Genomic DNA, 230,686 nt, shown 5'->3' on the forward strand with positions numbered 1-230,686 from the left:
TTATCTGGCACGGGAACAAGTTCATGCGGCAGTAGATGAAGGTTTAGCATTTGGATGGCAGATTTGCATTCCCAATCTTTGAAGACCGTTAGAAACTCTGGGAAGTACCGATCTAACCAATTATGGACGAGTGCTTGCACAACGCAAAGATCAGTTGTTAGGTGTTCGCGAATTTTCATCGCTTCCGGCAGTTCGGCATAAATACCCTTGGGAAGACTCGGTACGGCGTATCTCCCGTCTTTGACCAGCTGTGCGATCAATTTCGCATCTTTCATGTCATTCTTTGTTGGGGAATTGTCATCTAATTCTTTACTTTTCTTTACATGTAGTAGGTTCACTACGCCGTATTTTACTTGCTCATCTTTAAGAAAATGGGCTAGGTTTAGCCAGTAGTGACCCGTTGGTTCCATACCAACTATGACGTCCTTGAACCCTTGCTCCGTTGCAATCTTCCTGAACCAGCTAACAAATAATTCAAAGCCTTCTCGATTGTTTTCAAACGTAAGTGGCTTCCCGAACTCGACCCCGCGAAAGTCTTGGGCTCTCGCCACATGTCTAAATATTGCGATGTCGACTCCGATAATTAAGGTAGAAAAAGTGATTTGATTAATTCGTTCATTTTGAGTAGAATGCATGTTGTAGTCTTCTTTGGTTTTGTTTTTGGAACCGAAGCTGGCCAGCATCAGGGACCCATAAACATCATACCAAGGAGTCTTTTTATTTCTCAAACCTCATATTTCCTCATAATAGGAATGCTGCCCGTTAGCGTAACGAAGGACGCTGATCTGTTCGCGGTAGTCTGGTTTGAGTGGGTTGATACATACAAGTTGGTTTTTGGACTTCTACTATTCATGAAAATGGTTGTTTTCCATCGCCACTCGCCATTGTTCTTCCGTTCCTACAAAAAAGGTGAGTTTTTCAGGGAACTTTTCAGTTTGTCCATGAGGTACACCCTGCCCGCTGATGTGCCCTGACCATGGATCATTGGCATATCATTTGGTAACTCAATTAGTCGACCATCTTGCTCAACATAAATTAATACCATTGTTCCTGAAACATTCTTGCTTGTAGTCATTAGTTTTCCAGAAGGTGGGACCTCATAGATAAAAGCACGGTCCTCTTTTTTTAAAGCAGGAAAACCTGGTTGTTCGTATGTAACCTCAACCCATCCCGTAAACCCTTTTGGCAATAAGAATTTATGTGTAGTTCCCTCCGTTATATTCAATAAAATAATGCCTCCAACTACAATGGAAATAGTTACTATCGCAAGGAAGAATGGTATTATTATATTAGAAAGACGTGCCTTATTTATCATTACCGATCTCCCCCCAGTTCCTTGCTTAGTCCTCCACACTTCAAATTAATATCCATATAATACCATGTTTTAATCGTAGGGAATGAAACAAATCTGCCCGTTACTTCAACGAGGCTGCCGATTATACCGGCAGCCTCGTTTTGGTTTCTAATTGAACAAACGTTCACCGTTAGCTAAATCCTTTCCTATCGCATCATATCAACCTGGTCGAACGGTTAAAACTACGTTACCTTTCTTATGGCCCTGCTCCACATAGCGGTGGGCCTCCGCTGCTTGCTCCAGCGGATAACGGCGATCAATGATCGAACGTAGCTTGCCGGCCTCGATCAACTCCTTGAGATACGTTAAGTCTTCCGCGCTTTCCTTCATTGTTCCTCCGATCACCTTCTTGTTGCTTGTCAAGTTGATCCATAGACCGTGAACGATTGGTAGAGGGCTCATATGGACCGCTCGTAGGTAAAAGCCGTGTGGTGTCAGGAGCTTGACGCAAGCATTAAATGGACTTTTTCCCACCGTATCGAAAATAATATCGTAGGCCGGACCATGATCCGCAAATTTCTCTTTCGTATAGTCGATAACTCGGTCGGCGCCCAACGATGTCACCAACTCGACATTCGACGTACTGCATACTCCAGTCACTTCTGTGTCAAAATGCTTGGCGAGCTGCACTGCATACGTCCCGACGCTACCGGAAGCACCGTAGACAAGCACGCGACTGCCAGACTGGATATTGCCCTTCCGGAGAAACTGCAAGGCAGTATAGGCTCCAACCGGAACCGCAGCCGCCTCCTCGAACGTCATGTTCACGGGCTTGAGCGCAATTGCTCCGTTCTCAGGCAGGCATTTGTATTCAGCATACGCGCCAAAGTCGAAACCACAGGCACCATAAACAGCATCCCCCGGCTTGAATCGAGTAACAGCGCTGCCTATCGATTCTACCACTCCCGCCAGTTCAAATCCTAGAATTTTGGCTCGTTTCGGTCTCCACAGACCGTTGAACATCCGCGCAAGGAAAGGATCTGCCTTGCGTAAGCGCCAATCCCCTGCTGCGACGGTTGCAGCATAGACCTTAATTAATATCTCGTCGTCCTTCGGTATCGGCTTAGCGACCTCTCGCAGCTGAAGTACATTCGGCGGTCCGTACTGCTCGTATACGATTGCTTTCATGCCTTTCTCCTCCATCACAACTCACTTATATTTCCATTCTATACGGTGCAATTCGACTAAAGTTCCTCTGTATGGACACCTACCTTTGCTTTTTTTAGCTTTTCTATAAATTTATTATCTTTTGGCTCACATGAGAACATTGCATGATATTTAGACAGTGGTACACAATCAGCCTACTATTGTACAATTCTGCCCATAGCGTAACGCGGCTGCCAATCTATGCCGGCAGCCGCGTCTTATTTGTTTATTAAGCTTTAATTCCTCATTGTTACACGAAAATAATCGGTTGAGTACGATCAAACATCACTTGTGTATAGTCGAAATTCGGGACTATGTTTTCTTTATTTAAATAATCTCTGTACGTCTTACCACTTTCTACGAAAGCTTGTTCACATAAATATTTCTTTACAGAAACACGTACTTCCTCAGGGATTGGCTCAAAGAGGTTATCAGTCAACTGAAGTACAATTAAGCCTTCAGTGATTTCATTAGCTTTATAACATGGAGCTGAAAGCAACTTCTCTTTTCCAAATAAATCTATGTACGGTTTACCAAACAAGTTAATCCAATGTAATTCCGGGTGAATGATCTGCGGAGAAAGTGGCTCTGGATTATACGGGATGGATTGATTAATAACGTGTCCTCGTACAGGTTGTAGTATTTTTGCTACCTCCCAGCATAAATCAAAAAAATTTTGTTGCTTCTCCATAGTTTGCAGATGGTTAACCGCAACCGAAACATTCATTGAATTAAATCCTACCCTATTGTTTTTCTCCCAAGAAAGCATATAGTCGACTTTAGGATTTTTCTTCCTTTTGAGCATAAGATGCCCTGCTCTTGCAGGAGGAGCGAAAGACGGAATGTTTCGGTTTACCTCTCCATTTAACCACAAGCTGATTATTGGCTCCACGTTTTCTTTATCGATTTTCTCCTTTACCGGCTCAAATCTCGAGTAGAACTGCGGAGTGTAATCATCGTAGGCATTAATAATCCTATGAATAACCATTTCAGCGAGTTTGCGGCTCTACCAATCACATAAACTTTGAAAAGAAAAATTTACAAATGGATGTTTCGATAGTTGCATGCTGATTCCTCCTGAAAAAGGATCTCCAATCTCCATAATTGTCCCTTAACGTGTATGAAAACTACATATTTAATTCAAGTTATTTCCATGTTATCCTGCTGTTACTTCAATGAAAAAGGCAGCTGAACGCATCTCAGCTGCCGTAATGTCGTGATTGAACTCTCGTTCCTCGTTAGCTTAACATTCAATTTTTCGAGAAAGCACACTATCTTTCGTAGTTTCTTCCAGAATGGTTTTCCTATATGCTTTGTTATTTGGAACAACTAGATAGTTTTAAGTATTCATGCTTCAAAATACTCATCATTATACGATCGACATATTGACCATTTTTATAGACTTCGTCTCTTAGTATGCCATCCTTATTGAAACCAGCCTTTTCATAACTCCGAATAGCACCAGGATTATCAGCATCTACCGTCAAATACACTTTATGAAGGTTTAAACGCTCGAATGCAAAATCCAGGACAACACCTGTCACTTCTGTAGCATAACCTTGCCCCCATACGATTTTGTCCCCAATCCAAATACCAAATTCAGCATGCTTGGACCAAGGATGGATATTAAACAATTGGGTATTGCCAATCGGGATGCCGTCTTCTTTTACTATGGTAAAATAGACAGATGATAGATCTGTTTGCGCGTACTTCCGTGTACGTTCTCTGACCACTTCCGGTGTTAGGGGCATACCACTTCCTGATGGTAACGTTCGGTTAACTATAGGATCGGACAGCCATTCATATCGCTTTTCCCAATCTTCTTCAACAACACGCCTTAATGTTACTCGTTGTCCGTATAGCATATTTCCCCTCCGTGTACCTAGATTGGCACTTAATTTGTAAACTCGTAAATCCATATGTAGGGTATTCGCGAAAGCTTTTTAACAAACCTGCCCTTTAGTTGAATAGCAAAAAAAGAGACCCACAGCAAAGTGCTGAGGGTCTAAGGTTTATATTTTAAAGTGTGGCGAGTTCCACTGTCTTCCTCCCGGTCTGCTTGCTCGCGATATAGCCAACGAACTGTCCATCCCTCTTGTTCCGCATGGACTAAAGGGAAGCTACAAATGCGGCTCAATCGGATGAGCTGGCATGCCAAGTCATTAGCATCTCTTGAGCTTTTTGCGGATCGTCCATGAGTAGAGTCCGATACTCCAACATCTTGTTAAGGGTTTCCAGCATTTGGTCGTATTCTTCCTTCTTGCTTTCGATTTCCTTTTTCTTGCCGCGAATCCAATCTATAATCTCTAGGTTAGTTTGCGCATTGGCGTCGTGGTCCTGCAGAACTTCCTTCAGTTCAACCAGCGAACAGCCGATGGACTGGAACTTCTTGATGAGCTTCAACCGCTCGATAGCTTCTTCCGAATAGTTACGGTAATTGTTGCTTTCTCGCCGGACATGCCGATCATCCAGCAAGCCTTCCTTTTCATAAAAGCGGATCGTATGGATTGTTAATCCCATCTTGTCCGCCAGTTCCTGAATTTTCATGATCATTTCTCCTTTGAAGCTCTTGCCATAGAGTTCACTTTATAGTTTATGCTTAACATGATCAAGCAGTCAACACTTGAAGGAGGATATCATTATGCATGTTTTTGTTACAGGAGCAACAGGGTATGTCGGTTCTGCAGTCGTCCAGGAACTGATCGACGCGGGACATACAGTGTCGGGTCTTTGCCGTTCTGAAGAGAAAGCCGCGGGGTTAAAGGCGGCGGGAGCCGAAGTGCTGTACGGCAATCTGGACGATCTCGATACTCTAGGCAGCGCTGCCGCGGCTGCGGACGGCGTGATTCATCTGGCATTCACGAACGATTTTTCCGACTTTGAAGGTGCGTTAGCTCTGGATTTGCGGGCCGTTGAAGCCATGGGAGCGGCGCTCGAAGGCACCGGGAAGCCGTTCATTACCACGGCTCACGCAAATGGACATACCGTGGATCTTGCAGTGCTCGCAATGTCAGATCGGGGTATTCGGACATCGATCGTTTCGCTTGCACCGTCCGTGCACGGTGAAGGTGATAAGGGCTTTGTGCCATTGATGATCAAGATCGCCCGGGCGAATGGCTTCGCCGCCTACATCGGTGACGGAACGAACCACTGGCCGGCGATTCACCGCCTGGATGCTGCGGTCCTGTACCGTCTGGCGCTGGAAATCGCCCCCGCGGGCTCACGGCTGCTTGGCGCCGGCGATGAAGGCATTTCGCTCCGAGAGATCGCCGCGATCATCGGGCGGCAATTGAACGTGCCGGCGGTCAGTATAACACCTGAAAAAGCAACCGCCCATTTCGGCTTTCTTGGCAGAATTGCAGAATTAGACATCACAAGCTTGTATAACACTACGCAAGCGAGTCTGGCAACAAGAGAGCTTCTGGGCTGGAAACCGATGCAGAACGGATTGATCGCTGATCTCGAAAAAGGGCATTATTTTGCATAAAAAAAGGAGGGCGTACCTTAAGCTATAAATGGCTGCTTGGGCCCCCCTATAATCACTTCGACTTAAGCCATTAGTATCTGGCTGGACTATATTGTGCATCATCAGTCAACAATTATAATAAGTTTGACCGCCCTGATGTCATCTTCATTTTGAAGATTATGGAAATTGCTCAACAAAATAAAAAAGCCGCAATTTATGCGACTTTTAATGAGATAATATTCTTGTCACCCGACATATCTGGTTTTAAATTCAATATCCCGCTCCCCAAAAATCATTGGATCGGGATGTATCAGTACATTAATACTCTAGACAGACATCATACTCGCTTAACGTTTCAGTCTCTCTTTGTAAATTCCGAGAATGATCTCTTCAAATCCTCTGTTGTATAAAGCTTGCCCGCTACAAATAGGGACATGTTACCCAAGATAAGATATTGAGCCATATTGCCGGTGCCATCGTTGGGATTTGTTCCAGATTGCTTTGTTTTTTTCTTGAACAACTGCTCGAACTCTCCATCCTGGACGGTGTCGAGAACGTAAGCCATCTCAACCTTTGTGTATTTATTAGACATTACTAATTTCTTGATTAGTGCTTGGTACCCTTCACGCTGCGACACTTTATTTCCGACTAGCTTTTTCTCCAATGTTTCAAAATCATAAGCAACCTCACAAAGATACATAACATTATCTTTTTCTATGTAAGATACATCGACTTCCTGAAGCTCTCTTTTGCTGTCCATATCTTTCTCATCCCATTTTTTCGTTCCGATATATATCGGCGTTATCGCCTCATCCGATAGATTGGCGGCTGCCCTGTTGGCATGACGGAACTCGGCCATATGTCCCTGGTAATTGACGAATTCCGCACCTTTGCACATATCCTCCGTGGCCTGCTTGAATTCAGGCTCGCTAATTTTGTTAGGGGTATACTTATGAGCCAGTGTGAGCTCCTGCGCCACTTCATGCATCAGTTCATTCACCTTCTTGCGATTGCCGGTCGCGGATTTTATTCTACCGATATTTAATGCCAACAGATCGACCTTTTCCGAATTGCCCAAAATGGTAGAAACGATGTTCAAGAGATTATCGTTGTTCTTCCAGCTTTCCTCTATTAATATCTGATTCTCCTTGCGGTGGCGCTCCTTTTTCTCATTTAATATCTTGTTACCTCCTGTGCCGTTTGCCTCCCGTTCGTCGGCTTCTTTTGCTTTAAGAGCTATTTCAGGATTGTTTATGGCCCACTCTTTTCTTATCTCTGAAACACGTTGCATAAATCCATCTTCATCTTCCTTGCGCCAAAGATCCGTGAGCTTTTTGATAACTGTTTTTTCTTCTTTAAACTGGGCCTGATAGCGGTTCTTTAAATCCGGTTTTATCTGCGCATCCACATAGGTCGCCCGCAATAGCCGGGTTTTTTCCATGTCTGCAATTTTATCCTGTTCGTCCTTGTATTCCTTTTCGAGAGTTTGCTTATCGGATTTAAATTTCTCCAAATTCTTAAAATTTTGGGTATCTTTGTTTTCTAGTTCCCATTTATTTATAGCGATATCCACTTCATTCTCGGCTGTTTTTAAATCGGCAGCTTTAGAAGGGAATTCGGTCTCCCACCCCAAATCTGTCCTCTGCTTGTCTTTACTTTTCCATATATTTCTATCAATGATTCCCTTTTGTCTGTTATCCAAAGAAACCTTGGTTGTCTGATTTTTAGCCAACTCTGCGTTTCGTTTTTTTTCGATGTCTGCGATCGATTTTTTTAGCTTATCAATATTTATAGAACGTTCTTTTTGCGGGTCTTCGGCGACAGACACAATCTTTTTATTATCAGAGATTTGTTTATCAGGAGGCCGCTGAATCGCTTTCTCATCGTACTTGTTGGTCGATTTCTGCGTCAATTTTACTACAACATCCGACTTTTCAACGGAAGGCATTTCAACAGTTCCTTCCTTGACAGCAAACGAATACTGATGGTCGCCAGAAGTAATACGGACAAGATCGACGATTTGGTTAAGATTTTTTTTGCGGAAAGTATTGGATTTCAGAGTTTCCGCAACAATCTCCTGCATTTGTTCAGTATTGAGATCGTACCACTCCAAATTCGTAGGCATGACGACGATGTCGGCAATTTTGGTTGAACCTTCAAGCGCGACTTCCTCATTCTGTCCGTTTAACTGCTTGACAGCTTTGATAATCTCCCGTTTAACGGTTTCTACCAATGCCCCTTCGACAACCTTATGTTGGATGGTTTCGACATTACTCCCCCACACGACGCTATCTCCGCCCCATCCGTATCCAAGACCAATTGGTATCTTATCGAGCTCATTCGCTTGCTGTTCCTTTCCTGATTTATTCAAAGCATCCCTTAGATAATCAGGCAGCATCGTTCCGAACTGGGCTGTATTACCTGCTTTTATTTGCTCAAGGGCAAATAATATCTCACGAACAAAGCCGGTGCCAGATTTTGTGGCTTCATTGTCGGTCTTGCTGGTCGATGTCTTCTTAGCCGAACCACTTTCTCGGATTTTAGCCCTGAACGCGGTAAGCGTCTTGTGGAGTCCGTCAGGATTCAACACAAGACCACTAACTGCCATTTCAAAAATCTCTGCAAACAACCCCGTCGCCTCTCCAATTTCTAGAATTTCCTTGACCTGAGTTTCAGCGTCTTTGTGCGTAGGATCGTCCTCTTTCACTCTGTACATCGTCGAAACGGCTTTATCGACATGATCCTGGCTATAGCGCTGCAGAACCGGATGCGGCATATCTGATAGGGATAATGAGCGATCGGCTACCGGTCCAGTGTTGGATGTCACCATGCGCTGAACCGCCCGGTTTCCTATAGTTTGCTGTAGCTGCATCAATTGATTGGGTCGCATTAGAAATGACGGAGGACCTGACGGCCTTTCAGAACTTAGACCCTCTTCTGAGGGCATGCGTTCCTTCCCTGTCAAACTCTCATTTTTCGTACTTTTCCTGCCGGTAAACATATTCATGGACATCAATATCGAGATCTCCTTGCGGCGTGGATTCCATCAGCCATTGGATGATTGTTATATAAAAGTTGTAACTGAATTCCTTTATTTTACATTAAGTAGTATTGAATAACATGGGTCTTATGGAATATTATTATATTTTTTACTTCCAAAGGTTTGGGAAATGTCTGAATGTAGAAAGTTGGTAGCGACACTATCGGGAAACATTAAGAGCGCCTAGGCTAGCTGAATAATCTGCACTGACTAAATGCGGTCATCAACCAAGTGATACCTATTGCGCATATTTTAAGAATCGAGTTCCCCTGTTTCCGGTAAGCTGCTTTTAGTGAGACATAGTCCTCCTGACGCATGCGGAGAAAAGACTGTAATGCTTTCCCTATGGGTTCCTTCTTCCGAATATTGTGTATGTAATCCGCCTATAAAATTTAAAAACGCCTCATGGCGCCCCCTCTGTTTTTCGAGTTATGCTGAATTAAGAAATCTTTCATGATTTGGCATTTAACATGGACTACTGGAGGAGCATAATAATGAGACATATAGGCATGCCAACCGATTTTCTTAAGGAAACATCACAGAATCCCGTTCTTACGACGATTTTCACCGCGGATCCATCCGCACATGTCTGGGAAGACGGTAGAATTTACATTTATGCTTCTCATGATATGGATCCGGCTAGAGGCTGCGATCTGATGGACAGATATCATGTTTTCTCATCGGAGGATATGGTGAATTGGGTCGATGAGGGAGAGATCCTCAGCTCAGATGACGTGTCATGGGGTAGACCAGAAGGCGGATTTATGTGGGCACCCGACTGCGCGTTCAAAAATGGGACCTATTATTTCTATTATCCGCATCCTAGCGGTTCGAATGGGAACGGCTCTTGGAAAATGGGGGTCGCAACAAGTCAACATCCTAGAAGCGGCTTTACCGATCAGGGATATATCGTAGGACTTGGCGGGTTCGCGATGATCGATCCGTGCGTACTGGTGGATGACGACGGTCGAGCTTATATGTATTACGGTGGTGGGAGCAGGTGTGCAGGCGGTGAGCTGAACGACGATATGCTGTCCATTAAGGAGGACATGCAGGATATGGTTGGACTGGAAGATTTCCACGAGGCAGCTTGGGTGTTCAAGAGAAACCACCTCTACTACTTGACCTACTCCGACAATCTCGACAACCTGAACCGCATGCGTTACGCCACCAGCACGAGTCCACTTGGTCCGTGGACATATCGCGGCATTTTCCTTGAGCCGACTGGCTGTTCAACTTCCCACGGCTCCGTAGCAGAATTCAAAGGACAATGGTATATGTTCTATCATAACCAAGCTATTTCAGATCTCGGCAACTTAAGAAGCGTCTGCATCGATCCCTTATTTTTCAACGAAGATGGCACGATTCAAACCGTAATTCAGACCAAGGAGGGTATCCATCCCGTAGCCCCTGCCCCTGTTCCAAATCCGAATGCTACAACCTACTCCGTGGAAAATGGTACCTTAGGAGGAGGAGCGCTGTTCGTAACGAACGAGCTGAGCAAAAGCATCGTCAGCCATCTGCCGATGCCAGGCTCCTACTGCCAATTCGATCATGTTGATGGAGCTAGAGGCGGAAGAGCGGCGATTTACATTCGTTATGCAACGACAGAACGTCTGACCAAATTGCATTTAACAGTGAACGGAGATGATCTCTCCTTACTCAATGCTCTATCGACTGGCAGTCTTACAGACACAGTCGGCCGTGCCAGTATTACGGTACAGTTACAACCTGGCCAAGATAATCACATTCGATTTACAGCCGTCACTGGCGATATTTGTCTGGAAAGCATTACGGTCAGCCCATTCTCTGACTAAAGATTCTATTAAGTGCCATTCAATCACACTACCATAACGCCAAAACCTCCAACTCACATGAAGGAATGTGGGATTGGAGGTTTTGATGTGTTTATTGGCTGTGCGAGCTAAGACATCCAAGAATATCGAGGCTGCCAATTCAAAACTTCTTGCGCTAAGCAGTTGCTTACTAGTGCTTCACGACCTTTGAACGGCGCTCTGAGATCGGTCACATCGGCATAGTAGTAGTTCAGTAAACGCAACGTATCCCAACTTGTCAACGTATCGCTGCTCGTAATGTTAAGTGATACTGCTTTGCCATGTTCACACACCAATGCAGCAATGCAAGCATTGACCGCATCCCGGATATCGATATAGCTCCACAAAATATGCTTATAAGCATCTGGGTGATGAGCATCGACCCTTGCATAATCTTCAGCTGTTGTAATCATCGAAAACCGCAGCGATGTGACACTCATACCTGACTTGCGATTAAACATAGCACCCGTCAACTCATTAACAATCTTGGATAAGCCATAACACTCTTGAGGTAGCTGCGGATGGTTCTCGTCGACTGGCACATATTGCGGCGAGAAAGGTGTAGGTGCCCAAGCGAATCCGTACGACGACTCGCTTGATCCAATCACCACATTCGAAATGCCAAGCTGATCGGCTGCTTCCAGTATGTGATAAGTAGAGGCTGCATTGTTGGTAAAAATGTAACTATTCGTATAGCTACGAGGTGCGGGAATTGCTGCAAGGTGAATGATTGCATCCACGCCTTGCAAAGCCCCAATCACCTGCCCGAAATCGTTGATTTGATAGGCAGGCACATCACTGAATAATCGGTTATCCAGTGAGATCACTTTGTAGCCATGTTTCTGCAGCTCCGGTATCAGCCGAAGCCCCAGTTTACCGCTACCTCCGGTTACTTCAACTGTTTTCTTCATTGCAATCTCTCCTCTCTTACGAAATATCTAAGGACGTATGAGCGTTCCATCGGATTTGCGGTCCAGCGGGTACGGATGATGGTAAGCCTCCCGCTTCCAACGGGAAAAGAGGAAACACCGATGTCGACATCATCCAACAAAGTTGTTCATGTCATTTCCCATACGCATTGGGACCGGGAGCGGATATTAATGAGATAATCCAAGAGTAACGACAAAAAAAGGCCCGCCCAGAAAGCTCTGGCCGGCCTTTTTGAATAGCTTGATTATACAAGCGGTCTATCAATTAACGTAGCAAAATTGAATTGGTGTCTATGCTCATCATTCTGTGTCGTCATTCCGGTGACGAAGTGCACATGCTTGCCGTTGCCGACAGGAATGGCGGGCCCTGTTCTGATTTTTTTGAGATTATGAAAATGATCTAAAAAGTCCGTATTCGATAGATCGATTTCATGAATATGGCTTTTGCCGCTCCGAATCGCTTGCCCTGTTACACCTGCAAATCGATGATTGTGTCTGTCCGCGCCTTCCTCCGCCAGCTTCGTGCTTCCCTCAAATTCATGAACATGCGTCTGCCGCTTTCTCGTCGCCTTTTTTTTCATCCGACAATGTCATCCCCTTGGAGTCAAGTCACTTCAAGAGTAGTTTATTAATTATTGGCAGACGTTGTGTTAGGTCAATCGACCAATTATTGAAGAGCTGTCATCCCATTCATTACTTCGGAACCGAGCTGGGGTACATAAACAGTAGCAATAGCGGTTAAGCTGTTCTCGAATGCAATTGATTTTCCATATTCGACTCCGCGAAAGTCTTGCGCTCTAGCCAAATGATTGAACTTGGCGATGTCTAAGCAGTTAAGTGAGTGATTCTATCCGAAAATCAATCTTCTATGTCATTCGGACATTGTTCTAATTCAATAGTATACAAAAACTACAAATGGGAATTTTAATTGTGACATCTTCTTTCCTAAAATTGGAGGTATATTGGTGGTCACTTTGAACATTATTATGTTTTTAATAAGCATTGGGGTTCTGTATACATTGCGAAGGATGCAGAAAATATTCCTACCAATTGAAAAAATAGTGTACTACATGGTCATTGTAGTTACCATTGAACAGATCCATTCAGCGATTCTTGATAATTATAAGCTGCTTGAGTTTTCGGAAGCTCTTTCCGCTTTTTTCTTCTATAAAATGAATCAGTTAATAGTATTTCCGATCGCAACGATGTGGCTTCTTTTTTCGTTTTTCCACAGTAAACCACGGTTCCTCTTCAAAATGCTTTTCTTAGGGATATGGTTTGCAGTTTTGATCGAATCGTATATGTTATTTGAAAAATTAGGTATAGTGAAATTTACGGGCTGGAATTTCGGCTATGCCATCGTTGTTTGGTATGTCGTCTTGGTTGAATCATTTTGCTTCAGCTTATTATTCAGAAAAATGTATGGGAAGTGTGATCACCTTGATATTGTATCCCCCTGAACGATTTGACATAAATGAATGGTTTACTCTAATTTCATTGGCTGTTTTATTAACCGTAGCAATATTGCTTCCAAAACGTTTTTCTCCACTATCCATTATAGTTTATACGGTATTTACTGTATTTATTTCGCAGACAGTTGATTCGTTAATAGCTGTTAAACCATTTGATTTGTATGACGTAAACGATAGTTCTAAATATGAGGTAATGGATATTGTCATTTATTATTTTAATTACCCTCCATTCACATACATTTTTTTATGGTTTTATGATAAGTGGAAGCTGAAAGGAATCTATCGCAATCTATATATAATCGGGTTCTCATTAATATCTGTTTTTTTTGAGTGGTTAGCTCACCTTTGCCACGTATTTACATATAAAGGTTGGAAGCTATGGTATTCCCCCTTCATTTATATAGTAATTTTTATTTCATATATTTTTGTATTTCATCTAACAGAAAATTTACTGAATACGAATCAGAAAAAGAAAAGTAAAGCTTGAGTAACCCAGTTTATAAGGTTTTTTTTTGATCGTTTCAAGTACCTGTTCTTCACAACAAAAAACTACACCCTTCCTCTTTCCTCTTGCCTCAACTTAGCCGGCTGCAAGCTATCGATTCCCTTTTGCATATATATCACTGCTTAAGCTAAAGAGTTTTTGTAAATAGAATTTCTATCGGTTCATCCACAATTTATACCCATTTTTTCACCGAGTTAATTTAAACAATTGGTGTATCCTAATATTGAAAATTGAACTAAAATCAGGAGGCAACAATGAAAACGATCCTAAATTTTTGTATTTGTTTTTTGTTATTTCAGTCAGTTGGTTACGCCGCTCCTCAAAAAGACCGATCTTATTATGAAACGAGAGGAGAAGTCGTCTGGGAAATATCTACCGATGAGAAAGTGATCGCCTTAACATTCGATGACGGTCCTCATCCAAGATATACACCTCAGATCTTGGACTTGCTCAAGCAGTATCATGCTAAAGCCACTTTTTTTGTAGTTGGGAATAAAATAAAACTTTTTCCTGACGTGCTCAAACGAGAAGTAAACGAAGGACATGAGATAGCCAATCATACATATAGTCATGCTTTTCTTTCTAAACGGATAAACATGAAAAATGAAATTAATAAAGCAGAGGAAACCATTTTCTCCGTCGCCGGGATTCGATGTCATTTATTTCGTCCCCCTGGAGGCTTTTATAACGAGAGGTTAGTCAGTATTGTCAAGCAAGAAGGATATCAAATGATAATGTGGTCTTGGCATTTAGATACGAAGGATTGGAGTACGCCAGGGGTCAGTAAAATTGTAAATAAAGTATTAAACAATTCGAGCAGCGGGGATATCGTATTGTTCCACGATTACGTGGAAGGACATACTCAGACTATTGAGGCTCTTAAAAAAATCTTACCGGAATTGGAAAAGAGAGGGTATCGGTTTGTTACCGTCTCCGAGTTATTAACCTATCGCAAGGCAGTCCCTGCTAAGAATCCGTGAACGATCAAGAAAGTTCCTGCTACGGCTTGTCTTTATGCCATTGAGCTGGTCGCTTGTAGCCTCATACTTTCATTAAGTATTATTAACTAGGTTACTTGTTACTTCACCGATGCTGCCGATTGTTTCAGGCAGCATCGGCATGGTATTTATTGAACAAACGTTATACGTTAGCTTAAAGATTGATCCTTAAAGTTACATTTCGTGAACAGGGAGGATAGTTAATATGTTGTTGGAAACAATTATCCGAACGGTGGTTGCTTTCGTTCTTATTATGTTAATTACGCGAGTTCTAGGAAAACACACGATAGCGCGAATGACTTACAATGATTTTGTCGCTTCGATCACATTAGGTGCCATAATCGGTAATTTAGCATTTAATACTCATTTGAAGACTTGGAATCTTATCACTTCTTTTTTGATCTTCAGTGGCATTGCCTATCTCATCTCTTTTATATCCTTGAAGAGCCGAAAAATCAGGAAATGGTTTGCCGGAAAACCGACGGTAGTAATCGAAAACGGCAAAATTATGGAACAGAACTTAAGGAAAATTCAATTTACACTCGACACTTTAAATCAAGAATTGCGAGAAAAGGACATCTTTGATATCGAAGAAGTACAATATGCCATCTTAGAGCTTAACGGTAAACTCTCAGTGCTCAAAAAGCCAGAATATCGTCCCCTTATACAAAAGGATTTGCTTTTGACAGACACAACAAAGATCCAGTTTCCTGTTGAACTAATTATGGACGGAAAGATTATGTCAGATAATTTACAGCAAATTGGTTTATCCAAAGAATGGCTCTCGAAGCAGCTACAGCAACGGGGTGTTACAGCAGCAGAAGTCTGTTACGCTATCAGGGGAACACAAGGTAAACTATTTTTTGATCTATATCATGATCAAATCCGGCATCCAATTGATCAGGAGTAATAGTCATTTATTGGCACCATGAAGTAAGAGGATAAGAACAGACCTATAAGAATTCTCGCCACAACAAAACATCCACTTTAAAGAGTTAATTTGGATAATGTTGTCGAATTTATTGACATTGTGGATACGAAATAAAGTAAAGTAGGCGCTCACCCAGAGAGTGAACGCCATTGGATTAATTCAGTTTCAGTTGCACGCGAGTTTCAACAACAAGGAGAAGCGCTGATTGACCCGAATATGAACGACTGAGCCCTCTCAAGCTGCCGGATCGATTTTCACTTTTCACCGGAAGGCACGTCAAAATCGACCTTAGCCGGTATCGGAGCGCCGAAGTGCGGGTTCCCGTCCGCCGTCCAACCGAATTTCTGCATTCTAGCGCTTCTTTGTTTGCTGCCTCCTTCTGATACCGGTATGGCATGATAGACGATCCAGTCTTCCGTTCCGTCCGGGGATACGGTAAAGCTGTTATGACCGGGGCCGAAGACGGAGTTTTCAACCGATTTATGGAAAACGGGTTTCTCGCTCTTGGACCATGAAGCCGGATTCAGCAGATCGCTGTCTTCCTTCGCGGTCAGCATCCCTAGTGCGTAGTCATCGGACCAGCATGTGCTTGCGGAATAAATCAGGAATACTTTGCCGAATCGCTTAAGGAAGCAAGGCCCCTCATTGATCGCCATTCCGCCTTGATGCTCCCAATCGTATTCCGGCTTAGTGAGCAGCGATTCCTCCCCCTTGATCGTCCAAGGGTTTTCCATTTCGGCGGCGTAGACCGCTGAGCCGTATTTCGGAAAATGGCCGTAGCCCGCGTACATGAAAAAGAGCTTCCCGTTGTGCTCCAGCACCGTTCCGTCCAATCCGGGCAAGGCCGTATTCACGGCCCCCTTCATCCGCCATGTTCCTTCGAGAGGATCGGCATACTCATTTTCCAGCACATAGATTTTGCGGGCATCGTCTCCGCCACCGTTGTTATCTGTGAAATAAATGTACCATTTGCCTCCGAGATGATGGATTTCCGGAGCCCACAGTTTCCTGCTATCCAACCCTTCCGCCGGAGGAGTCCAGACGGTCTTCATTGCGCCGTTCGCAATTCCGCTCATCGATTCGGATTTCCATAAATCCAACCGGTCGCCTCGCGTCACCATAAAATAATAATGACCGTCCGTATGCCGATATATCCAAGGATCGGGACCAATATCCAATATTGGGTTTTGAAATGTTTTCATCTTCATCGTGCTCATATAACGACTCCCTCCCTCTCCATGCATTTATGTAATTTCGGCTTACTCGCCAGCGTTGTGAATCAAAATTGGACTCCGCCTTGGCCGCGATCAAGTTTAAAATCCCAGCGCCATTCTTTTGCATCCACAGTACTGACATTATCCAATACTTCTCTAATGGTCCGCATACCGCAAATGGCAACGGAAACATCGGGATTAGAGAGAACAAAATCTAAGGCAATCTGATGGGGATTGATCGTCTCAAGTGACTCTGGCGCAACGCGCTTCATAAAGCGATAAAGAGATTGACTCGTCAGTGGCCTCATGACGACGACTCCAACGTCATGCTTAGCGGCTTCCGGAATGATTGGATCTGCAGCACCCTGATAAAAGAGATTATACCGAACTTGAATGACATCAAAAAATCCAGATCGAATGGACCAAAGCAATACGTGATCAGGAACTTCGTTCGTAATTCCGATAAAACGTATTTTACCTTGTTTCTGACATACTTTTAGTGCATCCAGAGGTCCGTCATTCATAATTCGGTTATAATCCTCTTCCGTTAAATACCCTCCATGGAATTGCATGACATCGATGTAATCGGTCTGGAAATTCTTCAAACTGGCATCGACGGATCGAATCACATCGTCATACCCAAGATTTGAGGGAACCTTTGTAGCAATATATGCCTCATAGCGACGTTCTTTCAACACGGCACCGATTATACTTTCGCCTAACCCATTTCCATATCCCTGTGCCGTATCAATATAATTAAGTCCCTTGTCCAAAGCTGTATGAAGCGAATCGATACCCACGTCACGGCTTTTCTGAGCTTCATAAGGTTCCAAATAGTTATCCAGCCCCATCGGTGCGCCACCGAATCCAACACAAGAAACGTTTAAATTCGTACGTCCAAGTCTTCTATATTCCATTCTCAACACCGCTTCCTAACTTTTATGCGAGGTTAATTTCTTTGATAAGCTCTAGTGGAATCTTCGGTTTCCGGTCTTCAGTGAGCAGTCCGTTCATTTCCTGCTGGACATCAGTCACCTGCGTATAGCAATACCCACAAATGTAGTCGATATCCTTTATCGCTTGGGTAATGCCCCGGAACCGCTCAACAAAGGCCTCTTCCGTCACGACCTGATTGCCGTACCCCCAGCCTTTATCAGTTTGGAAAGCGATCCCTCCAAATTCACTAATGATGATGGGCTGTCCACGATACGTGTATCCTTGAGCTAGGGCATATTTCCCATTGTTGAAGGCCCATTCGTTGTTTACGATAGGGGTTTTATCCGCATAACGCTGGAGAAATTCCGAACCGTTTTCCACATAATCATGTAAAGTCAAAATGTCTGAGACGGTATGTTCCCATCCGTCATTTGTAATGACAGGACGATTCGGGTCCATCGATTTGGTCAAATGATAGATACCCTCAGTGAACTTCTGCTGCTTACGGTCAGTCAAAATTTGCATAATGCCCCAAGACTCATTAAAAGGCACCCACGTGATGATGCTCGGATGATTATACTGCTGTCTTACAATCTCGATCCATTCCTTGGTGAAAGTCTCAACGGCCTCATCATTAAATTCAAAGGTAGCTGCCATCTCAGACCATACCAAGAGCCCCTTGACATCACACCAATATAAGAACCGCGCATCTTCAATTTTCATGTGCTTCCTCACCCCGTTGTATCCCATGGCGAGAATAGCATCGATATCCTCTATTAATGCTTGCTCCGAAGGCGGCGTCAAATGACTGTCGGACCAGTATCCTTGGTCCAAAATTAACCGCTGATAAATAGGCGTATTATTGAGGAGAACTTTACCTTTTTCAATGGAAATCTTCCTCATGCCGAAGTAAGAATACACGTGGTCGATCACCACGTCATCTTGAAATAAAACAAATTCCACATCGTATAAGTTCGGACTTCGCGGAGACCATCTGCTTACCTTCCATGGACCATTTGCTTCATGCAGCAAATCTACCTCTAATTGCAACCAAGGCCGATCCACGATCAAAGCGGTTTGTTTGAGGATCTTCCCCTTAAAACTAATTCGAGTCTCTAAGCGAAGCTGCCCCTGCTTTAAATCACCATGCGTTCGGTATTCGAAGCGTACCGATTGACGGTCAAGATCAGGTGTCATTTTCACGGATTTGATATAAGATTCCGCCACATATTCCAACCATACACTTTGCCAAATTCCAGTTGTCTGAACATAAAAGCATTCGAAATTGTCATTCACCCAACGCTGCTTACCGCGTGGTTGCGTGCAGCTCTGGCTGTCCTCCACCTTCATGACAAGGCTGTTAGACTGACCAAATTGAATATAGGGCGTAATATCAAATGAAAACGCTGCGTATCCACCTTGATGTTGACCTACACACGTTCCGTTCACCCACAATTTGGCTATATAGTCCACCGCTTGAAAATGCAGGATGATCCTTTTGCTTTCTTGTTCTTTCGGAACTTCGAGCAATCGGTGATACCATATTTGAGGGTGAAATGCCTCTTCGCCAATACCGCTTGCCTTCGTTTCATAAGTGAACGGAACCATAATCTTAAGGTCCCCCTCAAACTCCTCGTACCACTTTTCATTCTCTCCTATGTTTCCGTCATCAAAACGAAAATCCCACTCACCGTTTAAACTATGCCATGATTCTCGTACAAACTGAGGTCTTGGATAGTCCTTTATATACATTTTTGTCGACATCTTGTGATGATCACTCCTACTTCTGATGATTGTTTATTTAAGTTGATCCGCGCACAAACCATCTTGTGCGCGGGAAATGCCTTAATTAATTGGTTCGGAAAAATTCAACATTATCGATATCTGCCCATTGGCTGCCGCTGCTGTTTGAAGCGAAAAATCCTATGATCGCCTGACCACTGGTGACATTAATACCAGAGATTGTCACCTGTGTCCAAGTCGAAGTAACCGGGAAATTGGCTTGCTGAGTTGCCCCACCATAGTTTTTCACTTCCATATAAGTGCTGTTTTGCCCCCCGCTGCTCCTCAAATAAGCTCGCATCGTATAAGTTCCGTTTTGAAGACCTGTAATGGTTTGGCCGACATAAGCTGTACCCGGTGAACTAATGCCTGCAAGACCGATAAAGTAATTCCCTCCACCTGGTGCACGCGCAATACCATCGTTAATACCATGAATGTGAACCCGATCCGGGTAATCGGACCCATATGTCGTCCATCCGTTCACATTTGCCGTTTCATATCCCCAGTTATTCGTGAGATTGACATTCAGCGGCGTGGTCGAAGCTGTTTTGATAAATTCAACGTTATCAATATCCGCCCATTGGCTGTCGCTTGTATTCGCAGCATAAAAACCGATAGTCGCCTGTGCATTTGTTACATTAATGCCGGAGATGGTTACCTGCGTCCAAGTTCCAGTAACGGGAAAATTAGTTTGCAGCGTAGATCCGCCATAGTCTTTCACTTCCATGTAGTTACTGGTTTGACCACCGCTGCTCCTTACATACGCTCTCATGGTATAGGTACCTCTATCCAGACCTGTGATTGTTTGGCCGATATAAGCAGTACCTGGTGAACTGGTTCCAGCAAGACCGATGAAGTAGTTTCCGCCCCCCGGTGCACGTGCAATACCGTCATTTACTCCATGAATGTGAATCCGGTTTGGATAATCGGCTCCCGAAGGCGCCCATCCGTTCACATTCGCCGTTTCAAACCCCCAATTATCGGCAAGATTCACGTTCGAGGGAGTACCTGCATTTCCCGTCCGCAAATAAATGCCTGTGCTAGGAAAGTTGGCGGATGTGACTGCCATAACGCGAGTCGTATCGACAGCCATTAATGAATTCCAGTTGGAAAACTTCGTGTCCGATACAGGGAATACATTATAAAAATAACCCCAAGTCGCGCCGTTATCGGAGCTGATCATCGTTCGCATCGAAGAATAACTGTCTCCCGTATTGGCGCTAGAATCATCCGTTTGAAAGCTGGCCATTAATCTGCCATCGCCTAGTTTGACGACAAACGGTGCTCCAGCTTTTTTCCCTGCATTCGTTGGAATAAACATGGTTTGCCGTGTGCCTGACCAATCTACGCCATCAGTGGAAATTTTATATTTGATTCCAAATGGATGCCCGCTAACGTCCGTAGCTTCGAATACCACAATGTACCTGCCGTCTGCCATTTTTGTAAAAACCGGCATGCCATCTCTGGAGTTATTAGCTACCCCGTCGCTGACAACTGTCTCGCTGTTCCAACCGTTTCCGTTCCAGGTTTTCATCAATAATTTCTGCTTCCCCGAGGTACCGACAACGGCTGAGCTATCGTCCGCATACATGACGGAAATCGTGCTCCCCACATAACCGAGGAATGGCTCCCATACCCCAGTGAAAGAGTTTTCCGATTCGGTCGCTATTTGTCCGTTTGCCAGATCCGACCAGGTGCTGCCTCCATCACTGCTCTTTCGAACTTTCAAATAAGTGGTATACGTGCTGCCAGAATGTAAAACCACGCGATAAGCCAACCAGATGTCTCCATTGGTTAATAGGAGCATCTGACCGTTGCCGACATCCCCATTCGCATCAGAAGCGGCTGTAATAGGCGTCCCCCATGTAAGGCCACCATCCGTGCTTTTCGCTACCTTAACTTTCGTAAAACCTCCATCCGCATTTGAATCAAAGGAAGCCAACATGTTGCTGCTGCTCACCTGAAGCATCCTCGGATACCAAACTCCACCTGTACCGGTAGTGTAAACTGTCGTGTTTGACGTTGGCCAAGCCATCCCGCTCGTTGCTGCTTGAGTCATATTGAAAGGAATAATAAGCGAAGCCACCATCATCATAACCATCATGAATTTACCCAAGCGCAAACGACTTTTAGCTTTCATTTTTACATTTCCTCCTTTGAAAAAATGTTAATCGAATAGCATTATTCATTGCGTGCTTGTGTCGAATCTAGAGGTAATTTAAAGTAATTGAACTATGAAATCACCTCCTTACTAATGATAAATTGGTAAAGAGCCACGATGGCGACGCTGAACGAATACCGATTTTCCCGTGCATCCATGCATTCGCATCCGTCCATTCCAAGGCAGGTTGCTTCGAATCGTTTAGATATACCTTCATTGTTGCTCCACTTACGTCAACTGCGATGTGTACGATTGAACCATTAGCAAAACTGATCGGAGCTGAGTCTACTTCATTCTGGTCATAATTCATTTTCTTCAGAATCATACGTCCATTGCGGAAGGTTAGTTGATAGCCCATGAACGAATCCCTTACTTGCTCAGGAAATTCAGATTCGTTCGTGATACGAAACAAGAGCCCTGCCTCTTCAATAGAATCTGCAGTGGATTTCAAATCAACTTCCACCCGATAGTCCGTCCATTCATCACTGCCCGCATACATTTTGGCATCCGAGCCCTCAGTCTGTACGGCATACCCGTCTTCTTTCTTCATCCATTTGCCATACATATCTTCAGGCAATATTTTATTAAACATATTTGAGAGCTTTTCATCCGGCAGTTCTGAGATTCTGTATATATCCAAATAACGGTAATTCAATTTGCCTTTGACTAACTTTAATTTCAAAATATGCTCCCCCTGTGTTAGCTGCATATTTCCTATGTGCTTTTTAACCCACGGGTTTCCTTCGCTCTGACTCATATGGCCTAATTCGAAACGTTGAGGTTTCCCATCAACCTGCAGTTCCACCACATTTTCATTCCCGTCTTCCTTCATCATGGCATCAAAACCGTAGGTTCCGTCTGACTCCACATTTATTCTAAATGCGAGCCAGTCTCCTTTTCCCGCCATCGTAACGTCATTACTGCCGTCTTCACTCGTTTGGATCGGAACACCGTCTTCTTCACGCATAACGGACCCTTTAACGGGATGCCCGACATGAAATCCTTGATCTTTTTCTCCCAAATAATGAACTGCTTCAATACTTCCGGGAACCGGTTTGGCTGTCTCATAGTCACTGCTGCCATCCGCTTCGTTAGAAAAAGCTGTGTATTCCAACGTCGGCTTGATGTGGCGATATGCATACCCGATTTTCCCAGGCTTCGCATGGAAATCTGTAAGAGTCAGCTTGTTCATTTGATCGAAATAGATGTTAGTACCTCGCGCATTACTCTCAACTCGAATGGTATGCAGCTTAGTAAAGTCCATCGCTTGGGGAAGCTGAGAAGTTGCAAGCTGTTTCCTATTCCCGTCCTTCATTTCGATCAGGGCTATACTTCGCAATGCGGGATCAATACCAACAGAGTAATAATTATTGTCATCCGTATAGGAAAAGACGGTCTCGAACGAAGCCTCCCCCACTCGTATATTCTCCCAGTTCATGCGAAAATTAAATTCTGCTGTAAACCGATTCTTATCGGCAGCTTTATTGCTCAACCATTTCGCTTCATTTACATTGTCACGAACATCCCAAAGCTTCTGATCCAACGGTTTATTGACGCCATCATAAAAATCCGGCATTCGTGGAACCGGTTGAGGAAAATGAGTACCATCGCCAAGAACTACCATTTTCTCGCCGTTAAAAACGATTCGGTCCATATTTAGCATACGAACCGGAGGCCCTTCCTTCGAATGGCCAATTAAATTATGATAAAACATATAATAAGAATCGAGGTTTGGACCTATCACGCTGGAACTATGGCCCAGCCCATTAAAATCTTGTTTCGTGCTGATGACGATCGGGTTATTTTCTGGCACTTTATAGGTTCCGATTGGCGAGTCCGTCGCCACAGCGTAATTAATCCGATATCCTTTACTGAACACGTGATTTCCTGTATAAGTCATGAAATATTTGCCGTCGCGTTTAATGATCATCGAGCCTTCTGTCCAATGGCCCAAATAAGCGTCAAGCGTCTTCTCTTCAGCCATCGTGTAAGGATCAGGCATTTCGTGTCCAATAATACCTTTACCGCTCGCATGCGTAAAATACCATTTGCCGTCATCATCAATAAATACAGAGCCATCAATGGATAAGCCCAAATTTTCAGTTTGAATCGTGAACGGTCCAGTGGGGCTCTCGCTGCGAAGTACATAATGTCCTTTGCCGGCAGGCGAGGTATACATATAGAAATACCCATTCCAGTAAACGACTTCCGGTGCGTAAGCCCCTTCGGTTAGTGGCTCTTCCGTAGCTAGCCCTTCATATTTCCAATGAATTAAATCGCTCGAGCTCCAAGCTTTAATACCCACACGAAAATCCTTCGTACTACAATACAAATAATAGAGTCCGTTATATCGCATAACATAGGGATCACCTATCCCGTAATCAGGCCATTCCTGCTCAAGCGCCAATGAATTCTGATACGATTCCCCAAGCGTGGAATTCAACATAGGACCTCTTCCTTTCCCGCTAAATGAAATTGTAATCACTATGGCTAATAGGAATAATATAACTAGCCCCATAAACATTCTTTTCGTTCGTATCCTACGTTTGGTCATTTTAATCCACTGATGCTTAAGGATTCAATAAAGTACCGTTGGCAGAAAAAGAACACGAGAACAACCGGCACTAAAGCGATCAATGAAGCTGCCATCATATTAGGATAGTTGGCTTGCGAGATATAGTTAGATTGCAAACTTGCAATAATAACTTGAATCGTTTGTTTTTCCGACGAATGCAAATAGATCACAGGTCCAAGAAAATCGTTCCATATCCCCATGAATCCAAGTGCCGCTTGTGCAGCAATCGCTGGTTTTACAATGGGTAACGCCACAGAAGCAAACGTTCGGAAATAGCTCGCACCGTCGATTTTCGCTGCATCAATTAAATCCGAAGGAATGCCCCCTTGCATGAATTGTTTGAAGAAAAAGATCGTGACAATATGACCGAATAAACCGGGTACTATAAGTGGAAGCAGCGTATCCACCCAATTCAGGTATGAAAAACCGATAAATTGAGGAATCATCACCACGGAGTATGGAATCATCATCGTGGCTAGCAAACAAAGAAAAATAGTCTCTTTAAAGGGAAAATCAAATTTGGAAAATGCATAAGCAGCCATCGCAGAAACAAACAATCCCACACCCAAAACACATACCACAATAATGGCGCTATTCATAAATCCAGTTAACAGAGGGGCTTTATTCCAAACATCCACAAAGTTATTCCATGTAATTGGGTCCGGGATCCATTTCGGCGGGAGATCGAAAACATGCTCTTGCGTTTTAAATGCTGTCGAGACCGTCCATACAAATGGAGCCAGCATAACAAAAGAGCCTAGAAGCAAAATAACGTAGGCCATTACATTCGTAGACCGCTCATTTCTATTCATCGCGCAACCTTCCTTTCTCTAGTCGTTATAGACCCAACGTTTGGATAATTTAAATTGAATTAGTGTGATGATAAAGATGATGATACCTAATACCCATGCGACGGCACTGGCGTACCCCATGTTGAAATACTTGAAAGCCTCATTAAAAATATAGAAGACGATCGTTGCCCCGCTGTATTCTGGTCCGCCATCTGTCGCCATAATGTACATTTGGCTAAACGATTGAAAGGTACCGATAATACCCATGACAATAACAAAAAAGTGAATCGGGGAAAGCAACGGAAACGTAATATGGCGAAAAAGATGCCAACGGTTCGCACCATCAACGGTTGCCGCTTCGTAATAATCGGAAGCGATCCCCTGCAGCCCCGCCAAATATAGCACCATGGTTCCACCAATGCCTCCCCATAAACCCATAAGAATGAAAGAAGGCTTAACCCAATTCGGATCACCTAACCAGTTGGGTCCCTGGATACCGAAGAGTTGATAAATCCAATCATTGATCAGCCCATAATCATTGTTCAAGATCCATTGCCATAACAAGGAAACAGCAATGATAGGTGAGATAACCGGAATATAGTAAATGGTTCTCAGGAAAGAAATTCCTTTTAGCTTTCGATTCATTAGAATAGCAACCAGGAGGGAAAAGAACATACCGATTGGTATACCAATGAGTAAATATAAAGTGTTATATAATGATTTATAGAACTTTTCGTCAAATACCATTTCTTTATAGTTCTCAACACCATTCCATTTCGCAGGAGAGATCATGTCCCAATCCATAAAGCTTAATACAAGCGATGATACGATTGGCGCAAGCCCGAAAATGAGAAACCCAAGAACGGGAATGGATATAAATAAGTACGACCATATTATTTCACGGCGTCTAAAGCCTGTTATTTTGTGTGCCCTTATCATACTGATCCCACCTGTTTTAGGACGAAGGACGAAACCGGAAGCCTTCGGCCTCTATTTTCGCCCTTCCATATCCTTATTTATTATTTCTTGTTTCCTTTATCGTAGAGCTCTTGAAGCTTAGGTTTCATTTCTTTAGCCCAGACTTCAGCCGTTTGTTTCCCTTCCCATACACGGCTTATCTCTTGGTTAAAAGTGTCGAGCCATTTCGTATCAACGGATCCTACAGCAATCGTCGGATGGCCATAATCCTGTATGATGTCCAGGAATACTTGACGATTCGCAGGTGCTTTATCATATTTTAAAAATTCGCCTTTTGCCATATCAATCAGATTCGGAACCGCTTGACCCAATTGGTAGTTTTCTTTCTGTGAGTTAGGATCCAAACTCAAATACGAAGCAAAGTTAAATGCATCTTCAGGATATTTGGTTTTGCCCGAAATGACGAATCCTAAAGAGCCTAACCATGTTGCTGTTTTCCCTGTTTTCGGACTTGCAGGCCATGCGGCAATATCCCATCCAAAAGGCAGCTTCCAGAAACCAGGCTGATCCCACGGCCCCATTGGGAACATACCAATTTTGCCTGCAACAAAGCGGGCATAACCACCTTGCGCTTTCTCATCTGTTGGCGAAGGACTAACTTTATATTTCAATTTTAAATCTGCTACGAATTGTAAGGCTTCTGTGAAAGCAGGTTCGTCAATTTTGATGGTTCCTGTATTGTAATCAATATAGTCCCCGCCATTCGCCCATACGGCTGATTCCAATGAATAACCAGCAACCCCGAATACATCTGTCTTCCCATTAGCGCCTTGTGTTGTGATTTTTTTGGCAGCATCAATCATATCATTCCAAGTCCATTCGCCAGCTTTTGCGCTTGGATATTTGACGCCCGCTTTATCAAACAGATCTTTGTTATAAGCGAATGCCCATGGACCTACATCTTTTGGCAATCCGTAGAGATTTCCTTTTCCAATAACTTTACCATCATAACGATAGCGGTCTAATCCCTGCTTCCAAACATTCTTTTCATCAAAAGTTGATGCTGTTTTGGTTAGATCATCCAATTTCAGCAAACTTCCACTGCCTGCAAGTTTTTGGAACTGGGCTTCACCTGCATAGAAAACATCCGGCGCTTTGCCCGAAGCAATCAAGGTATCCAATTTTTGATAATACTCAGCAGGAGGAACGACGGTATATTTCACTTTCTTTGTTGGATACTTCTGCATATAGGAGTCAGTTAGTTTTTGAAATACAGCCTTTTCTGAATCACCACCCCAACCCATAAAGGAAATCTCGGAATTCTCTGCTGGTTTGGCTGTTGCAGCTGCAGGTGTTGCCTGGGCAGAAGGTTGCGTGGTGGATTTGTCTGTCGATTCCGTTGTGCTTTTTGAACATCCCGTTACAACCATAGCAAAACTTAGCATTAGAGGCACTGAAAGCTTAGCCATCTTACTTTTCAATACGTTCATTTAAATTCCCCCAATTCAGAATTTGGTTTAATAAGGCATAAAAATCAATAAGCAAGAATTATGAATTGTGAAGCGGTTACGCAAACAGTTTTTCCTTCCTTTTGTTATTTTTAAATAAAACATTTTATTTAATTTATTACAAATAAAATGTTTATATTCATACAATACTTGTATTATAAATAATTGTCAACGCTTTCATTCAATTATTATGTTTGTTTCAACGTAATATAGTGATAAAGCCCAACTGTTACATATAATACGTAACAGTTGGGCTTTGCGCTAATGCCTATTCTATATTTTTATACATATTGAATTTTCATCACAATTGCTTGGGCATAATCGCCGAAGCCGCGACCAAATAAGTTGATTCCTCCATGGTGCAAAGCATCAGGTTTAACCCCAATTTTGAATCCAATGAAAGGATATTTCTCAAGATGAAGATCCGCAAGCGAGATAGAGGATGTTTTTTCATTATCGACAGAACTCCTCTTTTCATCCACTCTCCATGTTTTCAGAATACCGTATTGTGTACTACTGTCGTTCCACCAAGAGGGGTTTAGTTTGCCTCTATGGTCGCCGAAATCGCCTGGTGAAGTCCAGGTTCCTATCTCTATGCCATTGACCCATACTGTAATGTCTGAAGGCCACTCATTGTTATAGTTAGGCGCTTCCGAACAAATTTCCAACGAAAACTCGATGGATGTGATCGTTGCATGCTGTGGAATCACTTTAGGAAATCGATATTCGATCCATCCCTGCCGCAACCATATGATTTCAGCTGTTTTACTCTCAGGGTGATAAAAGCTAACCGGATCATCCTCCGGAATCACCATTCCGTTTAAATTAGCCATACCGCATGTCGGTAATACTTCGAAGTTTATAAAATGACCGATAGGCATCTCGATCTCATACAAATTGTTAGGATTTTTATACATAGCAATTGGGTTCAGAATCATGCGCACGTCATCAAAATTACGGCTGCAAACCTTCATTGCCCCTCGAGATGCGGGCTGTAATTCCGTTAAGATAAGCCCTGATTCCTCCAATACTTTGACATTAATCGCAGTAGTCGAAACTGGAATTTTAAGCATCTCGGCAATTTCAATGATATTCAAGTTATGATGTTGTAAGAGGAGTTTGATTATATTAATTCTGGTGTGAGAAGAAAGTGCATGAGCAACAGCGACTAATTGATTTGGTTCATTAATTGATAATTCCAACATACATAATCCCCCCATTAACAAACTAAATTCTCGAACTTGTACACGTTTATTACAATATTTTAACGAATAATATCATCTCTTGTCCACTTATTATATAACAAATTATTTTTTGAGTAATAAAACACTCTTTATGTATTAAACTCACCCCGCATGCATCAATGCTATTGAAGCTAAATTAAAAAGCCCTACGATTTCTCGTAAGGCCAGTTTTAAGGAGCGCAGATACACTATTGCGAAAACGCCACCATATTCATGCTTCGTTCCATTTACGCTCCCGGTTTATTAAGTAGACAACCGAATCAAGTCTTGTTTCCCCCATAGCTATGGATTGAACGGAAGGCAGCTCTTGACGAGCAAGATTGGTAAGAACTTGACCTGGAAGCATTTCGACAAACAAACGAACACCAAGCTCACTCAAAAGTGTTGTAGCTTGGTGCCATTGGACCGGATTCGCCACACCGCAAGCAAGATCATTGCGAATCGCATCCGCTGATCGTAATAATCGTGCGTTCGTATTCGCTACATACGGAAAACAGGGCTCTTTGAAAATCACTTTCTTCATTGCCAGCTCCAAATCATGTGAAACCTGATTGAGGAGTTTACAGTGGGACGGAACTGAGACTTGGAGAAGCTCAGCTTTTCGCGCTCCGTTCCTTCGGGCCTCCACAAACAGGTTTTGGATATGCTCCAGCTTACCAGCTATCGTGATTTGATGAGGGCCGTTGAGGTTAGCAATGAATACCTCTTGACCGCACTTGAAGGCTTTTTCAACCATGGAACGCAATTTCTGCTCTGCGATACCTACAATGACCCCCATTCCGTAACCGAAACGAAACGAATTCTCCATCCATTCGGCACGCAATTTCACTAGCTCACATGCATCTCTAAATGACAGGACTTCCGAAATCACTGCTGCTGCGAAGGTTCCAACCGAATGCCCTGCTACGAAGTCTGGCTTTGCACCTTCCTGTATGAGCGCACGACCACTGGCAACTCCTGAGTAGAGAAGTGCCAACTGTACGGAAACCGTAGAGGATAGTGCTTCAGAAGTATCTATTGAAAGCGCATCTTTGTCCATGAACGAAGTCGCTTCATCGAGGGTTGTCTCGTTCACAGGATGAGAAGGCAATTGATGCAGCATACCTGGAAATTGCGATCCTTGACCTGGAAACAAAAAAGCCACGCTCATCTTCTTTGACCTCCCTATACGTTGACCCAAGGATCCTTGACCAAACGAGGTCCTAAGTCCGCTCTCAAAAGCATGGAACCACTTCCTCTCGCATATTCCACTAATGAAACAGCTCCTAATGGCGTTTCAAGCTGAACATCGATTCGGACTGGAAATGACTTATGAAATTTGATTAATTCCTGGGCAACACTTTGCCCCAAACGTTGCGGAGTACGAATAACCACATCCAGATCACTTCCTGCGTGTGCTGTAGGAACCCCGCTGGCCAGTTCAAATCCGACACTGCCAGTTGGTCCCCACGATAAGCTATAAGCGGAATAAATCTCAATCAATTTATCAAGGAAATTAAAGGCTTCAATCTGTGAACGCCGCGGACTTCTTTTCCATAACCGCTGCTCAATCAAGTCCTCTGGCTCAACCTTCTCTATGATGGCATCCATCGGCAAAAAAGCGGGAAACCGCTGACTGCGTGAATTCCCGCGAATACCAACAGGTATCCTGCCATATTTGGCAATATCGCGGCGAACTACAACCCAGTTCGCATGATCTATGGAACCACCAACCCAATCCGGAATCGGGGTATCAACGATTAGGGAGCCTACCGATGGGATCCTCAGCAAATCATGTACCCTTATATCCATTGTTCCGCCAGCGTGAGACGAACTGCGATAGAAGCGGCTCGATTGATTTTCGCTTCTCCGGAAAAAAGGCGGCTGCTCAGGTCCGGTGAAGATTTACGCGAAGCCGAGATGGCATCCATCAGAAGATGCTGTTTGACTTTCTCGATATCTGATGGCGTTGGCTGATCGGCGTTTATGCCGCTTGTCAAACTATGCAATGCCCCCAAAGTCGCAAAAGATTCGATGTCGTATGCCGTAGCTGGGATCTTTTGTGCCGTTGCCTCTAGCTCTTCTATGCTCCGTCGAGTCACTCTTGCAGCCGACTTCTTGGACATGACCTGTACCGAGACTCCCGAATCATTCAGCGCAACTAATCGGTTGGCTTGCAGTCCATGGGCCAGAAATGCACCGGATATCGCATTCCCAACCATAAAAGCAATCACTGGGTGCCCTGCGAGTCGTGCACTCGCATAAGCATCCGCCGCTGCTGCACAAGCTAAATAAATCCCAAGCATTTCCTCGCGATACCCGTATGCTTGACTCGGAACGTCGACGATCGCCACAATCGTCCTGCGCTGCCCATCCTTATCTTCTTCCATGGCCTGACGAACATAGTGTGCAATTGTCCATCCTTCATCCAGACCGACTTCTCCGCTCCGGGCACGATGGAAACGGTTGTTCCTATTCGGAACAACAGCGATGTATCGCACCCGCTCGTCCCCAATGATCGCGTCTGCACACAGTACAGTAGGAGCTCCGTTTTGCAGCGGTTCCTGATAATCCGTCAAAGCTTGAAACCAAGTTCTTCCCCTGCTAACTGATGTTTCTGGATTCGGTTGCTGCCAAAGCGCCTTTAATGTTTGAATGTCACTATCATCGGTATGGAGAAAGGATTTAGCCCACAACGTCCGAAGCGATTCTGGTTGCATGGTTTGCTCGGTATCGATCAAAGCAAGTCGTGCAAGAAACGATTCTACTTGTGCACTTCGAAGATTGTCATGGATACCGCTCCGAAAGACGCTGCGAATCGACAGACAGATGTCCTCAACATCATCCTCAATAAGGAAATCCGCCAATCCTGTTTCATAGCGCTGCTCACCGCCGACGGTTTGCCAAATCAAAGGTCTGTCTCTCGAATCCCACTCTAAGATCCCGGCTTCTTGTTCGATCACTTCTGGGCCATTTAATTGAAGTCGACCTTGCCGAGTCATTATAATCGTACTGCAGAGGCCTGCCGTAATGGACATACCGCCGAAGCAACCGATCATTCCAGCGATCACACAGACAACTGGCTGGTAACGACGCAAAGCTACGATAGCCGCGTGCATTTCCGCGATTGCAAGGAGACCGTAGTTCCCTTCTTGTAGCCTAACTCCTCCTGTTTCTAGCAGTAATACGGCGCGAGTGGGTATTCCGTTCAAATTATCTTGAATCGCCAGTTCCAAGGCTCCTGCGATTTTGGCACCCGATACTTCGCCGATGCCTCCCCCCAGAAAAGCACCCTCAATGGAGACAACAACGGCGGAATGCCCCTCTATCGTCCCTCTTCCTACGATAACGCCATCATCGCTCTGCGGAACGATGCCTTGAGCCTCTAGATGTGGGGATTCCATCTTTTCGAATGGACCTAGAAGCTCCCTGAATGTTCCTTGATCGATAACGGATTGGGCTCGTTCTCTCGCATTCAGCTCGATAAAACTGTTTCTTTCCCTAATAGGAATTGTCATAACTCTAACACCTCAATGGCTTGGGCTAATCGCAAGGAAACAACTCCGGGAGTGGCTCCAAAATCGTTAATTTCAATACGAGCAGCCAGATGATGTATCAGAAAGAATCGGTCCATAATGGCTTTCCACGTATCCTCAAATCCATCAGACTGCGTGCGAATATGAACCTGAGCGGTCCGTTCTGTTAGAGGTTCAATTAATATTTCCAAATCACCTGAGCCGGCAACACCTACATGGGCACGTCGGGAAATAGACTTATTTGCATCATAGTGAAGTGTAAGCTTTTCCATTGTAAACTCCTCCCTCCGTTCCCATGTGATGTAACGATATGTTCGACAGACGATCCATAAACAGCGTTGCTGCTAGTAAATCCGCGCTTCCCCCAGGTGATACATGTCTCATTACGAGGTCTTGGTCCAATCGCTGCAACGCCTCCCAACCTGCGACGGAAGATGCCCCACCGAAATCAAGAACTTTTTGAGCGTCCTGCTGTACAACTAATAACGTTTCCATACCGCCGCGATGAATCAAACAAGTATCATCTAGGTTGGCCATGATGGCAAGCAATGCGTTTAACCGTGCATGTTTTTCAGATATTTTGCTCCTGCGAGAGTCTCGCAGCACGGGGAGTCCGACCTTCACTACGTGTGGAAAGCCATCCATTGCTTCTCCACGAGCACCTTTAACTCCATAGGTTTGCATAGCCTTTGTGCCGTTGGAAGTTGGTACTAATGCGTGGCGATCAGTAAATCGAGCTAACGTCCCCGCAGCTTCTGCGATTTGCTCCGGAGCATCTCCATTTCCGCAAATGGCAGCCCCCGCGATAAGTAAACCTAATGCCCAAATGGCGCCGCGGTGCGTATTAATGCCTCCAGTAGTATGCAGCATATTCTGTTCCCCGTCACGTCCAATGCATGCAAGGGTCTCCCGCAGCTCTTGATTAGGCTCTCCGCCATAAGCCGCATAACCCATTGCCTCAAAGCTATCGTACAAGGACCTAGCCGAAGCAATCATAAGTGCAACGTTCATATCCTTATGGCTGCCGGAGGACTGTAAATCCACCAATCCGGGCTTTGGAGTCAACTCCACTTCGTCAATTAATGCCGCAACTGCCAGGTCTCCCAAGCATTGCCCGCATTGTTCAGCACTCTTCCATATCATGGGATTCACCTACCAACTACGAAATTTACCGGGAGGTTTATAAAGTCCATCTGACCATTCCACAAGTTCTTCAACACTTTTGGCCGCAAGCAAGGAGCGCTTGGCGTCTATCCGGCGAATTCCCAAATCTTCCGGAAAAGCGATCAAACCATCTTTCCTTAATTGTTCGTTAAGGGAAAGGTTATGATTACGGCCTAGAGGTGTAACCCCAGCGATGGCAGCCAAAGCTAGCTTGCGTTCTTCCAGATTTTGAGCCTTGTATAAATAGGCGATCCCTTCCTCTGTAATCACGTGAGTCACGTCATCGCCATAAATCATAACCGGAGCTATCGGTAAATTGGCATCCTGCCCTACAGCGATCGCATCCAGGGACTCGACAAAAGTCGGCTGGTCTCCTTTTTGAAATGTTTCAACCATTTGGACAACCAGTTTTTTCCCGCGGACAATCGGCCCCTCATTAGAAATCATATCCAGCCAAGCTGGAGACGAATGTCTGCGCCCATGAGGATCGCTGCCCATATTCGGTGCTCCGCCGAATCCCGCTAGTCTGCCCGATGTAACCGTCGACGAGTTGCCTTCCTCATCCATCTGTAGCGTTGACCCGATAAACAGATCGACACCGTACATCCCAGCCATTTGACAATAAGCACGATTCGACCGAAGGCTTCCATCTTTTCCTGTGAAGAAGATATCCGGTCTTGCTGCAATGTACGCCTCCATTCCTACCTCTCCACCAAAACAGTGAATACTCTCCACCCATCCGCTCTCAATAGCTGGGATTAGTGTAGGATGTGGATTCAGCGCCCAATGCTTGCAAATTTTTCCGCGGAGGCCAAGGCTTGCACCATAAGTAGGCAGCAATAACTCGATAGCTGCGGTATTAAATCCGATCCCATGATTTAACGACATCACTTGATGCCGCTCATAAACGCCTCGTATGGCCATCATAGCCATAAGGATCTGCATCTCCGTAATTTGTCGCGGATCTCGCGTAAACAAAGCTTCAAGCTGATAAGGCTTATCCGCTACAACGATGACATCTACCCAAGACGCTGGAATGTCCACTCGGGGTAACACATCTACGATTTCATTCACCTGTACGATGACGATCCCATTGGAAAAAGCTGTCGCCTCAACAAGTGTCGGTGTCTCCTCCGTATTCGGTCCGGTATATAGATTACCGGCAAGATCCGCTTTATCTGCAGCAACCAAGGCGATGTTAGGAATTAAATCAATAAACATTCGCCCGTACAATTCGAGATAGGTATGTATGGCACCCACTTCAATCAAGCCGTCTTCAATCATTTGTGCAATTCGTAAGCTTTGAGGTCCTGCATAGGCAAAATCCAGCCTACGAGCAATCCCTTTTTCGAAAATGTCAAGGTGTTCAGGTCGAGAGATACTGCTGATAAGCATATGCAGGTTGTTGACTTTATGGGTATCCAGTTTAGAGAGTGCTCCAGAAAGGAAGGTGGCTTGCTTTTGATTGTTACCTTCTAAGGCTACCTTATCACCCGGAGAAATCAATGCTTCCATGGCATCCACGATATGATCCGCCGGAAGGATGGAACCTCGTAACCACGATTTCACCAAGCTCATTCGGCGATTTTTTTCATCTCGCCTCTTCGTCCATTTGCGCACTTCTTGTAATCGTTCCACCACATTCATAACCTCCATAGCGTATTACAGGACGAAAACCTGCGAAGGAACGTCTTTTATAGGCTGACTAGAAATAATCTGGCACTCATCATCAAAAATCATGGTTTTACGCTCCATAAGATCAAACTTAGGCCAATGCACATCATCCACTTCCGGATTAGCGAAGTTCATGAATGAAACCCATGCTTGGTGCATGCGATCAACTAACCTCTCGATCTCTTGCGGTCTCGTCGGGAGTTTCCAGATCAATGACATTTCCGCCCCATGGGCAGCACCCATCGGTCCCTTGCTGCAATCAAATCGGTACAGCCAAACAGGAACATCGTTCACTGCAAGAGCCTCTGCAAGTTGAACAACTGCGTATCCATATAGATAGTTAGTCAATGTTTCAATTGCAGCTTGTTCCCTCGTCGCTTGAGTGCTGGAATCTTCATATGCTTGTAGAACCTCCACACTATTTCTCCCAAATAAAGCTTGAATTTTGGGTTTCTCAAAAATGCTTAAACCTTCCAATTGAACCTGAACTAGAGCCTCTTCCCTATTGGAACCGATTAAAATAGGTACTAAATTCGCTTCACCCATTTGAATCGATTGTAACGGAGGTCGTACAATCGTTTTGCCGTCAATCACAGGTCCAAACTTATGAAGTCCAGTCATTCCTCCAGAGAAAATCGATTGTGCCTCTAACAGCTCGGAAACCGGCAGCTCCAAGAGAATTTCCCCTTGTTCTTTGGAGATATTCAAAGCTTTAAGAAATTGTCCGGTAATTTCAGATGCCGTATTAAAATCTCGTATCGATTGAACGCCTCCGCTCTGAATAATGGCCCTTTGGAATAATCCCTTTGCATCTGGAACGCAGAGTAGTGAGGAAACCAATTTCGCTCCAGCTGAGTGTCCCATCACAGTAACTCGAGTAGGATCTCCCCCAAAGCTCGAAATATGTTGTTGAACCCAGCGTAAGGCTGCGACGATGTCTAACAATCCGCAATTCCCAGAACCTCTGTATGCCTCACCCAATACATCACCTAATTCCAAAAAACCTAACGCACCCATTCTATAATTGATCGTTACACTAACGATTCCATTCTCAGCGAATACCGAGCTGTCATACAGTGATCCTGCTCCCATAACAAAGGCTCCGCCATGGATCCAAACGACAACAGGACGCTTTCGATCATCACAGGCAGGCGTCCATATGTTCAAATACAAGCAATCTTCTGACTGCTCTTCCATGATTGGGAATACAGGCTGTCTAACTTGTGGAGCTATTTTGCCAAACTTCGACGCATTCAAAATACCTTCCCATGGTTGTACCGGTTCAGGAGCCTTAAATCTTAGTTCCTTGACCGGCGGGCAAGCATATGGAATGCCTTTGAATATATGTAATCCATTCTCTTGAATACCTTCAAGTTGTCCATCGCTAATTGAAACTACCAATTGGATCCGTCCCTTCTTTAACAAAGACTTATGCTTCCTTCAATTTTATTACCGAATCATATATAGTGTAAAATATATAAATTTATATATCTTATATAACTAAATGCATATATACAGGAGGACTATGGAGTTATCTCAACTAAAATATTTTAGACACACAGCGCGAACAGAGAATATCACCAGATCAGCGGCTGAATTGCATATTTCACAACCTGCTCTAAGTAAAATGATCGTTACCTTGGAAAAAGACCTAGGTGTAAAGCTGTTTAACCGGGAAGGAAAACACATCAAGTTAAACCACCATGGGGCTGTTTTTTTGAAATACGTGGAAATTGCTCTGGGAGCTTTAGAGGATGGACGGAAAGAACTGGAGGATGTCAGCGGACGAATGAATGGGACACTCAACATAAGTTTTGATGTAGCCTCCCAATTGATGCCTGATTTGTTGAAAGCGTTTCGTGACCGCCATCCAGAGGTTAATTTTCATCTCTTGCAACATGCCAGAAATCCTACGCAAACGAAATTCGATTTTTGTATCACTTCATCACTAGTTGGACCATCCGGAACTGAAAAAAAAGCGCTGCTTAAGGAAGAAATTTTTCTCGCTGTACCTGAGACACATCCTCTTGCTTCCCAAAAAAGTGTCCATCTCTCCAGTTTTGCGGAAGATGGATTTATCACTTTGAAACAAGGAAGCAGTTTGCGTGAGACAACGGATGCCTTGTGTGCACTAGCCGGATTCAAGCCACGCATTATATTTGAAAGCGACGATCCTGCAACGGTGCGCGGATTGATTCGGGCAGGTCAAGGAATAGCGTTCGTTCCTGCCATCACTTGGAAAGGTGCTACTGACTCCTCCGTTGTTTTGCTTCATGTTAAACATCCTGAATGCACGCGTATAATCGAGCTGCACTGGATGAAGGATAGCTATCTTTCCATTGCAGCCCAAGCATTTCATCAATTCACGATAGATTATTTCTCAAGATTACCTCATTCTCCCTAAAAATTAGTTTACCTTTAATTATCCTCATCGAGTTCAGGAATAGAGGGTAGTATTCCATTAGGAGCAACTGATACTTTTAACAAGGTCCATTTAGGAAATAATTTATGGAAATTTGATCGGGTATCTACTTTCATATATACATGAAGCGGTCTATTTCCGAAGATGGTTGCTAAATAACTAATTTCTTTAGAACCTCCTTGGAAATCTGTAGTATTGTGTGTCTTCGTATTATTTGGCAATTGTGAAAGATATTCATTTGTTGGTTGATCTAATGAAATCGTTTGAATTTTAGCAGGATCATGTTCATGTATGATGTTTTCCAGTTGATTACTTAATGCGAGTTTGGAATCAAATTGACCAAAACGATATAAAACATAGAAAAATGCTATAACAATAACAAAGAGAACGATACTTAGGGTTTTTCTCAATTTTTTTCTCCTCTATTGTAGCTTAAGTGATACTTTAGTTTATTGTTTAGTTGCAGACTAACTCCTCGTCGCTAAAATTATACGTTGGCGGAATCCACAGCAAAACAGGGATCGTCAAATTTAAGTTACATTCCCAGTTTGCGTAATAAATATGAGTTTATTTCCTTTTGAGATAAGTAAAAATCAAGATCCAAAGAATGCATCCAAGTATAATTTGAACTCCACTTTCTTGAATATGAGTGCCATTCCCACTCATCAATATTCCCGTAAAAAAACCCAACATAAGACATACAATCAGCTCAAGCAATTTGGTTGTCATATTATGCGTTCCTCCTTTTCTTTTGGAAAAGACAGTGACTACATAAAAAATTACATCGATAATAATTCCACATGTCTATTACGGAAACCTGCCCTTTCGTTGAGAAAGGGCTACCTCGCGGCAGCCCCTTATTAATAGTAACGGTCCTTTTTCAAGCAATACGTCCTTGTTTGCCATCTAAACCATCCTTAGTCCGGTATTCAACTATAATATCTCTTCACTAACAAATACAGATCACGAATAAACTGTAACAATTTAACAAATAATACCTGCAAACTATTCCAGTGGAGAGGATCTATTAATGAATAACTTCCGTAACAAATATAGAAATCGTTATTATCTAGCCAATGTTACTTCGTTCGGAACAATTCAACTTCATCAACGAAATCCTCTGATAATTGCTCTATGGTCAGTTGCGTTCCCTGGATTCGGTCACCTCTTAGTACACAAATTCATCACTGGCTTTGCATTGTTTTTTTGGGAATTTTATATCAACCAATTAACCCAACTTAATACAGCCATGATGCACTCGTTTAATGGAAATTTTGCCCAAGCAAAGGCCGTATTAAACGAAAAGTACATATACCTCTATATTCCCGTTTATTTGTTTGCTATTTGGGATAGCTACCGAACTACTGTTGATGGAAATAAGCTCCACCTGCTGGCGAAAAGAGAAAATGCCGGATACCCAAGCTTCACGGTGAGCCCTTTCGAGATGAACTATTTGGACAAGAAAAAGCCATGGCTTGCATTGGTTTGGTCGATGACAATCCCAAGTCTCGGACAACTGTATATACATCGGATCTTAGGAGCTGCTTTAACGCTTTTAATGACCATGTTTATTGTTATTCATTCCAATATGATTGAAGGCTTTCATTATTTTCTTCTAGGAAACTTTCCTAAATCAAGAGAAATTATGGGTGCTCAGTGGTTCCTTTACTTCCCGTCGATTTATTTCTTTGGTTTGTATGACTCCTACTCAAATGCCGTAGAGCTAACCAAACTGTTTGATTGTGAACAAGCCGATTTTTTGAAAAGAGAATATCAATCGCCAAACTTTGTTTTACAGAAAGGAGAAAAAATCTAATGGGCATACAATTCTTCTCTACATTTCAGCATTCAAACTATGTAGAGCTTGCTATAAGTAAACTTAAAGAAAATGAGGTCGTCAATATCTACGCTGTTCCACTTGATAATCGTTCAATCGATATGAAACTGATTGATACAATGCACGGTGCAGACGGAACCTCGTTAGTTGATATTGGACTTATTCTTGCCATGATGGGCGGGACGATTGGGGTATCTAGAGGATTTGTTCTCTACTGGGGTCCCGTTTTCTGGGGGCTCATTGGAGCAGCTAGCGGTTTTATGATTGGTTTTTTATACGATTTGACAAAGAATTTAATTAAACGAAAAAAGATCAGAACTGCGAAGACTAAAATAGGTGAAGTTATATTAATTGTCCAGTGTACAAATGAGCAATCTCAGTTTGTGGAGCAGACTCTGTGGGGGAACTTGGCACTAGGAGTTGCCAAAACACGTATGCAAACACTTCAACTCGAGACAGATTCATGATTCAACTGCGGTTTAAGAAGTAAAATGAATACTTCTACCCGTTACTTTAATGGAATCAAAAAAGAGCTCCTTCAATGCAGCTCCTGCGCTATAGTTTCTCGTTAGCTAATTTTTGTGAATAATTGCAAAAAAGGTATTCATCCTTCGATAACTCCACCTATCTTTTTCTTCTGGTCTATTCCCCTAATCTCATATATACTTCGTTCACCACGAACGATTGTAGGACTTTCTGAAGTATCTCTTGCAACATCACCATTTTTTAGGAATGTGTTAACGCTTCTCGTAATGATGGGATTGCTTCAAGAATAGATTTACCACTCGAATCTCCCCGTTCTCTCAGCATTATGGTAGTAATAACCAAAATCTTGCAGATCAGTCGGAGACTTAAATTACCCTCCCTTAAAGTTTAAGTAGCAAAAAGAGACCCCCAGCAACGGGCTGAGGGTCTAAGTTTATATTTTAAAGGGGGGTTGAGTTTTATTATAATCCCAAATGATTAATGTAAGATGAATATAAGATTTCAATCATGTAACAATTTACTCAACTCTCGTTTCTAGTTAGCTCAACAAGTTAATCCTGTTTAACAGGTCTCATTGGTGCAAAACAAACTAGTACTCTTTTAGTACCTATTCCATCCATGAATTTTGATATTTATACTGTATCGCTCCTCCGCCAGTAATTCCAAGAATTTTACCTCTTCCAAATTTATCATGTTGGATTTCATCTTCGACCCCAATAGTTCCAATAAATTTTAGTTGCTCATCGGGAATTTTGATATCAGACTCATAGATATTTACTACTGGTTCCATGCGCAAATGCTCGGGCGGCCACGAATATGAATTATTGGTATTATTATAATATTCGCCTTCATCGCCTTGAACTCGAGCTCCAATTCTATTTGCAATAGTTATCATTAGACCGACTGCCAGGAGTTCAGTCTTTGTTCAGTACACTAAAGAACTCTATTTCAATTAAATAACTTTATTTCTCTAACAGATCATTTGCATTCCCTCGCCCCATGCGTTATTATCTTTATATCGACAAATTTGCAGGTCTATACAAGGAGGTTTACGCGTCCATGTGCCCCCGTACCAAAGAACAAAATGAGCTCATCCGCATGCAGCGCAGTGAACAGATCCTTGACGCTACCGCTCGCACCTACTTCCGCACTGGCGGCAGCTTTGATATTCGCGACGTCGCTCGCGAGGCCAAGATCGGTTACGGCACGGTATACCATTATTACCCCAACCGACATTTATTGATAGAAGATGTGCTGGCCAGCGGCTTCGAGCGATGCGAGCAAGCTCTGGCAGAATGGACTAACATCCAGGGAGGCGGCCAGGATGAGACGCAGAAGTTGACATATTGCAAGGCGCTACTCCGGCTGTGGCAGTCGGACGCCCGCGCATATCTCGTCTACAAAATGGCGGCGGAACATTATGCAGGCTTGCCTGAGAGGGATCGGCACTCCACCAAGAGACAATTCATGGAACGGCTGTACGTTCCGCTCCAAGCAATTGCCCAGCGCGAAGACGACAGCGTCGACCTGATGCTTTCCGTGCTGGTTGGCTGCTGCGGACTGCACTACTATGCAGGCGCTTCCGAGCTGGATGTCGATCGAATCGCCAAGCTCGCGATGCAAGCTATTTCGAAGGAGTCCTGAGACGAACATGGTGATCTTAAAAAGCAAGCATGAAATCGAGGCTATTCGCAAGGCATGCCAAGTGGTGGCTGAATGCCATCGCACGATTGCCCCGCTAATTAAACCGGGAATCACGACGAACGATATTGAGCGCATCTTCGAGGAAATTATCTTGAAGCACGGCGCCAAGCCCTACACGAAGGGCTACAAGGGTTATCAATATGCCACCTGTGCCTCCGTCAACGACGTGATTGCGCATGGCTTTCCTAGCGATAAGCCACTTGAGGAGGGTGATATGGTGACGATCGATACGGTCGCGGAGCTCGACGGCTGGCTCGGCGATTCAGCCTGGAGCTATGCGGTCGGAAAGATTTCGACAACAGCCGAGAAGCTGATGCGCGTCACGAAGGAATGCCTTGACCTCGGTATCGCGCAGGCGCAGCCCGGCAATCGGCTCGGCGACGTGACAAGCGCGATCCAAAGACATGCCGAATCGAACGGATTCGGCGTCGTGCGTGACCTTCTCGCACATGGCATCGGCCGGGACCTGCACGAGGCGCCGAACTATATGCATGTCGGCAAGCCCGGCAAAGGCTACCGCATCAAGGAAGGCATGGTGTTCACGATAGAGCCAATGATCACCGAAGGCACCTACTACATGTCAATCGATCCGGACGGTTGGACCGCGCGGACGCTGGACCGCAAGCTCGCCGCCCAATACGAGCATACGATCGCCATAACGGCTGAAGGTCCACAAATCCTGACCGCGCAATAAAATAATTAGAAGTCGACCACGAGATGGTCGACTTCTTTTTTTCGTATTCGGGATAGCATCTTTCTTCATCCGATACATGCGTTTATCCGCTCTCCTATAGAGCTCAAAGGCATTATTCGGAAAATGACTGGATCCAATATTACGGTGATCGATAACTCGTTCTCGTCTTCAAGCAGAAGCAAGTTCGCAGACGGAGTAGCCTCAATGATCGTGATGAGGCTACTCTGTCCGTATTTAGACGCTCAACATCTGGACCTGTTTCCCAAAAATATACCAATAAAATTTCTTCATCATTATATTCTAAATGTATAGGACTTTTGAACGGAGGATTATTTGTACCCTGTGACTTCAAAATCCACTTTTTCATATTTAGAGAAATCCCCGACTTCACCAGCCGAAACATACTTAATTTCGCCCGTGCTTATGGTCATCTTTTGGGCAGAGCTACTAGGTTTTGACGTGCCTGATGCAATCCCAATCACCTTATTGTTCTCGTCATAAAAATGCAATTTAAACTCAATTTCATGTTCGGTAATCGAATCCTTGTCGTGATCTAAAGCTAATAATCCTCGAATGCCCGTATATCCGCCATCTAAGTATAAGTCGAGCAAACCAAAGTGAATATTGGCATATTTATCATCTTTAAGTATGGGAACATTTGAAGGGAAATGATTAATTGTAATGTCCTTGTATGTACCTTGATCTGTGTAATCAACAAAAGCCCCTAGCTTTTCAGCTATAAATCGGACAGGAACGTAAGCGTGCCCTTGATAATTAAGTACCGCATACTCCTTGTCGTCTAAAGGGACATTTTGACCATTGATATTGAAAAATGCTGAAAACAAGTATGTTTGAACTGATTCTGAAGCAAACACCGCAGTAGAGAGAGATAAAAACGTTCCTACAACTAATCCAAGAATAAATTTCTTCAAAAATTTCAACTCCTTAATGATCATGGTATAGAATACTCGTTATGCCCTGCGGGGTTCTCTCTTACAAGTGATTCATTCTAAGTTTTACAGAGTTATACTTTGTAAAATCACCTTTACCGACAGCTCCACTGAGAACAAAACCTATACTGCCCTCCGCTGAATAGGCTTCCGTCATAATATTACTCATCACGCTTAAGCTCAATCCAGACTGGCCCTAACCAGGAATCTATTCGGCACCAGTCTCGCCAGACTTCATTCACCGTCACCTTTTGGGGGCTCAAATTAGATCCCGTTTCCATACCATCTGGAGAACGAAAAAGCTTCGTCGTACTATTTAGCTGGACTTCCTGCCGGACCTCTTTTACCTCGAATATAGCCGTGTAACGCGGTGAGATCCATCTTTCTCCGTTCAATGTCTCAATCAAGTAGCGGTTATCCCACTTTGCTTTCACTTTTACAGTTTGCGGCGCCAATTGCATCCCTGTAGGCTTGATAAGACCCGGATCATTATAGAGAGACTCCACACCGAAAATTTCTAATCTCGTATCAACTGACTTTTGATTCCCCAGAAGCGCGTTATTTGGCATAATCCATGCATTTCCAAGCCAGGTAGAAATCAAGTAAATCGGAACCAAATATCCTTCTCCATGCCCAACTCTCCGTTGACTGGTGTCCAATATTGTAACCGTTTGAGGAGCTATGATTCCGATTGTCTGCCCGTTTTCACCTAATAAAGTAGTGTCTTCAAATAAGGTGACTGTCATCCCCGGAGATGAATCTTCGACCTCTATAGTTGTTGTTGCGAATACTTCCCTTACCGCCATACACGCGAATAATGCAATAACGACTGCAAATATCGTTCTTTTTTTCATGTCCAAGCTCCTTGTTTTTGATTTTGACCAAAAGAAAATCGCCCCTAAAAAGCCGGTAAATTATAACACCCAACACAAATCTTTATTATGTAAATAATTTATTCATGAACCATCTTCCCGTAATTACTACTAATTATTTAGACGCTCAATATTCAAGGAAGTTCCCATGATTTTACAGAATTTTAATTCTAAGTTGAATCCGCACTACTGCCCGTTATTTGAGAAAAGGCAACCAATCCACCCGGACTGGCTGCCTCTTCAAGTTGTTATTAAGCTAGAGTTCCCGTATTCGTTCTGTCATCAGAAATGTTTTATTGCAAAGGTTCGCATTTGAAACGGTCCAAGAGAAACCTCTAATCCATTAACTCGGTTATAAGGAACTGGCTCAGCTTTGGACTGCAGTATAGCGTTTTGTTCCTGTACTGCAATCCTATCATTCGCAAGAACCGGCAGATGGATTAAGCCAATTGCGCCATGGCCAGAACCATCATACAGACGAAGTATCCAAGCATTTTGTTCGCAGCAATTAAGGAAGGATATTTTCTTGTTTGATTCAAACTTAAAAATCGAACTCCTATAAAAAGGAGGATTTGTGTTACTAGACTACAATGTAGGACATTAAACGCAGCAAAAGCTACCGAATCCTATCTATCGGTAGCCTCATTCTGATGCCATTAAACTAACGTTAGAAGTTCGTTATCGTGTCGCCTCAACCCCAAACCGTATTGCGGCTTCAAGTATATCAATGTTTATATCTTTTAGCGTTTTGAACTTAATGCAATATCCACTCACACTCGCCTTACCGATTTTTTTCCCATATGTATGGGTTAAGTATTTCTTATCTTTAATACCTAGGATATAGACAGAGATTCCGGTTTTGTTTGCACTGATACCAATTTGATAAAACTCTCTGGAGCTTCCATCAGCATATTTTATGGTGTGAAATCCATATCCTATATTAGGATTTGAAACAGTTATATTTTCATTGTTTTTACCATCCAAGAACCATAATTTACATACTGGCATTACTTGTAGAATGATGCGGTGCAACTCTTGCATATCACTACGTTTTGGTTCAGCTTGGCTGGTAATATACTTTTCGATTTGTTCTTGTACGTTCATTTTAAATGCCCCCCTTTTATATTATTTGTTAATACAACATATTTGTTACTTCATTCCATTATCCTGCCATATTACGCAAAAAATGGCCGCCGCGGCAGCCTTGAAAATATTGATTTATGAAGCTATAGTTATCCGATAGTCTAATAAAACATGTCATCATTGTATCTTTGCAAAAATGTATGTGTCCCTCAATTCGCTTCCATCAACCGATAAATCTTCGTTCTTGATAATACCCTCAAGTTCAAAGTGTAATCGTTCAGGTATTAACTTACTTCTAGTATTTTTAGTATCGCAACGTATTTCCAATCTTCGGGCATTCAACTGACTAAAAGCAAAATTACAAATACCTTCAACTGCTTCAGTCATATACCCATTGCAACTAAAAAGTGTATTTATCCAATATCCAATTTCAAATTTCCGTACATCCCAATCTATGTTATGTAAGCTTGACGTAGCAACAAATTGCCCCGTTTCTTTTAAAAAGACAAGGAATCTTAGATTTTCACGACTTATAAATCTTACATGTGCCTCTCTAACTGCAAGTTCAATATCATATTCGGTTTGTTCGTTTTGAGCAAACTTTAACCAAGGTTTCAACTCATTTATCGAAGCATTAACGGCTTCAAAAACAACCTTACCATCCCCATGTTTTGGCATTCTAATTACTAATCGTTCAGTATGAAACTCATCTGGAAAATCAATCATAATTGGTTTCATGACATCCCCCTTTGGTTTATTTCTAGCAAACAAAACAACCATAAACTAATGCTACCAAATAATAACCTGATACGCATTACCAAATCTGCCCATAACTAAAAAAGCCCGCGGTTTACACGGACTTCATTCGGACAATGTTCTTGTCGACCGACAATTAGTTTGCAGGATCGATTTAATCGAGCGTAATGATTTAAAGCAACTTAATCAGCTCTTCTAGCTCATCAACCAATACTTTTGCAAGTTCAAAATTAGTATCTTTTAAAGCCAATTCTATTTTCATTTCAAGCGATTTTTTATTTTGTTCCGTTTCTAAATAGTCTCTATCAAAATGACTAGCATAAATCATCTGTCTAAATTTTCGCATACTCATTTTTCTAATCGTCTTATCGTCAATGATTAAAACATAATCCATACCATTTACAACAGAGTAGAAATCATGAGAAATCATAAGAATCGCACCTTTATAGTCTTCAATAGCTTTTTCCAGTGCTATTTGTGTATAGGTGTCCAAATGGCTTGTCGGTTCATCAAGAAGCAATACGTTTGCCTTACTGGCAGAAACTTTAGCCAATTGCAGCATATTTTTTTCTCCACCAGATAAAGAGGCTATCTTCTGATTAACGATTTCTCCTTCAAAGCCATAGTTGGAAATATATGATCTAACCTCATCATAAGTTTTAAACCCAGCATCGATGAATTCTTCTAGTATTGTATTAGAATCCTTTAGTACTTCTCCTTGATTCTGAGATAGATAAGCCACTTTAACATCAGCATTTATTTCAATTGAAGCCTGATTATTTTTAAAGATATCTCGAAGTAAAGTCGTTTTCCCGGTACCGTTTGGACCAATAATGGCTACTTTATCCGTAGATTTTATCTCAAAGTTAACATTGTCTAAAAGCAACTCATCAAACGTAACTCGATAATTATTGACATTTACAACAATGGTGTCTTCAATCTCATTTTCAATACCAAAACTAATATTCGGTTGCTTAATATCAACAAATGGCGCTTTAATTCTACGCGCTTCCAATCTTTCTTGAAACCTAACTCTAGCTTTTAATGCTCTCCCTCTAGATGCTTCTGAATTATACGTTGCGATAGCTCTAAGATTATCAATAATGTTATCGTATCTCTCAATTTCTTCTTGTTCAGCGACTGCGATTTCTTGCAACTCAATTTTTGTCTGAAGTAATGAGAAATTATACGCAATATACCGCCCATCAAACTCTTGGATCTCCATGTTTTCAAGGTGAATAATTTTGTTGAAACAATGATTCAATAGATATCGGTTGTGCGTAACGACTAGCAGCATTCCTTTGTGAGAGTTAATCAGATTTTTAAGCGCATTTAGGTTTTCAAAGTCTAAAAATACATCTGGTTCGTCCATAATCAGTAAATCTGGTCTACTAAGCATTTCCTTCATCACTTGAATAAGTTTGAATTCCCCACCACTCAGGTCGGATACCCTAAGATCTTTTAGCTTCATGAGGTTTGCGAGATTTAGTTTCTTATTAATGTTGCTTTCAAAATCAGCCCCACCGATTGAATCAAATGTGTCTAAAGCTAATTGATACTTTTCTAATAACGCATCCATATCCGATGATGTTTCCATTTCCGTACAAATAGATGTTATTTCATCTTGTATCTTAATAAATTCTTCCCCAATATATTCAAAAACTGTTGTTTCTTTCGTTTTGTCGAATTGTGGGAATTGACTTACATGCCTAATTTTGCAAGTCGGATCTATTTCTAACATGCCCTCGAACAAATATCTTTCTGGATCCATCAGTATATCGATCAGTGTACTTTTCCCACTGCCGCTTGTTCCTATAAAAGCGCAATGTTGTGCCTCTTCAAGCGTAAATGAAATGTTTTTATATAGTTCTTTTTGCGGAAATGAGAAGGACAAGTTTTCAACTTTTATCATAATATTACCTTTCTTTATAACTAAATTAGTGACTATTAGTAGATGTATTGAAAAGCACAGATTTCGAGTTTACCGTTGTTAGAATAACACTTGTTACAAACAACTTCAATCAATTCACATTAACATTGTTTGTTAAATCGAAAAATACAACTTAGAACAATATGATCACGCCTGTTGAATAGCCAGATACTAGATTTAGAAGGTTATACAAATAGACGTTTTTTTTTGAGTTTGACTAGCCGGGTTGGTAGTATTGGAATTGGTGGGACTATGTCCTATTTTCTTATAAAAAAGAATAATCTAGCTAATAAGCCTTCCGTCGAAACGAAAGGCTTATTTTGGTGTTTTTCTAATATCGAGAATTTCTCGATTACCTCCATGTCCAATTAACGCTCGTAGCCGGGATCTTCGTAATCGGTATTTTGCAGCTTATTAAGTATGTTCATATCATGAATATGAGCCTTCGTCCTGTCAGTTCCCAACTTGTAGATTAATTGATAGAGTTTGAGCAGATCATCGTTAAATTGATCCGTTGCTTTATCGTGATCGGCGGATTTATACGGAATTGGAGCTCTGAATTGGGTCACTTCATCGTCCCGCTGTAGTTGCTCAAGCATATGACGTAGCTTTTCGAGCTCTTCCTCTGTCCCGCGGACCTCAAGCTGTTCATTCATTGAAGCTTCCCTATCAAGACTTTTGTTGGATACAGAGACGTATAGTGTATGTATAGTAGACATTCCAAACACTCCTTTTCCTATAGACTACTTCCTATTAAAGCTAATATGGCTTGTTTGAAACAGCGTTCCTCCGTGGTCTTTACACTAACAATACCAAGATCCGATCCTTGGATGGATTTTCATCCTCCACTCTTTATTCACTCCACCCATATAGAAATGCATTTACTGGAAAAAATCTTACTTAACCACAAATTACTTACACTTAACTACGTGATCCTCCTCATAAGCTTAATAACAAAAAGCGACCCACAGCAACGGGCTGTGGGTCGCTTTTTATATTTTTTAGGGGGTCGACTTTTATTATATTCTTTACGTCTTAGAGCTTAACGGATAAGGTTAATTTGTCGGCAAACGGAGATTTTTTTGTGATTCGATCCAAAAATCGAATTTACTATAAATAGATGAATTGATGTCGCAGATTTGCGCGTCCATTAATGAGATAAAGTTATAGTCACCCGACTGTTGTTGTTGTTTTATTTGTTTTAATAATCACTTCAATTTCTGGTTTTGGATAATTTTCCTGTTCGAAATTCTCCGGATCCTTTATTGTCCACGAAACATAAGTTAGATATTCGTCATTTGGCGCACGAACTTCCTCAAAGTCCGTTACAAGCTCTTCCCCAGAAGCAATAATTCTATATATGAGAGAAAGATTTGCTATATTTGCAGCTACTTTTCTGTCAATAATATTTACAGTACTTATATTGCCTGGCAGAAGTTCAACACCTATAGCAACGTTACCAGTTTTAAGATTCCTGCCAGGCTCGGCATCATTAGTGTTAGCTCCTTGTGCCAATCCGATCTTGCAAACGTAAATTGTTGATTGATTGTTTAGCACAAACTCAAGAGTACACTGTGATTCCATATATGCCTTATACTCCTTTTCAAAATCTTCTCTTGTTATTTCCTCTGTGTTTAATAGCTCTAATTCGGTCATTATCTTTAATCGCTCCTTACCTATTTTTGTTAAATTTTATATGCGTGTTCTGTGTCACTTAATTTAAGCCTATGGCTGACCACATCAGTCGGATCAAACACATTTTCCTTAATCTGACGATATAATTCGGGCAGTGGCCATCCTGAATAATGCTCCTAAACCTCGACCTCGCAGCTTAAGCAACGGCAAGCCTACGGGTCCAATTATGAAATCCTTTGGGATGCTAGGAATTTCTCCGTTACAAAGATGAAGGTCCGAGCCACATATCGTCGTTGTGGTGATGCGGACAAGGATATCATCCGACTTCTGTATCGCTTTGTCAGGAACTACTTTAACTTTCACTTTTTTCAAGGTTAGCATATACCAATAATGGAAAAACAATGTATAAACAAACTAATGGCTTTTTCAATATCTTCCTGATCTAGATAGTACACCTGTTATTTAAAAGGAATAATAAAAAATGGCCTTTAGTTGCAAGACCATTTTTAAAATCATTACTATTTGTTGGAAATAACTTTATCAAGGAACTTATCTGCGTCACTATTAAATTTCCAAACAACACCAAATTTATCAGCCAACATTCCGAAGCACGAAGATCAAGGCATTTCTGCTAATGGCATGATAACATAACCACCGACAGACAAATTAGAAAAGTATTTCTCCAGTGTCTGTTTATCATCAATAACGAGACTAATCATTATGGCCAGGAAACCCACGGTGAAGAGGCAATTGCAAATATGCCATAGCCGATGCCTTGCGTACAAGCTGCCAGCACCATCATTCGTTTGCGGCCCCGCCGATCAGCTGCGTATCCGTCTAGCAAATTGCCTGCGACGGATAGCGCTTGGGACAGGACGAGCAGCACGCCTGCCCAGCCTTTCCCGAATGAGTCAGCAAAAAAGATAGCCAAAAAAGGAAAAAACGTCCAAAAGACGACGTTAAAAGCAAACTCCACGCCTAAGCGAAGTTTTAAATTGCGGTCCCAATCCCGAATTCTCATAGCGTTGTCTGACCTCCGGTGGTGCCACTATGCCACTGTATAGAGTGTCCCGTAAAAGTATTCGTATGTCTATCCCGACGATGATATTACTTCAAATTAATTTTATTCGAGCTACTCCAACCAAAGCCTCTTAACTTCTATTAATTCGTGATCTTTAAATTCTAATTTATAAATGTCCGGCATCGAAGTTGATTCCCAAAATTCAAAGTCAAATTGGTTATTAAAATAATTCAAAATCAAGGTCATTATATCCCCATGTGTCCCGATTACAATTTTCTTTTCTCTATATTCATTTAATATTTTTACTATTGTTTTTATTGCTCTTCCTTGAGCACTGATGGTCGATTCACCATCAGGAAATGAGTAATAAATGTCTTTATAAACTTTCAGTTTTGCTTCCCTAAAATTCATTTCTCCAATCTTACCTATTTCTCTTTCTTTAAGATCTTCAAAAGTTACAATCTTTCTAGTACCAGCTGCGTGTTTAATCGTTTGAATGGCTCTTTCATACGGACTAGAAATAAAAATATCGATTCCTTCATATTTTAGTACTGATTTGATCTTTAGTGCATCTAATTTGCCTTTATCAGATAGTCCTCTTGTTCTCTCCATATCTTCAATGTATGGAGATTCGGCATGTCTGACAAAGTAAATAACCGTTTTCATTTTTTTCACTTCTTTCTTTATCTGCTCTGCAATGGTTTCAGCTATAACATGTGACCTCATCATCGAGTAACTTTCAATTGATATTAAATTGGTTTCCATGAGTGTATTACTTTATTGTTATCCCTTAATTGAATCGTCCTAATCTCCAATTATTGGTCTCCTTTCGCAGATGAAAGAATACTGCTTCCTTGAGAATGTTCATCTGCTGTAAATTCTTTGAGTCCATTCTCCTTTGTATTTATATACATACGTCCACAAGTGAAACACTGGTAAACTGTTTTTTGTAATTCACCAATAAGATATCTAATACTCATTACGGCTCGCTCTTTATCTTTTGCTGTTGGTCCTGATTTTTCTATTGCGTTATCTACTGCGTCTAAGAAGTCGAAAAAATCTTGATCTGAAATGAGGTATCCTTTATTTGAATGAAAATCCGTTTGATCTACGATGATATCTCCACATCTACATCTAATCTTCATGTATTTCACCCCGAACAAGTATATTTAGGGCATTGCATATAACGCCAGATTTATGAATTTCGCAAATTCCCCAGATTAGAGGTATTCGTGCAACGATTCAACTATCCTCCCGTTAGCGGAGTAAAGGGCTGCCACACGGCAGCCCTTTAGATGTTGAACTAACGTTCCTCGTGAGTTCAATGTGTGTCAAAGTACGGTTTATTACATTATCCTATCAATTGAGTAAAATATGTCAATCGTTCGATATCCATATCTTCTCTACCGTATGCATCTAAAAATAAATCTCTATAAATATTTGTCTTAAAATTGTGATTAAGAGTCCAAATTCCCCAACAGATATCATAATGTCTGTCTCCCACACCACCATATCCAAGATCAATAAATCCTTTAAATGAAAAGTTATCCATGATGATGTTAGGCAAACAATAGTCCCCGTGGATGATGACATTATTTTTAGCAGTAAAAGTAATTAATTTTTTAAGATCATAGCTTATCTCGGATTGTTCATCCAGTAATTCTGAAGTCCTATTATCATAAGGACAATTGACTGTTGAGATTGAATGTAACATCCTCAAATTTTCTCCCAAAACAGTAGCTAATTTATTTGGGTACTTAAGATGAACTCCTGATACTCCATCTTCTCCTGTTATTGCTTCGGTTAAAAAATAATCATTATCCTGATCGGATTCAAATGCCATAACTTTAGGGGCAACGTTATGACTATGTAAGAACGAGGTCATTCTAAATTCTCGTTCTAAACTGCCTTTTTTACTAATCTTAAGAAAAGAGTTATCTAATCCTTTCACAAATAACGTTTTTGCATTTTCTGAACAACTGCTATCATATATATTGGAATTTTTAATGTATTGTTTTATGGCATTCGGTACCGTTTCTATATCAAAAGATATTTCTCGCCTTTCCATTTGCTCGTCCCCCCTTACCCGTTACTTTAGGCTATGTACCAGATGTGACCATCAAGGGTATGGTCTTCATTTCATAGATTTTTTGGAGAGTATGGACACGCTTCATCTTCTCATCATCAGCCTCTGTGTGGAGATACCCTTCCACAAGCCTGTACCCGAATACGAGAAGGATTATCTCGTAGACACAATGATCAGCAATTCGGGATACATCGACAAACTCCGAAAAGCCCTTATAATACGCAGGGATACATCGTTGGTAATGTTCGACCATGTGATCGATATTCGGATCATCCGCAATCAGACTTGCGAGATCCTCGCCCAGGTAACCCCATCCGCAGGTATCCCAATCGATAAGCGCGAAATTCCCGTCAGCGTAGATAAGATTGTTTACCCAAAAGTCCCGATGACACAGAACGAGGGGCAATTTTTCAATACGGGCGAATATTTCGTCTGCTTGCTCATCGATGTCGATGAGCATTTGCCGGATGTGCAGAGGCAATTCGCAGTCCTCCGATCGTATATAATCGTAGACGATCGGCCATGACCGGTAATGCAAATACGTATTCTTCATGAGATCCGCATAACTCAGGTTGGTCAGGCTCTGCAGCACGGCGGGTTGCACAGCATACAGCTTGCCCTGAAAGCGCCCTAACTCCAGCGCGGCCTTTTCATACTTGTCACGGGTCAAGTCTAAACCGGTTACGCCATCGATATATTCCAGCCACAGATGGTATTCATTACCTTTGGCATTGTACTCGGCGTGATAACATGTCGGCCAGCGGAGGGCTTGCGAGAAAGTCGCTCCCAAGTCAGACGAATAAAGATCATATTCTCGACGCCATGAACCCGGATCGCCGTAACGCTCCCATTTGTTCTGGATTTTCAGCACTATACGGTAAGGCAATTTTTCGCCATCCACGGTTTCGGCGATCCCCGTTACCAGGTAAACCTTTCCCACAGTTCCGCCCTGTAACGGCATAGTTTGGCACTCGGTGGAGATGATATTCTTCTTGAACCGTTGGTTTAAAGCATAAATCAGCTTTTCAAGTTTAATATTCATTTATTCCTCCATTTTCTTCTTTGTCGATGAGGTAGCGCGTATTATCCTGGATATACTCGTTATCATGTTGCTGGGCATAGATACCCATCTATTGAGAAAACGACAGCCGTTATACCAGCTGCTCAGATGATTATAGCAAATGTAATCCTTTATGTTGGGAAGACTTTAATTATAACTATTCTGCCCGTAAGCAGAGCGGTTAAGGTTATCTTGTCGGCAATCGGAATTTCTAGAAGTATCCGACCCGAATATCGAACTCCTATAAAATAGGTGAATTTGTGTCGCTAGACTACAATGTTGGAGGATTTGTGTCATTGGACACCTAACGAACGACACAAATCTCCCCTAACCTAAAGTTTGGACTTTCACAATAAATAAAACCGCGGTAGCCTTGGACGTGGAAAAAAGTCACAGATTACCGCGGTATATTAAATTATCGTTTTTCGTAAGTAACTGCGTTAGTATTATACCGATCAATGTCAAGTTATTAGTGTACTTCTACTACCACGATACCGAATGGTTTTTCATCTATATTAGCTTCTAATCTCCATAAACCTTTTGAAGGTAACTTGATCACGTTGGTATCAGTTTTAGAACAACCGATTAAAAAAATCAGCAATATTAAATAACCTAAACTCAATACCATAATGTCACCTCCTATAACTTAGAAGAAAGTTTATCCACATGCATGCTTTAAACTTATCCTATTTACCATTTTTGACAATAACGAAAATGATTCAATCTGCGCAAGTAATCTAAATGACAAATCGTCAGTTTACACGAACAACTCAATCTTGAATTGAGTTCTTATTTGGTGATGCCCACACCAGATGAATGGTGTTATATATGTACCTTTCCACACGGTGAACACTTACTTTTGACTCCGCAAGAATATCCATGATATTACGATCCAGATGACAGCCCACTAATCGATTGAACATAGGCTCTATTAACTTTTGGGTTCTATTAATCCATCGATTCGAACTAAGACCATGCTCCATTAACAGTATTTGGCCACCTGGTTTGCAAAAGGAGTTTAATGATTGCAATACTTGAACAGGATTGTCATAGCCGCAAAAGGATAATGTGGATACGATTGTATCAAATGAGCTATCGGGAAAAGAGAGCGATTCAATATCTGATTGCATGAACGTCGCCCGAATTCCACTCTCTGTCGCAGAAACTTTGGCTTTGGATAACATTTCACTACTAAAGTCTACAGCTGTCACCTCAACATCTTTAGGGTAAAAGCTAAAATTTGCTCCAGCACCGACGGCAATCTCCAGTACCTTTCCCTTTGCGCTGCCTAGCAATGTGGATCGCCATCTACGCTCAGATTGTTTCTTTCTTCTCGTCTCATATATGTTGGATTGTTTATCGAATTTACGGATTAATTTTTCTTTACTCACAGCACACCTCCATGAATCGAATGAATCCACAAAAAATGGAGTCAAGAAAGCACTGAGATTACCGTACCTCCAACAGCGGAGAAAAGTACAATCAACCATGTTGGAAGTTTCCATAACATCAGTAATCCAAATGCCGCAACAACAAGACCAAAGTCGTAAGGAGTGTGAATTGCACTTGTCCAAACAGGATTATACAAGGCGGCTAGTAAAATACCTACTACTGCTGCGTTAACACCCTTTAATATCGATTGAAAATTGGGGTGATTACGAATTGCATCCCAAAAAGGTAATGAACCCGTAATAAGCAGAAATGAGGGAAAAAATATAGCGATAACGGCTACTAGTGCTCCCTGCCATCCATTCATCACCGTTCCTAAATAAGCTGAAAAGGTGAATAATGGACCAGGTACTGCTTGAGCTGCGCCATATCCTGTCAAAAACTGAGAGTCGGTAATCCAGCCTATTGGGACTAATTCGGCTTGAAGCATCGGTAGGACGACATGACCTCCTCCAAATACAAGAGATCCGACGCGATAAAAGCTATCGAATACAGCTACCCAATACGAGGACGTCATTTGTCGTAAAAGTGGCAAACCTATCAGAAGGCCCAAGAACAATATCCATGATAAAACAGCAATCCGTCGACTTATGCGAATACTTACTTTAGGTCCTTCTGGTATACCATCTTTCGGTAAGAATAACCTACCAAACAAGCCCGCAGCCGCAATGAGAAAGATTTGACCATACGCAGAAGGCCATACTAGGGAGAGAATGGTGACAAGAATTGCAATCGTTCCTCGTACACGATCAGGAGCAAGCGTTCGAGCCATTCCCCAGACAGCTTGAGCAACAACAGCAACGGCAGCGATCATTAGTCCGTGAAGCCAACCAGCTCCCCCCACATCATATCCACGGAGAAAGTAAGCGAAAGCCATGAGAGCTATTACAGAGGGTAATGTAAATCCAATCCAAGATGCGATGCCTCCTAGCAATCCTGCACGAATCATCCCGATAGATATCCCTACTTGACTACTGGCTGGACCAGGAAGGAACTGGCAAAGTGCAACCAAATCAGCATAGCTTTTTTCATCTAACCATTTTCTTCGGCTAACATATTCATCGCGAAAGTATCCTATATGCGCGATAGGTCCACCAAATGATGTAAGTCCGAGCTTTAGAGATACCCCAAGGACTTCTAGTATTGATCCTTTTGGTTTTTCCTTAACTTCTAATTTGGACTCATTATTCATTATATTAGGCTGCTCACCCATTTTACTTCTTTGCCTCTTTTCACGTTAATTACTTTATTATCGTATGCTGTTTAAAATAACAAGCAATACTGCCCCCGTATCACTTAAAATAGCCATCCATAGTGCCAGTAGCCCAGTACGTCGAACGTGCCAGCCATTAGGCTCGATCGAGAGCTATTCAGATCATCCCCACTTGTCCCGTTTAGCTTGCAGAAACCGAAGAATCAACCGGCAAATATATATCAATCCTAGTCCCCTGTCCTTCGATGCTAGATATGTTAACGTTCCCACCGTGTGATTTGATAATCTTGATTGTTGTCATCATGCCAAGGCCGGTCCCATTCTCTTTCGTTGTATAAAAGGGAGAGCCAATTTTGGAAATTAACTCCTTTGGAATCCCTTTTCCTTGGTCAATGACCTGGATCAGCATAAGCGAAGTACTTGGGATGGAGGCCACGATTTGGATGATACCGCCTCCGGGCATGGCTTCCATCGCATTTTTGATGAGATTAATAAAAACTTGCTTCAACTGCTGCCCAATACATAGTATGGCGGGTAAGCAGGCTATATTTTCGGTTCTGATTTCAATTCTATTGATTAAAGCCTGTGAGCCAAGGAGCAGCACAACATCCTGAATGATTTTATTCATTTGTTCAATCTTAAATTCCTGGGCCTGCGGTTTGGCTAAAAACAGCAATTCACTCGTAATGCTCTCTATCCTACCCAATTCTTCCATCATAACACTAAAATATTCTTTATTGACCCCCGGTACCTTATTCTCAATCAGCTGTACGAACCCTTTTAGAGAGGTAAGCGGATTTCTGATTTCATGGGCAATTGAAGCGGCGAGCTGTCCAACGGCAGTAAGCTGTTCAGACTCTAATAATAGCAATTCATTTTTATTTTCCTGTGTAATATCTCGCGCAACCCCGTACACACCGATAGGTTCATTGTTCACAATGATTGGCATATTGGTAACTTTAACATCTAGGATCTTCCCGTTTTTATGATAAACTCTCGTCTCGTAATGCTGTGTGATGCCCTTGGCTGCTTCCAAAAAGTAATTCATCGTCTTATCCAATTCTTCAGGTGGGATGAGCGGAATAAATGTCATGTCTAGAAGCTCATCTTCGCGATATCCCAACAAACACTCTGTTGCTGGGTTAACACTAAGGTAATTCCCTTTTAGATCAAACGAAAATACCGCATCGGGGTTATATTTAAAAAGCGACTCGTAATGCTGTTCCTTTCGTAATAGGACCCGCTTCTTGCAAGTAATATCTTTAAAGTATACCGAAAGACCATTAGAAGATGGATAGACCCTCACATCAAACCACTTTTCTAAAGAAGGAAAGTTGGCTTCAAATTCCACAGTCACTTGTTCATTAATCGCCTTGATATAGTGTTCATAAAATGACAAATTTAAAGCTTTCGGAAATTCATTCCATAAACATTTACCAATGAGATCCGTTTTCCCATGGAACAGGAGTCTAGACGCTTCGTTGTTCAAGTATGTAAGTATCCAATCGTTATTAACTGCAAAAAATGCATCAGTGACTCGATCAAATACATTAAGTTGTTCAGGAATATCAACCATGTGCTCTCCTCATCTCACAAAAAAGTCAAAAAAGCCTAAATAAAAGGTGCTTTCGCATCTTGTATTTAGGCTTATGTCCAGCACTTTCTCTGGCTCATTACCGCCGAATTATCGACTTGGATTTAAAATAAAAGCGATGACGCTTTTATCAAGGTGAAAATCCCAATCCACAAAAACATCAATCACCTGCGATTTTAAAATATCGGTAAAATGACTGTTGTTATGTAAGTGGTTTTTTTCTAGGTTACGTTTCGCCAGCTTCAAGCTCTCTTCGTGGCCGATCCGAATTAGTTCTTTCTCGATGCTAATTAAAATGCCGTTTCGAATGACAAGAAGTGTTCTTTCATTGATCATACAAGAATGTAGCTCTTCCGGCCTCTTTTGCACTTGGAAACTAATCGTATCAATTTCCTTGTGAAGCTCCTCTTTACCGGTATACCTTTCCTGCAAACCGGCTTGTAAAGAATCGTCATCTGTTTCGATGCCTACCATTACGCCAGAATGATTATGTAATCCCCAATCATAATAAAACTCCCGAATCTGCATGCCTGCAAGCAATAACAAATAGGCTTTAATCTCAGGAATTAATGATTTCATCACGAGGTCTCTCGTATTTTGAATGGAGAAAATCTGGTCCTGCTTAAGAAGTATTCTCTCAGTCGGTGATAAAAAGCTGCGCAAATAGATAACAACGAAAGGACGATTAATACTTACGAAAATAGATTCCGGCCCTTTACCGAAAGCCTCTCGAAGTAATCTGCCAACATGGCCTGCGATTTCATAATTTGTCTGTTTCTCGGTCGTGTTCAAATCATTCATCCTCGGTATAGGCAAAAGCGTATTGTCTTTCACCCTATGCTAATTTTAAATACTTTTACTAAATAAAACAACGAAAAAACCTTCGAATGTATTATTTTTCTTTTTATCCTATTCTATCCCTAACATCAGAAAAATTCTACTAGGGTTATTGACTTGGATTTAAAATGAACACTATGATGCCTTTATCCAGATGAAAATCACAATCAGTAAAGACATCCGTAATTCCTGAATTTAATATGTGCTGAAAATGTGTGTTATTGCTATGCAGATGTCTTTTTTCAAGATTGCGCTCAGCTATTTTTAAACTTTCCTCAAATCCAAGTCGAATGAACTCTTTCCCGATGCTGATCAGAATGCCTTTGCGGATAACTAAGAGTGTTCTTTCATTAATCATGCAGGAATAGATGTCCTCAGGACTCTTATGAATCTGATGGCTGATCTGTTCAACTTTTTGATGAAGCGCCTCTCTTCCTAAGTATTCCTCATGTATGCTTGCCGTAAAATTGTAGTCGTCATCTGATTCGATCCCAACAAAGACGCCTGATTGATTGTGAAGCGCCCAGTCATAATAAAACTCACAAATTTTCATACCGGTATGAATAAGCAAGTAGGCTTTTATTTCCGGGATTAACGATCTCATCACCAGGTCTCTTGTGTGCTGAATGGAATGAAGCTGATCCTGCCTAAGAAGTATTTTCTCCGTTGGCGACAAGAAATTCCGTAAATAAATGACTATATAAGGGCGGTTGATGCTAACGAAAACAGATTGAGGACCTTTTCCAAAAGCATCTCTTAGCAATCTGCCAACATAACTTGCAATTTCGTTTTGAGATTGTTTAACGTTCTTATCCAAAAAATTCATCCTCGACTTAGGTAAAGCATGCATCTTTTACCTTGGTGTAGTATTTACGAAATTAAAAAAAGCCTAAATAGAGTTGTCAGAAACAACTTGTATTTAGGCTTATGTCCAGCGCTGTCTCTGGTTCATTCATGCCAAAAGCGATATTAAAAATATGAGAAACAAACTAGATAACTTTAGGCTAAAGCATTATGTCTTTTACCCCGATTTTTATTGTAATAACTTTTACTAAATAAAACAACCGTTTGTTTCCAGAAGTATAGTATAACCGAAATGCTAATATGGAACGACTGTCATTTGCACATGGTCACCGGCATATAAGAAAAAGTGCTTGTGTGGGTTCACACAAGCACTTTTTCTATAGTTAATGGACGAAGTGCATGGCTTTCGTCCACATGCACAAAGGCGTCGTACCGCCGAGCCATCACTGAGGGAACGTAGTTCCCTCGCTCTGAAGTGGGGCGGTACACGACACCGATGGCACGGTGCCCCAGGACCTCGTGCCCGAGTAACGGATCATCCTTGCTTAGCAGGAGGATCTGATCATACGCGCCAGCGCGATGCATGAGCTCCTCCCAGCTGCCCTGCTGTGCAGCGGGCACTTGCATCGTCGCCATCGGCGCGCCCCAAGATTTCGCGGCAATGACGGTGCCGCGGTAAGTACCGAAGCCAATTGCACACACATCGGCTTCGCCGTGAGCTTCGCGCATAAGCTGGCCGACGTTGATCATGCCGTCGGTCATCATATCGGTTGCACGCGCATCGCCAATGTGTGTGTTATGCTCCCAGACGATAACTTTGGCGTCTGAGCCGTGGTGGAGGGCGAGGCGGCGCAGTGCCTCGACCATGTGTCGGTCGCGGACGTTCCAAGATTCCGCGTCATGCTTGACCATGGTACTGTAATAATCCTCCGCGTTTACGGCAACAAGCGCGTTTAATTCTGCACTAAGGGCGGCTTCGCTATCCTCGTCGTACCGCACTCGTCTCACGTGAAGCTCCTTCAGCAATTTCACGACATCGTCCTTACAGCTCTCGCCGTAGAAAGCCGCAGAAACGCCGTAGTTTTGCCCCTCTTTATCATAGGAATCGAAGCACTCAAAGGCTTTACGGGCTAAAGCTAACTGCTCAGGTGTGCCTTTTTCCTGCAGGTAGCGTTCAATTTCTTCCAAGGATTCCCATAAACTATAAACATCAAGTCCATAGAAGCCGACGCGCTGCGCCATCGGCTTGTCTTCATTATGCTTTTTTAACCAATCTATTAACTCCCCAACTTCTTCATTTGCCCACATCCATGTTGGCCAGCGATTGAACCCTTCCATCACTGCACGGGCGTTTGGTTTCGCATCCTTATACTGCTTCACATACCGGTTAACCTCATAGCAGGAAGGCCAATCCCCTTCAACCGCTATGAAGGAAAATCCCTTCGTTTCAATCAATTTACGGCTCAATTCCATGCGCAGCTTATAAAATTCGGAAGTACCATGCGTGGCTTCACCAAGTAAAACATACTTCTTATCGCCAATCGCTTCGATTAATACCTCCAAGTCATCTGTACTGTTCAAAGGCACAGCCTGTTTCTTGATCTGTTGCACGATAAGTTCATCCATGTTCACTTGAGTTACTCCTATTCATAATGAGTTTTCTTACGTAGTATGCACAAAAATACAAAGAAAAAGCGCTTCACGGGAAGCGCTTTTTTCTGAAAATTAGTATACCAAGAACATGCTTCCATAGTTGAATGGGAACGGTTAACAGTGAACATCATTAGTTTGCTGTTTGGACTCCCGAAGAATTCGCTGACCGCCATTTGATTTCCGCTTTTGTAGATCATCTTAAATCTTCCAAAAACATAAAAATTAGCATCAAATTTATGAGAGTGCGATATCAGTCACTTTTGTAGGAATAATACTACTTCCCCATGGCCAATTATGGTTAATCATTAGTTTAATGGTATAATTAACTATAGATAATCTAAAATACATATAGTGAGGCGGTAATTAGAATGGAAACAGTTAATCAAACAATAACGGTAGAAACCACAGTACATGTACCAGTTGAAAAAGTGTGGAAATACTGGACAGAACCGCAGCATATAACGAAATGGTCTTTTGCTTCTGATGATTGGCATGCACCAAATGCCGAAAATGATTTAAGGGTAGGCGGCAAATTTCTTACAAGATTGGAAGCAAAGGATGGAAGCTTTGGATTTGATCTTGGTGGAGTTTATGATGAAGTGAGAATTAATGAATTTATTTCTTACACTTTGGGAGATGGAAGAAAAGTTGCAATCACTTTTATTCGTCAAGAAAACGATACTAAGGTAATTGAATCTTTTGAAGCAGAAACTACTAATTCCATTGAGATGCAAAAAGCAGGCTGGCAGGCGTTTCTAGACAACTTTAAAAAATATTGTGAAATTTCTAAATAAGATTAGGATAAAGTACATCGAGGACGTTATTCGTGAGTCGGATTCAAATTTCCTGCCCGTGTAAGTGAGAGAAGGCAACCATTCCACTTGGACTGGCTGCCTTTTCTGCTGTCCGCACTACGAAACCAATCGTCACCTACAATATAATACTGCTCGTCAGGGACCTTTATTTCCTTCAAATTTGTTTCCTTGCTATTTAAAAAGTCTTTAGCATTATTACTAAAATTATTGCGAATGTTATCAGCTAAATCAGATCGATTTGCTGCCTCTTGCAATTCTTCAATGCTCATTCCAAGTCTGTGTGCTTGCCCGTAAAAGGTATCAAGTTTTCTTCCGTTTATATAAATCTGACCTTTATCAATGCGGATTTTCTCTCCAGGCAAGGCGACAATTCTTGAAATTTCATTCTCGCTCAAATTAATTTTGGAGTTCTCCAACTTTGGATTTTTATAAAATACGATTTCCCCTCTTTGAACGTCATTTGATTTGTAATAGGTTTGATCGACTACAATCTCGAAGCCATCGAACTCATGATGACCCCGATCCATGTTGTCATAACTGTGATTGTATACATTCTTACCTTCAACGGAGTTAATTATATTCATATCCTGTTTTGTTACATTATCTTGAAGCGACTCTACGGTGCAAGCAGTTAGTAAAACAGTCATTAACAAAAGAAATACGCTTAATTTCATTAGCTCACCTCCAAAAGTATCCTATAAATATTATACTTCAAAAGGATAGTTATTCTTCCATATTTTGTGATAAATTAACGAACACCTGCATCAAATAAATGATATCCTTTTAGCATAAAATGTTTTCCTGTCAATCTTAATCGTTGGAAAGAGACTGGTTGTTTTCCCATCGCCACTCGCCATTGTTCTTCCGTTCCTACAAAAAAGGTAAGTTTATCAGGGAACTTTTCAATTTGTCCATGGGGTCCACCCTGCCCGCCCCCTGATGTGCCCTGTCCATGGATCATTGGCACGTTTGTTGGTATTTCAATTAATCGACCATCTTGTTCAACATAAATTAAAACCATTGTTCCTGAAACATTCTTGCTTGTAGTCATTAGTTTTCCAGAAGGTGGGACCTCATAGATAAAAGTGCGTTCCTCTTTTTTTAAAGCAGGAAAACCAGGTTGTTCGTATGTAACCTCAACCCATCCCGTAAACCCTTTTGGCAATAAGAACTTATGTGTAGGTACCTCCGTTATATTTAATAAAATAATGCCTCCAATCACAATGGAAATAGTTATTATCGCAATGAAGAATGGAATTATTAAATTAGAAAGATGTGCCTTATTTATCATTACCGATCTCCCTACTTCCTTACTTAGTCCTTTATATCTTAGACAGAGGAATTGATATTTATTAGAGTTCAATGATCTTTGTAGCCACATTTTCACAAAATTCACTGTCATGCTCCACAAAAAGAATAGTTGGTGAGTATTCAAGCAGCAACTCCTCAATTTGCATACGAGAGATAACATCAATAAAATTAAGCGGTTCATCCCAAATATGCAAATGAACTTCTTCGCAAAGACTTTTTGCAATCAGCACTTTCTTCTTTTGCCCTCCGCTAAAATCTGAAATATCCTTCTCAAATTGGACTCTTGAGAAATCAAGCTTTCTTAGAATCGATTTAAAAAGGCCTTCATCAATCCCCTTGCTGGCTGCATACTCCGATAAATTACCTTTAAGATGGGAAGTATCTTGGGATACGTAGGATATTTTCAACTGACTGTCCCTTATAAGGTTGCCTGTATAGCTTAGATCTTCACCACAAATAAGTTTGATAATACTTGATTTCCCAGAGCCATTCTTACCCGAGAGTGCAATTCGTTCACCTTGTTGGATAATAAAGCTAATATCTGCACAAACCATTCTCTCTCCATAAAAAATCGATAAATGATCCAGCTCAGCCAGTTGGGCTTTTTGAAAAACAAGTTGCGAAATTTCTAAGCTGTCAGAGTTTTCAATATTTTTTAGGAGTTTCGACTTTTCATCAATAGCAGCCTGCTGTCTTTGTGCAATTGATTTAGAACGTTTCATCATTTTAGCAGCCTTGTGGCCAATGTACCCTTTATCTACTTTAGAACCAGAATTTCTTGTTCCATTTTTCGTTTTCTCCACTTCATGTGACCAGTTTCCCGTCCGTTTAGAAGAATCCGATAAGCGTTTAATATCTTTTCTAAGTTTATCATTCTCTGCAAGTTCAAAGTTATCTTGTCTCTTTTTATTTTCCCACCAACTTGAAAAATTACCTCTTTGAATTTCTATATTGGTCTTATTGATTGAAAGTATATGATCTACACAGTTATCCAGAAATGACCTGTCGTGAGACACCAAAATATATCCTTTTTTGGTATTGAGATAATCACTGATAAGTTTTCTTGCATTCCTATCAAGATGATTCGTTGGCTCATCAATTAAAAGAAAACTATTTTCCTTAATAAATAATGCTGCGAGTAATACTTTCGTTTGTTCCCCGCTAGACAATGAATTAAAAGGCCGATATAAAACATCTTCAGAAACCTTGAGCAGTGAAAGTTCACGTACTAGTTGCCAGTGCAGATAGTCCGGAAATATGTCGCTGATTACATCGAGCGTATTATTCTCTTTATTTTCCACATAGAAAGGGAAATATTCAAAAACCACATTAGCTGTAATATTTCCGCTATATTCATATTTACCTAGCAACAGGTTAAGAAATGTCGTTTTGCCCCTTCCATTTCTCCCGGTAAATCCCAACTTCCAATCCGTATCGATTTGAAAACTTACGTTCTCAAATATGTTATCGTAACTGCCCTCATAGGCAAACGACAGATTTGTAACACTTATTAATGACATAACATTATCCTCCTGTATGAAATAATAAAAGCCACAAGAAAGTTACTTTCTTGTGGCTCAAATAAATACAACAAATCTAGCCCCCTAAGGAATTAGATAAGGATATATGTTTGAGTAAAAAGAATAAGTAACTTTCTTGCATATAAAGAATAAAACATGCGAAATAAACCTCTCGCTTTTGTCGTTTTATTTTTTTATATTCGCAAGAAATATTACATTAAACTTTTCAACTCCATTCATTAATTAAATGGAATCATATCATACTCATTTTTTTATTTCAACTCACAAGGTCATCAAGATATCAGTGGACATTAAGGAAGATGACCACTGACCAGTTCAGGGACCATCTCCTTGCCATCTTCTTCTGAGATGGCTTCGTTAAGGGAACACACCGCTGTTAGTCATTATTACAACAACCTTTTTCTCCTCCGTTCAAGTGCCCGGACCGCTCGATTTTCGTCTTCAAATATTTCTCGTTATATTCGGATACATCTCCCCAAAGCTGCACACGATCCTCTACATCCAGTCCTGCTTTACTAAGTGCATCTAATTTTTTGGGATTGTTTGTGATCAGCGTGACCGGCTTTGTCCGAAGTGCTTTTAAAACCTTTATCGCGTCGCTATAATCACGTGAATCATCAACAAAACCAAGTTGAAGATTGGCATCCACCGTATCGTATCCGTTTTCTTGTAGAATATAGGCAAGAGCTTTGCTAAAGAGCCCGATACCGCGTCCTTCATGATTAGCTAGATAAAATAACGCGCCGCTTCCATGGTCGGCAATATGTTTCAACGACTGATTGAGCTGATAACCACAGTCACATCGCTTACTGCCGAAAATATCTCCGGTATGACAGATGGAGTGAAACCGAATTAAGGCATGATCTGCATTTTGAAAATCTCCATGTACGAGTACACTCGACTGTTGATATTCCGCTAAATTAGCAGAAGATAATTTGGCGACAATACGTTCAAAATCTTCAGTCGCTTCGTTGCAATTGAGCCAGCAGTACCACTTAAACTGGACTGTCTCTCCATTTAAGTTAACCGGCAGCTTAATGGGTCCGACAAGATATACTGCTCTTTCTTCGTCCGTTTTGATCAGTTTTATTTTCTCTTGTAACAGCGAAATTACTTTAGGATCAAATTTTTGCACGACAGGCATGGATACTTCTCCTTTTCAATCTACATGGGTATACGGACTTAGCCCCCTTAGCCATGCACCAAATTAACGGAAATAATACCGCCGCCATACCAATTAACATCACGATCGGCTAATCGAATTCATCATGTTTATTTAAATTGCCAACAGCTTAGGCTTAGATTCCCGTATTGATAGCTGCGGTGAAGCAGATTCGCCTGACGATTGGTGTCACCAGATCCCATTGCAAGAAACAGCGGAATAAAGTGCTCACTTGTTGGCACGGCTTCTTGAGCATGAGGAGCCAGTTTATGATATTGAAATAGCGCCTCTGTATCCCATGACTCGAGCTTATTCTGGAGCCAATTGTCAAACTGTTCAGCCCAATCATCGTTTCCTTCAGACTGCCACTTCAATCTTCTTAAATTGTGGACTGTTCCTCCGCTTCCGATAATGAGAATATCCTGTTCCCTAAGTTCCGACAACGTTTTGCCGATTTGATACTGCTGCTCGTTGCTTAGATTACGATTCACGGATAGTGCGACAACCGGGATATCCGCCTCAGGATAAAGTAACTTCAAAACCGCCCAAGCCCCGTGGTCCAGTCCTCTACTCTCATTCAGAACGCTCGGAATGCCTTTCTTTTCAAATAATGCCCGAACATGCTCGCTTAGAGAACGATCACTCTTGGCCGGGTAGGTCATCGTATAAAGCTCATCCTGAAACCCGCCAAAATCATAGATGGTTTCATACGTTTCAGTAGCACTGACTGTCTGTACCGACTCTTCCCAATGAGCGCTAAAGAGTATGATTGCTTTCGGTCTAGGTGTATTGTTCTTAAAATTCTTAAGCAGTTCTGTGTATTCGTTATCCTCAAGCACGATTGATGGCGCGCCATGCGCGAAAAAATAGGAAGGCATCATAGCATTTCTCACTCCTTTGTTGTAATCAAACCAGCATCCTGATTAAGCCAATTTAGAAAATCAAACTGGTTCTCTTCCGATACCCCATGGTCCGTCGGATATAAATGAAATGTTAAGCGCGGCGTCTGCTCCTTGAAATATGCCGCTGCCTCGTGACCTATCCGTACTGGAAATACAGAATCATACTCGCCATGGGAAATAAACACGGATACATCTTTCACGCTTCGCAATGGATACTCCGTTTTCACAAAGTCAGGAACGTACCCGTTTAGCGAAACGATTCCCTTCAGCTCATTTCCCATCGTAAGTGCAAGTGTCATCGACAGAATCGCACCTTGGCTAAAGCCAAGCAAATACCGTTTGCCTGGATCGATCGGATATTTTTCCGTCGCATATTGAATGAATGCTTCAAGTTGACTTACCGCTTCGTCAAACATCTCTCGGATAGGATTACCCAAACTTTTCAAATCATAATACTGGTAACCTGCTCCAAGCGGTAAATTACCGCGAATACCGATAATGATAAAATTATCAGTCAACGGAGCTACCAAACCGAACATATTTTTTTCATTGGAGCCTTTGCCATGCAAGGTAAAGACTGCCGGATATTTCTTGTCTGGGTCCATATTCGCCGGTAAATGAACATCATATGAATAAGCAGAAATCATAAAAATCCTCCTCGTTTTAATTATTTAGCTAAAGCATCTACATTGGTATATCCCGAAAAATATTAGTAATAAATAAATAATGTTTATATAAGTAATTTAATGTATGGCATGCTAGCGTGTCAATAGAAGTTTTGTTAATATGTAATTAAGTTTTGTATTACTAATATTTGTGAGAGGTGCAATCAGGATGGATATCGGCTCAACTATTCGGGTAATTCGGAAAAGAAAAAATATTACTATCGCCCAAATTTGCGAAGAAACCGGCTTGTCCCAAGGCTTCATGAGTCAGGTTGAAACCAATAAAACCTCCCCCTCTATTTCGACGCTTGAGAACATAGCACAGGTTTTAAAGGTCCCTTTAGCTTATTTGCTCTTGAAGAAAGAGGAGCGAATGATGGTTGTTCGCAAGGAAGAACGAAGCATTACAACAAGCGGTTCTGACAATTTAAAGGTGGAGCATTTAAGCTCCACAAAGAACGTCAAGATGATGGTTGTAGAGTTCCCTCCCGGTGCTTCGACGGGAGATACACCTCATGCTCATGAAGGCGAGGAGGTTCATGTCGTTATTAAAGGAAGAATATACGCAGAACAGGGTGAGGATGCGGCTGAATTCGGAGAAGGTGATTCGTTCAGTTGGAACGCATGTACACCCCATTTGGTAAGAAATATAGGGAAAGAAACGGCAATCGTGCTTATTTCCATCTATACTGAAAGCAACAGCGGACGAAGCCTTATCTGAAAGTTAGAATACAGTCTGTAGTCACTCATTTTTAAACCTATAAAACGCCCTCAACCGAGCCATGTGGATTAGTTGAGGGCGTTCTTTTTCATAGTTATGCAAAGACCAGACAACGGCTTTTATTTATTCATTAAAAAGAAAACTACCTTACGATAGTTAAACGTAAAGTAGTTTATAATTAAAAACTTATGACAAGAACTTTATAATCGTTTAATCCTTACATACTTGCCATACAACTTGAAAATACCGTACCCCAGTAGGCCTCCAACGCTATTTAGGATCAGATCATCCACATCAAAATTTCCGATGGAAAAAAAGACCTCTAAGCATTCCAGGAGTAAACTCAATCCCAGGGAGAGGATAAATACTCTAATCAGCGATATCATTTTGCTTTTAGACATGATTACAATAAAAATTCCATACGGCATGAATGCCAAGATATTCCCAACCAAATTGATTACTCCATGTATTGACGGAGTTAGAACGGTAACGGAAATAGTTTTAAACGGAATAAAATTACCATACAGCATTCGGTGCATACTATACGCTGGGTTAGGGTTCTCTAGATTTTTCTGTAGTCGTTCCCACAGAAAGTACGTATCAATCGAGCCGTACTTAAATAAAATGATTCTAAATAAAGTAAGCATATACAAGACAAACAGTACTGGTAGCACAATGCGACTCATTTGTTTCATTTTTCTTGTCCTCGCTTTTGAGTTCTATGCTCGCTCGAGGTTTACCCCGATAAAAATTAGGATAAGGGAAACTGTTTAAATAAAAAGTGGGGTATTTATAAAGTTTTCCTTAATTTTCATGAATGATTGCGCCCGATTCAAGATATTGTCTGAGTGTTATTTCATTCCATACAATCTTTATGTTCTACAAGAAAATCATTCACAACTTGATAAAAACCGTCTAAATCATCGGAGTGGACACCATGACCGCATTCTTCGAATACTACAAGCTTAGTGTTAGGTCTTTTTAATTCCATCTGTTCTGCCTGGTTGATGTTAAGAAAAAAGCTTTTTTTACCATGAATCAGCAAAATAGGGCAATTAGATGATAACCAATCTTCCCACCAAACCCCATTAGATTGCGGTACGGAAATTTGCAGCCCCTCTAGATCTGTACGGAACCCCCACCCTAATTTATCCTCGAACACGCTTTCAGAAAAATAATCAATCGCCCGAAGCCCTGCACGGCCAAGTGAATCTCTTAGTTCTTTTAAAGAGGCCGAACGAAATGGAAGCTTGTCGGCAAATGAAAAGTCTGCGTTAATTTCCACACCGATATCTTCAACGATAACCGCTTCGACCCATTCCGGATAACGAGCCGCGAATTGATAAGCGTTCAATCCACCTAGAGAATGCCCCAGCAGTGTTACGGGTTGTCCTCCGAGTTCATTTTGAATCAGGTTTAATATGTCATTGATGTAATCATTCCTTGCGTATTCCATTCCAATGGGATGTTCACTCCAACCGTGTCCGCGTTGATCTACAGCGATTACACGCCAATCTTTAAATTTGACAGCCAGCTCCGAAAATGTTCTCGCATTAGCCATATACCCATGTAACATAACAAGCACTTTATTACTTTCACCACCAAAGTCAAGATAGGAAAGCTGAAGATTGCCCGATTTAAAATATTTCCGTGTTGTTAAAATAGTATTGTCTGAATTGATCATCGTTTTTTCTCTCCCTTTATAAAATAATCTTCTTAAAATTCTCAAGCACTCGTTGTCTTTGTCCATATAAACAAGCAAGCATGGCGGAAAGCGCCATAAATATAGAGCTTGATGTTACGCCAAATTTCATACCGTACCGCTCGACAACCCAGCCACCAACTATGGGACCTATAATTTGCCCTGCTGCAAAAAAAGCAGTGGCTACGCTAAGGCATACCGCATAAGCGCTATGTGGTGCATAACGACGAAGAAGCGCGGTCGTCATCAACGGCGGTGTAATAAATGAAACCAACCCAATCATTACTGCACCTAATGAAGTAAGTAGAATATGATTTGTCGTTACACCTAGCACACCAATCGTGCCTAGTGCTAACCCCAGTGCCAGTGTATACCCGCTTGGCCATCGGTCAATGGCTCTGCCTCCAATCCAACCATTGAATAAACCTGCAAATCCGATACCTGACCAAATCAGTCCAGCATACATTGACGTAATTCCTTTATTTACAAGATATGGAACCAAAAAAGTGAAATAAATGATATATCCCCAACCAAAGAAGAAATAAGATCCGAGCAAGAATAAAAATTTATTTGGACTAAACAAGAGTCTGTATACGTTCACTTGTTCCAGTAAATTCGATTCAAGTTGTGTGGATATGGTTCTCTCCCATCTTTCCTTTCTTGTTACCAGCTCAAAGCCCAACGTAGCAAGAATACCGAAGACACCCATTAACTTCCAAGCATAGCGCCACCCCTCCAAATGAGCAGGCTCTATGATATAAGGTGCGAATAAGCCTGTAACCAGAATTCCGACAGAGCCACCTAACCATATTAGCCCCGAAGCCATTCCTCGCTCAGTGGGTTGAACGACGTCCGTAGCAATAGACAAGACCAAAACCGTTGCCAAAGCTGAAAAAAAACCAATCATGAACCGCCATAGCCCAAGCTGAATGAAATGATCACTAAATGCCGAGCCTATCATGCCCACTCCAAGTAACAAACATGATATTCGATTGATGACATTCTTTCTATGCTGCAAACGGGAAATTAATGGCGGTAGACATAGGGTTCCAACCAGATAACCAATGAAGTTGACGGTTCCTAACATGCCTAATTGACCGTAACTCCCCCCTATTTCCGTTTGGATCCCCGGCAGGAACAAGCCGTAGGATAGCCGCGAAAATCCAAGGATTAAAGCAAATAAAAGTGATGCCCATAAGGTGATCCAATTGAATGCCGATTTATAACCCAAACCCATAGCATTCCTCCTGTCCCAAAATAGTTCTTGTAACTATTGTAAATTGGCATCATTGTTTTGTAAAATTGAACTATATGAATAAATTGTTCATATTTTTAAAACAAAGGATGAGGATCATGGATCTGCGAGCATTAAAAACATTTGAAGCTATTTTACGTCTTGGCAGCTTTCAGAAAGCTGCTGAAGAACTCCAATATGCACCTTCTACGGTAACACTTCAGATTCAGCGTCTTGAAGCTGATTTAGGTGTCTCTTTATTTGTACGTGATGGCAAACGCATGATTGCTTCTGAAGCCGGCCGATGGCTGTATCAGGAAGCAACTGCTTTACTGAGAACGATTGGATCCATGAGACAAACTATCTCCGATATCGATACGGGGGATGGCGGAGCCATTCGTTTTGCCGCGATTGAACCCATTGCGAGCCAAAAGATAGCGACTATCGTAGCTGATTTTTGTAAGATTCGTCCGCAAGTGCAGTTATCTATGGAGATTAGTGGTAGTAGATCTATCGCAGAAAGAGTTCGATCCGGTGAATTAGACTTCGGTATATGCGCATCTCCAGCAGTAAACCTCATGCTGGAGTTTGAGCCACTTATCGAGGAAAAATTGGGGGTAATGATGAGGACCGACCACCCGTTAGCCAATCAAAGCTGCATCTCTGTGGACGACCTCATAGGACAAACCATCCTGTTAAAAGAGCAAAACTGTATTTATCGGGAGTTATCAGAAGGGATGTTAGTTCAAACGAGTCGAAATCCTTTTTCGGGTATCGAGGTGGGAAGTTTTTATGTGATTCGGCAAATGATTAAGTCAGGTTTCGGTATAGGGATTGTTCCTATGTATGACAGTTTGGGACTAGAAAGCACTTTGGTTACTAGACCTTTTGTCGATATTGACCCCGTTGTCGTAATAGGATTAGTTTATAAAGATAACAACATCTTGGGCAAAGCAGCATTATTATTAATGAATGCCTTAAGGGAGGTTAAAAAACAAAATGATATACATTCGTGTGTCGTTTCTTCGACCTCACAATGTTCGACAAAAAACGTTCACCCAAATGAGTGAACGTTTATCCTTTAGAACTTATAAGCTGAATTCACTAGGATTTAATCCAAGCGAATTGCATATGTCACGAACCGCGGCTTTCTCTTTATCATCGAAATCACCATCTGCAGCTCCGATTGCGCTACATACACCAACGATGACTCGCCCAATCTCAGGCTTATTACTAAATTTGGCAATTGACTTTAGTGCTTCTTGTTTGCCAATCATGGCATCAAACTCGAGGTTACCAACATAGTGATTGAATCGAGCAATAACATCGCTCATATCAAACACTTTTAATTCTTCACTACGGCTCATGTATCCAGCCATTTTTTGCTTTTCATTGGCATCAATGGATCCGTCTGCTGCTGCTACAACCGCACATCCGGCAACTACGGCATCCATAAAGTCTTTGTTCTTGAATTTCTTAACCTGTTCGGTTAAGCCTTGTTTTGAATTTTGCAACCATGATTTGAAACCAATACTCATATAGGAAGCCTCCATTATATATATTTGCACGCTTCCTTTATTTTAGATACAATTTTTAAATTTAGCAAATTATGTAGAAATTAATCGAGTTGCGCTTTATTTCAGCAAAGCTTGAATCTGATCAGATGATCGGTCAAATGTTCTCTCTTTAAGATTTCAATCTGCTTGTTCCCTATTAAATCGTAATGCGGATATACATCAGCCGTGATGCCTACCGGACGCTGCTAGAGCTGCCGTTCAAGGAAAAGCTGCTGTAACCAAACCCCGGTTTACCTGGCTAATACTGAGATAATTTGATAGACTCACTAGAGTTAAAACCATCGCTATTATGAACTGCGATGGTTTTGTATGATTTAATTATCGCAGTCACCCCTTCATCCTTCTCGCGGAATAGCTTTACCAATGACGGTCAAGCTTCACTCCCCCCTTTTTCCAATGGTCATTGTACATCTTATATGGAAAAAGGTTGTCCTATACGTCCTACTTAATGGCTACTCTACAAGTTTCTCGTTAAGTAAAAATAATAGGTAAGGAGTGACACGGTGTTCGCGTATGGACAATACTCATTACACGCAAGAATCACCCATGGTTGCATAATTAATGATATGCTGCTTTAAGAATTCTTTACTTTGCTGCCCAACCCAAATCTCTACTTGATATCCATCTTTAAATAATATAAAGGTTGGCACGCTTGTCACACCGTATTCAGCTGCGAGTTCTTTTTCCTGATTGATATCAACTTTAGCAACGGTTGCCTGATATCTTACTTCTTGAGCCAACTTCTCATCAATGGGAAGCTGTTCTTGGCAAGATTTGCTGCTAGGGTCATAAAAGTCAACAAGTGTGATCCCATGATCGATCTGTCCCCTAAAAGTTGCTTTTATTAATGAATGAATTTCCATTCCGTAACCTCCTTATATTTAATTCATTTAATATGTCGCTTAAGACAATGAAAACCCCGCTTGCGAAAGCGGGGTTTTAAAGAAAAACGTTAGCCAATCACATTCGATATGACTTCGATATTGCCTTGAGTTGCTCTAGCATAAGGACAAACTTTATGGGCTTCATCAACAATTTCCTGAGCAACACTGATATCTACGCCTTTTACGGTAATATCGAAATGAACTGCAAGTACATAGCCGTCATTCGCATCCTTACCGAGTGAAACATTTGAAGCTATTGATATGCCTTCTGTTTTAATACCTTTTTTCCTAATAACCGTCCCCATGGCACCTTCGAAGCATGCAGCAAATCCTGCAGCGAACAACTGCTCCGGATTAACTCCGTTACCCGGGCCGCCTAGTTCCTTTGGATATCTCAAGTCCAAGTTAAGATTGCCATCGCTCGAAACTGCTTTACCTTCTCTTCCACCTTCAACATTTACAGTAGCCGTGTACAATTTCTTTTCCATTTTTATCATAGTAACATCTCCTTTTTGACTGGTATATTCTTTACGCTTTGTGCTCAACTTATCCAAACAATACTCAATTATTGCGACGTAATTTTAGTGAAATAACGATTAAACCTAACGGAATAAATCAACACGTAAACTACGATTAGTGCAGCAAACAGATTGAAAATAACCAAAGATACATTCAAATTGAAAAATTGAGTTAGTACGCCTACCCCAACAGGGGGCACAATAAACCCAAAATACGCACACAGATAAAATGCTGAAATAACTCGCGGACGTTCTTCCGGCTTTGGCAGCTGTCCGGCAAAACGCAATGCAACCTGAAACGTCCATCCGGCACCAATTCCTTGAATAAATATGCCAGCCCAGAGTAAAAACAAGCTCTCTGCCTGACCGGAAAAAACAATAATCCACGACCCAATAGCCAGAGACAAGATTGCAATCCGCATCCGTGTAACGGGATTACGCGGCCAAGGGAAGAACTGCATCAGAGCTCCTCCGCCTAGAAGCATTAAGATTAACAATCCTGAAATAGACAGATTGTTCGTGTGAATGACATGCTTGACGAATGATGGAATAAGTGAAAACACAACACCACCTAATGTAAAGACGGTAAAGATCGGAAGCCCGATAAAAGACCAGAAATGAGTGCTAATATTATCTGGTACACCGAGTGAAATCTTTGCTTTAGCCGGCTTCTGTGCCGCTAAAGCCTCGTGTTTCGGCAGTAATTCCAGCACAATCAAGGAGCTGAACAACATGACGAGCAAAATCCAAAACGGCAAACGAAGCGGTTGAACATGCAGATACTCCACGATTAAACCCGATATCGCTGGGCCCAAACCAAAACCAATGTTCACGACCACCCCTGATAACTTTAGTGCTGTTCCCACTTTATCTTTAGCGGTTTGTTTTAACAGAAACGCGCTGGCCGTACCTGTAAAAGCGCCATAGGCGATGCCTTCCAAAATCCGTCCCGCATATAGCATCCAACTGTTGGAGCTAATAATAAACAGCAACGTTGATGCGATTGATATCCATATACTGAATCGAAGTACGTTCTTCAATCCCCAGGCATTCCCTCTCGCTCCTACGACAAGTAAGGTTGGCAGCAAGGCAGCGGCATAAACGGCAAACAAAATCGTGATTTCCAAACTGCTCATTTGATAATGCTCCCCATATAAAGGGAATATGGAAGAAATAAACGTGGCTCCACAGGACATGATTAATACAACCCAAAGCATTCTTATCATAAAGTCTCTCTTCTCCTCTTTAAGAAACGTAATTTAATCCCGTCCTTTAGTTAAATTTAGTTTGCTACAATATGACCTGTTTATTGCAAGCTACGTCTAACGATTTTTAGTCTCATATGCCCATATTTAGCGCAGCACACTGAACAGGGTATATTATTTTGACGTAGGCATACATCGAATCGACGAGAAGGATGAATAATACTAAAATTATAGTCCTTACCGTCGATATTCTTTAGACATTCTGTCATGTATGAAAGTTGATGCCAATTACTTCATCCATCATGTTCCTCATTGAACCTGCATGTTCTTTGCCTAATTTCTCTTCGAATTCAGCCTGGGCCCGCTCCCAGCCGAGTCTTCCTAATTCCATGCGACTTAGTGCTTCGTCGGTAATTGATACGATTCTTGCTCGCCGATCGCGTTCGCTTACCTGAATATTTACCAAGCCATCACGCTCCAGTGGCCGTAGATTATGTCCAATCGTGGCACGATCCATAGTCATAAGTCCAGCTAATTCATTCATTGTCTGCGCCCCGCGGTTCTTCAGGTAACCTAAGATGGCATATTGAGTAGCTCGCAGGCCCGATCCTGACTCTGCCAGGCAGGTATCGTAGAAACGTGAAATATGACGTGCTGCGCGTCTTAACTTTGTACAGTTACAGAGATCCATGTTGGTTATCATCATTCTACACCTCCAAACGTTTGTTGACTCATCGCATAAATTGATTTTAGTCTCATATTCCCCTAATTGCAAGAGGAAGAACATGGTTCACCCAATTAAGCTACCGATAGGATCGGTAGCTTAATTGGTTAGTGTTACATACTGAAACAAATGTTCTTTTACCTTTGCCACTTCGGCTGGCGTGCGATGGACTTCAATACACTCGTTGACATCAAATTTATTGCCGTCAAGATCATAGAAGACGAAGTTGATACCGCATGCGCCGCGATCTGCAGGATGATCCGTCTGCGCACCACTCGATTGCAAATGGTCGTAGAGGTGTTCGATCTGCCTCACTTCAAATGTAAACCTGAACATCGGATAGCCTTCCTTGTTCGGAAACGCATTGTCGATCTCACCTTTCGTCTCCACCAGATGCAGCCATTGTCCGTCTGACAGTTTCATAATCGCTTGGGCTTCCTGTGGATTAAACGGCACCGCGAATTCTAAACCGAAATTCCTCTGCCACCATTCCGCTGATAGGAGTGGATCTCGTACCGGCACATATACAGAACAAATGCACTTCAAACTGTTTCCCAATCTTTGCGGCGTGCTCTCATTCATTTTCATCATCCCTTTACAATCATTTCTCTTACAATAGAATGAACGAAATTCGCGTCGGAAACCTAACAACCGAATACATATTATTTTGCCACCACGTGAAATAAGTTGCCGTCCGGATCTCTGAACGTAAAATGTAATTGTCCTCTGGACGTAAGCAGATGCGTGAGCTGTGTACCTCCCTTGTTCAATCCGAGATAAGCTCTATAAATGTCGAAAGGATTTCTTCGATGGAAAGCATCGACTAACGCGTCAAAATGTAAGGGGTTCACTGAATGAGCTTGTGTTTGCTCGCTGCTTTTCTGAGCCAACTCTTTTAACCTTCGGCGAGCTCTCCCAAGGGTTACATGCACCGTAGCCTCATTCATTTCTACGAATACCGCCGTTTCTTTAGCCTTAAAATCGAATATGTCCATCAGTAATAAAATAACGGCCATCTTCGGCGGAAGCCGTTCGGCGAGTTGCTCGAGCAGCTATCTACTTAACAACGATGCATCCGTTGAGATTGCATCATTGCCCGCTTCGATGGAAACAGTCTGAATTCGCTTCTTCCTCTGCACATCAATCCATGCGTTTCGGACGATGCGGTAAAGAAAGGTTTTAGTCACTGGCCTTTCCGGATCCTTAAGCAATGCTTCGTTTAATTTGAGCCATGCATCCTGGGTCAGATCGTCGGCATCCCATCGATTTCCAGCTACATGCATGCTGTAAGTATATAGAAATAGTTTATAGTCCATTCCACTACATTCTACTAGGCGCTTACGAATTCCTTTATTGATATTACGGACTTATCATTGCTGATAGTTACATGAGAATTGTAGGCAGTATACATGGTTTATTTGTATAAATTTGTAACGAAAAGTGAATACTTGGAGCAACCTCTGTGAGGTTAGGAGAGGGAGTGTAAAGATGCAGCCTACAGAAAAAATTACGGTTAATCAATTAGGTATTATACTATTCTCTTTTGTCGCTTCCACGATCATCTTAACGCTTCCGGGATTGATGGCGATGTTTGCCAAGCAAGATGCTTGGATTTCCGTATTCCCATCTACGTTGACCGGATTCTTAAGTATTTGGGTGATGGTTCTGCTTTCGAAACGTTATCCTGGGTTGACGATTATTCAATACAGTCAAAAAATTCTCGGGAAATGGTTAGGAACATGTCTGGGCTTATACTACATCTACTTTTGGTTTATGTCCCTTTCAGTTATGACCATACAGCATACCTATTTCATTAAAGCGCTGTTATTACCAAGAAGTCCGTCCATCATAGGTAGTCTGACGTTATTAATCCTTTGCGGTCTTGCTGTCTATATGGGTATAGAAGTCATAGCAAGATGCACGGAATTTTTGACACCAATGAAGTTAATTTTTTTGTTGCCGCTCTTGATTTTGACGATTGGGGCAGCTGATTCTGAACAGCTTAAGCCGATTCTGGGAGACGGAATTCTGCCGGTTTTACAAGGAGCGATCCTTCCGGGAGGCGCATTCATGAATCAATTGTTTATTCTAGGGTGGCTTCTTCCTTATTTGAATCAGCCGAAAAAGGCATACAAGGTCTCTCTGTTAGCACTTTTAGGAATATTTATTTTTGTATTTATCGTTGTCATTTCAGCAATTATGATTCTCGGTTCATTAACAGGTCAACTGAACTATTCGTATTTAAGTGTCATGCAATACATTGGAATTGAAGGTTCATTTGAACGTCTAGAGGCAATCGCTGTTATGATATGGGTTATTGGAAGCTTTTCGAAAGTGTCCGTGTCGTTATTTATTTTGTGTATTAGTATAAGCCAGATTTTCGGTATCCAAAATTATCGTGATCTCGTTGCACCGTTAACCCTATTGTGTCTCATTGGATCGGTCTGGGTTTTCAAGAATGGTGCGGAACTTCAAACGTATCTGACTTTGATTTACCCGAGCGCTGGTTTTGTCACACAAAGTCTTATCCCATTGCTACTTCTCATGATCGATTCGCTCAGAGGAAAAGTGAACCGTTCACTGCATTAAAAGCATAGTTCCAATGGGTTCAAATATAATCTTGAACGGGACAACCATACTCGGCAGGTTGACCCGGAAAATTAGTAAAGAACCGACAACAGAGGATACACCAATTAATGTGCCGAATACTGCGGCTTCTTTGTTTTTATGCATGCTCAGGAAAGAGCGAATTCTAACAAAAGACCATACAAGCAAGAAACCTACATATACGATTGTATAGAAAATCATTTTTTGATCTCCTTTCTCTCCAAGTGTAAAGGAGGACCTGCCATCCCGCTGCCTAGAATGTTGATCGACACTTCAAGCGAAACGTCTACCTCTGGAAACCTATCATTCCACCCAGCTTTCAACGCTTTCCACTGTTTCGGCTTATTGCGGTATATTTCTCGGCCGAACCCAACACTATCAACCTTGTACTGCGACTGGACCTTAGTTAATGTATCTTTAACTTGTTTTTCGACGGAGGTCTCCAATGCCTTCTGAACAAGCTTAATGTTCTCTGGTTTACGAATATCTAAATTCGTCGTATTTTCCCAAATGTTACCTTCCCCTTGCAGCTGTATCTTGAATGTAACCTGATCACCAATAATCTGCGGGGTGATTTTTCGGTTTGCCTTGGCCAGAATCATCCCAACTGTTCCATCAGTTTCGGGTAAACTGGCGTTAAGACTGCCGTATTCCATTCGATCTGTCACCCATAGAAGCCCATTGGTTTCACTTTCATTTAGAAATCCTGCTAATTTGAAATCTTTAAAAATGGCAGACCCAGCTAGCTTAAATATATGGTCTTCTTTTAAACCTTCTGTTATGCCATCAGGTGTTATAGCTCCCAATACCGGACTGATTCCCTCTCCAGATGATGCTTGAAAAAAGTCGCGTAATGTAATCGCCAACTCGTTATTTAAAGCTTCCATTTCTTTAATTGCTTCGCTAGGCACTTGTTCAAAGGGGTATTTTACTTTCAAAATATCCCGTCCTTCTCCCCCCTTAACCACCATCATGTATGTTTTTAACCGTTGTTTCGAATCGTGCGTGTAAATGTCGAGAATATCTTCAATCCCACTTTTGGATAACCGCTCACCTATAAAAATAACAACGCGATGTGCCGTAAACAACCTGCGAGAACTCTTTTTCTGAAGCCTATAGAATGCTTCGTTAATACTCTTACCTACAGCAGATATCACAAAAAACTTCTCATTGCCACCTCCCCCACTCCCCGGTCCTCCCTGAGAGGAAGAAGGGATCGCAATTTGATGCGATAAGATATAGTCCCCATCATCCGTTATGTCAAATGCCGTCCCCATAATGAAGGCAAGATCATTAATCTCCGTACGATCCCAACACCCGCTTGTGGTCAATAGTGTGAATAGCAAACCAATGTAAAGGAATGGTTTCATTATGAAGATCCCTTCCCTTTCCCCGCATAATCTGGACTTGGTTTTTGACCAGCCGGCTCACGAACCGGATTGTTAGCTGCTGTTGATTGCGGACGTTGCGTTTTCGCCCATATCGGCGCCCGGATGATGACATCCTTCAAGTCGGAGAAAGTCAGCGGAGCTGCTGGAGTGAAATAGGGGACACCGAATGATCTAAGAGATGAGATATGCATCACAATGCCGATCAACCCAACTACAATGCCATAAAGTCCTAGCGTACCCGCCAACAATAGCATGGGAAACCGTAGTAATCGGATGCCATTAGCGAAGCTATAACGGGGAATCGTAAAAGCTGCAATACCCGTAATCGATACAATAATGACGACCGGAGCGGAAATAATACCCGCAAGCACAGCCGCTTGGCCGATAACCAATGCCCCAACAATGCTGATCGCTTGCCCGATCTGTTTCGGTAATCGAATCCCTGCTTCCCGTAAGGCTTCAAAGATAATTTCCATGATGAAGGCTTCGATGACAGCTGGCAAAGGAACTGGCTCTCTAGAGGAGGCAATACTTAACACCAGATTGGTCGGAATCATTTCTTGATTGAAAGTCGTAATCGCCACATATAACGGAGGTGCAAATATGGCGATACTGATGAAAAGGAATCGAATCCACCGGACAAAAGTTGCAATTGGCCAGCGAACATAGTAATCCTCACTTGCTTGGAGACCTGTCCAGAACGTCATGGGAACAATGAGTACAAATGGAGAGGTATCAACAATAATAGCTACTTTCCCTTCCAATAACTCGGCAGCAACAACATCTGGTCGTTCAGTGCTATGCACAAGTGGGAAAGGAGAATATGGACTATCTTCAATAAATTCCTCCACATACCCGGAGTCAATAATGCCGTCAATTTGAATCCGAGATACTCGCTCTCGAACTTCCGCAATGACCGTTTCGGAAGCAATACCAGCGATATACGTAATGACAACTTCGGTTTGGGTAAGCTCACCGATCGTTACACATTCCATTTTAAGTCTTGACGTTTTCAGTCTACTACGGATTAACCCAATATTCGTTGATAGATTCTCAATAAATCCATCCCTCGGACCACGAATGACAGGTTCAGATGAAGGTTCTTCAAGGCTTCTTTGTGATTTATTGTTCACTTTGACCATCATGACATCACTGTTACCAATGGTAAGCACAGCTGCTTGGCCTTTTAACACTTGTTTGACAATTTCACTTATTTTGGAAGTAACACACGTCAACCCTACAGAGATAATATGATCATCCAGTGATTCTGTTTTCTCAATGATGACATGTTCCTGATTGTCAGACCTAGCAATCATCGGTTTCAATACATAGTCGTCAATCAGAACTTCATCAACAAGGGTTGCGAAGTAGATAAGTAGCCAATGATTTTGTCCACACATTTGAACTTTGCGAAAAACAATATCATCACTGTTGTGGAATATACGTCTAAAAATAGATTCATTGTGCTCTATATCAGTAGTTAATTCGGAGTCCTCTTCTTCAGATAGATGATCCTCAGGTATAATGGGATACCCAGGTTTCGTGTATAGCCATTTCCTAAACCATTTCACTGAATGAGCCTCCTACAGAATAACTAATAATACTAATTTTCCATTTTTTCTCTAAAAATATTCTAAAGATCGTGATCTCGTTTTCTGCTCCTTATAAAAAAAGAAACCTGCCTTATGAGCAGATTTCCATACCACCTGAATGACAGCCGAATCTCCAAGTCTCTCTAATTATTCTTTTAACCACGCGTTTGCTAACGCAATTGCGCCTCTAGCCGCCGCCGTGTTCGCCAAAGCGTTAAGCATAACGAAATCATGAATAATACCTTGAAAGCGGACAGCTGTAACATGAACACCTGCTTCGCGCAGGTTATTCGCATATGCTTCGCCTTCATCGCGTAAGACATCGGCTTCAGCCGTAATAATGAGTGCTTGCGGGAGTCCCGCCAATTGCTCTGTGGTGGCGCGCAGCGGTGCAGCATAGATCTCTTCTTTATCCCGCGGCTTCGCCACATACTGCTCCCAAAACCAAGCCATACCATCTTTCCGAAGGAAATACCCGGTTGCGAATTCCTTATAAGATTCCGTATTCAAGCTCGAATCCGTTACAGGATAGAAGAGCAGTTGTTTATGAATCTTTGGACCACTGCGATTTTTCGCCATCAGTGTAATGGCAGCGGTCATGTTTCCGCCTACGCTGTCACCAGCTACATAGAGGCGGTCCGTATCGAGCCCGTTGTCTTTACCGTTATCGGCAATCCATTGCAAGACGGCGTAAATTTCTTCGATGGCCGTAGGATATTTGGCTTCCGGCGAAAGGCTGTAGTTCGGGAATACAACGCACGCCTCTGTTCCGACCGCTAACTCTCGGATAAGGCGGTCATGTGTATGTGCGTTGCCGAATACCCAACCGGCGCCGTGTATGTAAAGAATGACCGGCAACTTGGCCGTTACGTTTTTCGGTCGTATGATCCTGATCGATACTTGACCGCTCGAACCACCTTCAATCACTTTGTCTTGAATGTCGACCGGTAGTTTCTTAATATCTCCGGATTGGACGGCATCGACCGTTTCGCGCCCTTTTTCTGGACCCAGGTCAAATAAATACGGTGGGTTTTCATTATCTTGCACAACTTTAAGCGCGGCTGCTTCTAAAACTACTTTTTGTTCGTTTGGCATGAAAAACATCTCCTTTGGGAATGATCCAACTGGGTTCTTATCCCTCTTGCTTTGCCCACTTGGATCGATTAACAGCATAGGCCTCTCCCTTCCCTTTAACCAAAATATTGTTTAGCGAACCAAGTTGCCTCCAAGCAAAATCCGTACGATTGATTATGACAGTACGGGTGACAGCCCCGCCGCCCCAAATCACCAATACATATTGTACCATTGATTCTTGGTCTTCTGAAGACATGTACTCCCGAGTACGGGCAAGAAACTCAAATACGGTAATCAGAAGGGTTCTCATTGTTCCGTAAGTTTAACTTCAGTTCCTATCTCAGAACGCACCATTCTCATTGGGAGAATTCTCCGGTATCAGCTGACCGACATCCCAGAATTCGACTATGAGGTCGTTATGGAAGCGGAAGATATGGACGACAGTTCCTCCAAGGTCTTCATGATTTTGTTTTACATAGGAGTGAATCGCAACAATATCCCCCTCTTCGATGGTATGTTTGATCTCAAGTATTTTCTGTGGATGCATGATTGCGTTCTCTTCCATAGCAAGCATAAGAGATTCAACATCACCGCGAAAAAAAGGATTGTGATGGCGGAAACCCAGACCAATATACCTCCGGTATGCTTCGCGCACTTCACCTGATGCCACAAGTTGCAAAAATGACACTGCTTTATCTTTGAGAGAAGTCTCCATTACCATTCAACCTTTCTTTAATTTGTTTTATAGTCCATCCATCTTCTTCTTTCATTTTACGAATTTCCTCAAGACGCTTTAGTGCTAATTCACGTGGGTATCTTCTTGTCAGTCTTGTATCCTCTTGCTCAAATGGGATCATAGCCTCTTCCGTATAATATTTAATGGTACTGTATCGAACTCCAGAAAGTTCAACCAACTCACTAATACTCACATACTCTGATGATAAAATGTTATCTAAACTTCTTTTTCTCCCCATATTTTTTCTCCCTTATGTTGCTGCAATACTTGAACCTATAATCCAGAATCAAGATTTTGGATAGCGATATCAATCGTTCTAATTTTTTTATAAATGTCCTCTTTACGCAATATCTCTAGTTTTTGCTTTAACATTTTTTGTTCGTAATCAGAAAAATAATCTTTTAGCATACTTTTAGTGTTTAAAAATAACACCAAGGCTACTGTATAGTCTTCTACATTTCCATTCTCTAATAACTCAGCTCGAATTTTCTCCACGATGTGGTTCCGTGTATTTGCTACATCCTTATACTTTTTTGCTGGAACAATGAATAAAACTTCCGTATCTTCAATCTCTAGAACTCCTTTATCTACAAGGCTTTCTATAACCATTTTATAAATTTCTCTTTGTTTGAAGTAGTAAAAGTAAGAAACCCACGCCTTTAGCTTCTTTGGGTTCTCAGCAATCATAATTTCGAGTAATCTGTCCAAATATTTTTCACCTGCAGATGCTGAGTTAGAAATTCTGACCGTATCATCGTTATCAAATGTAACGTTGCCATTTATAGAAAGTTCCACTATACAAGCCATTACCGTATACAAACCAATATGCATACGAAAAATAGAATTTAATTTATTGGTATCACGATCTAATGCAAGTAAGACAAACTCTTGAGGTAATGATAAATTTTGTAACATGGCGGTATCATCCTTTCGAAGATTTTTACTTACTACTTACTACTTACTACTTACTACTTACTACTTACTACTTACTACTTACTACTTACTACTTACTACTTACTACTTACTACTTACTACTTACTACTTACTACTTACTACTTACTACTTAGAATATTGCACGAAATACAATTAGTCAAAGGGTTTGTTAATCGATTTTTCAAATCACAATTACCATGATATAAATAAAAAAGCCTGATTCCCATTCCTCAGGCTTTTGCATTTAAATCTATGTCCACTATCCGTACTTTTTTCAATTATGGTAACTGTACGAATGCTGCGATTTCGTGCATCCGCTCATGACGAACATCAAGAACATGAATAAGCTCAGAACCGTAAACAACATAATTCGATGTCCAGGAAACGTGCTAAGGTTTTTCCCGACGTTTATCTTGTTCAAGGCCATTCTCCCCTCTCCAACTCCGATCTCCTATACGCTATCCTATTATAACCTGATCTCTTGGGACAGACATATACTAGATTAATAAAGCCAGAAAGGGGGATTACGCCACAATTGAATCTCCTCCTCCAATTCTTAGAAGATTACTCTCAACGCGTGTTTCAGAAATTGTTAACATTCTGTCCGTAACATGAATAAACTGCCAGCATGCTGGCAGCCTATTCAAACCTCAAAGAATTGCATGTAGACCTGAAAGATAAACAAACATAATCATGCGTTCAACACTTGTCCGTCTATCAAAAGTCTTTCACGGAGCTTGGCGTAATCGATCTCCTGCACGGCGCAGCCTGCTTCCAAGGCGAGCGCTGCTGCGGTTGCAGCAGATTGCCCGAGTATCATGAATACGGGCTCCATACGAATCGAACCATAGGCAATGTGAGAGGAGGACAGACAAACCGGTACGATCAGATTCGAACATTCCTCGCCTTTGGGTACGATAGAGCGATAGGAAATCGGGTAAGGTCCACTAGGACTGATTTCTACATTGCCTTCATTGACGCAACGTCCATCCAACACAATTCTTCGGCAGTTATGGGAATCCATGGTATAAGCTGCCAGACCAATGGAGTCTTCCTCCACTGTATACTTACGGCAGTGATGCTCAGTCATCACGACTTCGGCAATCATTCGGCGTCCTTCCCTTATATAAAGCTGGTGCGGCCAACCGCCTGTTTCTTTGAACTCGTCAGCAGGCAGTCCCCACTGGCGTGCTTCAGCACGAACATAAGAAGGGACCGATTCATCGTTGGCGAGAAAATAGAGCATTCCGAGATTATAGTTCACATGGTCCTGAAAAATAGCCTCACGCGTGACATAATTCCCCTCCGGCCAATGATAGTTGGCCCCGATATGATCGGTGCTGAAAGCGCCTCGGTTGTTGAGATCGGACTTACCCCTGGGCATAATTTTATTCAGCTGCATGGCATCCCATACACCGGAATTAATGTACCTCAATAGCAATGCAAATCGGTCGGGGTTGTAATTCGGCGGCTCAGGGAAAGCGATCCGGTTGTTCGGAACATTCGTCAAGCATATACGGAAATTGTAAGCTTGGACGGTACGGTCACCCTGTCCCTGGTAGCCTGGCGCTTCATCGCTGATACCCGGAAGCAGCCCGCTGTCCGGCTTCCCTACTATCCTGTATGGATCGGTCCAGGCATAGAAATTATGCTTCGGATGTCCGAAGTGAATGCCGTTTAAAGTTTCTCTGTATACCGAGTTCGCTTCCCGGCCCACATGATAAGACACACCAGCCCGAGCAAACAGATCACCTTCGTAGGTAGCGTCTATAAAAATAGAGGCTGCAAAGGTATTGCCGTTTTCCATCCGTATGCGGACAATTCTGCCGTTCTTCATTTCGACCGAGTCCAGATGTTGTTGGTAATAGACAGGCGTCCCCGCACGTTCTAACCATTCGTGAAAAATCGATTCCGCAATATGCGGCTCAAAGGCCCATGCGGCTCCATCCGGCTCATCGCTGCCATAATGTTTGCCGATTGTGCGGTAAAATTCCCGAGAAATGCCTCCGATTGCCTCTTTGTTTCCAACATCGGTACGACCTAACCCGCTTGCTGTCATCCCTCCCAGGTGCGTGCCGAACTCGGCTATAACAGGGCGGAGCCCCATCCGACTTGCTTGAACGGCTGCAGCTATCCCCGCAGGAGTAGCGCCATAAATGCATAAATCCGCTTCGATATGCTCCGGCTCTTTAGCAGCTGTCTGCTGTGCATAATAGTTTAGTTTACTGAAATCAGTCATCTTCTTTATATCTCCTTATCCCTAGGGTTCTATCTATAAGAACTGCGACTGACTTTATTCTTCGCAGCTTAAAACCATCCGCCTACAAATCCAACGATATCCCAGTTGCCGTCCGTTCTCCCCTTTAAGGTGATTGAATCACCGGGATTTGCGGATTCGAGTTCTCCCTTGAGACCGGAAGGGGTCCTGATCGACGATCCGGACTGCGGCGTTAGTTTAATCGGATAAGGTGACTCAATAACTACCGTAAATTGCTGTCCCTTTTTAGACTGTGGCAGTGTGAACGCTGAAATGCTGGAAGTGCCTGCATTGGTAAGAAGATGTCCGTTGGCACCAGGGTCAATTGCTGCTACGGAAGCCAGTGTCATCTCAGGCATCGGGTATAGATCTGCAAACACCTGATCTGCGGATGGATCTACATACAACAGACGCTGTGCGCCCCCACTAGCCGTACAGTTGACAAACCTGATGTTACGAATGGCTTCTGAGCTATTCTTCTTAACCGAAAATCCGCGTGTAATCAAAGGCACAGGTCGCTCTTCGATCGATGCACATTCCACAAAATCTACATTGCCGATGGCCGTTCTTGGAAACTGCGGTACAGTCGTTACAATGAATGAAGAACCGTAACCGTAGGGGTCTTCAGGTGCGTTTACCGTATTGCAATTTACCGCTCTGCAGCGTATGAAGGACACTTTAATGCTTTCCGGGGAGCTTGATAATACCGAAAACCCGGCGTATTGCTCTTTTTCCGCCATGCAATCGATAAATTTTACCTCTCCCTTGACCGCATTCGCTCCTTCCGCGCCATAATTGACCGAGCTACCGAAGGAATTGCTTTTGGTGCGGCAATGCTCAAAGGTAATATCAACACGCTCATTGGCAGCAGTCATCCGATGAAGAGTCACGAGAAAGCCACGCCCGACATTGCCCTCAGCAACACAATCCACAAACCGAATTTTTTTCAAGACATCTTGACCTGAATTGTTGTTGGGCTCGATATCGACACCACTTTTCGGTGCTGTGCCGGTCGTGTTCGTGAATCTGCACCTCTCTACCAGCAATCCGTCCACGCTAATAACGGAAAGACCTTGCCTGCGATTATTATTAGCTACACAGTCCCGCAAAACAACGTCCTTGCAATAGGGTTGTGACGCCTCGTAATTGCCGATATAGAATCCATCCCCACCGCTGTCGTTGGCATGAATTCCTTCGATGACAATGTTTTCCGATCCGCTTATATCGAAAATATGTGCCTGCTCTCCGGAGTTGTAAGCAGGTTTGTTCATTTGAAAGGTAGCTCCGTTGCCGATGATATGCACATGTTTCGCATTCTTAATTCGGATCAGTCGCTCGTAAGGTGATTTTCTGTTTAAACTGTCAATTGCTTGGATGACGGTACCAGATTCACATTCGATGACAATGTCGCTCGGCACGATCAGTTGACCGGTCAAATAGTAACCGACCCGCTGCTTCGGGATATACAGCCTTTTACCGGCAGCGGCGTTAATGGCATTCTGCAAAGCTTGTGTTTCTACAGTTACACTGTCACCGATAGCGCCGAACCAGGATAGCAGAATGGTTTCGCCGATTATTCGCTTAAATCTTTTGCCACGTGTTGTAACGACTACCGTTCCGGTATTGTCTACCGAAGTCGTATCTGCGCTGTCGAGTAGAAAATAACCTTCCTTCCCCGCATCCGTCACATAATAAGCAGCCTCAGGAAGCAGATCAGCGGATGTTCGCAACCCGCTCAACGACACGGACAAGCACATATCGATATTGCGTAAATCGGTCAGCATTAATTTTTGGCCTAACGGACCGTATACGTTTTCCGTAACGGATGATTTCGCTTCCGCTACACCTTGAAACCTAGAGTTGAGCAGGCCCCCTGTGGCAAAAGCTACTCCCGCCGCTCCAATTGATGCTAGCAGCTTCCTCCGATTAATCCTCATCACTGATGTGCCTTCTGTGGAAACTTCCGTAATTTCATCATTTGGATTTGTCTGTTGGTTACGCATACCTAAAACCCCTCCCAGAAATATGTTGGATTAGCTTCCATTATTAAGCTGGCGTGACGGATAGTTGACCTGCATCGGTAACTGTCACTATAAATACGCTTCCATTTGGCGATTTCAGCTTTAGCGACGAAGCACTTAGCGCTCCGGCAGAGCCAATCGGTTCCCATACACCGGGAGAGCCGTCAGAGACGCAAATCCAGCCTACTGGTGACAGTGTGGAAGGCTGAACGTTCCACAGGATGGAACCGCGTTTGCATGTTCCCGTAACAGGTAAGGCTGTAGCCCATCCCGATATCATATCCTTCGTCTGAATTTCAGGTGATGTCCAAACCTTCAGATTCGGAGCCCCGAATACGGGAGTCCCCGTGCCTGCGAACACGTTTCCAGTTGTAATCCGAAGGTCTGAGCCCACTGCCGCCGTATCGATTTGAACGCATTTCCCCGCGCACTCCGTCACATTGCCGTCGAATAACGTCTCCGTCACCACGCCGCCAAACCAGTAGCCAACACTTCCAATATTGACCAACTGATTGCCGGTGATGAGATGACGCCCTGTCGCCTGCGGCCCTGCAAACCGGACGGCTCCATTCGAAGAATTGATATCCTTAATCAAGTTGTCTGTGAATTGAACGGAAGAGCAATTGGTAAATGAGACGGCTATTGCTCTTGCCGACTCGATCCGATTGCCAGCGACGATCGGAGCTTCTGAATTCGCGATATTCCAGCCAGATGCACCTGTTGCATAATCGCGGTTTCCGCTGATTTCAAGTCCCTTGGTCACATTAGAGCTTTGGATCATGCGGGCGTCGGAGACAGACCCGTAAAAATCGTTGTCCTTGATGGTCACCTGCACGGTAATTGCCGGAGCACTATTACAGCGGAAGAAATATCGCGCTTGGCCCTTATTTCCCGTAATTGTTATCCGTTTGTTCGGAGAAGCCGTATTAGGATTGTAGGAATTAATGAAATAAATTTCGCTATAATACTCGTTCTCTGTAATCCAGATATCTTCAACGATATCCGAGCCCGTAGAGGAGCTATTCGGCTCCAAGTCAATGGTGGCAACATACGGAAAGGAATCCTTGATCACATTGCCTTCGATCCACACTTTACGGCCGGAGACGACAGCGACTGCACATCTTCTTGGATTGCTGAGTACGTTGTCGCGTATATGCACATTCTCGCTGGGCGCAATATAATCGGAACCAATATAGACACAGTCACCGTAAGGCGCAAGTAAGACATTGTTATGAATAAATACATTGACGGAATTAGCGATCCTGACAAGATGAGACTGCTCGTTGACTGTGCCGGTTGTGTAACCGCCATTCAGGTAAAGTCCCGTGACATGGAGTCCTCCGCCCTGATAATTATGAATTTGCAGCATGCGTTTCTGCTCAGACCCATCGGAACCGTCCATTCGAATTTCTGGCATACCAATTCCGATCATAGAAGCCGTCAGCGAGACAGAACCACTCAGCTTATAGAAGGACGTCGTCTTGGGGACAATCATCGGCTTACCGGTAGCTGCAGCGGAACGGAAGGCATCTGTGTCATCCGTAGTTCCATCTCCGACAGCGTTGTAGTCAAGAACATTGACCCAACCTGGATCGCAAGTTTCCAGTAGTGCTAACCCTTGCTGCTCGTACACATTCTCGGTCACAGAACTGCCTGCCGCTGCTGCCGGCGTTCCTAGTAAACTCATCACCATTCCACCGGCTGCTGCCGTTAAACCAGCCGTTCCTAGTACGGCAAGCAAGCTTCTCCGAGTCATCTTACGGGCTTGGCCGGTTTCTTCCTCTTGCACGGGTATTTCCAACTGGCGCTGAGTATCGATCTCTTGAAGTTTGACATCATGGAGCTCTGAATCCTTCATCATAATCCCTCCTACATGGTAAATATTCGGAAATATGTAGTTCGACTCATAGGTGTACAATACTTCTTGCTTCGGCTTACATACTCGTCTTCCAGCTAACCAGATTTGGGCTGCGAATCTAATAGTAGACAGGCGGTTAACGCAGCGGACCAGTGAAAATCGCGGATCACGTCAATTTTCCTTCGTATATCGTATTGTTGCAGAGGTGGACCTTTCCGGCTGCAAGCGAGCGGTGAAGTCTTGGCTTCGGCGTCGAAATATTCAAAAATGACGCCATGCCGCTCATACCAGGACTGCACGGCATCAATTGTTCGCTCCGCCAGTTTGTTGGCTTCCTGCTCTTTCCCCTGCTTGCGCAGACCCGTAATAATCAGATAATTCGTGCTGATCCACACAGGCCCACGCCACATATCCGTGGAGTACGTAGGCTCGGATACAGCCGTGCTGGGAATAGGCAATGGCGTACCAAAGTGCTGCGGATCATGCAGCATCGTGAGCAGACGCTCCGTTCTTGTTTCCTGTAAATCCCCAAGCAGCATCGGCATAAAACCGCTTACCGCCTTCACTTTCGACATGCTTCCGTTCATGGCAAGATCATAATAAAATCCGTCTTCCTCGTGCCACAGTTTACTATGTATGCTTGCCGACATGGCAGCTGAACGACGGGACCATAACAATGAACGCTCATGGTCTCCCAGCTCTTCAGCAATACGCGACATATATGTCATATCAGCAGCTGCATAGGAAGAAAAATCCACAGCGTCCAGCTGTGCCGCCTCATCGAATCGAGGTGAATTATCCATGCCGGATTCACCGGATCGGCAGAGTGGGTTGCCCTCGATCATCCATTCCAGCAGGCCATTTTGATTATTGTCTCGGTGTGTGAGGATCCATGCCATATAAAGCTCCAGACGGGGCAGCGCATAGGACAGATCGGTCCAGCGCTTCGTAAATCGGAAGTTCTCCCAAACACCCCATGCCAATATGGGAGGCTGAGTAATCGAAGAAACCGTGCCGTCCGCTCTGCTCATATGCGGAATCATCCCATCTTCTAGCTGAGTTTCGAGCACACTCTTGAGAAACATCCAGGAGGTATCGGCATGAATCCTGTTCATGGCGAAGGAATGAAATACCGAATCCCACAGCCACATGGCTCGGTGGGGTACTCGGTCGGGAGTCGACCACATCTGGCCGATTGACGCCTCAGCAGAAAGGGTATTCACTTTCATGACACTTAAGCATTTTTTAAGCAGCCTGGCTCTTGCAGGATTTCGAACCACTGGCAGCTGAGCATAGAGGTTCAGTCTTTCCTTCATCACTTGATGTCGATCTAACAGAAGGGCGTCGACTGCTCGATCTGTCGCTTCGGCTGCATTCGTCCCGAAGGCCAATGCCCAGGATCGTTCATCCGCAGCCAGCAGAAGCGCAATGACATCCCCCTTACCAACATCCTCTGTGATTGTTAATTGTCCTCCATCGGAGAGAATCTCAGTACGCATTGTCAGCCCGTTCCTGTTCTCAAGCCCGTCGTCCACGAACGCTAGAGTCACGTCTCCATCTCCAGGTAGATGACCGATCAACGTATGCCAAGCTGCATACATCATCATTATTTCTCCCCTATCCGTTTCGGAGATGAGCACGTCCCCTGTAGCGATCCGCACCTTACCGAAATCGGCAGTTCGAAGCTTAAGCAGTCGACGCTCTGGCGTATGAAAAAGCAGATCGTAACCTGCCGATCCTACGGTTGCGACGAATTGCGACCGTGTGTCGGTTTCGCCATCAAGCCCTGAAAATGCAAACAGAGCTCCCTCTCCCCAAATATCGGGCATATTCGTCCAATCAGATGCTAGCGAAGCAGGCCCCATCTCATTTCCCTCCTTTTTTCCTTATTCTTGATTCCGGGCGGCCAATCCGCCGAAGAATAAAGTATTTCAGTCATCCTTTTAACCCCGCAGACGCTACACCTTGCACGAATTGCTTCTGGGCGAAGAGAAACACAATCAGAACCGGAAGAAGCGTAATGACGGAACCCGCCATAATGATTGTCGTCTTGTTATCCACCTCATTGCGTAGAAACAGGAGTCCTAGTGGCAGCGTATACAGCTTTTTATCCTGTAAATAAATAAGCGGCTCAAGCGTACTGTTCCATGAACTGATGAAGGTAAACACAGCTAGGGCCGATAAGGCAGGCTTTGTCAGCGGAACGTATATTTTATAAAAAATGGTCCAAGGATTCGCTCCGTCGACCCAAGCTGCATCATATAGTTCCTTCGGAAGCGTCTTGTAAAACTGGTGCATCAGAAAGATGCCGAAGGCGCCTCCCAGAAAGCTGCGCAGGTAAAGCGGATAATACGTATTTAGCATACCTAGTTGTTTCCATATAAAATAAGTAGGAATCATGGTGACTTGCGATGGCAGCATCATCGTGCCCAGCATTGCCAGAAAAATAAGGTTGCGTCCTTTAAATTCGAAAAAAGCAAGCCCATAGGCGACGATTGCGCAAGAGGCAACCATGCCGACCATATCAAGCACAGTAATTAATACGCTATTCATCGCGTATCGTACAAAATTAACCTCGACCCAAACCTTATAATAATTGCTCCATTCAATCGGATGTGGCCATAATTTTGGCGGCAACGTTAGTTCATCGCCCGGTTTCATTAATGATGTAGTGAGCATCTGCAAAAAAGGAACCAGCATGAACAGCATGCCGCCGATCAAGACGATATAAGCGGCCCACTGTAGACCAAGCGATTGTTTACTCATAGTGGACCCACCTCTTCTCCATTTTTTTCTGAAATAACGTGACCAGCAGAATGATTGCAAATAATCCCCATGCCCATGCGGATGCAGCGCCCATCTTCGCGTTCAGGAACGCGTCCCGGTAGATCAGAATGTTCGGAACCATATTCCTGTCATGAATGGAGTTTATGTCGCCTTTCTCGCCAAGCATGACCAGAAACACATCAAACGCGTGAAACGCCGAAATCGTCGAAAGGATCATGACCATATAAACCATCGGGGATACGAGTGGTATCGTAATTTTCGTGAAATATTTCCAGCCGTTGGCACCGTCAATCCGGGCGGCTTCCATGATTTCTTTGGAAATGTTTTGCATACCTGCGAGAAGCAGCACCATGGAATATCCGGCACCTTTCCAAATATTCACGATGGCAATTGAACCGATGACCAACCACCACTTTTCACTCCGGATCCAATTTACCCTGTCTAGACCCAATGAATCCAGCATCCAATTCAGAATCCCGAACTCGTTATTGTAAATCCATAGCCAGACCAGCCCTCCTGCAACCCATGGCGTAATGACTGGTAAGAAGTAAATCAGTCGAAAAAACGTTTTTCCACGAATTTGCAGATTCAACATGTAAGCCAACAGCAAGGAGACCAACGTCTGACCCGGTACGAACAGCAGAGCGAAGTAGAACACATTGCGCAGTGCCAGCCAGAACACGTCATTTTTCACCATTAACGACCAATTTCTCAAACCGATCCAATGCGGCGCGTTGAACAAATCCCATTTCGTAAAGGTTAAATAAAACGAGAAGAAGAATGGGAACAGAAAGAAGACGGCCAATTGTATGAGAAAAGGGAGGGTGAAGCAGAAGCCCCACCAGCCTTGTTTGCGCATCGTAACACCTCATTCGACCGGACCTGAAGCCCGTACTTATTTATTCTCGTCCAAAACGGATTGCACTTTTTGCTGGATTTCCTTCGCTCCATCAGTTGGTGCTTTTTTGCCATCGAGGATATCATTCAGGATCGGGGTTGCCGCTGCGCGCCATTGATTCCATGATGGGTTCTCATCCAGCGTGCCTCCTGCCTCCTCGACACCTTTCGTAAAAGCTTGCTTATTGGCCGGCTTGCTGCTCGACTTCTCGAGAGCTACGAGCGCGGTTTTCTTCACAGGAAGGCTCGCACCGCTTTCGGAAAGAAACGTCTGTGCTTCGTCGCTCAAATAATATTTGAGGAATGTCCACGCCGCTTCCTTCGCTTCCGGTTTCGCCTTGGAGTAGATCAGCCATTGGTTGACGACTGTAGGGACGAAGCGTTTGCCGTCAAAACCAATGGGAACCTTGACGACATCCCAATCCAGATCAGGTTTGTTTTTATTCAAGTTGACTTGACCAGAATATTGCAGGAACGTCATTGCTGTTTTTTCACTTTGAAAATAATTCTGATTCGTTTGCATCTCTCGAGTCGGGCTGATTTTATCCTTAAGGATCGTATCGGCCCAACGAGTCAAGCCTTCAACAGTCTTGGGATCACTGAATGTTGCCTTCGTCATGCCCGCATCAAGCGCTGAGCCCCCGGTCGATTTGATCCAAGGAATCCAACCCTGAGCAATAGAGCTAGCCGTCTGGAAACCGTAAATATCCGTTTTCCCATCACCGTCCGTGTCCTTCGTCAACTTCTTGGCCGCATCAATCATATCCTGGAAAGTCCAGTTGTCAGTAGGGAAAGGAACATTGTTTTGTTGGAAGATTTTCTTGTTATAAACGAGTGCGTTCGGGTTGACGCCATGCGGAATGCCGTAAATTTTACCGTCTGGCGTCTTGGCGGACAGCAGGGATTCGATATAATCCTCCGTCTTTAAGTCCCGCTTAATATAAGGTTCTAGATTTTCGGCAACGCCTCGCGTCCCGTAACCAAGGATAACGGCATTTTCCTGAAACCAGATATCAGGCGCGTTATTGCCCGCGATATTCGTTACTATTTTAGTTGTAAAATCAGCCCAAGGCGCTTCTTCGATCTGCAGCTTGATGTTGGGATATTTCGCTTGGAAGCCGTCGATGATTTTTTTACTTGTGATGTCATAGCTGCCTGGCAAGCCGATCTTTAAATTAACTTCTTTCGGAATGTTCGATGTTACGCTAGGGCTAGATGGACTGACCGCAGGGGTATCCGTAGTCGTTTCTGAGGAGCAGGCTGCAGCTGAAAAAGCAATCAAAACTGATGCGGATACAAGTTTGAACATTTTCATACAAAAACCTCCCTTTTGAGAATGGACGAATGAATTTGCTAAGAGCTTGCATGTTACACGTGTTCGTAAATGCACGAACTTAAATGCGTCCCGTAGATTGGCGCACATTCATTTCGCATTTGATCTCAATATCTGCCATGTCTTCTTGTCCTTGCCCCTCTTTGCTCCCCATTATTTCTAATGCAAGCACGGCCAGCTTTCTAATAGGAGGACCGATCGTCGTTACGGGAATCTCCATTCTTTCCATTTCCGGAATATCATCATAAACGATCAATGAGTAGTCGTCGGGCATACGAATCTCCCTGTCTCTGAACAGCTTGATCAGTCCGAAGGCGTAAGATTGGTTGTCGACAATAAAGGCAGTCGGTCTATCGGGACTGTCCAGCAAATCCGCAACACGCTTCTCCGGAAAGGAATCCCCTTCTTTGGCGGCAATCACGTAATGCTCATGGTAATCCAGTCTCTGTTCCAGAATACCTCTAGTGAAACCCAACTGTTTCTCGTAGGAGTCCCCGACGAAGGTAATTCTGCGGTGACCATAAGCCGCCAAATAGCATACGGACTCATAAATGGCTCCGCTTCGGTCGACGCTGATCCGGTGCGTCCCCTCTAAGGTGCCGCCTCCCATCAGCAGCATTCGCCCTTGAAAGAGCTCCTTCTGCTTGATGAAAGCCATATCTGGCTGCCAACCTGGAGGACTCCAGAAGATGATCCGATCGACAAAATGCTCGTTAAATGCACGAAGTCCTCGAGGCGGATCAGCCAGCGAAATCATCACATCCAGTCCACGCCTAGCGGCTTCCTGCTGAATCTGCAGGCTGAGGTGATGAAAGAATAGCGCTTCTGATTTCGGCCACAGTAAGCCTATGGTCTGCGTCTGCTTGTCAGCCAGTCTTCGTGCCGCCTGATTGGGGATATAGTTCATCTGTTCGGCTATATTGACGATTCTTTGACGGACTGCATGGCTGACCCCCGGAGATCCGTTCAACGCTTTCGATACGGTGGGATGGCTCACTCCTGCTGCACGGGCGATATCCTTAATGGTTACTTTCATGGATTGCTTAGTTCCTTTCAACTTACACATGTCTATGATAATTTAAGTATATTACACGTGTTCGTAATTAGGAATACTTTTCCATAAAAATTTAAAATCTTACTAAACTCTCGATCTCAATCTGTCGACCGGTTCGCATGGAGACATTTCCAGCGATCCCCGTCAATATGGATATGGCTCCATCTACATGCGAGGCAGCTCGGTTCAATCTATCAGACGCTGGTTCTCCAAATAGATCGTTTAACAGTATCGGATCTCCTCCGCCATGCCCTCCGCTTCTTTCCTCTATCTCGACCTCATAAGCCTTCTGGAACATTGGCTGTACGGTTAGCTGCTTATGGGAAAGTGCGCCCTCATCCTCTTTCTCACCCGCTGAGTTGATATATGATCGTTCCACAACCTTAAGCTCCATACGTCCTTTGCTGCCGTTAAATACAACATTGAACCCTTCCCAAGGTTGGTAAGCGTTTAATGAATAAGTTAGTATTGCCTGGTTCTCGTATCTAACGATGACGCCTAGTGTATCTTCGATACTAATTCCGTCGCCGAACACGCTTTGATCCCGTTGATAGCCGTCAGCGATCTCCGCATCCAGATACAACGCCTTTAAATGATCATTGGAATCCAGATGCAGCGCGAACGGATCGTTTTTAGCCACCTCGCTGCCAAGTGCTCGTTGGTAAAATTGCGTCACGCCTCTGCGTTCCGCATTTTCGCGTCCATAATACATGAGACCGCCCATGGCAAATACCGATTGCGGGCGGGTGCCCAGCCAGAAATTAACCAGATCGAAATGATGAGTCGACTTGTGAACGAGCAGACCTCCACTATTTCGTTTATCCCTATGCCAGCGACGGAAGTAATCGGCTCCATGCTCGGTGCTGAGCAACCATTCGAAATGAACGGAATGAACGTCGCCAATAACGCCGTCCATAATCAGTTCGCGCACTTTGGTGTTATGCGGTGCATACCGGTAATTGAAGGTGACTCTGAGGCTGCGCCCGGTCCTACTCACTGCATCAAGAATATCCTGGCACTTGTCCTCGTCAACTGTCATCGGCTTCTCGCTTATAACGTCGCAGCCCAGTTCCATAGCTCGGATAATGTACTTATGGTGCGTTCTGTCCATGGTTGTTACGATGATGGTGTCGGGCTTCTCCTTCTCAATCATAGTATCGAACTCTTCTGCACCGTAGACGGCAATTTCCGGATGTGCGTACTTTTCTTTGAGCAATCGATTTGCATAAGATAACCTTACAGCGTTAATGTCACAAAAGGCGACGAGCTCGGTACGATCACGGTATCCTTCAGCGAGAGCCCCATAAAAAAATTCGGCGCGGCCGCCTGTACCGACCAGTGCATATTTTTTTTTCATCATAGCCTCTTCCCCTCTTCAGTTGTTAGTACGCTTTCATTGTAACGCAATAAATCATCCCTTTCTGCGGAATATTTGCGATAATGTCCCGCTTTCTTTGCATTTTTTGCGTATTTTTCAGATGATCGTGCTATAGTGAGGAAAAAGGAGGGGACAACCTGATGCAGAAGGAAATGTTCATCCATCATATGAAACGGAACGGCTACTACACCATGCAAAAAAACCATTTTCACGACCGATACGAAATATATTATTTAATCAATGGGGAACGGACATATTTTATCAAAGACCTGACCTACCGAATCCGTGAGGGTGATCTTGTTTTTATTGATAAATACGAGCTTCACAAGACAGGCGACACAAGTCTGCCGAATCACGAGCGCATTTTGATCAATTTTACCGAAAGCTTCCTGAACCATTTCAGCCAACCGCTGTTATATGAGCCATTCCGGATGAAAATCAGACTGCTTTCTGTTCCTCCTCATGAGCAAGAGTGGGTGCATCGATTGCTGTTTGAGATGCTGAAGGAGTCAAACGATTCTCTGCCGGGATACGAAACGGCGCTTCAGTCTCAACTGGCCACTCTGCTGATCTGGTGCGCACGCCGGTTGAACCGAGGAAGCGGAGCGGATTTTGAACACGAGAGCCCTGCGCATAAAAAAATTGCCGAAATCGTCGCCGCCATCAACGGCAGATTCGAAGAGCCACTATCTTTGAACGCCATTGCCAAGGAGCATTACATCAGCCCCTATCATCTAAGTCGAATGTTCAAGAAGGTTACCGGATTTTCCTTCGTTGAATATGTTACTAGCATCCGAATCAGTGAAGCGCAGCGACTGCTCAGGGAGACCGACTGGAAGATAACGTTGATAGCCCAACGTGTCGGTTACGAGAACATAAGCCACTTCGGACGCGTCTTTAAGGAACTAGCCAAAACTAACCCACTTGAATACCGTAAAGCAGCCATTCGGGATGGTCATTAGATTTTTCAATTAATCCTAGGAAAAAACAAAAAAAGCCGTCGCGTATATGGCGAGGGCTTTAATCAATTCCTTTTACTATGCTAAACCATAATCTTTCGCTAAACCACCAAGACCGTCTCTATATCCACTGCCTACGGCCGAGAACTTCCACTCACCTGAATTCCTATATAACTCACCTACGACAACAGCCGTTTCAATTGAGAAATCTTCACCTAGGTCAAAACGAATGAGTTCTTGGCTATCCGCTTCATTTAGAATACGAACATATGCATTGGAAACTTGTCCGAAGTTTTGATTACGCTCTGCCGCTTCGTGAATCGTAATAGCAAAAGCAATTTTATCGATATTTGCAGGAACCGTCGATAAATCAACTTTAATTTGCTCGTCATCACCATCGCCAGCACCTGTACGATTGTCACCATTATGTATAACAGATCCGTTCTCATTTTGCTTGTTGTTATAAAAAACAAAGTTTTTTTCGTTATCCACTTTACCTGCAGCGTTAGTGCAAAAAACAGAGCAATCAAGATCGAAGGCATTGCCGCCATCGTATTTATTTGTGTCCCAACCAAGGCCTACAAAGATTTTTGTAAGCCCCGGATTTGTTTTTGTAAGATCTACTTTCTGACCTTTAGATAGATTGATTGGCATAGAATGTTTACCTCCACTTTATTGTTTTTATTGGTAACGTTCAGCTAAGTCATCGATGTGTGCTGCGTGAGCTCCCTCGCATAAATGAGAGTGCCTCCTCTCGACAGTGAAATTTTTCTCTGCAAGATACATACGACGATACTTTCAAATAGTTCCAAAATAAAAAATGAAAAAGGCCGCCGAACATTTTCGGTAGCCTCCTAGCCTAGTCTTTCTGAAGCTATTGTCATTACTCGTCTTAGAACGATTTTTTAGTGCAACTACTTGATGATTTACAGCTGTAACGGCTGACAAGTTCACCCGATGCATGATAAAGCTCCACGTTATCATACGAATTATCGTCCCAGATTTCACTCTTAGACCATATTTTATAGTAAGAATTAGCAGGGAATCTGGAAACGGTCTCCGCAAAATTACCACTGACGACAGAAACAGTATCTTCTTCTGGTCCTATACCGTATGCCCCGAGAATATGCATCAATCGTTTGAATGGAAACCAAGCTGGTACTGTTTATGTGGATGGAGACTGGATCTATTACACGCACCCCATGGATGAGCGAAAAATCTATAAAATGAAACTAGATGGATCTATAAACACCAAGATTGGCGATGTGGTAAGTACTAGCCACCTTATTGTCGATAAGGATTGGATCTACTTCTCTACGTTTGAAATCATTGGACACCCTAGAGATTACAATCTTTCCCCAGAGAATGGCGTCTATAAAATGAAAACAGATGGTTCAGGACTAAGAAGCTGCTCAGCGGCATATCGATTGCAAATATGTCTATTACCGGGGATTCGATAAAGTAGATCTAATAGCTAAAAATGTTACTCTCTTACATGAATCAGCTGTACAGACTTTTGATGTAGCAGGCGATTTAATTAAAGTCACTTTTGCTAACCCTGTTACGTTCTCATGGATCAACTGGAAAACCAAGGAAATGATCGAGTATCGCTAGTTCTAAAATAAGAAAAAGAAGGATGTTCCTCGACATGAATATGCCGTGGAACATCCTTTTATTTCTGCAACCTCAATTCGACATTTTCCAGATATCTTTATTGTACTTAAATTTAGAAGAATACTCCACGATAGCCGAAACCTTCAATTCCAAATGAGGAAATGAAGGTTTTAGCTGGTTTCGAATACTTCCGGTACTGGTTTTCTATGAAATGCTTTCATATCTTGAAGCGGCGGAAGCCCGAAAAGCCTGCGATATTCACGACTGAATTGAGCCGGGCTCTCGTATCCGACCTCCAGCGCGGCGACCGTCGCGTTCGCGGTGCCGTTCAGCATGAGGCGTCTCGCTTCCTGGAGTCGGAGCTGCTTCTGGTATTGCAGGGGAGCCATCGTCGTGACAGCTTTGAATTTATGATGAAGTCCTGAGACACTCATTTTGGACGATCTCGCCACCTCTTCGATTGTGAAGGTTTTGTTGTAATTCTCCTTTATCCATTCAATGGCTCTACTGATCCCTTCATTCTGCTGGTCCATGAAAACACGCTGAACAAACAAGTGCCCATAATCGCCCGTAAGCAAGCGAAAAATCATCTCGCGCTTAATCAGCGAAGACAGAAAGCGGATTTCAACCTCGGACTTGCCTCGCAGCTCCAAAAGCCGTATGAATAAGAGTTGCAAGTGTTCATCAGATTTGCCTACGTAAGCTCCAGGGCCCAGCTTTTGGTCGAGCGGCTTAACGGTGATACCGGTATCCGTCATGACAGAAGCAATCTCTTCCGCCGTTACATCGATTCGCAAGCCGAAATACGGCGATTGCCGCGAAGCGCCAATGACTTGACCAGAGGCCGGTATATCGATCAACGAAACCAAATAGTCGCCTGCGCTATAATAGATCGTGTCCTGACCGAGATGAAGCTTCTTACCTCCTTGTAGAATCAGGCAAAAAGAGGGGGTGAGAACGCCGGGTATGATCGCTGTCGGCCGGTTCCGCCGGACTAGCGAAAAAAAGGGAACTGACGTCTCCGTACGACCCTCTGCAAGATGAAGGGAATCCACCATATTCACTAATTGATCCAATTTCGACTGCATGGGAACGTCCCTCCATTCCTTCTATCCTCTCCTATTATACGCCTTTCCACTAAGAGCGCAAACCTGTTTATTGAACAATTTGGATTATCACTTTGCAGTATTGATCAATTTTTTAGCAGAAATGAGCTACTTCCCGTTGCCGATTCGCGTCATAATAACTGTTATAAAGTGAAAGGGAGGTTATCCTCTTGAAAAAACATTCGAAACGAATTATTTTGACGATTATCGTCGCCTGTCAGCTGATGATGGTGCTCGACGCTTCCGTCTTAGTTACTGCATTACCCGAAATCGGCAGCACACTCCATCTGTCTACGGCCGCTCTGACTTGGGTGCAAAACGCTTATATTTTGGCGTTCGGAGGCTTCTTGTTGTTAGGTGCTCGAGCTGGGGACATCCTAGGAAGGAGAAAAACATTTACCGCGGGGATCGCCTTGTTTTCGCTGGCCTCGATGTTGGCTGGCTTGGCGCCGTCCGCTGAACTTTTGCTAGTGGCACGCGCATTGCAAGGAGTGGCAGCAGCGATGGCAACACCTTCTGCACTCGCCTTGTTGTCCGTAAGCTTCTCGGAAGCACGGGAACGGTCGAAAGCAATCGCAGTTTACAGCGCCGTATCCGGAGCAGGAGGCAGCGTCGGTTTAATCGTCGGTGGATTGTTGACAGATCTCATCTCTTGGCGCGCCGGGATGTTCCTCAACGTACCGATCGGCGTCGCTCTGCTTCTTATGGTTCCTCGATATATGCAGGAGACGGAGACCAAAGTGGGCAGACTTGATATCATGGGAGCCATGACGTCAGTGATCGGCATGACGGCACTGGCATTCGGCTTCGTTCAAGCGGCATCTGTCGGATGGAAAGCGCCGGAGGTATGGGGTTCGCTTGCTCTCGGAGGTGTCTCGCTAGTTGCTTTCGTGAGGATCGAAGCACGGGCGAAAGAGCCGATTACCCCTCTTCGCCTGTTCGCGAACCGAACACGATCCGGAGCCTACTTGGGTAGGCTGTTGCTCTTGTGTGGAAATTATCCGATCTTTTTCTTCGTTCCGCAATTTTTGCAAAAGGTCCTTCATTTCAATTCTTTGCAGGCTGGACTTGCAATCATGCCGTTCACGGCCGTTCAGTTCGGGATGATGTATGCGATGCCTACGCTTTTAGCCCGATTCGGGAACGCTAAAGTATTAATTGCCGGGTTGATAATCGCGATCACAGGAACAAGCTGGCTGAGCCTCATTTCGGCTGAGTCGAGTTTCCTTCCTCATTTGTTTTTCCCTTTGATCGTCATGGGGTGTGGTGCTGGTATGATTTTTCAGCCATTTACGACACTGGGGTTGTCCGGCGTGGATGCCAAAGATGCAGGCGCAGCGTCAGGGCTCGTCAACGTCGCTCATCAGACCGGAGCGTCGCTTGGGCTCGCTGTTCTGATCGCTGTCTTCGAGGCCGCGAACCGGCCGGAAGTTCCATCAGATACGTCTTTCTCTCATGCAATCTCCGTCTCGCTCGTGGGTTCTGCCGTTTTCCTGACAGCTTCTCTCCTAGCGGTCTTGATTTTGCTGCTGCCAGCGGAGAGAGCGCAACGTGTCGTCGCGGCTGAACCGCGTAAAGCGTCTTGAAGCTTTCAATATTTTTTTATTGTTCCATCTGCAAGACGAAATATGAGTTCAGTATTTTCACCAAAGCAGGCCGTCAATGTGGTTGGTGAGATTTATTCTAGTCATCTTTGCTTTCTAAATTTAAGTACTTCTATAATCAATTCTATTGAACAAAAAGCCACCGTTAAAATCCCAATAAAAGATAACAGATATAGAATGAATCTAACCGTTATATAAGCCAATGGCATGCTATCGAATAGATGTTGTATTGTACTCACTGCAAAAGAATTATTTAAAAAAAGAAGAAGTACACCAGCAAATATTCCGTAAAGTAAATTATTTTTATGATCCATAAAAAGCTCCCTTTTAAAAATATGATTATCAATTTCCATACGACTATAGGTGACTAGCTTCGTTATTTTGTTTTTTCTTAAGAAAAGGCAACCAATCCATTAGGGTTGGCTGCCATTTTCATTTAGCTATTGAATTCAAGTTACGTGCTAAGTTATTAGCACCAACCTCTCTCAGGCCAATCAGCCCCATATATCGTTGGAAAAAGGGCAAGCATGATAACGCCACTATAAAATACTTTTAAACCAACAGCTACTGCCTTTTTTCTAAAATTTGTTTCAACGCCATCCTTTGAATCTTGTTTCTGGTTCATTTCTAATTCCTTCATATTATCCCAACCTTTCTTTATGTATTTGTAAATTTTACCAAAAATTTGGATTCATACATATAGTACAAAAGAAGCAATTATAACATAGACAGCGGAGTAAAAGTCTGGGTTTGTTCAGTATACAACTTCAACGCATCCGTAAATTGAGAATGAATATCATTAATATGCAAGTATAAAAATTTCCAAAAAAAGAAGCCATCTTTACGTCTAAAACGCTAAAGTTGACTTCTCTTATTCACGATTATTCTTATAGTGCTTTTGGCATTTCATCCAACAACCAATCCAACGTTAGCGTCTGCAAACGACTTTGGATATCCATAATTTGGATTATGCGAAAGAATTGTGGATAGAATATAGCTTGCAACAATTATTATGTTGTATAAGATACGAAGGTGGTCAATTCCAATGCATGTTGTAATAGCTTTATTTACGATTTATTCAATTTGGCGTTGGGCAGATTGGAAGAACTGGTACAAGTATCACCCAACTATGCTCTTTATCATGGGTGGCGGTCTTTTGTATGAATATCTAACCATGGACTTTCATTTGTGGGTATTTCATCCCGACTTTCTTTATAATCATCGAATAACGGTTATTGTATATGCAGTAATAACAATGCCACTAAGCGTTCTTTTGTTCCTCTCGAGCTACCCGAGAACAACCAAGCTAAAGCAGATCATGTACTTATTCAAATGGGTATTTATTTATTCACTTGTCGAATTAGTTTTACAAATCTTCGGTAGAATTTCATACGATAATGGTTGGACTTTTTGGCACTCTGTGATGTTTGATGTCATGATGTTTCCTATGCTTATACTGCATTATAGTAAACCACTACGTGCCTATTTGTTATCGTTAATAATTATTGTAGTACTAATGTGGTATTTCAAAGTTCCAATAAATTGAATAGTCGATTGCGGTTATAACGAACTAACACATTTCAGTTTTTATTTATGGATAACCTTAAACCACATTGAAGATTGGTCCTTAGGGTCTCCATTGTAATTAATCAAAATCTCTTCACCCGCTTTAATGTCTTTATAGGCAGAGAAGTCAATGGTTAAATTATTTATATTCGATATATATCTCGCATTGGGAGTGAAAGAGTGATTGTATAATCCACCGTATCCAAGAGCGATAGCTTTATCCTCTCCCCAACGATAAACATAGTTTTTGAGGATACTTTCCCTCATTTCTTCCCATTCTTTTTTGGTGATAACGATAACCGGTGCTGACTCAATTAAGTCACCTTTTTTTATGTTTTCGGATGCAAAAATTCCTCTTCCATATTTATCTGTATGTTTCATTTCAATTTTATTCAGCGTGCTTCCTCCTTTATGAAAGATCTTTTAGATGCTTTCGAAGATAGCTGTTGCGTTTTTCAATGAAGCGAAGTATGAATTCTGGTTCACTATTGAATAGCGCGATGGATTCCTTTTTAAACGGATCTAAAGAAATATAGGATTTTAATTGCCTATGGAGATTTGCCACCATAGGTTCTATTGCTTTAACCGTAAATTTTGTTTCTAATATTTCTTCCATAATACGACGGTATTGCTGCCTTATTTCCGTTACATCCAATAGTCGTGCAGTGAGTGTATTATAGCCTTCAATCGGAACAGCATAATATTCCATTATTTTTCCATTCCAATTTCGTCCCCAAGTTGCGTCATAATCCCAGGGGATCACCTGATATAATTTCGTCTCTTCATTTCGAATTATAGAATAGTTATGAATAAACCCATCGTAGTTTTGGGTACAAACTGCCCCACATAACCAAAGTAAATAATTTTTGATATCCAGATCCTTTATTATCGCTTCTCCAAATTGGTCTCGGTTAGTTGTATTTATTTTTACAATAAACTTTTCTAAGTCTTGTTTATCTTTATCATTTCCCATTTTTTGAAAATATCCGGACATGAGGGAAGGTTTTGGATTTCCCTTCGGTGTTAATAAAGAAAAGTTCGCATGGTAGATCGTAGCATAAAAAATAGGACCTGATGGTAATTCTCTTTTTTGTAAAAAAAATTCATCCACCGATTCAAGTTCTAGATATATTCCCTTTATTTCCCCATTCAATTCTAGAAAAACATGCTTACTATTTGGAGCAGTACTCCCAATGCTCTGGAAAAAATCAAAAGAAAGCTTGTTGCGTATTAAAGATGGATCTCGGTATTCAGCATTTAAGTGTATCTCACGCCCCGCAAATTCTTCTTTATATGACCTAAAGTCGATGCTATAGGATTTCTTTTGAAAATTACGGGTATGATCTCCCCGATATGAGATCCCAATCTCATGAGGAATGTTGTCTACAATTAATTCGGCAGGAACAGGCTCATCTTTCCAAACATCTGTATTTAGTACCTTAAGATCTTTCGGTTCAATCGTTATACCATAAGTAGGAATAGCAGTATGTTCCATTAAATCATTCCCTTGCCTTTTTTATATCTTATGAAGAAGTAAGTGGTGTTGATAATAAATTGGTCTTTACACTAGAACAAATAATACGTGATTCACATAAAATACAGCACCTTGATTTTCAAGGAATTTTTACGATGGGTGGTCAAGTCAATGGGAGAAGCTCAAATACTAGAATTAATAAAACAAGCTCAAGATACCGGACTAGATGAGTTTTTAGTTCGAAACCCCGTGTCAAATAAAGGAACTGGAGGTACAGGTGGTACTGGTAAAGGTACTAGTGGTACTGGTAAAGGTACTGGAGGTACTGGCAAAGGTACTGGAGGTACTGGCAAAGGTACTGGAGGTACTGGCAAAGGTACTGGAGGTACTGGCAAAGGTACTGGAGGTACTGGCAAAGGTACTGGAGGTACTGGCAAAGGTACTGGAGGTACTGGCAAAGGTACTGGAGGTACTGGCAAAGGTACTGGAGGTAAAGGTACTGGCAAAGGTACTGGCAAAGGTACTGGCAAAGGTACCGGTAAAGGTACTGGTAAAGGCACTGGTAAGGGTACTGGTAAAGGCACTGGCAAAGGTACGGGTGGAACTGGCGGGACTGGTAAAGGTTCCGGTAAAAAGTAGATTAAAAATATGATAAATGCAGGCAATCAAATTGCCTGTTCATAACCATCTCAAGCTTCATCACAGCTGATTGTGGTCAACCGTTATAAGGTGATAGCTACTCGTTAACTTGCCGCTACTTATGGTACGGTTCTCCGTACAATCTTTAACGGCAAGTTAAAAAGGCCCTATCGCTTCTATACATAACACTTGGCATCGGAAGTAAAAAACAGGCATGATTTCACCAACATATTTTTCTTATTCGATGCTGTATTCTCATATTCCTTGCTGTCTATGTAACGAAACCAAGCCAAATAATGTTGTAAATATTTAGTTGCAACGCCGTTAAAGCGAACAAAGTTTAACATAGCCAAAAAAATAAAAGAAAACGGAGGATACAAAAAAGCGTGAGCAAATGTTGAAATATGCTCATGTTTTTTGATATTTCATAAAGTAAACAACTACAAAGTAAACGAGACTAACCAATAAAAAACCATAGGAGCTCCCTTCCTGGGAATCTTATGGTTTTATTGTTTACTAATTCTAACTAGCTTATAACCTTTTTCCACCAATATTAACCAAAAACCCTAGTCATTCCTACTTTTTACCTTTACCTTCTTTACCTTTTTCCTCTTTGCCCTCTTTGCCTTCCTTGCCTTTGCCCTCTTTAGCTTCTTTAGCTTCTTTACCTTCTTTACCTTCTTTACCTTCTTTACCTTCTTTACCTTTATCCTCTTTGCCTTTGCCTTCTTTACCTTCTTTACCTTCTTTACCCTTTTCTTCTTTACCTTTGCCCTTTTCTTCTTTAGACTCTTGACCTTTTGCTGCATGCTTACCTTTTTCTTCTTTCTGTTCTGTTCCTTTGGTTTCTTTTACTTCTTGTTCTTTATTGCTGTTCTCATTCTTGTGTTCACCATGCTCATGACCGTGTTTACCAGGACCTTTTCCTCCAGGCATACGCATTACCTCCTAATTTTATTCTTACATGGTCGGTGAATGGACGCTTTTAATATGCTGAATATTTGTATAAAAGGTCCTGCCTTCCGCTGTAATCATGTGGACAACATTGTTTTCTATTTCTTTTAGTAATCCTATCTTATTGGGGCTCCTCCCCAAATCAAAAACAACGAGTTTACCTTCCAACTTTTTCAGTTGCTCCTCGAATGAGCGAGATAATGGCAAATCCGAAGGATTTACAGGAAAAAACTTTTTATCCAGATGGTAAGGTGTTTGGTAATCACTATATGGAACGAGCCACTTCAAATGGTTTAACGGTATAAACATTGTTTTGTAAACAGGAGAATAAAATTCAAAGTAATTCGTCATGATATGGGTAATGTAACCATGTATGGGCTGATAGCCTGAAACAAAAATTTCAGTAAATACCCCTTTGGAATTCATTAGTATTTTTCTATACGAAATTTTGTCACTATTAATTGGCTTTTCAGTAAGAGCGGAGAAGTCCGTTGAACTTTTTTTGGTATTTAAACTGACGTTTATAATATGAAAAGAAGGAATATATATATAACGTTCCCCGTTATATAAAACTAGGATATCTTGCCCCGCATCAACCAAAATGCCTGTATGCCACTTATCACCAAGCAATTCAACATCAAAAACCGCTCCTAGCTTCTTCTGAAAAAGGTCCATCTATGTTGCCTCCTCTCACTTAAATAACCAGCCCGTCCATACGTATAAACACAGGAGACTTATAAGAAGACCGATAGGTATGATCATAATCGTCACTTTAATATATTGACTCCAAGTAAGTCTTATATGATGTTTTCGCAGTATATGCATCCATATCAATGAAGCTAGAGTACCCATCGGTAACAATAATGAACCAATATCTGCACCAATGACTGTTGCTAAATAAGCAGTATGCATGGTAAAAGTATCCAACCCCATATTTTGCAAAGATAAGGTTCCAATCATAATAGAAGGAAGGTTATTAAATAAATTAGACATGGCAGTCAGCAGAATGCCCATTACAAAGATGGCATTAAAATGATTGTGGGCAACCGCTCCACCAAGCCAATGTACGAGAAAATCAGTCAGACCTGAAGTATGAAGTCCGTAAATGATGACATAAATGCTGAAAGCGAATATTAGAATGTGCCAAGGGGTTTTTACTAGAATATCCTTTGGCCCTATTCCTTTACGAATCCACCTCACGGCAATTAGAACAATTGCTCCAATAATTGCGGGCCATTCCGTTGCTACCCCAAGTGGAGTCAGCAAGAAAAAGCTGCATCGGATCAGAATAACAACTAGGATGCAAATCCGAAACAGCCCCCAATCAATATATCCTTTGTCCTGCGGATCTACTTGGAGGGGATGAAACGTTGAGTAATTGTTGTGTACAATAGTGCTTATTGAATGGGGCTGCAAGGACATTATTTTTACGGGTATTTCACGCTTGAAATATACAAACAGCAGAATCGTAATCGTAATAATCCCTGTCATAGCGGGTACAAACATCATAGATGTATATGTGTTTAGATCTAAGCCGACTGTTTTTAACGCAATCAGATTTGCTAGATTACTAACGCCGATCGGTGCGCTTGCACCAGTAGCAACTAAAGCACCCGATATGAGGTAAGGAATTTTTTGTCTAGTTTTTAAGTTCAGTATAGATAAGGTTTGGATGATAATGGGGGTTGTTATTAGAATACTTCCGTCATTATTAAAAAACATCGTCATTAAAAAGCATAATATATTAATATACCAGAAGAGTGCTCGACCGGAACCCTTTGCCCGAACAGCCAAATTAGTAGCTGCCCACCTAAAAATCCCAATGCTTTCTAATACGATAGACATTACAATTGTTGATATTATGGTTATGCTTGCCCCACTAACAATGGTGGCTATATGGAACACACCTGAAAGTGGCACAATTCCTAATGCCAGGAAGATTAACGCACCTAGGGTTGTTGGAATAGATTCATTAATACCGAATGGCCTCCAAATTATCAACAACGTAACGGTAACGAAAACAATGGAGATTACCGCAGTTGTTATATCAAACATGATCTTGCACCTCACACGGCGGGTTGGCTGATGATGGTCCAAGTCTCCGTACAATGAGAGGGGGGGGGAGAATTTTAGATAATGTTGATCCAGCATCGTTTACAATGATCAACATATTCCCCCTCCTCCCACCTACGATAAGATTCAGAGATGGATTATTTTTTTTCGTTGCTATCTTGCTTTTGTTCTTGCTTTTGTTCTTTCTTTTCCTCTTGATTTTCTTTTTTAACTCCATAAGACATACTTTTAATATGAAAGTTAAAAATAGTGACTAATTCATGGTTCACAACCATCGTAATATAATCATCATTGGCATCGGCTAAAACGCCCTGAACACTCTCATGGCCACCACGGTTAACTTGACACCAAAGATTTTTCATACCTTTCAATAAACCAATAAAATTGTCAGCTTCCATAATTTTCAACGGAGTTGCATTCGGCTGTGCAGTCAGCAAGTACTCCATTGTGTCTTTCGTATTTACTGTCATACTCTTTAAATGACTTGTGTTGTAATAAATAAGTCCATCCTTCTCATTGTAGATCCCCACATAATCGAATCCCACTGCTACAATCTCGCCTTGACGAGATTCAGGACCCCCGCGATCCAGTCTTACTTGTTTACCCATTAGCAAAGAATAATCAAATGCCATAATAATCATTTCCCCCTTCAAGTAGTGGTTGGTTGTTGTTACATGATTTATATATACTCACGTGGCAAAGGTTTGTACTAAACGAATGCCCCGTCTCTTAAAAACTCCACATTTATCACTAGAGGGTATTTGTACGTGGATATATACACAAACCCCTCCGATCATCAGAAAAACGTTTATCTGTTTAGATAAACGTTTCTCATGAATGACTGAAGGGGCATCCAACTGCTCCTGCTATTACATTCTTTTTATATTGGATACATCGGAAATACAACTTAAGGCAACAACATACACAGTATCTCGCGTGGACATTACGACAATACCGTCATTAAGTCCGATAACTTCGGCATTAGATACATCGTTTAACTGCTCAGCTAACGTATTGAAATCAACTTTCGCTTTGCCGACTAATGGATTAAACAAGTTCATCATTGATGAGCCTTCGTTGTTATCTTTGTCGTTATTGTCAGAGTTTTCTTTACCAGTAATCAACTTACTGTCGAAATCTTCCCCCCATATCTCTAAGCCGGCAATAAGATGCATAGGTATGAAGCGCTCAACGCCGTTACTTGTAAAATTTAAAAGTAAGTTTTCGGCGGAAATAATTTTAACATTCGAATATTTGCCGTTTGAATAGTCTAATGTGTGTAGTTCTTTCAACTTTTTGTCTTTTAGCTGACTAAGGAGATTTTGCATGGCATCTCCACTATGGCAGCATTTGCATTCCTCGTTATTAGACCTAACTTCCTGTTTAGGTGGCCCAGGTGGTTTAGGTTTTGGTGGCCCTGGGGGTCCTGGTGGCTTAGGCGCTCCAGCTGGACCTTCTGGACCTTTTGGTCCTTCTGGTCCCTCTGGTCCTTTTGGTCCCTCTGGCCCTTTTGGTCCTTCTGGTCCTTTTGGCCCTTTCGGTCCTTCTGGTCCTTTGGGTCCTTTCGGTCCCTCTGGCCCTCTTGGTCCCTCTGGCCCTCTTGGTCCTGCCGGCCCTTCTGGTCCTTTTGGTCCCGCTGGTCCTGCTGGTCCTGCTGGTCCTGCCGGTCCTGCTGGTCCTGCTGGTCCCGCTGGTCCTGCCGGTCCCGCTGGTCCTGCTGGTCCTGCTGGTCCCGCTGGTCCCGCTGGTCCCGCCGGTCCCGCCGGTCCCCTATGGCATAACTTACAGTGATGTTTTTTACACCTATTCTTTCTTTTGGGTTTATGACATATCAATTTTCTCTTTCTTTTCTTACGTTTGGGACATTTGCATGGCTCTTTTCTTTTACATACTAGGCAAAGATCCTCTAAACCATTTGCTAGTGATGGGGAAATGTCAGGTTTGTCCTTTACTTTGTACAAACTAAGCTTAGCAGCAACTTTTACTATGCGAAAAGTTTTCATCTTAAAAGCACTAGGATTAAAAAATATTTTCGAACGTTTCATAATGACTGAACCCTCCTCTCAGAAATCTAGACATTTGCTACTAGGGAACATTTAACTATGTGGGTATTTGCAATATCAGTGTATGAACCTATAAAATAGCCTGTTCTAGTGAAAGAGCACATTTTGATACGTTTAGAGAATTAAAATCGCAATAAAGAAGAAATACGGGCTATACCCTAGAGCGTTCGCGAACACGTGACATATACATGCAGTATAAATAACGATTCATGTCATTTATCGGGTAATACTTGTGAAATAGATCGGTCACACTTCAACGAACAGGAGGAATCCTTATGTTTATAGTCTGCCTACTTATTCTTTCTGGAGTAGGATTATATGTAACATTAAAGCCTCCGACAGAGCTAAATGAAAAGTCGTTAACAATTGATATATTCCCAGAGCTTAACATGGATAGTGTCCAGAACGCTTTTGAAGGCGCGTCTTTCAAGAAAGAAGAATAACAATGTTTGATTTATTATTGAAATAATTGGGCTTTCGTATAGGGTGATTAATTCTAGTACACATTCATAAAATATCAAGCAAAGCCTCCCTAGAATTGTTACTGTCTGTAAACGCAAAGAATCTACCGAATATTTCGGTAGATTCTTAAGTAAAGAGAAGTGAGGGAATATGTCGTCTATATAATTGCTAGGCCAAATGGAAAGGGCCTTCTTTCTCATTGTGTACTCTGCCTAATGATGAGATTAGGCGCTAAGACCGTAAGTTTCGTCACCTTTTCTTTCTGAATCAATTTGGATAAAATCAACATCGCCTGCATGCCCAGCTGTTCACTTTGCTGCGAAACCGTCGTAAGTTCTGGATTCATCGCTGAAGACAATTGCGTATCATCAAACCCAGCAATCGCGATATCTTCAGGAATTCGTAACCCGCGTGATATGGCTGTTTTCATAGCACCTATGGCCACATAATCATTGATACATAAAATAGCTGTAGGGCGATTGGACATGGTAAGAAATGCTTCCATCAATTGTCGTCCGCAAGACATGGAGAAACTCCCCATGCGAACCCATTCTTTGCGATAAGAGAGCTGATTCGCCTCTAACGTACGCCGGTAGGCTTGCAGCTTCTCCACCGTAGTTGTCGTTGCTGCGCTTCCACCTAAGAAACCTATTTGACGATGGCCACGATCAATCAAATGCTGAACAATCAGCTTAGTGCCTAAGTATTCGTCTGTTTTCACACGATGACATGGATGTCCTGGCAGTGTGCCATTTATCAAAACAATAGGGATTTTCCTCTGTATATCTACCACTTCCTGCACGAGAGAAGGCGGACAATGTCGTGAATTAATACGGCCTCCCATGAGAATGAGTCCATCCACTTGCCTTTCACATAGTAAGTTTAAATACTCGGATTCTCTGTTGTAATCGCTAAAAGTATTGCATAAAAAAAGGGTGTAACCAAGCTTTTGTGCAGCCCTCTCTGCCCCTCCGAACACCTCTGGGAAAAACATATTGCTGCTATCCGGAAACAAGACGCCGATCATGCCGGTCTTCTTATTAACCAGACTGCGTGCTAAGGCATTGGGCTGAAATTTATGTTTTTCAATAATGGCCATAATCTTCTGCCTAGTGGATGCTCGTACAGGTGCCGTATCATTGAGAACTCGGGAAACTGTTGCGACGGAAACGTTCGCTTCCCTAGCAATATCGTAGACTGTAATGGTTTCCAGGAGCTCACTCTCCGTTACGTCAAAATGAAAAGCGAATGATCGAAGGCCTGTTCTGAAACAGACCTTCGATGTGTAATGTCACTTATTTCGTGCTTTCTACCATTTTCTTAAATTCATCCAATTGCTTTTGGACTTCCGTCATGACTTTGTCAAAACCAGCAGCTTTCAAACTCGCACGGAAATCTTCTACTGCTTTCACAGGGTCACCAGCTTTTCCGTAGAGGATTGCAGGTCCCTTTGATCCAACCACTTGTGTAATTGCTGTTAACTCATTCGTGACGCTGGCCTTATCGAAAACAAATCGGCCGTAAGGATAGGCTTTCTTGATCTTATCATAAGAAGCATACAAAGCGCCTTTCCCAACCCAGTCTTCGCCATTAGGGATTTCGTTCTTGTCGATACGCCCACCCCAGAAGTTTGAGTAGAAATCATCTCTTTGGACATCGTAACCATCCGGACGATAGCGTTTGCCATCTTTCACGACATATTGCACACCTTCAAGACCATAGTTCATCAAACGATAAATTTCAGGGTCTTGACGAATAAGCTCATAGACCATCAGCGCGCGCTCTGGATGCTTACTTTTCGCACCAATGGATGTACCGCCATGTGTGATCGACATCGATACGAGGTTATTTTTAGTCGCCGAGAAAGGGAAGAATTGCAGATCTGAGCCTGGCTGCAGCTTATCCATTTTGATGCGCTCGCCAAGGTAGGTTTGCGTATGATGCTGATCGACTGAGGTTTTACCTGCTTCCATTTCAGCACGGTTATCGCCTTTATAGTTCAACACATCCTCGCGCCAGAAGCCTTTGTCGCCCCAACTTTTCATCATCTTAGCAAAATCAACGAACGTGTCATCAAGAAATGGACTATACGCTTTGTACTTATCATTAAAAGATTTGCCGTAGATCAATGCGAATAATCCAGTATTTATCGGAAGTTCAATCGCGTCCGTGTATGAATTGATATATCCGCCAATGTTGCCTCCTGAAGTACCATTGGTATCCCATGGAACAACGCCCGGCTTCTTATCCTTGACACCTTGTAAGTATTTCTCCAACGTTTTCCAATCCGTGATCGGTGAAGTGATACCGAATTCTTTGGCCCAATCGCCACGATATTGAAAGCCGTGATTTACCCACTGCGTATAGTGATCTTCGGGGATTAGCATAATCTGATTCTTGTATTTCGTCTCGGCCCAGTTCTCTGGCGGTACTTCCTTCCACGTGATCGGCGCATAAGTGGGCAGAAGCTTATCTAGTGGCTGGAAGGCGCCCTTTTGCGCATTTTGCCACGTATCCAACCAGTCTGTTGCCACTGTAATTAAATCAACAGGCTCCCCTGATGCGAGTAATAAATTATATTTCGTTTGCCAATCGGCCCACTCTACCCATTTAATTTCCAGTTTGGCATTGACCTTTTGTTTCAAAATGGCATTGAGCTTTTCCATGACTTTCTCAAACTGACCATTCTTCGGCTTGTCACCCAACATGACATAAGAAATCGTTTGAAACTCCGAAGTATCGATTTTACCACCAGCCGCTGTTGCAGGTGCTGTGGAATCTGAAGAAGTGCTGTTAGATGACGTACAAGCTGTCAAGCTTACTGCGAGCGTCGCAGCGAGTGCAATACTAAGCGCTTTCTTTTTCTTGAACATGGAATTGCCTCCCCATTATCATTTTTGTTTATGCATAGCGTCAGCCTTTAACAGCGCCAACGGTGATACCTTTGATGAAATATTTCTGTACCAATGGGTAAAAAAGGATGACGGGGCCTGTTGCAACAACCGCTGTGGCCATTTTCATAGACTCAAGCGGCATATCTCTGGGCTGAACATTGGAGGATACGGATGAATTCTTAATAAAGTCGGCGCTGGTGACCACATTATAGAGAAACAATTGAAGCGGTCGATATTTCAAATCGGGCGATAGGAACAACATGGCATTGTACCATTCATTCCAATATCCCAGAGCTATAAACAATCCGATTGTAGCTAAAGCGGGTGTCGTCATCGGCAAGATTAGCTTCGTAAAGATTCTAAAATCGCCTGCTCCATCCATTTTGGCTGACTCTGTAATCGCATGAGGAATCGATGTAACGAAGCTTTTCATCATAATAATCAGAAACGGGCTCATAAGTCCTGGCAGCAGAACAGCTAAGTAATTATCTTTGAGGTGCAGCCATTGTGTCATAATTAAGTAGAAAGGGACGACTCCCCCATGAAACAACGTTGTGAAGTAGATGAAAAAGGATATCCTGTTCCGATAAGGAAAATCTGGACGCTGCAAGGAATATCCCGTCATCGCGACGACGAATAGTCCAATGGTCGTGCCCACGATCGTAATTCCCAGCGTCACGCCGTAGGAGCCAAGAATTACGCCTGGGTTCTCAAACACGATTTTATAAGCAAAGCTACTGAATTCTTTAGGCCATAAATTATAACCATGCAACGTAATGGATTTCTCTGAGGTGAACGAAGTACCGAATACGACAAGAAATGGAATTAGGCAACATAGTGCAAATATAGCTATAAAGATGTAGCCGAATAGTCGTATAGCCACGGACGAAAAATCCGTCCCCCTCTGGCGAGCGATGACTTGCTCCATAGGATGTCCTCCTCAGCTATTCATCATTTGAATAAGCAATTTTTTAGAATAAGGTGTTATCAGGTGAAGCCTTTTTCACAAGCCAGTTTGCTGTTATGACGATGAAGAATCCAAAAACAGACTGATATAAGCTGACTGCGCTTCCTAAAGAGAAGTTAAAGTTGTTCATTAAGGAGCGGAACACGAACGTCTCAATAATATCTGTAGCATCGAATAACGCTGTATTATTAGCTCCGACTAAGTTGTAGAATAAGCCGAAATTGCCTCGGAGGATGCCCCCCAGTGAGAACAGAAATAAAATAATAAAGGTGGGCTTTAGCCATGGGAGCACAATATAGCGAATCCGCTGTAAGGCATTGGCGCCGTCGATTTCTGACGCTTCAACGATCTCGGAGTCTAAGCCCATAATGGCGGCGAAATACACAATAGAGCCATATCCTGTAGACTGCCACAAATACGTGATAACAATGATAAATGGCCAAATACTTGGGTTCGAGTATGTTTTGACAGGATCCCATCCGATCGATTTTAGAATGCCGTTCAGCAAACCGAAATCATAGCTGAGAATGTTATAAGCGATGAGTCCAACAAGCACGAATGAGATAAAATAAGGCAGAAACATCAGCGATTGCGAGACTTTCTTAAACCACTTTTTACGAAGCTCATTCAGTAGAATAGCAATACTGATCTGCAGAATATTGCCAAATACGATAAATGCAAGATTATAGAGAATGGTATTGGAAGTTAGCTTCCATAATGCGCCTGAGGTCACTAGAAATTTGAAGTTATCGAAACCAACGAAGTCACTGCCGAAGATACCAGCCGAGTAGTTATAGTTGATAAATGCAAGATAGAGCCCAGGCATTGGCAGGTATGACATGACTAAGAAAAAGAGAATAGCGGGTACACACATGAGTAATAAGGTGCGATGCGACCAAAACCTTCGTAACGGTGTCGTTCGCTTTCTAACAACGGGTGAAATGACATCTATGGTCTTCGATGTGATGGCAGTTTTCATACGTTAGCTCCTTTCGTATTAACTATCGGAGACGGGTACGAAACGTAACGGTTCCAATATAGCATCATTTTCTAACCCTACGGCCTCCAACAAAATAGCAAGTTCATTCCCCTCTTCCCGCTCATGGAACCATGCCCCAGGCAAATAAAAGGATTCATCACTCCCGCCACGGAATATCGGTCGATTCGCACCGCCTTGCGTCCATATACGCCCCACCAGATTTCCATTAAAGAACACGGACAGTTTCATATCTCGGCCTTTGGTATATACACGCCAACCTAAGCTATGATTGCTGTCTTCAAGCTCGCCATAGAGCCATGCGACAGTACCAGGCTTCATCGCTATCGCTTCTGTGACAGGTTTCGCGTCGATGCGTGAGGCTTTAGCATGTTGCAATAAGCCTTGCTCCTGACAACCCGCTACGGTCCACTTACTCGCCGACGTCCCTTCATACAGTGTGATTTGTCCGCTCAAGGCGATGTACGTTTTATCTAAAAATAGCGTAATGACCGCAGTTTCTCCCGCATGTACGAAAGGCGTAAGATCAAGAAAAGGATCATGCGGATTTACTTGTCCTAGTGCATGTCCGTTTACATAGGCATATACTTCCGTGAAATTACCAGGCGTATGAAGAATCCAACGATTGGCTTTGTCTGCCAGCTTAAAGTGCTTGCGATAGCAATGATGAGCAGGTAAATCTGCTGATAACCAGCCTCCTATACTCACGATCGGCCATTGCCCGTCATCCACATCCGTAGCTGCATATTCGTCTTTGATTTCATCGGCTTTCATGAGTTTGAATCGCCAATTTTGATTTAGGTCTCTTGTCGACGTGACGCCGATAATGCCGGTAAGTCCCTTCAGACTGTTTAAATGAAGTCCGGGAAGCGTCGTATCGTGAAAATTGGTATGTCCCCAAATTTCCACACGAGCTGTTAACTCAGGCACGACGTGTATAGTTTCAGGGATCGGCACATAGCGGGATGTTCCGCCTGGTGTTAACGTGCCCATATACCCTACTCCCGTGTAGAGCGAAACCACATCACTAGCTCGTTGTAGGATGAAACCCTGATAGTCGTTATCAGTCTGCGGCAATTGTGCTTGATACCAAGCGAACCCACGATAAATTCCGTGTCTTTCTAAATAATCGACATCGTCACCAAGGTATAGAATCTCCTCCGAAAAGGAACCTAATTGGTCAACCTTACTTAGCTGCCATGTTATTTCCACTTCCCTGCTTTCCCTTGCTTGCACTGCAACTGTTTCAATTCGCAACTTGCCATCCTCATCGATGCCTTCTAAACGAAGCGCACGAGATCGGCTCATTCCAATGATTTCAAGAAGATGCCCATCTGATAACTGGACCGTGGCTCTAATTTCTTTGTCTGAAGCCTGAAAGGATAAGGTTACGCTTCGTTCTGATTGAGACACATGAACTGTCATCTCGGCAAACTGTACACTAATCTCCGACTCAAAGCTAAATTGCACTTCTCCTTCATTATCCGTATGGAAAATGAAAAGTGTACGTTGCTCCTGCGCTAGATGCTTCACTTGGATCAGTTCAGCCGTTGCATAATCGAGCTGGCCGCCACCAGCAATCCCCCATGTAAGCAGAGGCACACGAAGTGGCAAAATCGGACACTCGAACGCCGAAACATTCAATTCGAATACGAGCTCGCCGCCTTGTTTCAAAGCTAGATGATTCAGCCCACTAGGCGTTGCCTCAGCTAAAGAAGCGCCATATGTTTGAATCACGTGATGCAGCAACCTGCCCTCGTACGCTTCTTCCCGGATATGCCCTTCAGGCGTAATCATCCCATGAAAATCATAATCTGATGTCAGGAAGGAAAGCGGATCTCCCCAATTGTTGGCGGCATTCGTAAAGCCAAAGTTTGTCCCTGATGCTTGCAAATAAGGACCTAGCAATTTGGCTCCCGCCGATAACAGTCTTCGAAGTAGAAAGTGTGAGCGGTTCGTTTCGGTTACTAATAAGGGATAACCCCTGCGTGCTAATTCTTCTCTATAGGAGTGAACTCTCTCTTCAAAGGACGGATCACGATCATTCGGGTAAAAGTTGCAGGTTGGCACAACGCCTTCAGCGAACCCCGTTGCTTGCAACAGACCACCTTGGCCAGCACATGCAATCAAGGGAACCTTGATGCCATGCCCAGTAGCTAGATCTCTTAAGGCTGAGATATATCCTTCTGGATCCTCACAAGGATAGAAATCAAGCTCATTCTCCAATTGAACAGCGATAATGGAACCTCCCTGACCTTGTTCATATCGCTGAAGAATAGGTAGGATTCGTGCGTACCATCTTGCCACATGGGTTAAGAAAAGCGGATCATTATCCCGAATTCGCATGTTTACTTCGACAAATAGATAAGCAGGCAATGCACCTCCGTCCCATTCGGAGCATATGTAGGGACCTGGCCTTGCGATGACCCATAAGCCAGCTTCCGAAGCCTCTTGAAGGAACTGCGCAACATCTTTCTCTCCGCCGAAATCCCATACCCCTTCATGGGTCTCATGATAATTCCAAGGGAAATACACATCAATGGCGTTATAACCATAGGCTTTCACTTTACGTAAGCGTTCTTGCCAAACACCGCGAGGGAGTCGAAAATAAAACAAAGAGGCGCAGAGTATAACTTCTGATTTGCCATCTATGCGGATCGCCTCGGGCGATAATTGAATGATCTGATTGTGACTGATGAATTGTTGCACTCGTGTTCCTCCCCTCAGTTGGGCTCTCTACGCTTGTATGAAACCCGTTTCATTCACCAAGCAGGTTTCATGTTGTCCCTAATGCCAGTATAGACAAAATATAAAGCGCTTACATTCAAATAAACTTCTAAATACATAAGAAAACAACACTGTTCACCACATCATAAAAAAGAAAAAAGTCGTGAATTATACTGCAATTCACAACTTCATGCCTTCCATATTTCACTGATTTCTTATACTTTTCACATCATTTTAGGACTCACACCTAAATTCTTTGACTGTTTTCCCTTCAAGCTCTTTAAACACTTTACAGAAATAGGAAGCTTCTTGAAAGCCCGTTTTTTCTGCGACTTCATATACCTTCCAGCTAGGATCCTGAAGTAATAATTTAGCCCTTCGAATTCGATAACGATTCAAATATTCTACAAATCTTAACCCTGTCTCACTTTTAAACAAATTGGATACATAATTAGAACTAAGGTGAAGACTTTCAGACAACTTGCTAACGGTGATATCCTCCGCATAGTGCTCCTCAATATACGTAATGGCGGCTTGAATTTCTTTACGAAACGGCGTATTCCCCATTGCTTCATAACTTAATTCTTTTTGCCATGTCTGGAATAATTGCTTCAGTTGCTGTATGGTAGGGAACGCTTCAATTGCACGGTTGATTTGCCGATAGGTTGACTCCGCACTTGCAGAAAACTTACCTCTTCCGATCGCAGCAGCTTTTGTTAATATAGTGGCTTCATGGATGACGACTTTCAATTCCTCTAACGATAGCCTTCTTGTCAAAAGTAAGTCAAAGAAAAGTTCCGTTTGCTTGTCTACAGCTTCGAATTGACCGCTTTGAATGGCAGAAGCGTAAGCTTTCATCGAAACCTCTACCCCTTGAATTTCGCTAGGCTTAGCCCAATAGGAATATACTTGTCCGACACCATCATAGATCGATTGTTCAAGGGCTTTTTCTGCTTGACGATACAACATCCTCCAATCCGGTAATTCATACCCAATAGAACTAATGCCTATAGTCAAAGTACTAGCTTCACCCGTATTTTCCATCAAAACAGCAGCATGCCGCAACAATTCATCTCTACATGTTAGTTCGCTAGTCTCATTGGGAAAATGCCTCATAATCACGGATCGATGATCTGAAATGGGAATATGAATCGGGACTTCCCCTAATTCAGATAGCAAGGCACGCGTGGAATTAGCGTTACACTCACCCTCGAATAGCATAATGGCAATCGGACCGGTAGGAATCGGGAATCGTATCGCTCTTGCTTGATCCTCCATCTCATCAACCGTCTTTAATTCACCGAATATGAGCTTACGTCCTAGTAAATACCACATTTCCTGCAAATTCTCATTTCGGATCGCTGCTTGTCTCTTCAGATGAAGCTCATCTTCAATTTTCGTTTTCATTTGCGCGAGTAATTGCTGCAAGGATTCTGGTTCCAGATCATGCTTAAGCAAATAATCCTCAGCACCCAGCTTTAGAGCCTCCTTCACGTAACGAAAATCATCAAATGAGCTTAGCGCCACAATTTTAATCGAATCATCTTGCTGTTTCACCTTCTGTATCAAATCAATCCCATTCATTTCGGGCATCGAGATATCGGTCAGAATTAAATCAACATGCTGATGCTGCAAGATGTCTAGAGCATGTACACCATTTAAAGCTTCGTTCACGATATGAAAACCATAATCTTCCCAACGAATGATCGATTTAATCGCATAGCGATAGATTGCATTGTCCTCAACGATCATGGCGTTCAGCATACTAAGCCCCCTCCTTAACTTTTATTTTATAAGGAATACGCACATTGGCTTTGGTACCTAATCCTAATTCACTCTCATAGCTAAGCCCATATTGCGGCCCATAGTAGAGCTGAATTCGCTCATGCACGTTAGGAATGCCGATACCTGTAACACCAGGGACCGATTCTTTCTGAGCGCCAACATGCAGGATATTCGCGACTTGCACGGTATCCATGCCTTTCCCATTGTCTTCTACGGTAAGTATTAAATCTCGATTAACCACCTTCGCGCTTAATTGGATTTTGCCTATTCCCTTCGACATCTCAATTCCGTGTAGAATGGCATTCTCGACCAAAGGCTGCAGGATAAAATAAGGGACTTCACAGGCTAACAAGGACTCATTTACCTCATATTCCATTTGAAAAGCATCCCCATAGCCAATTTTCTGGATAAAAACATAGTTCTTTAGCTGCGTTATTTCTTGCTCCAAACTATGAAATTCACCAACACGCCGTACCGAAGACTTCAATAAATCGATAACAGAACTAATCATTCGCTCAATCTCGGGTTGTTCGTTCATACGAGCATACCATTTCACCGTTCCAAGGGTATTATATAGAAAATGAGGATTAATTTGACTTCGTAATACTGTGAATTCCGCTTGCTGCTTTGCGATTTGCTCCTTGTAAACGATATTAATAAGCTCGTTGATCCGAGCTAACATGAAATTAAAACGGAGTGATAAACTACCGATTTCATCTTTACCCAGTGGAACAATGCGCACATCAAAATTCCCATCTTCTACGCGTCGCATCGTCTGCTCTAAAATTTTGATATTTCGTGTAGATGAGTTGGAAAGTATGGCGGCAATGCCAGTCGAGATCAGTACGGCCAACAAAGATACAAGGACAATCACAAATACGATGATTTGCGTTCCCGATAGCAAAACAGACATTGGAATAAAACATAGCACACGCCATCCCAAGGTTGGAGTTCGTTCTTGTACGAATAAATGGCTGTCCGCGCCTGCATATTCCACAGTAGCCATGGCCGCATCGCCTTCACTAAGTACATTCGATATACTATTTCGTATGAGTTTGTCTGTTTCTGGACTTCCGCCACCTACTAACAATTCGTTAAAAGGGTTGAGGATAGCGACATTACTCTGCTTAATAATGGAACTTCCGCTTCCCAAGGAAAGGAAAAAGTTAGCGTCCAGACTATAAATAATCGTACCTAAGCTGCGATCAATCTGGTTCACATCCACGAAATCTCTAATGAGGAATACTTCATTTCGCTCACGTAGAGAAGGCGTCCAACTCATGCTAAGCTGATGGGATTGCAGATACGTCTCCGCACTCATCGTCATCGTCGATACGGCATTATGATTCAGTGTATGATCCAGTCCCTTTTTATTTTCCCACCAATACAATTGCCCTGTGCTCGTTTGGATCATAATGGCATTCAGAAAAGGATTACCATTGCCATATTGCGCAAGTAGAAATTCCATGCGACTTCGGAAGGCTGGATAGCTCTCACTCGTTACTACTTCCCCTTGTTCAGCCACAATTTGCCGAATATTCGTATCACTGAGAAGATAAACGGAGGAGGTGAACGCCTCTTTCGCTTTGTTCTCGATATTGTCCGATACTTGGTGTATCACCTGCATAGATAGATCCTTGGTATTAGCTTCAATAAACTTGGTTGAGGCGTAAATCGCAACCCCGCCAACGGTAGTCGAGATGAATAGAATGAGAATCATATTGGAAAGAAAAAGCTTCGTGCGAATTCGGAAATCCTTGATACGATTGGAAAACGGTTGAAAAGCTCTCATTCATCTAGGCTCCTTACCAACGCTCATTTGGAAGCTCGACGTTGTTGATTAAAAGCTTGATCCAGCTCTTGAATACACCTGTCCACATTGTGTGAGGGATCAATAATGAATTTCGTTATGGCATTAATGAATATCTTTTGCAGATCTTGGTTCACAAAATCAATATAAAGGCTGGACCAATCATACGTTTTACCCCTTTGTATATAAGTGGAATCTAATTCGATATAGGTCGGATCAAAATCTTTCGGTAACCCTTTAATAACAGATAGCGCTTTCTTATTCTTCTGAAAAATGTTGCCCAACTGTTGCGTTGCAAACAGGTCCAAGGCTTGTAAGGCCGCTTCCTTATGTGGTGATTTAGGATTTATGACGATACCGCCTGTCGATTTCAAACCGAATATAGCCTTTTGCGGATCTGCCGAATACGGGAATGCGAATAAACCCAAATTGCTCGCTGGATTTTTGGATTTTACCCCATCAATAGTCCAAGTACCGTTAATGATCATCCCTGCTTTCCCTTCTGCAAGGAGCATTTGCGCCTGATTCCAATCTGTTTCAAATGGTTTATGGTTGACGTATTTCAAACGCTCACTGAAACGCCCCAAAATTTCTTTGAACTGGATTTGATTGTCCTTAAATGTTGTTTTTCCTGCTTCAATATCCGCAATCCACTTGGGATTAACCACATATTGATTCGCTAATAAATCCGCCGCGAGATCCCAACTTATCGTCCAAGCATCCTTATAACCTGCAGCGATCGGGACAATCCCTACCTTTTGCAGAGCTTCACAGGCTTCGATAAATTGTTGCCATGTTTTTGGGGGCTCTTTAATATCAGCCTTGGCAAATGCGTCTTTATTGTAAATCACGCCAACACCATTCACATCAATCGGCAGCGCCCATATGCGCCCATCGGCTGACTTCACGCCATTTAGATAACGTTCATCAATATTAGCTAGACTCGGTTGATTACTTAAATCCATCGCATAGCCTGAACGAATAAAATCAAAAGCCGTATCCAAATTATCGATCATGTACATATCCGGCATATTACCTGAAATCGCCCAAGTACGCAGCAAACTCAAATAGTTGCCTCCATCAACGCCTGTAAGTGCGAATGTGTACGAAGGATGCTGCTTACTGTATAGCTGCGTCCCTATTTCTAGCCACTTTCGTGCCCCCTCCTCATCAAAATGGTGGACCCATGACAATGTTTGTACTTCTGGCTGGCTCCTGGGAACCTTGGTTACGTTCTGTGACTGGCAGGCTGTTAACACCACTAATACCGAAATGCCAAGGGATATGATCCGAGATTTCATCCAACCACTCTTTCTTTTGATAGCGTTTACATAAGTATTCGAACAAAAAGTTCAATTTCTGATCTATAGTTCCACAAATAAGTAAATGGGATCTATTAATATTTCGCATGAAGGCATGAATTTCCTCTATACCACTCTAGTCTCTTACAAAGTATCATCTGTAAAGTGTTTCAGAAAAGCACCAACCCTTTGTACAATCTACATTGGCAACTGGCTGGCGCTATCTTTGCAAATTGAAATGTTACTCGATGCCAGGAAAACGTTCATCCTCTAGAGTCAGTGCCCTTAAGTCGTTGTACCTCCTCTTCAATTCGGTTAACATCAATACGTTGGAACAATACTTCAACTTGGGTTAACTCTCTTGCAGCGGGACATTCAATATATGCCCAAGTGGGAACAGATAAACCTAGAAAAGCTCTAATCTTTGTACAGGAGAAAGGAAGAAAGGGTTCCAATAGATTCGACAAATTCGCAATGATTTGAACACATGTATGAAGCGTATGACTACATGCGTCCACATTTTCTTTGATCTGATTCCAAGGTTTTTCATTATCAAAATATTTATTACAGCTACGAATGAACGCAAACACGCTCTCCAGCGCTTCTTTTAACTTTCCTTTCTCAACAAGGTCACCACATTGAATATACAGCTCTTCCATTTGTACTTTGATATTCGTATCAATGACACTTTGAGGGATTTTTCCTTCGTAAAATTTTTCAATAAATACTAAGCTTCGATTCACAAAATTCCCAAACGCCCCAAGCAATTCCCCATTATGGCTATAAATAAATTCTCTCCAAGAGAAATCCGTATCTCGATTTTCTGGACCATTGGCAATAAGGAAATATCGGATCGAATCCGCCTCATACCTCTCTAATAGAGAGGGAACCCAAACAGCCCAGTTTCGACTTGTTGAGAATTTTCTTCCTTCTAGGGTGAGAAATTCGCTGGATATAATATGATCTGGCAGGTGCAAATTCTTCAAACCAAGCAGAATAGCTGGCCATATAAGTGTATGAAACGGGATATTATCTTTCCCATGAATATAGTAGGCTTTTACACCTCCATTGGACCAAAACTTTTCCCATAATTCCCCATATTGGTTGGCCCACTGCTTACTGGCAGACAGATACCCGCTGACCGCCTCTATCCACACGTAAATTTTTTTCCCAACAAAGCCTTCCAGGGGTACATCTACCCCCCAATCCAAATCCCGAGTAGCAGCTCGATCCTGCAGACCTTCTCTTAAATATCGCCTTGAAAGTCCAATGGCGTTTTCCCTCCACCCATGCGCTTGATCAACAAAGTTTTCTAGATCATTTTGAAACTTCGATAGCGATAGGAAGTAATGATCAGATAACCTTGATGACGGTCTTCCATTACATAACTTACATGTACGATTATGCAGTTCCAACGGATCCAATAATGCGGAACAGGCGTCACATTGATCACCTCTTGCTTCACTGCCACAATGAGGACAGTTCCCTTCAACATAACGGTCTGGCAGAAAACGATCACAATCGTTACAGTACGTTTGTTCCACTGCTTTTTTATATAGAACACCATTATCCAGTAGTTGATTAAAAACCCCTTGCACAACTTCGTGGTGAAACGGATGATCCGTTCGCGTATACAGGTCGTAGGAAAACCCCATTTGATGGAAACAATCCACAAACTCATTATGATATCTGTCTGTAATTACTTTAGGGGAAACCCCCTCTTTGTTCGCTTGAATTGAAATAGGTGTTCCATGACAATCACTTCCTGATACATAAAGTACCTCTTCCCCTTTTACCCGAAAATACCGCGCAATCACGTCACCTGGAAGTAAACTCGCAACCCGTCCTAAGTGAAGTGATCCGTTCGCGTAAGGCCATGCTCCTCCAATAAATATGCTCATCTCAATTTTCCTCCCTAATTTAAAATTTTTGAAAACAAAAAAAGCCCTCGTCCTCAAAAAGGACGAAAGCTGTCGCTCACGTGTTTCCACCTAAATTTACCGATCCCTCACGGAGACTGGCCTCTACAGGTACGTCACCACATGAGGTGATTATACCCTGGCACGTTAACGGGTGCGCCCGGTGCGGTCTACTACCTCTCTGAGAGGATTCGATGCACAGCTCTGAGACCATGTTCGTCAGACGTTTCTTTACTCCTTTTCACCTACCGGAGCTCTCTGTTAAAAGAACGGGGTCCAACTACTCTTTCTCGTCGTTGCCTTATTCATATTCCTTATATAACCAATTATAAATATATATATTCCAAAAAATCAAACTAATTTTCAATTATAAAAAGATTATACTTTTCTAGGAGGGCTATTTGAACCATCCCTTCTCTTTGAAACGCATAATAGCCTCAATTCGGTTACTGACATTGAGCTTATCGAGAATAACGGAAATATAGTTGCGAACAGTACCTCTTGTAATATACATGTGATCAGCGATTTCCTTCGTATTTTTACCATCGGCGATCAAGTTCAACACTTCCTTTTCCCGCTCGGTCAAAGGATTTTCTTCATTATAAGTTTCATCTACCAGCTCTGAGGCATAGATGCGTCTGCCTGCCATCACACTCCGGATCGAGGTAGCCAGTTCCTCGCTTGGGCTATCCTTCAACAAATAACCGTTGGCACCTGCCTTAACAGCTCTTTCAAAATACCCATAACGGGCAAACGTGGTCAATATAATGACTTTGCAACCCAATCCCTTTAGTTCCTCTGCCGCATCTAAGCCGCTCATTATTGGCATCTCGATATCCATGACACAAATATCTGGCTTGTGCAGTTTAACCAGCTTGACAGCATCTTCGCCATTGCTTGCTTTACCAACGACCTGCATATCCTCTTCCAAATCAAGTAAAGATGCAAGTGCGCCGAGCAGCATCCGTTGGTCCTCGGCAATCACAATTCGAATCATATCCGCACCTCCCTTTCTGGTGGTATGATGGCATTCGGCACTTTGATAACAATCGTGGTTCCATGGTCTGAGATGATTTCCATACAACCGTTTACAAACTCAAGTCGCTCTTTCATGCCTCTTAATCCATTTCCAAGCAACACGAGACATTCTTTCGTCATGCCTATGCCATTGTCCTCGACCTTGATAACAAGATCACTTGGTGATGGCTCAATGGAAATCGAACACGTAGTAGCACTGCTATGTTTGATAATATTCGTAACCGATTCCTTCAAACACATGCTCAACACATTTTCATTGATCAGGGACGTGTTGGTTAACTTCGGATCTCCCTCCAGAACCAGGTCGATCTCTGCAGCATTCAAAATCTGTTTGATGCGAAAAATCTCTTCCACTAGTCTCGTTCCGCGCATTTGCGTTACGATTTCTCGGACTTCCTTCAAGGCTATTCTAGCAGTCTGACGAACATCATTGATTTCAATTTGTGCTTGCGCAGGATTTTTGCTAATTAACTTCCCTGCCAAATCACTCTTCAAACCAATTAACGAGAGCTTCTGACCAAGTGTATCGTGTAAGTCGCGGGCAATTCTTTGACGCTCTTCTAACTTTACCAGTTCGGAAATCCGCTTATTGGCATCCTCTAGTTGACCTTGGAGTTGTTCACTCCTATTTCGGTTGAACGTGGTAACTGGAATGAGAATAACAGCAATGACACTAATAATGATAAAAGGCAATTGGTCAAAATACACAGGATTTTGCGATACCAATCCATAGTTAATTGTAACAATCGTTGTTACTAGATGAATGCAGTACAATGTGATAAATCCTGCCTTACTTTTCATGGTGCCAATAAAAAATGCTAAAAAGAGAGAGAAATACACATAGCTGAATACGATAGCCATGATAATCGAAATAATAATTTGTATACTAGTCCAAAAGTACACAATCCATCCTTTAGATACGAAGGACAGCACGTAGCAACTAAAGAAAACCATGATCATGATGGTACCTAACACAATGTGGTAGGTGGTAGAAGAACGAAATATGAAATAAAAAGGGAGGATATAAAAGACAACCCACACATACGGACTAAGACCGGTGTTTTTGTGAAAAATTTGATACCACTTTTGCATAGTCCGTTTAGCCTCTTTTTCTTCAACATAGTTTTAATTATATTCTAGCATAAACATCAATCGATGTATTTACTGCCCTTGAAAGCTTGATTTATGGACTTTTACGTTTATTTTGTTAACCAAAGGATCATGCTCATCTTCCTTAAGGTGCACCTGTTTATTATTTTTATAACCAACAAACGTTTTGTTATGCTCATCCCACAGTTTGAAATTTAGCGACTTCAAACTAGTGCCGATTGTAATGGTCGTTGCTTTTTGAAGTGGAGGTGTTGCATTGTGCGCTTTTTCCAAATTATAATTGGGCACTTTCGGACTCAAATGATGGACATGATGAAACCCAATATTGCCAGTAATCCATTGCAGAAGCTTCGGCAGCTTATAATAGGAGCTTCCTTCTACCGCGGCTTTCACATAACTCCACTCATCTTCCTTCTCGAAGTAGGAGTCTTCAAACTGATGTTGCACATAAAACAGCCAGATTCCCATCAAGCCCGCTACGAACATGATTGGAGCTTGAACCAGAACAAACGACTGCCAGCCAATTATCCAGATCAGTCCTCCATATAAAGCAAGGATGGAAAGATTCGTCATATACGTACTGATTCTTTCCTTGCGTCTAGCACCTTTCGTATTAAAGCGGTTCGTGAATAGGAACAAAAAGATGGGACCAAGTCCGAACATAATGAATGGGTTCCGATATAACCGATATGCGATTCGGACCCATATGGAAGATGCCGCATATTCGTCGACGGTAAGCACCCACATATCACCGATTCCACGTTTCTCGAGGTTACTGCTCGTTGCATGATGGATGGAATGGCTATTTTTCCACTGCTGATAGGGAAAGAGTGTAAGAATTCCCGTAATTGTACCGATGATTTCGTTAGCTCTACGGCTTTTGAAGAACGATTGATGACAACAATCATGGAAAATGATAAAAGTTCGTATAACAAATCCGGATGCGATGATCGTAATCGGTAATGTGATCCAGTAGGATATAGATAGGCTTAGATACGCAGCTACCCATAGTACGATTAAAGGTCCTAAGGTATTGATTAGCTGTTTGATACTGGCCATCGTATTTGATTTTTCATAAGGGGCAACCTGTTTTTTTAAGTTAGTTAGTGTGGATTGTGTCATCGTATAGTTCCTCCTCGATATGGTACGCAGGACTTGTTAGCGAATATCAGTTGTCGTATCCTATCTTCATTATAGATATCGCTTTCAATTCGTTGCAGTCATAAACATCATATAGTCGGTATGATATTTGTCATATAGGAAAGAGAAAACCATTATTAATTTGCTTATCACACTTTTGTGTGCTATGATAGGTCAATAAACGGCTTTGACATAAACTCACATATTGAAAAAGTGATCATTTGTGTAATGGTACCTTTTTCAATGTGTGATTTTTTTTGTTTAAAAAAAGCATGTTAATAACAATTTGGAGGTAATTATATTATGGAAACAGGAACAGTGAAATGGTTTAACGCAGAGAAAGGCTTTGGATTTATTGAAATGGAAGGCGGAAATGACGTATTCGTTCATTTCTCCGCAATTCAAGGAGATGGATTTAAATCATTAGACGAAGGACAACGCGTAGAATTTAATGTAGCTCAAGGCAACCGCGGTCCTCAAGCTGAGAATGTTGTAAAACTGTAATTCACAGTGAACTGTCCTTAACAAGTGTTAAGGGCAGTTTTTTTTAATATAAGGAGGAAAAAATTATGTATTTTCAAAGAAAATCACTAGAAGATCTCGTTCAGGAAAACACGAAAGTCTGGGCATGTAATAACGAAGATTGTAAGGGGTGGATTCGGGACAATTTTTCGTTTGATTACGTTCCAACTTGCCACCAGTGCCTTTCTCCCATGATGAGTAGCTTGAAAATGCTCCCAGTAATTGCTAACTCCAATAAAAATATGAAGTCTCTTCATAAAGGAAGACTAATCTCCTGATCAATTAGACCGGAAACAACAAAAAAGAGAAGATCCAATTGGGCCTTCTCCCTCGCATTAGTCTGTGAACCTATATAGTTGTTCCTTTGTAAATGTCCATTCCGGGGTATTCAACTTTCCCTCAAACGCAGTGGAATACCAAGGATTCCCCTCCCCATTCGCTCCATTCTCCAGTATGTGTATGTCTTGCGCAGGTGTGTAACCCTGAGCTAATAGAAAGAGCTTATCACCGGTTTTGGTGTTCTCTACCATATCCAATACCACAATTGCATGTCCTGGCGTGCCCCCTTCCAGAAACACATCTCCAGCCTGCATCTCTGATAGCGGCACCTGTTTCATTTCCTTCGACAAGGATAACGTTCCTGCGTAAGCAAATACCATGTTCAGATAGCTTCGAAACACCTCGTAGCTGTTGGAAGGTGCTCCCCGTTTGGTCCATGAGACCTTGTTGCCGGAAACTTCAATCCGATTCCCTTTCCTCCATGTTGCATAATCAGCTTTAAAGCCATTTGTAAAATTGAAGTGAATCTTATCATAGTTACCACTGCCATACAGATATTCCGCTCGCAGCCTCATTACGGCATCGGCACACTGCTGCAGATCCCGTTCTCCAACATCTACATCGAGTACAGCTTCGTAGACTTCTTTGGCCTTAAGATCCCCATTGAACAAATGTACCTTGGAGCCATGCGGCTTTAGTGGTAGATTCCGCAAATAATGCCCATATGACCCATCCTCTACGGGAACTCTGTCATAACCTTTCGGAACGGCTATCCGTTCTAGCACTTTTGCTCCCTCAGCATGAATTAACTGTTGTTTGTTGGATTTGGTTCCCAAAACAGCATCGGCGATTTTCGACCGTTCCTCCCCCGCGGCTGAGCAAGAACTAAGTAACAGCGCAGAAAGAGCAGTAACTGTTATCCATTTTTTCATCAACATCTGCAGCTCCGTTCATAGACCTTTGTCTATACTCTCTATCCATTGGAAAATAGTGGCCTCGTTAAATAGACGATCCTCCAAGCGAATAGTTGCTGTCTGAAGACTGATTGACCGAACCGAACCGAATGTATGTCTCTACCGCTTCTATTGCCGTATAACAGGAATATCTGGCGGGAAGCTTTCGCTCCATTCCCCATTCTCGTAACGGAGTTGAATCGTTCCACTTGGAACATTCAGCCTCAAGGAAAATGACGTCCAGCTTGCAGGAAGCTTCGGACAAAACGCGATCTCTTGCCACCCCGGCTTCGCTGGCTTTAGACCTATAATATCCTCGATCAACACAGGAACCGGCCCACTTGCCCATGGATGGCACAAGCTTGTGTTCCATTTCTGGTCTTTCCCCCATGCTTCAAAGCAGGTTGTTGCTCCTTCTTTGATCATATTCCCCCAAGAGTGTTCATCATCAGCTGAGAGCAAGTCATAAATCAACGCATGCTCTCCAACTTCCGCAAGTGCCTTCATGACAAAGTAGGAGAAATAAACTCCACATGCGAAACGCTTGGTACGGATCATGTCAACAATTGAGCTGATTGATTGCTCCGGTGCGATATGGAATAGCAGTGGGAGTACATTGGCATGCAGAGCATGATGCGTACTCTGCTCCGAATCTCTAAATAAGCGGTTTTTCTCATCATAGAAAGCTTCTAAGAAGCTCTTTTTTAATCGCGGCAGCCGATTCTCATAAGCAACCTCGAGTAATTCGCGAATCTCGTTTACAGTACTTACGCAACCAATATATAGCGCATTGATGACATTATGGCAGCCAGGACCCACTGGCCTGCTCAGATCAAAATCATAGTTGTCACGTAAGTTTTGTGGCCAATCGACCAGATTCCATTTGTCCGTAACACCTTCAAGCAACCCATCCTCGCGCTCAAATTGCTCAAAATGTGTAAGTAAACCTTCCGCATACGGGTACATCTCCTGAAGAAATGCCTTATCACCACTATAACGGTAATACTGCATCACTTGCATCGGCCACTGCAAAGAGAAATCAGCAATTTCCTGCATAAAATGCCCTGGTACAACAGCCATTATCCCTTTACACACGAACGAACTACGACCAAATTGTTCAATTGCCTTACGATACAACCGTAAATCCCCACTGAGCAGCATGTGTGAGTGACCAATAATCGTATTGTCACCCAGATATTGCCCCTTCTCTCGGCTCGGACAGTCTACGAAATTTTCTTGGGATCCGTAGCGGACACCATTTTTGCAAATGTCAAAAATTTGATTCATCAATTCATCCGAGCTGTGAAGCACACAGCTGTGCTCATCTAACGGATAATGCCTGACTACGGCGTGAAAGGAATCCGGTTTCAGTGCTTCCTCGGGTCCCTGCACTTCCACATAGCGGAACGCCTTGTAATCATACGTTTCGAAATCGTCTATGTCACCGGATAACGTCCACTGGTCATGATAAAAGCAATTGCAGCGCATTTCGTAGCGAACTGCTTGATCTCCAGGCAACAATTCTTCCCCTGACAAAATATGTACTTGTTCTCCTGCATTTCCATGTGCACTCATGGCGAATTGGCCTGTCAACTCGGTCCCGAAGTCGATCAGATAATGACCAGCTGCGAGCCGTTCGACATGTGAAGGTTGCTTCTTATAGACGTCGAGGAGCGGAGTCGGCTGCTGAACAAATGTATAATCGGTATGCTCGACAGCTTCTGCATGTGCCCAATCTGAATCGTCGTAATCGACTTCTTTCCAGCCCAGCTCCGATTGCCTAGCATCCAAATGCTCTGTGAATTGCGTATCATAACCAAACGTCACTCCGGGCAGATTATCATTAACCCGTTTCGCCTTCCAAGTACGGTCCGTTTTGACCAGCAAATTCTCGCCTGCCCACAATTCTGCAATGAGACCTTGCCGGTTATCTGCGCTATTATAAGCCCGATTTAACAGCCCCTGATAGTAGACGTGAACGGCAATTACATTTTTCCCAACTTTTAAAAAAGAACGTACATCTATTCGATTGTAATAATAATGATTCGCATCACTCTGTGCGGGCCCTTGTGCAACGAACTCACCATTGATAGACAGTTTGTAATAATCATCTGCTGTTAGATGAAGCCAGATCTTGTCATCATCTATCACCTTCTCATCCAATATAAATACATTTCTTACATACCAATGGTGATGCTGTAAATCAGGAAGATAAGGTTCGACTACAACTTCTTCAAGCTCTTTATGGTAAAGATAGGATTTTTCCAAATTCATAAAAGCACGATCTGTCAGCCAATTTGCCTGCCACTCTTGTGTCAACCTGTCCCTCTCCTCTGTATGTGCGTAGTAGCATTAGAATAAAATCACAACTCCACTATTCGTGAGAACATAGGATGATTCCTTTTCTTAAATGAGAAAAGCCCGATTTCTCAGGCGCTTTGTAAACTTACAGCTGCACATTCTCAATTAAAAATGGATTGTCCCTGACGATTTTTCTTACTTTCTTCATTGTATCCGGGTATTTGGGCACACCAGCAATTCGATCGAGCAGCAGCCATCTTAGGCAAGCCATCGCTTCAAAGATCTCCAACTCATCCGCAGCTACAGGAATTTCCTCTTGATATTTGCACAAAAATGTAAGGTATTTGCTGTCGCTCACATAGATACGTAGAAGCAGACAAGCCCATGACAGATCATACCTAGGATCTCCTAGTTGCCCGTTCGTCCAGTCGATCACCGTGTATTCTCCATCGTCTTCTAGGATATTGCCTAGATTGAAATCTCCGTGTATGATCCGGTCCATTTTCATATCCGCTGCATTGACGAGATGGATCAGATTCTCCTTCATTGCCGGAAACGCTTCAATACCTGGGAAAAAATAGGAAATAAAGTCATACTTAGCTACTTCTGTCCCCACCAAACCATCTGGAGACAAGCGATGAATGTCGGCTAGAACAGACGAAATCTTTTTGAAAATGCTCGGACTCACCTTTGTAACTGGAGTTCCGTGATATCGGGTTAGCAATACCGCGTCTCCAGCTTCGGTTTTTCCAAAACCGATCGGTTCGGATACGCGGATTTTCTGACGTTGAAGTGCTTCCAATAGGCGATATTGACGTAGGACGTCAGGTTTTGAATGTTTGTTCCACACCTTCAGTACAAATTGATTCTCGCCAAGTGTGATCTTCACCACTTCCGCCTCAAGCCCTGGTGAAAGTGGACTAAACGTCAGTTCGGCCCCAGAAGTAATCAAGTTGATCAGAATTGGGTTTCTTTCATACCACTCTATACCGTTAAATACAGCAATCATTGCATGTCTTGCTACCTTATCTTCACCTTGTTTCATATTTCACCTCTGGTGATTTAACTTCTTCCAGAGAATTCAACATATTGCTGCGTAATCCTGCCTGTGTCAGGGGCCTTCAACATTTCAATTAATTCTAGAGTTGAAAATCACAATAAAGACATGAAAGTAGATACATCAGTTAAAAAAGCTAAAGCCTGAATAGATTGGCTGCCTCCTTGGATTCTTCCTTGTTCACTGGCGTCGACAGATTTGGAGAGCATCCCATTGAAGGAAGGCCCAAAGATCGAATCACCAAAACCAAATATAAATATCCCAGCAATTAATAGAGGATAGAATGTGAACAAAGATGATAGCGCAATAAGACTGTAGCCTACAATCTCCGAAACCATACCAAGAATGGCAATCTGTTTATCTCTAAGTTTTATCAATAACTTTGGCATGATGAAACTTTGGGAAATGATGTCTTGAATACCCATAATTGAAAACATAAGTCCGATTAGTGCCGGCTTCCAACTGAACGTATCCACAGTAAATTGTGAAAATACAGCCTGTAAAGATCCGTTGGGTATCCAAAGTAAGAACGCTGAGACAAGCAGCCTGTTTAAGTTTTTCGTGGAAAGTAGGGTTGCAAGTTGGGTAAATGGATTCAATCTTAGAAAGGTAATCTCTTTCAGTCTATTATTCTTGACAAGGCTCTCAGGCATAAAAAAGAATCCATAAACAACATTCAATAACGTTATGAGTGCTCCAACATACATAGGTACTGCATAATCAAATTTGGCAAGAAATGATAAACGCAAAAAAGAGCTTACCGCGAAGCAAGCCCTTCAGCTATCGATCACCTATTCCTTCACTGCTCCCAACATGATGCCGGATACAAAATATTTTTGCAAAAATGGATACACGATTAGCATCGGCACCATGGCTATAAAAACTTTGGCGGCATTGAGCGTCCTGTTGGATAACTCTGACAGCTTTTTATATTGTTCAGGCGTGAGGTTTGTACCGACCGGGATGTTAACAACCAACTGCTGGATATAGGTTTGCAGCGGATATTTATCGGAAGTGTTCATCAGCACCAGACCGTTAAAGAACTCGTTCCAGTGATATACACTGATAAACAACGCTACTGCCGCTAATACAGGTATGGAGCAAGGAATATAGATCCGAAACAGAGTTGCCCAAGGACCAGCACCGTCTACAATTGCCGCTTCACTGAGATCTTTAGGGAGATTTCGAAAAAAGTTCATGATCAAAATAACATTAAAGATCGGGACTCCACCGCCAAGCACCAGCGCCCAGATCGAGTTGATCAAACCATAATGTTGGATCGTGAGATACCATGGAATCAGTCCGCCATTGAAAACCATGCAAAAAACTAGTATCCACATGAACGTATTGCGCGCTGTAAAATCTTTCTTAGGTCTCGCCAGCGGGTAAGCCATTAAAACACTTACAAACATAGAAAACGCGGTACCTAGCACGGTTCGTTGAATCGAAATCCAGAATGAATTCAAGAATAGATTATCGTTTATGATCTCTTTGTATGAGGCTAATGAAAAACCAATCGGATAGAGAGTAACCAACCCTGCGTTTGCAGCTGATTTATCAGAGATCGACACACAGAAGGTATACCATAACGGATATATGCAGCTAATCAGCAACAAGCCAAGGAGAATCACATTGACAATTTCGAAAGTACGTGATCCTAAAGTCGTATTTCTTACCATTGCAACGCCCCCTTCTAGAACACCGTATAATCGGCATATCTGTATGCCAGACGGTAGGATATGACAATGAGCACGAAGCTGATGACAGACTTGAACAACCCTGCCGTTGTCGCTAGTGAGAATTGCAGATTCTGCAAGCCCAGTCGGTACACCCAGGTGTCTAAAATATCACCAGTTGAGTATACAAGCGGATTATAGAGATTGTATACCTGATCGAAGCCAGCATTGAGCACGTTACCAAGGCTTAGAACTCCCAGCAGCACGACCGTTGTCGTTAGCGCTGGAAGTGTAATATTCCTAATCATTTGCCAACGGTTGGCTCCATCGATTGCCGCTGCTTCATACAGATTCATATTGACACCTGTCAGTGCTGCGAGATAAATAATGGCATTGTACCCAAACTCTTTCCACACATCGGTGCCGATAACCAACTGACGAAATATACTTGCATCCGCCATAAAAAGCTTGGGATCACCTCCGAACATTTCAATGACAGTATTAACAACGCCGTAATAGCCAAAAATCCCAATAACAATCGTAGCCATGATGACCCAAGATAAAAAGTGCGGTAAATAAACCACCGTCTGAACAAACTTTTTATAGCGTAAATTGGTAAGCTCATTCAACAAAATCGCAAATATCAATGGGATTAGCAAATTGAATACAATTTTGCCCACAGCGATAATAATTGTGTTCGTGATGACCGATTTGCTATCATTCAGTTGAAACATGTATTTGAAATTTTCCAACCCTACCCACTCGGAACCGAAAATGCCCATTCCAGGATTATAATTCTGAAATGCCATCACGATACCGAACATCGGCACAATACTAAACAGAATAAGCCAAATCATGCCTGGAAGCAGCATCAAATAATAATGCTTCTGAAAACCCATTTTCCTCATCATGGTTGTCCCCCAATCTCAGTTGGCATTTTGAAAATTTGCAAAAGGCGTTGAGTCCACCAACGCCTTTTGCAAGTTTGTAAACGTTATTTTTTTAGAAGTTCAGCTACTTCTGCTGTGATCTGATCCCCACCTTGAGCCTTCCAATCTTTAACAAACTTATCAAAAGAATCGATTGGCGCTTGGCCTAGGATGATTTTTAGTACTGTCTCATCCTCCATCTTTTTCAAATTTGCCCATTTAGTCTCCATTGTAGCTGTTTGGTTATAAGTTACGCTGAATACTTTCTTATTGATCGGTATCGTTGAAAATGAACGGTCGCCAATCATGAGCGAATATAGACGCTGGAAATCACCGAAATTTGTTTTGTCGAAGTTGCTGACATTTAGGTTATCGTATGGCGGTTTAATGACGTTTTGTACTTTCTTCGCATCCGCATACATCAATTTATACAAGCTATTAGGCACATTGTAATCTTCCGGTTTCTTCTGTCCGTTCAGTACTTTGAGAAGTTCGGTATACTCATACTCAGTCTCATTAGCAGCCGCCATTACGTTACGCAGCGGATACCAAGCCACATTGACGGATAAATTGAACGTAGCCTCATCGCGCACAAGTGCATTATTCATAATGAGAATAGCTTTGACGACATCAGGCTTCGCATTTTTACTAATAAGCGTATACGTACTGCCTGTTGTCTTCATATGGGTGTTCCATTTGCCATCATCCGTATATACGGGATAGGCTTGCCAGTTGGCATTCGGATCGTTTTTGAAAGAATCGCCGTTTCCATATCCGCCATTCCACCAAGGCCCAAAGAAAATACCCGCTTTGTTGGCGTTGATCGGATCTCCGACATTATCACGTGTACCAACCTCAGGATCAATGAGTCCCTTCTTGTACCAATCAGCCAGTAAAGCAAGTGTCTTCTTCGTATTGTCCGTTGTCGTTCCGTAGGTGACCGAGCCGTTTCCGTTGTCCAGCCAGTAGCCTGGATACGCATCTAAAGCGCCGAATAACGGATCGAATCCACCCATGTTGTTAGAAGAAACGAGGAACGTTGCGTAAGGGAACGTATTCTTTGACGGGCCAGCAATGCCGATTGTTTTATCCCCGCCTAACTTGTTATCGATGAACGCTTTAGCTGTCTTCTCGATTTCTCCAACTGTCTTTGGCACCGGCATATTCAGCTTATCGAGCCAGTCCTTGCGAACCCACATGATGTGAACCCCATCGGTATCCACTGTGATATTGGGGAGTGATGTCATTTTGCCTTTGAAGCTTGCGTTTTCCAACGCACGTCCTTGTGTACTGGCCATAATTTCCTTTACTTGCGAAGAAGCATACTGGTTGAACGAATCTGTGATATCGTACAGTAATCCCGAACTAGCAGCTTTCGTCATAAACGATCGGTCATCAACGACCATGCCATCTGGAAGTTTGCCCGATGCGATGGATAGGCTAACTTTCTGCTTATAGTCATTACCAGTTGCTGCTGTCCAATCAACAATAATGTTGATATTGTACTTCTCCTTCAGATAGCGGGTATATTGGTTATTACCTACACTGTCACCTTGCGGCAACGTTTTGTCTGTCGGATCCACAACCATGCCGATATGAACGTCGACGGGAGACGAAAATCTGGCAAATGCTACATCATCCCCAGTTGTTTGTGTGGAACTTGTCGTTGAAGGCGCTTTCACTTCAGGAGTTGAGGAAGCTTTCACATCTGATTTTGATGGGGTAGTCGTCTCCTTTGTATCATTTGGTGACGTACACGCTGCCATGCTCGAAACAAGAAATGTCGTCAGGAGTACGCTTACAAGTTTTCTTTTCAACTTAATCCCTCCCTTGTATCCTTTCACCCTTATTATACATGCAAGGTTTAGATAAAAAGTCAGATGGATGTTTCGAGTTTAGAAGGAACTCATGGATTCAGGGGGGGTATTTGTTCGATTTTCAGTGATCAAATCTCCCTATGGAATGGAATTGTGCCCGAAATTCCGATGGAAGCAACCGCGTCTGCTCGTAAAAAATCTGTGAAAAATACTTAGAGTCGCCATAACCGACAGCATTGGCAATCCATGTCACTGGCCGATTTGTTTCGCATAAGAGCCGCTCAGCTGCACGGATTCGCTCTTGCCGGAGAAAGTCGTTAAACGTTGATCCTGTTAACTTTTTAAAACATTGGCAAAAATAACTGCGACTCATATTCACATGTTCAGCAACATCTTCTGCATGCAGCGTTTCGGCCGTATGCTGGTGAATGAAAACAACCGCCTTGAGCATGCAAATCATCGTTTTCGTTAAATCTGTTGACTTTGTTACCTGCGAATAAATTAAAATTCGATAGCGGCGAATCCATTCCACCGCTGACCGGATGTCATCGATTTCAGACCAGAACCCTGTATCTAGCTGAGCGGCGATCTCGACTTGAGAGATCACACGCATGAATAACCCCTCTAGACGGCGAACTGAACGATTCGACTCTATCGTTTGTGTACATAACGATTGGAAAACAGCATCATTATATAACCAGTAAAGCGAGCGCCAATCCTGTTCGAGTTTGTGCCATTGCTCATCATTTTGGAAACTGTTTTCTTCTTCAATCATATCATTTTGAACAAATACCGTTGTCGTGGATTCGGTTTTGGCTAGGTGCTGAGGAAATTCGTCAGCCAGTTTATACCGAATTCGATTGAGAATTTGCTCGTCATCTTCTAACTCTAAACGAACTTTCGAAATATAATCGAGAACGCCTAAACGGTAAGCTGCTTGCACAGTTTCAAAATCTTCATGAAAAGTAAGCATCACGGAACGCAAACTCGGGTGCTTGATTCGTGCAGCTTGTATCAGTTCTATTCCAGACATCACAGGCATAGAAATATCGACAAACATGAGATCCACGGCATGTTGATCCAGAAATTCCAAAGCTTTAGCCCCATTAGCGGCTTCTCCTGCTACCTGCATACCATGTTCAGACCATGGCATGATTGATATCAGTCCTTTTCGTGCGAGTTTATCATCATCGACAATTAAAACACGGATCATATCTGTTTCTCCTTTCAATAGGGGAGATACATGATAACGGTTGTACCCTGATTCGGAGTACTGTCAATTTGCAGACGGGCTTTATCACCATAAAATGATTCCAACATAGACCGCACATATCGTAGACCGATCCCCCTGCCTACCTGCTGTTGATCAGGTGATTCTCGCTGTAGCAGTGCAAGCGTCTCCTCGCTAAGTCCTTTGCCATCATCGCGAATTATGATTTGTATGACACCAGCTATTTCGTCTGGTGAAATGCGTACCTCTAGCTTGCCGTGTTCATCAAGGCCATGACAAACCGCATTCTCTACAACAGGTTGAAGGATAAATCTGGCGACAGGACTGTCGAGATAGTCTCCCTCAGGAATTTCCAAATTCACTTGAAAATCATAACGCTTCTGCTGCAGATCAAGGTAAGCGCGCATGACCTTGGTTTCTGTTCGGAGCGTTGCCGTTTCTTGTGTTTTCCCTAAGTTGTAACTTAGCAAAAAAATCAACGTGGATACAAACTTGTCGATTTCAGGCTGACGATGCATGACGGCCAGCCAACGTACAGAATTAAGCGTATTCATTAAAAAATGCGGGTTTATCTGATAAGCGAGCTTTTCTATTTCCAACTGATGGCGTCGTTTCTCCTTGTGTTCCACATCGATAATCAATTGCTGAATTTGTTGCTTCATGTTATTAAACTGATCAAATAGCTTGTCAAATTCGGAAATGCCCGTTCGATATTGCATCGCGCCCATGTGCCCTCTTCCGAGTGCCACCATCTCCGATTCGAATACGCGTAAAGGTCTGTTAATCAGTCGCAGTAGCAGCAAAGCGATCGATAAAAGAATGATAAGAGCGATTCCCAATATTAACAACATATGATTTTTCCAAGTGTAAAATTCGTGGTTGTAGCTCTCTACAGGTAGCATAAGTGCGATATGATAACCGTAATCGCTAACTAACTGATCCCATATGTATCCTTCGGTCATGCCTGAGCTTCCACCCAGAATTAAGTTCTGGCCGACTGAGAACACACTTGGATTGCTGCTGTATGTAACCTTTTCCTCTTGATCGCTCAACACTAATACATACGGTAAATTGAGACTGGATGAAAGTTTACTAATGTCCGTTGCGAGATCGGACTTGGCCTCGACATAGATCACTTGCTTCGTTCCGTCGGAAAAAGTGATTTCTCGCGTCACAGAAACGACCTGATCATCACTGAACCTGCAAAGTGACAAATGTGGCGATTGATAGTTGATGCTCTCGTTGCCAGCCACATTAGGCAAAGATTGCAAAGTAAAATCTTCACGCAATGGCAGATTTGAATAAAGTGGGTGCTTCTCCTCGGAGTTATAATACATCACCAGCTCCATAGCCGGGTTGGAGAATGAGATCAGTCCGATATTATTTGAAACGCTTAGCGAAAGTTGAAGTCGATTATAGAGATCGTCTGTGGAAAAATAGGTATCCATGAGGTTGCCGACATTGCCTTGAGGAGTCATTTGTTGTGTTACCTGGAGCAGATTATAATAAACTTGCGTGAGCTTCATCGATTGCTGGTACAAATCGAAGGCCATGTTTGTTTTAATTTTGTTTTGCTGCATCGTGTCAATCGCATTATACGAGACAGCTGCCATTAAAATGGAACACCCTAAGAAGCTCGATATCAGCGTTACGACAATGCGTTTCCTAAGCGAAGTGCTGCGCACGTTCACCACCCCATAGTTGAAATACCTTTAGTAAGTTACATCACCAAATACTTCCTTGTGATTCATCGTTATGATTATTCGATACGGATTGTATATCTCCTTCTATGATTAAACATGAACTTCAATTAATGGCATTAATTATTAGTGATGTGAAATAAATTTGTAAATTATGCGGGCAAACAAAAAAACGATGCCTCCCAAAGGGGCAACGTTTTTGTATCACCTATACTATTTCAATATACCCTTCTGTGCCATTTACGCGAATTCGTTGCCCATCTTTAATCAGTTTGGTCGCATTTTCTACCCCGACAACGGCCGGTAAACCATATTCTCGTGCGATAACGGCTCCATGGGTCATCAGTCCACCAACTTCAGTGACGAGTCCTTTAATGGATACAAACAAGGGGGTCCAACCTGGGTCGGTAAAGGCCGTGACTAATATGTCCCCATCTTCTAGATTTGCATCTTCCATGTTTAAAATGACACGTGCACGTCCTTCTATTACTCCTGAAGAAACAGGTAGGCCTACAATAGCTTCGGCTGGGAGATTTCCGCGGTTGTAAGTACCTGAAATGATCTCACCATCAGACGTGATTACACGCGGTGGCGTTAGTTTTTCAAAAAATTTGTAATCATCCTTTCGCTTGCTGATGATTTGATAATCCAGTTTGTTTGTGCGTACGACTTCGTGAAGCTCTTCAAAAGAGAGATAGAATATATCTTCTTTTTCACGAATGACACACGCTTGTACGAGCTGTTCGGCTTCTTTCAGTAACGCCTGCTTATACACGAAATATCGGCTAACCCAACCGTATTTGGGATATTCACGATAACCGATGAAATTCCGAATTCGGCGGATCATTCGTTTTGTTTCTTCAGCTTTTTGTTCACCATCTGGCAATTGGCTTAATCGAGCTAGTAACTCTTGTTCTTTTTCCAAAGCTTCCTGGCGCCCTTGCTCAAATTTTCGATGACCTTCGTTAGGCTCAAAGGCTTTGATGTTACCCAGAATCATGGGAACCAGTGTAATTGGTTTTTCACTCCAGCGTGTTTTAGAAATATCGATTTCTCCGGCGCATCGCATTCCGTATTTATGGAGATACGCATAGATTGCGTCATAAGCTTCCTGTCCACCCTCGAACTTAACCAGTTCATCCAAAAAGTTATCATCTTTTACTTGCTGTAAATAATCAATGACATTCGGATAAGGGCGAATCCTATCTGCGACATCCATTAATGCCAGACCCATTTCTGAAGTAATATTGTAGGGTACAGATTGAGAAAGCGTATCTACTGCGTTTTTTTCACCTAACCACTCGTTCATTTTTTCATTGATCCATAATGAAGCATTTATCGCAGTCATAAACACAGCCGTACTTATTGGGTCAAATAAGATCTTCCTTAATTGCTGGATATCTTCTAGAATAAAATCTAATAAATCCGATCCTGATTTCGTCTGGATCTTTTGTTTTAACTCTTCTACCGATGCGCGATTACTCGCAATCAAATCTGAAACGATGTTCGGATTGTTTTCAATTTCTTCCAGCATATCTGTTTGACTTCTGCCTGGCATCGGAGCTGTTTGATCATCTGGTAACAATTTTATTAAATCTCGCTCTATGATGGTCATGAGTGCACTTTTTATGAGCGGATCGGATCCGATGGCAGTTAATAAAGCTTCCCGGCCAACAGGTGTAGCCAGCCTAGGTGCAACATCAATAAACAACCTCCCTGCGGCTTTACGCATAGGTGCAGGAGTAATTAACAGGTAAAACGACAACCCCAATGGTTTGATGGGATCTGTCATCATTTGTTGATGACCAACAGATAGATAGACGTGATTTTCTTGATCATTGGCTTCAGGGATTGGGTATAACGTAGTGATCGGTCGACTTTGGACAATATAAAATGTATCATCAGCCAAACACCATTCGATATCTTGTGGGCTGCCAAAATAAGATTCGATTTGTCTTCCGATAAGAGCTAATTGTAAAATTTGTTGATCCGTAAGTGTTTGAGACAATTGCTGATCAGGGTCGAGCTGCTTGCTCTCTGTTCCACCTTCTTTTCGTCCATAGATAGCCAATTTTTTGGATGCTATCCTTTTATTGACGATATCGTCTCCCTGTACGGTATAACTATCGGCAGAGACCAACCCAGAGACCAACGCCTCTCCCAGACCATAACTGGCATCGATGGATAGCAACTTTCGGTTGGACGTTATTGGATCCGCGGTAAACAATATTCCTGAAGCCTGCGGGAAAACCATTCTTTGAACGATCACTGCTAAATATACTTGACTGTGGTCGAATCCATTTTGCATCCGATAAATGACCGCACGATCCGTAAATAAAGAAGCCCAACATAGGCTAATATGCTGTATGATGGCATCGATGCCGATGATATTTAGATAGGTGTCTTGTTGACCAGCAAAAGAGGCATGTGGTAAATCTTCTGCGGTCGCACTAGAACGTATGGCATACGCATGTTCATCCCCAAACTGGGAGAGATAGTGAGAAACTGCTTTGACAACATCAGAAGGAATTTCTGTGTCCATAATGATCTGTCGAATCTGTTTACTGATTTCACCAATTTGATCTCGATCATCTACTTTTAGCATGGTTAGTCGATCCAACAAAGTATGATAGGATTCGTTTTGACCGATTGCTCTTTGATACCCTACTGTTGTGACTGCGAATCCTTCTGGGACTTGGAGACCTTCAATTCTTGATAGTTCCCCTAAATTCAACCCTTTTCCACCAACGAGCAGTAGCTGCGCTTTATCCATTTCCTGAAACCCGAGAACCAAAGAACTCATTTAAGATCTCTCCTAACCATTTAGGTGATAAAAAACATTTGACAAGTGAATTACCGACATGCTACAATTACAGTATAAGATGTAGTAACTATGTTTATGAGAATTATGAAAGTCGTAATGCGATTATATCATCGTGTTTGTTTATATGCAATATGTAAGAACCTGAGTAATCTACTCAGGTTCTTTTTTGGGGTTCCCTATGATTGTCCCGAGCACACCTTCCTGACATTTGCATCATCTCACTTCCGAAACTAGGCATGCATAGAATATTGCTAGGAGGCGAAATGAATGCCGAACTATCGAATTATCGTCGATTTATCCGACCGTAATCTATATTTACTTGATGGAAATATCGTTACCCGGTCATTCCCGGTCGGAATCGGCAAAATGGTTACGAAGACACCAAAAGGCGAATATCAGATCATAAATAAACAGGCTAACCCCGGAGGTCCATTCGGAGCCTTCTGGTTGGGCCTATCTAAACCCCATTATGGCATTCACGGAACAAATGACCCTTCTTCGATCGGTAGGGAAGTTAGTCACGGTTGTATTCGCATGTACAACGAGGATGTACTGCAACTCTCACAGCTCGTTCCCATTCATACTCGGGTTACGATTCGGCCATAATCTTATACTGCTCTAACTGGTCATTCCACATAAACCTGAATTTGAGGCATTGCGTTGTTTTCATAACCGTTCACATTCCATTCCGCTTGAAGGGGCTGGGTATTATCCTTGTCATCAGTTGCCTTTACCCTAATAAGATAGGTTCCAGGTACTGGCACATGCCAATCCCAGCCCCACCTTCTCCAACTGTACTTTTCCTCTGGATCAAGCCATCTCACTAAGCTCCATGATTTTCCAAGATCAAGACTAATCTCTACCTTTCTAACAAATCCGTGACCTGACCATGCTGTACCTGTAATGATATGCATTCCTCTTCTCATAATTGTTTGATCTGTGGGCTGGGATATTACCGCATTCACTTTCATTAATGTAACAGGTCTGCGCTGAGAATCTGCTTCAGAATGGTACACGATATAATCATTGTCTTGAAAAGGACCTTTAAATTCTTCATCAGTAGCCACTATGCGGTAAAGCCATTTGACTGAAGCCATACCATACCAATTCGGAACGATTAGTCTTGCTGGATATCCATGTTTGTAGGGGATAGGTTTTCCGTTCATGTAGAGAGCAATCAGAGTATCGGGATGCATAGCTTTCTCTATAGGGAGGCTTCGGGCAAACCGGAAAGTGCCTGGAAGGTCCGTTCGTTCTCCTGTATCCATTCCTTTGAATATAACTTCACGAGCATTAGGACTTATTCCAGCTACCTGTAATAAAGTTCGAAGAGAAACTCCAGTCCAGATCGCATGGCTGACAGCCCCCTGTTCCCATTGAACCCCTCTGGTTTTAGGCCGGAAATACGCTCTTTTGTTTCCTGAACACTCCAAAGTAACTGGCAAAGTGATTTGAGGATATTGAAATAATGTTTGATAATTCAGATGAATTGGGTGTTGGACAAATCCTACTATACTTAGCGTCCAATCATTTATTGGCAATGCCGGATATGGGAAATGATTGCGAATATAAAACTTGTTTTCTGGGGTAACCCAGCTTGAAAGAGCTAACATTGGAAATTCCTGATTCTCAGGTATAGTAGAGCGAGGAATCCTATCGGGGTCATACAATTTCATATAAGGCTCCTTTCCAAATCAAGGCTTCCCTATTTTATGAAATTCTGACTCCATTTAGTGCTCTTTTATTTTAAGACACCTTTTGGTGTCTTTTAAACAACATTCTTCCACTTAGTGCTTGACTACATGACAAAAAGCCTCGGCGTGTTAATGCCCAGGCTTTTTGATCATGATACTGTTTGTTTATGGAGTAACTCGTTGCAATTTTAGTTTGTGCTTATGGTTCAACCACGGACCCTACGAAAAGCCATACGCCAGTCTGGCGGTCTTCAATCGCGAAAAAGAACGGCCGGTTTATCGCCATCTGGAACGGTTCATCGATTGGTGCAGAAGCCCCTGCCATCTGTACCGAAGTGACTGCAGCAGCCTCCGTTCCTTTTTCATTGACCTCGATGAACGTTTTGTGTGTTACCGCGCTGATGAAAAGGTTAGGTGGAACAGGTGCTATGTCGGAAAAATCAGCATGGATTTCGTCAAAGGGCAGCGTCATGCCCATAGCCTTGAGCGGTTCTTTCAGCATTTCACTATATTCGATCTTCAAACGAGGAAGTTTGATTTCACCTCGGCTCGACTGGAATGATTTATACCAGCGATCGGGATCTGCCCAAAGCTTGTCATGTAGAGCACCAAGTGAAGACGATTCATTTGGAAGAATAATCAGCATATCCATCTGCCCCTGTCCGTACGGCAAACGAATGGCTTGAAATCCCTCTTCCTGCAAATATTCGTAAGTGCCTGATTGCGACATCATCTGCACTTGCTTGGAGGAACCATCTGGCAGTTTGAAGCTATCTTCTTTCGTGCCAGAAAGCTGGAATTCCTTTTTCCATCCTCCATTGAAATAGACCGCATTCATCAGGATCAAAACTTCTTTGGGATCGATGGATTCAACAAAGCAACTTGTCTTTTTTCCAATGACATCGAATTTTCAGAAGATTTGGCACACGCAGTTACAATCAGGACCAGTAACATTCCAGCCACAAGAAGTTTACTTATTCGAACTTTACCATTCATATCGGCCCCCCTGTCATTGATATGCTTATTAGACGAGGAATCTTTACATAAAGTTCCAAGTAACAAATTTGGAATTGAAGTAGTTACTCCACGTTTCTACTACAGCAATCAATTCCGTATACATTCCTATTTTTTCAACTCTGATACGATTGTTTTGAGCTCAATGAGATCATCGATTACGATATCAGCCTTTGCAAGTTCATCGTCCCTCGCAAAATCAAAATTACATCCTATCGCAAGTAAACCATTATCTTTAGCTGCATGTATATCCGATAGGCGGTCTCCGATTACTGCTGCATGGGTAATACCATATTTTTCAATTATAAGTTGAACTAAGTCCGATTTATTTAACGATTGAATTTGTTGGATACTAAATGTTTCAGTGACCCAATTATCCAAATTATAATAACTCACGATCGCTTTTAAATATGCCGTTAAACCATTACTCGCGATATAAATTGAACAATTATTCTCTTTTAAATAACTGAAAACTTCAATAACATTAGGATATAAAGCCCCTTTTCCACTTCTAATATTTTCAATTAATCTTTCTAGAAAATATGAATCCGTTTGTTCTCTTACTGCATCGGAATGTGAGGGTAAAAGAGTTTCCCATACTTTAGGTAAAGGTACACCCATAATCTCACGGTATTGATCAATTGGCGTTACGGTATCCCACTCATTCAGATCCCTTAAATAATTAAAAGTATCTTCGAGGGAGATTTCTAAAATTTTATCTGTTTGAAAAAGAGTCCCGTCCATATCAAAGATGAGTGATTGCAACATTGATTCCTCTCCCTTTTTGTAATAATGAGTGATTAATGAAAAGTAAATTTTACTGTTCATTTTCTTCAATAATAGGGTGGTTTTGGCCGGCATACAAGTTTCATGTCATTTTATTCCAATAATTTTATAGATTCTTCTAGAATAATTTAAGGTATCCATTTCTACTATTCTTATAATTAATGTAATAGCGATTCGTCTAAGAGGAGGAAGCAAATATGCAGGATCAGCAAATAAGTCTCGATTTAGCGCTTGTCAAAACGTATGCGCCACAGCTGTTATTTGATCGCTTGGAGCCATTTTTTCCAGTCCGTGTTGGGGTAACAATATTCGATCAAGACGGTCCATCCCCTTCCTTTCGTCGAATAATCAGCTTCGAGTCGGACACAAGGATTGCAAAGGTCATTGAATATGCCATCTACTGGGATTATGATATCGAGCATTTGTACGAGCTGGAACATGTATGGATTTATGTTGGTCGTGACGGCAGTGTTATCAATAGTGAGTGCAGCTTCCATGGCAAATTCTTTAAAGGGCTACTTAAGGATCGAAGTAATTTATCTGAAAACAATCCAACTCAGGTAAAACTGTACTCCCAACCTGGAAAACACGCGTTTTCCCCACTTCTCGCTATGCTTGAACTTGTCCCGAATTTACATACGTGTACCTATGAGACAGCGGGCAGTGCAGGTTTGTTAGTCCCAGACATGCTACGGGATCAGATGGCTACGGATAAGGAAACGAATCAATTGGTAGAACGCTATCTGCAGACATTTCGGTTTCGACCAACGATGGAATTTATTGAATTTGCTTGGGAAGAATCGATTTTCATACCGTGGCCTGAGCTTCTGAAGGAGATTCCACAGCGTGTTAATCATGAATTGAATGTAATAAGGCAGTACTTGGGCATCCACGAATAGTCATCTTCAGACGAATGAGATTCCCCCAATTATTCAAAGTGATTACTCCCTCATCAGTTTAAATTATCCTGTCCAGACACGAACATATTTCGTTAAAATGATTAAACTCCGCGCAAAGCGCGGATCTTTGTCCCAATAATTTAGCAAGCGCTTGGTATCAATAGTTGAAATGATATAAATTTATACGAGTTCAAGGCCAGGGAAGATTTGCTTCCCTGGCCTCCTTTTCATTTAGTAGGGCGACTGATTACTTATCATATTTGTACAAGTTGGTTTCGTACTTGACATAATAAAGATCACCATTCGCATCCGCTGTCAGCAGTGACACACCGGTAGAGACCAACGTAACAGCATCCTTAGTAGCCGAACTGGCGTCAACTGCATACAATTTGCCACCGATACTTACGTAGACATTGCCGTCTTTGCCAACAACCATCTTCCCACCTTGCCAGGACACATTGCCAGTTGAAGTAAACTTATTCGCATAAATCGTCGTATGAGCAGCATCAGGATTGTTCGGATCAAAAATAAATAAGTCAGCTGTCAGATTCCGCGATTGATCCGTGGATGAGTTCCCTTCAGCAAGCCCCCAAATGTTGCCGTCCGGACCTACAATAAGATCAGAAATAACCTTTCTTCCTGAAACTGGAACATACTGAGGAACCGGAAGTGTATTCGAGCTGGTCGTTTGCCATGTGAACACTTTCCCTTCCGTTACACTTGGATTCGCTGTACTGCCAATCCCCCCATACACGGATGAGCCTCCATATACTTTATTATTCTTGGATGCCAAGGCTATAATGCTTTGATCATCAACGATGTCGAGTACTGTCGTGACTCTTGCGGACGTCGTCAAGTCATATACAGTGAAGGAGCCGCTTAGTTTACCTGAGCTCGCGACTGTACCGACATACAACCGATTCAATGCAGGATCGGCTAACATGCCAAAGGGGCGATCCTGGAAGTTAGGCGAAGCAGCGATATCCTGAAAAAGCAGTGATGGATTCGTGGTATCGTTCCACGAGGAGTTCGTGTCGTATTTTTTTATCCATGCACCGGGGTAGATGCCCAGATATAAATTATTGCCAATCGTGGTCATGTTCTCTGCCTGGCCCGCTCCTCTATTCCGTGTTAGCAGACCGGTGTCCGGATGATAGACGCTTAATCCTCCACGTAGATACCCGCTTGTATAAATGTGATCACCAGGACCTTTAACAAGTGAGCGGATCTTCGTTGGGGAATCCGGAATAGTGAATGAAGTCGAAATGTCTATTGTTGGGGTCGCTGCAAGTTTGTATTTCAGAATTTTACCGGAGGAAAGTGGAGCATACAAATACGTAGTGCCTGCGTCAGTTAAAAAGGTGTAACCAGCCGCTTTGCCTCCTACGTCACCAAGGTCTGTTTGTGTCTTCGCAGAAATATCGTAGACGTACAAATGAGTTCCTTTAGTATAGTACACCTTATCATCTGTAGGATGTTTCTTCGATACACCGATCGAATCCACATTCCCTAGTGATGCATCGACGACGCCAGTAGCCGGATTGATGACGATCAATGGCTCACTTGACAATTTGGCGAACAACTTCGAATCTGTACCATTCGGAATATAGTCGAGTCCTAGGACATACGTACTGCCATAGCCGCTCGGAGATATGGTGGATTGAGTGCCTGTTGTTGGATCAAAGCGAATAATTGTGGCATTAGAGGTTGGTCCCATCCCCATAAATACTTCCGTATCACTCGCATAAGCGATTGATCTAACATGAGCCAAACCGTCGACAATCGCGAGATTGCTGTTTAAAACAGTAACACCACTCGTCGGATTGTAACGGAATGCTTTGCCGTCAGTGGCTGTGCCACCGTAAATATTTCCGCTGCTCCCTGCCGTCACATCCCAAATGACGTTCATGCCCGAGTCCAATGTCGTTTTCACCAAGGAACTCCCAGTGATGATTTTGGCACCTCCGGAAATGCTAACCGTTCCAGGCACATAGCGATATAGAGCCCGCTTGTTAGCCGTTCCTAAATAAACAGATTGATCTGAAGCGACCGTCATGCCCCAGACGGCTTCTATTTGGTCAAGATTCTGGTCATCCACAACTTCACCAGTTCGCGCGTCGTAGACCACGAACTTAGATGGATAGCCGCTAGAGCCGACGTACATGAGATCATAGCTGCCGCTTGCATCCTTCCCAAATACGGCTCCGTCAAGTGGATTGTTCACAATCTGTGTGCCCAGGTTGTATTCAATCGGAGTATCAAGCGTAACATCGTCAACATAGGCAACCGTTGTTGCCGTAGTCTTCGTCGTGAAATAGACAGACACGGTTTTGGCTCCCGTAATGTTTGGTGTAGTCGCTGATATCGTGAGCGGGGTCCATTGTGACGCAGATCCACTGAATACATTCTCGACCTCTTTTATCACTGTGCCAGCAGCATTCTTGAAACGAAGGTGCATGCTTACGCCAGTATCCCCGCTCGATACGTATACTTTGGCTGATGCGGATATTCTTACGTTTGATGAAACAGGGACATCAGTGCTCTCCGCATAGCTCGCTGCCACCGAACTGGCATCGACCAGCTTGAGGCTAGATGTTCCTCCCGTTTTTAATGTTGTCGAAATGGATGCTCCAGATACCGTCCAAGCATCACTCAATGGGGTAGTTTCAAAGCCCGAATTTTTCACCGTCTTTCCAATCGATACATCGTCTATATAGGCCGTTGTGATGCTTCCCAATCCGCTATAGATCATCACAGCCACTTCAGTTGCGCCGGCTGGTGCTTCTGCGGTGATCGAGCGTTTGTTCCACTGATCTACCGTAGGCGTAACACTTGCGGGAATAGCACGAAATTCTGTGGTACCGGTGTAAAAGATTAAATACACATCGATCGAGCCTTGCTCAATATACGCATAGGCAGTTGCGGTATACGCCACTTGCTCCGTCGACGAAATACTGATTTTATCGCTCACGCGAGCAAGTGAGCTTGAAGAACTGGCATCGACCATTTTCATACTTTTCGACCCCGTGTAAGCCCTTACATCAGAAACAGTTGCCGTATCTGTTCCGAAAGTTGGATGCGTGTTCCAATTTGGTATACCAGTACCTACCTCTTCGAACGAAGCATTGGGGAGAGTCATTGTAATACCTGCTGCATGCGCTTCTCGGTTGCCAAACATACTTACAATCATCAAAACACTAACAATCGTACAGATGAATCGAACCCACAATCGATGATGCTTCCCTAGACTCATTCTTACCACTCCTCACATCAAGTTTAGTTGCGGTTCTTCGTGAGACTTAAACGGGATTCCATCAAATTCACCTCCCTTCCCCAAGAATACAAAGAAATCGTCCAACTGATTTGAAAGTCATGACCAGTAAGGACGATTTATGAATGCATATAGGTGTGGGTTTTCAACATACACTTGGATTCATTATAGATGCTGCACAATGCCATTACTAGCATACGCATTCAAGAAATAGTGTCTCTTTTCAAGAAATTCCACTTAATTATTGGTACTTATTTCCTATTTATGACGTTATTTTTTTCGTGTTGACAGCCGAATTTGGTTCGCATAACATTTACATTGTGAACCAGATATATACCAATAAATCATTGTATGTAGGAATGGAAAGGAGTTGATCCGCTCGTACTGATCTTTTAAATGCCTACGATGTAAGCGGTCACAAAGCAAACATAGTGCATCAGCGAGACTGACATCAACCTGTCTATGGGCAGAAAATTGAAAGAAGGTGATGTTAATGGATACGTACAAAGGGAAAACATTCAGAAGACAGCATGGTGTGTTTGGACTCATCGCTATACTCTTCTTAGCTTTTCTTCTTCCTTCTCAAACACGGGCAGCCAGTCCGATAGAGATGATTCCGGTGCCAAACAGCGGTTTCGAGCAAAATTTGATCGCAGGTAAAATTCCTAGTTGGAGCGCGTTCGGTCTAGCCTCAAGTCTTTCCTTATCGGAGACGACTGTGTTTGCGGGTACCAGAAGTCTGAAGATGAGCAAACCCAGTACAGGTGGACTCGGCGCAGAAAGCGCGAAGCTGGCAGTGACGGCTGGGCAATCCTATGAAGCCAAAATTAAGCTGTATCTAGAAAACTATAGCGGTGGTTCTCCTGCTTTATGGATACGCTGGTATAATGCCTCAGGTCAGTTTATGAACAAACAGGCCACGTATAACCTTACCAATCCTGCTTTAAACACTTGGCTCGACGTTCGTGTATCTGGCACTGCGCCTGATGGAGCCGCATTTGCAACCATTTTTCCATACGCATCATCCAGCGTCCTTATGACAGCTTATGTGGATGAAGCACTATTTTATCGCATCGATCCGAATGAAGTTAGTGTCAATAACCCTGGCTTTGAAGAAGCGGCTTCAGGGGCTAATATACCTGGTTGGGAGTTATATCCAGGAACGCCTCCCAGCGCTGTGTCCGTCACCAGCACTCAGAAAAAAAGCGGCTTATCCAGTCTTCAGCTGCTAGATACGTACACGGATAAAGCCATTGGACTTAGTACCCAAGCCATTGGTGTTCACCCGAATGGCAGATATGAAGCCAAAGCGAGTGTACACTTAGTGTCTGGAGGAGCCGTCAACCTATACATTAAATTTTACGATGGAGCGGACAAAGAAGTCGGTACGACATCCCGTTCCTTTAGTACACCGCTAAATACTTGGAGCGATGTGCTCAAATTAGAGGGCATTGCACCTGACTCGGCAGTCAAAGCAAAGGTATTACTGTATTCAGGGGTTGGCACATTAAGCAACGTGTATTTTGACGATATTTCGTTTACTTATAAAAATGAGGCCTTAGTGATGCCTTTTGCTTTCGAGAACGCCATCAATTTGGGCAAAGCAACACTTACGACCACGACACTTGGAGGCGCCATCGGGAACGGTGAACTGTATTTCGTTACCAATGGTAATCCGGGGACGTTTTATGCCATTGATGCTGTGACCGGTGTTATCAACTCCCAAATCTCAGTCCCTGGGACTACGGAAACGTGGGCTGTGACGATCGGAGCCGACAACAATGTCTACTTTGCTGCGACAGCCAACCGCAACTTCTGGAAATTTGACACGAGGCCGGGGCATCGGGACATCACATTAATCGGCAGCAACCCTGTTGACAATTTTGTATGGGATCTGGATGCTAGCTCTGACGGCATCATCTATGGCTCAACCAGCCCTAATGCTAAAGTGTTCGCATATGATACGCATACACAGGCATTTACTGATCTTGGCCGCATGCATGACACAGAGCAGTATGCCCGAGGAGCTGGCGTGACGGACCAATACTTATATGTCGGTATCGGCTCCAAGAAACATTTGATCCGAATGGATCGAAGCACAGGTTTCAAAACAGAAATCACGATGCCGTTCACTGGCATGGATGATTTTGTTCATAACATAACCCCTTATAACGGGCTGCTTTATGTCACACACGGTACTTCACTAGTTGTTGTTAACGAGCAAACACTAAGCGTCATAAAAAGCGTGCCTTTCGACTCGCTTGAAGCGTTTGATGGCAAAATTTCACCTCCGTCCCCTTCTAACGCGAATCTGCTATATTACCGTAACAAAGTTTCAAATAATCTATGGTCCTATCAAGTATCAACAAACACCGTTCAGCAAGTGACACTGCCAAATACGCTGCCCGAGAACGGAACAAAAGCGATTGGCTGGGTGCCCCTTCCAGGTGGCGGTCAGGCATTAGCGATCCTTTACGATGACGGCAAGTATACGCTTTATAACCCCAATGACAATTCAGTTCAATTGATCCAAGTTCCCTTAGCCAGGGAAGGCGTCAATATTCAAAGTATGGCGGCAGGTCCTGACAAGAAGCTTTATCTTGGTGGCTTCATAGACGGCATGAGTGTGTTTAATCAAGAAACGCAAACCTACGACTTGCAAGTTTCTTCCCCGAATTCACCACATCAAGTGGAAGAAATCGGCTTCCTGAATGGCAAAACCTATTTTGGCGCTTACGGTGGAGCAAGAATTTATGCGTATGATTCCAGCCAACCTTATCAATACGGAAACATGCCTACGTCGAATCCCAAACTCGTTTATACGATTCCGAACGTTCAAGATCGGCCATATGCCTTCGCCTCCGGCGACAATCGGCTGTTTATCGGAACCGTGCCTGGTTATGGCAACTTAGGCGGCAGTCTAACGATTTACAATGAGACAACAGGCTTGTGGCAATCCACCCGCAATGTGGTAGCCGATCAAACCATAAGCTCGTTAGCCTATAAGAATGGCATCCTCTTTGGCGGAACGTCTATCGAAGGCGGTCTCGGGTCTGTACCTGCCAAAGTACCTGCAACAGCAACAGAACCGGAACATACGGTACATGCCAAATTATTTAAATGGGATGTCGCCACGAACACCAAGCTTGGCGAGTTTGAACCCGTCATACCAGGTTTATCTTCTCCTCGTTTACTTGGCGGTTTGTCCTTCGGTCCTGACGGTCTGTTATGGGGAATTGCTTGGGGAACTGATGTGGAAGGCTCATCCATATACGCACTTTACGAATTAAACCCGAGTAACCTTGAAATTGTAAAAAGCAAACTGATGTTCCCTGGTGCAAGTGGCGGCAGTACGTGGCGGTCCTTCTATTTACGTTGGGGCCAAGACGGTTTGCTGTACACGACTATCGCTCGTTATGTCACTGCTTTCGACCCTCTCACACTGAACTATCGCACACTTGTTGATAATACAACGAACCTCATGGATGTGGGTATGGATGGCAGCATCTACTACACATATTTGACAAACTTATACAGGTTGCCAGTCCGTCTTGCTCAAACATCTATTTCGATGAACGATGTTTCGCTGCAGGAAGGAACTAGTGAACCTATCCTCGCGTCTGGTCTTCTGGAGAATGGATTGCCAGCGATTTTAGCGGGAAGCAGCATCAGTTACACGATTAGCGACCCAACCGTATTAACCGTTGTGGACGGACAGGTGAAGGCGCTTAAAGCAGGATCAGCAACCATTTATGCGGACATTACATTGAACGGAAGAACCAAACGATCCAATACGATCAGCCTTACGGTTCAGCCCAGCCCGGCATCGGCAGATTTGAGTGCCATTAGCTTAAGCAGCGGTTCGCTGAATGTACCATTTTCACGAGAAACGACTAGCTATACACAAAGCGTGGCGGCAGGCGTATCGGCAATATCGGTGACGGCATCCGTTTATGACACAGCTTACGCTACGGTAACCGCGAGCGTGTATAACAGCAGCAACTCACTAGTGCTTGGACCCATCGACTTAACAAGTGGATTGGCAAGTTCTTCGCTTCCTTTGAGTACTGGAGTCAATACAATCAAACTTCTCGTCACAGCCAGAGACGGCTCGACGAAAGTGTATACGGTCCTAGTGACGCGCTCCTTTTCGGGAAATGAAACCCCTCCGACGACCGCCGTTACGGTTGCGTTGAAGGACAGTACAGGCCAACCGCTTAGCGGTGGTGTCGTTAGTTATTATGACGGAGGTTGGAAAGAGTTTGGCGTCACTGACACATCTGGTTCCGTCAGCAAACCTTTATCGAATAAAAACTATACCTTCGCCATTATTTATGAAGGCACGCGCAATGAGATGGCACAAAACACAGGCACAAGCCCCATCATTACGTTTCAGACTGTTAACGTCAATGTTCAGTTTACGAACAGCCAAGGCCTTCCACAGGGAGAAGGAACCGTGTCCTATTATGGCGGAGGTTGGCGTTCGTTCGGTTCAATTAGCGCTGGTACAGTCCACAAAGAATTGTTGGCCGGATCCTACACGTTTGCAATTAACTATGATGGAGCGATCAATGAGAAAGTTCAAAATATTGGTATGAATCCCCTGCTTGTATTCCAAACTGCTCAGGTCAAGGTTACCCTCAAAAATAGCCTTGGCAACCCGCTAAGCGGCGGAAGTATCAGTTATTACGCGGGAAGCTGGAAGTCCTTAGGTGTGACGAATAGCTCAGGTGAAGCCAGCATAGAGCTGCTGGCGAATACGTATACGTTCTCAATGAATTATGATGATACCTTGAACCAGAAGGTGCAGCAGGTGGGAGCAGATCCCACCGTTGCCTTCCAAACTGTACGTGTTACCGCACAATTAAAAGATACACAAGGTAATCCGCTGGACGGTATCCTCTCTTATTACGGGGGAAGTTGGCGTTCTTTCGGAGCGACAACCAGCGGCGAAGCAAGTAAGGAATTATTAGCTGGCACTTATACCCTAAGCGCCATTACCGGTGGAGTCAGGAAGGAAATCATCGCTAACACGGTCACAGATCCAACGGTCGTTTTTCAGTTTTAATATCAAAAGGGATAGAGGATCTCATGATCCCCTACCCCTTTTCCTTTTTTTCACCCTAATTCATCTTGTTGCAATGCTTCTTTCAACCTTTGGAAAACTGTTTCAAAATCATCAAGCTTTGCCCAATACAGCTTGAATATGCGCCTCATCGTTTCCAACTCACGGAAAGTGACGTTCATGTCTGAGTAGAGGCGAAATGTCGGAATGATGTCGCGATACATCATAAATCTACTTGGGCGGGATATCTCCTCCTGCCCACTCCATTCCGCGATTGCTTTAACACTCGGAAGGCTAAGGGTATGTCTGCGTATTTGAAGCTGAGTTTCATCTGATAAAAGAAAATTAATTAGCGCTTGTGCCGCTTGTTTACGGTTGCTGTTCTTATTGAGAGCGAGTCCGATCATGACTAATTGCGTTCTTGCTTCTTCGGAATAAGGAAGCGGTGCGATATCATAATCAAACCCTGCTTTACGCAAATGATTTAGGCTATAATAGCTCGTGACAATCATGGAAGCTTTTTGCTGCATAAAGTACATTTCGCAATCGGAATCCTGTTCGGACAAGTAGGAGCTTTCCGGATTCAATCCCTTAAACAATTGTAGGCTTAAGCGCATCGACTCCCGAAAAGGTTCATTGTCGTCGAGTATAAGTTTACCCTGTTCATCTCGTTCAAAAACGACCTTATTTTGCAGCAGAAAGAGCGGCCACCGATTAATGGATTGCAAATGAAAAAACAACCCGAATCTCTCATGTTTTTGCGATAAGGCAAGCGCAGTTCGCTGTACATCGTTCCAATTCCAACTGCTGTCCGGCTCAGGCAAATTAACTTCCCTGAAATGATCTTTGTTGTAACACAAGATAATTGGTGAAAACGTGAATGGCTGCACGTACAGATGACCAGCGTTTGAGAAAGGCCTTAGTAGGAAACTATAAACACCTTCTCTCGGTTGAAGCGGTTCCAATATATCCTCTACAGCTCCCGCATCCGTAAACGCCTCGTAGTTTTGTAAGTTTAGCGTAAGCACATCCAGTGCATCTCTCTCCATTACCTCTTGCATATTCTGTGAAAAAAACGAACTCGACAGTGGAATCATCTGAAGTTCGATATGCGGATTCTTTTTTTTAAATGTATCGACTAGCTGTAAAAGATTGGCTTCCATCGTAAGGGTCGGGTAATACCCGAACTTCAATGTCTGCTTCTCGCATAACCCTGCTCCTACTACGCGTGTGCCTACTCGTGGCACTTTTTCAATCATTTCTTGTGCGAGTAATTGATTCAAACCTTTGCGTATCGAATTTTTACTCAAGCTATACTGCTCCGCAAGTATTAATTCGGATGGCAAATACTCACCAGGCTGTAATTTTCCGGTTACGATGTTATGGCGCAGAGATGCGATCATCTCCTCCAATCGCGTTCGAAAAGTGGATCGTCTAGGTTTACCCATCATGAAACGTTGAACCTCCGGGTCGTTCTTAATTGGTATGTATCTGGGTTATATTATAACGTAAAAAACTGTTAGTTAAACTATAATTTCCTAACTCTAGTTATGACATAGAACAGTACGTAACTAATGATTAAGACCATAAACATAAACTTACAAAAAGTGAAAATATGAGATAGCTTACTTGTATCCGTTAACATGATAAATAATTCTTTCAGGATATAACCTGGTCGCATAATAACATCCCAACTATTCCATCGAACAAATCGGCCAATGTAGATTCCGAAACTACTTAGAATGAGAACGAAAATCACAAAAATCCAGCTAGTAATAACTCCAAATGATATTCTCACCAAATTCTGCACGGAAAAAAGCGAAAATGATCCGAGTAAAAGCCCTAGCATAGCAATTGTGAATATAGTAAATAAATGCTGCCAGAACACAATATCTGCCCAAAATCGCTTGGTAGGGTCAAAGCTGTAGCGCGCGAATACATGAAGTAAATCCGTCACAAGGTATGGAGCATTGGGGAAGAAGAAAAACCATGAAACCCCAACGACTATGAATAATATTGCACGCATTTTCTTACGGGTATAACCAAAAAGTAGATCTAGAATTACGGCAATTCCTACCGGTACCCATGCAAGAAATGTATCCCAAAAGATAAATAAGTATGTTCTATTTCCTGACGGAGATTGAATGTTATAGACACTGATTAAACTAATCAAAGTAGCAAAACACAGGACAATAATAAGATAAATCTTTCCTGGGTAATTTAGAGATTTTATTTTTTCCAAGATTTTCCTCCTAAGTGAAATAAAAAGGCAAAGAAGATTTACTTCTCTAGCCATTATCTTGTAGATCACATGCTGGTTATGGTTTTTTCACCATCAACTCAATGGCCTCACGTACGATATTAAATTTCTCATCAGTTGATATTACGTACCCTCGATGACCAAATACGTCATTGAAAATCTTCCAGACTTGCGGGTCGGAAGCCAAGGTGATAAATGCATCTTCAACCTTCATTCTCCAAGTGGGATTCATATCAGAGCGTACTGTGATCGTATCAGTTGGAATCCGTTCAGTAAATGCTACAACTCGCGTCTGTTCCATTATTTTCGGATAATATTTAAGCATATTATATCGAATATCCTGAAAAACAAAAGCCGCATCAACTTGACCGTTGAGTAAACCGATAATCGCTTTGTCGTGCCCTTGGTATAAGGTGTAGTTGACATCTTTCTCGGGATCAATTCCATTTTTTAGCAATCATTCCTTTATAATAATCAACAAGTTCATTACTAACTATCCCAGTTGCATCGTCCAAACCGTAACGCAAAGCTTGCAGCAGGACATCCCCTGCCTTTAAATTGTCGTGGACCAGGACATACGCTTTCCAATATCGTTATCAACAGTAAACTGAACGGGGATCCCCAATTAAGTACGGGATTAGTTAAAGCGAATGGATTCATACCAGAGATTAAGGAGCTTTCGCGAGATGAACTTCGCGATCGTTCACCATTGCAGATAATGAGCCAACTGTAAGTTGGATGTTGACCTCTTTTTTTACTGCCGTTACCGTTTTCTTCGATTGATCCCATGAGACATTAGCTTGTAAAGCTTCGAAAATTGGACGCATTGGTACCATTACTGTACCTTGATCATTTACTGGAGGTACTTCCAATCTTAAGTTTGCCTCGTCCAGTAAGATCTGTGCTTGCGGGCTGACAATTGCAGCAAGTTACGTATTACCGCAAATAGTTAATGCCATAAGTGCTGTGGCAAAACTAAACAAAATACGTTTTATTTTCAACCGACTACTCCCCTTTTACCATCTAATTCCATAAGACTACCAGAAAATGGATTTTATGCAAAGCATGAATTTTTGCTAGATTCCCATTCTACTTGTTTTACCTTCCTGCATGACAAAAAAGCGCTCCCTGCGGCAGCCCTTAATTAATAAAATTTTCAATTAAATATCCCCGTCCTTTATCGCTAGCAAGTAAATTCTGGAAAATAGAAAAATGACTCTCAGCAATTAGCTGAGAGTCTACGCATTTTAATTACTACCCACTCCAATGATAGATTAATTGCACAACGCCAGATGAGAAGGTTCTTGTATTCACTAGTTGTAAATTCAACCTCTGTTTAATATCAACGAATAACAGCTTACCTTCTCCCAGAATAACGGGATGTACGGACAATCTAAATTCGTCAACAAGCCCTAAGTTGATAAAAGTTGTAATGAGACTTGCTCCGCCATATAGCCAAATGTCTTTACCAGGCATCTTCTTTAAAGTCATTACTTCTTCAAAAATATGATCATTGATGTAGATTGCTTTATGATTAGTACCTTTTTGCGTCCTGGAAAACACATATTTATGTTTACTATGAACTAAGTTCCACATTGCTTGTTCAGTATCCGCATGGTCCATTTCTGGCGTATATTGTCCCCATAAATCGTAGCTTTTTCTGCCATACAAGATGGTATCAATTTGGTTTAGGAAATCGACAAATCCCATTTCAGGGTCCATCACGCACCAATCAACTTCTCCATTTTTCCCTTCGATATACCCATCTAAAGTTACTGCTAAGTCTAAAATTATTTTTCGTTTCAAAAGTGTGGCTCCTTTCGTTGATCTACCAACTAGTATAAACCTTGAATATGTCACCTTATGTCATAATGAAAAAGCCGCGTTATCCGCGGCTTTGATTGAGATACTGTTATTCTGGAAACTCGTTAAGCTTTCTTAATGGTGTAAAATCCAAAGCGTTCAATTTCCTCAAGAGCTTTATGTCCAAATGACTCTACTAACTCATCGGCTCTGATTTTGGTTCCTCCTAGTGTTATCCCATCCCAGCGTACAATTCGACCGTCTTTAACCAAAAAATAATCATCCATAGTAGTACCTCCAGAATTAATAATTTGGGAATTACTGTATGCTTGGAAATGCAGAGCATGAAGTTGCCTATCCATATTTTAGCACAATTTCTTAAAGAAACATAAACAACATTCAGGAGTCCAGAAACTCTGTGTTTACGATTAGCGTAACCACTTCTTACTTCTTTTACTATTCAGAATATAGGCGAACGTCACAGTTCCGTACAATTACGTTAGAAAAAAAGCCCATAATGCCGGGCAGCGTGCAGCCGGGTCATTATGGGCTTATTGAATCACTCACATCTAAACGTTCGTTTCACAATCGATCATGACATGGATCGTGTCGCCTTTATGCTCATTGCGCAGCTTAAACGCTTCGGCAATGTTACTTAAATGGATTACATGCGTAATCATTTCCTCTGTATTGACCAATCCATCCAGAACAAGCTGAAGACCCTTGTCGAAATAGTGGCGATTATCGATATCTCGCTTCGGTTCTGTTGAGAAGATATCGAGTCTCTTCTTATGTACTTTAAAGAAATCGACTGGCTTATGGCAGGTCCCGATACATCCGTACATGATAATGCGCCCATTCTGGGAAGCCGCATCGATTGCATCAACCATCCCATCCCCTTCCAGCAAGCAGGGAATGACGACATCAAAACCATCTGGGAAGTCTTTGCCCAGTATATCCATTGTACTCGCGTCCGATGATGGAAGTTTATAGGTATGGGTTGCTCCATACTTGCGAGCTAGCTCTAGCTTCTCATCAAACAAATCGGTTACCACAAGGTTACGTGGACTGTACAAGCTAACTACCTGTGTCATTACTAGGCCACTGACGCCTTGTCCGGTAATCAATACGTTTTTATGTGGGGAAATATCGCCAAGCTCTGCCGCATGAATAATGCCCGGAAGTACTTCAATTAGCGATCCTTCAATGAGAGGAAGTGTCTGTGGAAGAACTTTTACAGAAAAAGGCGTACAGCAAACATATTCAGCAAAGGCACCCCAAATATAGCGAAGAGCGACTGGATCCCCCACCTTAAGACCAATGACATTGGGTCCTACTTTATCAATGACACCGGCCACTTCATGGCCAAGGCGTGTCGGATACGAGACAAATTCGGGTTCACGTGCCCCGCGAAATACTTCCACATCACTGCCGCATATGCCAACCCACTTCACCTTTACCCGTACTTCTCCATCAGTAGGTTCGGGAATTAGTGCTCTTTTTACCGTGATACTCCCAATCTCCTCTACAACGGCGCACAACTGCGTACCTTCACCATCATAATCGACCAATTGCATAGGGGGAACTGACATTTTTCTAACCATTCTCATGACTCCTATCGTTTAATATTCCGAGTACATGATTGGCCATGATTTTGTAGCCTTCTGCATTCGGATGCAGCTGGTCTGGAAGGTGGTTGACAAAAGCTTCTCCCATGATATCCAACCCGTCTACATACGTAAGGTTTGAATCCCCGTAAGAAGTTAAGATATTTACCGCCTCTTTAATCTCTTCCCTCATTGTAACCAAGGTCATCCCTACTACGTTCTCGTCCCTTTCCCTGTGTGGACAATAAATAGGAGAAAATAAATAGAGCGGCGTGCAGGGATGCTTTTCCCGAATGATCGCTACCATGCCAATGATGGCAGAACGAAACGTCCGGATATTTAAAGTATTGCCCCCCATCACATTAATGCCGAGACACAAGGAGATGATGTCAGCTGGAAGATCACGAATGACACGAGCAACCATGGGTTCCAAATGACATTGTCCAGCGAATCCCAAACAGGTCAGATCCCAACTTTTATGGCGTGCAACGATTGCCGGCCACGTTTGAGCTGGACTTTCTGCAGTGGTGCATTGTGTGATGGAGCTTCCGTATGTAACCCACCTAGGTTCATTGCTTGGCGCGGGTACAGCCGTTGCCCCAACATCAATCTTGAGTGATTTCACAGTGACGGCAGCATTTAGCGGGAGATATAATTCAATACGCTTCCTACTGCCTGGTAAGTTTGTAAATAAACAAATGCCCTCACCGGCAAGAAGAGTCTTGGTACCGATGAATTCATCTTCCATAACGATGTCAAATTGTCTATCTTGTTCCGTTGAAGCGACATGCAGCTCCACTGAGGTGGAATCGGTTAGAAAGGCAAGCCTTACACCCGCTGCTTCTCCTGCTTTCTCCACTACTTTCGATGCAAATAAGCGGAGCTGATCGTGAGGTAAACGCCATGGCCGGATGCCAGCTTCATTCGTTTCTATGGAAACGGCACCACGAAACCAAGCGTTATTGATTTCAATTGTTTGCATGTTTCATTTCACCTTTCAATCTATACGGGAACTGGAATCACGGGCTTTTCTTGCAAAATATCACTGGAAGCATGCATCCATGCTGCTAATTCGGAGGCAAGCCGTACGATGTGCTCGGCATACTGAGGCTCTGCCGACAAGTCTTGCGTTTCCCATGGATCATCTTGTAGATCGAATAACTGGATTCGTTCCGTGCCTGAGTTTGTAAGTGGCGAGCGATAATATCGAATCAATTTCCATCGACCATCCGTTACCATCCGCTGCAGATCTCGATAAACGGAGCCTACGATTCCTCGTTCACCTACTCTTTCTCCTGAAAAGATTGAATGCAGACTTATGCCTTCAGTTTCCTCTGGCAGGTCAACCTCACATAACCCGGCAACTGTCGGGAAAATATCGATATTACTTGCCAGCGCATGCACCTGCTTGCCTTGCGGCACACCTGGGCCTCGGAAAACAAGCGGAATACGTACGCTGTGCTCGTAGAGGTTTTGTTTGCCCATCAGCCCGTGTTGTCCGACCGCCAAGCCATGGTCCGCCGTATATACGATAAGCGTATTGTCATAGATGCCTTTCGCTTTCAACGCTTCGATGACCCTTCCAATTTGCGCGTCCATGTGGCTAATCATCGCGTAATAATCGGCCATATGCTGCCGAATTTCATCCTCGTCTCTCGGCCATCCCGCAAGCTTCTCATCCCGCACGACCATATCCCCAGTATCAAAGGGATGTTCTCGCACAAAATTGGGAGGCAGCGTTATATTAGACTTGTTGTACATACTTGCATACGGTTCAGGCGCTATTCGTGGATCATGCGGCGCCGTATATGCGACATACAGGAAAAACGGCTTCTCATCCTGATACTCCTCGATAAAGTTGACGGCTGCGTTGGTAAATAGCTCGCTAGAGAACGTATGTTCCATGTACTCCAGTTCCTTCGGATATAGCCCTGTCGGGTCATAATCATATACAGGAACCTGGGTATGATCGCTCATCCCGTGAAAATGCAGCTTATCTCCCCCTTCGAAACTCCGGGCGAGGCTTGCCTTGTCGTTATGCCATTTGCCAACCGCATGCGTGTAATATCCGGCATCGCACATCGTCTGTGGCATGAGTCGAACATCCGAGCGAATTACGCTCGAATGTTCCCGGTTCGTCATATCCTTGCCGATCGTCGCTCGGAAGAGCGGAATACCGGTATGGACGCATGCTCTACTCGGCGCACAAACCGCTCCGGTTAGAGCACCGAAGATATGCGTATTCCGACATGCTGTTCCGCTGGTGACCAGGGAATCCAACACCGGCGTCTGTACAGCTTCATTGCCGAAAGCTCCGATAGCTTCACTACGATGATCGTCTGCTATGAGAAATACAACATGAGGTCTTTCAGCTACTTGCTTCTTGATGGTTTTCTCTTTCATGATAAACACTCACTCCTATGCGATATCTTTCTATATGATTCTGGATATGATCTATTTCTTGGCTTTAAATTGGGTATATGCTTGTTGGTAAATTTCCAAGTAGCGTTTAATGTTCATTTTGTCCAGCGTGCTCAAGTAGTTGTTCCACTCTTTCTCAACGTCCAGTGAGCCTGTAACCGTTTTGGCAAAAAATTCAGTTCTGTAATCGGTCAATGTCTTCTCAAGCGTAGAAAGCTCTTCAGCCTGTTCGTTAGTGAAGAACAATGGCGGTACAATTTTGCTCGGATTGGTTCCAAAAGGTTCGTATTTTTTCGTTTCATTATATAAAATAAGTTCAAGTGAATTTTTCGGATCCGCTGCCACGCTTAATCGTAACTCATTTGTTCGAAGTGACGGCCCTGCCTGCGCCCAATGAATGTTTTGCAGCTTGCCAAACGATACGATCGGTTTCCATACCGCTTGTTTTCCGTTAACACCTAGCTCGCCTTGGGCAGGACGCACCCACTCTTGATCTGGACGTCCCTGTGTACTGCGAAGTGTCGCTTCTTCCGAAAGCAGCAAGTCAGCCATACGGAATGCGGCAGCAGGGTTTTTCGCTTTATTCGTAACGACATATTGACCTGCGGAAACCGCATAAGGATTGTAGGCTGTAGAACGTATCCCCGTCGGCCCTTTGAGCGGTGGTACGGAGATGTAATCTTTGAATCTTGCGTTATCGACGTCGACAAATACCGTTTGATTTTGTGATGCAATAGCTCCCAGGATTGGAATCTCCGGGTTCATACCCATCTGTTTCAGCTGGTTTCTATCTTGTGTAAATGTTTGCGGAGAAATTAAGCCCTCGGCGAACATTTTATTCAAGTACTTTAAAGCTTCTTTCCACTCCGGTTGATTATAGGCAACTTGAACTTTTCCATCCTTCACAAAGCGCAGGTTGAAGTCCTTCTCGATAAAAGCGCTGGGCAGGAATAGATCTAACGTCGAGGATGGCCCATTCGTGGCACCAACAAGCGGAATCTCATCTGCTTTACCGTTTCCGTTCGGATCTTTTTCTTTAAAGGCTTTAAGCACTTGATAAAACTCTTCCGTCGTTTCTGGCATTTTTAATCCGAGCTTGTCGAGCCATGGTTTATAAATCCACATTTTCTGACCAAGTGAGCAATGGTAACAATCATTGACCTGTGGAACGGAATAAATTTTACCGTCAGGCATCGTAATTAGATCTTTCACATAGGTAACTTGTTCGAACATCTTTTTCATTTCAACACCATATTTGTCGATATAGGGATTCAGCGGAATAAAGACGCCGTCCTTTCCATAAATCGATTGCTGAATCGGCGATACACTCATGTTAAGCAGCACGTCTGGGTAATCACCACTTGCAAGTGAAACGTTGAGCTTCTCTGCAAACGTTTTTTCCGGAGCCACTTCCCAATCGATATGAATGTTCGTTTTCTCTTCCAGCCACTTGGTGAACTCGTTTGTTGCGAAGTTTTCGACAATGCTTGAGCCTTTAACCATAACTTTGAGCGTTGTCTTTTCTTTCGTGATCGGGAATTGCCCAGCTGGCGTTACTTGATCATCGATAATTGCTTCCGTCTGTTTGGCAGCCTCCTTCGATCCACTGTCCGAACAAGCGCTTAGGAGTACTACTGACGATGCCGTAATTGCTACTAATGCTTTTAACCCTCTTTTCATGTAAAAACCTCCCTTTAGCCTTTTAATGAGCCAATCATCATGCCTTTGACAAAATGCCTTTGTATGAATGGATAGATGATGAGCACGGGAAGCGTAGACACGACGATAAGGGAAAACTTCAACAACTCCCGCAGACCATCTCTTGCCGCTTGATCTGCAATGTCAGTTATCATCGACGCGTCGACCTCGTTTTGCACCAAAATATCCCTTAACACCAATTGAATGGGGTACAACTCTTGATGTTTCAAATAAAGCAATGCGCTAAAATATTGATTCCAATGTCCTACTGCGTAAAACAAGGAAATCACTGCTATGATGGGACCTGACAAAGGAAGTACGATCTTTCGTACAAACGTAAAATCACTACAGCCGTCCATTTGAGAGGCTTCAAGCAATTCTTCGGGAATGGTCGTTTGAAAATACGTGCGGGCAATGATCATATTCATAACACCAAGTGCTCCTGGAATAATTAAAGACCATCTGGTGTCGATCATACCGAGCTCTTTCACAACCAGATAAGACGGGATCAATCCCCCTGAGAACATCATGGTGAATACGAACAAAGCCATGACGGCATTGCGTGGCATAAAATCTTTTCTGGAAAGCGGATACGCCGCAATGAGTGTAAACAGGACATTAATTGTCGTTCCCACTACGGTATAAAATACAGAATTCAAGAAGCTCGACATAATCAAGCGATGCTTAAATACGGCTTCATATCCCGCTAGTGTCGGCTCAACCGGATACAACCAGACTTTGCCGGAAATAACCGCGGTGGATGAACTGAACGAAGCACTAACAATGTAAATCAGCGGATAAAGAATCGTAATGGTAAAAATGAATAAGATGATGTAATTCACTATTGTAAAAAGCCTGTCATCTGCACTTTCTTTAATGCTTCCCGTCATTGACGCGCCTCCTTCTTACCACAGACTGGTTTGTCCTAATTGTCTAGCTATCCGATTAACGAGTACTAACAGAATCAAATTAATGACTGATTTAAACAACCCAATGGCAGATGAATAGGAATAATTGATTGCGGTTGAGGCCAAACCGACTTTGTAGACAAAAGTATCGATAACCTCAGATGAGCTCATATTCAGCGGATTCTGCAACAGCAACACCTTCTCGAAGCCGATGTCTAACACATGTCCGGTGTTCATGATTAACAGAATCACGGCAACCGGTAGAATACCCGGAATGTCCACGTGCCACATGCGTTGCACCTTATTGGCTCCATCCACAACAGCAGCCTCATGGAGTGAAGGATCAACGGCTGCAAGCGCTGCCAAGTAAATGATGCAAGAAAATCCAACATTCTGCCAAATACCGGACCAGACAAAAACATGTGAAAACCATTCGGGTATGCCCATGAAATTAATGGTAGGGATTCCGATAAATTTCATAATCTTTTGAATGAGGCCAACCCGAGGGTCCATCATCTGCAAAATGATACCTACCATAACGACCACGGAAATAAAATGCGGCGCATAGGTGATCATTTGCACGGATTTCTTAAAGAAACGAGAATTGACGTAATTCAGAGAAAGCGCCAGTATGATGGGGAACGGAAACCCCGCAAGTAAACTATAGATGCTGAGCAAGACTGTGTTTTTCATAATCCGAACAAATTCATAAGAATGGAAAAAGCGATCGAAATGCTTCAGTCCCACCCATTCGCTGCCCCAGACACCTTTTGTCGGAAGATAATTTTTAAACGCAATCAAAGCGCCATACATCGGCACATACTTGAAAATGATCAAATAAATAATTGGCAGCAGCATTAGCACGTAGAGCTGCCAATGGTTGAATGCATTTTTCTTGAGCCTAAACAAGTAATGTTCCTTTTTAACGACAACTGTAGACAGTGTGTCACTCTTGCTAGCCGATATCTCCATAAATCCCTCCCTATTTCGATGACCATGACTCGGTATGTGTAATGTACTTCTGAATACAGCATACAAAAAGTGAGGTGTGCCGAGCATTGTGTTCATTTACACTGCTATGACTTTTTTTGCACTGGAAGATGGCATATGAATCGTAACTTTCGTGCCGATCCCCTGCTGGCTTTGAACAGAAAGACCATATTGCTGCCCGAACACCATCTGAATCCGGTTATGCACATTGAGCAGCCCGATGCTGCCTTCAAATGTGGGTTGCGAATCCACCAGCTTCTCTTGTCGACTGTTCAGGAGTCGTGTGTTTAATTGCTGAAGGGATTCCGCGTCAATGCCGCAGCCATTATCTTGTACGATGACATAGAAATCCGCTTCCTCCTTCCATGCGTCAATAATTATCGTGTGCGTATCCTCGATCCCATAGGGAAATGCATGTTTAAATACATTTTCGACCAAGGGCTGAAGTGTCAAGCGAACCATGCTGTCCAATAAATAATCCGTAGAGATCCGAACATCAATCTCGAATTCGCGTTGGTTGCGATATTTCATAATCGACATGAAGTACAGAATGTGTTTAAGCTCATTCGCCACCGTAATTTCCTCCAAGTCCGTGCGGATGGAATAACGCAGCATGTACGACAGAGAACGAACGATGTCTTTGATTTCACTTGATTTTTGAATGACGGCGTAGCAAATAATAATTTCCAACGTGTTGTACAAGAAATGCGGGTTAATCTGTAATTGCAGCGATTGAAACTCGGCCTGCTGCCGTTTCATTAAATTATCCTGATTGCGCAGCTCGGTTTCGTAAACTCGCTCAACAAGCTCTTCGAGCCTAGAGACCATCGTATTGTAGCTGATAATAAGCTGATCCATCTCATCCAGACTTCCTGTGAGAGGTACTCGAGTCCATAACCCTTTTGCCGTCTGACGCATCCCATTCTCTAGTAGTCGAACCGGACGAACAATCGATTGACCGAAACGGTAAGCTAGGAATGTGGCCAAGAATAAGGTGATGATGCCTACAATTAATATCGTTTGACGCAAATCTGAAATAGGCTGACGTTGTTCAGAAATCGACATACTTGCCACTAGTGTCCATCCGGAGTAGTCAGACTTTCGACTAAAGAATACCCTCCCCGGTTCTCCGGGCAATTCAAATACTTGATTTGTTTTGGCTTCAACCGTATTGAAATGCATACCATCAAGCTGTTTCCCGACCCGGTTCGAATCCGGATGATACAGTATTTTCCCACGATCGTTCACGATAAAAAAATACCCTGAGTTTCCGAGTTTGATGCCCTTCCAGAGCGTGTTTAACTCCCCTATCTTTAGTTCAAAACCCATAAGTCCTTTAAAAGTAGTTGATGAGGTTCTATCCGCTAATTTGCGAATCAGTGTGAGATGACCGTCCAGAAATCCGGAATCTTTGATCGTCAGCTTTCCATTAATCGTATCGTCTTCCTTCATCTGTTCGACATATTCATCAAAACCTTTGTAATTAAAAGGGACTATGTGTGCATTGAAATCCGTTGCTTGGAACCCGTTATAACCGACGATGTATGTCATTGAGATTTCAGGGTTGTTAATGAGAACGGGTTGAAATACTCCCTTCATCGCCAATTCGGATGAATAAAACCCAGAAGTGGCATGGTATGGCAGATCTAGAGCTTCTTTAACTACAGGTGAGATTAGAATAGAAAGTGTTGCCCTCTCGTAGCTTTTCAGAAATAGATCAGTTTCATGTAGGACATTATCAACGATTTGAGTCAATAGTCCTTCATACTGCTTCTCCAGTTCGTTGGACGACCGCCAATAGCCGGTAACTCCCACTGTTACCAAAGCTAATGTGATAATGATGACGAAGTAGATGTAAACCTTGCGTACAAGTCTGCTATTCATTACTTAATCCCGAGCAGTCCGCGATATTCGGTGGGGGAATATCCAGTTGCCTTTTTAAATACTCTTGTAAAATGCGGGTAGCTCTCGTAACCAACTTCAGCTACGATGTCGATAATTTTGTAATGAGGTACAGCAAGCAGTTGTTTAGCTCGATCGATTCGTTTGCGCATCCGGTGTTGCACGAAGGTTTCGTTCGTATGTTTCTTAAAATAATGGCTGAAATAGGTCGGCGTTAATCCTAGCTTCCCTGCAACTTTCTCCAGTGAAAGCTCATCCTCGAATAGGTGCTCATCAATGTATTGAATCGCAGCCTCCAATACATCGATTCTCTCATGATTGCGATACTCGCTCAGTCGCTGAATCCAGCTTCTTATTTCGGACTGAAACCTTTCGTACGTAATCGTGATGCCTGTACTCTCCTCTACAAACGGTTTCACCTCAATCCTGTAAGCCCCTCTGGCATTCAGTTTCTTGTGAAGCAGCCTGACAGCGTCGGATACTCGCAGGTGTTGTTGGATCTCTGTATCAACATCGAACAACTCCCGTTTGCCATCCTCAAGCAATTCATCGACCCGAACCCTGTCCATGATCCAAATCGCTTCCTCTAAATGATCGATCCACTGTTCAAAATGGGTGAAGGAAATAAGTGCAGCTTCCCGCATGGAAAGCATTTTATCCAATATTGGAAAAAGCTCAATTTCAGTAATTGGCTTCAGTAGATATTCCTGTACGCCGTACGACATACATTTTTGCGCGTAGGCAAAATCCCCGTATCCGGAAAGCACGACAACTTTAGTGGAGACTCTTAGCTGCTGAATATGTCGGCAAAGCTCTAGACCATCCATTCGAGGCATTCGTATATCTGTCAACACAACGTCAGGAGGGTTGGCTATAATGTTCGACAATGCTGACTCCCCGTCAGTAAATGTATCGATCTCACTAAACCGGTTATATTCCCCGATAAGCGTTTTGAGGCCAATACCGATGATAGGTTCATCATCAACAATACAGATTCTAGCCATTCGATTGCCCCCTCGTGTTTCAAAAATGAAAACCCTCGATCGCCTCCGACAAGAGGGCACGCCTTAATTATGTTCCGATATCCTATCCTCTGAATACCCATCAAAACATGAACATCGTCATCAAAATCGAAACTAATAACCTTTACTTATCTGACTGGGTGTTCAAAATACGGACTAACATCTACAATTGAAAGTTATCGAATGTATTTTCTGAAAGTGTGAACAAACACCTTCGCTTTGGCTCGTTGACTTTCTAGAAAGAACCTGTTAGGATGAATTTGTGAGCGCTATGGAAGCGCTTACCATTTATTCTTTACTGAATTCTAAATGTGACGGTTGGAGTCCTTGAGAAAACCCGAACAATTTGATTCGCTCGCTTGCGAGCATATCTTATTGTTCGGGTTTTTATTTTTTTACCGGGTCTCTGTTAAGGAGGTGGTACACTTTTACAGCTAGATGATATGTATCATGTAGTGTTGAATCGAGTTGATGAGGTTTGCATACTAAAGGAGGTATTCTGTATGATTCAAGGTAAAAACCGATTAAAACTACTCCTTTCTATCGTTCTCTCCTTACTTATTTCGGCCATGTATGTCGGGCCTGTATTTGCTGCAACGCCACAAAATACGTTAAATGCATCAGCTACACTTGCTTATAACCTCAAAGGACTTAATCACAACGTCGCTGTTCAAAAAGCTTACATCGCATCAACCTATGTTTATGTAACTCAGCGGTCTGGGGGAAACTGTTATCTTTCAAGATTGCTAATAAACGGAAGTGACGCAACGTATGTTGACGAAATGACCGTGACGAATGCCGGACATTGCCAAACCCTTGATATGTACACATACAATGGTATCAATTATTTTTATTTCAGTTCGAAAGCAGATTCCTCAACTAGTAATTACTGGTCACTCCAAGTAGCTAGACTTCAATACGCAGCTGGCACGACATATGATTATACCGATTTACACCGCTTCTCCTATATGAATTACGCCAATACTACCGGTACAAGTTTAGGTGAGACATACCGTGTTGATGCCGGCGGCAACAGTACGCATACTGTCTTCCGTGTCCAAACAAAAGAAGGAACCGTTACGTGGTCCATTTATGACACGGTAGCCTTGAATCAATTGCTCGACAACAATGAACTCGTACAAATGGACAGTGCTGCGGCAGTAAGCGCCTGTGTTTCCAGCTTTACGCAGTCAGGCACTGCAATCGTGAGACCAAATGATTCTTTCCAAGGTGCTGATATGCTCGATAACACAGAAATATACACATCTGGCGGTGGGGAAGGTGAAACTCCACAAATCGCTAAGATGTCAAACACAGGCACATACAAAACCCTTGTTAAAATCACAAACGTGGGAACCCACGAAATCGAAGGTGTACAGACTAAAAACAATCATGTTTATTTTATTATCGTGGCAGACCCTGTTAATAAAACGAATACGCAGAAACTTTATTACGTGCCTGACAACCTATTTTAAAAACAAGACTACTTGGAGTAAACGCCACAACCTTAACAAAAAGAAGTGCTGCCTCGATCAAGGCAGCACTTCTTTTTCTCATATGTCGTTATACGCGACGTAACTTCGTTATACGGCCATCGATTATCCACTCGGCGACATAGACATCCCCCAATGAATCTACGCAAACGCCATGAGGTGAGCTGAAACGATTATCCCGATAGTATTCCTTGGGCAAATTAGGCCAGCCCTGCTGTTTGTAGGCTAATTGATCCTCACCAAGATGAGCGACAAGCGAATCATCCTCCGAGTTGAAAACGGTCACCCTACTGTGTAGGTCAGGGAAGAACATGAGCCCCTCATGAAAATAGAAAGAGCATGGCATATCCATATCGTTATCGATAAATCTCTTGAAATCTCCACTCAGTGTGAATACTTGAATACGATGATTCCCTCGATCAGCAACATAAAGCTCAGGTTCACTTCCTGTGAGTTTGACTGAAATGCCATGTGGGCATTTCATTAAACCAGGTTCACTTCCTGTTCCACCCCAAGAGTGGATTCGGTCTCCTTGGGCATTATACTGATGAATCCAATGCTGACCGTAGCCGTCTGTCACATATATGTCGCCATTTGGTGCAACAGCTAGATCTGTTGGCTTATATTTTTTTTCATCAGAATAAATGTCACCTAGATCAGGGGGAGTCAAACGAAGAAGGACTTCACCGTTAAGTGTCGTTTTGACTACCGTCCCAAGTCCACAATCCGTCATGTATAAATATTCACCGTCATGCTCTTTATGGAGGTATAAACCGTGTGCATTGGCCTCAATACCTTCTACAGAGAACGATTTGAGCCATTCGCCTGAACGACTGAATACCGTCATATTCGGCAAGCCTGTATGGAGTACATAAATATTGTCTTCCGAATCGGCAACAATGCCATGCGTATAACCAAAAGTCTGACCTTCCGGAAGACGTCCCCACCCATTTACCACTTCTGTTCGAAACATGCGATTTCCTGTTTGCATACTTAACCTCCTGAGCGATATGTGAATTTGATATACAACATGTATTATCACACATCACTTAGAGACATTTGTAAAGCTTTTTCGCTCTTGCAGTACTAGATAACTGGAGATTGTGTTAATACGGCTATGATATTCGCTTACTTTTGTTGAGTTACAATATATAATATAGTATAATAGCTATAACCTGAAAGGAGCGATTCACTATGTCCAACCACACAACTTCAACTATTGAAATAGGAATAAGTACGTTTCTCGAGGCTGCTCCGAGAGCTAATGGCATCACGCACGCCGAAAGACTCCGCCAAGCGGTAGAGGAAATTAATTTGGCCGATCAGGTTGGCCTAGACGTATATGCCATTGGTGAACATCATCGAGCGGATTATGCGAGCTCAGCGCCGGCCGTTATTCTGGCAGCAGCAGCTTCCACAACCAAACGAATCCGGCTTTCGAGTGCTGTGACCGTGTTATCTTCGGATGATCCAGTACGCGTTTATCAGGCTTTCTCCACATTGGACGGATTATCCAATGGACGTGCAGAAATTATGGCGGGACGCGGGTCTTTCATCGAATCCTTCCCGCTATTTGGATACGACTTGAATCACTACGATAGTCTATTTGAGGAAAAACTGGAGCTTCTGCTCGCGATCCGCGAATCAGAGAAAGTAAGCTGGAAAGGCGGCCATCGCCCTGGCATTAACAATTTAGGCGTTTATCCGCGAGCTGTACAAGAGCCATTACCCGTATGGATCGGAACTGGAGGAAATCCGGATTCCGCGATTCGCGCTGGCGTTCTTGGACTGCCTGTCGTCTTTGCGATAATTGGCGGTATGCCTGAAAGGTTCGCTCCGCTAGTCAACCTTTACAAGGAAGCGGCCTCTAAAGCGGGTCACGACGTAAGCAAGCTGCAGATCGCGACACATTCGCATGGCTTCATTTCGGATACAAGTGAGAAAGCTGCCGACTTGTTCTATCCAGCAACGGAAGCTATGATGAACACGATTGGCCGTGAGCGCGGCTGGGCGCCCTACACGCGTGATACGTTCGATGCCGCAAGAAGCCTGCGCGGTGCACTGTACGTCGGCGATCCCGAGTATGTCGCGGAGAAGATCGTACTGCTCCGCAATAACCTCGGCATAACACGTTTCCTTCTGCATGTGGACGTCAGCACCCTGCCACATCATGAATTGTTGCGCACGATCGAGCTGCTCGGCACGAAAGTCGCGCCAATTGTTCGCAAGGAACTGGAGCGCGAGGCAGCACAAGAGTAAAGTTAAATAAGAATGCCGAGTCGTCTCTCGGGATTCATTAGGCTAACGCAGCACATAGTTGCTGGTATGCCGTTCTACTTTCAGGAAAGAGGGTGTCCCCAGCCATTTACTTGGCTAGGGACACCCTCTTTTTGCGAATTGGTGACGTGGAAGTGCGAGATAGTCGATTATTTCGACTATCTCACCTCTATTCTACTTTACTCCTACAACTGGCAACTCAATCATCAGCAAACATCCGCTCGTACCTTGCTCCTCGCCCCCAGATATCCGAAGACTACCGCCTAATTGCGTGATTCGCTCCATCATCGACTGTAAACCGAAGCCCAGAGCAGTCGCCTCGTAGCGCTCACCGTCGTTCCATAACGAAAAGATCAACTTGTCGTCACGAGGCGTCAACTTAAACTGGAAACTCGTGCAGCGGCCGTGGCGAATTCCGTTAGTGAGTCCTTCTTTGAGCTCCAACGTGAAGCGTGACAACTTCAGTTGAATACCAACTCGGGCCAACAGTTCATGCCGAGTGAACGGTTTAACGTTGTAATCATTTGCACCGGCATCGAAACCTTCCAGCAGATCGGTTAGATGGGCTTATTTCTGTGCTGTGATACTCCTTTAATAGGACCTAATATCCTCGCTTTACGTCCACCGATTGGCTAACTTTCTCTTGTCCATTATCCATTTCTCCAAGCACTGCGAGCAGTCCTTCAATTGCTTCGTCCACCCCAGTAACAGCTGAAATATGCGGAGTAATGACCACGTTCGGATGAGCCCACAACGGCGAATGTACGGGCAGAGGTTCCTCCCTAAACACATCAAGAACAGCTCTACGCACTTGTCCCTGTTCAAGCGCTTTCAGTAGTGCATTCTCATCCAGCGAAGCTCCCCTACCGACATTAATGAAGCCAGCACTCTGCATGTAGGAAAATAAGTTTCTTTCAAATAAACGTTCCGTGATTGGTGTTAAGGGTAAAGTGTTAATGACCCAATCGGCTTGTGGCAACACGGTGTGCACCTCGGTAATCGGTAGGACCTTGTTAAAATGAGAGTTCGCTGCGCCGCTGCGAGATATTCCGTATACGTTTACCCCAAAAGCGCTAAGCATCTTCGCCACTTCCTCGCCGATCGTACCTGTTCCGAAAATAACGATGTTCAATTCATGCAGTAGCTTCTGCTGCGATGGCAGCCATTGTCTTTGGGTTTGTGCTTGCTGGAAATTATCATGACGTTGTAGATCGGCAAGTAGATAACTTAGGCAATATTCCCCTATTTTCCGTCCAAAACTGCCGACCGTACGCGTTAACACAACATCCATTTTCCATTCGCGATCCAATAAAAATGCATCAACGCCAGCTCCAAGCGCATGAACCCACTGCAAGTTACCGAATTGAAACGACTCTGTCGGTTTGAATGCCACATAACCATCTGCCCAATTGAAGTGATTCGGACGTACTTCCATCTCTGGTAGAAACAGATACTCCCTCTTCGTGTCCATTGAAGCAAGCTTTTCTAGCTCTTTATACATTCGCCCTGTCACTAATATTCGTTTGATATCCAAGCACAACGCCTCCTCAGAATCCGTAAAACTACGCGATAGTAACTTATTGTACCACGGTAGATAAATAAGAGGAAAACGTCGTTTGATAGTCATTGGCGGATATAGCTTGTTTATTTGTATTAACTGGAAAACATACAACTATTTAAAGGGGATTCCCTCTGACATTTGATTTAGCTGTAAAATTAAAATCCATCTATTCGCGCGGAGCACGGGATAAAAAAAAGACATGCCCCATGTGCATGTCCTTTCCCCTAAATGCCATTTATATGGTCATATAACTATGCTTGTTCGGCATGAACCATGGGTACGGTGTATGTTGCCGATTCAATCCAGGTCTTATCGGAGAATTCTCGGCCACGAACCACCACTTCGTTGTTGTAGATTTGAACATACATACCTTGCGCACAATTTGGATTGTCTGTACTGCGTGTTTTGCCGACAGAAGCATTATTGAACCAGTGAAAGGAATTCTGTGAGTTATAGTGATTCTCTGTTGCAAAGTTACGATGGGTATGCCCTGACAGTACAAAAACATTCTTATAAGGCGCTAATATTGCCCGAAACTCCTTCGCTCTGAGTAACTGAGGCGGTTTCCCGTCCATATCCGGCGCTGGTAACGGCTGATGGATGAAGATGAAAGCGGGCTTTCCATCCTCATGGGACTTCATACAATTCTTGAGCCAAGCAAGCTGCTCATCCGAATACCATGCGCCTTCCCCTACCTCTGGGTTCTCCTGCACATAGGTCTCTTGAGACATCATAATCAGATGCACATCATTCATCCAGACATCCTTATAGGGCTTATCCTTGTAGCCGAAAAACTTCATGAAACGTTCACGGGACATCGCATCGGTTTTCCCGTTGGGCACCGTTTCAGCGGACCAATCTCCCTTGCTGCTTATCCAAATATCGTAATAGTCGTGATTTCCCATATTCGCGTATAGCGGCGGAAGCTTGTAGTTGTCTAATACTTTTCGGAAAAGCTTGTAATCTTGATCCCGGCCTACATCCGTAATATCCCCGCCGAATACGATCGTATCTACGGGCGATTCAAAGCGAGTGATATCTTTCAACGCCGAATGAAGCTTATCAATAATCGTAGTAGTCCCATTGTTGGAAATATGCACATCGCTGAGTAAGAAAAAAGATAGCAATAATCGATGATTGGTGGAGTCAACCGAAACTGGTTGTGCAGAAGCTTGCGGAATGATTTGCTCTCCCGAAGCATCAGCTACCGCTACGTTCGTCTCTGGCCCCTTTAGTGATTGTTTGAGCAGCGCGCCGACACCAGTTAATGCGAACGCCGTTGCAAGCAATCTTTTGATAAACTGTCTTCTTGAAATCATGAACTTTCCCCCCAGGGATGTACCGTCTATGTAAATTACATATTAACATGTTAATTTTATCATATTCTTGACACTAGTTTAGTAAAATTCTTCGAGATTTTTTCCATAAATTCAAGTCGTTTATCGTTCAGTTGATAAAACATCTTCTGATCTCTGAAATTGATCCAATCCACATAACTCAAAAAAAACCGAAACAGCTCTTCATCAAGCGGGATCGGTTTTCTTGCAGTCGTGTATGATTTTCTTCAAGGTGCAACAGATGCTGATTAGCCCTACATCTTATTGCCTCAACTCCACTACTCTACTGAAACGAGTTCCAGATCCGGCGCCCTAGCACCCAGTTAAGCTTGAAACCCGTTTTCTAGAAAAACGTAATAAACAACAAGAAAAGTTGATTTATTCTGAAAACGAACCGTAAAGGAGAGCAAAATCATGAAGAAATTGATGATATTACTAATAGTAATTTTAACAACGCTCCAATTGAGTGCCTGTACGTTAATTGAAAAAGTAAATAGTTCCTTGGATTACGCAAATCAAGCTACTGACCACATCAATAAATTGAGTACTTTTGCACAACAAGCACCTCAAATGATGAAAGATGCGGCTTTGAATCCAGAGACAAAACAAGCACTCGAAAATCAATTAATCGGGATAAAAAAAGATATCGAACAATTTAATCTGAAAAGTGTCCCCACGATTGCAAAGGATATTCATCAACAATTGGTAGATAAGAATAAAGTGTTGCTGGATGAGATAAATAATGTGTTAGTCAATGGTCATCTGGTACTTGATAAACTTCAAAATTCACAAATACTCACGACGATTAGCGACATAACCATCTTCATCAATCGCATTCAAAATTTAGGATCTTAAGAACTTCTCACTTGTGAGAAGTTTTTTTTCATCATAAATGAACGCAATAAAACCGACCTTACGGTCGGTTGGTGATATCGATTATGCAAATTTAGAGGTTTTCCAACTGTTTGCCCAGATTGTCCAACATGATCGTAGTCCCATGCTCACGTTGTTCAGGTGTATCATGGCCATCTAGGAAAACGCCTTGTTCTGTAAAAATCAGCTTTGTACCCGTACCCTCAGGCTTGAACTCGACAGTTGTCACAGAAATCGACATTCGATTCTTATCCATATCTAATGTGTAGCTATAAACAATGCGCTCGTTCGGAACGATGTCTTGATACGTGGCATCGAAGGTGAATATAGGTCCACCCGGAGGGCCTCCCTGACTCATTTCCTTACCACCAATCCGGAAGTCAAATTCATCCGCTTTGGAAAACCACATCTCTTTCAGTTTAGGATCCTCCCAAGTAGCAAATACGCGGCTAGGCGAGGCTTTATAAATTCGTTCGACGACGAAAGTGTTATGTACGGCAATTCGTTCGTTCATGCTTGTCAGCTCCCTTGTTTTGATTCATCGGATTTTCCGTCTAGGAGTTCACCTAGCAGGTCTAGGCGGCGTTCCCACGACATCCGACGTTCGATGATCACTTTCTCATGGCTCTTCTTCATGGTTTCCAGTAATTTGGTGAAATCATCTACCGTTACAGGTTCTTTCAACGACATCAGATTGGATACGTACTCTAGTTCGAGCAAAAGATTCTGCTCCATCCGAATATTTTCTTTCAGTCGGGCAATTTGCAACGAAACAATCTCCAACGGACTGAATTGCTCTCCTGTTAATACGGACTTAACCTCATCCAGTGATAAACCGAGTTCTTTTAGCGATAAAATTTGCTGCAGTCGCGACAGATCAGCCTCATTGTATAATCGGTGCCCCGATTCGGAATGCGCCGAAGGCGAGAATAAGCTGATTTGATCGTAAAAACGCAGTGTTCGTATCGTGAGTCCTGTTAGTTTAGCAAGCTCTCCCACTTTCCAAAGCTGCTTCATAATCATCTCCTTTAGGCTGTGCTAGCTGTTTACCGGTAACTATACTATAAAACATGACGTTACGTCATGTGCAAGTGTTGAAGTCATTATTTTTCAAAATCACAAGGAAAAGACCGCTAGTTAGCGGCCTCATCTATTATTTATGAACTTTTTGGATAGACTCCAAATGTTCTTCAAGTCTGTTCCAAGTATCCGTGATACCTTCCATCATCCCCATATCCAGCACCTGTTGTAGGCTTTCAGCTGATGCATATTCTCCGCGGTTAATGAGCTTAGTACCCGTTTCTGTTTCGATGAAGGTCAGCGTTACGCGCGTAGATGGCATGTTTTCCGCTTCATTGCCTTCCGCATCAGAGAAAAAGTCTACATACACAATTTTCTCCGGTACAACGATCTCGCTGTAAACGGCCTTGCCCCATGATTCCATACCATAGTAATCGCCTTGATTCTTCTCTTCACACTTCATGCAATAATGCCAAACCCCACCGACGCGGAAATCAACATGACATACTGGAAGTGCCCAACCTCTTGGACCCCACCAATGTTTCAGATGTTCGGCTTGCGTGAATGCCTGGAAAACCAACTCGCGAGGGGCATTGAATTCACGCTCTAGAATAAGAACTTTGTCCTCTACCGTGGAAACCATTTGATTTGTCATGTTTAACTTCCTCCTAGAATGTTCATTATTTGTTTAAAATAGTTCTAATCAATCAGTCTTGCTGTCTTCCTGCAATTGATCGCCCTTAAGCTTCTGTAAATAGTCATCTAGTCGGTTATACCGCTCCTCCCAGATGACGCGGTAGTTCTCCAGCCAGTCGTTCAGCTCTCGGAAAGGATCAGGCATCAGCTTGTAAATACGACGATTTGCATCCACCCTTACCTCGACGATGGCAGCCTCACTAAGTACACGCAGATGCTTGGATACTTGAGGCTGACGCAGTTGAAGCCGTTCCGCGATTTCCCCTACAGTGAGTGGCCGTTCACGCAAAAGATCAACAATCCTCATGCGGTTAGGCTCTGCCAATGCACTCATGATGTTAGGATCCATGCTCATCATCCGTCCTCTTGCTGTAATTACATACGTTTCGTTTCTCGTTGTGTTTGGAGGCTGTTTTTCTTACTGAATTCAATATACCACATGGGGAATATTCTCTCAAGTGAATATTGAAAAATAACATAAGAAAAGCGCTAACCCGAAGGTCAGCGCTTATTAATCACTTCAAGCTATGATACACAGCCATCATATCTTGTTTGTTCAATTCACGAATACGATTGTAGATCGGTATATCAGCAACGGACTCCGCTACTTTGCTTTTATCAACAACATCACTTACTTTGCCAGTAAGCCATGTTTGCACGCTTACGCCATCAACGATTTCCTTGCGTCCCTCATCATTGATGCCACTAACATGACAACTCACACAAGGAACGGACAATTTATGTACGCCATCATGGAGTCCATCTTCGGAAATGACTCGCTTACCCCCACAGAATGGGCATGGATGACTCCCTTTGATCTTATTAATTTGGGTAACTATCTTATTGTAACCAAAGGCCTCATAGACATAAGTTAGTTTTTTATATTTTCCATTGGTGAAATACTTATCAATAATGGTTTCTCTTGTCTCCGTAATATCAGCAAAATCACAGATAGTTATCAAGTTTTTGGAGCTGATCGCATCAAGATTACCTTTAATCTTGTCCCAGAAAGGCACTGCATTTTGTAAAACCACTTCATATCCCACAAAGCTAGCTAGCTCCAGCTCGTACATTTTAAGCGCAACTTGCGTTTCCCTAGGCAATAAGGAGACATCTTCCGAAAGTGTGAGGTCACCGCCAACAATGGATTTTAATTTTTCTAATTCTGGCAAGCTGCCTACGCTTTGTATAACCTGATCCAGCGGTTGCTGAATAATCTCGCGAATATCCGAGCCATTAAATTTCAATTTTTTATGATGGTTTAACACGGTTCCATGACAGACTGGGCAGGTAATCATTTCTCTTGAAGCTTTCATTGCTTCTTTAATCGTAAGGTTCTTTGAAATAACCATATAACGCCCAAGGATGAGATTAAAACCTTCCCAGGTTCTCGATGCCTTACCCGCTTTATCATAAAATGACTTTTCCCAATAGCCATATAGGAACGTATTCTTTTCTGCTTCTGTCATTTCATTATAGCTTTTACTAATATCATGACCGAGTTCATTCTTTATCTCTTCAAAAAGGAAATGCAACTTGGCATGCTGATAATATTTTAAGACATCCATTACTTCAGGCAATAATAGGCCATCCCAGAATGGTACTGTTTTATCTTGAATGAGAACATCCATATCAAATCTTTCAATGACACGACGACCAGAGCAACATGGACAATGATTATCTTGATAATAGAAATCGAAGCTTCTTGTATCTTTATTGGTCGGATGAGAAGCTACAATATGGTTGATCAGTCCACCGATTTCATAGAGAAAACTATATTGACTATACAGGTGTCGTTCAAGATCAATCGCGATCACAGGTGCAATTTTGTCCGATTCGTATTCACCATAGATCAAGCGGGCCATGGAAGATAAGCTTTTTAGGATACCTCCCTTATAAATGTTTTCTGCCTGTTTAAAATAGTTGATCTGATTTTCTTGTACGTATTGAATACCTTGTTGTTGCTTCAGCGCGGAAGAAATATGCAAAGGGGCTGAATGATCTTCCCTATTTTTAAGACGATAGTAGTCATCATGAGGGACAACATCAAGATGCTCAATCGGTTGAGGCTGTCTTTTGCCAAAATCAACGATAAAATCCGAGCTTTCCAGCATATAGGCATTATGTTCAATCATCAGGATGGAGACAGATTCATCTTCTAGAATGACTCTAACGCTATCGATGAATTGATTTAAAATATTTTGTGATAAACCCTTAGAAGGCTCGTCAAAAATAAACAGCGTATGCGGGTTTCTTGAATTTGCAAACAACTCCGATACTAAATGCACACATTGAAATTCACCTGTAGATAACGATTGTGTTTTTCTTTCTAATGTCAGATAGCCAAGTCCAAGTTTATTCAATAAGCTCAATCGTTTACGAGCGATGTCTTCGTTCGGCAGTTCTTCAATAATATCTTCGATCGAACGTTGGAAAATATCATCCTCCGTTTCTTCGTTATATTTGGTGAGTTTCTTCTTGATATCAAGGAAAGTAGCAACGGTTGACCGGCTTGTGATCGATTGGTTGCGATCTTGCCCAACCATGACCAGTTTATCTTTGGGGTAACGTTTCTGAAAATCTTTGGACATGCACTCATTCACGAGTGTTGATTTACCGCATCCTGACTCGCCAGTAAAGGTTACTAGTCTATTCTTGGGAATTTGAATTTCAGCCATTTGAATATTTCGACAGTATAGATCAAGAAATTGATAATAGTCGGTTGGCACATCTTTATTTTGCTCCCAAGGGACTGGTTTAGGACGAGGTGATTCTTCAACAATTTTCCCGCCATATTTACCGCTACCTGGTCCAAAAAACAATTGCTCATCTGTTGTATCCAGTACCGTATCTGAATGATCAATGAGCCATATTTGATTCTTATAGCCTAATTGTTTTATTTGTTCTAGAATTTTCAAAAGCGTTTCATGGTCAAGACCAACGGAGATTTCATCAATAATAATAACGGTATTCTCACTTGTAGCCATGAATTCAGCCAAATAATGACGTGTTAATTCCCCCCCTGATAATGTCCCCATAATACGATTTAATGTTAAGTAACCGATATTCATATTGATCAAATTCTGGAGAATATGTTGCTTTGCTTCACTAATATGTAATTCCTCGGCAAGAGAAAGGATGGTTTCGATGCTTAAGTTATTGATATCGGAGATGCTATGAGGTTGATTCCTTAACTCCAGCTTGTGCGTCTCAACTTCTGGACTGTAGCGTTTCCCATTACACTTCGAACATTCTACATTTTGTGTCGTGCTGCGACCTTTACAATCCGGGCACCACCCTAATGCGTTATTAAAGGAAAAAACTTCTGGAGAAAGATTGAATTGTTCGGCCATTCGATCACGAATCTCTTTGAAAACGCCCGTATGTGTGCCAATGGTTGAACGAGGATTGGATGAAATCGATGATTTTCCGAGAAAAAGGACGAGAGGCATTTCTTCCATCTTGATGGCGCTGAAATTCGTTTCCATAATCTCAGGAAATAGATATTGATATTCAGCTTTCGGCAATAAGGAAACGAGACGTTTTTTGGATTCTTCCCCAATTGTCTGACAGAAAGTTGTCTTACCTGATCCTGATAATCCAGCAACTCCTAAAGATTTATCTACAGGTATTGTTGCATCTAATCTGTTAATGTTGTTCGAAATTAATTGATTTATTTGCATGTGTACATCCTTTCTATTGATTACACTTATTGATTCCATATTAGCACATTCACTGTACCTTCACTCTTTTCTTGATCAAATTGATCTGGCCTCTATGATTGATTTCATCTTCGAACACGTGAAACCACATAAAATAATGATTCGCTTGTTTCTTATACCAGAACTCTTCTTCTTGATATAACCAATCATCATCGACCGTTTTAAATAATTCGAATGTACGATTCCTGATTTCATTTAGCTTATGTACATAATAGGCCAAGTCATTTCCTTTAATCTTTTCCCGCCCTTCTGCACCTAGATTTAGAGCGGGTCCCCAAATGGCCATATCTTCATCATTCAATTCTCTTTTTTCGAAAGTTTCCAATTGATAGGCGTATTCGACTGCCGCGAAATGCATTAACAAGGCGCCAATTGAATTACTCTCCTCATCTAGAAGAAAATCCAAGTCATGTATGGTTAAATTCTTTACGGATTCTAGTGTCGTATGTCTGACATAGTTCATCATCGACAGTAAGCGGCTAATCTGCGGCGTATAACCTGGTATGTCTGTAATGAGATAAATTTGATTCATATTTAACATGAGTGTCCTCCTTATTTTATATGACGACTTGTAAGCCGAGATCAGCTAGAACAACTTCACCATGAAACATCAAAGCTGCTTCTTCCCTCAGTACTTGAATATCTCCGAAGTGAGGCAAGTGGGTTAAAAGTAATTTCTTTACGCCTGCCTTCGCTGCAAGTTTCCCTGCTTCAACTGCATGCATATGACCATACTTAGCGGCATCAAAGTTGGCATAGAAGGAAGCTTCTGTGATAAGTAGATCCGCATCCTTCAAGTAGGGGACGAGAGTTTCATCGAATCTTGTGTCCGCCGTATAAACCAAATTTTTTCCCTGATAGGAAATTTTCACGCCTAAGCAAAATACATCATGATCCGTTCGAAAGAAAGTTAAGATTAGGCCATCCTCGAATGTTACGGTCGTATCTTGGTTAATTTCTTGTTCAATTGTTCCTTTCAATACAGGAATCGCCCATTCGTCTTTAGAATCCTTGGCAACTAATAAAGGCAAGGGTGTATCACGTTGTTTTAAATCCATATCAATTAAACAAGCATATTGAAGAGAACCTAAGTCTGCCATGTGATCGAAATGATTGTGCGAAACAAATACAGCTGTTAATTCATGAAGTTCCATGTAATTTTGTAAAACGGATAATACACCGCTGCCACAATCCAGCAAGATTTTATGATTGCCTACTTCTACAAGAAAGCCTGCAGTTGCTTCTCCTCGCTTTGGATAAGCGCCCCATCTACCTATGACTCTTAGTTTCATACGGATGCTCCCCCATTTCATAACTGATATACCAATAAAAAAAAGAGCTGCATTACGTAGCAACTCCATTTTCACTCCACTTGTTCGATAAAGAGCTACGCTTTTCCTGCTTAAAATATAATCACCTAATGCATGGATTCTGCGATTTTCATTACTTCATCTACAGTAATTTGTTTAGTAAAATCGTTACGCTACATACTTTTTCCATTAATTTCACCCTTGGTTATTTTACCCATCTTCAATTTTCGTATCCCCCTAGAAACCAAGGTACGATTGGATGAAAGCATGAATATGGTGTTATACCCAGTTCTCATTCTTCATCCCATTTAGCCAAATTGATTCAAAGGGAGTACAAAATGATACCAAATAAGACAAGACAACTCAGTTTTGAGCATTCTGCGGATAACAACGTCATTCGAGGGCCATTTCATGTGAATTTTCCGGAAATCGAGCTTGCTCAACTGCGATGTCGCGTAAACGCGGCAAAATGGCCAGATAAGGAAACGGTCGCAGATACCTCTCAGGGTGTACAGCTTTCAACGATTCAAAAACTCGCACACTATTGGACAACAGGTTATGATTGGCGCAAGTGTGAGGCGAAGCTAAACGCATTTCCACAGTTCTTTACCCATATCGACGGTCTAGACATTCATTTCATGCATATTCGTTCGAAACACGAAGATGCTTTGCCACTCATCATCACACACGGATGGCCTGGCTCGATCATCGAGATGTTGAAGATTGTTGAACCACTTACGAATCCTACAGCTTATGGTGCGAAGGCATCGGACGCGTTCCATTTGGTCATACCGTCGCTGCCAGGCTACGGGTTTTCTGGAAAGCCAACTACGACAGGTTGGGATACCGTCCGAATCGCACGTGCCTGGGCAGTACTGATGAAGCGACTTGGCTACACAAGATACGTGGCACAGGGTGGCGACTGGGGAGCGATTATCACCGACATGTTGGCATTGCTGTCACCACCGGGGCTGGTTGGTATGCACACGAATATGCCCGGCGCGGTTCCCCCTGCAATTGACAAGGCGCTCCAAGCCGGCACCCCACTTCCATCTGCTCTCTCAGAAGAAGAAATGCGTGCATGCATGCAGTTGAGTTTTGTATATAAACATATCGGATATGCCCAAATCATGGGTACACGGCCGCAGACGCTAACAGGATTGGTAGACTCTCCTGTTGGTTTGGCCGCTTTCATGCTTGATCATGATGCTTGTAGCTTGGAGCTGATTACACAAGCCTTTAACGGACATCCCGGTGGACTTTCACGAGACGATGTCCTTGACAACATCACACTGTACTGGATGACCAAAACTGCGATTTCTTCTGGTCGTCTATTTTGGGAGAACAAGCTTCCCTTCTTTGCTGCCAAAGGTGTCACTATTCCCGTAGCTGTTAGTGTGTTCCCATATGAGCTCTATCAAGCTCCATTGAGTTGGAGTAAAATGGCGTACCCTAATCTTATCTACTACAACAAGGTCGACAAGGGTGGACATTTTGCAGCTTGGGAACAGCCAGAACTATTCGCTGCAGAACTCCGTGCAGGATTTAAGTCGCTGCGCTAATTCATGTTTTCCATACTAACGATTAATTCGAAAAACAGGAAAATCAATAGCAATCGACTTACTTCTCCTCCAATGGTTTGTCCCATGAAAGACTATACCGGAAGTAGAAACGTCGTCGAACCTTAGCCCCTGGAAGTATCTGCTGTGCAACTTGACGAATTTCCCTAATGCTTTCTGTTGGAGCCGTAATTCGAACATTGGGGTTACGCATCCCACCGTGAAATCGATCCATGATACGGATAGGAAGCAGCAGTATTCCAGAGAAAACCAAATCCACCAGCGACTTGTCATCTGCTAAGCCAATGATGAGGAGTCGACCGCCGGGTGCGAGTACTTCGCGCATGAGCAGCAGTGCGCTTCTCAAATCCATATGATGCAAAGTCGCGACACAGATAACCGTTGCATAACGTTCCTCTTGCTTAGGGATTGGCGAAGCAAGGAAGTCACCGTTAATGAGTGTTACATTCGAGATCGAAGTAAGTCGCGTTTGTGCAATCTCTATAGCCGTATTATCGGGGTCGATCCCGATAACTTGTTGCACGAACGGCGCAAGTCGTTGGAGAAGTAACCCGTCACCACACCCAATATCGAGTACACGTCCGCCGCGTAGCTTACCGTCTGCAATTAACTCATCGTGAAAAGCTGTATTGTGATTCCAATACGTATCCATTGCTAATTTCACTCCCGTACACTATCGTCTGTAGACTCGAATAATTTCCAAGGATTGGAACCCTCTCTATAATAGACGATAATTCGGGGATTCTGTTCAATAACAAAAAAAGCCCGCGAAATACTCGGACTTATTCTTAAACTTAAACCGTAAATTTCCACAAGAGCTAACACCTTACATGCTTACGCTTGAATCCGATTCGAGCTTTATCAACGGCCTTTTGAATATCAGCCGAAGCGCTCAGAAATTTACTCTTCTTCTTGTCCTGAATGATTTCGACGGGACCAACCGCAGTTGCCGTCTCAACAGCCTTATCATGCAGCGGCAAGTAAGATACGGCTACTGTGTATATGAAATTATTCATCGCATATTTAGCTCGTTCTGGTGCAGTGTGAATCGTATTTTTCACCAATTCAAGCATATCTGATATTTTACTAACGTTAAACTCGTTGTCTTTGCGATTCCCCAGAAGCCAGCAGTAGCAACTCCACCCCGCTGACATTCTCAATTCCTCGCCGCTCGCAATCCATTTATCCGCAACTTCCTGCGCAATATCCGCTTCCGATAACGTTACAGCAACGACATAATCGGATAGCATATAGAAATACGCTGCATCGATCCAACGATCATAATCCTCTACAGTCATTGCTTTGGGGTCTGCGATGATGCCTGCAAAGTACATAGCGTCGTAGTTCCCTGTTGCGTAAAGTTGTTCAGCTAACGGTTGGTTGATTTTGATTTGCTTGACGAGCGGTTTCATCGCTCCTGTTGCCACTCCAAATACAGGTTCATGAGCGCCGTTAGATATATACATTTTCTTCATTCGTTCCTTGCCTAGAGCTTCGAGTTCTTGCATGACTGCTTCTGCATGTAGAATGGCTGCTGTCATAATGACTCCTCCCATAATCAACTTTATTAGGTCATCCTAACTATTCTTGAAGCATCGAGCAATGTTAGCTAACTAATCCGAAGTTACTCAGCGCTTTCCGCTTGTCTTTCTTGCGCATTCTTAATCCCATACCCTATCTTCTTAAGCAACTCAATGAGTTGGACCTTCTCTTCATCCGTTACATAAGACAAATTGTTGGAAATGGTTTGCGCATGCTTTGGGAAAATCGTATCGAAGTAGTTTCTCCCATCCGCAGTTAATGCCACATTCGTTTTACGTCGATCTCCTGGAATGGGAAGACGTTCCACGAACGCCTTCTTTTCCAACTTATCAACCACATAAGTAATACTTCCGCTTGGAATGGAAAAAGTATCACTTATTTTCTGAATGGGGTGCGGCCCTTTATTGTAGAGTAACTCAAGAATTTGAAAGGTTTCCCTACTGAGCCCATAGCTGTCAATGTCGCGTTCTAAGCTGGCATACAGTACGTTCACCATATTTTTTAGTACGCGTGTAAGCCTTAAATCAAGAGCCTTACCTTCAGCGTCGCGTTCAGTCATTCTTCAACCACCTTATCTAGCTTTATTATACAAAGGATAATCGACTTCAGTAGGAACTTCAATTAGAAATATTCGAAGTGTTTCAGCAGCCGCACGAATGATAATATCATCCTCTTGTTCCGTTTGGGCGATAACAAAGTCTTTATTCACAAATTGGACGGGCTCTTGTCCCGTTATTAGGAATGAGCCACCGGTTCCTCTAATCGCCAGACCGGCAAACGTACGGTTCGGTAATAGCCGATGAACATACGTTGCGCCCGCCTCTACTTCGACGTCTAACATACGTGCATCTGCAACAAGTTGGTCGATAGGTGATCCTTCACCCAGAATGATCTTTACCTTAACACCTTCCTGGTCTGTCTGAGGGAACTCCTCGTGCTTGAACAATGAATAGGTTGGCTCTCGTCGCACAGCTTCATTCAAGTAAGGCTCCAGCCATATTTGAAAGCTTTCAAATCCAGCTTCGACGCTCTCAGCATGCTGCATACCCGATCCTGCTTGCATAAGTTGAATATCTCCAGCTTGTAGAGTGCTTTCAGTACCAAGTGTGTCTCGGTGAAAGCCATGACCAGCGATGCCATAAGATAGAATCTCAAACCCTTGATGAGGATGAAACCCGATCCCTCCTGCCTTCTCTGCTCGTCCCCAAGCCCAATAGAATAGCGGACCCAGTCTCACAGTAGCGGCCCCTTGGCCAGAGAATCCTAATGGTTTCTGCGCCATTATTTTGCCTCCATCAAATTCCTCTTTCCCTTGCTGTTCTGGTCCTAGTATTTGAATATTCATAGGAATATCTCCTTATCTGATCGGATATATGATTATTTAATTTAATATCCTAATAATATTTATTATAATAATATTCAATATAAACCTATTATAGGAATCAGTCAACATGCAAAAATAAGCAAGATTACCACCTTAAAATCCCTGCTTTTTCAATCCCGTACCACGAGAAAAGGATCCCAATGCCATAATGGCTCTGGGATCCTTTGAAATATCTTAACCTTTTTTTATTTGGGTGAGAATCGTTTGTGCCTGATCGATGGTTTCCTCTACGATACTCCCTGCACTTTGGCCAGCAGTAAGCAACCGCAAACCTTGCCCTGCCCATAATGACATATACTCAGAATTATGTTGCTTTGCAGCAGCATTTCGAATATCTCTTGTTGCCGTATTTTGGGTCGGAAAAGGAAGCGGTTCTACCCCGCTCTGATCCCAGACTTTAATAAATTCGTTCGTGACACCCCTAGCAGGTCGACCTGAAAATACCTTCGTGATTACTGTGCTCTCTTCAGTACTAGCAAGCAGTTTGTTTTGATAAGCGATATGGGCTCCCGATTCCATCGAAGTCAAGAATCGCGTACCCATCTGAACCCCCTGTGCCCCGAGTACCAGCGCGGCTACTAGTCCACGACCATCCATAATCCCGCCTGCAGCAATAACGGGAACTTGAACATGGGCAACAATTTGCGGAACTAACGCCATTGTGCCTATGTTCGCGCCCATGGGACGATTGGCAATGTCGAATGTCCCGCGGTGACCACCAGCTTCACTTCCCTGAGCCACAATCGCGTCACATCCCGCTTGTTCAGCAAGAATGGCTTCATCGACGGTAGTCACCATCGTCACAATTCGAATCCCAAGCGCCTTAGCTTGCTCCGTCATATAAGCCGGAAGTACCCCGAAAGCTGTACTGATCACTGGCACTTTTTCTTCTAATAATACGGCGAATTGTTGTTCGAAATTATCGGGAGTCTTGACGACTTCTGCCACAACTTGCGGTATGTCAAGTTTAGCTCTCATCACATTCAGTTCCTGTTGAACTTCCGGCGTTCTCGCGTTATCATCCTGAGCCTGAGTAACAAATACATTTACGCCGAATGGCGCGTTCGTTAACTTCCGAATGTCCTGAATGGCCGTACGAATCGCTTCAGGCTCCATATAGGCGGCTCCGAGCGTCCCCAATCCACCTGCGTTCGATACGGCAGCTGTTAAGCTAACCGTACCTGGCCCACCGGCCATGCCCGCTAAGAAGATGGGGTAACGAATTTCAAATATGCGGCAAAGTGCTGTATTTAGATGTATGATCTTCTGCCTCCTATCACTTGTGAGAGGATCGCTGATTGCGGTATTCAAGTGCAGGTAATCCGCCCCATCCCCAATTGTCCAACTCAACTTCCTCAATAATAACATGAGTTGATTCTAATGGCTTGTTAAGCACGTTAAGAAGAAGCTCACTGACACCTTTAATAAGCGCTGCCTTCTCTTCTGCCGTAACAGACTGATGTTCTGGGGTGGTTCCCTCACGGGTTACTTTAATCGTAACGACTGGCATAAGTAATGACCTCCTTGAAATTGTTAGTCCTATCATTCATCTATCTACTAAAAGGTAAACTTAAGGCAGTTCTCGCCAAACCTTAATAAATTGTTCAGGGGACTGCAAACCAGACAAGCTGACTTGCTCATTAATCACAAAGTACGGAACCCCTCTAATTCCTTGCTTTTGCGCATTCTTTTGATCTAACTCAACTTTATCAAGACCCTCACCGTCAGTTAGGCGCTTTTTTAACTCCGTATTGTTTGGAATTCCCACTGCTTTGGCAATATTAACAAGTTCGTCGATATCCCCAATATGAATCCCATTCTCAAAATAGGCCGTATAAATCTGTTGAATCAATTGCTCCTGTAGGTTCTCAGGTGTAATAGCGATTAATTGATGAGCTAATGTTGTATTTGGCGTAAACTTTACTCGATCCATATTATACGTCAGACCATAAGCATCACCGTATTCTTGATATTGCTTTAATCGTGCCTCGAATTGCGAAACTCCACCTAATTTGCCTATCATCACTTGCCGATAATCTTCACCTTCAGGACGAATACCGTAATTGATCTGAAAAGCATGCCAACGAACCGAGACCTTCGTTTCTTGAGGTAATTGTTTCAAAGCACTCAACATACTCGTGGTTCCCATGCGACACCATGGGCACGTCACATCTATATAGGCGTCAATTACTAAATCACTCATTGGGTAACCAGAACCGGTTTTACGGTTTGAAGATGGTGAATGTAATCCTTGCTGCTCTGTGCTAGCCGCTCATCGGTAACTGTAGACGTATCGTTAAGTGCAAAGTGCGGCAGATAAGTAGCGCTAATAAATTGGGCAAGTGCTTCCATTGGACGCAATATTTCCTCAAGTGTAAAACGATTAGAACCTGTATGCTGATAAGAAGCTTCCGTGCCGTATGTTGAAATCGCTACACCGATTTCTTTACCAGCTGTTTTACTGCCATCTGGACCATAAGCCCAACCATATTGTAAGACGGTATCAAACCACTTTTTAAGTAAAGAAGGCGTACTGTACCAATAAAGTGGATATTGGAAAATAACCCGGTCATGTGCTTCAATTAGCTGTTGTTCTTTGGCAACATCGATATTTTCGTCTGGATATTCGTTATATAATTGATGAATGGTGAAATCACCTTGTTTTTGTAAGGCTTCCAGCCAAGCTTTATTCCATTGGGAGTTTTCGATATTCGGATGAGTAATGATGACTAATGTTTTCATAGTAGGTTTGCTCCATTTCTAATTTTAGGATTATTTTGCTGACAGTGTGCTGTCCTGTTTCATTTGTTCTCGAAGAAGGCTACATCCTTCATAAAAATACTTTCTTGATTGTCAAGAAAAGGTCCATCCATTTCTGAAATCCGTTTGACTTCAATCCATTCCGGATCGTTTCGGAAACGTTCATAATTCAGATTGCGGCTTTCCATATCATCATGCTCAACAACATAATAGAGCCGGTTATTTGACTCATTGATATCTTCCCAATATCGCGTAATCTTCATGCCATGTTTCAAAAATAATTCGATCACATGATCTCTGAATCTCTCATGAAGAAGCTGCATTTTGCCGGGATTAACATGATAAATTCGCAGTTCATATAACATGTTTCTCACCTCCTTACTAAAGTGATCAAATAGCTATCCCCTTTATTCTTACCATTGACCAGCGTTTTGACCGCCATCGACATGAAGAATCTCTCCGGTTACGAACTTTGCTGACTCCAGATACACAATCGCGTCAACAATTTCTTGCACCTCACCCATTCGACCCACAGGATGTACTTTTGCTAAAAAATCATGTGACTCAACCGTATGCATCGGTGTTTTAATCACCCCAGGTGCGACTGCATTCACCCGAATGCCCTTGTCCGAATACTCAATGGCTAGCGACTTCGTTGCCGTGTTCAAACCGCCTTTGGACAGCGCGGCAAGTACAGCGGGTACAGATTTGAGCGGCTGTTCCGCGACGCCACTTGCTGTAATGTTGACGATATGGCCAGAGCCTTCCTTCAACATTGAGCTCAGAGCCCGCTGGGTTACATGGAAGAAACCTGTCATATTGCTAGACATAACTGAGCTAAAATCTTCTTCCGTGTATTCCGTAAACGATTTTGAAATAAAAATACCGGCATTGTTCACCAGGGTGTCGATACGTCCGAAGCGTGAAAGACCTTCCTGAATTAATCGCTCAGCAACTTGGGGATCTGAAATATCGCCGGTGACATAGGCTACTCGTGCACCTGTAGGATCGATTTCTCTTACTACCTCTACCAACGCATGTTCACGGCGGCCATTGATGACGACTGATGCTCCTTGTTTCGCAAGTCCAATGGCAACTGCCTTTCCAATACCACTGCTTGAACCTGTAATCACGACTACTTTATTTTGAAAACTCATATCTACGTCTCCTCTAATTTTCTACCTATTAAAAGGTAGGTAATAGTTATAAAATAATCCGCCTTCTTTTTCAAGTTAAAGCGGATATTAGACCATCGGCAATCTTATCATACTTGCTTACATCGTGAAAACTTCTTGCCAATAATTGTGCCCCTTGAAGTGCAGCTAGAAATTGGTGAGCTTGTGCATCTGCGGCGCCTTGAAAGCTTAGTTGTCCTTCACGCCGTCCCTCTTCTAACACGCGTTCCAACCATGCTAAATTGGCCGTGAAAAACTGAGATAAACCTGTCTGCACTTTGCCAGATAAAGTTGCCAAGTCAGTCGAAAGCATGACACTTAGACAAGCGCAATAATCTTGAACTGGACCACTGTAGAGTAAGATGAATTTGCGCAGCTTCTCTATATGGTTCGTTGTCTCTGCATCGATTCCAGCAACATAGGCTGTAAAATTTCTGAGATAACGTGCAATCAACGCTTCTCCCAAATCCTCCTTATTCGGGAAGTAGTAATGAATACTGGCATTTCGTATACCTACTTTTTCTGCAATATGCGAATAACTGAATCCGTTAAACCCATATTGCTGAACCATCCCTTGAGCTGTGTCGAGAATAAGTTCTGACGTGTTTTTGTTGTTGTTGTTGTTTTTGGTCATGTCGTTATTCTACCTTTTAGTAGGTAGCATGTCAACTCCTTTTCTAAAACATGTGGATTGGCATAAATTTTGATTTGCTCGCATAACGATCTAATTCAGTGATATGTGTACAGGAGGTTGAATAATGGAAGATAACAAAGGATTGCCTCAAAAACCTATTCATCAGAAAGGTTCTTCATCATGGTCAGGAGATGCACCCGCGGAATTTCATTCTCAAACCGTTGGTGATCGAGGACCTGTCCTGGAACAAGATAGTGTCTTACATGAAACTTTAGAAACTTTCATACATACCAAGATTCTTGAAAGACCTGTTCATGTGAAAGGTAATGGTGCTTTTGGCTACTTTCAGACCGTGAATTCGATGACACCTTATACGAAGCTTCACTTTCTACAAAAACCTGGCCAGCAAGTCCCTGTCACGGTCCGATTCTCCCTAGCTGTAAGTAATAAAGGTACGCCGGATACGTCCCGAAATGTGCGCGGCTTCTCGACGAAATTTTATACAGAACAAGGTGTTTTCGATCTGTTATGTAATCATATCCCTGTCTTTCTAGTTCGAGATGCCATTCGATTTCCAGAATCAATTAAAGCCTTTCTGCCATCGCCAGTTAATAATTTGATCGACCCTGAACGCTTCTGGAGTTTCATCGCCCGCGCACCGGAAGCCACGCATTTCCTTGTCCACTTATATTCGGATGCTGGAACTGTTAAGAGTCTCCGTCATATACCAGGTCATAGCGTTAACACGTATGTCTGGCGGAATGAGCAAGGTGTACGTACGTTTGTGAAATATCACTGGTACCCCTTGGCAGGTATACAATATATTGATAGCCGCGAAGCAACTCTGTTAGCTGGGGAAAATCCCGATTATGCCGGTAAGGATCTCTTCGATACACTGGCTGCAGGCCAAACTGTCGAATACGGGTTGTATGTTCAATTGATGAATCCCGACGATGCAACCAAACTGTCCTATGACCCGTTAGACGATACCAAAGTCTGGGATGACAAGCAGTTTCCGATGATGCCCGTAGGCCGACTCGTACTAAACCGCAATCCAGATAACTATATGGAACAAGTTGAGAAAATCGCCTTTTCTCCAACAAATCTACTGGAGGGAGCCGAACTATCGGACGATAAAATGCTGCAGGGTCGAACGAATATATACTGGGATTCACAGCGTCATCGCTTGGGGTCTGATTTTCGGAAGATTCCTATTAATCATCAGCAGAACTGGACGCCTCGTTCACTCGAGACTAGCGGCGAAGGTAGATATGTTGAAGGTCGTCTCGTGCGATCCGAGATCCCTAATCCAGATAATTTCACCCAAGCTGGACAGTATTATAATTCCCTCCCTCCTACACAACAGGAACATTTGGTGGAGAATCTTGCTGCCGATCTATCTGGTATATCCGCTGAGATTCAACGTATCGTTCTTACGTATCTATTCCAAGCGTCGCAAGAATTGGCCAACAGGGTTTCACAACGGATTCAGCAAACTAACAAAGGTTAATTTTACGAATTGGCTATCCCTCGGGGTGGCCTTTTGTGTTTCTTTCTACGACTGTTTAATAGATTTATTTGGTAAGATTGGGTCTATTTACACGGCTTATATTGAAAGATTTTAAGCTTATTTTCATCTTTGCTACAGGTTCATTTCGTATACTTAAACTAGCTATATCTGATTCAAAATTATATGAAAGTAGGCATTATTATCATGAAGCTAGCAGGAATTACTTACAAACATGAGCAAAGCGTCAGCTGGCTGAAACGTTCATTAATCATATGTCTGATACTTGTGTGTCTATTAGTAAGCTTTCTGTTCTTAACTCCACCAGGATCGAAAATTCGTTTATTCCTTGCGGATACCTTTATTGCTACCCAACATCGGGAGTGGGCATGGATTTTTGTAGGTGTGAAGAAACGGGATGAGATGATTCAAAACGTTCAGCAAATGAGTGAGAATAACGCCATTGAGAAGCAAGATTTGAATGCAATCACGATTCAAAAACAGGATGGCAAGATCATTGATGTTGAAAATATCACCGGACGTGGCTGGGTCGGCAAAAAAATGGTCGTCTACGATCCAAGAGCTATTCGTGTCGTTGTTCCCAGCACAGTGGGTCAAGGTGAAACAATTAGTTCAATGGTGAATCGTACAGGGGCACTAGCAGGCGTTAATGGTGGTGGCTTCGATGATCCGCAGGGGCTAGGCAACGGGTTTGCTCCTATTGGGGTTATTATGTCTGGAGGTAAGATTCTGTATACGAGCGTTGACGGTACTGTACCTCAACAAGTCGTAGCGTTTGACAATACTGGGAAATTAATTATTGGGAAATATTCGATTGATGAACTGTTAGCCTTGCATGTGACTGACGCCGTTTCCTTCTATCCCCGCATTATTGCAAATGGGAAAGCACTCCCCATCGTTGGGGATGGTCTTAACCCGCGGACAGCCATTGGTCAACGCGCTGATGGCGTTATTGTCCTTATTGTTATTGATGGTAGGCAAACCAAAAGCATTGGCGCTTCTTTAAAAGATGTTCAAGACCTTCTTTTGAAAGAAGGTTGTGTCAATGCTGGGTTTTTAGACGGAGGTGCGTCCTCTGAAATGGTCGTCGGGAACGAACTAATCACGCATCCATCAAGCCGATATGGCGAAAGAAGGCTGCCTTCAGGTCTCCTTATTTTTGAACACCCTGATCAGGTTGATGTGGCGAATATTTGGGAAGGTGTGACCGACATTGATCCAGGTGGTGCGTATGATAATCCAGGTTATCTCGCGGAGCACAATAAAAAGCAGTTAACTAAGTAAAAGAAAAAGAGCTGTCCATTGGCAGCTCTTTCTTCATGTCTAACGATTCTATTCGTGCTATTAAAACGTATTGTAGACATTTTGACACTCTTTAGCGGTTGGTTCATAAAAACAGTGCTTCTTGTATCGTCCAGCTTTCGGCTGATTATACCAAGTATCCGGACATGGTCCAGGATTGTCGAACGTTCCAGGTCGGAAATACCAGAGTGAAAATTTACCTGGCCAAATCCGCTCCCCATTCACAGCTCTTTGTGCTAGGCGACGCTCTCTCTCTCTTGCGTTTTGATAGTACAATCCGTGCTGCAACGCTTCAAACGCATGCGGTTGGTTGATCATTTGGGGAATTGTCCGGAGATTCTTAAAATCGGAGCAATTCGCTCTGATTCGATTAATCCCAACATTTCCAACAAGCAGCATACCGTTTTCGCCTTCAGTCTCAGCTTCAGCTCGAAGCAACCTTGCCAACATGTCGATATCTTGCTTTCTAGCTTTTACGACTGCCATTCGCTCACCTCAATTGAGTATATGTCTAGACCCATCATATTGTAGGTGAAGTGGAAATGTGACTTACTGACCGCGAAACGATAATTTAATCTGGTTGTTCTTCGCTCGCAGCGAATAGGTAGGTTCTGGCGTCCTGCCTTACTCGTACTTTCTTTTTACACGATTAGCAAACTAAACTTACTCTCTCCATACGATACGGTTTCCATATTGGGCTCTGAAGCATATCGAACACTCTCCAGTAACACATGTTCATGTAGAACATGGTTAAACCGCACTAAAGCTGTTTGTAATTGTGCATCTACATCTAGGACAAGTTCGACGCGTTTTTCGATTGGTAGCCCTATTTTTTTACGATAATCTTGAATTGCCCGAATGACCTCTCTAACCATGCCTTCCTGTTCTAACTCTTCCGTCATGGTTGTGTTTAAGGCAACGGTCATTTGGTAACCGGATGCCGACGCGTAGCCTTCATTCGCTTGCTTCTCGATAAGTAAATCCTCTAGCAGTAAGTGCAGCACTTCATCATCGATCTTCACATCAAGGAAGCCGTTATCTATCACTGCTTTAGCTTCTAGAGCAGATAACTGCTTCAACTGGGCTTGCACGGGTCCTACGAATTTCCCGAACTTCTTACCTGCTGCTTTCAAGTTTAACTTGAAAGTAAGACGAACGAAGCTGACATCGCTAGATACAATTTGGATCGATTTCACATTGATCTCATCTTGGATGATGTCTTCAAATCCTCCAATATTACACGCACTGTCAAACGAAACGTATAACTCCGACAGCGGCATCCGGGTTTTGATCCCTGTTTCATTCCGGATATTGCGAGCCAATTCCACGATATTCCTCACGGTTTCCATCTCATTCTCTAAGGATACATCGTGTAACGTTTCATCCATTGTCGGATAATCGGTCAGATGTACACTTCCTTTGCCTCCCAAATTGGCATATAGATCATCTGCAATGAATGGCGTATAGGGAGCAATCATTTGTGCGAGTGTTAGCAAAACATGACGTAAAGTTTGATAAGCTGCTAGTTTATCTTCGGTCCATTCGCTTCCCCAGAACCGATCTCGTGAACGTCTGATATACCAATTGCTAAGTTCATCTACGAAAGCTTCCATTTGCTTCGCTGGATTCAAGAAATCGTTGATTTCTAGTCCTTTTACTACATTGTGCAAGGTGCTGTTTAATCGAGATAAAATCCAACGATCCAACACATTCACGGAAGTTATTTGCGGATAATCATCTGGGTAATACTGATCAATTTGTGCATACAACGCATAGAAGGCATGTGTGTTATTGATCGTGTCAATGACTTTGGATTTCGCCTCGGCGACAATCTGCTTGGAGAACCTCTTACTGCTCCAAGGTGCGCTATCGGATAACAATGCCCATCGGAATGCATCGGTGCCAAATTCGTTTATGATTTCCCAAGGATCAATCCCGTTACCCTTGCTCTTTGACATTTTTTGTCCATTTTCATCGAGAACATGCCCCGTTGATAATACAGATTTATAAGGGATTTGCCCATTAAAAAGGGTAGAAACCGCCAGCAAGCTGAAAAACCAGCCGCGCGTCTGATCGATCCCCTCGCAGATCATATCCGCGGGATACTGCTCTTGAAATAGTTCCTTGTGTTCAAATGGTTGATGATACTGAGCAAATGGCATGGAGCCGCTATCGAACCAGACGTCAATGACTTCCGAGGTTCTATGCATGGTACCACCGCAAGCACAGCGCAGCTTCACTTGATCCACGTAAGGTTTATGCAGCTCAAGGGTTTCCTCGATCGGATCTATTGATTTATCACGAAGTTCCTTATGGCTGTGTGGTGCATATTCTGCGTTGCAGCCTTCGCAGATCCATACATTGAGTGGCGTTCCCCAATAGCGATTCCTGCTGATATTCCAATCAACGAGTTCTTCTAAGAATTTACCAAATCGGCCTTCTCGCAGGTGGGAAGGATACCAAGTGATTTTACTGTTGTTTGCGATCAACTGATCTTTAATAGCCGTTGTTTGGATGAACCAACTCTCCGTCGCGTAATAGAGAAGCGGCGATTTACAACGCCAGCAGAATGGATAGCTATGCTCATAACGCTCCTTGGTAAACAACAGACCACGTTCAGCTAAGTTTTTAACGATATCGATATCACATTCCTTAACAAAACGACCGACAAAATCGATGATCTGATCGACATAACGACCTCTAGCATCCACAACATTAATGAAATCCAATTCATGCTGGCGAACGGTGCGATAATCATCTTCTCCGTGTGCTGGCGCAATATGGACAATCCCCGTACCGCTGGTGTCGCTAACATAGTCAGCGTCTACGACGATATGTCCTTTCGCCACATGTAAATAATTAAAAGGTGCCACATAAGGTGTTCCCACAAATTCAGAACCTTTGTGCGTGGATAGGAGCTCGTACTCCCCTTTCATTACTCTATCGACAAGGTTCTTTGCTACAATGTAGACTTCGCCATGCTGTTTGACTTTGACATAATCGACATCTTTATTTACAGCTAAAGCGACATTGGCAGGCAACGTCCATGGCGTTGTCGTCCATGCAAGAAAATGTTCATCTGCGCTCTTACTTGTGAATTTCACAGTAGCACTCAAATCTTTTACATCTTCATAGCCTTGAGCAACTTCGTGAGAGCTGAGTGTCGTTTGACAATCCGGGCAATACGGACTTACGCGATGACCTTTGTATAGATACCCTTTCGCATGAATCGTGGATAAAATGTGCCAAACACTTTCGATATAATCATTGGTTAGTGTGACATAAGGGTTCTCCATATCCGTCCAGTAAGCGATCGCTTCGGTCATTTCACGCCACTGCTTCTCATATTCGAAAACGCTGCTCTTACACGCCTCCACGAATTTGGCGACCCCATAGGATTCAATTTCCTGTTTGCCAGAAATACCAAGCTTTTTCTCTACGCCTAGCTCAACAGGAAGCCCATGTGTATCCCAACCTGCTTTGCGTATGACACGGAAGCCTGACATCGTTTTGTAGCGACCGATGAAATCTTTGATTACTCGTCCCAGCACATGCCCGATATGCGGCTCACCGTTCGCTGTTGGGGGACCTTCATAAAAAACAAAGTTGGGTTGTCCCTCTCTATTTTCAATCGATTTTCGAAATGTGTCATTCTGTTTCCACTGTTCTAAAACTCGGAGTTCTCGCGTTCTTGCCTTCTCTTTCACATCCACTTTTCTCATAGGTCTCATCCTCTCATTTCATCCAACTTCACGTTCGTTTCTTGACGAAAAGGTTCATTGAAAGCACAAAAAATCCCGTCCCATAAGGGACGAGATTTCATCTCGCGATACCACCCTAGTTCCGTAGAGATTATGACTACCATAATCCTACGACACCTCTAACTACGTACCATCATACGCATCCTTAGTAACGGCTGGAACCCGGGTCAGCTTACTTACCTACTTCAGCTTTCCTTCTCGGAGAGGATTTTCTACGAAGTCTTGAACATTGGCTCTCAGCGGTATGCCAACTCTCTGGGGATCAAGGGCTTCCTATACTCTTTCTCGTCAATGAATTTTATCGAACATTCAGTTAACTTATTCTTACATCTTCATCAGCAAAAGTCAACAGGCGCTATTTATTTCCTTCTAAACATAATTTCACTAAGTCATCCACATGTGCAGTTGCCAAACACTCAACCGTATCCGCTGCTCCATAGTAGATTTTCACTTCACCATCATCTTCTAGAATCATACCGCCTGGGAAAATGACATCATTACGGAAGCCTCCATCAGTTTCATAGCTAACTTCTGGCGCTAGTAATGGCTCCTTATAAAGTCCGATAACCTTCTTCGGGTTATCCAAATCAAGCAGCATAATGCCTGCTGTATAACGTTTTTTCCACGTTGGCTCCCAGCCATTTTTACCACGGTTTGCATCGATATCAACGGCATGGATCGTCGTTAACCATCCCTTGGACGTACGAATTGGTGGTGCGGCAGGACCAATTTTGTCATTCGCATAAGGCACATGCTCAACACCTAGGACGAGATCCGTGTCTCCCCAGTATTTGAGATCAGGTGACTGCGAAAGCCAAATATCAAATTGATCTTTCCCACGGCTGTAAACCGGGAAAGGACGTTCCAGACGGACATAATTGCCATTAATTTTCTCAGGAAACAATACCATATTCCGGTTGTCTGGTGCAGACATCGACAAAATTTCAAACTTATCAAAGTCATCCGTTACCGCAATCCCACCTCTAACTCCGTGGCGCGTATCTACTGCGAAGCACATGTAAACACGTCCGTCCATCACCGTTAGTCGAGGGTCATATACGCGTGTGATTTCCTCGTCATACAGCTTCCAACAAGGTTTCGACTGTACATCCCAATGAATGCCGTCTTTGCTGTAGGCAAGGCCTAGATCTGTCGTATGCGAAGGCTCTAACGTTTGATCTTTGACAGAGCCGTGGTCATTACGGAACACCATAATATATTGGCCTTGGAATTTGGTAACACCTGCATTGAAGGTAAGCGCTGTAGGATAGGGCACGGAATCTGCCGTGAGGATTGGGTTGGCTGGATGTCTTGTAATTACAGAACTAGATGTTAATGAACCGATTGTTAATGTCATGAGAGTTCCTCCTTCATTCTTATCTATCAATAGGTTACAATAGGTGTGCGCAGGTTTCCTATCAATCCTTGAACAAACCTCTCATTTCTTGAATAGGCAGTGATTCTCATGACATTTCCCATCAATAAGCAATTATCGGATTATCCCAATATTGGGGCATTCCCCTTTCATTTATCCATTAATCGGGTTGATCAGCATTTTCCCAGCCATCGTCATGATTTCTTGGAATTCTCTTTGGTTGTTGAGGGCTACGGGTACGAAACCGTTAACGGACAAATACATCCCATGCAGCCTGGAACCTTCACCCTTCTGCTTCCCTATCAAGTGCACGAAATCACAGCGAACCCCGGAAGTCCGCTCATTCTGTTCAACTGTATGTTTGGCTTAGAGCTGCTTGGAGATCCAGCGGAGCGCTTGCTTCTCTCGGATCACAATCCGTTCCGAACTCACTATGACTTGAGTGCTGAACAATCTGAGCTCATAAGACAGAAACTGCAAGGTATGCTTCGTGAATATGAGCAATCCGCTGATATCTGGCAGTCTCTTCTCTTGAAAGGAGAGCTCCAACGTATACTTGCGTTTCTTTACAGGCTCCATCCCAGCAGCTCAGACGTACTGCCGAATGTTTCCGAATTGACGTCCAAAACGGCCTTACCCTGGGCCATCCTTCGCTATATTCATACTCGTTATCGTGACCCGCTCACGCTGGAGCTGATCGGTGCCCATTTCCATTGTCATCCTTCTAGGGTGACGCAAATCTTATCTCAACATCTTGGCGTGACCTTCGTAACTCTACTGCAGGAAACGCGTATTCGACACGCCTGTAGTTTGTTAGCTACGACCGAAATGAAGGTAACGGATATCGCGTTCGAAGTCGGTTACGAATCTTTCGCCAGCTTTAGTCGTAATTTCCTAAAGCTTGTGGAGATTTCACCGACCATGTATAGGGCCTCTATGAGGGTACAGTTAAAATGAATGAGATATAGAAACAACCGACTGAGCTGGTGCTCGGTCGGTTGTTTTCAGTATAAGCGTTCTCGTCCAAAAATCAGTTTTTTGATTTATAGTGATGTTTTTTATCACTAAATGCATTGAAATCTGGCTGGTGGTCAGTTTTTTGATCCATAGTGATGTTTTTCATCACTAAATGCGTTGTAATCAGTGTGGTGGTCGGTTTTTTTGATCTATAGTGATGTTTCTCATCACTAAATGCATTGGAATCTGGCTGGTGGTCGGTTTTTTGATCCATTGTGATGTTTTTCATCACTAAAGACGCCTCCGCACTTTCCCCTTACTTCTGCCCCTGCTTCACACGCTCGGCAAGCACGGAAAGGTCTTGCCCTTTCAAAGCACCTTCAATCAACTCAGGCAGCTTATCTGGTGAACAGCCAAAACATGGAATTCCCTGCTGAGCCAGCTTTTTCGCAACAACATCGTCGTAAGAAGGCACGCCTTGGTCTGTTAAAGCAAGTAAACAGATCGTTTTCATACCGGATTGATGCATGTCGATCAATCGTTGGATCATCTCTGTTCGGTTGCCGCCCTCATATAGATCCGAGACCAAGATAAATAACGTTTTCTTCGGCTCTGCTATAAAAGAAGAGCAATACGCGAGGGATTTGTTAATATCGGTCCCCCCGCCAAGCTGAATCCCAAACAACATATCTACGGGATCCGTTGCACATTGTTCGCTTAAATCCACAACCTCCGTATCAAAAGCCACCACACGCGTATCTAACGCAGGCATACTGGCGAAGATCGAACCAATGATAGAAGCGTAAATGACGGAGCCCGCCATGGAACCGCTCTGATCGATATCGAGGATGACTGTCCACTCCTTGCTCCGCCTAGCGCGATCGAAGAAATATACCTTATCTGGCAGCAAGAGTCCTCTCTCTTGGTTGTAATTCTTCAAATTCTTACGGATGGTTGTGTTCCAGTCCAAACCCGAAGCAGATGGCAGTGGTGAATGCTGCCTGCGGTTGAGAGCGCCAGTAACTGCACGTCGTAAATCCTGGGAAAGTCGTTTCACAATCTCATCGACAACTGCTTTGACGAGTTGCCTCGCGGTATCTTTCGTTTTCTCTGGTATTTTCCCTTTGAGCGCCATTAAAGTCGCCACCATCTGAATGTCAGGCTTAACTTGAGACAGCAGTTCTGGCTCAAAGAGCAACTGTTTCAAGCCTTTGCGCTCGATGGCATCAGACTGGATGACAGAAACGACATCTGGCGGGAAAAAGGTACGGATATCGCCAAGCCACTTGGCTAGCTTGGGTGATGAGGGCCCTAGTCCGGCTGCCTTACGTGAATTGCCGGTCTGGGCGGCATCCTCTGCGCTGATGCCGCCTGTGTCATCATAAATGGCTGCAAGCGCCTCATCCATTAGCCGAGACTCTTCGTCGAGCATGGCTTCTCCTGCACCAAATGACTGCAACTTCTCTTCGGAAGATGCGCCCAATATCAACCGCCAACGTTTCATTTGCTCTTGATTGATCGTTGTCATAGGCTACAAATCCCCAAAATCAAATTCATTGAGCTCATCCAGCTTCTCCTTCTCTTCCTCGTTTAAAGGTTGCTGTAAAGCAGCACCTGCTGTATCTGCACCAACACCCCAAATATCACCCATCATTTCAGCCACTCCTGCCTTCTCCCTAGGCTCGAATGAGCTAAAAGCTCGGCGCAGAAAGACAAGTGAGCGATGGAAAGCGTCCTTCTCCAACGAACCGATATACGCATCGAGTTGTTTCCACAGCGTTACCCTTGATAGTAGGGCATATCGGTTTCGCATGGACATCCCTTCGAACCACCCTGCACCCAAGTCGACGGGAATCCCAGGAGACAATCGGCGTGAAACCTCCCGTTCAACCTGTTCATCCGCTATCTCATTACGTTCAAGCAGTATGGCGAAGGCAAAGCCTGACAACTTCGCATTCCGATCATCGCGTGAAGCCAAATCCTGCAATTTGTTGAACCATAACCTGTCATCGACCTGGTTATAATGTTCTTGGGCAACGGTATGGAGCGACTGAATCCCCCGTACCATGCCCCCAGCGGCATCGTCGTTGCAACCAGAAGCATCGACAAGCAACAGCGTTCCCCGAAGGAATAGTTGCTGTAGCAGCGGAACTAACGTTTCTGTTTCAATGCGGCGAATAGATCCATATCGGATCAGAACGGATAGTTCATAAGCAGCGCCAGCTATCTGCTCAAAGTTACCAGCGTCTACGGCAAGACCTTGCAGCGTGGTTATGGCTTGATCCATGAGCTCCGTTAAATTGCAATCGCAAGCAATACGAATCATGTGTGAAGCTTCCGCAATATCTGCGCACACCTCAAGCTTTTCCTTCAGCACGAAAGCGGCTGCCAGCTCGATGGTCTCCCCTTTCAAGGTCGACTCAACCGCCTGAATCTCGCTCTCTGGTGTCCAACGGAGCACCCAATTCTCTGCCCAGGAGGCGGAAGCTTGGTGGACACGCTCTTTCCTGGCAAACTGTATACCTAGCAGTTCCAATCGCTGTAAAAGAACAGAACGCTTTAAGTCCAGATACGCAGCTTCCTCGGACTTTACTCTTCGGTTTTCCCGCAAGTCCAGCTCTAGCGTCGTAGCTACCGCTGTTTTATACTTATCAAGCTTAAGCCTCTTAAGCTCTCTATTCAAATCGTCTTGAATTGGTGTTTGGCTAACCCCTTCGGGCAACCGACCTATGGCCGTACCAATATCCGTTCTTGCCAATGCCTCGGCAATCGTAGAGAGCTCGCCAAAACCAAGGCATACAATTGCCGCGTCCCGTAAGTCTTTCCAGGTTGGCATGTTTCCGTCGTGCAGGGAGGCAAGCGCCTCCGCCAGCCTTACAGCCTCGATCAGCGAGGCGGTCGACCGATAAGTGCCATGCGCTCTTAAATGAGCCGCTACTTGTGAGAAATAGAGCGCAGGAAGTCTGTGAAGATCGCCGCTTTGCAGACACTGCCAAAATGACTCGTAATAAGCAGGAGCCTGATTCCCTGCGCCATAACCGGAATGCGAAGATAGCTTATAGTACGAGTAAGGCATCAGCGTCAGTTTCGTTGTTGTTTTCGGCAAACCCTTCAACTCTTCATCCGTCATGGCTGGAGCTTGCAAATTCATCGCTGAGGCATGATGTGCACCAGTGACGACAACAATCTTGTCAGGATCATGACCCTCAGCTATGGCATCTTGAATTTTACGCCTCATATACGATTCTCGGATTTCATTATAGGCTGCTTCCTGTGGGGCAAGCTGAAGCTCTTGACGTGAAGTAAGCTCACGCATTTGCTTGGAAAACTGATGAATACTTTGCCGATACGCATCATGATTCAAGTTATGTTCATAATGCCGTTCCCAATACGCCTCATAGTCCGGCTCCTCGGAAAGTTCAGCAATCCGTTGATATAGCGTGCTTTGTTCCTTAGCATATACGTGAAAGTCATCAGATTCTTGCAACTGAGAATCGGTTGCAATTCGCTTAAGCTGCCGCTGTTCATATAGCGCCAAAGCATGCACAGACGGCAAATCAATAAATGCAGCTTGCACCTGGTTATGCCTAGCCCATACAAAAGCCTGATACTCTGGCGAATAATTGGCATACGGATAGAGGAGTGTCCTTACCGGCAGCCCATCCGTGTAGGCTAGAATCGCAATCGGCGGCACAACACCAAGCGATGTCATCTCCCGAATCAAATGACTTGCATCGCTAGGACCTTCAATGAGTACAATCGTAGGCTGTATCTCTTCTAAAAAAGCTAGAAGGTGATGCGCCCCAGCAGGCGATAGATGTCGTATTCCAAATACATGAACCCCCGGACTTGTGTCTAATTGTTCATCTCCGAACACGCGAAGTACAGATTTCTCCATGTCGATCCTCGCTTTTTCATCACATTTTCAAGATATTCCTTCCAGACGACGCGATCCTTCTCTTCGTCCTTAACAATCGCACCTTGAAGCCCTGCTGCGATATCTTCCTCACTGATGCGGCCGCTGCCAAAGCTTCCAGCAAGCGCCATACTGCCAGTCAGCAGTGATATCGCTTCTGCTGTCGAGATAACCCCGCTCGGCCCTTTCACCTTCTCTTTGCCGTCAAGCGTCATGCCGCTTCTCAACTCGCGGAAAATCGTTACAACCTTCCGCACCGCCTCCTCATCCGGAAGCGTTGCCTTCAGTTCATAGCTGGCTGAGATTTCGCTGACCCGCTTGCGAACAATCTCTACTTCCGTCTCGATTTCCGATGGAGACGGTAGCACAATGATGTTAAATCGGCGCTTCAATGCCGCTGACATCTCATTCACGCCACGGTCTCGCGTGTTTGCCGTTGCGATGATTGAGAAACCTCTGGACGCGAATAGCTCTCTACCCAATTCCGGAATCGAAATGGTTTTCTCCGATAAAATCGAGATTAAGGCATCCTGTACTTCAGAAGCACAGCGGGAAATCTCTTCGAATCGCGCAATTTGGCCAGATTCCATCGCGCGGAATATAGGGCTTTTTATAAGCGCCTGATCTGAAGGTCCTTGTGCTAGCAGCATCGCATAATTCCATGAATATCGGATATGCTCCTCGCTTGTACCTGCTGTACCTTGGATAACTTTGCCGGAATCGCCCGTTATTGCAGCGGTTAAATTCTCCGAGAGCCACGACTTCGCTGTCCCAGGCTCCCCAATCAACATCAGGGCTCGATCTGTTAATAGTGTAGCGATTGCCATTTCTACTAATCGTTTATTCCCGATATATTTCGGTGTGATGGTAACCCCTTTCACTTGACCGCCTGTTAGATAAGTAAGCACAGCTTTCGGAGAAAGCTGCCAGCCAGCAGGTTTGGCATCCTGATCAAATGCTTTCAATACCTCTAATTCTTCAATATATAGCCTCTCGGAGGGCAATCTTACGACATCTTGCTTTTGATCCATCCCCATAATCCCTGTCCCTTCTCTACATAATTTGAATGATCTTCAGGTTTTGTTCCTGGCTCAAATTCCTGCTTTGCCGCAAGGGTATCCGCAATATCCAGCAATTGACTTTTCATACCCTGATAGGATATGCCTTCTGCGAATTGTCGTAGTCTTTCCGCATATGGCTTCGGGAGCAGATTAAGCAGCAATAGTTGGATACGATCCAAGTAGTAGAACTGCTTGTTTCCACTTTTCTCCAGAAGGTTCATGAGAAGTTCAGGTGCCTCTGGAACGTTCTGACGGAATAAGATCAGCAAAGCATGTGATATTTTCGTTTGAGTAAAGTTAGGATGTTCTTCACACTTCTTAACGAGATAAGCTGTTACTTTCGGGTCTGATTCTTGAGCAAATCTGACTACCAGCTCTTCTTCATCTAATTTTATGAAGAGGTTCATCCATCTAGGATCCCATTGCAAAAGTTTGGAACAAACGACAGCGTCATTGGCATACAATTGTGCATGCAACGATGGCGTCACTTCATACAAAACACGAAGTAATTCCTTGGCTGCTGTTGATTTTTTGTCTTTAAGATCACGGTAAAAACGCTCATAAATATCTTCAGGAGGGAGTATTCGCAACGCCGCTCGAAAGCTATACGCAATGAATTTACGGTTGTAAGCCTCGTGTAAGGATACAGCGAACTGATTCGCCTCCAGCAGATCCAATTCCAGCAATAAATTCGCAGCTGCCTCTTGTAGAGCTTCCGTTTCTGGAACGATAAAGCTGGGCGAAGCCAGCATATGCGCTAATAAGTTAGCGACTTCAGGCACTCTTTTACCATGTAAACTGCGGATGTCGGCCATCAATTGTTGTGTGGATTCCACGACATTCACGCGAAGGTTAATGTGGTTAATCATCGAAGTGGCATGATCAATAATGCTTTGTGTCAGCTCATTTGCCTTACACAATTGGATCGGCTCAATGGCGATATCTTGATCCTTGGAATTGAGCGCTTTATATAAGCGAGCAATAGCTTCCTCTGTTCCAAGACGAGACAAAGCGAATAGTGCGGCTCTACGAATCTCCTTTTTCTTATCATCGGCCTGCTCCAAAATGAAAGCTTCTTGCTCTGGAAAGTCACTCAACAGCTCAATGGCCATAGAGCGGACTTCTGTCGATCCATCCTTTGCAGCTTGCAGAATCAGTTCTAAATTTGGTACAGGTTGTAAACGATGAAGGAGCTCCAGCCGTCGAGCATCCCCTTTCCCACCCTCCAACTTAAATTGCTGCTTCAGAGCAGGAAGTGCTGCCGCTCCAAGTGCTGGTATTATCTGATTTTGAAGAAAATCAGGGATCTCCGCATAGCTGTCTTCTAAGGCAGAAACGGCTGCTGGAATTACGCGCAAATCATGATACAACAACTCTTCTTGACCAAGTCGCAGCTGCTCCATACGTCCTTGACCCTTTTGCGTCAACGCTTCAATCAGCGGAAAGACTTTGCGATAAGGAAACGTTGTGGGAGGTGTACTTGCATGATCAACTGCCAATACAGGGGTGAGCTCATCTTGGGACTCCGTCTTCCCTTGTGTGTACAGTACCGAGTTCAGCAGAATGCCCAGCTCCAACAGCTTCTCAGCTGAATGGCTCGTTCCCGGTTCTAGAACTAGGCTAACTGATTGTGCGATTCGCTTAAAAACTGGTGCTGATTCAGCCAGCTTGTTTAATTGGGGAAGCATTTTCTGCAAACGTAAATCGCCCGCCGCCATCCCGCTCCCCGCGATAAACAAACGCCGCACTTCCTGCTGCAGCTCAAACAATATGTCTATACTCATGGAATCGTCTCCTAATTCTATTCATCAATACAGCAGGCGAATGATTTCATTGGCAGAAATAATACTCAATGGCTGTGCTTCAAGCCTGTTATTCGCCCAGTTGTGTTCAAACATGACAAGCATTACCTGATTCTCGAGATGAGGTTTCGCTAACATGGCAATCAACGAAGTTGTTACCTCATGAAGATACGGAATATTGGCCAGGGGTAGTTGTTTACCATGTTCATCTACTAATACATAGCAAGTTGCTGTCTTCTTTATTTCTGCATAACGAAGCAATACAACCGGATGCTTGTCAGAAAGTGGGTTTTTGATGAGATTTTTCACTTGTTTGATGACATCTGTAAATGATTTCGAAGCTGCTTGTTGGATGTTCTGAAAATCTTGCGGTCCCGCCTCGCGATATGTTGCTTCCTCGAATCGCACCCTTGTGTTCAGTTCACCAGGATAAACTGCAAGTTCTTTCGCATGTACGACCTGAAAAACAGAGTCTTCTTCGCGAATGTATTTGGCAGCTCGAAAAGGTCTGTACGTTCGTGTTATATGGATTTGTCCAGTTTGAAGATCAGCCCAATATCCCTCATCGATGAACTCACCCCTCGCAGGGTCCGAGTATGATCGGAACGATAACTGCAGCAGGTCAATGTTGTTGCGTACACGGGAAAGTTCTCTGAGCTCGGCGATTTGCCAGGCATGTCCGATCCATTCTTCCAATGTTGTTTGTGCATCGATAGGCATCTCCGGATTTTCCAATCGACTGCTCAGGTACTCTTTACTTTTCTTAAGCAAAGTTTGTAAGATAGTAAGCTGTTCAATGCTTACCGGATACACTTTCTCTCGTTCTAACTCGCTTCTGAATAACAGGATGAACTCCCTAAGTGCTGATTGGATGCCTGGAATGAAGTAGTTACCTAACTGTTTCGCTTGCTCATCAGCCGTTTGAAGTGCTTTTTTATCCAAACTGCCAAGCCCAGAAGTAACCAGTTGGAGAATCAATTTCTCAGCTATACTTATACCCTCAAGCTGTGCCGTGATTTTTTTGAATAGCGACGACTTGTTCGGTTTACGCTTAGGAGCAGGAGCATCCGTGGCAGTAGCTTCCTTCTGCTTCTCTTCCCGTTTTTCAGCTTTTTCTCTCTTATCAGCAATATCTTGAGGTATGGGGGCAATCGTAAATGTCTTACCTGAGGTGAATGCATACATCAATCCAAGGTTGTGCTTGCAAGGGAATTGTCGGCTTGGACATGTGCACCGGAAGACCGGATTGCCTTCTTTTATGACATCGACTGAACATTGATAGGGATCCTTACCGCTTCCCTTGCACTCCCCAAAAATGATCGTTCCATCTTCTGACTGACAGAGCAGCGGAAAGCTGTTTTTCTTCACCAAATCTTTGCCATTCTTGATTGCACTGCTATTGAGTGCCAGGCTGTCCACATAGGCTTCCGTTAAATGTTTCATCGAGTACTCCTCATAACTTGGTCATACATCACATTTCCACACAATTCCTGAATTTCCTTTTTCATGGGCAAATCTTGCCATAATGCATGTGTATGTAAAAAACCTGAGACATAGTCTCAGGTTCCATTTTCTGTTTCTTTTATCAACACACTACACAGATTAATTAATTCAACCTCCGAATCGGTGTTCCGGATAAATAGGCTTCAATATCTTCAACCACTTGTTTGTAAAAGGCTTCATAATTCGCTTTCGCTACATAGCCAATATGCGGCGTCGTGAGTAGATTCGGGAGTGACCGATAGATATCATCCTTGGGCAATGGTTCCACTTCGAACACATCCACAGCCGCTCCAGCGATCAATCCGCCTTGCAAAGCTTCCGCAAGTGCAGCTTGATCCACGATAGGGGCTCTAGACGTATTGATCAAAAAGGCAGATTGCTTCATTCGCTTAAGGTCTTCCGCACGAATCAACCCGCGTGTCCGGTCGCTTAATACCAGATGAATAGACACAAAATCACTGTTCGCCATCAGTTCTTCTTTCGAAGCGGCGAGTCGAACACCAACCTCATCAGCCCGCTCTTGCGTTAAATTCTGGCTCCATGCCAGAACATCCATGCCAAATGCCTGGCCGAATTTGGCAATCTTCGTGCCTAAATTACCAAGTCCAATGACACCAAGCGTCTTGCCGTACAAATCTGCGCCAACCGTACTTTGCCATTGTCCATTGCGAACCGCATTGTGTTCCGTGACAATGTTACGAGCAAGGCCTAATAACAGTGCCCACGTGAGTTCGGCAGTTGCATTGCCAGCCCCACCCGTGCCGCAAACGATAATGTCTTGCGATGCAGCGGCGGTCATATCTACAGAAGCATTGCGCATCCCCGTCGTAATAAGAAGTTTCAACTTAGGAAGCCTTGCAAGCAATTCCGCGCGGAAAGGAGTCCGTTCACGCATAATGATGATAATTTCGCAGTCTGCGATCTGTTCAACCAGCTCATCGATCTGGTCGATATGCCGATCGATCCGAGTGATCTCCACCTTATCCATAATCTGCGACCAATCCGCAGAGGTCAATGCTACTTGCTGGTAATCATCTAGTATCGCACAGCGTAGTTTCATCACAACGATATCTCCTTCGTATTAATCTAATTGGCGAACCACTTTGAAACTATCTCCTGTGTCTGCCATTTCGAACACTTTGCACCTTGATTTAGGCATTTGAAAAGGTTGATGAAGGATTAGCATCCAGGTTCCTTCAAATGTCTGGAACATCATCCCGTGACCACTGTCATCCTTCACAAGTGGAGGAAGCTGTTCCCATGGACCTTGCAAATTACCGGTAATCGACCGGGCGATGGTTTGCACATAACTGCCTGCCTGATAACTGGACCAAAGCATAATCAACTGACCACCTGAAGTTCGATACAATTGGCAACCGTCCGTGACATACACACGAGTGTCGCCTACGGGGAGTGCCTCTTCGTTATCCCAAAGCGCTTCCGAGCCGTTGAACAAATGAATCGGTTCACCAACTGCTTCAGATAAATCTTCCTTCAACCGCACAGCTTCAATCGTACCATCAATGGTTTGAATCCACTCATGACAGTATACCATCCAAGGTATTTCATCATCATCCACATATAAAGTTCCGTCAAGTGTCATCATCGTTTCTGGAAGAACATGGGATTCTTCATTCAGCAATTGAAAAGGCCCTTCCAGTAAATCACTAACGGCTATTACTGACCCTCTCCAATGCTTGGAATACCCTTGAATCGGTTCCCCATCTAAATGTCTGTCATTATTATGTAAAGTGACAAACAGATAGAAGCGCCCCTTGTACGCATGCACTTCTGGTGCCCAAGCGCCATGCTGCGGATGAGCCCAACATCCTTCAGGAACGGTGAACACGATATAGGGTCCTTCCCATTCGGTTAAATTCGTGCTTTTATACGTAAGGACACCATACCCTTCCATCCCATGTAACTTTGGTGACCCTCCCGTGTACAAATAATAGACGCCATTATCCCTATCCGCAAAAACGAAAGGATCGTGTGCAGGAATGTCGGTCAGTTGGAGTCCTTTTTGTGGATTATTTACATCACAAGCTAAATTGTATACAGGCATATGAAATCAACTCCTTTATAAGGTGTGATCATGTAAGGATATGCACTACTCTTTTTGGGCCAATTCAATCATAGATTGAATGAATGGTGCTTTCATTTGTGTATACGTCGCCCTATCTTCAACATATATGGAAGCAAGATGCTTTTTGAGCTCGGCATAAGCTGTTGCTTGCTCAGGATGGCTTCTAAGATAATTCCTGAATAGAAGGATATTGCGCCATTCATCACTACTTTGTTCATAAACATGAAGGTGATGTGTACCCTTCTTCCGCTCCCCCTTACGAAAAAACCTACGATTGGGAAATTCTAATTTGGGAACATATACATACTCTAGTGTTCTTAATCGTTCTACAAACAGGTCTGTTTCATCCAGATTCTTCACACTAATCGCGATATCTAGGATCGGCTTGGAAGGCATCCCCATGATTGAGGTGCTTCCGATATGCTCGATTTGAATGGCGTTGCTCGGTAACACTTGTGATATCTTCTTTTTCTCACTCTCGAACTCTTGGATCCAATCTGAATTATAAGCTTCGATGACAACTTCTTGTACCACTTGCACACCCCTTTCCTTTTTGAAACAAAGACTTCGCTCTGCTTATAATACTTGAAAAATCGGTCTTTCTTTCACATAGTGAACAGGAATCTCCGGGTATATGCTTCTAAGTTTATTTGCCAGGAATTCCATTCCCGGCTCTTCACTCTCCGCATGACCAAGCACGATTAATGCCTTATGTCTTCCTTGATAGACAGCATCCCTAACGTACTCAGGCGTTTCCCATTCAGGACCTTCCCCATAAATAACTAGATCCAGTTGCTCTTTTTCAAATAGCGTAAGCGCATTCTGACCACCACCACGATAACCTGCTAGTATTCCGATTTTTGAACACAGTAGCTCACGATCGCCATGTGCGCGTACGAAGGTAATTCCAAGGCGTTTCTTCACATGCTTGGCGATATTGAATACGGTTTCAGTGGGGATATGCACGATAGAATATGCAGGATGATGCTCTTGTACGTAAGGCATCCAATCGAGAGTCTGAATCAATCCTTCCATGACACCATCTGGTGTATAGCGGTGCAAGTAATCGTGGAATCGAAATAACGCAATACCCGATGATTCCAGAAGTCGACGCTTATCCTCATAGACAGGATCGTCTTTTAGTTTGGACGTATCATCATGGTGCGAAAAAAAGGGTCCTTCGTGTGCAATAATAAGATTCGCTCCCAGGCTAATCGCTTGCTCAATAACAAATTGTGTCGGCATGAAGGCGGTCACAATACCGGTCAACTCGGTGTCAGGATGACCGAACTTCAGGGTATCGACAGTTTGCTCAAGCCTTGCTACAGGGGAGATCAACGCATCGATAATCGTTTGTATGTTTATACGCATCGTTTGTCCCTCTACTCATTCATGTATGAAGTGCTTTTTCATTTATAAATATTTTTTAAATCCCTTGCTAATTGAGCCGTTGTAGCCTTCCTTTTCAAAGAACATGTGAGCTCTTTCACGCTTTGCGTTACTAAGCAGCATTATGTATAAGTCGCTCCTTTTATCCTCCATGTCGAATCAAATTTCTCGTTGTTTGCATACAATCACCTTAAGTTGAATGATCTCCTTAAGTGGGATTAGTTAACTATTCGTTGTCTTATAAATATTTCCTTTGTCATCAGCCCCCTTAAATCGACAACTGAACAAGAATACTATACAGACGTGAATGCCACCTCCCCACCAAGCCTGATTATAATTCAAAGGAGGAAACAAGTAATGTTCAAACAGTTCGATAAGTTATTTGGGATAGATTTAGGTACTTCCAACACCGTTATTTTCGAAAAGGGTAAAGGTATTGTGCTTAATGAACCCTCCGTCGTCGCATTTGATCACCATACAGGTGAATTAATAGCTGCAGGATCCGAAGCGCAAGCAATGATTGGACGAGCGCCTGCGCATGTGGATATCACGTATCCTTTAATACATGGTGTCATCGCTAATTTTGACAAGACCAGCACGATGCTGAACTATTTTATAAAAAAAATTCAAGGTAGACCTTCATTTCTTCGTAGTTCGCAAATTTACATTACGGTGCCGTGTGGCATTACGAACGTGCAGAAACGAGCGATTGAAGAAACTATCGTTCATCGGGGTGCCAAAAAAGCGATTGCAGTCGAAGAACCTATCGCAGCGGCGCTTGGCGCTGGACTCATGCTCGACGAACCCATCGGTCATCTAGTCCTCGATATTGGTGGTGGAACCTGTCAAGTAGCCGTATTGTCACTTGGTGGCATCGTTGCCAGTCATACGATCAACCGAGGTGGCCTTTCGATCGATCGCGATATTATGGATTATGTGAAACGTCAATATAACATGGAAATCGGTGAACGAACCGCGGAGCTTATTAAAATGCAAATCGGAACTGCCACCCTTTCAGCGGAAGAACGCTCTATAGAGATCCGTGGACGTGATTTGGTTCATGGATTACCTCGCTCTATCCGCTTGGTCTCAAGTGAAATCTATGCGGTGGTTAATGAATTCTTGGATGCCTTGATTGAGGCGATCAGGGCAACGTTAGAACTTTGTCCACCAGAACTTGCAGGCGATGTCATGGAACAAGGCATCTTGCTTTGTGGAGGCGGTGCATTGCTTGAGGGAATCGATGAACGTATTCGTGCGGAAACTGGGGTTGCGGTACATATCGCGGAACATCCACTCGAATGCACAGCGCTAGGAACAGGATTAATGCTTGGCGTGTACAGAACGAAAAGCAAACCTCTCATGCAGCAAGACTCGAATGAAGAACAAATCGCTGTTAGTCAATAAAAAAAGCTTAGTCTGCGAGGCGATGTCCCTCAGACTAAGCTTTTTGGTTATACGGACCAGAGAGGCATGATCACCTTCAGTTCCGTACCTTCTGCTGTACTATTTACGATTTCAATATAACCGCCATGTGAGTTAATAATGCGTTGCGAAATCGACAATCCCAAGCCCATACCAGTTTTTTTGGTTGTATGGAATGGTGTGAAAATGTGATCCCATTCATCTGGATGAATACCAGAGCCAGTGTCTGTTAATAGGATATGAATCTCATTGTTCTTCGTATAGTAGTCAATCTTGAGAACTTTACGAGCTGATTTCTCCATGGCATCAATACTATTATTGATTAAATTGATGAAGACTTGTCTGACTTTATCTCGATCTATCGAAACGATGATATTTTTATGCGAATTGAATTCAATGTATACGTTCTTTTCTTTCGTGTGTAGGGAAGTCAAGGCAATGGATTCGTTAAGAATATCCAGAATGTCAGCTTCCTCCGTTTGAATTTTGCCACTTTTGATAAAATGATTATAGTTCGTAAGGATACTGTTCATATGGTCGCCAGCAATGCCAATATGATTAATCATTCCTTTGGTGCTGCCATCCAACTCCTCATTGCGTGATAAGAGGTCGGAATAACCTTTCACAACCGTAAGCGGATTATTAATTTCATGAATGAGTCCGGAAGTCGATATTTCAATTTGTTCTTCTTTCTCTTTCCTTTTCAAAATTTGAGAGGTGTCTCTTATCATCCTTGTACTCATATGAACAAAAATAAAGAAAATGATGATAGAAAACAACATGACGGCAATTTGGCTTGAATAAATGAAAGTCCCTGCTTGTAAATTCAATACGCCGATCATATACGTTAAAAGAAAAGTAAGACTAAATAAAGTAAGGAAATTTCTCACATATTTATCTGTTACTTTTCTACTTGCAACTAACGTTAATAGAATGCTTACTACTAATAATTTAATGTGGTTAACAAATAGGCTGCCCCATGCGCCATAGATGGGGTACAAGACAGTATCCTGATTACCGATGCCTTGAATCGACTTTAACCCTAGTACACCAAGATCTGTCCAATTGATGATATAAATAAAAACAGACCACAAAACATACGTGCTAAGCGTATACTTATTTATGAGTAGATTCATCCACTTCGCTTCATCTTTTGATAGATGTTTTAGTGAAATATAGCCAACATACAAAAATGCTGGAGGCAGCATAATCGAACCAATTCGCAGGAGCTGGAACAGAAATAAGATCGAATCCGTTTTTATGACGTCGTTGCTATATAACACACTGACATCTAATTGCCATACACTCATGAAGAACATGAAAAGTACCATGGCATTAGTTAGTTTCGTTTTAAATAACATTTTGCACGACATACCTAAAAATAGAGGTACCAAGGACATAGCAGCCATTAGAATAAAATTCATAAATGAACCTACTTTCAATATCACAATTGTTTGATAATTTCCGCATACGCCAAAGTTGTTATTGCGATATCTAGCACATTCCTGAAAAAAAGACCTACAACCATCGGTGGTTGTAAGCCAGGTATTATGACTCCGTGAATTATAGCATATATCTTACACTGCGTGGAATAGTAGTACTTACACATATTTATGGAAAAAGATACAGAAGAGTGTGACCTACCCTTTTAGATAAATTGGTATCCGTTCTTACCGTTTGCTTTAGCCCGATATAAGGCATTATCCGCATTTTTAAGTAAAATTTTTAACAGGTTGTCTTCATTTGACGGATATAACACAATGCCAATGCTAACTGATAAATTGAATGCTTCTAACTGGGTATCCCACGTTGATAACCGTGAAAGTAAAAAATCGGCGAGTTTACTAATTTCTTCACGATTCGTGAGAGCAACCAAATTAATAATGAATTCATCTCCTCCTAATCTAACCGCAAAACCATGATGCTGCTGAACAAAATTCTCAAGTCTTAACGCGACTTCTCTTAAAACTAAATCACCAGTTTCATGGCCATACAAGTCATTGACCTTCTTAAAACCATCCAAATCTAGAAACAACAATGCGCCTCCAGTGGTGGAGCTTTCATCGAAATATTTATAAAGAAACTGCCGATTATAGAGCCCTGTTAAGGAGTCCCTATAAGCAAGTCGTTCCAAGTCTAAATAGTAAGAGAATAACTTAGCTATTCTTTGGAGCATCGTTATGCTCTTTTTGCTGATTTTTTTGGCATGTGTATGCACGGCACACAATGTCCCAAAAGTATCTCCATTTGAAAGAATAATAGGAATACCTAAATAGGAATTAATATTAGCGGCAACAAGCGCTTGCCTTAAATCATCTAAGTTTGCTTCTCTACTCATATCTTCAAAAACCAAAGGTGTATTGTTTTTAAAATCAATACGGTTGCATACCGTCTCTTTAATTTCAATAACCATGCCTTCATGAATGCAGATATTGTCATTGGTTTCGGAAAGTTTTACGATCGTTTGTTCTTTCTTTGTAAATGAAGTCAAATAAATTAAACGGTCAGGCATCGTTTCTTTGGCCATCTCTAGAATATCTCTAGCAAGTTCATCAAAGTTTTTATAAAATTGCAATTCATTTAGTGCTATAAGCATCGTAATCACACTCCAAAATTTCAAATTAAGCACGTATCCGATACTACCTTGTATTCAACAGAAAAAGATGTGACTCCTCCTTGGAACAATCTTGCTTAATAATCGGATATAATAAACGAGCCAACGCAATAAGCGTTAGCTCGTATCCTTCTTCTAAATATGAAAACGTTGAATCTGGATATGCAATTCATTCGCTACCTTTGTTAGTGTTGCCGCATATTCCGTTGCGATTTCTACCGTTTCTAATTGTTTTTGCACCATATCGGATACAAACTTCGTGTCTCTACCAGTATGCTTACTAATTTCAGCTGCCTCGCTGAATGATGCATAGATTTGCTCTGAGCCCGCGGCCATCTGTTGAGACACGCCGGATACTTCCAGTGTATTCTGAAAGATTAGCTGGATATCCGTTCGAATTTTCTCAAACATTTCTCCCGCATGCTCCATGCTGGTCAGACCTGCACCAACCTCTACCCCTCCTTGGTCCATTGCAACATCTGCTTCCGCTAAGTCCGCTTGAATTTGCCCAATCAGCTGTGTGATATGTTCAGCCGATTGGGCGCTCTGACTAGCAAGCTTTCTAACCTCATCAGCTACAACCGCGAAGCCTCTACCGTGCTCTCCTGCATGGGCAGCTTCTATAGCTGCATTAAGTGCCAAAAGATTCGTCTGATCGGCTACCTCTCGCATCCATTCAATCACCTGATAGATGGCTTGTGATTTCGCGTTCACTTTCTTCACAGCTTGATTCGCGTGCTGCACCGATTCCGTAAGTGCATACATACCAGCTACCGCAGATGCAATGGACTTGCTCCCCATCGTTGCTAGTGAAACAGATTGTTCCGATTGCATAGCCATCGTCGACATATGATCAGCGACTCGTTGGATGTCTGAGGCAATTTCCCCCATGGCAAACGAGCTCTCTTCGATCCCTTTGGCTTGCGAATTCGCCCCATCCGCCATATTCACGGCTTTCTGATCAATATCACGTGTAATCTTAGATGTTTGTTCTGAAGACGTGACTAGATACTGTGTTGCTAGGTTCACTCTGTCGACTGAATCCCTCACTTGATGAATGAGTCCTTGAATCATATCCATCATCATATTAAAAGATTGAGCTAACTGGGCAATTTCATCTTTGCCTTGGATTTGAATGCGTTCACGTAAATCACCTGAACTTCCAGACAGCTCGTCCAGCTTCGATTTCACTCGGTTCATCCGTGATAGGATATGCTTGGTTACCCACAACGCGATAAGCACAGCTGTTAGTATAGAAAGCGCGAGAACAATCAGGGCAATTGCGGTTCTTTGCTTCACGAGAGTCACTGTTTGTAGAGATCGTTCCTCGATATGCTGCTCCTGCAAGTGTTGAAATCGGTTTAAAAGTTCAGCAAACTGTATCCGAAGCTCTGCATAATCACCTGCAAAAATGCGCAGTGTTTGCGCTTTATCGCTAGCCGCGAGTTCCATCATTTTGGTTTCCAACTCAACTAATCTCACATTACCAGCATCCAAATCACGGAAGATCTGTTTCTCTTCTTCTCTTTGTAGGAGGCTTACCGTTTCCTTGATGTGGTTATCGATTTGTATGGCATAATTGTTATAAGTATCACTTTCTGATTTGTTTCCAGGATCTATAATAATCCCTCTAACCGAATCCGTTAACCGGATATCTTCGTATCGTATTTGATTAGCCAAATTAAGTAAATGAACGTCATCATGCGCAAATCGTTCAAATGAGGAAGACGTCTGACGAAGTGACGCATATAGAATGGAAAGCGAAATTAAAAATAATCCAACAATAACTCCAAATCCTAACAAAAGCTTTCTTCTAATCGTCATCTGAACCCCTCCAATAAGTCACTTTATCCAAAGATAAAATAAAAGCCCGAAAGGTATCAGAATCGATAACCTCCCGGGCTTTTATCCCTCCGTGAACACAGCGCGCTGTGTGTTTTCTCTCGGACCTGACCGGCAAATAGGCCGCGGAACCCTAGAAAACTTTTAATATGTTAGATAATATAACATAAAATTCGACATTATCAAACAAAAAGTTTATCCAATAATATTTGCGTTATGTATTCTTACATTACACCGAGATTTTTTACAAGATAACTTTATTTTCTCTGAGTACAGACTATTTCTGATCGTACATTTGCATCTTTTTAAGTAAAATATCGGAAGAGACATAGGGCATTCCTGCACTTATGCGTGAAATTTCCTCATTGTTCCCTGTGTTAATGTCTTCTTTAGTCGTAAAAAACAACGAAAATCCTTGCATTTTCGCTTCCTCAACAACTGACTGATTATATTCCCCTAACGGGAAACAAAGGAAGGAGAACTGATTGTGAAGCTTTGTCTTCAGAAACAACTCTCCCAACAACAAATCTTCTCTCACACGCTGCTTCCTCTCTTCTTCCGTCTCCGATCTTTTCTCTATAGGCAACCAGATTCGATTCGACAGAGGAGGTACTAGGTTACCAGACTCATCCCGTTTTTTCTGATGCAGATCATAGGTATGAGAGTAAAAGCTAAATCCATTGCGTCTCATTTCAATGATTTGACTCCAGGTCAGAAAGGGCAAAGATGGATTATCGGAATCTACATCGCTCAGAATAAGGAAATTCGTCGCCGGATAGCCCATCTGCTTCAGTAAAGGATAGGCCTTGTCATAAAATGATCGGTAGCCATCGTCAAACGTAATCACGACCGCATTTGGAGGTAATGCAGCCCGATGTGCATGGAAACAAGCGTAGTCCTCGATCGAAACAACATTATAGTGCTTATCTTTTAGCGCCTGAAGGTGCTGTTTAAATTTGGCCGGAGTAATTGTGATGAAAGACTCCTGATCATCGAGATGATGATAGGTTAGAAATAACGCTTTATTTCTATAATGTATGGAATTGGCTTCTGTATTGACTGTTATAGCAGCACTACTTTTAGAAGCCGAACAAAGGGAATCCAAAGGATTTCCTTGTTGTCCAGTCTGCGTCCAACCCCCTGTGAGCAGAAGCATGAGCATGAAGTATACAGGCAAATATGATCGACCTCCTTAACGGCACCTGAACTATCCCTACAATATACTCACGGAGATAACAGTTAGAACGTTAAGGTACCGTCACGGTTCACATTAGCATTTGCCGATCGCAGCTTTAGTGCGACTTTGCCGAATTAATACGAGGGTTACTTGGAAAATAGGACCAATAGTCCGAATATGCCGAACTATTCCCCCTTTTTCAGTGTGAGAGAGTTGATAGTGTCGATTTAGTTGTGCAAATTCCGACTATTGAAGATTTATAGTAGCGTACAGTATGATTAATTCGGCTAATTCGGGCTATTCACCGCGCTTGCGGCTCTGTAACTCGATTTTTTCGAGTTACGGGTGCACAGCTCTGCACTTACGGCTCTGTAACTCGATTTTTTCGAGTTACGGTTGAGCAGCACCGCCCCTCAAACGCAAAAAGGAGCCAAGCGCACACATGCGCCTAGCTCCTTTGTCATTCAAGCCAATCTATCCCTTCAATCCTAAGCGAGCAAGATTAGCGAAGCTAATCTCCAAGCTTTCGAACGGATTACGTCCGTAGCAGTCGTCCTGCTCGACCGCAGCCCACTCCACACCAATTTCTTCACAGGCTTGAATAATGCCTTTGAAATTCATGTTGCCTTCACCGATTTCGGCGAAACGCTGTTTCCGATCTGGCGTTATGCACATATCCTTGAAATGAACGACTTTCATTCGTCCGTCAACCTTGCGAATCCACTCGATAGGATCGGCACCACCAGCTTGCACCCAATAAACATCCAACTCAAAATCTACGGCTTCAGGATCAGACTCGTCAAATAATATCTCCATACCTGTTTTTCCATCATATTTAGCAAATTCGAAATCATGATTATGATAAATGAACTGTAATCCAGCACTTTTCAATTGTCTGCCAAAATCGGAAGCTTGCTTGGCAAAGGTTGCATAACCTTGGCTCGTTTCACGGAATTCTGGCGGAAGCCCACCTAATCCAACATACTTGCAATCCCAGGCCAAATGTTTCTCAATGACAGAATCCATATCGTTTAACAAATCGTTATACCCGATGTGCGTAGCACAAATGCTCAAGCCTTCTTGATCCGTAAGCGCTTTAAATTCATGAATACCAATAGGACCAACACCTGAAGCTTGCACGGAGTTATACCCCAGTTGCTTCACTTTCTTCAAGCTGTCGCTAATGTCCTGTGGGGTTTGCAGAAAGTTACGAACAGTATACAATTGCGTGGCGATTCTCATTCATCTCACTCCATTCAACATATTTGGCTCTTTACATATATATCATGAAATGGGCGGATGAGCTATATGATTCTATTAACTTTTCAAATTTACATATTTCTACGATACTGTCCGCCTACTTCATATAAGGCATTTGTTATTTGCCCGAGCGATGCTACTTTAACCGTTTCCATCAGTTCTTCGAAAAGGTTCCCGTTATTGCGGGCTGTCTGCTTTAAACGTTCAAGAGCCGCAGAACATACTAACTTGTGTTGTTCGTGAAAAGCTTGAAGCCCAGCAATTTGAGTTTCTTTCTCCTCAATGGTCGAACGTGCCAGCTCGATATCAACGGCAGGCTGATGATCACTCGGCTTAATAAACGTATTCACACCGATAATCGGCAGCTCTCCTGCATGCTTTTTATGTTCATACAAAAGAGATTCTTCTTGGATCTTTCCACGTTGATATTGCGTTTCCATTGCCCCTAACACACCGCCGCGTTCATGAATTCGCTCGAATTCAGCTAACACAGCTTCTTCCACAAGATCCGTTAAATCATCAATGATAAAAGCACCTTGCAGTGGATTCTCATTCTTCGTCAAGCCCAATTCCTTGTTGATGATCAATTGAATCGCCATCGCCCTGCGTACGGAATTCTCTGTTGGTGTCGTAATCGCTTCATCATAGGCGTTCGTGTGCAAGGAATTGCAATTATCATAGATCGCCATGAGTGCCTGCAGGCTGGTACGAATATCATTGAAGTCCATCTCCTGGGCATGTAAAGAACGTCCTGATGTTTGAATATGATACTTTAACTTCTGACTTCGCTCATTGCCGCCATATTGATTTCGAATGACAGTAGACCAGATGCGACGGGCAACTCTGCCCATGACGGTATACTCAGGATCGAGTCCATTACTGAAAAAATAAGATAAATTCGGCGCAAAATCGTCGACATGCATACCGCGGCTCAAATAATATTCCAGAAACGTGAAACCATTTGCTAATGTAAAAGCCAACTGCGTAATAGGGTTTGCCCCCGCTTCCGCAATATGATAACCGCTAATACTGACGGAATAATAGTTTCGCACCTGTTGATCAATGAAATATTGCTGCATATCACCCATCATTTTCAACGCAAATTCCGTTGAGAATATACAAGTATTCTGCCCTTGATCCTCCTTCAAAATATCCGCTTGAACGGTTCCCCGAACAGTTTGTAGGGTCCAAGCTTTCAACTGCGCATACTCTTCATCTGTAGGTTGATTACCTGTGTTTTGGACAAATTTCTCTACTTGTTGCTGAATGGCGGTGTTCATGAACATGGCCAAGATCATCGGCGCAGGTCCGTTAATGGTCATAGAAACGCTTGTAGATGGATGACATAAATCGAATCCAGCGTAAAGCTTATTCATATCCGTTAATGTGCACACATTTACTCCACTATTCCCTATTTTCCCATAAATATCGGGTCGATAGTCGGGATCATGGCCGTACAAGGTGACACTGTCAAATGCCGTCGACAATCGTTTCGCTTCCTCATTTTGACATAAATAGTGGAATCGTCGGTTGGTCCGCTCTGGTGTTCCTTCTCCGGCAAATTGCCGCTTCGGCTCTTCATTCGTTCGTTTAAAAGGAAACACACCAGCCGTGTAAGGGAAGTAGCCTGGCAAATTTTCTTTCAGCAGCCATTGAAGAATTTCTCCTTCATCCTCGTATCTCGGCAAACTGATCTTGGGTATCTTACTTCCAGACAGCGATTCCGTATATAGAGCAGATCTCATCTCTCGATCGCGAACGCGAGTGACGAGTTCATCTTGTGTGTAGGCTTCACGAATTGTTGGCCATTCTTGTAGCAGCTTGAGACATGTTGGGTGAAGATTCGTCTGATAATGAGCGATCATGTCATCGATTTTGCCTATCATCGCATCTGTTTCTTCCTTGGAGTTAAACAAACTAGGATGCTCGGACTGCATCAGCGCTTTCGTACCCCGAAGTTGATACAGCTTACGCGCGATCCCGACCTGCTCCGTTGTAAATCGCTTATACCGTCGGATTGTTTGTACAATGTCCCCTAGGTAACCGATACGGTTGGACGGTATGATCACATTCTTGGTTGTTACCGGTTGCAAATTCTCCTGCTCATCAATTGGCCAATCTCCACCTGTTTTGTCCGCAACGAGCTTCATAACCTTCTCAAATAGAACATTTGTTCCACTGTCGTTAAATTGACTAGCAATCGTGCCAAATACAGGCATTTCCTGAATAGGTGTATCAAATAAACCATGACTTCTTTGGAATTGTTTTCTCACATCACGCAAAGCGTCCTCTGAGCCACGTCGATCGAACTTATTGATGACGACCATATCGGCGTAATCGATCATATCTATTTTCTCCAGCTGAGTTGCTGCGCCAAATTCACTTGTCATTACATATATCGCCACATCACATAGCTTTACAATCGCAGAGTCGCCTTGTCCAATCCCACTTGTCTCCACAATCACCAACTGATAACCAGCAGCTTGAACCACTTGTATGGCTTCCTTGGTGGCAAGGCTCAGTTCAGACTTCGCACCCCGTGTCGCTAAGCTGCGCATATACACGTTAGGGCTGTTGATAGCATTCATACGGATCCGATCTCCGAGAAGTGCACCGCCTGTTTTCATTTTGGAAGGGTCGATTGAAATAATTGCGATGCTTCTATCTGGATATTGGACGAGAAATCGCCTGACCAGCTCATCCGTCAGTGTACTCTTTCCTGCTCCTCCTGTTCCCGTGATGCCAAGCACCGGTGCTTGAGAAGATTGTTTATTAGCTAAAATAGGTACTACTTGCTCCCACTGTCCACTTCCAGCGACTTCTTCAGCTGTAGTTATTACGCCTGCTACCAAGCTCCAATGGTTTTCTTTTGAAATGTGTAGGTCATCTATGTCATGTGGAAGCTTCCTTGGTGTTGGGTAGTCAACTTCTCGAATCATGTGATTGATCATGCCTTGTAACCCAAGTTCGCGTCCATCGTCGGGCGAAAAGATTTTGGCAATACCATATTGGTGTAATTGATGGATCTCGGAAGGAACGATGACGCCTCCTCCGCCAGCGAATATCTTAATATGTCCAGCGCCTTTTTGCTGGAGAAGGTCAAACATGTACGTTAAATATTCAATATGTCCCCCTTGATACGTGCTTATTGCAATGCCTTGCACATCTTCTTGGATAGCGGCATGGACGACTTCCTTGGCGGATCGGTTATGACCCAGATGGATCACTTCAACCCCCGATGCTTGCAAAATCCTTCGTATGATATGAATAGTCGCATCATGTCCATCAAACAAAGCTGCCGCCGTAACAAATCGTACTGGATTCTTGGGCCGATAGACTTGTGTGTTCACAGGAAACCCACCTTTATAGGATAGTCGTCGTAGAAGCATCCAAGCGTTGTTATCGCGTTTCACTGGATTTCTATGCAGATGAGCCGCAAATCATGTCCGCGTCATGTTCCAATGCCTACAATCATAAGCTATTAATTGAACCACTGAACCATACTTCGCGAGGCGGGTGAACCCAATGTCCGAACAGAACGATCATGGATCTAAATATTTTGAGCAGATGCTGACGATCATTGATGTCGGCGTTCACCTGATTGATAACAAGGGAATCACGATTTTTTATAACGAGAAGATGGCTGAAACGGATGGATTGAAAAGAGATCAGGTTGTGGGAAAAAACTTCTTCGAACTCTTCCCTTCCCTTACGAACGAAACGAGTACTTTCATGAAAGTACTGCAAACCGGGATTGAAATCCGCGAAAAAATTCAAACCTACGTGAATGTGACGGGGAAAAGAATCACAACCATTAATAGTACCTATCCCCTATTGGAAAATGGTGAAATCATTGGAGCTTTAGAAGTTGCCAAAGATATCACGAGCATCGTTCATCTGCATGATCAAATTCTGGATCTCAGGCATCAAATCTATGAATCCCCCTCCAAGGATAAAAAAAATGCGAGCGCTGCTCGGTACCATTTCAGTGATTTAATTGGAAAAAGTGAAACCTTCTTGCAAACTATCGCCTTTGCCAAGAAGGCATCGCGCACGAGCTCGCCCGTTCTGATATCAGGCCCCACTGGCACGGGAAAGGAATTGTTTGCGCAGAGCATTCACAATGCTGGAGCTCGTCGGAACCGACTGTTTATTGCTCAGAATTGTGCGGCAGTGCCTAACGAGCTGATGGAAGGGATTATGTTCGGAACTGCGAGAGGCGCGTTTACTGGCGCGATTGATCGTGCAGGATTATTCGAGCAAGCTAACGGCGGAACGCTTTTTCTAGATGAATTAAATAGCTTAGATTTATTTCTGCAAGCCAAATTATTACGAGTCCTACAAGACGGCATCGTTCGTCGCGTCGGAGGTACGCATGAGCAGCAAGTTGACGTTCGCATTATTACCGCCATGAATATCGATCCGAAAGAAGCCTTAAGCAAAGGTTTGCTTAGAAGCGATCTGTATTACCGGCTCAATGTCGTGAATTTGCAACTACCTCCTCTCGTACAAAGAAAAGACGATATCCCCCTTCTCACTTCCCATTTTATTGACAAATTTAATCACCTATTCGGTATGAAAATAAATGGCATATCCCCTACCGCTCTGGTGGCCTTAGAGAACTACCATTGGCCAGGCAACATACGTGAATTAAGTCATGCGATCGAATCCACCTATAATATGATGGAGCTGGAGTGTGAAAGGATTGAAGATCATCATCTGCCCTCGTATCTCTTGGGACCTACACGAACAACAGTGCATCGATCCAATCCGCGGAGTGACAACATAGCAGATTTCTCGACCAGTCGGTTAACCGACAAAGTGAAGCAAATGGAAAAGGAAACGATCACGGATGCGTTAGCTTTTCATCAATACAACATCACACTGACCGCTCAGGCGCTTGGGATCAAGCGCCAAGCTTTACAGTATAAGCTAAACCGCTACGGCATCGTTAGAAAGCCTTAACATTCTAGGATGAGCACGACTCCGAGAGGAGTCTTTTTCTTTTTGTCATGAAAAATGAATGTTGGCATCCTTCTTGCATCTTATTATTCGTGAGAAGACATCCATGCTGGAGGTGCAATGATGGAACGACGTGACTGGAAGCAAGTTGAGCTATGGAAACATGTGACAGATGAGCAATGGAATGATTGGCTGTGGCAGCTGACACATACCATTCGAACATTAGATGATCTGAAGAAGGTCGTGAATTTGACTCCCGAGGAAGAGGAAGGCGTTCGCATTTCAACACAAACGATTCCTTTAAATATTACGCCTTACTATGCCTCATTGATGAATCCCGATGACCCGCGATGCCCGATTCGTATGCAATCTGTTCCCATTTCTGCTGAATTATTGAAAACCAAGTAC

General features: G+C 43.1%; 206 protein-coding genes, 6 pseudogenes, 1 riboswitch and 1 other annotated feature (1 of these 214 cut by a window edge). Of the genes and pseudogenes, 36 read left to right on the top strand and 176 right to left on the bottom strand.

Annotated elements, in window-relative coordinates; all coding sequences use genetic code 11:
- The 6 genes from ACSQ8O_RS25635 to ACSQ8O_RS25660 all read right to left on the bottom strand — a co-directional run.
- On the bottom strand, window positions 1–635 hold a 635-nt coding region (locus ACSQ8O_RS25635), incomplete at its 3' end, for an IS110 family transposase (RefSeq protein ID WP_436244944.1).
- Between the two features lie 263 nt (window positions 636–898).
- Window positions 899–1,315, bottom strand: coding sequence for a DUF6843 domain-containing protein (locus ACSQ8O_RS25640; RefSeq protein WP_436243953.1), 417 nt, complete (start codon window positions 1,313–1,315; stop codon window positions 899–901).
- 198 nt (window positions 1,316–1,513) lie between these two features.
- Window positions 1,514–2,482 (bottom strand): NAD(P)-dependent alcohol dehydrogenase, encoded by a 969-nt coding sequence (locus ACSQ8O_RS25645; RefSeq protein WP_436243954.1) that lies wholly within the window; start codon window positions 2,480–2,482, stop codon window positions 1,514–1,516.
- Window positions 2,483–2,750: 268 nt separating this feature from the next.
- Window positions 2,751–3,488: a hypothetical protein gene (locus tag ACSQ8O_RS25650; RefSeq protein WP_436243955.1), complete on the bottom strand. Its 738-nt coding sequence runs from the start codon at window positions 3,486–3,488 to the stop codon at window positions 2,751–2,753.
- A 328-nt stretch (window positions 3,489–3,816) separates the two neighbouring features.
- Entirely contained in the window at window positions 3,817–4,365 is a 549-nt protein-coding gene (locus ACSQ8O_RS25655) for a GNAT family N-acetyltransferase (RefSeq protein ID WP_436243956.1), read from the bottom strand.
- Between the two features lie 268 nt (window positions 4,366–4,633).
- Window positions 4,634–5,047: a MerR family transcriptional regulator gene (locus ACSQ8O_RS25660; RefSeq protein ID WP_436243957.1), complete on the bottom strand. Its 414-nt coding sequence runs from the start codon at window positions 5,045–5,047 to the stop codon at window positions 4,634–4,636.
- A gap of 94 nt (window positions 5,048–5,141) precedes the next feature.
- On the opposite strand from ACSQ8O_RS25660, the gene ACSQ8O_RS25665 reads away from it, so the two are divergent.
- Window positions 5,142–5,987 (top strand): SDR family oxidoreductase, encoded by an 846-nt coding sequence (locus ACSQ8O_RS25665; protein WP_436243958.1) that lies wholly within the window; start codon window positions 5,142–5,144, stop codon window positions 5,985–5,987.
- A 334-nt stretch (window positions 5,988–6,321) separates the two neighbouring features.
- Here the strand turns inward: ACSQ8O_RS25665 and ACSQ8O_RS25670 are convergent, their stop codons facing one another.
- Window positions 6,322–8,979, bottom strand: a complete 2,658-nt coding sequence (locus tag ACSQ8O_RS25670; RefSeq protein ID WP_436243959.1) for a hypothetical protein — start codon at window positions 8,977–8,979, stop codon at window positions 6,322–6,324.
- 521 nt (window positions 8,980–9,500) lie between these two features.
- Between ACSQ8O_RS25670 and ACSQ8O_RS25675 the strand changes: the two genes are divergently transcribed.
- Window positions 9,501–10,823, top strand: a complete 1,323-nt coding sequence (locus ACSQ8O_RS25675; RefSeq protein WP_436243960.1) for a family 43 glycosylhydrolase — start codon at window positions 9,501–9,503, stop codon at window positions 10,821–10,823.
- A gap of 107 nt (window positions 10,824–10,930) precedes the next feature.
- Here the strand turns inward: ACSQ8O_RS25675 and ACSQ8O_RS25680 are convergent, their stop codons facing one another.
- On the bottom strand, window positions 10,931–11,752 hold the full coding sequence (locus ACSQ8O_RS25680) for an NAD-dependent epimerase/dehydratase family protein (protein ID WP_436243961.1): 822 nt from the start codon (window positions 11,750–11,752) through the stop codon (window positions 10,931–10,933).
- A gap of 263 nt (window positions 11,753–12,015) precedes the next feature.
- Complete coding sequence (locus tag ACSQ8O_RS25685) at window positions 12,016–12,351, bottom strand: YmaF family protein (RefSeq protein WP_436243962.1); 336 nt, start codon at window positions 12,349–12,351, stop codon at window positions 12,016–12,018.
- Between the two features lie 384 nt (window positions 12,352–12,735).
- On the opposite strand from ACSQ8O_RS25685, the gene ACSQ8O_RS25690 reads away from it, so the two are divergent.
- The 3 genes from ACSQ8O_RS25690 (at window position 12,736) to ACSQ8O_RS25700 (ending at window position 15,655) form a co-directional block, all read left to right on the top strand.
- Complete coding sequence (locus ACSQ8O_RS25690; protein WP_436243963.1) at window positions 12,736–13,230, top strand: hypothetical protein; 495 nt, start codon at window positions 12,736–12,738, stop codon at window positions 13,228–13,230.
- Window positions 13,231–14,001: 771 nt separating this feature from the next.
- Window positions 14,002–14,727, top strand: a complete 726-nt coding sequence (locus ACSQ8O_RS25695; RefSeq protein WP_436243964.1) for a polysaccharide deacetylase family protein — start codon at window positions 14,002–14,004, stop codon at window positions 14,725–14,727.
- A 223-nt stretch (window positions 14,728–14,950) separates the two neighbouring features.
- Window positions 14,951–15,655, top strand: a complete 705-nt coding sequence (locus tag ACSQ8O_RS25700) for a DUF421 domain-containing protein (protein WP_436243965.1) — start codon at window positions 14,951–14,953, stop codon at window positions 15,653–15,655.
- A 275-nt stretch (window positions 15,656–15,930) separates the two neighbouring features.
- Here ACSQ8O_RS25700 and ACSQ8O_RS25705 read toward each other — a convergent pair whose 3' ends face one another.
- The 16 genes from ACSQ8O_RS25705 to ACSQ8O_RS25780 all read right to left on the bottom strand — a co-directional run bounded on the left by ACSQ8O_RS25705 (window position 15,931) and on the right by ACSQ8O_RS25780 (window position 36,583).
- Window positions 15,931–16,893, bottom strand: a complete 963-nt coding sequence (locus ACSQ8O_RS25705; RefSeq protein ID WP_436243966.1) for a glycoside hydrolase family 43 protein — start codon at window positions 16,891–16,893, stop codon at window positions 15,931–15,933.
- A 62-nt stretch (window positions 16,894–16,955) separates the two neighbouring features.
- The gene (locus tag ACSQ8O_RS25710) at window positions 16,956–17,807 is read right to left on the bottom strand and encodes an aldo/keto reductase (RefSeq protein ID WP_436243967.1); all 852 of its coding nucleotides are present in this window, start codon (window positions 17,805–17,807) and stop codon (window positions 16,956–16,958) included.
- A 22-nt stretch (window positions 17,808–17,829) separates the two neighbouring features.
- Entirely contained in the window at window positions 17,830–19,590 is a 1,761-nt protein-coding gene (locus ACSQ8O_RS25715) for a glycoside hydrolase family 2 protein (protein ID WP_436243968.1), read from the bottom strand.
- A gap of 85 nt (window positions 19,591–19,675) precedes the next feature.
- Complete coding sequence (locus tag ACSQ8O_RS25720) at window positions 19,676–21,748, bottom strand: sialidase family protein (RefSeq protein ID WP_436244990.1); 2,073 nt, start codon at window positions 21,746–21,748, stop codon at window positions 19,676–19,678.
- A 100-nt stretch (window positions 21,749–21,848) separates the two neighbouring features.
- Window positions 21,849–24,215: a family 43 glycosylhydrolase gene (locus tag ACSQ8O_RS25725; protein ID WP_436243969.1), complete on the bottom strand. Its 2,367-nt coding sequence runs from the start codon at window positions 24,213–24,215 to the stop codon at window positions 21,849–21,851.
- A 104-nt stretch (window positions 24,216–24,319) separates the two neighbouring features.
- Window positions 24,320–25,156, bottom strand: coding sequence for a carbohydrate ABC transporter permease (locus ACSQ8O_RS25730; protein WP_436243970.1), 837 nt, complete (start codon window positions 25,154–25,156; stop codon window positions 24,320–24,322).
- Window positions 25,157–25,174: 18 nt separating this feature from the next.
- Complete coding sequence (locus ACSQ8O_RS25735) at window positions 25,175–26,074, bottom strand: carbohydrate ABC transporter permease (RefSeq protein ID WP_436243971.1); 900 nt, start codon at window positions 26,072–26,074, stop codon at window positions 25,175–25,177.
- An 80-nt stretch (window positions 26,075–26,154) separates the two neighbouring features.
- The gene (locus ACSQ8O_RS25740; RefSeq protein WP_436243972.1) at window positions 26,155–27,543 is read right to left on the bottom strand and encodes an ABC transporter substrate-binding protein; all 1,389 of its coding nucleotides are present in this window, start codon (window positions 27,541–27,543) and stop codon (window positions 26,155–26,157) included.
- Between the two features lie 299 nt (window positions 27,544–27,842).
- Window positions 27,843–28,766: an ArsR/SmtB family transcription factor gene (locus ACSQ8O_RS25745; protein ID WP_171636112.1), complete on the bottom strand. Its 924-nt coding sequence runs from the start codon at window positions 28,764–28,766 to the stop codon at window positions 27,843–27,845.
- A gap of 250 nt (window positions 28,767–29,016) precedes the next feature.
- A complete protein-coding gene (locus ACSQ8O_RS25750) occupies window positions 29,017–29,955 on the bottom strand; it encodes a malonate decarboxylase subunit epsilon (protein WP_436243973.1) in 939 nt (312 codons plus the stop codon).
- A 14-nt stretch (window positions 29,956–29,969) separates the two neighbouring features.
- Window positions 29,970–30,575 carry a malonate decarboxylase holo-ACP synthase gene (locus ACSQ8O_RS25755; RefSeq protein ID WP_436243974.1) on the bottom strand — a complete coding sequence of 202 codons (606 nt, stop codon included), beginning with the start codon at window positions 30,573–30,575 and terminating at the stop codon, window positions 29,970–29,972.
- Window positions 30,576–30,586: 11 nt separating this feature from the next.
- On the bottom strand, window positions 30,587–32,302 hold the full coding sequence (locus tag ACSQ8O_RS25760; protein ID WP_436243975.1) for a biotin-independent malonate decarboxylase subunit beta: 1,716 nt from the start codon (window positions 32,300–32,302) through the stop codon (window positions 30,587–30,589).
- Window positions 32,299–32,592 (bottom strand): malonate decarboxylase subunit delta, encoded by a 294-nt coding sequence (locus ACSQ8O_RS25765; RefSeq protein ID WP_436243976.1) that lies wholly within the window; start codon window positions 32,590–32,592, stop codon window positions 32,299–32,301. Before ACSQ8O_RS25765 ends, ACSQ8O_RS25760 begins: the two co-directional genes overlap by 4 nt.
- Entirely contained in the window at window positions 32,567–33,463 is an 897-nt protein-coding gene (locus tag ACSQ8O_RS25770; protein ID WP_436243977.1) for a triphosphoribosyl-dephospho-CoA synthase, read from the bottom strand. The genes ACSQ8O_RS25765 and ACSQ8O_RS25770 overlap by 26 nt, the downstream gene beginning before the upstream one ends.
- Window positions 33,464–33,472: 9 nt before the next feature.
- Window positions 33,473–35,125 carry a malonate decarboxylase subunit alpha gene (gene mdcA, locus ACSQ8O_RS25775; protein WP_436243978.1) on the bottom strand — a complete coding sequence of 551 codons (1,653 nt, stop codon included), beginning with the start codon at window positions 35,123–35,125 and terminating at the stop codon, window positions 33,473–33,475.
- Window positions 35,126–35,146: 21 nt separating this feature from the next.
- On the bottom strand, window positions 35,147–36,583 hold the full coding sequence (locus tag ACSQ8O_RS25780) for a carboxylesterase/lipase family protein (RefSeq protein ID WP_436243979.1): 1,437 nt from the start codon (window positions 36,581–36,583) through the stop codon (window positions 35,147–35,149).
- A gap of 100 nt (window positions 36,584–36,683) precedes the next feature.
- Here ACSQ8O_RS25780 and ACSQ8O_RS25785 point away from each other — a divergent pair, with 100 nt between their 5' ends.
- Window positions 36,684–37,562 (top strand): LysR family transcriptional regulator, encoded by an 879-nt coding sequence (locus ACSQ8O_RS25785; protein WP_436243980.1) that lies wholly within the window; start codon window positions 36,684–36,686, stop codon window positions 37,560–37,562.
- A gap of 14 nt (window positions 37,563–37,576) precedes the next feature.
- On the opposite strand, the gene ACSQ8O_RS25790 is transcribed toward ACSQ8O_RS25785, so the two are convergent.
- Window positions 37,577–37,990 carry a hypothetical protein gene (locus ACSQ8O_RS25790; RefSeq protein ID WP_436243981.1) on the bottom strand — a complete coding sequence of 138 codons (414 nt, stop codon included), beginning with the start codon at window positions 37,988–37,990 and terminating at the stop codon, window positions 37,577–37,579.
- Window positions 37,991–38,610: 620 nt separating this feature from the next.
- On the opposite strand from ACSQ8O_RS25790, the gene ACSQ8O_RS25795 reads away from it, so the two are divergent.
- Both ACSQ8O_RS25795 and ACSQ8O_RS25800 read left to right on the top strand, forming a co-directional pair.
- Window positions 38,611–39,396: a hypothetical protein gene (locus ACSQ8O_RS25795; RefSeq protein WP_436243982.1), complete on the top strand. Its 786-nt coding sequence runs from the start codon at window positions 38,611–38,613 to the stop codon at window positions 39,394–39,396.
- Window positions 39,396–39,884, top strand: a complete 489-nt coding sequence (locus ACSQ8O_RS25800) for a hypothetical protein (RefSeq protein WP_436243983.1) — start codon at window positions 39,396–39,398, stop codon at window positions 39,882–39,884. The genes ACSQ8O_RS25795 and ACSQ8O_RS25800 overlap by 1 nt, the downstream gene beginning before the upstream one ends.
- A gap of 626 nt (window positions 39,885–40,510) precedes the next feature.
- Here the strand turns inward: ACSQ8O_RS25800 and ACSQ8O_RS25805 are convergent.
- Window positions 40,511–40,798 carry a hypothetical protein gene (locus tag ACSQ8O_RS25805; RefSeq protein ID WP_436243984.1) on the bottom strand — a complete coding sequence of 96 codons (288 nt, stop codon included), beginning with the start codon at window positions 40,796–40,798 and terminating at the stop codon, window positions 40,511–40,513.
- Window positions 40,799–40,962: 164 nt separating this feature from the next.
- Here ACSQ8O_RS25805 and ACSQ8O_RS25810 point away from each other — a divergent pair, with 164 nt between their 5' ends.
- On the top strand, window positions 40,963–41,547 hold the full coding sequence (locus ACSQ8O_RS25810) for a TetR/AcrR family transcriptional regulator (RefSeq protein WP_436243985.1): 585 nt from the start codon (window positions 40,963–40,965) through the stop codon (window positions 41,545–41,547).
- Between the two features lie 7 nt (window positions 41,548–41,554).
- Window positions 41,555–42,301 carry a type I methionyl aminopeptidase gene (gene map, locus ACSQ8O_RS25815; RefSeq protein WP_436243986.1) on the top strand — a complete coding sequence of 249 codons (747 nt, stop codon included), beginning with the start codon at window positions 41,555–41,557 and terminating at the stop codon, window positions 42,299–42,301.
- A gap of 329 nt (window positions 42,302–42,630) precedes the next feature.
- On the opposite strand, the gene ACSQ8O_RS25820 is transcribed toward map, so the two are convergent.
- The 21 genes and pseudogenes from ACSQ8O_RS25820 to ACSQ8O_RS25920 all read right to left on the bottom strand — a co-directional run bounded on the left by ACSQ8O_RS25820 (window position 42,631) and on the right by ACSQ8O_RS25920 (window position 61,217).
- On the bottom strand, window positions 42,631–43,233 hold the full coding sequence (locus ACSQ8O_RS25820) for a stalk domain-containing protein (protein ID WP_436243987.1): 603 nt from the start codon (window positions 43,231–43,233) through the stop codon (window positions 42,631–42,633).
- A gap of 179 nt (window positions 43,234–43,412) precedes the next feature.
- On the bottom strand, window positions 43,413–44,105 hold the full coding sequence (locus ACSQ8O_RS25825; protein ID WP_436243988.1) for a hypothetical protein: 693 nt from the start codon (window positions 44,103–44,105) through the stop codon (window positions 43,413–43,415).
- 300 nt (window positions 44,106–44,405) lie between these two features.
- Complete coding sequence (locus ACSQ8O_RS25830; RefSeq protein ID WP_436244945.1) at window positions 44,406–44,609, bottom strand: hypothetical protein; 204 nt, start codon at window positions 44,607–44,609, stop codon at window positions 44,406–44,408.
- 192 nt (window positions 44,610–44,801) lie between these two features.
- Entirely contained in the window at window positions 44,802–45,227 is a 426-nt protein-coding gene (locus ACSQ8O_RS25835; RefSeq protein ID WP_436243989.1) for a DUF1801 domain-containing protein, read from the bottom strand.
- Window positions 45,228–45,383: 156 nt separating this feature from the next.
- The gene (locus tag ACSQ8O_RS25840; protein ID WP_436243990.1) at window positions 45,384–45,944 is read right to left on the bottom strand and encodes a GNAT family N-acetyltransferase; all 561 of its coding nucleotides are present in this window, start codon (window positions 45,942–45,944) and stop codon (window positions 45,384–45,386) included.
- A gap of 190 nt (window positions 45,945–46,134) precedes the next feature.
- Window positions 46,135–47,874 carry an ABC-F family ATP-binding cassette domain-containing protein gene (locus ACSQ8O_RS25845; protein WP_436243991.1) on the bottom strand — a complete coding sequence of 580 codons (1,740 nt, stop codon included), beginning with the start codon at window positions 47,872–47,874 and terminating at the stop codon, window positions 46,135–46,137.
- Between the two features lie 386 nt (window positions 47,875–48,260).
- Complete coding sequence (locus ACSQ8O_RS25850; RefSeq protein ID WP_436243992.1) at window positions 48,261–48,611, bottom strand: hypothetical protein; 351 nt, start codon at window positions 48,609–48,611, stop codon at window positions 48,261–48,263.
- A 451-nt stretch (window positions 48,612–49,062) separates the two neighbouring features.
- The gene (locus tag ACSQ8O_RS25855) at window positions 49,063–49,548 is read right to left on the bottom strand and encodes a hypothetical protein (protein ID WP_436243993.1); all 486 of its coding nucleotides are present in this window, start codon (window positions 49,546–49,548) and stop codon (window positions 49,063–49,065) included.
- 497 nt (window positions 49,549–50,045) lie between these two features.
- Window positions 50,046–50,249, bottom strand: a pseudogene (locus tag ACSQ8O_RS25860) (VOC family protein); the annotation flags it as partial.
- Window positions 50,249–50,548: pseudogene (locus tag ACSQ8O_RS25865) on the bottom strand (MDR family MFS transporter); the annotation flags it as partial. The pseudogenes ACSQ8O_RS25865 and ACSQ8O_RS25860, both read right to left, overlap by 1 nt.
- Window positions 50,549–50,659: 111 nt before the next feature.
- Complete coding sequence (locus tag ACSQ8O_RS25870; protein WP_436243994.1) at window positions 50,660–51,313, bottom strand: histidine phosphatase family protein; 654 nt, start codon at window positions 51,311–51,313, stop codon at window positions 50,660–50,662.
- A 50-nt stretch (window positions 51,314–51,363) separates the two neighbouring features.
- Complete coding sequence (locus ACSQ8O_RS25875) at window positions 51,364–51,693, bottom strand: hypothetical protein (protein ID WP_436243995.1); 330 nt, start codon at window positions 51,691–51,693, stop codon at window positions 51,364–51,366.
- Between the two features lie 206 nt (window positions 51,694–51,899).
- Window positions 51,900–52,616 carry an aminoglycoside 3'-phosphotransferase gene (locus ACSQ8O_RS25880; protein WP_436243996.1) on the bottom strand — a complete coding sequence of 239 codons (717 nt, stop codon included), beginning with the start codon at window positions 52,614–52,616 and terminating at the stop codon, window positions 51,900–51,902.
- A 31-nt stretch (window positions 52,617–52,647) separates the two neighbouring features.
- Window positions 52,648–53,676, bottom strand: coding sequence for an aminoglycoside phosphotransferase family protein (locus ACSQ8O_RS25885; protein ID WP_436243998.1), 1,029 nt, complete (start codon window positions 53,674–53,676; stop codon window positions 52,648–52,650).
- A 487-nt stretch (window positions 53,677–54,163) separates the two neighbouring features.
- Window positions 54,164–54,322 carry a hypothetical protein gene (locus tag ACSQ8O_RS25890; RefSeq protein ID WP_436243999.1) on the bottom strand — a complete coding sequence of 53 codons (159 nt, stop codon included), beginning with the start codon at window positions 54,320–54,322 and terminating at the stop codon, window positions 54,164–54,166.
- Between the two features lie 142 nt (window positions 54,323–54,464).
- Complete coding sequence (locus ACSQ8O_RS25895; protein ID WP_436244001.1) at window positions 54,465–55,085, bottom strand: class I SAM-dependent methyltransferase; 621 nt, start codon at window positions 55,083–55,085, stop codon at window positions 54,465–54,467.
- A 41-nt stretch (window positions 55,086–55,126) separates the two neighbouring features.
- Window positions 55,127–56,335, bottom strand: a complete 1,209-nt coding sequence (locus ACSQ8O_RS25900; RefSeq protein ID WP_436244002.1) for a chromate transporter — start codon at window positions 56,333–56,335, stop codon at window positions 55,127–55,129.
- Window positions 56,336–56,537: 202 nt separating this feature from the next.
- On the bottom strand, window positions 56,538–57,932 hold the full coding sequence (locus tag ACSQ8O_RS25905; protein WP_436244003.1) for a PAS domain S-box protein: 1,395 nt from the start codon (window positions 57,930–57,932) through the stop codon (window positions 56,538–56,540).
- Window positions 57,933–58,040: 108 nt separating this feature from the next.
- Window positions 58,041–58,742, bottom strand: coding sequence for a Na-translocating system protein MpsC family protein (locus ACSQ8O_RS25910; protein ID WP_436244004.1), 702 nt, complete (start codon window positions 58,740–58,742; stop codon window positions 58,041–58,043).
- Window positions 58,743–58,896: 154 nt separating this feature from the next.
- Window positions 58,897–59,613 (bottom strand): DUF2294 domain-containing protein, encoded by a 717-nt coding sequence (locus ACSQ8O_RS25915; protein WP_436244005.1) that lies wholly within the window; start codon window positions 59,611–59,613, stop codon window positions 58,897–58,899.
- A gap of 338 nt (window positions 59,614–59,951) precedes the next feature.
- A complete protein-coding gene (locus ACSQ8O_RS25920; RefSeq protein WP_436244946.1) occupies window positions 59,952–61,217 on the bottom strand; it encodes an erythromycin esterase family protein in 1,266 nt (421 codons plus the stop codon).
- A gap of 395 nt (window positions 61,218–61,612) precedes the next feature.
- On the opposite strand from ACSQ8O_RS25920, the gene ACSQ8O_RS25925 reads away from it, so the two are divergent.
- The gene (locus tag ACSQ8O_RS25925; RefSeq protein ID WP_436244006.1) at window positions 61,613–62,038 is read left to right on the top strand and encodes an SRPBCC family protein; all 426 of its coding nucleotides are present in this window, start codon (window positions 61,613–61,615) and stop codon (window positions 62,036–62,038) included.
- Window positions 62,039–62,064: 26 nt separating this feature from the next.
- Here ACSQ8O_RS25925 and lepB read toward each other — a convergent pair whose 3' ends face one another.
- The 6 genes from lepB to ACSQ8O_RS25955 form a co-directional block, all read right to left on the bottom strand.
- Complete coding sequence (gene lepB / locus ACSQ8O_RS25930) at window positions 62,065–62,733, bottom strand: signal peptidase I (protein ID WP_436244007.1); 669 nt, start codon at window positions 62,731–62,733, stop codon at window positions 62,065–62,067.
- 74 nt (window positions 62,734–62,807) lie between these two features.
- A complete protein-coding gene (locus ACSQ8O_RS25935; RefSeq protein WP_436244008.1) occupies window positions 62,808–63,350 on the bottom strand; it encodes a DUF6843 domain-containing protein in 543 nt (180 codons plus the stop codon).
- Window positions 63,351–63,411: 61 nt separating this feature from the next.
- Window positions 63,412–64,890, bottom strand: coding sequence for an Lsa family ABC-F type ribosomal protection protein (locus ACSQ8O_RS25940; protein ID WP_436244009.1), 1,479 nt, complete (start codon window positions 64,888–64,890; stop codon window positions 63,412–63,414).
- Window positions 64,891–65,287: 397 nt separating this feature from the next.
- On the bottom strand, window positions 65,288–66,055 hold the full coding sequence (locus ACSQ8O_RS25945; RefSeq protein WP_436244010.1) for a GTP cyclohydrolase II: 768 nt from the start codon (window positions 66,053–66,055) through the stop codon (window positions 65,288–65,290).
- 128 nt (window positions 66,056–66,183) lie between these two features.
- The gene (locus tag ACSQ8O_RS25950; protein ID WP_436244011.1) at window positions 66,184–66,954 is read right to left on the bottom strand and encodes a DODA-type extradiol aromatic ring-opening family dioxygenase; all 771 of its coding nucleotides are present in this window, start codon (window positions 66,952–66,954) and stop codon (window positions 66,184–66,186) included.
- An 8-nt stretch (window positions 66,955–66,962) separates the two neighbouring features.
- Entirely contained in the window at window positions 66,963–67,622 is a 660-nt protein-coding gene (locus ACSQ8O_RS25955) for an alpha/beta hydrolase (protein ID WP_436244012.1), read from the bottom strand.
- A 187-nt stretch (window positions 67,623–67,809) separates the two neighbouring features.
- Between ACSQ8O_RS25955 and ACSQ8O_RS25960 the strand changes: the two genes are divergently transcribed.
- Entirely contained in the window at window positions 67,810–68,361 is a 552-nt protein-coding gene (locus ACSQ8O_RS25960) for a helix-turn-helix domain-containing protein (RefSeq protein WP_436244013.1), read from the top strand.
- Between the two features lie 200 nt (window positions 68,362–68,561).
- Here the strand turns inward: ACSQ8O_RS25960 and ACSQ8O_RS25965 are convergent, their stop codons facing one another.
- From ACSQ8O_RS25965 to ACSQ8O_RS25975, 3 genes are all read right to left on the bottom strand, one after another.
- A complete protein-coding gene (locus ACSQ8O_RS25965) occupies window positions 68,562–69,056 on the bottom strand; it encodes a VanZ family protein (protein ID WP_436244014.1) in 495 nt (164 codons plus the stop codon).
- 161 nt (window positions 69,057–69,217) lie between these two features.
- Window positions 69,218–70,045 (bottom strand): alpha/beta fold hydrolase, encoded by an 828-nt coding sequence (locus ACSQ8O_RS25970; protein WP_436244015.1) that lies wholly within the window; start codon window positions 70,043–70,045, stop codon window positions 69,218–69,220.
- Between the two features lie 16 nt (window positions 70,046–70,061).
- Window positions 70,062–71,300, bottom strand: coding sequence for a YbfB/YjiJ family MFS transporter (locus ACSQ8O_RS25975; protein ID WP_436244016.1), 1,239 nt, complete (start codon window positions 71,298–71,300; stop codon window positions 70,062–70,064).
- Window positions 71,301–71,416: 116 nt separating this feature from the next.
- Between ACSQ8O_RS25975 and ACSQ8O_RS25980 the strand changes: the two genes are divergently transcribed.
- Window positions 71,417–72,367 carry a LysR family transcriptional regulator gene (locus ACSQ8O_RS25980; RefSeq protein ID WP_436244017.1) on the top strand — a complete coding sequence of 317 codons (951 nt, stop codon included), beginning with the start codon at window positions 71,417–71,419 and terminating at the stop codon, window positions 72,365–72,367.
- A gap of 18 nt (window positions 72,368–72,385) precedes the next feature.
- Here the strand turns inward: ACSQ8O_RS25980 and ACSQ8O_RS25985 are convergent, their stop codons facing one another.
- The 8 genes from ACSQ8O_RS25985 to ACSQ8O_RS26020 form a co-directional block, all read right to left on the bottom strand.
- Window positions 72,386–72,835, bottom strand: coding sequence for a tellurite resistance TerB family protein (locus tag ACSQ8O_RS25985; RefSeq protein ID WP_056625787.1), 450 nt, complete (start codon window positions 72,833–72,835; stop codon window positions 72,386–72,388).
- Window positions 72,836–73,401: 566 nt separating this feature from the next.
- The gene (locus tag ACSQ8O_RS25990) at window positions 73,402–73,737 is read right to left on the bottom strand and encodes a thioredoxin family protein (protein ID WP_436244018.1); all 336 of its coding nucleotides are present in this window, start codon (window positions 73,735–73,737) and stop codon (window positions 73,402–73,404) included.
- Window positions 73,738–73,826: 89 nt separating this feature from the next.
- Window positions 73,827–74,255 carry an organic hydroperoxide resistance protein gene (locus ACSQ8O_RS25995; RefSeq protein WP_056625771.1) on the bottom strand — a complete coding sequence of 143 codons (429 nt, stop codon included), beginning with the start codon at window positions 74,253–74,255 and terminating at the stop codon, window positions 73,827–73,829.
- Window positions 74,256–74,323: 68 nt separating this feature from the next.
- The gene (locus tag ACSQ8O_RS26000; protein WP_436244019.1) at window positions 74,324–75,502 is read right to left on the bottom strand and encodes an MFS transporter; all 1,179 of its coding nucleotides are present in this window, start codon (window positions 75,500–75,502) and stop codon (window positions 74,324–74,326) included.
- A gap of 244 nt (window positions 75,503–75,746) precedes the next feature.
- The gene (locus ACSQ8O_RS26005) at window positions 75,747–76,187 is read right to left on the bottom strand and encodes a MarR family winged helix-turn-helix transcriptional regulator (RefSeq protein ID WP_436244020.1); all 441 of its coding nucleotides are present in this window, start codon (window positions 76,185–76,187) and stop codon (window positions 75,747–75,749) included.
- 117 nt (window positions 76,188–76,304) lie between these two features.
- On the bottom strand, window positions 76,305–76,796 hold the full coding sequence (locus tag ACSQ8O_RS26010; protein ID WP_436244021.1) for a VOC family protein: 492 nt from the start codon (window positions 76,794–76,796) through the stop codon (window positions 76,305–76,307).
- A 71-nt stretch (window positions 76,797–76,867) separates the two neighbouring features.
- Window positions 76,868–77,257: a sigma factor-like helix-turn-helix DNA-binding protein gene (locus ACSQ8O_RS26015; protein WP_436244947.1), complete on the bottom strand. Its 390-nt coding sequence runs from the start codon at window positions 77,255–77,257 to the stop codon at window positions 76,868–76,870.
- Window positions 77,258–77,521 carry an RNA polymerase sigma factor gene (locus tag ACSQ8O_RS26020; protein WP_436244022.1) on the bottom strand — a complete coding sequence of 88 codons (264 nt, stop codon included), beginning with the start codon at window positions 77,519–77,521 and terminating at the stop codon, window positions 77,258–77,260.
- Between the two features lie 172 nt (window positions 77,522–77,693).
- Between ACSQ8O_RS26020 and ACSQ8O_RS26025 the strand changes: the two genes are divergently transcribed.
- Window positions 77,694–78,794, top strand: a complete 1,101-nt coding sequence (locus ACSQ8O_RS26025; protein WP_436244023.1) for a GerAB/ArcD/ProY family transporter — start codon at window positions 77,694–77,696, stop codon at window positions 78,792–78,794.
- Here the strand turns inward: ACSQ8O_RS26025 and ACSQ8O_RS26030 are convergent.
- From ACSQ8O_RS26030 to ACSQ8O_RS26110, 17 genes are all read right to left on the bottom strand, one after another.
- Window positions 78,783–79,013, bottom strand: coding sequence for a hypothetical protein (locus tag ACSQ8O_RS26030; RefSeq protein WP_436244024.1), 231 nt, complete (start codon window positions 79,011–79,013; stop codon window positions 78,783–78,785). The genes ACSQ8O_RS26025 and ACSQ8O_RS26030 overlap by 12 nt on opposite strands.
- Window positions 79,010–80,182: a Ger(x)C family spore germination protein gene (locus ACSQ8O_RS26035; protein ID WP_436244025.1), complete on the bottom strand. Its 1,173-nt coding sequence runs from the start codon at window positions 80,180–80,182 to the stop codon at window positions 79,010–79,012. Before ACSQ8O_RS26035 ends, ACSQ8O_RS26030 begins: the two co-directional genes overlap by 4 nt.
- Window positions 80,182–81,774 (bottom strand): spore germination protein, encoded by a 1,593-nt coding sequence (locus ACSQ8O_RS26040; RefSeq protein ID WP_436244026.1) that lies wholly within the window; start codon window positions 81,772–81,774, stop codon window positions 80,182–80,184. The genes ACSQ8O_RS26035 and ACSQ8O_RS26040 overlap by 1 nt, the downstream gene beginning before the upstream one ends.
- A gap of 168 nt (window positions 81,775–81,942) precedes the next feature.
- Window positions 81,943–82,890, bottom strand: coding sequence for an alpha/beta hydrolase (locus ACSQ8O_RS26045; RefSeq protein ID WP_436244027.1), 948 nt, complete (start codon window positions 82,888–82,890; stop codon window positions 81,943–81,945).
- 37 nt (window positions 82,891–82,927) lie between these two features.
- Window positions 82,928–83,179 (bottom strand): hypothetical protein, encoded by a 252-nt coding sequence (locus ACSQ8O_RS26050; RefSeq protein ID WP_436244028.1) that lies wholly within the window; start codon window positions 83,177–83,179, stop codon window positions 82,928–82,930.
- 30 nt (window positions 83,180–83,209) lie between these two features.
- A complete protein-coding gene (locus ACSQ8O_RS26055; RefSeq protein WP_436244948.1) occupies window positions 83,210–83,584 on the bottom strand; it encodes a nuclear transport factor 2 family protein in 375 nt (124 codons plus the stop codon).
- Window positions 83,562–83,843 carry a MerR family transcriptional regulator gene (locus ACSQ8O_RS26060; RefSeq protein ID WP_436244029.1) on the bottom strand — a complete coding sequence of 94 codons (282 nt, stop codon included), beginning with the start codon at window positions 83,841–83,843 and terminating at the stop codon, window positions 83,562–83,564. The genes ACSQ8O_RS26055 and ACSQ8O_RS26060 overlap by 23 nt, the downstream gene beginning before the upstream one ends.
- 35 nt (window positions 83,844–83,878) lie before the next feature.
- Window positions 83,879–84,520: a GOLPH3/VPS74 family protein gene (locus ACSQ8O_RS26065; protein ID WP_436244030.1), complete on the bottom strand. Its 642-nt coding sequence runs from the start codon at window positions 84,518–84,520 to the stop codon at window positions 83,879–83,881.
- A gap of 709 nt (window positions 84,521–85,229) precedes the next feature.
- On the bottom strand, window positions 85,230–86,777 hold the full coding sequence (locus ACSQ8O_RS26070) for an FAD-dependent oxidoreductase (protein ID WP_436244031.1): 1,548 nt from the start codon (window positions 86,775–86,777) through the stop codon (window positions 85,230–85,232).
- A 68-nt stretch (window positions 86,778–86,845) separates the two neighbouring features.
- The gene (locus ACSQ8O_RS26075; protein WP_436244032.1) at window positions 86,846–88,798 is read right to left on the bottom strand and encodes a right-handed parallel beta-helix repeat-containing protein; all 1,953 of its coding nucleotides are present in this window, start codon (window positions 88,796–88,798) and stop codon (window positions 86,846–86,848) included.
- 43 nt (window positions 88,799–88,841) lie between these two features.
- Window positions 88,842–90,677: a right-handed parallel beta-helix repeat-containing protein gene (locus tag ACSQ8O_RS26080; RefSeq protein ID WP_436244033.1), complete on the bottom strand. Its 1,836-nt coding sequence runs from the start codon at window positions 90,675–90,677 to the stop codon at window positions 88,842–88,844.
- Window positions 90,678–90,769: 92 nt separating this feature from the next.
- The gene (locus ACSQ8O_RS26085; protein WP_436244034.1) at window positions 90,770–92,539 is read right to left on the bottom strand and encodes an amylo-alpha-1,6-glucosidase; all 1,770 of its coding nucleotides are present in this window, start codon (window positions 92,537–92,539) and stop codon (window positions 90,770–90,772) included.
- Between the two features lie 70 nt (window positions 92,540–92,609).
- A complete protein-coding gene (locus ACSQ8O_RS26090) occupies window positions 92,610–93,440 on the bottom strand; it encodes a carbohydrate ABC transporter permease (RefSeq protein ID WP_436244035.1) in 831 nt (276 codons plus the stop codon).
- Window positions 93,433–94,320, bottom strand: a complete 888-nt coding sequence (locus tag ACSQ8O_RS26095; RefSeq protein WP_436244036.1) for a carbohydrate ABC transporter permease — start codon at window positions 94,318–94,320, stop codon at window positions 93,433–93,435. The genes ACSQ8O_RS26090 and ACSQ8O_RS26095 overlap by 8 nt, the downstream gene beginning before the upstream one ends.
- Before the next feature lie 36 nt (window positions 94,321–94,356).
- The gene (locus ACSQ8O_RS26100; RefSeq protein WP_236291471.1) at window positions 94,357–95,673 is read right to left on the bottom strand and encodes an ABC transporter substrate-binding protein; all 1,317 of its coding nucleotides are present in this window, start codon (window positions 95,671–95,673) and stop codon (window positions 94,357–94,359) included.
- Between the two features lie 79 nt (window positions 95,674–95,752).
- Window positions 95,753–96,727 (bottom strand): LacI family DNA-binding transcriptional regulator, encoded by a 975-nt coding sequence (locus ACSQ8O_RS26105; protein WP_436244037.1) that lies wholly within the window; start codon window positions 96,725–96,727, stop codon window positions 95,753–95,755.
- 91 nt (window positions 96,728–96,818) lie between these two features.
- The gene (locus ACSQ8O_RS26110; RefSeq protein ID WP_436244038.1) at window positions 96,819–98,105 is read right to left on the bottom strand and encodes a Gfo/Idh/MocA family oxidoreductase; all 1,287 of its coding nucleotides are present in this window, start codon (window positions 98,103–98,105) and stop codon (window positions 96,819–96,821) included.
- A gap of 158 nt (window positions 98,106–98,263) precedes the next feature.
- On the opposite strand from ACSQ8O_RS26110, the gene ACSQ8O_RS26115 reads away from it, so the two are divergent.
- Complete coding sequence (locus tag ACSQ8O_RS26115; protein ID WP_436244039.1) at window positions 98,264–99,085, top strand: AraC family transcriptional regulator; 822 nt, start codon at window positions 98,264–98,266, stop codon at window positions 99,083–99,085.
- 75 nt (window positions 99,086–99,160) lie between these two features.
- On the opposite strand, the gene ACSQ8O_RS26120 is transcribed toward ACSQ8O_RS26115, so the two are convergent.
- Window positions 99,161–99,736: a TerD family protein gene (locus tag ACSQ8O_RS26120; protein ID WP_436244040.1), complete on the bottom strand. Its 576-nt coding sequence runs from the start codon at window positions 99,734–99,736 to the stop codon at window positions 99,161–99,163.
- Between the two features lie 485 nt (window positions 99,737–100,221).
- Here ACSQ8O_RS26120 and ACSQ8O_RS26125 point away from each other — a divergent pair, with 485 nt between their 5' ends.
- Window positions 100,222–100,542, top strand: a complete 321-nt coding sequence (locus ACSQ8O_RS26125) for a DUF5050 domain-containing protein (protein WP_436244041.1) — start codon at window positions 100,222–100,224, stop codon at window positions 100,540–100,542.
- Window positions 100,543–100,866: 324 nt separating this feature from the next.
- Here the strand turns inward: ACSQ8O_RS26125 and ACSQ8O_RS26130 are convergent, their stop codons facing one another.
- Window positions 100,867–101,784 (bottom strand): AraC family transcriptional regulator N-terminal domain-containing protein, encoded by a 918-nt coding sequence (locus ACSQ8O_RS26130; RefSeq protein ID WP_436244042.1) that lies wholly within the window; start codon window positions 101,782–101,784, stop codon window positions 100,867–100,869.
- 188 nt (window positions 101,785–101,972) lie between these two features.
- On the opposite strand from ACSQ8O_RS26130, the gene ACSQ8O_RS26135 reads away from it, so the two are divergent.
- Window positions 101,973–103,388 carry an MFS transporter gene (locus tag ACSQ8O_RS26135; protein WP_436244043.1) on the top strand — a complete coding sequence of 472 codons (1,416 nt, stop codon included), beginning with the start codon at window positions 101,973–101,975 and terminating at the stop codon, window positions 103,386–103,388.
- A 101-nt stretch (window positions 103,389–103,489) separates the two neighbouring features.
- On the opposite strand, the gene ACSQ8O_RS26140 is transcribed toward ACSQ8O_RS26135, so the two are convergent.
- Window positions 103,490–103,759 carry a hypothetical protein gene (locus ACSQ8O_RS26140; RefSeq protein WP_436244044.1) on the bottom strand — a complete coding sequence of 90 codons (270 nt, stop codon included), beginning with the start codon at window positions 103,757–103,759 and terminating at the stop codon, window positions 103,490–103,492.
- 116 nt (window positions 103,760–103,875) lie between these two features.
- The gene (locus tag ACSQ8O_RS26145; RefSeq protein ID WP_436244045.1) at window positions 103,876–104,046 is read right to left on the bottom strand and encodes a hypothetical protein; all 171 of its coding nucleotides are present in this window, start codon (window positions 104,044–104,046) and stop codon (window positions 103,876–103,878) included.
- 405 nt (window positions 104,047–104,451) lie between these two features.
- Between ACSQ8O_RS26145 and ACSQ8O_RS26150 the strand changes: the two genes are divergently transcribed.
- Window positions 104,452–104,952 carry a CBO0543 family protein gene (locus ACSQ8O_RS26150; protein ID WP_436244046.1) on the top strand — a complete coding sequence of 167 codons (501 nt, stop codon included), beginning with the start codon at window positions 104,452–104,454 and terminating at the stop codon, window positions 104,950–104,952.
- Between the two features lie 41 nt (window positions 104,953–104,993).
- Here ACSQ8O_RS26150 and ACSQ8O_RS26155 read toward each other — a convergent pair whose 3' ends face one another.
- Together ACSQ8O_RS26155 and ACSQ8O_RS26160 are read right to left on the bottom strand one after the other, a co-directional pair.
- Window positions 104,994–105,353, bottom strand: coding sequence for an SET domain-containing protein (locus ACSQ8O_RS26155; RefSeq protein WP_436244047.1), 360 nt, complete (start codon window positions 105,351–105,353; stop codon window positions 104,994–104,996).
- A 28-nt stretch (window positions 105,354–105,381) separates the two neighbouring features.
- Entirely contained in the window at window positions 105,382–106,467 is a 1,086-nt protein-coding gene (locus ACSQ8O_RS26160; protein WP_436244048.1) for a CotH kinase family protein, read from the bottom strand.
- Between the two features lie 150 nt (window positions 106,468–106,617).
- Here ACSQ8O_RS26160 and ACSQ8O_RS26165 point away from each other — a divergent pair, with 150 nt between their 5' ends.
- Window positions 106,618–107,085: a hypothetical protein gene (locus ACSQ8O_RS26165; RefSeq protein WP_436244049.1), complete on the top strand. Its 468-nt coding sequence runs from the start codon at window positions 106,618–106,620 to the stop codon at window positions 107,083–107,085.
- Between the two features lie 223 nt (window positions 107,086–107,308).
- Here the strand turns inward: ACSQ8O_RS26165 and ACSQ8O_RS26170 are convergent.
- The 6 genes and pseudogenes from ACSQ8O_RS26170 to ACSQ8O_RS26195 form a co-directional block, all read right to left on the bottom strand.
- Window positions 107,309–107,417, bottom strand: a pseudogene (locus ACSQ8O_RS26170) (IS1595 family transposase); the annotation flags it as partial.
- A 244-nt stretch (window positions 107,418–107,661) separates the two neighbouring features.
- Window positions 107,662–108,021, bottom strand: coding sequence for a hypothetical protein (locus ACSQ8O_RS26175; RefSeq protein ID WP_436244050.1), 360 nt, complete (start codon window positions 108,019–108,021; stop codon window positions 107,662–107,664).
- A 24-nt stretch (window positions 108,022–108,045) separates the two neighbouring features.
- Window positions 108,046–108,714: a DUF2642 domain-containing protein gene (locus ACSQ8O_RS26180; RefSeq protein WP_436244051.1), complete on the bottom strand. Its 669-nt coding sequence runs from the start codon at window positions 108,712–108,714 to the stop codon at window positions 108,046–108,048.
- A 15-nt stretch (window positions 108,715–108,729) separates the two neighbouring features.
- Window positions 108,730–110,094: an arsenic transporter gene (locus ACSQ8O_RS26185; protein WP_436244052.1), complete on the bottom strand. Its 1,365-nt coding sequence runs from the start codon at window positions 110,092–110,094 to the stop codon at window positions 108,730–108,732.
- A gap of 155 nt (window positions 110,095–110,249) precedes the next feature.
- The gene (locus ACSQ8O_RS26190; RefSeq protein WP_056625630.1) at window positions 110,250–110,744 is read right to left on the bottom strand and encodes a hypothetical protein; all 495 of its coding nucleotides are present in this window, start codon (window positions 110,742–110,744) and stop codon (window positions 110,250–110,252) included.
- 237 nt (window positions 110,745–110,981) lie between these two features.
- A complete protein-coding gene (locus ACSQ8O_RS26195) occupies window positions 110,982–111,440 on the bottom strand; it encodes a hypothetical protein (RefSeq protein WP_436244053.1) in 459 nt (152 codons plus the stop codon).
- Between ACSQ8O_RS26195 and ACSQ8O_RS26200 the strand changes: the two genes are divergently transcribed.
- Complete coding sequence (locus ACSQ8O_RS26200; RefSeq protein WP_436244054.1) at window positions 111,439–111,903, top strand: hypothetical protein; 465 nt, start codon at window positions 111,439–111,441, stop codon at window positions 111,901–111,903. The two genes, ACSQ8O_RS26195 and ACSQ8O_RS26200, sit on opposite strands and share 2 nt — an antisense overlap.
- A gap of 547 nt (window positions 111,904–112,450) precedes the next feature.
- A complete protein-coding gene (locus ACSQ8O_RS26205; RefSeq protein ID WP_436244055.1) occupies window positions 112,451–112,618 on the top strand; it encodes a hypothetical protein in 168 nt (55 codons plus the stop codon).
- 215 nt (window positions 112,619–112,833) lie between these two features.
- Here the strand turns inward: ACSQ8O_RS26205 and ACSQ8O_RS26210 are convergent, their stop codons facing one another.
- From ACSQ8O_RS26210 to ACSQ8O_RS26265, 12 genes are all read right to left on the bottom strand, one after another.
- Window positions 112,834–113,850, bottom strand: coding sequence for a LacI family DNA-binding transcriptional regulator (locus tag ACSQ8O_RS26210; protein WP_436244949.1), 1,017 nt, complete (start codon window positions 113,848–113,850; stop codon window positions 112,834–112,836).
- Window positions 113,851–113,932: 82 nt separating this feature from the next.
- A complete protein-coding gene (locus tag ACSQ8O_RS26215) occupies window positions 113,933–115,510 on the bottom strand; it encodes an ABC transporter substrate-binding protein (protein ID WP_436244056.1) in 1,578 nt (525 codons plus the stop codon).
- A 40-nt stretch (window positions 115,511–115,550) separates the two neighbouring features.
- On the bottom strand, window positions 115,551–116,459 hold the full coding sequence (locus ACSQ8O_RS26220) for a carbohydrate ABC transporter permease (protein ID WP_236292383.1): 909 nt from the start codon (window positions 116,457–116,459) through the stop codon (window positions 115,551–115,553).
- Window positions 116,460–116,502: 43 nt separating this feature from the next.
- The gene (locus tag ACSQ8O_RS26225) at window positions 116,503–117,372 is read right to left on the bottom strand and encodes an ABC transporter permease (protein WP_236292499.1); all 870 of its coding nucleotides are present in this window, start codon (window positions 117,370–117,372) and stop codon (window positions 116,503–116,505) included.
- Between the two features lie 123 nt (window positions 117,373–117,495).
- Window positions 117,496–120,204: a beta-galactosidase gene (locus ACSQ8O_RS26230; RefSeq protein WP_436244057.1), complete on the bottom strand. Its 2,709-nt coding sequence runs from the start codon at window positions 120,202–120,204 to the stop codon at window positions 117,496–117,498.
- Between the two features lie 252 nt (window positions 120,205–120,456).
- Window positions 120,457–121,986, bottom strand: coding sequence for a response regulator (locus ACSQ8O_RS26235; RefSeq protein WP_436244058.1), 1,530 nt, complete (start codon window positions 121,984–121,986; stop codon window positions 120,457–120,459).
- Between the two features lies 1 nt (window position 121,987).
- On the bottom strand, window positions 121,988–123,799 hold the full coding sequence (locus tag ACSQ8O_RS26240) for a sensor histidine kinase (RefSeq protein WP_436244059.1): 1,812 nt from the start codon (window positions 123,797–123,799) through the stop codon (window positions 121,988–121,990).
- Window positions 123,800–123,822: 23 nt separating this feature from the next.
- Complete coding sequence (locus tag ACSQ8O_RS26245; RefSeq protein WP_436244060.1) at window positions 123,823–125,118, bottom strand: ABC transporter substrate-binding protein; 1,296 nt, start codon at window positions 125,116–125,118, stop codon at window positions 123,823–123,825.
- A 263-nt stretch (window positions 125,119–125,381) separates the two neighbouring features.
- Window positions 125,382–127,019: a methionine--tRNA ligase gene (metG, locus tag ACSQ8O_RS26250; RefSeq protein ID WP_436244061.1), complete on the bottom strand. Its 1,638-nt coding sequence runs from the start codon at window positions 127,017–127,019 to the stop codon at window positions 125,382–125,384.
- A 415-nt stretch (window positions 127,020–127,434) separates the two neighbouring features.
- Window positions 127,435–128,034 carry a response regulator gene (locus ACSQ8O_RS26255; RefSeq protein ID WP_436244062.1) on the bottom strand — a complete coding sequence of 200 codons (600 nt, stop codon included), beginning with the start codon at window positions 128,032–128,034 and terminating at the stop codon, window positions 127,435–127,437.
- The gene (locus ACSQ8O_RS26260; RefSeq protein ID WP_436244063.1) at window positions 128,031–129,167 is read right to left on the bottom strand and encodes a sensor histidine kinase; all 1,137 of its coding nucleotides are present in this window, start codon (window positions 129,165–129,167) and stop codon (window positions 128,031–128,033) included. The genes ACSQ8O_RS26255 and ACSQ8O_RS26260 overlap by 4 nt, the downstream gene beginning before the upstream one ends.
- A gap of 69 nt (window positions 129,168–129,236) precedes the next feature.
- Window positions 129,237–130,307: a fatty acid desaturase gene (locus tag ACSQ8O_RS26265; protein WP_436244064.1), complete on the bottom strand. Its 1,071-nt coding sequence runs from the start codon at window positions 130,305–130,307 to the stop codon at window positions 129,237–129,239.
- A 321-nt stretch (window positions 130,308–130,628) separates the two neighbouring features.
- Here ACSQ8O_RS26265 and ACSQ8O_RS26270 point away from each other — a divergent pair, with 321 nt between their 5' ends.
- Both ACSQ8O_RS26270 and ACSQ8O_RS26275 read left to right on the top strand, forming a co-directional pair.
- Complete coding sequence (locus ACSQ8O_RS26270) at window positions 130,629–130,829, top strand: cold-shock protein (protein ID WP_056625586.1); 201 nt, start codon at window positions 130,629–130,631, stop codon at window positions 130,827–130,829.
- A gap of 65 nt (window positions 130,830–130,894) precedes the next feature.
- A complete protein-coding gene (locus tag ACSQ8O_RS26275; RefSeq protein WP_436244065.1) occupies window positions 130,895–131,125 on the top strand; it encodes a cold-shock protein in 231 nt (76 codons plus the stop codon).
- Window positions 131,126–131,182: 57 nt separating this feature from the next.
- Here the strand turns inward: ACSQ8O_RS26275 and ACSQ8O_RS26280 are convergent, their stop codons facing one another.
- The 10 genes and pseudogenes from ACSQ8O_RS26280 to ppsA form a co-directional block, all read right to left on the bottom strand.
- Window positions 131,183–132,058: a DUF4846 domain-containing protein gene (locus ACSQ8O_RS26280; RefSeq protein WP_436244066.1), complete on the bottom strand. Its 876-nt coding sequence runs from the start codon at window positions 132,056–132,058 to the stop codon at window positions 131,183–131,185.
- A 150-nt stretch (window positions 132,059–132,208) separates the two neighbouring features.
- Entirely contained in the window at window positions 132,209–134,398 is a 2,190-nt protein-coding gene (locus tag ACSQ8O_RS26285) for a family 78 glycoside hydrolase catalytic domain (RefSeq protein WP_436244067.1), read from the bottom strand.
- 127 nt (window positions 134,399–134,525) lie between these two features.
- Window positions 134,526–135,425: a phosphotransferase family protein gene (locus ACSQ8O_RS26290; RefSeq protein ID WP_436244068.1), complete on the bottom strand. Its 900-nt coding sequence runs from the start codon at window positions 135,423–135,425 to the stop codon at window positions 134,526–134,528.
- 146 nt (window positions 135,426–135,571) lie between these two features.
- Window positions 135,572–136,174, bottom strand: a pseudogene (locus ACSQ8O_RS26295) (MFS transporter); the annotation flags it as partial.
- Window positions 136,175–136,228: 54 nt separating this feature from the next.
- The gene (locus ACSQ8O_RS26300; RefSeq protein WP_056621797.1) at window positions 136,229–137,116 is read right to left on the bottom strand and encodes a carbohydrate ABC transporter permease; all 888 of its coding nucleotides are present in this window, start codon (window positions 137,114–137,116) and stop codon (window positions 136,229–136,231) included.
- 14 nt (window positions 137,117–137,130) lie between these two features.
- Window positions 137,131–138,021, bottom strand: coding sequence for an ABC transporter permease (locus tag ACSQ8O_RS26305; RefSeq protein WP_436244950.1), 891 nt, complete (start codon window positions 138,019–138,021; stop codon window positions 137,131–137,133).
- Window positions 138,022–138,107: 86 nt separating this feature from the next.
- Window positions 138,108–139,859 (bottom strand): extracellular solute-binding protein, encoded by a 1,752-nt coding sequence (locus ACSQ8O_RS26310; protein ID WP_436244069.1) that lies wholly within the window; start codon window positions 139,857–139,859, stop codon window positions 138,108–138,110.
- A gap of 121 nt (window positions 139,860–139,980) precedes the next feature.
- The gene (locus tag ACSQ8O_RS26315) at window positions 139,981–141,072 is read right to left on the bottom strand and encodes a response regulator transcription factor (RefSeq protein WP_436244070.1); all 1,092 of its coding nucleotides are present in this window, start codon (window positions 141,070–141,072) and stop codon (window positions 139,981–139,983) included.
- A gap of 14 nt (window positions 141,073–141,086) precedes the next feature.
- The gene (locus tag ACSQ8O_RS26320) at window positions 141,087–142,703 is read right to left on the bottom strand and encodes a sensor histidine kinase (RefSeq protein WP_436244071.1); all 1,617 of its coding nucleotides are present in this window, start codon (window positions 142,701–142,703) and stop codon (window positions 141,087–141,089) included.
- Between the two features lie 295 nt (window positions 142,704–142,998).
- On the bottom strand, window positions 142,999–145,593 hold the full coding sequence (gene ppsA / locus ACSQ8O_RS26325) for a phosphoenolpyruvate synthase (RefSeq protein ID WP_436244072.1): 2,595 nt from the start codon (window positions 145,591–145,593) through the stop codon (window positions 142,999–143,001).
- Between the two features lie 288 nt (window positions 145,594–145,881).
- On the opposite strand from ppsA, the gene ACSQ8O_RS26330 reads away from it, so the two are divergent.
- Window positions 145,882–146,220, top strand: coding sequence for a L,D-transpeptidase (locus ACSQ8O_RS26330; protein WP_236292413.1), 339 nt, complete (start codon window positions 145,882–145,884; stop codon window positions 146,218–146,220).
- Window positions 146,221–146,240: 20 nt separating this feature from the next.
- On the opposite strand, the gene ACSQ8O_RS26335 is transcribed toward ACSQ8O_RS26330, so the two are convergent.
- The 3 genes and pseudogenes from ACSQ8O_RS26335 to ACSQ8O_RS26345 all read right to left on the bottom strand — a co-directional run.
- Window positions 146,241–147,290: a sulfite oxidase gene (locus ACSQ8O_RS26335; protein ID WP_436244073.1), complete on the bottom strand. Its 1,050-nt coding sequence runs from the start codon at window positions 147,288–147,290 to the stop codon at window positions 146,241–146,243.
- Window positions 147,291–147,507: 217 nt separating this feature from the next.
- Window positions 147,508–148,206 (bottom strand): serpin family protein, encoded by a 699-nt coding sequence (locus ACSQ8O_RS26340; RefSeq protein WP_436244951.1) that lies wholly within the window; start codon window positions 148,204–148,206, stop codon window positions 147,508–147,510.
- Between the two features lie 224 nt (window positions 148,207–148,430).
- Window positions 148,431–149,162, bottom strand: a pseudogene (locus ACSQ8O_RS26345) (HAD family hydrolase); the annotation flags it as partial.
- A gap of 143 nt (window positions 149,163–149,305) precedes the next feature.
- Between ACSQ8O_RS26345 and ACSQ8O_RS26350 the strand changes: the two are divergent.
- Window positions 149,306–150,007, top strand: coding sequence for a hypothetical protein (locus tag ACSQ8O_RS26350; protein ID WP_436244074.1), 702 nt, complete (start codon window positions 149,306–149,308; stop codon window positions 150,005–150,007).
- A gap of 247 nt (window positions 150,008–150,254) precedes the next feature.
- On the opposite strand, the gene ACSQ8O_RS26355 is transcribed toward ACSQ8O_RS26350, so the two are convergent.
- On the bottom strand, window positions 150,255–153,260 hold the full coding sequence (locus ACSQ8O_RS26355) for a hypothetical protein (RefSeq protein WP_436244075.1): 3,006 nt from the start codon (window positions 153,258–153,260) through the stop codon (window positions 150,255–150,257).
- 511 nt (window positions 153,261–153,771) lie between these two features.
- Here ACSQ8O_RS26355 and ACSQ8O_RS26360 point away from each other — a divergent pair.
- Complete coding sequence (locus ACSQ8O_RS26360) at window positions 153,772–158,346, top strand: cadherin-like beta sandwich domain-containing protein (protein ID WP_436244076.1); 4,575 nt, start codon at window positions 153,772–153,774, stop codon at window positions 158,344–158,346.
- Between the two features lie 50 nt (window positions 158,347–158,396).
- On the opposite strand, the gene ACSQ8O_RS26365 is transcribed toward ACSQ8O_RS26360, so the two are convergent.
- The 14 genes from ACSQ8O_RS26365 to ACSQ8O_RS26430 all read right to left on the bottom strand — a co-directional run bounded on the left by ACSQ8O_RS26365 (window position 158,397) and on the right by ACSQ8O_RS26430 (window position 172,936).
- Window positions 158,397–159,794 carry an extracellular solute-binding protein gene (locus tag ACSQ8O_RS26365; RefSeq protein WP_436244077.1) on the bottom strand — a complete coding sequence of 466 codons (1,398 nt, stop codon included), beginning with the start codon at window positions 159,792–159,794 and terminating at the stop codon, window positions 158,397–158,399.
- Between the two features lie 77 nt (window positions 159,795–159,871).
- Window positions 159,872–160,585 (bottom strand): DUF1361 domain-containing protein, encoded by a 714-nt coding sequence (locus tag ACSQ8O_RS26370; RefSeq protein ID WP_436244078.1) that lies wholly within the window; start codon window positions 160,583–160,585, stop codon window positions 159,872–159,874.
- A gap of 76 nt (window positions 160,586–160,661) precedes the next feature.
- Complete coding sequence (locus tag ACSQ8O_RS26375; protein ID WP_436244079.1) at window positions 160,662–161,060, bottom strand: phosphate/phosphite/phosphonate ABC transporter substrate-binding protein; 399 nt, start codon at window positions 161,058–161,060, stop codon at window positions 160,662–160,664.
- A 211-nt stretch (window positions 161,061–161,271) separates the two neighbouring features.
- Entirely contained in the window at window positions 161,272–161,523 is a 252-nt protein-coding gene (locus ACSQ8O_RS26380) for a copper amine oxidase N-terminal domain-containing protein (protein WP_436244952.1), read from the bottom strand.
- Between the two features lie 334 nt (window positions 161,524–161,857).
- Window positions 161,858–162,445 carry a dihydrofolate reductase family protein gene (locus ACSQ8O_RS26385; protein ID WP_436244953.1) on the bottom strand — a complete coding sequence of 196 codons (588 nt, stop codon included), beginning with the start codon at window positions 162,443–162,445 and terminating at the stop codon, window positions 161,858–161,860.
- A gap of 86 nt (window positions 162,446–162,531) precedes the next feature.
- Window positions 162,532–162,693 (bottom strand): hypothetical protein, encoded by a 162-nt coding sequence (locus ACSQ8O_RS26390; RefSeq protein ID WP_436244080.1) that lies wholly within the window; start codon window positions 162,691–162,693, stop codon window positions 162,532–162,534.
- Window positions 162,694–162,975: 282 nt separating this feature from the next.
- Entirely contained in the window at window positions 162,976–164,010 is a 1,035-nt protein-coding gene (locus tag ACSQ8O_RS26395; protein ID WP_436244081.1) for a zinc-dependent alcohol dehydrogenase, read from the bottom strand.
- A complete protein-coding gene (locus tag ACSQ8O_RS26400) occupies window positions 164,003–164,995 on the bottom strand; it encodes an SGNH/GDSL hydrolase family protein (protein WP_436244082.1) in 993 nt (330 codons plus the stop codon). Before ACSQ8O_RS26400 ends, ACSQ8O_RS26395 begins: the two co-directional genes overlap by 8 nt.
- A 20-nt stretch (window positions 164,996–165,015) precedes the next feature.
- Entirely contained in the window at window positions 165,016–166,416 is a 1,401-nt protein-coding gene (locus ACSQ8O_RS26405; RefSeq protein WP_436244083.1) for a sulfatase-like hydrolase/transferase, read from the bottom strand.
- Window positions 166,417–166,467: 51 nt separating this feature from the next.
- Window positions 166,468–168,114 (bottom strand): ABC transporter substrate-binding protein, encoded by a 1,647-nt coding sequence (locus ACSQ8O_RS26410; protein ID WP_436244084.1) that lies wholly within the window; start codon window positions 168,112–168,114, stop codon window positions 166,468–166,470.
- A gap of 14 nt (window positions 168,115–168,128) precedes the next feature.
- Window positions 168,129–169,022: a carbohydrate ABC transporter permease gene (locus ACSQ8O_RS26415; RefSeq protein ID WP_436236530.1), complete on the bottom strand. Its 894-nt coding sequence runs from the start codon at window positions 169,020–169,022 to the stop codon at window positions 168,129–168,131.
- Between the two features lie 15 nt (window positions 169,023–169,037).
- Window positions 169,038–170,012, bottom strand: a complete 975-nt coding sequence (locus ACSQ8O_RS26420) for an ABC transporter permease (protein WP_436244085.1) — start codon at window positions 170,010–170,012, stop codon at window positions 169,038–169,040.
- 96 nt (window positions 170,013–170,108) lie between these two features.
- A complete protein-coding gene (locus tag ACSQ8O_RS26425; protein WP_436244086.1) occupies window positions 170,109–171,914 on the bottom strand; it encodes a sensor histidine kinase in 1,806 nt (601 codons plus the stop codon).
- Entirely contained in the window at window positions 171,914–172,936 is a 1,023-nt protein-coding gene (locus tag ACSQ8O_RS26430) for a response regulator transcription factor (RefSeq protein ID WP_436244087.1), read from the bottom strand. The genes ACSQ8O_RS26425 and ACSQ8O_RS26430 overlap by 1 nt, the downstream gene beginning before the upstream one ends.
- 521 nt (window positions 172,937–173,457) lie before the next feature.
- Here ACSQ8O_RS26430 and ACSQ8O_RS26435 point away from each other — a divergent pair.
- A complete protein-coding gene (locus ACSQ8O_RS26435) occupies window positions 173,458–174,429 on the top strand; it encodes a hypothetical protein (RefSeq protein ID WP_436244088.1) in 972 nt (323 codons plus the stop codon).
- Window positions 174,430–174,517: 88 nt separating this feature from the next.
- On the opposite strand, the gene ACSQ8O_RS26440 is transcribed toward ACSQ8O_RS26435, so the two are convergent.
- Window positions 174,518–175,438: a hypothetical protein gene (locus ACSQ8O_RS26440; protein ID WP_436244089.1), complete on the bottom strand. Its 921-nt coding sequence runs from the start codon at window positions 175,436–175,438 to the stop codon at window positions 174,518–174,520.
- A 203-nt stretch (window positions 175,439–175,641) separates the two neighbouring features.
- Here ACSQ8O_RS26440 and ACSQ8O_RS26445 point away from each other — a divergent pair, with 203 nt between their 5' ends.
- The gene (locus tag ACSQ8O_RS26445) at window positions 175,642–176,706 is read left to right on the top strand and encodes an LLM class flavin-dependent oxidoreductase (protein ID WP_436244090.1); all 1,065 of its coding nucleotides are present in this window, start codon (window positions 175,642–175,644) and stop codon (window positions 176,704–176,706) included.
- 192 nt (window positions 176,707–176,898) lie between these two features.
- Here ACSQ8O_RS26445 and ACSQ8O_RS26450 read toward each other — a convergent pair whose 3' ends face one another.
- The 3 genes from ACSQ8O_RS26450 to ACSQ8O_RS26460 all read right to left on the bottom strand — a co-directional run bounded on the left by ACSQ8O_RS26450 (window position 176,899) and on the right by ACSQ8O_RS26460 (window position 179,604).
- Window positions 176,899–177,183 carry a hypothetical protein gene (locus ACSQ8O_RS26450; RefSeq protein WP_436244091.1) on the bottom strand — a complete coding sequence of 95 codons (285 nt, stop codon included), beginning with the start codon at window positions 177,181–177,183 and terminating at the stop codon, window positions 176,899–176,901.
- A gap of 142 nt (window positions 177,184–177,325) precedes the next feature.
- A complete protein-coding gene (locus ACSQ8O_RS26455; RefSeq protein ID WP_436244092.1) occupies window positions 177,326–178,258 on the bottom strand; it encodes a D-2-hydroxyacid dehydrogenase in 933 nt (310 codons plus the stop codon).
- Window positions 178,259–178,536: 278 nt separating this feature from the next.
- A complete protein-coding gene (locus tag ACSQ8O_RS26460; RefSeq protein ID WP_436244093.1) occupies window positions 178,537–179,604 on the bottom strand; it encodes a metallophosphoesterase family protein in 1,068 nt (355 codons plus the stop codon).
- Window positions 179,605–180,036: 432 nt separating this feature from the next.
- Here ACSQ8O_RS26460 and ACSQ8O_RS26465 point away from each other — a divergent pair, with 432 nt between their 5' ends.
- The gene (locus tag ACSQ8O_RS26465) at window positions 180,037–180,477 is read left to right on the top strand and encodes a DUF6376 family protein (RefSeq protein WP_436244094.1); all 441 of its coding nucleotides are present in this window, start codon (window positions 180,037–180,039) and stop codon (window positions 180,475–180,477) included.
- Between the two features lie 91 nt (window positions 180,478–180,568).
- Here the strand turns inward: ACSQ8O_RS26465 and ACSQ8O_RS26470 are convergent, their stop codons facing one another.
- The 7 genes from ACSQ8O_RS26470 to ACSQ8O_RS26500 form a co-directional block, all read right to left on the bottom strand.
- On the bottom strand, window positions 180,569–181,009 hold the full coding sequence (locus ACSQ8O_RS26470) for an SRPBCC family protein (protein ID WP_436244095.1): 441 nt from the start codon (window positions 181,007–181,009) through the stop codon (window positions 180,569–180,571).
- A gap of 5 nt (window positions 181,010–181,014) precedes the next feature.
- Complete coding sequence (locus ACSQ8O_RS26475) at window positions 181,015–181,512, bottom strand: MerR family transcriptional regulator (protein ID WP_056621733.1); 498 nt, start codon at window positions 181,510–181,512, stop codon at window positions 181,015–181,017.
- 136 nt (window positions 181,513–181,648) lie between these two features.
- A complete protein-coding gene (locus tag ACSQ8O_RS26480) occupies window positions 181,649–182,170 on the bottom strand; it encodes an SRPBCC family protein (protein ID WP_436244096.1) in 522 nt (173 codons plus the stop codon).
- A gap of 48 nt (window positions 182,171–182,218) precedes the next feature.
- Window positions 182,219–182,560, bottom strand: a complete 342-nt coding sequence (locus ACSQ8O_RS26485; RefSeq protein WP_436244954.1) for an ArsR/SmtB family transcription factor — start codon at window positions 182,558–182,560, stop codon at window positions 182,219–182,221.
- 166 nt (window positions 182,561–182,726) lie between these two features.
- On the bottom strand, window positions 182,727–185,894 hold the full coding sequence (locus tag ACSQ8O_RS26490; RefSeq protein ID WP_436244097.1) for an ATP-binding cassette domain-containing protein: 3,168 nt from the start codon (window positions 185,892–185,894) through the stop codon (window positions 182,727–182,729).
- 49 nt (window positions 185,895–185,943) lie between these two features.
- Window positions 185,944–186,474 carry a DinB family protein gene (locus ACSQ8O_RS26495; RefSeq protein ID WP_436244098.1) on the bottom strand — a complete coding sequence of 177 codons (531 nt, stop codon included), beginning with the start codon at window positions 186,472–186,474 and terminating at the stop codon, window positions 185,944–185,946.
- A gap of 16 nt (window positions 186,475–186,490) precedes the next feature.
- On the bottom strand, window positions 186,491–187,225 hold the full coding sequence (locus ACSQ8O_RS26500) for an MBL fold metallo-hydrolase (RefSeq protein WP_436244099.1): 735 nt from the start codon (window positions 187,223–187,225) through the stop codon (window positions 186,491–186,493).
- A gap of 356 nt (window positions 187,226–187,581) precedes the next feature.
- On the opposite strand from ACSQ8O_RS26500, the gene ACSQ8O_RS26505 reads away from it, so the two are divergent.
- The gene (locus tag ACSQ8O_RS26505) at window positions 187,582–188,805 is read left to right on the top strand and encodes an epoxide hydrolase family protein (RefSeq protein ID WP_436244100.1); all 1,224 of its coding nucleotides are present in this window, start codon (window positions 187,582–187,584) and stop codon (window positions 188,803–188,805) included.
- 58 nt (window positions 188,806–188,863) lie between these two features.
- Here the strand turns inward: ACSQ8O_RS26505 and ACSQ8O_RS26510 are convergent, their stop codons facing one another.
- The 11 genes from ACSQ8O_RS26510 to ACSQ8O_RS26560 all read right to left on the bottom strand — a co-directional run bounded on the left by ACSQ8O_RS26510 (window position 188,864) and on the right by ACSQ8O_RS26560 (window position 196,318).
- On the bottom strand, window positions 188,864–189,475 hold the full coding sequence (locus ACSQ8O_RS26510) for a class I SAM-dependent methyltransferase (protein ID WP_436244101.1): 612 nt from the start codon (window positions 189,473–189,475) through the stop codon (window positions 188,864–188,866).
- Window positions 189,476–189,641: 166 nt separating this feature from the next.
- On the bottom strand, window positions 189,642–190,364 hold the full coding sequence (locus ACSQ8O_RS26515; protein ID WP_436244102.1) for a DNA alkylation repair protein: 723 nt from the start codon (window positions 190,362–190,364) through the stop codon (window positions 189,642–189,644).
- An 83-nt stretch (window positions 190,365–190,447) separates the two neighbouring features.
- Window positions 190,448–190,924, bottom strand: coding sequence for a MarR family winged helix-turn-helix transcriptional regulator (locus ACSQ8O_RS26520; protein ID WP_436244103.1), 477 nt, complete (start codon window positions 190,922–190,924; stop codon window positions 190,448–190,450).
- 12 nt (window positions 190,925–190,936) lie between these two features.
- Entirely contained in the window at window positions 190,937–191,710 is a 774-nt protein-coding gene (locus ACSQ8O_RS26525) for a pirin family protein (protein WP_436244104.1), read from the bottom strand.
- Between the two features lie 213 nt (window positions 191,711–191,923).
- Complete coding sequence (locus ACSQ8O_RS26530) at window positions 191,924–193,012, bottom strand: NAD(P)H-dependent flavin oxidoreductase (protein ID WP_436244955.1); 1,089 nt, start codon at window positions 193,010–193,012, stop codon at window positions 191,924–191,926.
- Window positions 193,013–193,025: 13 nt separating this feature from the next.
- On the bottom strand, window positions 193,026–193,259 hold the full coding sequence (locus tag ACSQ8O_RS26535) for a tautomerase family protein (protein WP_436244105.1): 234 nt from the start codon (window positions 193,257–193,259) through the stop codon (window positions 193,026–193,028).
- A 60-nt stretch (window positions 193,260–193,319) separates the two neighbouring features.
- A complete protein-coding gene (locus ACSQ8O_RS26540; RefSeq protein ID WP_436244106.1) occupies window positions 193,320–193,952 on the bottom strand; it encodes a DsbA family oxidoreductase in 633 nt (210 codons plus the stop codon).
- Entirely contained in the window at window positions 193,949–194,491 is a 543-nt protein-coding gene (locus ACSQ8O_RS26545; RefSeq protein ID WP_436244107.1) for an NAD(P)H-dependent oxidoreductase, read from the bottom strand. The genes ACSQ8O_RS26540 and ACSQ8O_RS26545 overlap by 4 nt, the downstream gene beginning before the upstream one ends.
- A 59-nt stretch (window positions 194,492–194,550) precedes the next feature.
- Window positions 194,551–194,874, bottom strand: a complete 324-nt coding sequence (locus ACSQ8O_RS26550) for an NIPSNAP family protein (protein ID WP_436244108.1) — start codon at window positions 194,872–194,874, stop codon at window positions 194,551–194,553.
- Between the two features lie 48 nt (window positions 194,875–194,922).
- Window positions 194,923–195,666 carry an SDR family NAD(P)-dependent oxidoreductase gene (locus ACSQ8O_RS26555; RefSeq protein WP_436244109.1) on the bottom strand — a complete coding sequence of 248 codons (744 nt, stop codon included), beginning with the start codon at window positions 195,664–195,666 and terminating at the stop codon, window positions 194,923–194,925.
- A gap of 70 nt (window positions 195,667–195,736) precedes the next feature.
- Window positions 195,737–196,318: a TetR/AcrR family transcriptional regulator gene (locus tag ACSQ8O_RS26560; protein ID WP_436244110.1), complete on the bottom strand. Its 582-nt coding sequence runs from the start codon at window positions 196,316–196,318 to the stop codon at window positions 195,737–195,739.
- A 124-nt stretch (window positions 196,319–196,442) separates the two neighbouring features.
- On the opposite strand from ACSQ8O_RS26560, the gene ACSQ8O_RS26565 reads away from it, so the two are divergent.
- Together ACSQ8O_RS26565 and ACSQ8O_RS26570 are read left to right on the top strand one after the other, a co-directional pair.
- Window positions 196,443–197,828 (top strand): catalase, encoded by a 1,386-nt coding sequence (locus tag ACSQ8O_RS26565; protein WP_436244111.1) that lies wholly within the window; start codon window positions 196,443–196,445, stop codon window positions 197,826–197,828.
- A gap of 183 nt (window positions 197,829–198,011) precedes the next feature.
- On the top strand, window positions 198,012–199,130 hold the full coding sequence (locus tag ACSQ8O_RS26570) for a phosphodiester glycosidase family protein (protein ID WP_436244112.1): 1,119 nt from the start codon (window positions 198,012–198,014) through the stop codon (window positions 199,128–199,130).
- Between the two features lie 60 nt (window positions 199,131–199,190).
- Here ACSQ8O_RS26570 and ACSQ8O_RS26575 read toward each other — a convergent pair whose 3' ends face one another.
- The 3 genes from ACSQ8O_RS26575 to ACSQ8O_RS26585 all read right to left on the bottom strand — a co-directional run bounded on the left by ACSQ8O_RS26575 (window position 199,191) and on the right by ACSQ8O_RS26585 (window position 204,266).
- Window positions 199,191–199,634 carry a cell wall hydrolase gene (locus tag ACSQ8O_RS26575; RefSeq protein ID WP_436244113.1) on the bottom strand — a complete coding sequence of 148 codons (444 nt, stop codon included), beginning with the start codon at window positions 199,632–199,634 and terminating at the stop codon, window positions 199,191–199,193.
- A 155-nt stretch (window positions 199,635–199,789) separates the two neighbouring features.
- A complete protein-coding gene (gene ileS, locus ACSQ8O_RS26580) occupies window positions 199,790–202,870 on the bottom strand; it encodes an isoleucine--tRNA ligase (protein WP_436244114.1) in 3,081 nt (1,026 codons plus the stop codon).
- Between the two features lie 82 nt (window positions 202,871–202,952).
- Window positions 202,953–203,210 (bottom strand) — a binding site (T-box leader).
- A 54-nt stretch (window positions 203,211–203,264) separates the two neighbouring features.
- Window positions 203,265–204,266, bottom strand: coding sequence for a glycoside hydrolase family 130 protein (locus ACSQ8O_RS26585; protein ID WP_436244115.1), 1,002 nt, complete (start codon window positions 204,264–204,266; stop codon window positions 203,265–203,267).
- A 108-nt stretch (window positions 204,267–204,374) separates the two neighbouring features.
- On the opposite strand from ACSQ8O_RS26585, the gene ACSQ8O_RS26590 reads away from it, so the two are divergent.
- On the top strand, window positions 204,375–205,241 hold the full coding sequence (locus ACSQ8O_RS26590; protein ID WP_436244116.1) for an AraC family transcriptional regulator: 867 nt from the start codon (window positions 204,375–204,377) through the stop codon (window positions 205,239–205,241).
- Between the two features lie 73 nt (window positions 205,242–205,314).
- Here ACSQ8O_RS26590 and ACSQ8O_RS26595 read toward each other — a convergent pair whose 3' ends face one another.
- From ACSQ8O_RS26595 to ACSQ8O_RS26645, 11 genes and pseudogenes are all read right to left on the bottom strand, one after another.
- Entirely contained in the window at window positions 205,315–205,530 is a 216-nt protein-coding gene (locus ACSQ8O_RS26595) for a hypothetical protein (protein WP_436244117.1), read from the bottom strand.
- Window positions 205,531–205,557: 27 nt separating this feature from the next.
- On the bottom strand, window positions 205,558–206,769 hold the full coding sequence (locus ACSQ8O_RS26600) for a VWA domain-containing protein (RefSeq protein WP_436244118.1): 1,212 nt from the start codon (window positions 206,767–206,769) through the stop codon (window positions 205,558–205,560).
- Between the two features lie 3 nt (window positions 206,770–206,772).
- Window positions 206,773–209,139: a DUF5682 family protein gene (locus ACSQ8O_RS26605; protein WP_436244119.1), complete on the bottom strand. Its 2,367-nt coding sequence runs from the start codon at window positions 209,137–209,139 to the stop codon at window positions 206,773–206,775.
- Window positions 209,097–210,188 carry an ATP-binding protein gene (locus ACSQ8O_RS26610; protein ID WP_436244956.1) on the bottom strand — a complete coding sequence of 364 codons (1,092 nt, stop codon included), beginning with the start codon at window positions 210,186–210,188 and terminating at the stop codon, window positions 209,097–209,099. The genes ACSQ8O_RS26605 and ACSQ8O_RS26610 overlap by 43 nt, the downstream gene beginning before the upstream one ends.
- Complete coding sequence (locus tag ACSQ8O_RS26615; protein WP_436244120.1) at window positions 210,164–212,002, bottom strand: HEAT repeat domain-containing protein; 1,839 nt, start codon at window positions 212,000–212,002, stop codon at window positions 210,164–210,166. The genes ACSQ8O_RS26610 and ACSQ8O_RS26615 overlap by 25 nt, the downstream gene beginning before the upstream one ends.
- Window positions 212,003–212,026: 24 nt before the next feature.
- Window positions 212,027–213,463: an SWIM zinc finger family protein gene (locus tag ACSQ8O_RS26620; RefSeq protein WP_436244121.1), complete on the bottom strand. Its 1,437-nt coding sequence runs from the start codon at window positions 213,461–213,463 to the stop codon at window positions 212,027–212,029.
- Between the two features lie 163 nt (window positions 213,464–213,626).
- Window positions 213,627–214,583, bottom strand: coding sequence for a D-2-hydroxyacid dehydrogenase family protein (locus ACSQ8O_RS26625; protein ID WP_436244957.1), 957 nt, complete (start codon window positions 214,581–214,583; stop codon window positions 213,627–213,629).
- Between the two features lie 21 nt (window positions 214,584–214,604).
- A complete protein-coding gene (locus tag ACSQ8O_RS26630) occupies window positions 214,605–215,588 on the bottom strand; it encodes a glycoside hydrolase family 43 protein (RefSeq protein ID WP_436244122.1) in 984 nt (327 codons plus the stop codon).
- A 45-nt stretch (window positions 215,589–215,633) separates the two neighbouring features.
- A complete protein-coding gene (locus ACSQ8O_RS26635) occupies window positions 215,634–216,143 on the bottom strand; it encodes a GrpB family protein (RefSeq protein WP_436244123.1) in 510 nt (169 codons plus the stop codon).
- Window positions 216,144–216,185: 42 nt separating this feature from the next.
- Window positions 216,186–216,980 (bottom strand): Nif3-like dinuclear metal center hexameric protein, encoded by a 795-nt coding sequence (locus tag ACSQ8O_RS26640; RefSeq protein WP_436244124.1) that lies wholly within the window; start codon window positions 216,978–216,980, stop codon window positions 216,186–216,188.
- A gap of 42 nt (window positions 216,981–217,022) precedes the next feature.
- Window positions 217,023–217,124 (bottom strand): annotated as a pseudogene (locus ACSQ8O_RS26645) (GNAT family N-acetyltransferase); the annotation flags it as partial.
- A gap of 231 nt (window positions 217,125–217,355) precedes the next feature.
- On the opposite strand from ACSQ8O_RS26645, the gene ACSQ8O_RS26650 reads away from it, so the two are divergent.
- Window positions 217,356–218,405, top strand: a complete 1,050-nt coding sequence (locus ACSQ8O_RS26650; protein WP_436244125.1) for a rod shape-determining protein — start codon at window positions 217,356–217,358, stop codon at window positions 218,403–218,405.
- 47 nt (window positions 218,406–218,452) lie between these two features.
- On the opposite strand, the gene ACSQ8O_RS26655 is transcribed toward ACSQ8O_RS26650, so the two are convergent.
- The 6 genes from ACSQ8O_RS26655 to icmF form a co-directional block, all read right to left on the bottom strand.
- Window positions 218,453–219,733 (bottom strand): sensor histidine kinase, encoded by a 1,281-nt coding sequence (locus tag ACSQ8O_RS26655; protein WP_436244126.1) that lies wholly within the window; start codon window positions 219,731–219,733, stop codon window positions 218,453–218,455.
- A 338-nt stretch (window positions 219,734–220,071) separates the two neighbouring features.
- A complete protein-coding gene (locus tag ACSQ8O_RS26660) occupies window positions 220,072–221,019 on the bottom strand; it encodes a diguanylate cyclase domain-containing protein (RefSeq protein WP_436244127.1) in 948 nt (315 codons plus the stop codon).
- Between the two features lie 153 nt (window positions 221,020–221,172).
- Window positions 221,173–222,861 carry a methyl-accepting chemotaxis protein gene (locus ACSQ8O_RS26665; protein ID WP_436244128.1) on the bottom strand — a complete coding sequence of 563 codons (1,689 nt, stop codon included), beginning with the start codon at window positions 222,859–222,861 and terminating at the stop codon, window positions 221,173–221,175.
- A 68-nt stretch (window positions 222,862–222,929) separates the two neighbouring features.
- Window positions 222,930–223,027: riboswitch (guanidine-I (ykkC/yxkD leader) on the bottom strand.
- A gap of 129 nt (window positions 223,028–223,156) precedes the next feature.
- Window positions 223,157–224,056: a polysaccharide deacetylase family protein gene (locus ACSQ8O_RS26670; RefSeq protein ID WP_436244129.1), complete on the bottom strand. Its 900-nt coding sequence runs from the start codon at window positions 224,054–224,056 to the stop codon at window positions 223,157–223,159.
- Between the two features lie 474 nt (window positions 224,057–224,530).
- On the bottom strand, window positions 224,531–225,298 hold the full coding sequence (locus ACSQ8O_RS26675) for a sugar phosphate isomerase/epimerase family protein (RefSeq protein ID WP_436244130.1): 768 nt from the start codon (window positions 225,296–225,298) through the stop codon (window positions 224,531–224,533).
- An 89-nt stretch (window positions 225,299–225,387) separates the two neighbouring features.
- Window positions 225,388–228,666, bottom strand: a complete 3,279-nt coding sequence (gene icmF, locus ACSQ8O_RS26680) for a fused isobutyryl-CoA mutase/GTPase IcmF (protein WP_436244131.1) — start codon at window positions 228,664–228,666, stop codon at window positions 225,388–225,390.
- A gap of 175 nt (window positions 228,667–228,841) precedes the next feature.
- Here icmF and ACSQ8O_RS26685 point away from each other — a divergent pair, with 175 nt between their 5' ends.
- On the top strand, window positions 228,842–230,281 hold the full coding sequence (locus ACSQ8O_RS26685) for a sigma-54 interaction domain-containing protein (protein WP_436244132.1): 1,440 nt from the start codon (window positions 228,842–228,844) through the stop codon (window positions 230,279–230,281).
- Between the two features lie 117 nt (window positions 230,282–230,398).
- On the top strand, window positions 230,399–230,686 hold the start of the coding sequence (gene ablA, locus ACSQ8O_RS26690; RefSeq protein WP_436244133.1) for a lysine 2,3-aminomutase. The gene runs 1,110 nt beyond the window's last position; the window shows 288 of its 1,398 coding nt (coding positions 1–288); the start codon lies at window positions 230,399–230,401; the stop codon falls past the right edge of the window.

The sequence above is a fragment of the Paenibacillus sp. LjRoot56 genome (assembly GCF_964253335.1).
Taxonomy (GTDB): Bacteria; Bacillota; Bacilli; order Paenibacillales; family NBRC-103111; genus Paenibacillus_E; species Paenibacillus_E allorhizoplanae.

Coding starts and splice junctions, on each gene's coding strand:
- ACSQ8O_RS25905 (WP_436244003.1), bottom strand. CDS start 57,932: ATGGTTGATATTCCTGAACAACTTAATGTATTTGATCGAGTCACTGAT.
- ACSQ8O_RS26070 (WP_436244031.1), bottom strand. CDS start 86,777: ATGACTGATTTCAGTAAACTAAACTATTATGCACAGCAGACAGCTGCT.
- ACSQ8O_RS26100 (WP_236291471.1), bottom strand. CDS start 95,673: ATGAAAATGTTCAAACTTGTATCCGCATCAGTTTTGATTGCTTTTTCA.
- ACSQ8O_RS26110 (WP_436244038.1), bottom strand. CDS start 98,105: ATGATGAAAAAAAAATATGCACTGGTCGGTACAGGCGGCCGCGCCGAA.
- ACSQ8O_RS26675 (WP_436244130.1), bottom strand. CDS start 225,298: ATGAGAATCGCCACGCAATTGTATACTGTTCGTAACTTTCTGCAAACC.
- ACSQ8O_RS26605 (WP_436244119.1), bottom strand. CDS start 209,139: ATGGAGAAATCTGTACTTCGCGTGTTCGGAGATGAACAATTAGACACA.
- ACSQ8O_RS26195 (WP_436244053.1), bottom strand. CDS start 111,440: ATGCAAAATCTCCTTAGTCAGCTAAAAGACAAAAAGTTGAAAGAACTA.
- ACSQ8O_RS26440 (WP_436244089.1), bottom strand. CDS start 175,438: ATGCAAACAGGAAATCGCATGTTTCGAACAGAAGTGGTAAATGGGTGG.
- ACSQ8O_RS25940 (WP_436244009.1), bottom strand. CDS start 64,890: ATGTCATTAATAAGTGTTACAAATCTGTCGTTTGCCTATGAGGGCAGT.
- ACSQ8O_RS25885 (WP_436243998.1), bottom strand. CDS start 53,676: ATGAATATTAAACTTGAAAAGCTGATTTATGCTTTAAACCAACGGTTC.
- ACSQ8O_RS26095 (WP_436244036.1), bottom strand. CDS start 94,320: ATGCGCAAACAAGGCTGGTGGGGCTTCTGCTTCACCCTCCCTTTTCTC.
- ACSQ8O_RS26550 (WP_436244108.1), bottom strand. CDS start 194,874: ATGTTATATGAACTGCGAATTTATCATGTTAATCCCGGCAAAATGCAG.
- ACSQ8O_RS26415 (WP_436236530.1), bottom strand. CDS start 169,022: ATGACGGGAAGCATTAAAGAAAGTGCAGATGACAGGCTTTTTACAATA.
- ACSQ8O_RS25870 (WP_436243994.1), bottom strand. CDS start 51,313: ATGGAAACCAATTTAATATCAATTGAAAGTTACTCGATGATGAGGTCA.
- ACSQ8O_RS26075 (WP_436244032.1), bottom strand. CDS start 88,798: ATGCGTAACCAACAGACAAATCCAAATGATGAAATTACGGAAGTTTCC.
- ACSQ8O_RS26520 (WP_436244103.1), bottom strand. CDS start 190,924: ATGACTGAACGCGACGCTGAAGGTAAGGCTCTTGATTTAAGGCTTACA.
- ACSQ8O_RS26495 (WP_436244098.1), bottom strand. CDS start 186,474: ATGTTAAATATGAATCAAATTTATCTCATTACAGACATACCAGGTTAT.
- ACSQ8O_RS25935 (WP_436244008.1), bottom strand. CDS start 63,350: ATGATAAATAAGGCACATCTTTCTAATTTAATAATTCCATTCTTCATT.
- ACSQ8O_RS26600 (WP_436244118.1), bottom strand. CDS start 206,769: ATGACAACGATCAATCAAGAGCAAATGAAACGTTGGCGGTTGATATTG.
- ACSQ8O_RS25985 (WP_056625787.1), bottom strand. CDS start 72,835: ATGAGTATTGGTTTCAAATCATGGTTGCAAAATTCAAAACAAGGCTTA.
- ACSQ8O_RS25960 (WP_436244013.1), top strand. CDS start 67,810: ATGGATATCGGCTCAACTATTCGGGTAATTCGGAAAAGAAAAAATATT.
- ACSQ8O_RS26000 (WP_436244019.1), bottom strand. CDS start 75,502: ATGATAAGAATGCTTTGGGTTGTATTAATCATGTCCTGTGGAGCCACG.
- map (WP_436243986.1), top strand. CDS start 41,555: ATGGTGATCTTAAAAAGCAAGCATGAAATCGAGGCTATTCGCAAGGCA.
- ACSQ8O_RS26555 (WP_436244109.1), bottom strand. CDS start 195,666: ATGAGTTTTCAAAATAAAGTAGTCGTGATTACAGGTTCAAGCAGTGGT.
- ACSQ8O_RS26320 (WP_436244071.1), bottom strand. CDS start 142,703: ATGGCAGCTGTCTCGTATAATGCGATTGACACGATGCAGCAAAACAAA.
- ACSQ8O_RS26475 (WP_056621733.1), bottom strand. CDS start 181,512: ATGAAGCAGCTTTGGAAAGTGGGAGAGCTTGCTAAACTAACAGGACTC.
- ACSQ8O_RS26085 (WP_436244034.1), bottom strand. CDS start 92,539: ATGGGGCCTGCTTCGCTAGCATCTGATTGGACGAATATGCCCGATATT.
- ACSQ8O_RS25725 (WP_436243969.1), bottom strand. CDS start 24,215: ATGTTGAATTCCACGCTTGGGGAATCGTATCAGAATTCATTGGCGCTT.
- ACSQ8O_RS26425 (WP_436244086.1), bottom strand. CDS start 171,914: ATGAATAGCAGACTTGTACGCAAGGTTTACATCTACTTCGTCATCATT.
- ACSQ8O_RS26590 (WP_436244116.1), top strand. CDS start 204,375: ATGACATTTCCCATCAATAAGCAATTATCGGATTATCCCAATATTGGG.
- ACSQ8O_RS26055 (WP_436244948.1), bottom strand. CDS start 83,584: ATGGAGACTTCTCTCAAAGATAAAGCAGTGTCATTTTTGCAACTTGTG.
- ACSQ8O_RS26115 (WP_436244039.1), top strand. CDS start 98,264: ATGCAGAAGGAAATGTTCATCCATCATATGAAACGGAACGGCTACTAC.
- ACSQ8O_RS26185 (WP_436244052.1), bottom strand. CDS start 110,094: ATGTTTGATATAACAACTGCGGTAATCTCCATTGTTTTCGTTACCGTT.
- ACSQ8O_RS25715 (WP_436243968.1), bottom strand. CDS start 19,590: ATGTCGACAAAAATGTATATAAAGGACTATCCAAGACCTCAGTTTGTA.
- ACSQ8O_RS26235 (WP_436244058.1), bottom strand. CDS start 121,986: ATGCTGAACGCCATGATCGTTGAGGACAATGCAATCTATCGCTATGCG.
- ACSQ8O_RS25665 (WP_436243958.1), top strand. CDS start 5,142: ATGCATGTTTTTGTTACAGGAGCAACAGGGTATGTCGGTTCTGCAGTC.
- ACSQ8O_RS26595 (WP_436244117.1), bottom strand. CDS start 205,530: ATGAAAAACATCACAATGGATCAAAAAACCGACCACCAGCCAGATTCC.
- ACSQ8O_RS25705 (WP_436243966.1), bottom strand. CDS start 16,893: ATGAGCACGATGAAGATGAAAACATTTCAAAACCCAATATTGGATATT.
- metG (WP_436244061.1), bottom strand. CDS start 127,019: ATGAGCATATTTATTGGAGGAGCATGGCCTTACGCGAACGGATCACTT.
- ACSQ8O_RS26560 (WP_436244110.1), bottom strand. CDS start 196,318: ATGACCAAAAACAACAACAACAACAAAAACACGTCAGAACTTATTCTC.
- ACSQ8O_RS25850 (WP_436243992.1), bottom strand. CDS start 48,611: ATGTCTACTATACATACACTATACGTCTCTGTATCCAACAAAAGTCTT.
- ACSQ8O_RS26410 (WP_436244084.1), bottom strand. CDS start 168,114: ATGAAAAGAGGGTTAAAAGCATTAGTAGCAATTACGGCATCGTCAGTA.
- ACSQ8O_RS26215 (WP_436244056.1), bottom strand. CDS start 115,510: ATGTTCAAGAAAAAGAAAGCGCTTAGTATTGCACTCGCTGCGACGCTC.
- ACSQ8O_RS26175 (WP_436244050.1), bottom strand. CDS start 108,021: ATGCCTGGAGGAAAAGGTCCTGGTAAACACGGTCATGAGCATGGTGAA.
- ACSQ8O_RS26280 (WP_436244066.1), bottom strand. CDS start 132,058: ATGAAAAAATGGATAACAGTTACTGCTCTTTCTGCGCTGTTACTTAGT.
- ACSQ8O_RS26265 (WP_436244064.1), bottom strand. CDS start 130,307: ATGACACAATCCACACTAACTAACTTAAAAAAACAGGTTGCCCCTTAT.
- ACSQ8O_RS25765 (WP_436243976.1), bottom strand. CDS start 32,592: ATGGAAAAGCTTACACTTCACTATGATGCAAATAAGTCTATTTCCCGA.
- ACSQ8O_RS26140 (WP_436244044.1), bottom strand. CDS start 103,759: ATGGAAATTGATAATCATATTTTTAAAAGGGAGCTTTTTATGGATCAT.
- ACSQ8O_RS25925 (WP_436244006.1), top strand. CDS start 61,613: ATGGAAACAGTTAATCAAACAATAACGGTAGAAACCACAGTACATGTA.
- ACSQ8O_RS26420 (WP_436244085.1), bottom strand. CDS start 170,012: ATGGAGATATCGGCTAGCAAGAGTGACACACTGTCTACAGTTGTCGTT.
- ACSQ8O_RS25730 (WP_436243970.1), bottom strand. CDS start 25,156: ATGAATAGAAATGAGCGGTCTACGAATGTAATGGCCTACGTTATTTTG.
- ACSQ8O_RS26630 (WP_436244122.1), bottom strand. CDS start 215,588: ATGCCTGTATACAATTTAGCTTGTGATGTAAATAATCCACAAAAAGGA.
- ACSQ8O_RS25680 (WP_436243961.1), bottom strand. CDS start 11,752: ATGAAGAAAACAGTTGAAGTAACCGGAGGTAGCGGTAAACTGGGGCTT.
- ACSQ8O_RS25970 (WP_436244015.1), bottom strand. CDS start 70,045: ATGATCAATTCAGACAATACTATTTTAACAACACGGAAATATTTTAAA.
- ACSQ8O_RS25845 (WP_436243991.1), bottom strand. CDS start 47,874: ATGATAAAAGTTGAAAACTTGTCCTTCTCATTTCCGCAAAAAGAACTA.
- ACSQ8O_RS25750 (WP_436243973.1), bottom strand. CDS start 29,955: ATGAGCGTGGCTTTTTTGTTTCCAGGTCAAGGATCGCAATTTCCAGGT.
- ACSQ8O_RS26405 (WP_436244083.1), bottom strand. CDS start 166,416: ATGAAAGAGAAAACCATCAAGAAGCAAGTAGCTGAAAGACCTCATGTT.
- ACSQ8O_RS26510 (WP_436244101.1), bottom strand. CDS start 189,475: ATGGATACGTATTGGAATCACAATACAGCTTTTCACGATGAGTTAATT.
- ACSQ8O_RS26005 (WP_436244020.1), bottom strand. CDS start 76,187: ATGATGATAACCAACATGGATCTCTGTAACTGTACAAAGTTAAGACGC.
- ACSQ8O_RS26045 (WP_436244027.1), bottom strand. CDS start 82,890: ATGCCAAACGAACAAAAAGTAGTTTTAGAAGCAGCCGCGCTTAAAGTT.
- ACSQ8O_RS26240 (WP_436244059.1), bottom strand. CDS start 123,799: ATGAGAGCTTTTCAACCGTTTTCCAATCGTATCAAGGATTTCCGAATT.
- ACSQ8O_RS25695 (WP_436243964.1), top strand. CDS start 14,002: ATGAAAACGATCCTAAATTTTTGTATTTGTTTTTTGTTATTTCAGTCA.
- ACSQ8O_RS25920 (WP_436244946.1), bottom strand. CDS start 61,217: ATGGATGAACTTATCGTGCAACAGATCAAGAAACAGGCTGTGCCTTTG.
- ACSQ8O_RS26225 (WP_236292499.1), bottom strand. CDS start 117,372: ATGTGTGTACCCGCTATTCTCTTTTTCTTAGTCATGTCATACCTGCCA.
- ACSQ8O_RS25825 (WP_436243988.1), bottom strand. CDS start 44,105: ATGAAAAAAAGAACGATATTTGCAGTCGTTATTGCATTATTCGCGTGT.
- ACSQ8O_RS25915 (WP_436244005.1), bottom strand. CDS start 59,613: ATGAATTTTTTGGATAAGAACGTTAAACAATCTCAAAACGAAATTGCA.
- ACSQ8O_RS26220 (WP_236292383.1), bottom strand. CDS start 116,459: ATGGAGCAAGTCATCGCTCGCCAGAGGGGGACGGATTTTTCGTCCGTG.
- ACSQ8O_RS25650 (WP_436243955.1), bottom strand. CDS start 3,488: ATGGTTATTCATAGGATTATTAATGCCTACGATGATTACACTCCGCAG.
- ACSQ8O_RS26505 (WP_436244100.1), top strand. CDS start 187,582: ATGATACCAAATAAGACAAGACAACTCAGTTTTGAGCATTCTGCGGAT.
- ACSQ8O_RS26395 (WP_436244081.1), bottom strand. CDS start 164,010: ATGGTTAGAAAAATGTCAGTTCCCCCTATGCAATTGGTCGATTATGAT.
- ACSQ8O_RS26145 (WP_436244045.1), bottom strand. CDS start 104,046: ATGAAGGAATTAGAAATGAACCAGAAACAAGATTCAAAGGATGGCGTT.
- ACSQ8O_RS26050 (WP_436244028.1), bottom strand. CDS start 83,179: ATGAGAACCCTTCTGATTACCGTATTTGAGTTTCTTGCCCGTACTCGG.
- ACSQ8O_RS26490 (WP_436244097.1), bottom strand. CDS start 185,894: ATGCAAATAAATCAATTAATTTCGAACAACATTAACAGATTAGATGCA.
- ACSQ8O_RS25710 (WP_436243967.1), bottom strand. CDS start 17,807: ATGGAATATAGAAGACTTGGACGTACGAATTTAAACGTTTCTTGTGTT.
- ACSQ8O_RS26270 (WP_056625586.1), top strand. CDS start 130,629: ATGGAAACAGGAACAGTGAAATGGTTTAACGCAGAGAAAGGCTTTGGA.
- ACSQ8O_RS26615 (WP_436244120.1), bottom strand. CDS start 212,002: ATGAGTATAGACATATTGTTTGAGCTGCAGCAGGAAGTGCGGCGTTTG.
- ACSQ8O_RS26525 (WP_436244104.1), bottom strand. CDS start 191,710: ATGAATATTCAAATACTAGGACCAGAACAGCAAGGGAAAGAGGAATTT.
- ACSQ8O_RS26360 (WP_436244076.1), top strand. CDS start 153,772: ATGGATACGTACAAAGGGAAAACATTCAGAAGACAGCATGGTGTGTTT.
- ACSQ8O_RS25875 (WP_436243995.1), bottom strand. CDS start 51,693: ATGAAGATTAGATGTAGATGTGGAGATATCATCGTAGATCAAACGGAT.
- ACSQ8O_RS25770 (WP_436243977.1), bottom strand. CDS start 33,463: ATGATATGGAAGAGTGCTGAACAATGCGGGCAATGCTTGGGAGACCTG.
- ACSQ8O_RS26350 (WP_436244074.1), top strand. CDS start 149,306: ATGCAGGATCAGCAAATAAGTCTCGATTTAGCGCTTGTCAAAACGTAT.
- ACSQ8O_RS26275 (WP_436244065.1), top strand. CDS start 130,895: ATGTATTTTCAAAGAAAATCACTAGAAGATCTCGTTCAGGAAAACACG.
- ACSQ8O_RS26190 (WP_056625630.1), bottom strand. CDS start 110,744: ATGGCATTTGATTATTCTTTGCTAATGGGTAAACAAGTAAGACTGGAT.
- ACSQ8O_RS25670 (WP_436243959.1), bottom strand. CDS start 8,979: ATGTCCATGAATATGTTTACCGGCAGGAAAAGTACGAAAAATGAGAGT.
- ACSQ8O_RS26665 (WP_436244128.1), bottom strand. CDS start 222,861: ATGACGATTAGAAGAAAGCTTTTGTTAGGATTTGGAGTTATTGTTGGA.
- ACSQ8O_RS25890 (WP_436243999.1), bottom strand. CDS start 54,322: ATGGTATTGAGTTTAGGTTATTTAATATTGCTGATTTTTTTAATCGGT.
- ACSQ8O_RS26465 (WP_436244094.1), top strand. CDS start 180,037: ATGAAGAAATTGATGATATTACTAATAGTAATTTTAACAACGCTCCAA.
- ACSQ8O_RS26315 (WP_436244070.1), bottom strand. CDS start 141,072: ATGATCCGTGTTTTAATTGTCGATGATGATAAACTCGCACGAAAAGGA.
- ACSQ8O_RS25640 (WP_436243953.1), bottom strand. CDS start 1,315: ATGATAAATAAGGCACGTCTTTCTAATATAATAATACCATTCTTCCTT.
- ACSQ8O_RS25810 (WP_436243985.1), top strand. CDS start 40,963: ATGTGCCCCCGTACCAAAGAACAAAATGAGCTCATCCGCATGCAGCGC.
- ACSQ8O_RS25880 (WP_436243996.1), bottom strand. CDS start 52,616: ATGGAAAGGCGAGAAATATCTTTTGATATAGAAACGGTACCGAATGCC.
- ACSQ8O_RS26200 (WP_436244054.1), top strand. CDS start 111,439: ATGGCATCTCCACTATGGCAGCATTTGCATTCCTCGTTATTAGACCTA.
- ACSQ8O_RS25760 (WP_436243975.1), bottom strand. CDS start 32,302: ATGACAATTCCTATTAGGGAAAGAAACAGTTTTATCGAGCTGAATGCG.
- ppsA (WP_436244072.1), bottom strand. CDS start 145,593: ATGAGTTCTTTGGTTCTCGGGTTTCAGGAAATGGATAAAGCGCAGCTA.
- ACSQ8O_RS25740 (WP_436243972.1), bottom strand. CDS start 27,543: ATGAACGTATTGAAAAGTAAGATGGCTAAGCTTTCAGTGCCTCTAATG.
- ACSQ8O_RS26260 (WP_436244063.1), bottom strand. CDS start 129,167: ATGCAAAAGTGGTATCAAATTTTTCACAAAAACACCGGTCTTAGTCCG.
- ACSQ8O_RS26485 (WP_436244954.1), bottom strand. CDS start 182,560: ATGGATCCTAACATCATGAGTGCATTGGCAGAGCCTAACCGCATGAGG.
- ACSQ8O_RS26165 (WP_436244049.1), top strand. CDS start 106,618: ATGGGAGAAGCTCAAATACTAGAATTAATAAAACAAGCTCAAGATACC.
- ACSQ8O_RS26640 (WP_436244124.1), bottom strand. CDS start 216,980: ATGCGTATAAACATACAAACGATTATCGATGCGTTGATCTCCCCTGTA.
- ACSQ8O_RS26020 (WP_436244022.1), bottom strand. CDS start 77,521: ATGGACTATAAACTATTTCTATATACTTACAGCATGCATGTAGCTGGA.
- ACSQ8O_RS26060 (WP_436244029.1), bottom strand. CDS start 83,843: ATGGGGAGAAAAAGAAGTTTAGATAACATTTTATCATCAGAGTATGTG.
- ACSQ8O_RS25980 (WP_436244017.1), top strand. CDS start 71,417: ATGGATCTGCGAGCATTAAAAACATTTGAAGCTATTTTACGTCTTGGC.
- ACSQ8O_RS25720 (WP_436244990.1), bottom strand. CDS start 21,748: ATGAAAGCTAAAAGTCGTTTGCGCTTGGGTAAATTCATGATGGTTATG.
- ACSQ8O_RS25945 (WP_436244010.1), bottom strand. CDS start 66,055: ATGCCTGTCGTGCAAAAATTTGATCCTAAAGTAATTTCGCTGTTACAA.
- ACSQ8O_RS26180 (WP_436244051.1), bottom strand. CDS start 108,714: ATGGACCTTTTTCAGAAGAAGCTAGGAGCGGTTTTTGATGTTGAATTG.
- ACSQ8O_RS25995 (WP_056625771.1), bottom strand. CDS start 74,255: ATGATAAAAATGGAAAAGAAATTGTACACGGCTACTGTAAATGTTGAA.
- ACSQ8O_RS26330 (WP_236292413.1), top strand. CDS start 145,882: ATGCCGAACTATCGAATTATCGTCGATTTATCCGACCGTAATCTATAT.
- ACSQ8O_RS26655 (WP_436244126.1), bottom strand. CDS start 219,733: ATGAGTGTATGGCAATTAGATGTCAGTGTGTTATATAGCAACGACGTC.
- ACSQ8O_RS25840 (WP_436243990.1), bottom strand. CDS start 45,944: ATGAAACCAATTATGATTGATTTTCCAGATGAGTTTCATACTGAACGA.
- ACSQ8O_RS25655 (WP_436243956.1), bottom strand. CDS start 4,365: ATGCTATACGGACAACGAGTAACATTAAGGCGTGTTGTTGAAGAAGAT.
- ACSQ8O_RS26620 (WP_436244121.1), bottom strand. CDS start 213,463: ATGAAACATTTAACGGAAGCCTATGTGGACAGCCTGGCACTCAATAGC.
- ACSQ8O_RS25955 (WP_436244012.1), bottom strand. CDS start 67,622: ATGATTTCTGCTTATTCATATGATGTTCATTTACCGGCGAATATGGAC.
- ACSQ8O_RS25745 (WP_171636112.1), bottom strand. CDS start 28,766: ATGTTGGAATTATCAATTAATGAACCAAATCAATTAGTCGCTGTTGCT.
- ACSQ8O_RS26565 (WP_436244111.1), top strand. CDS start 196,443: ATGGAAGATAACAAAGGATTGCCTCAAAAACCTATTCATCAGAAAGGT.
- ACSQ8O_RS25975 (WP_436244016.1), bottom strand. CDS start 71,300: ATGGGTTTGGGTTATAAATCGGCATTCAATTGGATCACCTTATGGGCA.
- ACSQ8O_RS25800 (WP_436243983.1), top strand. CDS start 39,396: ATGGGCATACAATTCTTCTCTACATTTCAGCATTCAAACTATGTAGAG.
- ACSQ8O_RS26335 (WP_436244073.1), bottom strand. CDS start 147,290: ATGAAATTGTATGACCCCGATAGGATTCCTCGCTCTACTATACCTGAG.
- ACSQ8O_RS25990 (WP_436244018.1), bottom strand. CDS start 73,737: ATGGAAATTCATTCATTAATAAAAGCAACTTTTAGGGGACAGATCGAT.
- ACSQ8O_RS26470 (WP_436244095.1), bottom strand. CDS start 181,009: ATGAACGAACGAATTGCCGTACATAACACTTTCGTCGTCGAACGAATT.
- ACSQ8O_RS25675 (WP_436243960.1), top strand. CDS start 9,501: ATGAGACATATAGGCATGCCAACCGATTTTCTTAAGGAAACATCACAG.
- ACSQ8O_RS26500 (WP_436244099.1), bottom strand. CDS start 187,225: ATGAAACTAAGAGTCATAGGTAGATGGGGCGCTTATCCAAAGCGAGGA.
- ACSQ8O_RS26460 (WP_436244093.1), bottom strand. CDS start 179,604: ATGATTTCAAGAAGACAGTTTATCAAAAGATTGCTTGCAACGGCGTTC.
- ACSQ8O_RS26365 (WP_436244077.1), bottom strand. CDS start 159,794: ATGATGGGTAAACCTAGACGATCCACTTTTCGAACGCGATTGGAGGAG.
- ACSQ8O_RS26570 (WP_436244112.1), top strand. CDS start 198,012: ATGAAAGTAGGCATTATTATCATGAAGCTAGCAGGAATTACTTACAAA.
- ACSQ8O_RS25660 (WP_436243957.1), bottom strand. CDS start 5,047: ATGAAAATTCAGGAACTGGCGGACAAGATGGGATTAACAATCCATACG.
- ACSQ8O_RS26625 (WP_436244957.1), bottom strand. CDS start 214,583: ATGAAACTACGCTGTGCGATACTAGATGATTACCAGCAAGTAGCATTG.
- ACSQ8O_RS26150 (WP_436244046.1), top strand. CDS start 104,452: ATGCATGTTGTAATAGCTTTATTTACGATTTATTCAATTTGGCGTTGG.
- ACSQ8O_RS26575 (WP_436244113.1), bottom strand. CDS start 199,634: ATGGCAGTCGTAAAAGCTAGAAAGCAAGATATCGACATGTTGGCAAGG.
- ACSQ8O_RS26610 (WP_436244956.1), bottom strand. CDS start 210,188: ATGGATCAAAAGCAAGATGTCGTAAGATTGCCCTCCGAGAGGCTATAT.
- ACSQ8O_RS26400 (WP_436244082.1), bottom strand. CDS start 164,995: ATGCAAACAATTGAAATCAATAACGCTTGGTTTCGTGGTGCCGTTTCC.
- ACSQ8O_RS26355 (WP_436244075.1), bottom strand. CDS start 153,260: ATGAGTCTAGGGAAGCATCATCGATTGTGGGTTCGATTCATCTGTACG.
- ACSQ8O_RS26685 (WP_436244132.1), top strand. CDS start 228,842: ATGTCCGAACAGAACGATCATGGATCTAAATATTTTGAGCAGATGCTG.
- ileS (WP_436244114.1), bottom strand. CDS start 202,870: ATGAGAAAAGTGGATGTGAAAGAGAAGGCAAGAACGCGAGAACTCCGA.
- ACSQ8O_RS25835 (WP_436243989.1), bottom strand. CDS start 45,227: ATGAACGTACAAGAACAAATCGAAAAGTATATTACCAGCCAAGCTGAA.
- ACSQ8O_RS26300 (WP_056621797.1), bottom strand. CDS start 137,116: ATGGTAAGAAATACGACTTTAGGATCACGTACTTTCGAAATTGTCAAT.
- ACSQ8O_RS25785 (WP_436243980.1), top strand. CDS start 36,684: ATGGAGTTATCTCAACTAAAATATTTTAGACACACAGCGCGAACAGAG.
- ACSQ8O_RS26205 (WP_436244055.1), top strand. CDS start 112,451: ATGTTTATAGTCTGCCTACTTATTCTTTCTGGAGTAGGATTATATGTA.
- ACSQ8O_RS26245 (WP_436244060.1), bottom strand. CDS start 125,118: ATGAAATCTCGGATCATATCCCTTGGCATTTCGGTATTAGTGGTGTTA.
- ACSQ8O_RS26585 (WP_436244115.1), bottom strand. CDS start 204,266: ATGACATTAACAATCGGTTCATTAACATCTAGTTCTGTAATTACAAGA.
- ACSQ8O_RS26650 (WP_436244125.1), top strand. CDS start 217,356: ATGTTCAAACAGTTCGATAAGTTATTTGGGATAGATTTAGGTACTTCC.
- ACSQ8O_RS26390 (WP_436244080.1), bottom strand. CDS start 162,693: ATGGATGATTATTTTTTGGTTAAAGACGGTCGAATTGTACGCTGGGAT.
- ACSQ8O_RS26305 (WP_436244950.1), bottom strand. CDS start 138,021: ATGAGGAAAATGGGTTTTCAGAAGCATTATTATTTGATGCTGCTTCCA.
- ACSQ8O_RS25700 (WP_436243965.1), top strand. CDS start 14,951: ATGTTGTTGGAAACAATTATCCGAACGGTGGTTGCTTTCGTTCTTATT.
- ACSQ8O_RS26120 (WP_436244040.1), bottom strand. CDS start 99,736: ATGCCAATCAATCTATCTAAAGGTCAGAAAGTAGATCTTACAAAAACA.
- ACSQ8O_RS26130 (WP_436244042.1), bottom strand. CDS start 101,784: ATGCAGTCGAAATTGGATCAATTAGTGAATATGGTGGATTCCCTTCAT.
- ACSQ8O_RS26545 (WP_436244107.1), bottom strand. CDS start 194,491: ATGAAAACATTAGTCATCATTACTCATCCGAATATCGAAAACTCCCAA.
- ACSQ8O_RS26290 (WP_436244068.1), bottom strand. CDS start 135,425: ATGAAACAAGGTGAAGATAAGGTAGCAAGACATGCAATGATTGCTGTA.
- ACSQ8O_RS25645 (WP_436243954.1), bottom strand. CDS start 2,482: ATGAAAGCAATCGTATACGAGCAGTACGGACCGCCGAATGTACTTCAG.
- ACSQ8O_RS26515 (WP_436244102.1), bottom strand. CDS start 190,364: ATGACAGCAGCCATTCTACATGCAGAAGCAGTCATGCAAGAACTCGAA.
- ACSQ8O_RS25855 (WP_436243993.1), bottom strand. CDS start 49,548: ATGACCGAATTAGAGCTATTAAACACAGAGGAAATAACAAGAGAAGAT.
- ACSQ8O_RS25965 (WP_436244014.1), bottom strand. CDS start 69,056: ATGAAACAAATGAGTCGCATTGTGCTACCAGTACTGTTTGTCTTGTAT.
- ACSQ8O_RS25950 (WP_436244011.1), bottom strand. CDS start 66,954: ATGATGCCTTCCTATTTTTTCGCGCATGGCGCGCCATCAATCGTGCTT.
- ACSQ8O_RS26535 (WP_436244105.1), bottom strand. CDS start 193,259: ATGCCAGTCGTTACGATTAAAGTAACCCGTGAGGGAACCACCCCAGAA.
- lepB (WP_436244007.1), bottom strand. CDS start 62,733: ATGAAATTAAGCGTATTTCTTTTGTTAATGACTGTTTTACTAACTGCT.
- ACSQ8O_RS26155 (WP_436244047.1), bottom strand. CDS start 105,353: ATGAAACATACAGATAAATATGGAAGAGGAATTTTTGCATCCGAAAAC.
- ACSQ8O_RS26480 (WP_436244096.1), bottom strand. CDS start 182,170: ATGACAAATCAAATGGTTTCCACGGTAGAGGACAAAGTTCTTATTCTA.
- ACSQ8O_RS26035 (WP_436244025.1), bottom strand. CDS start 80,182: ATGAAACCATTCCTTTACATTGGTTTGCTATTCACACTATTGACCACA.
- ACSQ8O_RS26160 (WP_436244048.1), bottom strand. CDS start 106,467: ATGGAACATACTGCTATTCCTACTTATGGTATAACGATTGAACCGAAA.
- ACSQ8O_RS26255 (WP_436244062.1), bottom strand. CDS start 128,034: ATGATTCGAATTGTGATTGCCGAGGACCAACGGATGCTGCTCGGCGCA.
- ACSQ8O_RS26080 (WP_436244033.1), bottom strand. CDS start 90,677: ATGATGAAGGATTCAGAGCTCCATGATGTCAAACTTCAAGAGATCGAT.
- ACSQ8O_RS26065 (WP_436244030.1), bottom strand. CDS start 84,520: ATGTTACAAAATTTATCATTACCTCAAGAGTTTGTCTTACTTGCATTA.
- ACSQ8O_RS26660 (WP_436244127.1), bottom strand. CDS start 221,019: ATGCTTATAGCACTAAATGAATTGCAATTTTATAAAAACTTTGATGAA.
- ACSQ8O_RS26445 (WP_436244090.1), top strand. CDS start 175,642: ATGTCCAACCACACAACTTCAACTATTGAAATAGGAATAAGTACGTTT.
- ACSQ8O_RS25795 (WP_436243982.1), top strand. CDS start 38,611: ATGAATAACTTCCGTAACAAATATAGAAATCGTTATTATCTAGCCAAT.
- ACSQ8O_RS26435 (WP_436244088.1), top strand. CDS start 173,458: ATGATTCAAGGTAAAAACCGATTAAAACTACTCCTTTCTATCGTTCTC.
- ACSQ8O_RS26105 (WP_436244037.1), bottom strand. CDS start 96,727: ATGAAAGTAACCATTAAGGATATCGCCCGTGCAGCAGGAGTGAGCCAT.
- ACSQ8O_RS25685 (WP_436243962.1), bottom strand. CDS start 12,351: ATGAAAAAAAAGGCGACGAGAAAGCGGCAGACGCATGTTCATGAATTT.
- ACSQ8O_RS26025 (WP_436244023.1), top strand. CDS start 77,694: ATGCAGCCTACAGAAAAAATTACGGTTAATCAATTAGGTATTATACTA.
- ACSQ8O_RS26540 (WP_436244106.1), bottom strand. CDS start 193,952: ATGAGTGATTTAGTAATTGACGCCTATATAGATGTGACGTGCCCATGG.
- ACSQ8O_RS25735 (WP_436243971.1), bottom strand. CDS start 26,074: ATGATAAGGGCACACAAAATAACAGGCTTTAGACGCCGTGAAATAATA.
- ACSQ8O_RS26010 (WP_436244021.1), bottom strand. CDS start 76,796: ATGATGAAAATGAATGAGAGCACGCCGCAAAGATTGGGAAACAGTTTG.
- ACSQ8O_RS26430 (WP_436244087.1), bottom strand. CDS start 172,936: ATGGCTAGAATCTGTATTGTTGATGATGAACCTATCATCGGTATTGGC.
- ACSQ8O_RS25900 (WP_436244002.1), bottom strand. CDS start 56,335: ATGAATAATGAGTCCAAATTAGAAGTTAAGGAAAAACCAAAAGGATCA.
- ACSQ8O_RS26090 (WP_436244035.1), bottom strand. CDS start 93,440: ATGAGTAAACAATCGCTTGGTCTACAGTGGGCCGCTTATATCGTCTTG.
- ACSQ8O_RS25805 (WP_436243984.1), bottom strand. CDS start 40,798: ATGATAACTATTGCAAATAGAATTGGAGCTCGAGTTCAAGGCGATGAA.
- ACSQ8O_RS26030 (WP_436244024.1), bottom strand. CDS start 79,013: ATGATTTTCTATACAATCGTATATGTAGGTTTCTTGCTTGTATGGTCT.